Origin of the sequence: Mesorhizobium sp. M1C.F.Ca.ET.210.01.1.1, from assembly GCF_004791585.1 — a bacterium.
In the GTDB taxonomy this organism is placed as follows: domain Bacteria; phylum Pseudomonadota; class Alphaproteobacteria; order Rhizobiales; family Rhizobiaceae; genus Mesorhizobium.
Window position 1 is genome coordinate 1 of the sequence record NZ_SRUU01000008.1, and the last position, 226,967, is coordinate 226,967.

General features: G+C 63.6%; 211 protein-coding genes, 6 tRNA genes, 4 pseudogenes and 1 riboswitch (1 of these 222 running past the window's edge). Of the genes and pseudogenes, 104 read left to right on the top strand and 117 right to left on the bottom strand.

From position 1 onward, the window contains the following. Nucleotides 1-236 precede the first annotated feature (236 nt). The 8 genes from EN853_RS10970 (at nucleotide 237) to gcvP (ending at nucleotide 8,304) form a co-directional block, all read left to right on the top strand. Nucleotides 237-704, top strand: a complete 468-nt coding sequence (locus tag EN853_RS10970) for a YaiI/YqxD family protein (protein WP_127859988.1) — start codon at nucleotides 237-239, stop codon at nucleotides 702-704. Between the two features lie 24 nt (nucleotides 705-728). Continuing rightward, complete coding sequence (locus tag EN853_RS10975) at nucleotides 729-1,406, top strand: DUF1345 domain-containing protein (RefSeq protein WP_127859987.1); 678 nt, start codon at nucleotides 729-731, stop codon at nucleotides 1,404-1,406. A 101-nt stretch (nucleotides 1,407-1,507) separates the two neighbouring features. Continuing rightward, complete coding sequence (locus EN853_RS10980; protein WP_127859986.1) at nucleotides 1,508-2,380, top strand: cytochrome b/b6 domain-containing protein; 873 nt, start codon at nucleotides 1,508-1,510, stop codon at nucleotides 2,378-2,380. Nucleotide 2,381: 1 nt separating this feature from the next. After that, on the top strand, nucleotides 2,382-3,173 hold the full coding sequence (locus EN853_RS10985) for a molybdopterin-binding protein (protein ID WP_127859985.1): 792 nt from the start codon (nucleotides 2,382-2,384) through the stop codon (nucleotides 3,171-3,173). Further along, nucleotides 3,173-3,601, top strand: coding sequence for a GNAT family N-acetyltransferase (locus tag EN853_RS10990; RefSeq protein WP_127859984.1), 429 nt, complete (start codon nucleotides 3,173-3,175; stop codon nucleotides 3,599-3,601). Before EN853_RS10985 ends, EN853_RS10990 begins: the two co-directional genes overlap by 1 nt. A 163-nt stretch (nucleotides 3,602-3,764) precedes the next feature. Beyond that, nucleotides 3,765-3,851: riboswitch (glycine riboswitch) on the top strand. A 149-nt stretch (nucleotides 3,852-4,000) separates the two neighbouring features. Beyond that, entirely contained in the window at nucleotides 4,001-5,101 is a 1,101-nt protein-coding gene (gcvT, locus tag EN853_RS10995) for a glycine cleavage system aminomethyltransferase GcvT (protein ID WP_127859983.1), read from the top strand. A 7-nt stretch (nucleotides 5,102-5,108) separates the two neighbouring features. Continuing rightward, complete coding sequence (gcvH, locus tag EN853_RS11000; protein WP_127859982.1) at nucleotides 5,109-5,477, top strand: glycine cleavage system protein GcvH; 369 nt, start codon at nucleotides 5,109-5,111, stop codon at nucleotides 5,475-5,477. A gap of 16 nt (nucleotides 5,478-5,493) precedes the next feature. Next, nucleotides 5,494-8,304, top strand: a complete 2,811-nt coding sequence (gene gcvP, locus EN853_RS11005) for an aminomethyl-transferring glycine dehydrogenase (RefSeq protein ID WP_127859981.1) — start codon at nucleotides 5,494-5,496, stop codon at nucleotides 8,302-8,304. A gap of 12 nt (nucleotides 8,305-8,316) precedes the next feature. Here the strand turns inward: gcvP and EN853_RS11010 are convergent, their stop codons facing one another. From EN853_RS11010 to cpaB, 9 genes are all read right to left on the bottom strand, one after another. Next, a complete protein-coding gene (locus EN853_RS11010) occupies nucleotides 8,317-9,489 on the bottom strand; it encodes a GGDEF domain-containing protein (protein WP_127859980.1) in 1,173 nt (390 codons plus the stop codon). A gap of 386 nt (nucleotides 9,490-9,875) precedes the next feature. Next, nucleotides 9,876-10,349 carry a hypothetical protein gene (locus EN853_RS11015; RefSeq protein WP_127859979.1) on the bottom strand — a complete coding sequence of 158 codons (474 nt, stop codon included), beginning with the start codon at nucleotides 10,347-10,349 and terminating at the stop codon, nucleotides 9,876-9,878. Nucleotides 10,350-10,615: 266 nt separating this feature from the next. Next, entirely contained in the window at nucleotides 10,616-11,578 is a 963-nt protein-coding gene (locus EN853_RS11020) for a type II secretion system F family protein (protein ID WP_127859978.1), read from the bottom strand. Nucleotide 11,579: 1 nt separating this feature from the next. Next, nucleotides 11,580-12,545, bottom strand: a complete 966-nt coding sequence (locus tag EN853_RS11025; RefSeq protein ID WP_167524440.1) for a type II secretion system F family protein — start codon at nucleotides 12,543-12,545, stop codon at nucleotides 11,580-11,582. A 3-nt stretch (nucleotides 12,546-12,548) separates the two neighbouring features. Continuing rightward, the gene (locus EN853_RS11030; protein WP_127859977.1) at nucleotides 12,549-13,970 is read right to left on the bottom strand and encodes a CpaF family protein; all 1,422 of its coding nucleotides are present in this window, start codon (nucleotides 13,968-13,970) and stop codon (nucleotides 12,549-12,551) included. Further along, nucleotides 13,967-15,181 (bottom strand): response regulator/pilus assembly protein, encoded by a 1,215-nt coding sequence (locus EN853_RS11035; protein ID WP_127859976.1) that lies wholly within the window; start codon nucleotides 15,179-15,181, stop codon nucleotides 13,967-13,969. The genes EN853_RS11030 and EN853_RS11035 overlap by 4 nt, the downstream gene beginning before the upstream one ends. 13 nt (nucleotides 15,182-15,194) lie before the next feature. Continuing rightward, on the bottom strand, nucleotides 15,195-15,470 hold the full coding sequence (locus tag EN853_RS11040) for a hypothetical protein (protein ID WP_127859975.1): 276 nt from the start codon (nucleotides 15,468-15,470) through the stop codon (nucleotides 15,195-15,197). A gap of 4 nt (nucleotides 15,471-15,474) precedes the next feature. After that, nucleotides 15,475-16,869: a type II and III secretion system protein family protein gene (locus tag EN853_RS11045; protein ID WP_245516937.1), complete on the bottom strand. Its 1,395-nt coding sequence runs from the start codon at nucleotides 16,867-16,869 to the stop codon at nucleotides 15,475-15,477. 82 nt (nucleotides 16,870-16,951) lie between these two features. Next, entirely contained in the window at nucleotides 16,952-17,914 is a 963-nt protein-coding gene (gene cpaB, locus EN853_RS11050) for a Flp pilus assembly protein CpaB (RefSeq protein WP_245516925.1), read from the bottom strand. A gap of 235 nt (nucleotides 17,915-18,149) precedes the next feature. Between cpaB and parE the strand changes: the two genes are divergently transcribed. Both parE and EN853_RS11060 read left to right on the top strand, forming a co-directional pair. Then, nucleotides 18,150-20,207, top strand: coding sequence for a DNA topoisomerase IV subunit B (gene parE, locus EN853_RS11055; protein ID WP_127859973.1), 2,058 nt, complete (start codon nucleotides 18,150-18,152; stop codon nucleotides 20,205-20,207). Nucleotides 20,208-20,249: 42 nt separating this feature from the next. Next, nucleotides 20,250-22,316, top strand: coding sequence for an FUSC family protein (locus EN853_RS11060; protein ID WP_127859972.1), 2,067 nt, complete (start codon nucleotides 20,250-20,252; stop codon nucleotides 22,314-22,316). Between the two features lie 3 nt (nucleotides 22,317-22,319). On the opposite strand, the gene EN853_RS11065 is transcribed toward EN853_RS11060, so the two are convergent. Beyond that, nucleotides 22,320-23,441: a DUF2336 domain-containing protein gene (locus tag EN853_RS11065; RefSeq protein ID WP_127859971.1), complete on the bottom strand. Its 1,122-nt coding sequence runs from the start codon at nucleotides 23,439-23,441 to the stop codon at nucleotides 22,320-22,322. Nucleotides 23,442-23,595: 154 nt separating this feature from the next. Between EN853_RS11065 and EN853_RS11070 the strand changes: the two genes are divergently transcribed. Continuing rightward, entirely contained in the window at nucleotides 23,596-24,048 is a 453-nt protein-coding gene (locus EN853_RS11070; RefSeq protein ID WP_127859970.1) for a MaoC family dehydratase, read from the top strand. After that, a complete protein-coding gene (locus EN853_RS11075; RefSeq protein WP_127859969.1) occupies nucleotides 24,048-24,929 on the top strand; it encodes a CoA ester lyase in 882 nt (293 codons plus the stop codon). The genes EN853_RS11070 and EN853_RS11075 overlap by 1 nt, the downstream gene beginning before the upstream one ends. Nucleotides 24,930-24,933: 4 nt before the next feature. Here EN853_RS11075 and EN853_RS11080 read toward each other — a convergent pair whose 3' ends face one another. Continuing rightward, nucleotides 24,934-25,608, bottom strand: a complete 675-nt coding sequence (locus EN853_RS11080) for an isoprenylcysteine carboxylmethyltransferase family protein (RefSeq protein WP_127859968.1) — start codon at nucleotides 25,606-25,608, stop codon at nucleotides 24,934-24,936. A gap of 142 nt (nucleotides 25,609-25,750) precedes the next feature. Between EN853_RS11080 and EN853_RS11085 the strand changes: the two genes are divergently transcribed. Further along, nucleotides 25,751-26,488 (top strand): TetR/AcrR family transcriptional regulator, encoded by a 738-nt coding sequence (locus EN853_RS11085; RefSeq protein WP_127859967.1) that lies wholly within the window; start codon nucleotides 25,751-25,753, stop codon nucleotides 26,486-26,488. On the opposite strand, the gene EN853_RS11090 is transcribed toward EN853_RS11085, so the two are convergent. Both EN853_RS11090 and EN853_RS11095 read right to left on the bottom strand, forming a co-directional pair. Next, complete coding sequence (locus EN853_RS11090) at nucleotides 26,442-27,050, bottom strand: flavin reductase family protein (protein ID WP_127860006.1); 609 nt, start codon at nucleotides 27,048-27,050, stop codon at nucleotides 26,442-26,444. The two genes, EN853_RS11085 and EN853_RS11090, sit on opposite strands and share 47 nt — an antisense overlap. Before the next feature lies 1 nt (nucleotide 27,051). Beyond that, entirely contained in the window at nucleotides 27,052-27,636 is a 585-nt protein-coding gene (locus tag EN853_RS11095) for a nitroreductase (protein ID WP_127859966.1), read from the bottom strand. 164 nt (nucleotides 27,637-27,800) lie between these two features. Here EN853_RS11095 and EN853_RS11100 point away from each other — a divergent pair, with 164 nt between their 5' ends. Then, nucleotides 27,801-28,766 (top strand): hypothetical protein, encoded by a 966-nt coding sequence (locus EN853_RS11100; RefSeq protein ID WP_127859965.1) that lies wholly within the window; start codon nucleotides 27,801-27,803, stop codon nucleotides 28,764-28,766. A gap of 56 nt (nucleotides 28,767-28,822) precedes the next feature. Here EN853_RS11100 and EN853_RS11105 read toward each other — a convergent pair whose 3' ends face one another. Together EN853_RS11105 and thrS are read right to left on the bottom strand one after the other, a co-directional pair. Next, nucleotides 28,823-29,764: a lysophospholipid acyltransferase family protein gene (locus EN853_RS11105; protein ID WP_127859964.1), complete on the bottom strand. Its 942-nt coding sequence runs from the start codon at nucleotides 29,762-29,764 to the stop codon at nucleotides 28,823-28,825. Between the two features lie 183 nt (nucleotides 29,765-29,947). Next, on the bottom strand, nucleotides 29,948-31,930 hold the full coding sequence (thrS, locus tag EN853_RS11110; RefSeq protein ID WP_127859963.1) for a threonine--tRNA ligase: 1,983 nt from the start codon (nucleotides 31,928-31,930) through the stop codon (nucleotides 29,948-29,950). Nucleotides 31,931-32,175: 245 nt separating this feature from the next. On the opposite strand from thrS, the gene EN853_RS11115 reads away from it, so the two are divergent. After that, complete coding sequence (locus EN853_RS11115) at nucleotides 32,176-33,009, top strand: SAM-dependent methyltransferase (RefSeq protein ID WP_127859962.1); 834 nt, start codon at nucleotides 32,176-32,178, stop codon at nucleotides 33,007-33,009. Between the two features lie 7 nt (nucleotides 33,010-33,016). On the opposite strand, the pseudogene blaOXA reads toward EN853_RS11115, so the two are convergent. Both blaOXA and yidD read right to left on the bottom strand, forming a co-directional pair. After that, nucleotides 33,017-33,825: pseudogene (gene blaOXA, locus EN853_RS11120) on the bottom strand (class D beta-lactamase). A 141-nt stretch (nucleotides 33,826-33,966) separates the two neighbouring features. Beyond that, nucleotides 33,967-34,341, bottom strand: coding sequence for a membrane protein insertion efficiency factor YidD (yidD, locus tag EN853_RS11125; protein WP_167524441.1), 375 nt, complete (start codon nucleotides 34,339-34,341; stop codon nucleotides 33,967-33,969). A gap of 141 nt (nucleotides 34,342-34,482) precedes the next feature. Here yidD and EN853_RS35105 point away from each other — a divergent pair, with 141 nt between their 5' ends. Together EN853_RS35105 and EN853_RS11130 are read left to right on the top strand one after the other, a co-directional pair. Then, nucleotides 34,483-34,605: a hypothetical protein gene (locus tag EN853_RS35105; protein WP_281061500.1), complete on the top strand. Its 123-nt coding sequence runs from the start codon at nucleotides 34,483-34,485 to the stop codon at nucleotides 34,603-34,605. A 66-nt stretch (nucleotides 34,606-34,671) separates the two neighbouring features. Beyond that, nucleotides 34,672-35,577 carry a LysR substrate-binding domain-containing protein gene (locus EN853_RS11130; RefSeq protein WP_127859961.1) on the top strand — a complete coding sequence of 302 codons (906 nt, stop codon included), beginning with the start codon at nucleotides 34,672-34,674 and terminating at the stop codon, nucleotides 35,575-35,577. A gap of 10 nt (nucleotides 35,578-35,587) precedes the next feature. On the opposite strand, the gene EN853_RS11135 is transcribed toward EN853_RS11130, so the two are convergent. Then, complete coding sequence (locus EN853_RS11135; protein WP_127859960.1) at nucleotides 35,588-36,034, bottom strand: iron-sulfur cluster assembly scaffold protein; 447 nt, start codon at nucleotides 36,032-36,034, stop codon at nucleotides 35,588-35,590. Nucleotides 36,035-36,269: 235 nt separating this feature from the next. On the opposite strand from EN853_RS11135, the gene folE reads away from it, so the two are divergent. From folE to EN853_RS11150, 3 genes are all read left to right on the top strand, one after another. Continuing rightward, nucleotides 36,270-36,896, top strand: coding sequence for a GTP cyclohydrolase I FolE (gene folE / locus EN853_RS11140; RefSeq protein ID WP_126093445.1), 627 nt, complete (start codon nucleotides 36,270-36,272; stop codon nucleotides 36,894-36,896). Nucleotides 36,897-37,084: 188 nt separating this feature from the next. Continuing rightward, nucleotides 37,085-37,543: a phosphoribosyl-AMP cyclohydrolase gene (hisI, locus tag EN853_RS11145; protein WP_127859959.1), complete on the top strand. Its 459-nt coding sequence runs from the start codon at nucleotides 37,085-37,087 to the stop codon at nucleotides 37,541-37,543. Between the two features lie 84 nt (nucleotides 37,544-37,627). After that, nucleotides 37,628-38,599 (top strand): patatin family protein, encoded by a 972-nt coding sequence (locus EN853_RS11150; protein ID WP_127859958.1) that lies wholly within the window; start codon nucleotides 37,628-37,630, stop codon nucleotides 38,597-38,599. Between the two features lie 19 nt (nucleotides 38,600-38,618). Here the strand turns inward: EN853_RS11150 and recJ are convergent, their stop codons facing one another. From recJ to EN853_RS11180, 6 genes are all read right to left on the bottom strand, one after another. After that, nucleotides 38,619-40,403, bottom strand: coding sequence for a single-stranded-DNA-specific exonuclease RecJ (recJ, locus tag EN853_RS11155; RefSeq protein WP_127859957.1), 1,785 nt, complete (start codon nucleotides 40,401-40,403; stop codon nucleotides 38,619-38,621). Beyond that, complete coding sequence (locus tag EN853_RS11160; protein WP_127859956.1) at nucleotides 40,404-40,628, bottom strand: DUF6434 domain-containing protein; 225 nt, start codon at nucleotides 40,626-40,628, stop codon at nucleotides 40,404-40,406. A gap of 72 nt (nucleotides 40,629-40,700) precedes the next feature. Beyond that, the gene (glpX, locus tag EN853_RS11165) at nucleotides 40,701-41,684 is read right to left on the bottom strand and encodes a class II fructose-bisphosphatase (RefSeq protein ID WP_127859955.1); all 984 of its coding nucleotides are present in this window, start codon (nucleotides 41,682-41,684) and stop codon (nucleotides 40,701-40,703) included. Nucleotides 41,685-41,942: 258 nt separating this feature from the next. Then, nucleotides 41,943-43,256, bottom strand: a complete 1,314-nt coding sequence (locus EN853_RS11170) for a homoserine dehydrogenase (protein ID WP_127859954.1) — start codon at nucleotides 43,254-43,256, stop codon at nucleotides 41,943-41,945. A 47-nt stretch (nucleotides 43,257-43,303) separates the two neighbouring features. Then, complete coding sequence (locus EN853_RS11175) at nucleotides 43,304-44,521, bottom strand: LL-diaminopimelate aminotransferase (protein WP_127859953.1); 1,218 nt, start codon at nucleotides 44,519-44,521, stop codon at nucleotides 43,304-43,306. A 48-nt stretch (nucleotides 44,522-44,569) separates the two neighbouring features. After that, complete coding sequence (locus EN853_RS11180; protein WP_167524443.1) at nucleotides 44,570-44,980, bottom strand: hypothetical protein; 411 nt, start codon at nucleotides 44,978-44,980, stop codon at nucleotides 44,570-44,572. 97 nt (nucleotides 44,981-45,077) lie between these two features. Here EN853_RS11180 and phaC point away from each other — a divergent pair, with 97 nt between their 5' ends. The 3 genes from phaC to EN853_RS11195 all read left to right on the top strand — a co-directional run bounded on the left by phaC (nucleotide 45,078) and on the right by EN853_RS11195 (nucleotide 48,772). Then, on the top strand, nucleotides 45,078-46,913 hold the full coding sequence (gene phaC / locus EN853_RS11185; protein ID WP_127859952.1) for a class I poly(R)-hydroxyalkanoic acid synthase: 1,836 nt from the start codon (nucleotides 45,078-45,080) through the stop codon (nucleotides 46,911-46,913). 326 nt (nucleotides 46,914-47,239) lie between these two features. Beyond that, nucleotides 47,240-48,409, top strand: a complete 1,170-nt coding sequence (locus EN853_RS11190) for a YcbK family protein (RefSeq protein ID WP_245516939.1) — start codon at nucleotides 47,240-47,242, stop codon at nucleotides 48,407-48,409. A 288-nt stretch (nucleotides 48,410-48,697) separates the two neighbouring features. Continuing rightward, nucleotides 48,698-48,772 (top strand) — tRNA-Glu (locus EN853_RS11195). 135 nt (nucleotides 48,773-48,907) lie between these two features. Here EN853_RS11195 and EN853_RS11200 read toward each other — a convergent pair. Further along, on the bottom strand, nucleotides 48,908-49,804 hold the full coding sequence (locus tag EN853_RS11200) for a LysR family transcriptional regulator (protein WP_127859950.1): 897 nt from the start codon (nucleotides 49,802-49,804) through the stop codon (nucleotides 48,908-48,910). A gap of 80 nt (nucleotides 49,805-49,884) precedes the next feature. Here EN853_RS11200 and EN853_RS11205 point away from each other — a divergent pair, with 80 nt between their 5' ends. The 6 genes and pseudogenes from EN853_RS11205 (at nucleotide 49,885) to EN853_RS11230 (ending at nucleotide 55,711) form a co-directional block, all read left to right on the top strand. Next, entirely contained in the window at nucleotides 49,885-51,105 is a 1,221-nt protein-coding gene (locus EN853_RS11205; protein WP_127859949.1) for a PLP-dependent transferase, read from the top strand. A 30-nt stretch (nucleotides 51,106-51,135) separates the two neighbouring features. Beyond that, a complete protein-coding gene (locus tag EN853_RS11210) occupies nucleotides 51,136-52,170 on the top strand; it encodes a transporter substrate-binding domain-containing protein (RefSeq protein WP_127859948.1) in 1,035 nt (344 codons plus the stop codon). A 6-nt stretch (nucleotides 52,171-52,176) separates the two neighbouring features. Beyond that, a complete protein-coding gene (locus EN853_RS11215; protein WP_245516926.1) occupies nucleotides 52,177-53,343 on the top strand; it encodes an ABC transporter permease subunit in 1,167 nt (388 codons plus the stop codon). A gap of 3 nt (nucleotides 53,344-53,346) precedes the next feature. Beyond that, nucleotides 53,347-54,438, top strand: a complete 1,092-nt coding sequence (locus EN853_RS11220) for an amino acid ABC transporter permease (RefSeq protein WP_127859947.1) — start codon at nucleotides 53,347-53,349, stop codon at nucleotides 54,436-54,438. Between the two features lie 10 nt (nucleotides 54,439-54,448). Beyond that, nucleotides 54,449-55,230 (top strand): annotated as a pseudogene (locus EN853_RS11225) (amino acid ABC transporter ATP-binding protein). A gap of 268 nt (nucleotides 55,231-55,498) precedes the next feature. Continuing rightward, nucleotides 55,499-55,711 (top strand): hypothetical protein, encoded by a 213-nt coding sequence (locus tag EN853_RS11230; protein ID WP_127859946.1) that lies wholly within the window; start codon nucleotides 55,499-55,501, stop codon nucleotides 55,709-55,711. Between the two features lie 189 nt (nucleotides 55,712-55,900). Here the strand turns inward: EN853_RS11230 and EN853_RS11235 are convergent, their stop codons facing one another. After that, on the bottom strand, nucleotides 55,901-57,148 hold the full coding sequence (locus tag EN853_RS11235) for an ATP-binding protein (protein WP_127859945.1): 1,248 nt from the start codon (nucleotides 57,146-57,148) through the stop codon (nucleotides 55,901-55,903). After that, nucleotides 57,145-57,870 carry a response regulator gene (locus tag EN853_RS11240; RefSeq protein WP_127859944.1) on the bottom strand — a complete coding sequence of 242 codons (726 nt, stop codon included), beginning with the start codon at nucleotides 57,868-57,870 and terminating at the stop codon, nucleotides 57,145-57,147. Before EN853_RS11240 ends, EN853_RS11235 begins: the two co-directional genes overlap by 4 nt. A gap of 229 nt (nucleotides 57,871-58,099) precedes the next feature. Here EN853_RS11240 and EN853_RS11245 point away from each other — a divergent pair, with 229 nt between their 5' ends. The 6 genes from EN853_RS11245 to EN853_RS11270 all read left to right on the top strand — a co-directional run bounded on the left by EN853_RS11245 (nucleotide 58,100) and on the right by EN853_RS11270 (nucleotide 65,768). Beyond that, nucleotides 58,100-58,795: a hypothetical protein gene (locus EN853_RS11245; protein ID WP_127859943.1), complete on the top strand. Its 696-nt coding sequence runs from the start codon at nucleotides 58,100-58,102 to the stop codon at nucleotides 58,793-58,795. 58 nt (nucleotides 58,796-58,853) lie between these two features. Next, nucleotides 58,854-59,096, top strand: a complete 243-nt coding sequence (locus EN853_RS11250) for a hypothetical protein (RefSeq protein WP_245516927.1) — start codon at nucleotides 58,854-58,856, stop codon at nucleotides 59,094-59,096. Next, nucleotides 59,089-60,222 (top strand): efflux RND transporter periplasmic adaptor subunit, encoded by a 1,134-nt coding sequence (locus EN853_RS11255; protein WP_167524444.1) that lies wholly within the window; start codon nucleotides 59,089-59,091, stop codon nucleotides 60,220-60,222. Before EN853_RS11250 ends, EN853_RS11255 begins: the two co-directional genes overlap by 8 nt. Further along, nucleotides 60,219-63,362: an efflux RND transporter permease subunit gene (locus EN853_RS11260; RefSeq protein ID WP_245516928.1), complete on the top strand. Its 3,144-nt coding sequence runs from the start codon at nucleotides 60,219-60,221 to the stop codon at nucleotides 63,360-63,362. The genes EN853_RS11255 and EN853_RS11260 overlap by 4 nt, the downstream gene beginning before the upstream one ends. A gap of 129 nt (nucleotides 63,363-63,491) precedes the next feature. Then, the gene (locus EN853_RS11265; protein ID WP_127859941.1) at nucleotides 63,492-64,979 is read left to right on the top strand and encodes an efflux transporter outer membrane subunit; all 1,488 of its coding nucleotides are present in this window, start codon (nucleotides 63,492-63,494) and stop codon (nucleotides 64,977-64,979) included. Between the two features lie 45 nt (nucleotides 64,980-65,024). Next, nucleotides 65,025-65,768: an aspartyl/asparaginyl beta-hydroxylase domain-containing protein gene (locus EN853_RS11270; RefSeq protein ID WP_245516929.1), complete on the top strand. Its 744-nt coding sequence runs from the start codon at nucleotides 65,025-65,027 to the stop codon at nucleotides 65,766-65,768. Nucleotides 65,769-65,785: 17 nt separating this feature from the next. Here the strand turns inward: EN853_RS11270 and EN853_RS11275 are convergent, their stop codons facing one another. From EN853_RS11275 to EN853_RS11285, 3 genes are all read right to left on the bottom strand, one after another. Further along, nucleotides 65,786-66,088 carry a DUF982 domain-containing protein gene (locus tag EN853_RS11275; RefSeq protein ID WP_127859940.1) on the bottom strand — a complete coding sequence of 101 codons (303 nt, stop codon included), beginning with the start codon at nucleotides 66,086-66,088 and terminating at the stop codon, nucleotides 65,786-65,788. A 193-nt stretch (nucleotides 66,089-66,281) separates the two neighbouring features. Continuing rightward, on the bottom strand, nucleotides 66,282-66,518 hold the full coding sequence (locus EN853_RS11280) for a hypothetical protein (RefSeq protein WP_127859939.1): 237 nt from the start codon (nucleotides 66,516-66,518) through the stop codon (nucleotides 66,282-66,284). Nucleotides 66,519-66,632: 114 nt separating this feature from the next. Then, nucleotides 66,633-67,028 carry a hypothetical protein gene (locus EN853_RS11285; protein WP_245516930.1) on the bottom strand — a complete coding sequence of 132 codons (396 nt, stop codon included), beginning with the start codon at nucleotides 67,026-67,028 and terminating at the stop codon, nucleotides 66,633-66,635. A gap of 221 nt (nucleotides 67,029-67,249) precedes the next feature. Here EN853_RS11285 and map point away from each other — a divergent pair, with 221 nt between their 5' ends. From map to EN853_RS11325, 8 genes are all read left to right on the top strand, one after another. Then, the gene (gene map, locus EN853_RS11290) at nucleotides 67,250-68,077 is read left to right on the top strand and encodes a type I methionyl aminopeptidase (RefSeq protein WP_127859938.1); all 828 of its coding nucleotides are present in this window, start codon (nucleotides 67,250-67,252) and stop codon (nucleotides 68,075-68,077) included. Nucleotides 68,078-68,114: 37 nt separating this feature from the next. Beyond that, entirely contained in the window at nucleotides 68,115-68,876 is a 762-nt protein-coding gene (gene radC, locus EN853_RS11295) for a DNA repair protein RadC (RefSeq protein WP_127859937.1), read from the top strand. A 388-nt stretch (nucleotides 68,877-69,264) separates the two neighbouring features. Next, nucleotides 69,265-70,149: a cytochrome c oxidase subunit II gene (locus EN853_RS11300; protein ID WP_127859936.1), complete on the top strand. Its 885-nt coding sequence runs from the start codon at nucleotides 69,265-69,267 to the stop codon at nucleotides 70,147-70,149. A gap of 22 nt (nucleotides 70,150-70,171) precedes the next feature. Beyond that, entirely contained in the window at nucleotides 70,172-71,941 is a 1,770-nt protein-coding gene (ctaD, locus tag EN853_RS11305) for a cytochrome c oxidase subunit I (RefSeq protein WP_127859935.1), read from the top strand. Further along, nucleotides 71,938-72,642, top strand: a complete 705-nt coding sequence (locus tag EN853_RS11310; RefSeq protein ID WP_127859934.1) for a cytochrome c oxidase subunit 3 — start codon at nucleotides 71,938-71,940, stop codon at nucleotides 72,640-72,642. The genes ctaD and EN853_RS11310 overlap by 4 nt, the downstream gene beginning before the upstream one ends. Nucleotides 72,643-72,652: 10 nt before the next feature. Next, entirely contained in the window at nucleotides 72,653-73,375 is a 723-nt protein-coding gene (locus EN853_RS11315) for a heme-copper oxidase subunit III family protein (protein WP_127859933.1), read from the top strand. A gap of 26 nt (nucleotides 73,376-73,401) precedes the next feature. Next, nucleotides 73,402-73,800, top strand: coding sequence for a cytochrome C oxidase subunit IV family protein (locus EN853_RS11320; RefSeq protein ID WP_127859932.1), 399 nt, complete (start codon nucleotides 73,402-73,404; stop codon nucleotides 73,798-73,800). A 149-nt stretch (nucleotides 73,801-73,949) separates the two neighbouring features. Continuing rightward, the gene (locus EN853_RS11325; protein WP_127859931.1) at nucleotides 73,950-74,423 is read left to right on the top strand and encodes an aminoacyl-tRNA deacylase; all 474 of its coding nucleotides are present in this window, start codon (nucleotides 73,950-73,952) and stop codon (nucleotides 74,421-74,423) included. Nucleotides 74,424-74,465: 42 nt separating this feature from the next. Here the strand turns inward: EN853_RS11325 and EN853_RS11330 are convergent, their stop codons facing one another. The 6 genes from EN853_RS11330 to tig form a co-directional block, all read right to left on the bottom strand. Beyond that, nucleotides 74,466-75,284: a DUF2189 domain-containing protein gene (locus EN853_RS11330; protein ID WP_127859930.1), complete on the bottom strand. Its 819-nt coding sequence runs from the start codon at nucleotides 75,282-75,284 to the stop codon at nucleotides 74,466-74,468. Between the two features lie 381 nt (nucleotides 75,285-75,665). After that, entirely contained in the window at nucleotides 75,666-76,046 is a 381-nt protein-coding gene (locus EN853_RS11335) for a cytochrome c family protein (RefSeq protein WP_127859929.1), read from the bottom strand. Between the two features lie 173 nt (nucleotides 76,047-76,219). Beyond that, nucleotides 76,220-76,744: a hypothetical protein gene (locus EN853_RS11340; RefSeq protein WP_167524445.1), complete on the bottom strand. Its 525-nt coding sequence runs from the start codon at nucleotides 76,742-76,744 to the stop codon at nucleotides 76,220-76,222. A 169-nt stretch (nucleotides 76,745-76,913) separates the two neighbouring features. After that, entirely contained in the window at nucleotides 76,914-77,249 is a 336-nt protein-coding gene (locus tag EN853_RS11345; protein ID WP_127859928.1) for a carboxypeptidase-like regulatory domain-containing protein, read from the bottom strand. Further along, entirely contained in the window at nucleotides 77,246-77,926 is a 681-nt protein-coding gene (locus EN853_RS11350; protein ID WP_127859927.1) for a hypothetical protein, read from the bottom strand. Before EN853_RS11350 ends, EN853_RS11345 begins: the two co-directional genes overlap by 4 nt. A gap of 295 nt (nucleotides 77,927-78,221) precedes the next feature. Continuing rightward, on the bottom strand, nucleotides 78,222-79,721 hold the full coding sequence (gene tig / locus EN853_RS11355) for a trigger factor (protein WP_127859926.1): 1,500 nt from the start codon (nucleotides 79,719-79,721) through the stop codon (nucleotides 78,222-78,224). 345 nt (nucleotides 79,722-80,066) lie between these two features. Here tig and EN853_RS11360 point away from each other — a divergent pair. Both EN853_RS11360 and EN853_RS11365 read left to right on the top strand, forming a co-directional pair. After that, a tRNA-Leu gene (locus EN853_RS11360) sits at nucleotides 80,067-80,151 on the top strand. 178 nt (nucleotides 80,152-80,329) lie between these two features. Beyond that, nucleotides 80,330-81,370, top strand: coding sequence for a hypothetical protein (locus EN853_RS11365; protein ID WP_127859925.1), 1,041 nt, complete (start codon nucleotides 80,330-80,332; stop codon nucleotides 81,368-81,370). 35 nt (nucleotides 81,371-81,405) lie between these two features. On the opposite strand, the gene EN853_RS11370 is transcribed toward EN853_RS11365, so the two are convergent. Beyond that, nucleotides 81,406-81,987, bottom strand: coding sequence for a GDYXXLXY domain-containing protein (locus EN853_RS11370; RefSeq protein ID WP_127859924.1), 582 nt, complete (start codon nucleotides 81,985-81,987; stop codon nucleotides 81,406-81,408). Beyond that, nucleotides 81,984-83,102, bottom strand: coding sequence for a DUF2157 domain-containing protein (locus EN853_RS11375; RefSeq protein WP_127859923.1), 1,119 nt, complete (start codon nucleotides 83,100-83,102; stop codon nucleotides 81,984-81,986). The genes EN853_RS11370 and EN853_RS11375 overlap by 4 nt, the downstream gene beginning before the upstream one ends. A gap of 234 nt (nucleotides 83,103-83,336) precedes the next feature. Here EN853_RS11375 and EN853_RS11380 point away from each other — a divergent pair, with 234 nt between their 5' ends. The 3 genes from EN853_RS11380 (at nucleotide 83,337) to trmFO (ending at nucleotide 85,440) form a co-directional block, all read left to right on the top strand. Then, entirely contained in the window at nucleotides 83,337-83,477 is a 141-nt protein-coding gene (locus EN853_RS11380; protein WP_071031999.1) for a DUF1127 domain-containing protein, read from the top strand. 50 nt (nucleotides 83,478-83,527) lie between these two features. Further along, a complete protein-coding gene (locus EN853_RS11385) occupies nucleotides 83,528-83,668 on the top strand; it encodes a DUF1127 domain-containing protein (protein WP_071096637.1) in 141 nt (46 codons plus the stop codon). Nucleotides 83,669-84,030: 362 nt separating this feature from the next. Then, nucleotides 84,031-85,440, top strand: a complete 1,410-nt coding sequence (trmFO, locus tag EN853_RS11390; protein ID WP_127859922.1) for a methylenetetrahydrofolate--tRNA-(uracil(54)-C(5))-methyltransferase (FADH(2)-oxidizing) TrmFO — start codon at nucleotides 84,031-84,033, stop codon at nucleotides 85,438-85,440. Here the strand turns inward: trmFO and EN853_RS11395 are convergent, their stop codons facing one another. The 6 genes from EN853_RS11395 to yajC form a co-directional block, all read right to left on the bottom strand. Next, complete coding sequence (locus EN853_RS11395; RefSeq protein ID WP_189343876.1) at nucleotides 85,441-86,388, bottom strand: sterol desaturase family protein; 948 nt, start codon at nucleotides 86,386-86,388, stop codon at nucleotides 85,441-85,443. Next, nucleotides 86,388-86,813: a hypothetical protein gene (locus tag EN853_RS11400; protein WP_127859920.1), complete on the bottom strand. Its 426-nt coding sequence runs from the start codon at nucleotides 86,811-86,813 to the stop codon at nucleotides 86,388-86,390. Before EN853_RS11400 ends, EN853_RS11395 begins: the two co-directional genes overlap by 1 nt. A gap of 82 nt (nucleotides 86,814-86,895) precedes the next feature. Then, a complete protein-coding gene (locus EN853_RS11405) occupies nucleotides 86,896-87,744 on the bottom strand; it encodes a phytoene/squalene synthase family protein (protein WP_167524446.1) in 849 nt (282 codons plus the stop codon). Further along, a complete protein-coding gene (locus EN853_RS11410) occupies nucleotides 87,745-88,134 on the bottom strand; it encodes an Mth938-like domain-containing protein (RefSeq protein ID WP_127859919.1) in 390 nt (129 codons plus the stop codon). 127 nt (nucleotides 88,135-88,261) lie between these two features. Next, entirely contained in the window at nucleotides 88,262-90,817 is a 2,556-nt protein-coding gene (secDF, locus tag EN853_RS11415) for a protein translocase subunit SecDF (protein WP_127859918.1), read from the bottom strand. A 54-nt stretch (nucleotides 90,818-90,871) separates the two neighbouring features. Further along, complete coding sequence (gene yajC, locus EN853_RS11420; protein ID WP_127859917.1) at nucleotides 90,872-91,210, bottom strand: preprotein translocase subunit YajC; 339 nt, start codon at nucleotides 91,208-91,210, stop codon at nucleotides 90,872-90,874. A gap of 267 nt (nucleotides 91,211-91,477) precedes the next feature. Here yajC and EN853_RS11425 point away from each other — a divergent pair, with 267 nt between their 5' ends. Then, a complete protein-coding gene (locus EN853_RS11425; RefSeq protein WP_127859916.1) occupies nucleotides 91,478-92,350 on the top strand; it encodes an ATP-binding protein in 873 nt (290 codons plus the stop codon). A 100-nt stretch (nucleotides 92,351-92,450) separates the two neighbouring features. On the opposite strand, the gene EN853_RS11430 is transcribed toward EN853_RS11425, so the two are convergent. From EN853_RS11430 to EN853_RS35280, 11 genes are all read right to left on the bottom strand, one after another. Beyond that, a complete protein-coding gene (locus tag EN853_RS11430; protein ID WP_127859915.1) occupies nucleotides 92,451-93,992 on the bottom strand; it encodes a LysM peptidoglycan-binding domain-containing M23 family metallopeptidase in 1,542 nt (513 codons plus the stop codon). Nucleotides 93,993-94,323: 331 nt separating this feature from the next. After that, the gene (locus EN853_RS11435) at nucleotides 94,324-94,977 is read right to left on the bottom strand and encodes a protein-L-isoaspartate(D-aspartate) O-methyltransferase (protein WP_127859914.1); all 654 of its coding nucleotides are present in this window, start codon (nucleotides 94,975-94,977) and stop codon (nucleotides 94,324-94,326) included. A gap of 13 nt (nucleotides 94,978-94,990) precedes the next feature. Continuing rightward, entirely contained in the window at nucleotides 94,991-95,749 is a 759-nt protein-coding gene (gene surE, locus EN853_RS11440; protein ID WP_127859913.1) for a 5'/3'-nucleotidase SurE, read from the bottom strand. A 4-nt stretch (nucleotides 95,750-95,753) separates the two neighbouring features. Continuing rightward, on the bottom strand, nucleotides 95,754-97,058 hold the full coding sequence (gene serS / locus EN853_RS11445) for a serine--tRNA ligase (RefSeq protein WP_127859912.1): 1,305 nt from the start codon (nucleotides 97,056-97,058) through the stop codon (nucleotides 95,754-95,756). Nucleotides 97,059-97,166: 108 nt separating this feature from the next. Continuing rightward, a complete protein-coding gene (gene tatC, locus EN853_RS11450; RefSeq protein WP_127859911.1) occupies nucleotides 97,167-98,030 on the bottom strand; it encodes a twin-arginine translocase subunit TatC in 864 nt (287 codons plus the stop codon). Next, nucleotides 98,027-98,740, bottom strand: a complete 714-nt coding sequence (gene tatB / locus EN853_RS11455) for a Sec-independent protein translocase protein TatB (protein WP_127859910.1) — start codon at nucleotides 98,738-98,740, stop codon at nucleotides 98,027-98,029. The genes tatC and tatB overlap by 4 nt, the downstream gene beginning before the upstream one ends. Before the next feature lie 44 nt (nucleotides 98,741-98,784). Next, nucleotides 98,785-99,003 (bottom strand): twin-arginine translocase TatA/TatE family subunit, encoded by a 219-nt coding sequence (locus EN853_RS11460; protein ID WP_042644741.1) that lies wholly within the window; start codon nucleotides 99,001-99,003, stop codon nucleotides 98,785-98,787. A gap of 180 nt (nucleotides 99,004-99,183) precedes the next feature. Next, nucleotides 99,184-99,939 carry an SMC-Scp complex subunit ScpB gene (gene scpB / locus EN853_RS11465; protein WP_127859909.1) on the bottom strand — a complete coding sequence of 252 codons (756 nt, stop codon included), beginning with the start codon at nucleotides 99,937-99,939 and terminating at the stop codon, nucleotides 99,184-99,186. Continuing rightward, a complete protein-coding gene (locus EN853_RS11470; protein ID WP_127859998.1) occupies nucleotides 99,936-100,736 on the bottom strand; it encodes a ScpA family protein in 801 nt (266 codons plus the stop codon). The genes scpB and EN853_RS11470 overlap by 4 nt, the downstream gene beginning before the upstream one ends. Before the next feature lie 64 nt (nucleotides 100,737-100,800). After that, on the bottom strand, nucleotides 100,801-101,820 hold the full coding sequence (nagZ, locus tag EN853_RS11475; protein WP_127859908.1) for a beta-N-acetylhexosaminidase: 1,020 nt from the start codon (nucleotides 101,818-101,820) through the stop codon (nucleotides 100,801-100,803). A gap of 133 nt (nucleotides 101,821-101,953) precedes the next feature. Further along, nucleotides 101,954-104,089, bottom strand: a complete 2,136-nt coding sequence (locus EN853_RS35280) for an SPOR domain-containing protein (protein ID WP_348631568.1) — start codon at nucleotides 104,087-104,089, stop codon at nucleotides 101,954-101,956. Here EN853_RS35280 and EN853_RS35285 point away from each other — a divergent pair. Beyond that, a complete protein-coding gene (locus EN853_RS35285) occupies nucleotides 104,009-105,592 on the top strand; it encodes a hypothetical protein (protein WP_348631569.1) in 1,584 nt (527 codons plus the stop codon). The two genes, EN853_RS35280 and EN853_RS35285, sit on opposite strands and share 81 nt — an antisense overlap. Here EN853_RS35285 and argS read toward each other — a convergent pair. Together argS and EN853_RS11490 are read right to left on the bottom strand one after the other, a co-directional pair. Next, nucleotides 105,576-107,333: an arginine--tRNA ligase gene (argS, locus tag EN853_RS11485; RefSeq protein WP_127859906.1), complete on the bottom strand. Its 1,758-nt coding sequence runs from the start codon at nucleotides 107,331-107,333 to the stop codon at nucleotides 105,576-105,578. The genes EN853_RS35285 and argS overlap by 17 nt on opposite strands. A gap of 62 nt (nucleotides 107,334-107,395) precedes the next feature. Beyond that, nucleotides 107,396-108,613, bottom strand: coding sequence for a deoxyguanosinetriphosphate triphosphohydrolase (locus EN853_RS11490; RefSeq protein WP_127859905.1), 1,218 nt, complete (start codon nucleotides 108,611-108,613; stop codon nucleotides 107,396-107,398). A gap of 70 nt (nucleotides 108,614-108,683) precedes the next feature. Here EN853_RS11490 and erpA point away from each other — a divergent pair, with 70 nt between their 5' ends. The 4 genes from erpA (at nucleotide 108,684) to EN853_RS11510 (ending at nucleotide 110,597) form a co-directional block, all read left to right on the top strand. Beyond that, nucleotides 108,684-109,031, top strand: a complete 348-nt coding sequence (gene erpA / locus EN853_RS11495; RefSeq protein ID WP_127859904.1) for an iron-sulfur cluster insertion protein ErpA — start codon at nucleotides 108,684-108,686, stop codon at nucleotides 109,029-109,031. Between the two features lie 6 nt (nucleotides 109,032-109,037). After that, complete coding sequence (locus tag EN853_RS11500) at nucleotides 109,038-109,430, top strand: VOC family protein (RefSeq protein ID WP_127859903.1); 393 nt, start codon at nucleotides 109,038-109,040, stop codon at nucleotides 109,428-109,430. 7 nt (nucleotides 109,431-109,437) lie between these two features. Further along, complete coding sequence (gene xth, locus EN853_RS11505) at nucleotides 109,438-110,232, top strand: exodeoxyribonuclease III (RefSeq protein ID WP_127859902.1); 795 nt, start codon at nucleotides 109,438-109,440, stop codon at nucleotides 110,230-110,232. Between the two features lie 74 nt (nucleotides 110,233-110,306). Continuing rightward, nucleotides 110,307-110,597 (top strand): hypothetical protein, encoded by a 291-nt coding sequence (locus tag EN853_RS11510; RefSeq protein ID WP_127859901.1) that lies wholly within the window; start codon nucleotides 110,307-110,309, stop codon nucleotides 110,595-110,597. Between the two features lie 57 nt (nucleotides 110,598-110,654). Here EN853_RS11510 and EN853_RS11515 read toward each other — a convergent pair whose 3' ends face one another. From EN853_RS11515 to EN853_RS11555, 9 genes are all read right to left on the bottom strand, one after another. Then, nucleotides 110,655-111,482, bottom strand: a complete 828-nt coding sequence (locus EN853_RS11515) for a tetratricopeptide repeat protein (RefSeq protein ID WP_127859900.1) — start codon at nucleotides 111,480-111,482, stop codon at nucleotides 110,655-110,657. Further along, the gene (gene ilvD, locus EN853_RS11520; protein ID WP_127859899.1) at nucleotides 111,469-113,193 is read right to left on the bottom strand and encodes a dihydroxy-acid dehydratase; all 1,725 of its coding nucleotides are present in this window, start codon (nucleotides 113,191-113,193) and stop codon (nucleotides 111,469-111,471) included. The genes EN853_RS11515 and ilvD overlap by 14 nt, the downstream gene beginning before the upstream one ends. A gap of 292 nt (nucleotides 113,194-113,485) precedes the next feature. Continuing rightward, nucleotides 113,486-114,715, bottom strand: a complete 1,230-nt coding sequence (locus EN853_RS11525; protein WP_127859898.1) for an OmpP1/FadL family transporter — start codon at nucleotides 114,713-114,715, stop codon at nucleotides 113,486-113,488. 359 nt (nucleotides 114,716-115,074) lie between these two features. Then, on the bottom strand, nucleotides 115,075-117,858 hold the full coding sequence (locus tag EN853_RS11530) for a valine--tRNA ligase (RefSeq protein ID WP_127859897.1): 2,784 nt from the start codon (nucleotides 117,856-117,858) through the stop codon (nucleotides 115,075-115,077). 215 nt (nucleotides 117,859-118,073) lie between these two features. Then, nucleotides 118,074-118,871, bottom strand: a complete 798-nt coding sequence (locus EN853_RS11535; protein WP_127859896.1) for a PopZ family protein — start codon at nucleotides 118,869-118,871, stop codon at nucleotides 118,074-118,076. A 238-nt stretch (nucleotides 118,872-119,109) separates the two neighbouring features. Next, the gene (locus tag EN853_RS11540) at nucleotides 119,110-120,489 is read right to left on the bottom strand and encodes a TolC family outer membrane protein (RefSeq protein WP_127859895.1); all 1,380 of its coding nucleotides are present in this window, start codon (nucleotides 120,487-120,489) and stop codon (nucleotides 119,110-119,112) included. 180 nt (nucleotides 120,490-120,669) lie between these two features. Continuing rightward, nucleotides 120,670-121,344 carry a protein-L-isoaspartate O-methyltransferase gene (locus EN853_RS11545; protein ID WP_127859894.1) on the bottom strand — a complete coding sequence of 225 codons (675 nt, stop codon included), beginning with the start codon at nucleotides 121,342-121,344 and terminating at the stop codon, nucleotides 120,670-120,672. Between the two features lie 125 nt (nucleotides 121,345-121,469). Next, nucleotides 121,470-121,543 (bottom strand) — tRNA-Cys (locus tag EN853_RS11550). A gap of 173 nt (nucleotides 121,544-121,716) precedes the next feature. Then, the gene (locus EN853_RS11555; RefSeq protein ID WP_127859893.1) at nucleotides 121,717-121,977 is read right to left on the bottom strand and encodes a PGPGW domain-containing protein; all 261 of its coding nucleotides are present in this window, start codon (nucleotides 121,975-121,977) and stop codon (nucleotides 121,717-121,719) included. A 217-nt stretch (nucleotides 121,978-122,194) separates the two neighbouring features. Between EN853_RS11555 and EN853_RS11560 the strand changes: the two genes are divergently transcribed. Then, a tRNA-Asn gene (locus tag EN853_RS11560) sits at nucleotides 122,195-122,269 on the top strand. A 548-nt stretch (nucleotides 122,270-122,817) separates the two neighbouring features. Here EN853_RS11560 and EN853_RS11565 read toward each other — a convergent pair. Beyond that, nucleotides 122,818-123,813: pseudogene (locus tag EN853_RS11565) on the bottom strand (SPFH domain-containing protein); the annotation flags it as partial. 109 nt (nucleotides 123,814-123,922) lie between these two features. On the opposite strand from EN853_RS11565, the gene EN853_RS11570 reads away from it, so the two are divergent. Further along, nucleotides 123,923-124,504, top strand: coding sequence for an NAD(P)H-dependent oxidoreductase (locus EN853_RS11570; protein WP_127859892.1), 582 nt, complete (start codon nucleotides 123,923-123,925; stop codon nucleotides 124,502-124,504). 125 nt (nucleotides 124,505-124,629) lie between these two features. On the opposite strand, the gene EN853_RS11575 is transcribed toward EN853_RS11570, so the two are convergent. From EN853_RS11575 to EN853_RS11630, 11 genes and pseudogenes are all read right to left on the bottom strand, one after another. After that, entirely contained in the window at nucleotides 124,630-125,301 is a 672-nt protein-coding gene (locus EN853_RS11575; protein ID WP_127859891.1) for an ABC transporter ATP-binding protein, read from the bottom strand. Beyond that, on the bottom strand, nucleotides 125,298-126,539 hold the full coding sequence (locus tag EN853_RS11580; protein WP_127859890.1) for an ABC transporter permease: 1,242 nt from the start codon (nucleotides 126,537-126,539) through the stop codon (nucleotides 125,298-125,300). Before EN853_RS11580 ends, EN853_RS11575 begins: the two co-directional genes overlap by 4 nt. A gap of 6 nt (nucleotides 126,540-126,545) precedes the next feature. Continuing rightward, nucleotides 126,546-127,551 (bottom strand): annotated as a pseudogene (locus EN853_RS11585) (efflux RND transporter periplasmic adaptor subunit). Nucleotides 127,552-127,824: 273 nt separating this feature from the next. Continuing rightward, nucleotides 127,825-128,163 (bottom strand): hypothetical protein, encoded by a 339-nt coding sequence (locus EN853_RS11595; protein ID WP_125005859.1) that lies wholly within the window; start codon nucleotides 128,161-128,163, stop codon nucleotides 127,825-127,827. Nucleotides 128,164-128,181: 18 nt separating this feature from the next. After that, entirely contained in the window at nucleotides 128,182-128,742 is a 561-nt protein-coding gene (locus tag EN853_RS11600) for an ATP-binding protein (RefSeq protein ID WP_167524447.1), read from the bottom strand. A 2-nt stretch (nucleotides 128,743-128,744) separates the two neighbouring features. Further along, the gene (locus EN853_RS11605; protein WP_127859996.1) at nucleotides 128,745-131,111 is read right to left on the bottom strand and encodes a SpoIIE family protein phosphatase; all 2,367 of its coding nucleotides are present in this window, start codon (nucleotides 131,109-131,111) and stop codon (nucleotides 128,745-128,747) included. Next, on the bottom strand, nucleotides 131,108-132,286 hold the full coding sequence (locus EN853_RS11610; protein ID WP_127859888.1) for a class I SAM-dependent methyltransferase: 1,179 nt from the start codon (nucleotides 132,284-132,286) through the stop codon (nucleotides 131,108-131,110). Before EN853_RS11610 ends, EN853_RS11605 begins: the two co-directional genes overlap by 4 nt. Next, nucleotides 132,283-132,810, bottom strand: a complete 528-nt coding sequence (locus EN853_RS11615) for a ubiquinone biosynthesis methyltransferase UbiE (RefSeq protein ID WP_348631570.1) — start codon at nucleotides 132,808-132,810, stop codon at nucleotides 132,283-132,285. The genes EN853_RS11610 and EN853_RS11615 overlap by 4 nt, the downstream gene beginning before the upstream one ends. A gap of 116 nt (nucleotides 132,811-132,926) precedes the next feature. Beyond that, nucleotides 132,927-134,576: an EAL domain-containing protein gene (locus EN853_RS11620; RefSeq protein ID WP_127859994.1), complete on the bottom strand. Its 1,650-nt coding sequence runs from the start codon at nucleotides 134,574-134,576 to the stop codon at nucleotides 132,927-132,929. Between the two features lie 373 nt (nucleotides 134,577-134,949). Next, nucleotides 134,950-135,564, bottom strand: a complete 615-nt coding sequence (locus EN853_RS11625; protein WP_245516931.1) for an RNA ligase family protein — start codon at nucleotides 135,562-135,564, stop codon at nucleotides 134,950-134,952. Between the two features lie 694 nt (nucleotides 135,565-136,258). Next, nucleotides 136,259-137,416, bottom strand: a complete 1,158-nt coding sequence (locus EN853_RS11630; protein WP_245516932.1) for a helix-turn-helix domain-containing protein — start codon at nucleotides 137,414-137,416, stop codon at nucleotides 136,259-136,261. 205 nt (nucleotides 137,417-137,621) lie between these two features. Here EN853_RS11630 and EN853_RS11635 point away from each other — a divergent pair, with 205 nt between their 5' ends. The 3 genes from EN853_RS11635 to EN853_RS11645 all read left to right on the top strand — a co-directional run bounded on the left by EN853_RS11635 (nucleotide 137,622) and on the right by EN853_RS11645 (nucleotide 138,694). Then, the gene (locus tag EN853_RS11635; protein WP_127859887.1) at nucleotides 137,622-137,912 is read left to right on the top strand and encodes a hypothetical protein; all 291 of its coding nucleotides are present in this window, start codon (nucleotides 137,622-137,624) and stop codon (nucleotides 137,910-137,912) included. Nucleotides 137,913-138,019: 107 nt separating this feature from the next. Beyond that, nucleotides 138,020-138,241, top strand: a complete 222-nt coding sequence (locus EN853_RS11640) for a hypothetical protein (RefSeq protein WP_127859886.1) — start codon at nucleotides 138,020-138,022, stop codon at nucleotides 138,239-138,241. 132 nt (nucleotides 138,242-138,373) lie between these two features. After that, the gene (locus EN853_RS11645; protein WP_135855917.1) at nucleotides 138,374-138,694 is read left to right on the top strand and encodes a hypothetical protein; all 321 of its coding nucleotides are present in this window, start codon (nucleotides 138,374-138,376) and stop codon (nucleotides 138,692-138,694) included. Nucleotides 138,695-138,736: 42 nt separating this feature from the next. Here the strand turns inward: EN853_RS11645 and EN853_RS11650 are convergent, their stop codons facing one another. Continuing rightward, nucleotides 138,737-139,168, bottom strand: a complete 432-nt coding sequence (locus tag EN853_RS11650) for a cupin domain-containing protein (protein ID WP_127859884.1) — start codon at nucleotides 139,166-139,168, stop codon at nucleotides 138,737-138,739. Nucleotides 139,169-139,482: 314 nt separating this feature from the next. On the opposite strand from EN853_RS11650, the gene EN853_RS11655 reads away from it, so the two are divergent. Continuing rightward, nucleotides 139,483-140,238, top strand: coding sequence for a copper homeostasis protein CutC (locus EN853_RS11655; protein ID WP_348631571.1), 756 nt, complete (start codon nucleotides 139,483-139,485; stop codon nucleotides 140,236-140,238). Next, nucleotides 140,238-140,753 (top strand): GNAT family N-acetyltransferase, encoded by a 516-nt coding sequence (locus EN853_RS11660; RefSeq protein ID WP_127859883.1) that lies wholly within the window; start codon nucleotides 140,238-140,240, stop codon nucleotides 140,751-140,753. The genes EN853_RS11655 and EN853_RS11660 overlap by 1 nt, the downstream gene beginning before the upstream one ends. Before the next feature lie 46 nt (nucleotides 140,754-140,799). On the opposite strand, the gene EN853_RS11665 is transcribed toward EN853_RS11660, so the two are convergent. Beyond that, nucleotides 140,800-141,471 (bottom strand): class I SAM-dependent methyltransferase, encoded by a 672-nt coding sequence (locus EN853_RS11665; protein ID WP_127859882.1) that lies wholly within the window; start codon nucleotides 141,469-141,471, stop codon nucleotides 140,800-140,802. 196 nt (nucleotides 141,472-141,667) lie between these two features. Between EN853_RS11665 and EN853_RS11670 the strand changes: the two genes are divergently transcribed. Next, a complete protein-coding gene (locus EN853_RS11670; RefSeq protein WP_127859881.1) occupies nucleotides 141,668-142,156 on the top strand; it encodes an SRPBCC family protein in 489 nt (162 codons plus the stop codon). A gap of 9 nt (nucleotides 142,157-142,165) precedes the next feature. Here EN853_RS11670 and EN853_RS11675 read toward each other — a convergent pair whose 3' ends face one another. The 4 genes from EN853_RS11675 to EN853_RS11690 form a co-directional block, all read right to left on the bottom strand. Continuing rightward, complete coding sequence (locus tag EN853_RS11675) at nucleotides 142,166-143,188, bottom strand: acyltransferase (RefSeq protein WP_127859880.1); 1,023 nt, start codon at nucleotides 143,186-143,188, stop codon at nucleotides 142,166-142,168. Nucleotides 143,189-143,392: 204 nt separating this feature from the next. Then, complete coding sequence (locus tag EN853_RS11680) at nucleotides 143,393-144,190, bottom strand: xanthine dehydrogenase family protein subunit M (RefSeq protein ID WP_127859879.1); 798 nt, start codon at nucleotides 144,188-144,190, stop codon at nucleotides 143,393-143,395. Nucleotides 144,191-144,202: 12 nt separating this feature from the next. Further along, nucleotides 144,203-146,551 (bottom strand): xanthine dehydrogenase family protein molybdopterin-binding subunit, encoded by a 2,349-nt coding sequence (locus EN853_RS11685; protein ID WP_127859878.1) that lies wholly within the window; start codon nucleotides 146,549-146,551, stop codon nucleotides 144,203-144,205. Nucleotides 146,552-146,650: 99 nt separating this feature from the next. Further along, on the bottom strand, nucleotides 146,651-147,151 hold the full coding sequence (locus tag EN853_RS11690; RefSeq protein WP_127859877.1) for a (2Fe-2S)-binding protein: 501 nt from the start codon (nucleotides 147,149-147,151) through the stop codon (nucleotides 146,651-146,653). Between EN853_RS11690 and EN853_RS11695 the strand changes: the two genes are divergently transcribed. Genes EN853_RS11695 through EN853_RS11705 form a run of 3 tightly spaced genes read left to right on the top strand, consistent with a single transcriptional unit; the run spans nucleotide 147,150 to nucleotide 149,953 of the window. Further along, nucleotides 147,150-147,374, top strand: coding sequence for a hypothetical protein (locus EN853_RS11695; RefSeq protein WP_127859876.1), 225 nt, complete (start codon nucleotides 147,150-147,152; stop codon nucleotides 147,372-147,374). The genes EN853_RS11690 and EN853_RS11695 overlap by 2 nt on opposite strands. Nucleotides 147,375-147,433: 59 nt before the next feature. Continuing rightward, nucleotides 147,434-148,603, top strand: coding sequence for an FIST N-terminal domain-containing protein (locus EN853_RS11700; protein WP_245516941.1), 1,170 nt, complete (start codon nucleotides 147,434-147,436; stop codon nucleotides 148,601-148,603). Between the two features lie 9 nt (nucleotides 148,604-148,612). Then, nucleotides 148,613-149,953: a hybrid sensor histidine kinase/response regulator gene (locus tag EN853_RS11705; RefSeq protein ID WP_127859874.1), complete on the top strand. Its 1,341-nt coding sequence runs from the start codon at nucleotides 148,613-148,615 to the stop codon at nucleotides 149,951-149,953. 6 nt (nucleotides 149,954-149,959) lie between these two features. Here the strand turns inward: EN853_RS11705 and EN853_RS11710 are convergent, their stop codons facing one another. After that, the gene (locus EN853_RS11710) at nucleotides 149,960-150,643 is read right to left on the bottom strand and encodes a response regulator transcription factor (RefSeq protein WP_127859873.1); all 684 of its coding nucleotides are present in this window, start codon (nucleotides 150,641-150,643) and stop codon (nucleotides 149,960-149,962) included. A gap of 208 nt (nucleotides 150,644-150,851) precedes the next feature. Here EN853_RS11710 and EN853_RS11715 point away from each other — a divergent pair, with 208 nt between their 5' ends. From EN853_RS11715 to EN853_RS11725, 3 genes are read left to right on the top strand one after another with little or no spacing between them, the layout of a single operon-like run. Further along, nucleotides 150,852-151,550, top strand: coding sequence for a fumarylacetoacetate hydrolase family protein (locus EN853_RS11715; RefSeq protein WP_127859872.1), 699 nt, complete (start codon nucleotides 150,852-150,854; stop codon nucleotides 151,548-151,550). Between the two features lie 4 nt (nucleotides 151,551-151,554). Beyond that, nucleotides 151,555-152,205, top strand: coding sequence for a maleylacetoacetate isomerase (gene maiA / locus EN853_RS11720; protein WP_127859871.1), 651 nt, complete (start codon nucleotides 151,555-151,557; stop codon nucleotides 152,203-152,205). 18 nt (nucleotides 152,206-152,223) lie between these two features. Next, on the top strand, nucleotides 152,224-153,267 hold the full coding sequence (locus EN853_RS11725; protein ID WP_127859870.1) for a zinc-dependent alcohol dehydrogenase family protein: 1,044 nt from the start codon (nucleotides 152,224-152,226) through the stop codon (nucleotides 153,265-153,267). 5 nt (nucleotides 153,268-153,272) lie between these two features. Here EN853_RS11725 and EN853_RS11730 read toward each other — a convergent pair whose 3' ends face one another. After that, nucleotides 153,273-154,136: a DMT family transporter gene (locus tag EN853_RS11730; protein WP_127859869.1), complete on the bottom strand. Its 864-nt coding sequence runs from the start codon at nucleotides 154,134-154,136 to the stop codon at nucleotides 153,273-153,275. A gap of 105 nt (nucleotides 154,137-154,241) precedes the next feature. Here EN853_RS11730 and EN853_RS11735 point away from each other — a divergent pair, with 105 nt between their 5' ends. Next, nucleotides 154,242-155,663, top strand: a complete 1,422-nt coding sequence (locus EN853_RS11735) for a PLP-dependent aminotransferase family protein (RefSeq protein WP_127859868.1) — start codon at nucleotides 154,242-154,244, stop codon at nucleotides 155,661-155,663. 208 nt (nucleotides 155,664-155,871) lie between these two features. Here the strand turns inward: EN853_RS11735 and EN853_RS11740 are convergent, their stop codons facing one another. The 3 genes from EN853_RS11740 to EN853_RS11750 form a co-directional block, all read right to left on the bottom strand. Beyond that, the gene (locus EN853_RS11740) at nucleotides 155,872-156,369 is read right to left on the bottom strand and encodes a MaoC family dehydratase (RefSeq protein WP_127859867.1); all 498 of its coding nucleotides are present in this window, start codon (nucleotides 156,367-156,369) and stop codon (nucleotides 155,872-155,874) included. Between the two features lie 203 nt (nucleotides 156,370-156,572). Beyond that, entirely contained in the window at nucleotides 156,573-157,001 is a 429-nt protein-coding gene (locus tag EN853_RS11745) for a phasin family protein (RefSeq protein ID WP_127859866.1), read from the bottom strand. A gap of 68 nt (nucleotides 157,002-157,069) precedes the next feature. Continuing rightward, nucleotides 157,070-158,365 carry a DUF445 domain-containing protein gene (locus EN853_RS11750; RefSeq protein ID WP_127859865.1) on the bottom strand — a complete coding sequence of 432 codons (1,296 nt, stop codon included), beginning with the start codon at nucleotides 158,363-158,365 and terminating at the stop codon, nucleotides 157,070-157,072. A gap of 213 nt (nucleotides 158,366-158,578) precedes the next feature. Between EN853_RS11750 and rirA the strand changes: the two genes are divergently transcribed. After that, nucleotides 158,579-159,040 (top strand): iron-responsive transcriptional regulator RirA, encoded by a 462-nt coding sequence (rirA, locus tag EN853_RS11755; protein WP_127859864.1) that lies wholly within the window; start codon nucleotides 158,579-158,581, stop codon nucleotides 159,038-159,040. 1 nt (nucleotide 159,041) lies between these two features. Here rirA and EN853_RS11760 read toward each other — a convergent pair whose 3' ends face one another. The 5 genes from EN853_RS11760 to hemP are packed head-to-tail and all read right to left on the bottom strand — an operon-like array spanning nucleotide 159,042 to nucleotide 163,151. Next, nucleotides 159,042-159,830 (bottom strand): heme ABC transporter ATP-binding protein, encoded by a 789-nt coding sequence (locus tag EN853_RS11760; RefSeq protein WP_127859863.1) that lies wholly within the window; start codon nucleotides 159,828-159,830, stop codon nucleotides 159,042-159,044. 7 nt (nucleotides 159,831-159,837) lie between these two features. Beyond that, on the bottom strand, nucleotides 159,838-160,938 hold the full coding sequence (locus EN853_RS11765) for an iron ABC transporter permease (protein ID WP_127859862.1): 1,101 nt from the start codon (nucleotides 160,936-160,938) through the stop codon (nucleotides 159,838-159,840). Nucleotides 160,939-160,944: 6 nt separating this feature from the next. Next, complete coding sequence (locus EN853_RS11770) at nucleotides 160,945-161,838, bottom strand: hemin ABC transporter substrate-binding protein (RefSeq protein WP_127859861.1); 894 nt, start codon at nucleotides 161,836-161,838, stop codon at nucleotides 160,945-160,947. Nucleotides 161,839-161,849: 11 nt separating this feature from the next. After that, nucleotides 161,850-162,911, bottom strand: a complete 1,062-nt coding sequence (locus tag EN853_RS11775; protein WP_127859860.1) for a hemin-degrading factor — start codon at nucleotides 162,909-162,911, stop codon at nucleotides 161,850-161,852. Nucleotides 162,912-162,944: 33 nt separating this feature from the next. Further along, complete coding sequence (gene hemP, locus EN853_RS11780) at nucleotides 162,945-163,151, bottom strand: hemin uptake protein HemP (RefSeq protein WP_127859859.1); 207 nt, start codon at nucleotides 163,149-163,151, stop codon at nucleotides 162,945-162,947. A 255-nt stretch (nucleotides 163,152-163,406) separates the two neighbouring features. Between hemP and EN853_RS11785 the strand changes: the two genes are divergently transcribed. The 4 genes from EN853_RS11785 to EN853_RS11800 are packed head-to-tail and all read left to right on the top strand — an operon-like array spanning nucleotide 163,407 to nucleotide 167,468. Further along, nucleotides 163,407-165,545, top strand: a complete 2,139-nt coding sequence (locus EN853_RS11785; protein WP_245516933.1) for a TonB-dependent hemoglobin/transferrin/lactoferrin family receptor — start codon at nucleotides 163,407-163,409, stop codon at nucleotides 165,543-165,545. A 6-nt stretch (nucleotides 165,546-165,551) separates the two neighbouring features. Continuing rightward, nucleotides 165,552-166,016, top strand: coding sequence for a hypothetical protein (locus EN853_RS11790; protein ID WP_127859857.1), 465 nt, complete (start codon nucleotides 165,552-165,554; stop codon nucleotides 166,014-166,016). A 7-nt stretch (nucleotides 166,017-166,023) separates the two neighbouring features. After that, the gene (locus EN853_RS11795; RefSeq protein ID WP_245516935.1) at nucleotides 166,024-167,112 is read left to right on the top strand and encodes an energy transducer TonB; all 1,089 of its coding nucleotides are present in this window, start codon (nucleotides 166,024-166,026) and stop codon (nucleotides 167,110-167,112) included. A 41-nt stretch (nucleotides 167,113-167,153) separates the two neighbouring features. Next, complete coding sequence (locus EN853_RS11800; protein ID WP_127859856.1) at nucleotides 167,154-167,468, top strand: antibiotic biosynthesis monooxygenase; 315 nt, start codon at nucleotides 167,154-167,156, stop codon at nucleotides 167,466-167,468. Nucleotides 167,469-167,521: 53 nt separating this feature from the next. Here the strand turns inward: EN853_RS11800 and EN853_RS11805 are convergent, their stop codons facing one another. Next, nucleotides 167,522-168,232: a hypothetical protein gene (locus EN853_RS11805; RefSeq protein WP_127859855.1), complete on the bottom strand. Its 711-nt coding sequence runs from the start codon at nucleotides 168,230-168,232 to the stop codon at nucleotides 167,522-167,524. A gap of 247 nt (nucleotides 168,233-168,479) precedes the next feature. Between EN853_RS11805 and EN853_RS11810 the strand changes: the two genes are divergently transcribed. Further along, nucleotides 168,480-169,196 carry a Crp/Fnr family transcriptional regulator gene (locus tag EN853_RS11810; RefSeq protein ID WP_127859854.1) on the top strand — a complete coding sequence of 239 codons (717 nt, stop codon included), beginning with the start codon at nucleotides 168,480-168,482 and terminating at the stop codon, nucleotides 169,194-169,196. A gap of 35 nt (nucleotides 169,197-169,231) precedes the next feature. On the opposite strand, the gene EN853_RS11815 is transcribed toward EN853_RS11810, so the two are convergent. Together EN853_RS11815 and putA are read right to left on the bottom strand one after the other, a co-directional pair. Continuing rightward, on the bottom strand, nucleotides 169,232-170,059 hold the full coding sequence (locus EN853_RS11815; protein ID WP_127859853.1) for a hypothetical protein: 828 nt from the start codon (nucleotides 170,057-170,059) through the stop codon (nucleotides 169,232-169,234). A 257-nt stretch (nucleotides 170,060-170,316) separates the two neighbouring features. Next, nucleotides 170,317-173,925 carry a bifunctional proline dehydrogenase/L-glutamate gamma-semialdehyde dehydrogenase PutA gene (gene putA, locus EN853_RS11820; protein WP_127859852.1) on the bottom strand — a complete coding sequence of 1,203 codons (3,609 nt, stop codon included), beginning with the start codon at nucleotides 173,923-173,925 and terminating at the stop codon, nucleotides 170,317-170,319. A gap of 164 nt (nucleotides 173,926-174,089) precedes the next feature. On the opposite strand from putA, the gene EN853_RS11825 reads away from it, so the two are divergent. Next, nucleotides 174,090-174,542 carry an Lrp/AsnC ligand binding domain-containing protein gene (locus EN853_RS11825; protein ID WP_127859989.1) on the top strand — a complete coding sequence of 151 codons (453 nt, stop codon included), beginning with the start codon at nucleotides 174,090-174,092 and terminating at the stop codon, nucleotides 174,540-174,542. Here EN853_RS11825 and EN853_RS11830 read toward each other — a convergent pair. Further along, nucleotides 174,539-175,747, bottom strand: coding sequence for a cytochrome c peroxidase (locus EN853_RS11830; RefSeq protein ID WP_127859851.1), 1,209 nt, complete (start codon nucleotides 175,745-175,747; stop codon nucleotides 174,539-174,541). The genes EN853_RS11825 and EN853_RS11830 overlap by 4 nt on opposite strands. Nucleotides 175,748-175,754: 7 nt before the next feature. After that, a complete protein-coding gene (locus EN853_RS11835; RefSeq protein WP_127859850.1) occupies nucleotides 175,755-176,198 on the bottom strand; it encodes a FixH family protein in 444 nt (147 codons plus the stop codon). Nucleotides 176,199-176,354: 156 nt separating this feature from the next. On the opposite strand from EN853_RS11835, the gene EN853_RS11840 reads away from it, so the two are divergent. Continuing rightward, nucleotides 176,355-177,275, top strand: coding sequence for a sugar kinase (locus EN853_RS11840; protein WP_127859849.1), 921 nt, complete (start codon nucleotides 176,355-176,357; stop codon nucleotides 177,273-177,275). A 32-nt stretch (nucleotides 177,276-177,307) separates the two neighbouring features. Here the strand turns inward: EN853_RS11840 and EN853_RS11845 are convergent, their stop codons facing one another. The 3 genes from EN853_RS11845 to EN853_RS11855 all read right to left on the bottom strand — a co-directional run bounded on the left by EN853_RS11845 (nucleotide 177,308) and on the right by EN853_RS11855 (nucleotide 181,008). Continuing rightward, nucleotides 177,308-178,333 carry an aldose epimerase family protein gene (locus EN853_RS11845; protein WP_127859848.1) on the bottom strand — a complete coding sequence of 342 codons (1,026 nt, stop codon included), beginning with the start codon at nucleotides 178,331-178,333 and terminating at the stop codon, nucleotides 177,308-177,310. 96 nt (nucleotides 178,334-178,429) lie between these two features. Further along, a complete protein-coding gene (locus EN853_RS11850; protein WP_127859847.1) occupies nucleotides 178,430-179,887 on the bottom strand; it encodes an NAD-dependent succinate-semialdehyde dehydrogenase in 1,458 nt (485 codons plus the stop codon). Between the two features lie 170 nt (nucleotides 179,888-180,057). After that, complete coding sequence (locus tag EN853_RS11855; RefSeq protein WP_127859846.1) at nucleotides 180,058-181,008, bottom strand: AEC family transporter; 951 nt, start codon at nucleotides 181,006-181,008, stop codon at nucleotides 180,058-180,060. Between the two features lie 155 nt (nucleotides 181,009-181,163). Here EN853_RS11855 and EN853_RS11860 point away from each other — a divergent pair, with 155 nt between their 5' ends. From EN853_RS11860 to EN853_RS11900, 9 genes are all read left to right on the top strand, one after another. Continuing rightward, a complete protein-coding gene (locus tag EN853_RS11860; protein WP_127859845.1) occupies nucleotides 181,164-181,712 on the top strand; it encodes a histidine phosphatase family protein in 549 nt (182 codons plus the stop codon). A gap of 225 nt (nucleotides 181,713-181,937) precedes the next feature. Then, nucleotides 181,938-182,002 (top strand) — tRNA-OTHER (locus EN853_RS11865). 3 nt (nucleotides 182,003-182,005) lie between these two features. Continuing rightward, nucleotides 182,006-182,071 (top strand) — tRNA-Asn (locus EN853_RS11870). A 355-nt stretch (nucleotides 182,072-182,426) separates the two neighbouring features. Further along, nucleotides 182,427-183,572 carry a slipin family protein gene (locus EN853_RS11875; RefSeq protein ID WP_127859844.1) on the top strand — a complete coding sequence of 382 codons (1,146 nt, stop codon included), beginning with the start codon at nucleotides 182,427-182,429 and terminating at the stop codon, nucleotides 183,570-183,572. Nucleotides 183,573-183,807: 235 nt separating this feature from the next. Further along, nucleotides 183,808-184,089 (top strand): acyl carrier protein, encoded by a 282-nt coding sequence (locus tag EN853_RS11880; RefSeq protein ID WP_027167184.1) that lies wholly within the window; start codon nucleotides 183,808-183,810, stop codon nucleotides 184,087-184,089. Nucleotides 184,090-184,144: 55 nt separating this feature from the next. Then, nucleotides 184,145-185,332 (top strand): beta-ketoacyl-ACP synthase, encoded by a 1,188-nt coding sequence (locus tag EN853_RS11885; protein ID WP_127859843.1) that lies wholly within the window; start codon nucleotides 184,145-184,147, stop codon nucleotides 185,330-185,332. A gap of 20 nt (nucleotides 185,333-185,352) precedes the next feature. Next, nucleotides 185,353-186,624 (top strand): beta-ketoacyl-ACP synthase, encoded by a 1,272-nt coding sequence (locus tag EN853_RS11890; protein WP_127859842.1) that lies wholly within the window; start codon nucleotides 185,353-185,355, stop codon nucleotides 186,622-186,624. Between the two features lie 38 nt (nucleotides 186,625-186,662). Then, a complete protein-coding gene (locus EN853_RS11895; protein WP_127859841.1) occupies nucleotides 186,663-187,691 on the top strand; it encodes a zinc-binding dehydrogenase in 1,029 nt (342 codons plus the stop codon). 5 nt (nucleotides 187,692-187,696) lie between these two features. After that, on the top strand, nucleotides 187,697-188,686 hold the full coding sequence (locus EN853_RS11900) for a lipid A biosynthesis lauroyl acyltransferase (protein ID WP_127859840.1): 990 nt from the start codon (nucleotides 187,697-187,699) through the stop codon (nucleotides 188,684-188,686). Nucleotides 188,687-188,931: 245 nt separating this feature from the next. On the opposite strand, the gene EN853_RS11905 is transcribed toward EN853_RS11900, so the two are convergent. Beyond that, on the bottom strand, nucleotides 188,932-189,774 hold the full coding sequence (locus tag EN853_RS11905; RefSeq protein ID WP_127859839.1) for a hypothetical protein: 843 nt from the start codon (nucleotides 189,772-189,774) through the stop codon (nucleotides 188,932-188,934). 198 nt (nucleotides 189,775-189,972) lie between these two features. Beyond that, nucleotides 189,973-190,404, bottom strand: a complete 432-nt coding sequence (locus tag EN853_RS11910) for a L,D-transpeptidase (protein WP_127859838.1) — start codon at nucleotides 190,402-190,404, stop codon at nucleotides 189,973-189,975. Between the two features lie 257 nt (nucleotides 190,405-190,661). Between EN853_RS11910 and EN853_RS11915 the strand changes: the two genes are divergently transcribed. From EN853_RS11915 to EN853_RS11935, 5 genes are all read left to right on the top strand, one after another. Then, complete coding sequence (locus EN853_RS11915) at nucleotides 190,662-191,939, top strand: acetylornithine deacetylase/succinyl-diaminopimelate desuccinylase family protein (RefSeq protein WP_127859837.1); 1,278 nt, start codon at nucleotides 190,662-190,664, stop codon at nucleotides 191,937-191,939. A 117-nt stretch (nucleotides 191,940-192,056) separates the two neighbouring features. Beyond that, nucleotides 192,057-193,535 carry an ABC transporter substrate-binding protein gene (locus EN853_RS11920; protein ID WP_127859836.1) on the top strand — a complete coding sequence of 493 codons (1,479 nt, stop codon included), beginning with the start codon at nucleotides 192,057-192,059 and terminating at the stop codon, nucleotides 193,533-193,535. Between the two features lie 29 nt (nucleotides 193,536-193,564). Then, on the top strand, nucleotides 193,565-194,509 hold the full coding sequence (locus tag EN853_RS11925; RefSeq protein WP_127859835.1) for an ABC transporter permease: 945 nt from the start codon (nucleotides 193,565-193,567) through the stop codon (nucleotides 194,507-194,509). Continuing rightward, entirely contained in the window at nucleotides 194,506-195,375 is an 870-nt protein-coding gene (locus EN853_RS11930; RefSeq protein ID WP_127859834.1) for an ABC transporter permease, read from the top strand. Before EN853_RS11925 ends, EN853_RS11930 begins: the two co-directional genes overlap by 4 nt. Next, the gene (locus EN853_RS11935) at nucleotides 195,372-196,994 is read left to right on the top strand and encodes a dipeptide ABC transporter ATP-binding protein (protein ID WP_127859833.1); all 1,623 of its coding nucleotides are present in this window, start codon (nucleotides 195,372-195,374) and stop codon (nucleotides 196,992-196,994) included. The genes EN853_RS11930 and EN853_RS11935 overlap by 4 nt, the downstream gene beginning before the upstream one ends. Before the next feature lie 69 nt (nucleotides 196,995-197,063). On the opposite strand, the gene EN853_RS11940 is transcribed toward EN853_RS11935, so the two are convergent. After that, nucleotides 197,064-197,495, bottom strand: a complete 432-nt coding sequence (locus EN853_RS11940; protein ID WP_127859832.1) for a TerB family tellurite resistance protein — start codon at nucleotides 197,493-197,495, stop codon at nucleotides 197,064-197,066. 208 nt (nucleotides 197,496-197,703) lie between these two features. Here EN853_RS11940 and EN853_RS11945 point away from each other — a divergent pair, with 208 nt between their 5' ends. The 4 genes from EN853_RS11945 to EN853_RS11960 all read left to right on the top strand — a co-directional run bounded on the left by EN853_RS11945 (nucleotide 197,704) and on the right by EN853_RS11960 (nucleotide 200,261). Further along, nucleotides 197,704-198,489 carry a TSUP family transporter gene (locus tag EN853_RS11945; RefSeq protein WP_127859831.1) on the top strand — a complete coding sequence of 262 codons (786 nt, stop codon included), beginning with the start codon at nucleotides 197,704-197,706 and terminating at the stop codon, nucleotides 198,487-198,489. Between the two features lie 52 nt (nucleotides 198,490-198,541). Then, the gene (locus tag EN853_RS11950; RefSeq protein ID WP_127859830.1) at nucleotides 198,542-198,712 is read left to right on the top strand and encodes a hypothetical protein; all 171 of its coding nucleotides are present in this window, start codon (nucleotides 198,542-198,544) and stop codon (nucleotides 198,710-198,712) included. A 184-nt stretch (nucleotides 198,713-198,896) separates the two neighbouring features. Then, on the top strand, nucleotides 198,897-199,730 hold the full coding sequence (locus EN853_RS11955; protein ID WP_127859829.1) for an AraC family transcriptional regulator: 834 nt from the start codon (nucleotides 198,897-198,899) through the stop codon (nucleotides 199,728-199,730). Nucleotides 199,731-199,820: 90 nt separating this feature from the next. Beyond that, nucleotides 199,821-200,261, top strand: coding sequence for a VOC family protein (locus EN853_RS11960; protein ID WP_127859828.1), 441 nt, complete (start codon nucleotides 199,821-199,823; stop codon nucleotides 200,259-200,261). A gap of 254 nt (nucleotides 200,262-200,515) precedes the next feature. Here EN853_RS11960 and EN853_RS11965 read toward each other — a convergent pair whose 3' ends face one another. Both EN853_RS11965 and EN853_RS11970 read right to left on the bottom strand, forming a co-directional pair. After that, entirely contained in the window at nucleotides 200,516-201,991 is a 1,476-nt protein-coding gene (locus EN853_RS11965; RefSeq protein ID WP_127859827.1) for a cobyric acid synthase, read from the bottom strand. Beyond that, nucleotides 201,991-202,596, bottom strand: coding sequence for a dimethylsulfonioproprionate lyase family protein (locus EN853_RS11970; RefSeq protein ID WP_127859826.1), 606 nt, complete (start codon nucleotides 202,594-202,596; stop codon nucleotides 201,991-201,993). The genes EN853_RS11965 and EN853_RS11970 overlap by 1 nt, the downstream gene beginning before the upstream one ends. Nucleotides 202,597-202,734: 138 nt before the next feature. Between EN853_RS11970 and EN853_RS11975 the strand changes: the two genes are divergently transcribed. Both EN853_RS11975 and mmsB read left to right on the top strand, forming a co-directional pair. Further along, entirely contained in the window at nucleotides 202,735-203,901 is a 1,167-nt protein-coding gene (locus EN853_RS11975) for an isobutyryl-CoA dehydrogenase (RefSeq protein WP_127859825.1), read from the top strand. Nucleotides 203,902-203,927: 26 nt separating this feature from the next. Next, nucleotides 203,928-204,812: a 3-hydroxyisobutyrate dehydrogenase gene (gene mmsB / locus EN853_RS11980; RefSeq protein WP_127859824.1), complete on the top strand. Its 885-nt coding sequence runs from the start codon at nucleotides 203,928-203,930 to the stop codon at nucleotides 204,810-204,812. 326 nt (nucleotides 204,813-205,138) lie between these two features. On the opposite strand, the gene EN853_RS11985 is transcribed toward mmsB, so the two are convergent. Then, on the bottom strand, nucleotides 205,139-206,518 hold the full coding sequence (locus EN853_RS11985) for an aspartate aminotransferase family protein (RefSeq protein ID WP_127859823.1): 1,380 nt from the start codon (nucleotides 206,516-206,518) through the stop codon (nucleotides 205,139-205,141). A gap of 206 nt (nucleotides 206,519-206,724) precedes the next feature. After that, the gene (locus EN853_RS11995; RefSeq protein WP_127859822.1) at nucleotides 206,725-208,794 is read right to left on the bottom strand and encodes a prolyl oligopeptidase family protein; all 2,070 of its coding nucleotides are present in this window, start codon (nucleotides 208,792-208,794) and stop codon (nucleotides 206,725-206,727) included. A gap of 306 nt (nucleotides 208,795-209,100) precedes the next feature. On the opposite strand from EN853_RS11995, the gene EN853_RS12000 reads away from it, so the two are divergent. The 5 genes from EN853_RS12000 to EN853_RS12020 all read left to right on the top strand — a co-directional run bounded on the left by EN853_RS12000 (nucleotide 209,101) and on the right by EN853_RS12020 (nucleotide 216,765). Then, a complete protein-coding gene (locus EN853_RS12000) occupies nucleotides 209,101-210,678 on the top strand; it encodes a trimethylamine methyltransferase family protein (RefSeq protein ID WP_127859821.1) in 1,578 nt (525 codons plus the stop codon). 80 nt (nucleotides 210,679-210,758) lie between these two features. Further along, nucleotides 210,759-211,244: a DUF559 domain-containing protein gene (locus EN853_RS12005; RefSeq protein ID WP_127859820.1), complete on the top strand. Its 486-nt coding sequence runs from the start codon at nucleotides 210,759-210,761 to the stop codon at nucleotides 211,242-211,244. Further along, nucleotides 211,241-213,811, top strand: coding sequence for an FAD-dependent oxidoreductase (locus tag EN853_RS12010; protein WP_127859819.1), 2,571 nt, complete (start codon nucleotides 211,241-211,243; stop codon nucleotides 213,809-213,811). Before EN853_RS12005 ends, EN853_RS12010 begins: the two co-directional genes overlap by 4 nt. A gap of 81 nt (nucleotides 213,812-213,892) precedes the next feature. Further along, on the top strand, nucleotides 213,893-215,404 hold the full coding sequence (locus EN853_RS12015) for a glycosyltransferase family 39 protein (protein ID WP_127859818.1): 1,512 nt from the start codon (nucleotides 213,893-213,895) through the stop codon (nucleotides 215,402-215,404). 17 nt (nucleotides 215,405-215,421) lie between these two features. Beyond that, nucleotides 215,422-216,765, top strand: coding sequence for a Xaa-Pro peptidase family protein (locus tag EN853_RS12020; protein ID WP_127859817.1), 1,344 nt, complete (start codon nucleotides 215,422-215,424; stop codon nucleotides 216,763-216,765). A 2-nt stretch (nucleotides 216,766-216,767) separates the two neighbouring features. Here the strand turns inward: EN853_RS12020 and EN853_RS12025 are convergent, their stop codons facing one another. Beyond that, entirely contained in the window at nucleotides 216,768-217,568 is an 801-nt protein-coding gene (locus EN853_RS12025) for a PhnD/SsuA/transferrin family substrate-binding protein (RefSeq protein ID WP_127859816.1), read from the bottom strand. Nucleotides 217,569-217,661: 93 nt separating this feature from the next. Further along, nucleotides 217,662-218,672, bottom strand: coding sequence for a fatty acid desaturase (locus tag EN853_RS12030; protein ID WP_127859815.1), 1,011 nt, complete (start codon nucleotides 218,670-218,672; stop codon nucleotides 217,662-217,664). A gap of 228 nt (nucleotides 218,673-218,900) precedes the next feature. Here EN853_RS12030 and EN853_RS12035 point away from each other — a divergent pair, with 228 nt between their 5' ends. Both EN853_RS12035 and bmt read left to right on the top strand, forming a co-directional pair. Beyond that, complete coding sequence (locus EN853_RS12035; protein WP_127859814.1) at nucleotides 218,901-219,758, top strand: helix-turn-helix transcriptional regulator; 858 nt, start codon at nucleotides 218,901-218,903, stop codon at nucleotides 219,756-219,758. A 152-nt stretch (nucleotides 219,759-219,910) separates the two neighbouring features. After that, on the top strand, nucleotides 219,911-220,933 hold the full coding sequence (gene bmt, locus EN853_RS12040; protein WP_127859813.1) for a betaine--homocysteine S-methyltransferase: 1,023 nt from the start codon (nucleotides 219,911-219,913) through the stop codon (nucleotides 220,931-220,933). An 85-nt stretch (nucleotides 220,934-221,018) separates the two neighbouring features. On the opposite strand, the gene EN853_RS12045 is transcribed toward bmt, so the two are convergent. The 6 genes from EN853_RS12045 to EN853_RS12070 form a co-directional block, all read right to left on the bottom strand. Beyond that, nucleotides 221,019-221,297 carry a hypothetical protein gene (locus EN853_RS12045; RefSeq protein ID WP_127859812.1) on the bottom strand — a complete coding sequence of 93 codons (279 nt, stop codon included), beginning with the start codon at nucleotides 221,295-221,297 and terminating at the stop codon, nucleotides 221,019-221,021. 137 nt (nucleotides 221,298-221,434) lie between these two features. After that, on the bottom strand, nucleotides 221,435-223,576 hold the full coding sequence (locus tag EN853_RS12050; RefSeq protein ID WP_127859811.1) for a VWA domain-containing protein: 2,142 nt from the start codon (nucleotides 223,574-223,576) through the stop codon (nucleotides 221,435-221,437). 2 nt (nucleotides 223,577-223,578) lie between these two features. After that, nucleotides 223,579-224,142 (bottom strand): RNA polymerase sigma factor, encoded by a 564-nt coding sequence (locus tag EN853_RS12055; RefSeq protein WP_127859810.1) that lies wholly within the window; start codon nucleotides 224,140-224,142, stop codon nucleotides 223,579-223,581. Between the two features lie 179 nt (nucleotides 224,143-224,321). Beyond that, the gene (locus EN853_RS12060) at nucleotides 224,322-225,053 is read right to left on the bottom strand and encodes a dienelactone hydrolase family protein (RefSeq protein WP_127859809.1); all 732 of its coding nucleotides are present in this window, start codon (nucleotides 225,051-225,053) and stop codon (nucleotides 224,322-224,324) included. Between the two features lie 103 nt (nucleotides 225,054-225,156). Then, nucleotides 225,157-225,846: a hypothetical protein gene (locus EN853_RS12065; RefSeq protein WP_127859808.1), complete on the bottom strand. Its 690-nt coding sequence runs from the start codon at nucleotides 225,844-225,846 to the stop codon at nucleotides 225,157-225,159. A gap of 89 nt (nucleotides 225,847-225,935) precedes the next feature. Then, on the bottom strand, nucleotides 225,936-226,967 hold the 3' portion of the coding sequence (locus EN853_RS12070; protein WP_127859807.1) for a trimethylamine methyltransferase family protein. 543 nt of this gene lie beyond the right edge of the window; only the last 1,032 of its 1,575 coding nucleotides appear in the window; the start codon falls outside the window, past its right edge; it ends in the stop codon at nucleotides 225,936-225,938.

Sequence of the window (226,967 nt, forward strand, 5' to 3'; positions counted from 1 at the left end):
CTGAAGCTGGAGGACATCAACAAGGGCTTCGACCTCATGCATGAGGGCAAATCGATCCGCAGCGTCGTGGTTTACTGAGGAAGCCGCAGGCCGCGGGCAATCCGCGACCCCTGCGGTCAAACATGGATCGCCACCTGGACGGCGAAGAAGTCGGGCGTCCTGGCGGCCTGACAAGTCCTGCGATTTCTGCCATGGGGCGGGCTGCCACGCCGGCCCCATGTTCGCCTGGAGAGACGATGCCCGCACCCATCATCTACGTCGATGCCGACGCCTGCCCCGTCAAGGCCGAGGTCGAGAAGGTGGCCGAGCGCCATGGCGTCGTGGTCACTTACGTCTCCAATGGCGGGCTGCGGCCGTCGCGCGATCCGATGATCCGCAATGTCGTCGTCTCCAAGAGCGCGGATGCCGCGGACGACTGGATCGTCGAGAATGCCAGGGCCAACGACGTCGTGGTGACGGCCGACATCCCGCTCGCCGCGCGCACGGTGGCGCTCGGCGCGCATGTGCTGGGACCCACCGGCCGCCCGTTCACAACCGAAACCATCGGCATGGCGGTGGCGATGCGCGATCTCAAGCAGCATCTGCGCGAGACCGGCGAGAGCCGCGGCTTCAACGCTGCCTTCACGCCCCAGGATAGATCGCGCTTTCTCGGCGAGCTTGACCGCATCTTGCGACGGGCGCTCAAATCCGTCACACCGGACTGATCCAACGCCTGTCAGAGGCCGGCCATGGGTGACGATACATTCCCCGACACGCCGATGCATCGGCACATGCAGTTCGCCTTGGCCGCAGCCTTTGGCGTCGTCGCGCTGCTTCTGGCGCTGCTCTTGCGTCTGCCGCTCCCCTACTCGATCGGCGCCAACGTGTTCTTCGCCACCTTCATCATTCTGGTGCTTGCCTTGATGCCGAGGCTTACCGGCCGCTATCTCAGCAAGAACGCGCGGGCCACCGACCTGCCGGTGTTGCTGATCTTCGCCGTCACCCTCTTCGTTGTCGGCATCGCCATCGGCTCGCTGTTTCAACTCATCAACCAGAAGGACAGCTCGCATCCGCTGGAGATTCTGTTCGCGATGCTGTCGATTCCGCTTGGCTGGTTCACCATCCATGCAATGGCGGCGCTGCACTATGCGCATGTCTACTGGATGGATGGCGTCGAGATCGACGAGAAAACCAACAACAAGATGCCGGTCGGCGGCCTTGCCTTTCCCGGCGACAAGAGACCGGAAGGCTGGGACTTCCTCTATTTCGCGACCGTCATCGGCATGACCGCGCAGACGGCTGATACCGCAATCACCACCTCGCGCATGCGCCAGGTCGTGCTCGTCCATTCGGTCCTGACGTTTTTCTTCAACACGGCGATCGTTGCCGCGGCGGTCAATCTCGCGGTCAGCCTGGGCGCCCCGTAATAAATCCGTGATCGATGAAACATCAGCTTGTGCCGCGACGTATTGGGGGAAAGACAATGATCTGAAAGAGCCGCACCGGATGGCGCGGCTGGAGGACGACGATGGATTCTGCTGCAACGAGCCAACCCGCCACCGCGGCTGACGCGAGGGATGCGACGCTGATCTACCGGCAGTCGCGCTGGACGCGCCTGACTCACTGGCTGTGGGCGATCGCCCTGTTCTTCATGCTGCTTTCCGGCCTGCAGATCTTCAACGCGCGTCCACAGCTGTACGTCGGCAAGGAATCGGGTTTCGCCTACAACAACACGATCCTCCAGATCGGCGCCGAGAACACCGACAACGGCCCGCGCGGCTTTACAGAGATTTTCGGCCATCGCTTCGACACCACCGGCGTGCTCGGCTGGTCCGGGCCGCCCGGACAGGAGACGCCGCGCGCCTTCCCGGCCTGGGCGACGATCCCCTCCTACTACGACCTCGGCACAGCGCGCGTCGTGCACTTTTTCTTCGCCTGGGTGCTCTCGGCCACCTTGCTGGTCTGGCTGATCGCCGGCCTCGTCAACGGCCACATCCGCCGCGATCTGGCGCCGCGTGTCGAGGATCTGCGCAAGCTGCCGCGCGACATCGTCGACCACGCGAAGCTGAAATTTCACCACACGCGCGAATACAACACGCTGCAGAAAATGGCCTATGGCGGCGTGCTGTTCGTGCTGTTGCCGTTGATGATCGTCACCGGCCTCGCCATGTCGCCGAGTATGGATTCGGTGGTTCCTTGGCTCAACGAAATCCTGGGCGGCCGGCAGACGGCGCGCACCATCCACTTCACGGTCATGGTGCTGCTCGTTCTGTTCTTCGTCATCCACATGCTGATGATCCTCGCCGCCGGCCCGATCAATGAGCTGCGCTCGATCATCACCGGCTGGTACCGCACCGACCCGCCCGCGAAGCATGATGAGCCGGCAGAGAGGAGCGCCTGACATGGCAAAATTTCAGATCAATCGCCGGAAATTCCTGACCTCAGCCAGCCTCGGCCTGTCCGGCATCGCGCTGTCGGGCTGCGATGCCTTCGACAGCGGCCTTGGCATCGGTGGGGGCTTGCGCAGCTTCCTCGAAAACGCCAACGGCCTGACCTGGCGCGCGCAGCGCCTGCTTGCCGGCCGGGACGCATTGGCGCCGGAATTCACCGAAGCCGACATCCGCCAGCCGCAGCGGCCGAATGGCGTCACCGCACCCGACGACGACACCTACAAGGGTCTTCTCGCCAACAATTTCGCCGACTGGCGGCTGGAAGTCACCGGGCTTGTCGAAAAGCCGCTGTCGCTCACCCGCGAGCAGCTCCAGAACATGCCGAGCCGCACCCAGATCACGCGCCACGACTGCGTCGAGGGGTGGAGCTGCATCGCCAAATGGACCGGCACGCCGCTGTCGCTGGTGCTCGACCAGGCCGTGGTCAAGCCGCAAGCGCGCTATGTCATGTTCCACTGCCTCGACACGATCGAGCAGAGCCTGTCCGGCAACATCAAATATTACGGCACCATCGACCTGATCGATGCGCGCCACCCGCAGACGATCCTGGCCTACGGCCTCAACGGCAAGCCCTTGCCGATCGAGAACGGCGCGCCGCTGCGGGTGCGAGTCGAGCGCCAGCTCGGCTACAAGATGCCGAAATATCTTTACAAGATCGAGCTGGTCGACAGCTTCGCCAATGTCGGTGGCGGCCGCGGCGGCTATTGGGAAGACAATGGCTACGACTGGTATGGCGGGATTTGATGGCCCCTCGCCTGCAGGCCGAGCACGATCTTGCGCCGGCCGAGCTCGACGCCATCGAGGAACACCTCAATAGCGACAACCGGCTTCTCACCGGCCGCGATGACGACCGGGGTCTCGTCTTTGCGCTGCGCGATGAGTCCGGCCGTGCCGTCGGCGTTGCCGCCGGCTATTCCTGGGCGGGGATCGCCGAGCTCAAACTGATGTGGGTCGAGGAATCCCATCGGCGCCGAGGCCATGCAAAGGCGTTGTTGGATGCCTTCGTTGCCGAGGCAGCCGCTCGAGGCGCGCGACGGATTTGGGTTTCGACGCACGACTTTCAGGCGCCGGGCCTGTACGAAAATGCTGGCTTCGAGCGTATGGCCGAATTCGCCGGATGGCCCGAAGGCCATTCCAGCATCATCCTTTGCAAGACGATGGCTCGCCGATAGGTGGCGGCCGGAATGTCTGGCTTCAGCAGGCAGACCTTGGCGGCGCGATCATTCGTCCGAACGGCGCGATTGGCAAAAGACTTGTCGGGAAAATGTCGCTGGGAGGTGACAAGGTGTCGCCGACGGGCTATGGAAGGCGCGTCGAGGACTCAACCTTGAGTCCTACCTGTTTGCGGGAGAGAGCAGCGAGAGCTGCCGCCGAAGGGGAAATCGCCCGAAATCTCTCAGGCAAAAGAACCGTGGACGGGAAAGACAACTCTGGAAAGTCGGGATTCGTCCCGCGCCGAAGGTGTAAGCGCTGCCGACAGAGTTCCGGGGCGCGAGTCTCTCAGGCTTCAGACAGAGGGGCACGGACTGGACCGCCAATGGCGGTCGATTGCGTGCGACTCTGGAGAAGACATGACGGGCGAAGACACCAAGCACCTACCCCTCGAGGATCTGCATAACGCGGCAGGCGCACGCTTTGGAGCGTTCGCCGGCTGGTCGATGCCGCTGACTTATCCGGCGGGCGTGATGAAGGAGCACCTTCACACGCGCGAGCATGCCGGGCTGTTCGACATCTCGCATATGCAGCTGTTCGAGGTCAGCGGTCCGGGCGCTGCGGCGCTCGTCAACCGCGCCTGCCCGCTCGATGCCGGCGCGCTGGAAATCTCGCAGTCCAAATATACGTTCTTCCTCAATGAGGCGGCCGGCATCATCGACGACCTGATCGTGACGAGGCTCGGCGACAGCCGCTTCATGGTGGTCGCCAATGCCGGCAACGCGGTCGAGGACGAAAAGCACCTGCGCGCGCTGGCTGCCGATTTCGATGCCAAGACCGAACCGCTCGGCCGTGTCTTCCTGGCGATCCAGGGACCGGACGCCTGGGCCGCGCTCGCGAGGGCCGGCATCGAAACCGGCTCGCTGCTGTTCATGCACGGCGTCGAGCCCCGGCAAGACTGGTTCATGAGCCGCTCCGGCTACACCGGCGAGGACGGTTTCGAGATCGGCTTGCCGGAAGCGGATGCCCGCGATCTCGTCGCCAGGCTCTTGCAGGACGAGCGCGTGCAATGGATCGGCCTTGCCGCCCGCGACAGCCTGCGGTTGGAAGCCGGGCTTTGCCTGCATGGTCAGGACCTGACGCCCGAGATCGACCCGGCGAGCGCCGGTTTGATGTGGGCGATCTCCAAGGAGGTCCGCGCTTCCGGTCATTTCATCGGCGCCGACGCACTGCGCTCGATCCTGGAGCGTGGCCCGTCGCAGAAGCGCGTCGGCCTGAAGCCCGATGGCCGGCAGCCGGTGCGCGCAGGTGCTGCGCTGGTCGATACCGACGGCAATCCGGCAGGCCACGTCACCTCGGGCGGCTTCGGCCCCTCGACGGGCCACCCGGTCGCCATGGGCTACGTCAACACCGCGCTGGCCAAGCCCGGCGCCAGATTGTTCGCCGACGTCCGCGGGACGAAAATCCCGGTCGACGTCATTTCGCTCCCCTTCACGCCACATCGCTACCGCAAAGGATGAATTCCCGATGGCAAAGACCTATTTCACTGAAGACCATGAATGGCTGCGCGTCGAAGGCGGCGTCGCCACCGTCGGCATCACTGATTACGCGCAGGAGCAGCTCGGCGATCTGGTCTTCGTCGAGCTGCCGGAAATCGGCCGCAAGCTCGCCAAGGGCGACACGGCCGTGGTCGTCGAATCCGTCAAGGCGGCTTCCGATGTCTACGCGCCGGTCGACGGCGAGATCACCGAAGCCAACACGTCGCTGTCGTCCGACCCCTCGCTGGTCAATTCGGCGGCGACCGGCGACGGCTGGCTCTGGAAAATGAAGCTTGCCGACGAAGGCCAGCTCGCCAGCCTCATGGATGAGGCCGCTTACAAAGCCCATATCGGCTGATACCAGGATTTCAGAAATGACCGCAGCACCTGTTCCTTTCTCAGCCCGCCATATCGGCCCTGGCATCAACGACGTTAGGGCTATGCTCGCCGTGATCGGCGTTCCATCCGTCGAGACGCTGATCAGCCAGGCCGTTCCGAGATCGATCCGGCTCGACCAGCCGCTCGCCTTGCCGGGCGCGGCCAGCGAAGCGGAAGCACTGGCCGAATTGTCGGCGATGATGGCGAAGAACACGGTACTGAAGAGCTTCATCGGCGCCGGTTACCACGGTGTCTTTGTGCCGCCGGTCATCCAGCGCAACATGTTCGAGAACCCGGCCTGGTACACGGCCTATACGCCCTACCAGGCCGAGATCAGCCAGGGCCGGCTGGAGATGCTGTTCAATTTCCAGACCCTGGTGACGGAACTGACCGGCCTACCGGTGGCGTCCGCCTCGCTGCTTGACGAGGCCACCGCCGTCGCCGAAGCCGTGGGGATCGCGCTGCGCCATCATCGCGACAAGCGCACCAAGGTGGCGCTCGCCGGCACGCCGCATCCACAGACGCTCGACGTCGTGCGTACCCGCGCCGAGCCGCTCGGCATCGAGGTCGACGGCGAGGTGATCGACGACAACACCGCCGCCCTGCTCGTCTCCTGGCCGGACACCTTCGGCGTCTATGGCGACCACAAGGCGGCGATCGAGAAGGCCCGCGCCACCGGCGCGCTGGTCGTCTTCATCGCCGATCCGCTTGCGCTCACGCTGACGGATGCGCCGGCGAAGCTTGGCGCCGACATCGCCGTCGGCCCGATGCAGCGCTTCGGCGTGCCGATGGGCTTTGGCGGCCCGCATGCCGCCTATTGCGCCGTCTCCGACAAGCTGACCCGTTTGATGCCCGGCCGCCTCGTCGGCCAGTCGACGGACACCATGGGCCGCCCGGGCTACCGGCTGGCGCTGCAGACGCGCGAGCAGCATATCCGCCGCGACAAGGCGACCTCCAACATCTGCACCGCGCAGGCGCTGCTCGCCAACATGGCGACCGCCTATGCGATCTGGCACGGTCCCGCTGGGCTGCAGTCGATTGCCGGGCGTATCCATAGCCTTGCCAATCGTCTTGCCGCAGGCCTCAAGACGGCGGGCGTTCCGGTGCTCGGCACAAGCCGTTTCGACACGGTGACGGCCGAAGCGAAAGGCAAGGCCGGCGCGATCGCCGCCGCTGCCGAAAAGACCGGCCGGCTGTTGCGCGTCATCGATGCCGACCGCGTCAGCATCGCCTTCGACGAGACCTCGACCGAAGCCGACCTCGAAGCGATCGCGGCCCTATTCGGCGCCAAGCCTGACGCGGCTGATGCCGGCTCCATGCCGGGTGGGCCGCGCGGCAAGGAGTTCCTCACCCAACCGGTCTTCCACGAGAACCACTCCGAGACCGACATGATGCGCTTCCTGCGCCGGCTGGCCGACAAGGACCTGGCGCTCGACCGCGCCATGATCCCGCTCGGCTCCTGCACGATGAAGCTCAACGCCGCCGCTGAGATGATGCCGGTGAGCTGGCCGAACGTCGCAAACCTGCATCCTTTCGCGCCGGCTGGCCACTCGGCGGGCTACCGTGCCATGGCCGGCGACCTTGAGGCCTGGCTGTCGGAGATCACCGGTTTCGACGCGGTCAGCCTGCAGCCCAATGCCGGCAGCCAGGGCGAATATGCCGGCCTGCTCGCCATTCGCGCCTATCACCGTTCGCGCGGCGAAGGCCATCGCACCGTCTGCCTGATCCCGTCTTCCGCGCATGGCACCAATCCGGCAAGCGCGGCCATGGCTGGGATGACCGTGGTCGTCGTGCGCTGCAGCGAGGACGGCAATATCGACATGGACGATATGAGGGCCAAGGCCAACGAGCACTCCAAGAATCTCGCGGCGCTGATGTTCACCTACCCCTCGACGCATGGCGTCTACGAGGAAGGCGCGCGTCATCTCTGCGCCCTTATCCATGAGCATGGCGGCCAGGTCTATTTCGACGGCGCCAACCTCAACGCCCTGGTCGGCCTGGCCCGCCCCGGTGACATCGGCGCCGATGTCTGCCACATGAACCTGCACAAGACCTTCTGCATCCCGCATGGCGGCGGCGGCCCGGGCGTCGGCCCGATCGGCGTCAGGGCGCATCTGAAGCCCTATCTGCCGGGCCATGTCACTGAGGGCTCTGCGCATGCCGTCGCGGCCGCCCCCTTCGGCAGCGCTTCCATCCTGCCGATCACCTGGATGTACATCCGCATGATGGGCGGCGCGGGGCTGAAGCAGGCGACGGAAACGGCGATCGTTTCCGCCAACTACGTGTCGACGCGGCTCGCGCCGCACTTCCCACTCCTCTACAAGGGCAGGCATGACCGTATCGCCCATGAGTGCATCCTCGACACGCGCGTGCTGAAGGAGAGCGCCGGCATCAGCGTCGACGATATCGCCAAGCGCCTGATCGACTACGGCTTCCATGCGCCGACCATGTCGTTCCCGGTTGCCGGCACGCTGATGGTCGAGCCGACCGAGTCCGAGCCGAAGCGCGAGCTCGACCGTTTCTGCGAGGCGATGATTGCGATCGCCGGCGAGGCGGCGAAGGTGGCGAAGGGCGAATGGCCGTTGGCGGACAATCCGCTGGTCAACGCCCCGCATACCGCCGCCGAGGCTCTGGCCGGCACATGGACCCATCCCTATTCGCGGCTCGATGCGGCCTATCCGGCGGGTGATGCCGATCTGTCGGCGAAGTACTGGCCGCCGGTCTCTCGCATCGACAACGTCGCCGGGGATCGCAATCTGGTCTGCTCCTGCCCGCCGCTGTCGGAATATCTGGGCGCCGCGGAGTAACCGAAGCGGATTTCAGGCGGAACGCAAGGCCGGCCCGGGATCGGGCTGGCCGGTTTTCTCCTGGACGACGACGCGATTCCTGCCGCCGCGCTTGGCGGCGTAGAGCGCGGCATCGGCTTCGGCCAGCACCTCGTCCAGGGTCCGGCCATCGGCGGCGCCAAATCCCATGCCGCCGCTGACGCTGCTGCGCAGCGGGCCGCGATGGGTCGCAACGATTTCCGTGCCGAAGGCGACGCCGATCCTGCTTGCCGTGTCATGCGCCTTTTCCGGCGTCATGCGCGACATGACGAGCGCGAATTCCTCGCCGCCCAGCCGAAAGGCGTCGACCCCGGTCCGGCCGTATTTCCTGATCACCGCCGCGAAGCGGCAAAGCACCTGATCGCCGACAGGGTGGCCGAAGACATCGTTGGTCGTCTTGAAATGGTCGAGATCGAACATCGCGACCGCCATGAACGGACCGAAGCTGCGATCGCCGTAAAGCTCGTTGAGCGCTCTGCGGTTCATCAGGCCGGTCAACGGATCGGTCATCGTCTCGGCCTTGAGCTCGATCTGCGCCTGCAGATGGTGCAGCGAAAGCGTCAGCGCGCCGAGGCCGGTCATGCAGGCGACCGCGACGACGGAGTTCAGCCGCTCCGCCCAGTTGTCGGGTGCGCCGCCGAGAACCCATTGCCCCTGCGTCAGCAGCACCAGGCCGCATAGCGCGAAGGACAAGCCGCAGGCTCCACTCAGGAACGAGACGACGAGCAGGATCCGGCGATCATGATCGCCCTTCATCCAGAACATCGTTCCGATCGCCACGAGCAGCGCCGTCACAGCCGCGTAAGTGATCTGGAAGCCGATGCCGTCGAACCCAAGATAGGTGAAAGCGGCGCAGGCGGTCATGGCTGCCAGCGTCGGCACGATGGCGCGACGGTAGTGGCGGAAACCGAGATACTGCATGGCCGACAGGCAGATGACCAGAAAGCCGAGGCTGAGCAGCGCAAGCACGATCTGGCAGAGCCAGGGGTCGGCATCCTTGGTGTAGCGCCAGAACAGGACGACATGGGCAACGAGCACGAGAATGCCGCAGGCGATCATGGGCACGAAATGCGCCCGGGGCGCGGTGAACCAGATGGCAAACAGCGTGATGCTGAGGCACGTGCCCGATAGCGCCGCCGCGAGCAGGAGCGAACTGAAATCCAACATTGGTGAGCGGCAAGCCTCTTGGGATTGTCGGTTGCGCTGCATTCTAGGTTAACGGCGGCCCGCCGATACCATTTTCAGCTAACCTTTCGACCCAACCTTCGGACAAGGTTTACAAAGCATCCACTACTTCACAGGACGACCGCGAAGACTGAGGACGTTCTGATTTATATTGAAACAGTTCTATTTCCACAATCGGAAGACGGCGCTCCGTCGTGCCTCGGCAAGCCGGACGACAAGCCCGTAATCGGCCAACGGGCGAACTTGCCTTGTTTCGGAGACGCGTTCTAATGCAGTTCGCCGTTTCGAGGAAGCGCCGAACTGCTCTAACTATTTGTTTCTACACAATTCCGTTCGGAAAACCGTTACGCACTTTTCCAGGAATTGCCCTAGCTCTTGTCGAGCAGCGCCAGGTTGGCATTGACCACGGTCTGGTCGGCCATGCCTGCCTTGGCTTCGAGCAGCAGGACCCGTGCCTTCTTCTTGTTGCCGCGCAGGAGCTGCGAATAGCCCATGTTGTTGACGATCTGCGGCTTGCGCCCGGCGACCCTCAGCAACTGGGCATAGGCGCGGTCGGCGAAGTCGAAGCGACCGAGCTCGTCATAGGAGGCGGCGAGCCCCATCCAGGCTTCCGCGTCGTCGGCCTTGAGCTCCACCGCTTTACGGAAATGCTGTTCGGCAAGCCCGAAATTCGCCTCGCGGAACTGCGCCTTGCCCTCCGCCAGGTCGCTGGCGCTGACATCCTTGGCCTTCGGCTGGATCGCGGTGGTCTTGGTCGTGTCGACGCTTGTGTTCGTCGTGCAGCCGGTGATCATCAAGACGGCCGCCAACGCTGCCGCCGCCGTGGGAAGTCCGTGACGCATGCCCCTGCCCCATCGCCCGATTTGCCGGGTCGTTCTTCAGCAATGACCATACAGGACAGCGATTAAGCTTCGGTGCCGAAATGCGCCTAAATTTCGGTTGCGCGCAAAGGATGCGTTAACCAGCACCACCCCTGAGATCTGCCCGGACTCAGGTCAGGCCGAGCCGAAAATGGTGGATTTCGAGAACCGGAGCGGAGCGTACTTAAGGTAGGTGAGCACCGGAGGCGCAGAAAGCCGCCATTTGCAGGCCGGCCTCACCTGAATCCCTAGTGCGACGTCAGCTTCACGACGATCGGAATGATGGCTACCATCAGCACCACCGGCAGGATGCACACCGTCACTGGCACCGACATCTTGGCCGGCAAGGCATGCGCCTTCTCCTCGGCAAGCGACATACGCTTGTGGCGCATTTCATCGGAAAAGACGCGCAGCGCGCCCGACAGGCTGGTGCCGAGTTCCTTGGATTGCTGCAGCAGGGTCGCGAAGGAGCGGACCTCGTCGAGGCTGAGGCGGTCGGCGAGCGCCTTCAGCGCATCGTCGAGGCTGCGGCCGGCCCTGAGCTCGAGCGACACGAGCTGCAGGTTCAGGCTGAGCGACGGATAGGTCTTTGCCAGTTCCTTCGAGACGCGCTCGATGCCGGCCTCCATGCTCATGCCGGCGTCGGAGCAGACGATCATCAGATCCATGAAGTCGGGAAAGCCGTTGCGGTATTCGCGCATCTTTTCCCGTACCTTCTGCGTCAGCACCAGGCCCGGCAGGAAATAGCCGGCCGCTCCTGACAGGATAATGAAGGTCCAGCGGCTGGTCATGGTCGACTCCGCGCTGGCCGCCCAATGGTTGACGAGGAACGCGCCAAGCGCTCCGCCGACCAGCGCGGCAAAGCGGATCAGGAAGAACATGCCGACGGCACGCGGTTCCATGTAGCCGGCCTGGATGAGCTTCATGCGCAACCGCGCGACGTTCTCCGGATCGCTCTTGGCGTAGAATTCCTGCGCCCGCCTCACCGCCTTCTCGCGTACGGCGCTGGTGTTCTTCCTAGGCGCCGGCTCCGCCTGCTCGACCGGCTGCGCCACCTCGACCTTCAGCCGGCGTTTGACCTCATTGCGATCGCCCTTGGCGACGACCAACGGCCAGGCCATCGCGCCCCCGCCCAGTACTAGCAAAAGCACCGCCGCCGGCAACGGCGAGGTCGGCGCGAACGAGGCGAGGAAGCGGATGATGTCTTCCATCTCAGAACCTGAAATTCGACATCTTGAACATGATGGCGTTGCCGAGCAGCAGCCACAGGATGGAGCCGCCCAGCATGTACCAGGTCTTCGGTATCCCCCACACGTCCCGGTAGAACTGCGGCATCAGCACCATGATGGCGGTGAACAGAAGCACCGGCACGGCGGTCAGGATATAGGCCGACATGCGGCCTTCGGTCGAAATGGCGCGCACCTTGCGTCGCAGCTTGCCGCGCTCGCGGATCGTCGACGACAGCCCGTCCAGGATCTCGCGCAGATTGCCGCCGGAGCTGCTCTGGATCGATACTGCGGTGACGAACAGCGGCAGGTCTTCGTGGCCCACCCGGTCGAACAGGTTGTTGAGCGCCGAAACCAGGTCCGAGCCATAGGTCACCTCGTCGGCGACGACGCCGAACTCGGTGCCGATCGGATCGGCCATCTCACGCGCCACCATCGAGATCGCCACCGGTACCGGGTGGCCGGCCTTGAGGCCGCGCGTGATCAGCTCCAGCGCCTCCGGCAGCTGCATGCCGAAGCGCTTGTGCCGGCGCTTGCGCAGGAAACGCATCGCCATCACCGGCAACACCGGCAGCAGCACGACGAACAGCACCAGGCCGAACAGCAAAGGCAGGCCATACCAGATGGCGAGAAGCGCCAGCGTGAAAGCCACCCCCGACGTGATCGTGAGGAACCTTGGCAGCGGCGTGATCATGCCGGACTGCGTGCGCAGGGCGCGAAAGCGATCGAGGGAAAACAGGGACCTGCCGCCGTCGACGCCGCGCTCCTTGCGCAGTTGGATCAGCACCTGCTCCTGGCTGATCTTGTTCTCCGCCAGCTTCATGCGGCGGTTGATCGCCATGCGCTTGTCGCTGCGGCCGGCATAGAGCAGGTAGCAGCCTTCGGCGATCATGATGCCGGTGAGCGCCGCCGCCGCGTAGACGGCGTAGATCGGGCCGAACCCCTCGAGCACCGGCTACTCCTGCGGCCGACCGGGTTCGAAATACTTGCCCGGAAATTCGATGCCCATGTTGCGCAGGTCCTCGAGGAAGCGCGGACGGATGCCCGTGGCCTCGAAATGACCGATGATCCTGCCGTCGGCTTCCATGCCGGTGCGCACGAAGCGGAAGATCTCCTGCATCTGGATGACGTCGCCTTCCATGCCCGTCACCTCGGCGACGCTGGTCACCTTGCGCTTGCCGTCGGACAGGCGCGTCAATTGCACGATGATGTCGAGGGCGCTGGCGATCTGGCTGCGGATCGACTGCACCGTCATCGGCATGCCGGTCATGCCGAGCATCTGCTCGAGGCGCGAGATAGCGTCGCGCGGCGTGTTGGCGTGGATGGTGGCCATCGAGCCTTCATGGCCGGTGTTCATCGCCTGCAGCATGTCGAAGGCCTCTTCGCCGCGGCACTCGCCGAGGATGACGCGGTCCGGCCGCATGCGCAGCGCGTTCTTGACCAGGTCGCGCTGCTTAAGCTCGCCATGGCCCTCGATATTGGCCGGGCGCGTTTCCATGCGCGCGACATGCGGCTGCTGCAGTTGCAGTTCGGCGGCGTCCTCGATGGTGATCAGGCGCTCGTCTTCCGGGATGAAGGCCGACAGCGCGTTGAGCATCGTCGTCTTGCCGGTGCCGGTGCCGCCGGAGATGATGGTGGTCTTGCGGGCATGCACGGCTGCGGCCAGCACCTCGGCCATGTTCTGGGTGATGGCGCCGAACTCGACCAGCTTGTGCAGGCCGAGCTTGTTCTTGGAGAATTTGCGGATCGACACCAGCGGCCCGTCGACACCGACCGGACGGATGGCGGCATTGAAGCGCGAGCCGTCGAGCATACGGGCGTCGACCATCGGCTGCGATTCATCAACGCGACGGCCGACAGCGGCGACGATTTTGTTAATGATTCGAAGCAGATGCGCCTCATCCTTGAACGGGATGTGGACCTGCTGCAGCTTGCCGCGCTTTTCCACGAAACAGTTCTGATGGCCGTTGATCAGGATGTCGTTGATCTCCGGATCCTTGAGCAGCGGCTCCAGCGGGCCGAGGCCGACCATCTCGTCGACAATGTCGTCGACAAGCGCGTCGAGCTCGGCGGTGTTGATCGCCATCCGCTCATGGCGCGTCTTTTCCGAGACGAACTCATGCACCTGGCGGCGCATTTCGTCCTTGGGCAGCCGCTCCAGCGCGACTAGGTTGATCTCCTCGAGCAGCATGCGGTGGATGCGCACGCGCGCGTCGAGCACCTTGTTGGCGCTCTTTGCGGGTGCCGCCTCCGGCTTTGGCGCCACCGGCTTGCGGGTCGTCGGGATGACCACGGCATGGTGCGCGACGGGCGATGGTTCGGGCGGCCGCAGCGGACGGACGTCGCGGTTCTGCAGTGTGGAGAAGCGGCTGCTCATCCTGCTTTCCTCCTCAAGAGGCCCTTGCCGAGGCCGAACAGCGACTTCGACTTGACCGTCGTCGGGACAGCCTCTTCCGGCAGGATGATCTTCTTCAGGTCGTTGACGACATTGGCGTTGGGATCGATGTCGTGCAGCGGCACGCCGCGGTCGACCGCCTCGCGCACCAGCCGATAGTTGTTGGAGATGCCGCCGACGAAATGCTCGCCGAGGATGTCCTGGACGTCGGCCTGCTTGATGCCGCTGTCGAACATCTTCTGCTCGAAGCGGTTGACGATGACGTTGGGCTTCACTTCCTTGCCGGCCGTCTCGTAGATGGCCTGGATGAGACGCTGCGTGTGGCGCAGGCAAGGCACCGTCATCTCGGCCACGATATAGAGCTTGTTGGAGCCAAGCAGCACCGTTTCGGTCCATGGGAACCAGGTGCGCGGCATGTCGATGACGACATTGTCGAAATAGGCCGACACCAGGTCGAGCATGCGCACCACGACATCGGTCTTGAACGAACGCATTTCCGAAGGGCGCGTCGGTGCCGCAAGCACGCAGAGCCCGCTCGCATGCTTGGAAAGCATGACATCCAGGAGCTGCCGGTCGAGGCGTTCAGGCTGGTTTTCGATTTCGGTGATGTCGAAGCGCGGTTCCAGGTCGAGATATTCGGCGCAGGCGCCCTGCTGGAAATTCAGGTCGACCACGCAGGTCGAGGCGCCGCGCGTAACCGAATGATGCAACTGGAAGGCGGTCTGCAGCGCGAGCGTGGTTGTACCGACGCCGCCGGCGGCCGGCATGAAAGTGTAGATCTGCGACTCGGTGTTTTCCTCCCGCCCCGGCCCCTGCAGCGCGCGGATGACGGACCGCACCAGGTCGGCGGTGGTGATCGGCTTGACCAGGAAGTCGGCGACCTTGAGCTGCACCAGGATGCGCACCGCCGCCGCATTGAATTCCTGCGTGACGACGACCACCGGAACGCGGCCTTCCAGCCGGCGCATGATGCGCTGCAGCGACTCGATCTCCTCGAGCTTGGCCGCATCCATGTCGACGATGACGGTGCCGAAATCGACTTCCAGGACCTCGCCGCGGAGCTCGTTGATGCTCTTCTCGACTGTCGATATCTCGATGACCTCGGAGGCCGCGAAGGCCGTCCGCGTGTCCTGCAAAAACGTCCTGTCGGTGGAAACGAGCAGGATCTTCCTGGTCTTGGTGCCGGATGCCATGGTCGTCAGCCCATCAGTCGGATGTTGTTGATGCTGATGTCGTTGATGCCGGCGCCGCATCGGCTTTCGCGCCGGCGGCGCTCGCCGTGGAACTCGTGCTCTGGGCCGGCACCAGAAGCCTGGTGTTCTGGACGCCATACTGCCAGGGGTCGACCATCTGCATGACAGTATTGGACGCCTGGGCGTTGCCGGCCGCCGGCGTCACGCCTTCGGTGCGCACGTAGTCGTCGCTGGTGCATCCGGACACGACACCGGCAAGCAGCAGGGCGATGCAAGAAACCAGACGCATGAGCTCAGTCCTTCGGCAGATCGAGGAAGTGGCCGGACGTCGTGGCGGCCACCGGACGCGCCGCGCTGCCGTCGGCCAGCGCCAGCGGGCGCTTGGGCGCGGAGGCGCTCATTTCCTCGGTATTGTTCAGGAAATAGTCGGCATTGCTTGGCGGCCGTGTCCCGTCCGTCGGCTCGACCATCTTCTTCGACGGGTCGACCGGCTTGACCAGGTAAGGCGTGACGATGATCACAAGGTCGGTCTCGCGGCGCTGGTAGGATTTCGAGGAGAAGAGCGGACCGAGCACCGGCAGCTTGCCGAGCCCCGGCAGGCGCGAGGTGGTGATGTCGTTCTGCGACTGCAGAAGGCCGGCGATCATGAAGCTCTGGCCGTTCTTCAGGTCGACCGAAGTCTTGGCGCGGCGCACAATGAAGGCCGGAATGGAGATGCCGCTGCTGACTTCGATTGAGGCGGAAGGATCGATCGAGGACACTTCCGGCGCGATGTCGAGGCTGACCAGCCCGTCCTTGAGCACGGTCGGGGTGAAATCCAGGCCGACGCCGTATTTCTTGTAGGTGACGCTGATCTTGCCGTTGTCCTCGGAAACCGGGATCGGGAACTCGCCGCCGGCGAGGAAGCTCGCCGTCTGGCCGGAGCGTGCGATCAGATTCGGTTCGGCCAGACGCCGGGCCAGGCCGCGTTCCTCCAGCGCCTTGATGGCAATGTCGATCGAAACCCCGTTGGACAGCAACCGGCCAATGATCTCGCCGGTGCCGGCCGCCGGCACGGTGCCGGGATCGAGGATGACGTCGCGTCCGCCCATGCCGAAGGCGAAGTTGGCGCCGTATTTGGCGCCTAGATCCTGCCCCGCCTGTCGGTTGATCTCGACGAAGCGGACGTTGAGCTGAACCTGTTGCGAGGAGGAGATGTTGACCGAATTGATCACTTCCTCATTGCCGGAGAAACGCGACGCGATCTTGCTCGCCTTCTCGGCCGCGACCGCATCGTCGGCCTCACCCGACAGCACCACGCGGCCATTGGCCGAACCGACCCTGATCTTGGCATCCGGCACGCTGGTGCGGATGGTATTGGCGAGCTGATCTGTGTCCAGCGTCACCTCGACGTCGATGGTGCCGACGAGCTGCTTGTTCTGATCGAACAGCGCAATGCCGGTCGTGCCGAGATTGTTGCCCAGCACATAGAAGGACTTGTCGGTCAGCGGGTTGACGTTGGCAATCTCCGGATCGCCGATGACGATCTGGTAGAAGGCGGCGCTCGTCATGATCGTCTTCGGCTTGCCCTTGGCGACCTTGATCGAGGCGTTCCTGGTCGCCGAGACGTAAACGACGTCGTTATTTGCCTGGGCCGGCGCCCCAAAGGCAAGCATTCCGGCGGCTGCCAGGAAGGCGCCCGCCGCCATTGCACGCAGAAGGCGCAGCCCTCTCGTTGTCCGTTCTTTACTCAACACAGGCATTGTCCCGTCCCCGGCCGGTCCCCACCGGCTATTGTTCTTGTTCCTTGGAAGGAACGACGTCTCCCTCGCCTGGCTTGGAAGGAACCTTGTATTCCTCCACCTTTTCGCCGCGCGACACGATCACCGTCTTGAATTTTGGCTCTTCCGGCCCCTTCGCCACCGCATTGACCAGCGAGGCGGCGCTTGCCTCTGCGCTCGCGGCGACCGAACCGCCGAAGGATGAGATGGTGGTGAGCCCATTGCCGCCGGCGCTGGCATCGGCGGCGGACCGCAGGGACAGCGACAAGGTGCCGACGGTGCGGGCAAGCGCGACTTTCTGCGCCCCTTCGTTCGTCACCTCGAGGGTCACCGAATTGGCGATCTGCGGCTCGGTCTTGCGCTCGTCGGCGCCCTGGCCGACCGAAAGCACCTTGGCATCGGACACCACGATCTCAGACGTGACCGTCGAGCCGGACGCCCCTTGAGCGTTCTTGGCCACCTCCTGGATTTCGCCGGCATCGCGCGTCAGCACGACGTCGACCCGATCGCCGGGTGTGATGAAGCCGCCGACGCCGGCGATCTCGTCGGTGCGGATGGTGACGGCGCGCATGCCTGGCGACAGCATATTGGAAAGTGTCGCGCGGCCGTTCGGCCCTGACAGCTTGGTAAGCAGCACCGGCTCGTTGACTTCGATCGGCGACAGCACCACCCGGCTGCCTTCGGCAAGCAGCTTGTCGATGGTCGGGAAAGCCCCTTGCGGCAGCGAATCCTGCGGCCATGGAATTTCGGTGAGTTGCGACCGGTCGAGTTGCACGCCGTAGCGCAGTGGCGCTTGAGCCACCACGATGGTCTTGAACTCGACCTTGGGCTCTTGCGGCGGCGCAACGATCGACGCCACCTTCTGCTCGGATTCGGCCTTCGCCTGGCTTTTGACCCAGAAATCCGCGGCAAAGATCGAGATCGCGCCGAAAACGGCGGCGATGCCGATCATGGTTATGGCCCTGCCTCTCACGCCGAAACCCCTGATGCCCCGTGGTCTTTTGTTTGTTGCCGCCCAGGCTAGGCGTCATTGTTAAAGAATCAGGAATCCAACGGCATGGAGACCGCCCTATTTCCGGCGGCTTGGTTATCGAATGGTTTTAGAATAAGAGAGACTTTGATCCCTGAACGGAACAGGAACCTCGTTCGCCCGCCAAAAGCGTGGCAGTATCGAGGAGTGATTCGCAGTACCGGACTTAATGACCAGCATGGACGACACCAGCGATCTTTTCGGCAACCATGACAAGCAGCAGCCCCAGCAGGGGCGCGCGTCCTCGCGCCCGGCTGATCCGGTGGTTCAGGCCGCCAAGCGCTCGGCCGCCGCCCGTGACGGCAGCGAGGGCTACAGCGCCGCCGATATCGAGGTGCTGGAGGGGCTGGAACCGGTGCGGCGCCGTCCAGGCATGTATATCGGCGGCACCGACGACAAGGCGATGCATCACCTGTTCGCCGAGGTCATCGACAACTCGATGGACGAGGCGGTCGCCGGCCATGCGACCTTCATCGACGTCGAGCTTTCTGCCGACGGCTTCCTGACCGTGACCGACAACGGCCGCGGCATTCCGATCGATCCGCATCCGAAATTCAAGAAGCCGGCGCTCGAAGTCATCATGACGACGCTGCATTCGGGCGGCAAGTTCGATAGCAAGGTCTACGAGACCTCGGGCGGCCTGCACGGCGTCGGCGTCTCCGTCGTCAACGCGCTCTCCGACCATCTCGAGGTCGAAGTCGCGCGCGGCCGTCAGCTCTACCGCCAGCGTTTTTCCCGCGGCATCCCGGTCAGCGGGCTTGAGCATCTCGGCGAGGTCCACAACCGTCGCGGCACCAGGACCCGCTTCCATCCCGACGAGCAGATCTTCGGCAAGGGCGCCGCCTTCGAGCCGGCGCGGCTCTACCGCATGACACGCTCGAAAGCCTATCTGTTCGGTGGCGTCGAGATCCGCTGGACCTGCGATCCGTCGCTGATCAAGGAGAAGGACCAGACCCCGGCCAAGGCCGAATTCCATTTCCCGGGCGGCCTGAAGGATTATCTCAAGGCGACGCTCGGCGACGAATTCCAGGTCACCCGCGAGGTTTTCGCCGGCAAAAGCGACAAGCAGGGCGGCCACGGCTCGCTCGAATGGGCGGTCACCTGGTTCGGCGGCGACGGTTTCCTCAATTCCTACTGCAACACGATTCCCACCGCCGAAGGCGGCACGCATGAAGCGGGCTTTCGCAATGTTTTGACGCGCGGCCTTCGCGCCTACGCCGACCTGATCGGCAATAAGCGCGCCTCGGTCATCACCACCGAGGACGTGATGATCTCGGCCGCCGGCATGCTGTCGGTGTTCATCCGCGAGCCGGAATTCGTCGGCCAGACCAAGGACAGGCTGGCGACGATCGAGGCGATGCGCATCGTCGAGACCGCCATCCGCGATCCGTTCGACCACTGGCTGGCCGATAATCCGCAGGAAGCGTCAAAGCTCCTCGAATGGGTCATCGCGCGCGCCGACGAGCGCGTGCGCCGGCGCCAGGAAAAGGAAGTGTCGCGCAAGAGCGCCGTGCGCAAGCTGCGCCTGCCGGGCAAGCTTGCCGACTGCACGCAGAACGCCGCCGCCGGCGCCGAGCTCTTCATCGTCGAAGGCGACTCGGCCGGCGGCTCGGCCAAGCAGGCGCGCGACCGTGCCAGCCAGGCGGTGCTGCCGCTGCGCGGCAAGATCCTCAACGTCGCCAGCGCCGGCAACGACAAGCTTGCCGCCAACCAGCAGATCTCCGACCTGATCCAGGCGCTCGGCTGCGGCACGCGTTCGAAATACCGCGACGAGGATCTGCGTTACGATCGCGTGATCATCATGACCGACGCCGATGTCGACGGCGCGCATATCGCTTCGCTTTTGATCACCTTCTTCTATCAAGAGATGCCGAACCTGGTCCGCGGCGGCCATCTCTACATGGCCGTGCCGCCACTCTATTCGATCCGGCAGGGCGGCAAGGTCGCCTATGCCCGCGACGACGCGCACAAGGACGAGTTGCTGCGCACCGAGTTCACCGGGCGCGGCAAAGTCGAGATCGGCCGCTTCAAGGGCCTGGGCGAGATGATGGCCTCGCAGCTCAAGGAAACCACGATGGATCCGAGGAAGCGCACGCTGCTCAGGGTGGACGTGATCGACGCCGAGCAAGCGACCAAGGATGCTGTCGACGCGCTGATGGGCACCAAGCCGGAAGCGCGCTTCCGCTTCATTCAGGAACGCGCCGAATTCGCCGAGGCCGACGTGTTGGATATCTGAACGCGGACTGGTCCATAACAGCTCCCGCACGGAGACTTTGATGTGACCTGGACGCGGCTGAAAGAGCTTGCCGAGATACCGCTGAACGGCCTGACGCAGCCGACCCGCTCGGACTGGATCTTCGCCCTGCGCACGGTTTCGGCCGGGCTGATCGCGCTGCTTGCCGCCTACGCTCTGAAACTCGACCATCCGCAATGGGCGATGATCACGGTGTTCATCGTCGCGCAGCCGGTGGCCGGCATGGTGCTGGCGAAAGGTTTCTACCGGCTGCTCGGCACGCTGGCCGGCGGCCTTTCTGCGGTCGGCATCACATCGCTGTTTGGCACCAACCCCTGGCTCTTGGTGACAGCGTTGGCGCTTTGGATCGGTGTCTGCACCCTGGTGTCGTCGCTGCTGCGCAATCCGGAGGCCTATGGCGCGGCCCTTGCCGGCTATACGGCGATGATCATCAGCCTGCCGGCATTCGGGCAGCCGCATCTCGTCGTCGATCTCGCCGTCGCGCGCTGCGCCGAAATCGTGATTGGCATCGTCTGCGCCGGCGTCACCAGCCGGCTGATCCTGCCGAAGCTGGCCGCGGACGCGATCATTTCGAGATTGAAGCGCAGCATCCTCGATCTTGCCGAGTATGCCTCGGGCGCCTTCTCCGGCGGCGATCCGGCTGACCTTGCGGCCCTCCAGCGCAAGCTGATCACCGATGCCCAGACGCTTGCCGAGATGCGCACCTATGCGCGCCTCGAGGCGCCGAGCTTCGCCACGCGCGCCCATCCGGTGCGGCGCACGATCGGGCAGCTCCTGTGGGCGCTCTCGGCGGCGCGAGCGCTCCATACCCATGCCGCGCCGAAGAACGCGACGCTCATCCCCGTGCGCAGCGACTTGCAGGCTTTCGTGGGCGAGCTGTCGGCAACACCGGGCGCGCTCGACCACACCGGCCCTTGGGTTGCGCGGCTCGACGCGATCGCGACCAGGGCGCGGGAGGCGCCGGCTACGCCGGCCGAACCCGGCGAAGACAGGGTCGGCACCATCACCCGTCTCACCATCGCAGCCGATTTCGCGGAAGCGCTCAAGCAGGTGATGCGCGGCCTGGACGCGCTTCGCTCGCCGGTCTCCAGGCCGTCGCGTGAACGACAGCAGCCGGCGCTGGTCGTGCATCGCGACTATCACGCTGCCTGGCGCAACGCCGTGCGTGCGGCGCTCGCCACACTCCTGGTGGCGGCCTTCTGGCTGACGACCAAATGGTCGGAGACCGCGGGCACCGTCATCCTCGTCGCCGTCGTCTCCAGCCTGTTCGCCGCGCGCCCCGATCCGGTTCGGTCCGCCTGGGGCTTCTTCATCGGAACGCTGCTTGCGCTGCCTTTCGCCTTCCTCGTCGGCCAGGTCGCGCTGCCGGCCCTGCCCGGCTTTGGCTGGTTCACACTCCTTGTCGTGCCGATCATGGTTCCGGCGGCGCTCGGCATGGCCAATCCGCGGCACGTCGGCGTCGCCACCGCCTTCGCCATCAATTTCCTCGCCTTCCTCAGTCCGCACCAGCTGATGACCTACGATCCCGGCCCGTTCTTCGCCGGATCGGCGTCGATCCTGGTCGGCATCCTGATTGCCATCGGCGTCTTCATCGTCGTGCTGCCGGCCGACCCGTGGGTCACCGTCGAGCGCATCTCGCAGGCGATGCGCGAGGACCTGGCGCGCCTTTGCCTGCATGAGCGCATTCCCCGGCGTTCAGCTTTCGAAAGCCTTGCTTATGACCGCATCAACCAGTTGATGCCGCAGGTCCAGCAGACGGGCAAGAAGGGTGATCCCATCCTGGGCGGCAGCATCGCCGCCGTCACCGTCGGGCTCGAAGTGCTGCGGCTGCGCGGTGCGCAGCTCAATTCCGCGATCCCGCGCGAGACAGTGGAATCGGTCGGCAACTTCCTGCGCGGCCTGGCGCGGGAATTGCTGTTCAGGAGGCATGGCGAGCCACAGACCTCTACGATCGCCGTCGCAAGGCAATATGCGGCAGGCATTGCCGATCGCAGCGACCGGCCCGAAATGCTGCAGGTCGCGGCCTCGCTGCGCATCATCGCCGCGGCGATGGAGGATTATCCAGATTTCTTCGCCAAGGGCCGAGGCTGAAAGCTACGCCGCAGCAATCGCCAGCGCATGTCCGCGTGCGTTCTCGCGCAGCGCATCGAGATGGATCGACTTCACCAGCCCGGCGAGGTCGCCCTCGGCCGATTGGCCGCCAAGCTCCTTCAGCATCAGCCAGCTCACCTCCTGGACGCCGGCCACGCGCTTGCCGTTGGCGACCTCGCGCCAGACCTTCAGAGCGCGCAGGATGATGCCATGCGTGGCCGCCGAGAGGCCGGCGCTACCGAACAGCGCCTGCAGCGCGACGTCGTGCCCGCCGGCGAGCAGCGCCCTCACCCGTTGCTCCGACTGCTTGGCAAGCGCGACCAGCGCCGAGCCAAAGAAGTCCACCTTGCCATGCGCGATGGTGCGGATGATGAAGCCTGCGGTGAGGTCGCCGCGCAACCTCAGATGTTCGATCAGCGCGGCGTGCTCCTCGGCGCGCGTGCCCTCGATCAGCGTCACCGAGGCCTTCACGCAGGCGTCGCGCATCACGCGGTCGGCGCGGGCAGCCCCCATCAGCGCCAGCACCAGCGGTGAGCCTTTGAGCGTCTCGCCGAGCTTTACCAGGAGCATGTGCCGGCAGTCGGCGGGCAGGCGCGCATCGGCAATCAGCGCCTCGCGCACCAGCGGCAGGTGGCCGTGCCGTTCCGCCATGCGGCGGAAGCTCAGCGACGCGATATCGGCGCCGCTGTTGGCGACCAGCGTGGCGCAGGCTTCCGGTTCGCCGACCTCGGCGATGGCGGCCGCCAGCGACATCGAGACGACGGGACGGTTGGCGATCAGCTTCTGAGTGGCCTTCTGGCCGCACGCGACGCGGTCGATGAGGTCGGCATCGGTAAGCTGTGGCGAACGCGCCAGTACCAGGGCCGCCACTTCCGGCTGGTCGGAAGCCAGCGCGCTGATCACCTGCGGCGGCGCGTGGTGGCTCATCGACAGCGCTTCGGCGAGCGCCTGCCGGACCTTGGCGGAGACATCGTCGAGCAGCAGCGTCAGCGCCGCCTCGGCGGCACAGCGATCCTCGAACGGCAGGTCGGAGTTTATGTAGGCGCGCGCCAGCGCGCTCGCGGCGGCAGCACGCTCGGAAACCCTTGCCGTATCAATCCATTTTAGAAAATGCGAAACAATCATGCCGACCAGCTGCGCCCTTGCCGGAATGTTCCCCGGCCCCGTTGCGAACGGTAGGCCGGAAATGGTTTACGAACGGTTCACCATGTTTCTTAACCGGCTTGATGGAGCCGCAACCAACGCCTATCAAGCAAAGGTAAAGCGGAGGAGATCGACCATGGCCGGGCTTTATCTTGAGGAGTTCGTCGTCGGCCATGTCTTCCGGCACACGCTGCGCAAGACCGTCACCGAAAGCGACAACATGCTGTTTTCGGTGATGACGCTGAACCCGCAACCCTTGCACATCGATTTCGACTTCGCCGCCAAGAGCGAATGGGGCAAGCCGCTGGTCAATTCGCTGTTCACGCTCGGCCTGATGATCGGCATTTCGGTGAACGACATCACCGTCGGCACCACGGTCGCCAATCTCGGCATGAAGGAAACCGTGTTTCCGCATCCCGTCTTCCATGGCGACACCATCCGGGTGGAAACCACGGTGATATCGGCGCGCGAATCCAAGTCGAAACCCGACCGCGGCATCGTCGAGTTCGAGCACCGCGCCTACAATCAGAACGACGTGCTTGTCGCCAAATGCACGAGGCAGGCGATGATGATGAAGAAGGCGGCCTGATGCGCTCGCTGCTTTTTGTTCCCGGCGACTCCGAGCGGAAGCTGGAAAAGGGCTTCGGCGCCGGCGCAGACGTGCTGATCGTCGATCTGGAGGATTCCGTGGCCGCCGCCAACAAGGCGGAGGCGCGGGCGATTGCGGCGAACTTCATCTCAAGCAAGAGGCATCAAATCAGTTCCGCCGTCTACGTGCGCGTCAATGACCTTTCGACCGGCCTGACCGATGACGACCTCGCGGCTCTCGTCCCGGTGAAGCCCGACGGCATCATGCTGCCGAAATCGAACAGCGGACAGGATATCCAGCAGCTCGCGGCCAAGCTTCGAGTGCATGAGGCAGAAAACGGCCTGCCGGATGGCGGCATAAGAATCCTGCCGATTATCACCGAAACCGCAGCCGGGGTGCTGGCAGCCGCGAGCTATGCCGGCGCAAGCGCACGGCTCGCCGGCCTGACCTGGGGTGCCGAGGACCTGTCCGCCGCGATCGGCGCGCGCTCGGCGCGTGACGAGAAAGGCCGTTATACCGATGTCTTCCGCCTGGCGCGTACGATGACCATCCTGGCTGCGGGCGCGGCCGAGGTCGCGGCGATCGATACCGTCTTTCCGGATTTCCGCAACATGGCGGCCTTCGAGGCCGAATGTCGCGAGGCCGAACGCGACGGCTTTACCGGCAAGATGGCGATCCATCCGGCGCAGGTGCCCATCATCAACGCCGCTTTCACGCCGTCGGCCGAGGCGATCGAGCGATCGCAGGCGATTGTCAACGCCTTCGCGGCGGCGGGGAATCCCGGCGTCGTCGGCATCGACGGCAAGATGTACGACCGGCCGCATCTACGGCTCGCCGAACGGCTGCTGGCCCGCGCCAAAGCCGCCGGGATTTCTGCCTGAAGGGCTACCAGACCATCGGGATCAGCCGGTAGCGGACATTCGCCGCATAGTCGTCATAGCCGCGCAACCCTGTCCGCAGGGTCTTCTCTTCGATGAAGGTGCGGATGGCGAGCAGCACGATGAAGACAGACACCAATACCAGCCCCAGCCAGGATCCGAGCAGGAGCGCCGTGCCGGCGAAATAGAGTATTGCGCCGGCATACATCGGGTGGCGGACATAGCTGTAGGGGCCCGTGGTGATGACCTTCTGGCCGCGCTCGTCCTGGATCTTCACGACCGGCGCCGCGAAGCTGTTTTCCAGCATCGTCAGATAGCAGATCCAGATGCCGACGAGCAGGATGAGCGCGCCGATCACTTGCACCCCGATGGAAACGGGCGACCAGCCGAAACGGACGTCGAGCCCCATCAGGGCCAGCCAGCCGAAGATGCCGAGCAGCAATATGCTGAGCAATATCTTGTCGGCCGCGGTCTGGGTCTTCTGGATCGGAGGGCGCAGGCGCTCATTCATCAGGCCCGGATCACGCCGGGCGAGCGCCACACCCATGGTAAGGCTGAGCCCGACCATCACGACCATGTACACCCAGGCTCCGGTCCAGTGCAGCGTGCCCGCCGACACAAACAGCAGCGCGCCCATGATGCCGAACCACACGAATGTCTGGAAAACCAATTTCGCAATCATCGCCAATCTTCCATGAGATGCCCTGCCGCTGCTGGTCGAAACAGACCACCGGTCTATTATACCGACCATCGGTCTATTCTCAAGCCTTATCGACACTCCAGCATCTGGACGGGAACGGTCGTGGTGTGCACAAGGTTTCACCATGCCACGTGTGATCAAGCACCCGGAACTCAGGCGCGAAGAACTGCTGGACCATGCCCAGGCCCTGTTCCTGACGCATGGCTACGACAAAGCGAGCCTCAATGACGTGATTGCCGCCGCCGGCGTCTCGAAGGGCGCTTTCTATCACTACTTCCCATCCAAGGAGGCTCTGCTGGAAGCGCTGGCCGAGCGTTTCGCCAAGCACGCGCTCGCCGGCGTCCAGGATATACTCGCCGATCCGGCGCTCGATCCTCTCGGGCGGCTCAATGCCTTGCTCGCGAAATCGCGGCAGGCCAAGATCGAGACCGCGGCCGAGGCCTGGGCGTTGTTCGAGACGTTGTTCCGGCCGGAAAACCTGGTGCTGTTCCACCGCATCAACCTGGCGGCCAGCGCTTCCATTTCCCCCCATCTTGTCGAGATCATACGGCAAGGCGTCGACGACGGCACATTCCGCACCTTCGACCCGGAAGGTGTAGCCGACATCGTCATGCAGTTCGGCTTGGCCACGCACGACGTCATCGCCAAGGCCTTCGCCAGCGGCACCGATGCCGACATGGACATCGCGATCGAGGCCCTGGAGAAGCGCGTCAGGCTCTACGAGATTGCCCTGGACAGGATTCTCGGTATCCCCGACGGCAGCATCCGCATTGGCGAGCCCGGCTATGTGCGCGCTGTGATGACGGCTCGCCGCGCTAATCCTTCGGCCAGCGGGGCCGCCGCATCGAAAAAATCTCGTTGACGCTGGCGTAATCCATATAGCCTAGGCGGGCGACATTGCCGGCCCTGACGATGTCGAATTGGCCGTCCTTGAGATAGGCATCGTCGATGTGGACGCCGATAACCTCGCCGGCGACCACGATGGCGCTGGTTTGGGTGCCGTCCAGCGCCCGGGGCCGGAATATCTCAGTCACCCGGCATTCGAGCGCCGCCGGCGCCTCGGCCACGCGCGGCGGCGCAACGAGGCGCGACGGCGCCATGGCAAGGTCGGCATAGCCAAACTCGCTGACGCCGCGCGGCGCGTCGACGGCAGTGCGGTTCATCTTCTCGGCCAGATCGCGGCTGACAAGATTGGCGACGAATTCGCCTGTCTCTTCGGCGAAGGTGGCGCTGTCCTTCGCGCCTTCGGATGAAAACCAGACGATGAAAGGGCGCGTCGAAAACGCGTTGAAGAAGGAATAGGGCGCAAGGTTGATCTCGCCGGCCCTGTTCAATGTCGAGATCCATCCGATGGGGCGCGGCGCGACGATCGCCTTCGACGGATCGTGCGGCAGGCCGTGCCCCTTCGAAGGCTCGTAGAACATGTCAGCCGGCCCAAGGTCCGGTGTAGTCGGCATAGAGCTTTGCCGGATCGGGCCGCGGCCGCTCCGGCGCCGGTCCCTGGTAGGAGCCGATGTGGACGAAGCCGATGACGCGCTCCTGCGGCGATAGGCCGAGGATCGCTCTACCCTCCGCGACGTCGGAATACCAGTTGCTGATCATATTGGTGCCATAGCCCAGCGCATTGGCCGCGATCATCAGATTCATAGCCGCCATTGCGCCCGACAGGAACATCTCCCATTGCGGGATCTTGGGGTTCTCCCTCGGCACCGACACGACACCGATCACCAGCGGCGCGCGCGAGAAGCGCGCCAGTTCCTGGTTGCGCCGCCCTTCCGGCAGCGGCCCTTCGCGCTGCTCGGCGAGGGTCGAGAGCTTCTTGCCGATCTCGACCCGCGCCTCGCCGCGGTAGAGGATGAACCGCCAGGGTTCGAGCCGCCCGTGATCGGGAACGCGCGAGGCGGCAGCGATCATCGTGGCGATCTCCGCGTCACTCGGCGCCGGTTCCTTGAGGTCAGGGATCGGTGCTGAATTGCGGGTCAGCAGGTACTCGATGATCGGCGACGCCATGGGCGCAAGTCTCCTAGAAACATTCAATTTTGAGCTGAAGCACGCCATCGGGAGGTCGGGCGGCTCGGGCAATGGCGCGTTATGCGCCGAATAAAGAGCCCTGGCGGAACGCGGCGGGCTCTTGAGCCTTGAAATTGCCACCGCCTTGGGCTTCAACGCAAGGCATGTTTGAGGGGACGCTGCGCCTTTTCGTGATCGGGCTCATCGCCGCGCTGTTCGCGGTGCCGGTTTCGTTCGCGCTGGCCCAGAACGCCAACGACATCGGCGACATCAAGCTGCCGGGCATTTCGAGCTATGCGACGCCGAAGGGCGAGAGGTCGCTGGCGCTCGGCAGCGGCGGTGCGATCACCCTTTCCGCGCAACTGACCGACAAGGGTGCCGACATCACCCGCGGCGTCGTCTGGCGCGTTTTCAAGCCGGAGCCTGCAAGCGACGGCAAGCTGCCGATGGTGGCATCCGCGCATGGCGGCACGGCGGTATTCCAGCTTGACCCCGGCAGCTACCTTGTCCATGCCTCCTACGGGCGGGCCGGTGCTACCAAGCGCATCACCGTCGGCAAGGATGCCAAGCGCGAGAGCCTTGTCCTCGACGCCGGCGGCTTGAAGCTCGACGCCGTGACGTCGGGCGGCGCGCATATCCCGCCGAAGAAACTCCGCTTCTCGATCTATGAGGGCCAGGCCGAGGCCAATGGCGATCGGGCGCTGATCGCCCCCGATGTCGAGCCGAACACGGTGGTGCGGTTGAATGCCGGCACCTATCACGTCGTCTCCACCTATGGTGCGGTCAACGCCGTGATCCGCTCCGACATCCGCGTCGAGGCCGGCAAGCTGACGGAGGCGACCGTCGAGCACCGCGCCGCCGAGATGACGATGAAGCTGGTGCGCGAGCCCGGCGGCGAAGCCATCGCCGACACCTCCTGGTCGCTGCTCAACGAATCCGGCGATCCGATCAAGGAAGCCGTCGGCGCCTTCGCCTCGATGGTGCTGGCCGAGGGTCAGTACACCATCATCGCCAAGAACCGCGACCGCATCTACCAGAAGGATTTTGCCGTCGTGGCCGGCCAGAACCAGGAGATCGAGGTCGTGGCCAACGAATCGTCCGCCATCGATCCGGAAGAAGGCGCGGACTGAAGCAATCCAGGAAAAGTGGCCGGCGGTTTTCTGTCCGGAATTGGCTAGAGACACGTTCAGGCGGCCTTGCGCATCCGCTTTGGCAGGAATGGCACGCGTCCGCGCGGCGCGGCCGGCGATGCCAGATCGAAAACGGCGCGATAGAGCCGGTCGAGCAGCGCCTTGCGGTCGCGCAGCGGCTCCAGCTCGTTCCATCTCAGCGCCTCGCCGATGCGCACCTCGATCGCCTTGCCGGACAGCCGCGCGAACTCGCGGATGAGCAGGGACGTGCGCAGCGTCAGCGACGCTTTGCCGACGAATTTGGCCACGCGGTTGTCGCGCTCGGCCATGTTCATCGGGCCGCTGACCAGATGGAACAGGCGGCCGTTCTGGCCGGAGAAATGCATCGGGATGACCGAGGCCTTGGCTTCCTGGATGAGCTTGGCCGGGAACATCTTCCACGGCAGGTCGATCGCCCTGCCAAATCCCTTCGGCGCCGTGGCGACGCCGCCGGCCGGGAAGACCACGATGGTGACGCCTTCCTTCAGCAGCCGCACCGCCTCGTGGCGCACCGCCATGTTGTTCTTCAGCGCTTCCTTGGTTTCGGAAAAGTCGATCGGCAGCGAATAGGGTTCCATCTCCCGGATCCTGAGCAGGTCCTTGTGGATCATGACCCGGAACGGCCGGCCGAGCTGCTCGGCGAGCGACAGCACCGCAATGCCGTCGCCGATGCCGAACGGATGGTTGGCGACGATCACCAGCGGCGTGTCCGGGAAATTCGCCGGCGGCCAGTGGCCGGCATTGCGCACCTTGACGTCGATCAGCTCCAGCATGCGGCTGAACACGCGCTCCCCGGTCGGCGCCACCTGGCGGCGCCAGAAATCATAGAGCACGGCGAAGCGGTCGCGGCCCGAAAGGCCCTCGACGGAATGGATGAACCACCGCGTCAGCGCCGGCTGATGCTGGTTGGCGTAGGAGAGTTCGGGAAACGGCCTTTCCCGCAGTTTCAGCTTGAGCATGGCGGCTCGGTTACAGGGCTGGCGTGACAGGCGTGTGAAGATGGCGGTGGACCGTGCCACTCCGCCATCCCAATGCATGTCGCCAAAAGTGTGCAGCGGTTTTGGGAAAACGACATGCATCAAAACGAAGACCTAAAGCGCGTCGCCTGAATCCGTTTCAGCACGACGCGCTTTGGGAGAGGTTCAGGAAAGTTCAGCCGCGCGGCGCTTGCGGTCCGGCGAGACTGCCTCGTCGGCGAGCGACTTCACCGCATCGGCGAGCTTCAGCGATTCCTGGTCGCGGGAGCCCAGCCGGCGGATGTTGACTGTCTCCTCTTCCGCCTCGCGCTTGCCGCAGACGAGAATGACCGGAACCTTGGCCAGACTGTGCTCACGCACCTTGTAGTTGATCTTCTCGTTGCGAAGGTCTGCCTCGGCCAGCAGGCCGGCCGCCTTCAGCCGCTCGACGACCTTCATCGCATAGGCGTCTGCGTCGGAGGTGATCGTCGCCACCACCACCTGCAAAGGCGCGAACCACAGCGGGAAATGGCCGGAGTAGTTTTCCATCAGGATGCCGAGGAAGCGCTCCATCGAGCCGCACACCGCGCGATGCACCATGACCGGCTGCTTCTTCTCCGAATCCGAGCCGATGTAGAAGGCCCCGAAACGCTCCGGCAGGTTGAAGTCGACCTGCGTGGTGCCGCACTGCCATTCACGGCCGATGGCGTCCTTCAGCACATATTCGAATTTCGGGCCGTAGAAGGCGCCCTCGCCGGGATTGATCGAGGTCTTGATGCGGTTGCCGGAGCGCGTGCGGATCGTCTCCAGCACATCGCTCATGATCGCCTCGGCATGATCCCAGGCCTCGTCGGTGCCGACGCGCTTGTCCGGCCGCGTCGACAGCTTCACCGCGACCTCGTCGAAGCCGAAATCGGCATAGGTCGATAGGATCAGGTCGTTGATGCGCAGGCATTCGGCCGCGAGCTGCTCTTCGGTGCAGAAGATATGCGCGTCGTCCTGCGTGAAGCCGCGCACGCGCATCAGGCCGTGCAGCGCGCCCGACGGTTCGTAGCGGTGCACATTGCCGAACTCCGCAAGCTTTACGGGCAGTTCCCGGTAAGACTTCAACCCATGCTTGAAGATCTGCACATGGCCGGGGCAGTTCATCGGCTTCAGCGCGAAGATGCGGTCGTCGTCGGTATCGTCGCCGGCGACAGTGACCTTGAACATCGCGTCGCGATACCAGCCCCAGTGGCCGGACGTCTCCCACAGGCTCTTGTCCAGCACCTGCGGCGCGTTGACCTCCTGGTAGCCGTGCTCGTCGAGACGGCGGCGCATGTAGCTGACCAGGTTCTGGAACATCTTCCAGCCCTTGGCGTGCCAGAAGACGACGCCCGGCCCCTCCTCCTGGAAATGGAACAGGTCCATCTCGCGGCCAAGCTTGCGATGGTCGCGCTTCTCGGCCTCTTCCAGCAGCATCTGGTAGGCTTCGAGCTGCGCCTGATCGGCAAAGGCGGTGCCGTAGATGCGCGTCAGCATCGGGTTGTTGCTGTCGCCGCGCCAGTAGGCGCCCGCCACCTTCATCAGCTTGAAGGCATTGCCGATCTGACCCGTCGCAGCCATGTGCGGACCGCGGCAGAGGTCGAACCAGTCGCCTTGCGCGTAGATCTTGATGTCCTGGTCCTCGGGAATGGCGTCGATCAGCTCGACCTTGTAGCGCTCGCCCTTGTCGGCAAAGACCTTCTTCGCCTTCTCGCGCGACCAGACCTCCTTGGTGAACGGCCTGTTGCGCGCGATGATCTCGCGCATCTTCTTTTCGATCGCCGGGAAATCGTCCGGCGTGAACGGCTCGTTGCGCGCGAAGTCGTAGTAGAACCCGTTCTCGATCACCGGCCCGATGGTCACCTGCGTTCCGGGCCAAAGCTCCTGCACCGCCTCGGCCAGCACGTGTGCGGCGTCGTGACGAATGAGCTCCAGGGCGCGCGAGTCATCGCGGGTGATGATCTCGACCTTGCCGGACTTGCCGAGCGGATCGGAAAGGTCGCGGATGGTGCCGTCGATCGCATAAGCCACGGCTTTCTTGGCCAGCGACTTGGAGATCGATTCGGCAAGACCGGCACCGGTCATCGCCGCGTCGTACTCCCGGACCGAACCATCGGGAAACGTCAGGGAGACGGAATTCAGCATCAGAGTTCTCCTATCCAGTCCCGCAAACGAGCGCGGGTGGTGAAAAAGCATGTCGCAGGAATGCGCTGGAGCATGCAGAGGGTCAGCCGGAGGCGCGCCAATCACATGGACGATGGCCGGCGGGCGCGGTTTTAGAGGCAGTGCCGCGTCAGGTAAAGAGCGGCCGTCAGGAAATGTCGCCAGCGATGTCGCAGGCCGGTCACGAAGGCTTGCGAAGAATCACGGGACAGACTTGGATGACGCGAATGGAAGATGCCACACCCAGCCGAACCGCCCTGCGCGTCGCGCGCTTGCGGGCGATGCATCAGTTTTCACCCCAGGCAGGGCTGTTTCGCGACCCCTATGCCATAACAATTCTGGGGGACGGCGCCCCGACGGCAGCAGATCTCGGGCAGGAAGACGAGCACAGTCGCCGCATGCGTCTGTTCGTGGCAGCGCGCGCCCGCCTCGCCGAGGATTGGCTGGCGGCAGCGGTGCGGCGCGGTGTCCGGCAGGTCGTGGTGCTGGGTGCCGGTCTCGATACTTTTTCGCTGCGCAACCCGCACGCGGACCTCGCGGTCTTCGAGGTCGACCACCCGGCGACGCAAGCCTGGAAACGCCGGCTCATCGCCGATGCCGGCCTCTCGGAACCGCGCGGCGCCAAATTCGTGCCCGTGAATTTCGAGCGCCAGCTTCTGTCGGAAGAACTATCGTCCGCCGGCTTCAAGCCGACCGAGCCAGGCTTTTTCATGTGGCTTGGAGTGCTGCCTTACCTGACGCGCGAAGCGATCTTCGGCACGCTCTCCTACATTGCCGGCATCCCCGGCTCCGAGGTCGTGTTCGACTACAGTGAGCCGGCCGAGAACCGCGATGCGGCGGGGCAGGCAACGCTTGCCTTCAACGCGGCGCGTGTCGCGGTTGTCGGCGAACCCTGGATCAGCTTCTTCGATCCGGTCGCGCTGAGAAAATCCCTCAACGACCTCGGCTTCGGCGACATCGAGGATCTCGAGAGCGGCGACATCGCCGCCCGTTTTGCAAGCGCTCCCAGTACCGGCCGAAGTTCCGGCGGGCACATTCTTCGCGCCCGCCGAAGCGTCTGAGACCCGGTCACTTCACCAGTTGCGGCAGGTCCTTGAGGAAAGCCACGCGCGTGGCGGGCCCTTCGGCATCTCGCCGCGCCTGGCGTCGACAACAAGGCGGGCGAACACGATGCGGCGGCCATCCTTCTCGGCCCAGCCCACGAACCAGCCGAGCGAGCGCTTGCTCTCGCCGAGCCCGGTGCTGCCGGTCTTGCCCTGGACGGTCCAGTCCCCCGCCTTGAAGCTCGGGATGATCGCTTTTGTCATCTCATGCGCCTTGGCCGAAACCGGCATTTTGCCGGCAAGCAGCTTGCGCAGGAACGCGGTCTGCTCGACGGGCGAGATTTCGAGCGAGGAATCCACCCAGGAATTGGTGAGGCCGTCATTCTTGCCGGTGCTGCCTGAGACATCGGCATTGCCGTAGCCGAATTTCGATACATAGCCGGCGAAACTTTTCGAGCCCAGCCGGCGCGTGATCTCGCGCGAATACCAGATGATGGAATCGCGTTCCCAGATCGTCGGGTCGACGGTCTTGCGGTCGCGCTTCACGGCATTGAACTCCGCCTTGTAGTCCCAGCTCGGCGTATGCTGATCGCTCAGGATTCCGGCATCGTAGCCGATCAGCGCCAGCGGCACCTTGAAGGTGGATGCCGGGCTGACGCGCCGGTCGCAGACGCCGTCCTGGTAAAGCATCGCGCCGCTTTCCGAATCCTGGATCAGCGTGCAGTGAATGTCCTCGAGCGGCGCCGATTGCGCTCGCATCGGCAGGCCGAGCATCCACGCCAGAATGAACAGAATAGCGGCAATGAAAAACGGATAGCGGTCCATCTGGCGCATCGAAGCTCACTCCTGAAAGGGATTACGCGGAGCGGCTTAGCGAGGCGTCTTGTCTCGATTTTGTCTCAAATTCGCAGTGTTTGTGCAGCCTGTCGTTAACCCTACCGGATCGTAAAGGCGGCCTGCGAAACGTCGGCACGATCAGCTGTCGGCCTCGCCGCGCTTCCTGCCGATCTGCCGATAGCGCCACGGCATAAACCAGACATAACGCGCCGCAAGCATCTCCGGCACGCGATCGATGCCGTGCGTTCCGAACGGCCCGCAGCGCGAGACCCGGAACAGCGCCAGCCAGCCGCCGGCCCACAACCCGTGGCGCGCGATCGCCTCATGCGCATATTCGGAACAGGTCGGCAGGTGCCGGCAGTTGTTGCCGACGAAGCCGGAGAGCGTCAGTTGGTAGAGGCGCACGAGCGACGTGCCGAGGACGCGGTCCGGCGTCTTGCGCCAGGGTCCCGGCCAGTTGCGCCCGCGCTGGCTAGGCCGGGCGCTGTGCATATGCCCATGGTGGTCAGCCAACCAATCAGCTCCGCAGCGCGTTTCGCTGCGCGATAGATGTGGGCTTCAGGCCCGGAACGCAATGCCCAATTGCCCTCATGGCCTGATTCGGCGGATGGGATGCCTGTCAGTCCATGGTGCGTGGTGCAAGGAAGCGTCCAGATGGTCATGGCAACAGCGGCCGCGCGCTTCTTCGCCATACCACTGAAAGGTGGCGATCCGTATGACGTCGTTCAAAATGGCCAGGAACTGGTTCATGGCAGCGCTCCTTCAAGCGCCGATTAGACTGCCGCTGGCCTTCATCTTCAAACGAGTATAATTTCCACCTCGGATAACTTGAGGTTATGCGAAATGAAGCGTGCCCGGCTGCCGTTGACGGCGCTCAGGAGCTTCGAAACCGCCGGTCGGCACTTGAGCTTCAGCCGCGCGGCGCAGGAGCTCTACGTGTCGCAGGCGGCGATCAGCCGGCAGATCCGCGAGCTCGAGACCTTCCTGCGCCAGCCGCTGTTTCTCCGTCTCTATCGGCGCGTCGAACTGACGGATGCCGGCCGCCGGCTGCTCGACCAACTGGTGAGAAGCTTCGACGATATCGACCGGGTGCTGTCGGAACTGGAGACCTCGCCGGCGCAGTCGGTGGTGCGCGTCAGCGTCGAACCTTCGCTTGCGGCGGTATGGCTGGTGCCACGGCTCAATCGCTTTCGCCAATTGCGACCCGATATCGATATCTCCCTGGATGTCGATCCGAGATTGATCGAGTTCCGCGGCGACCAGCCCGAGCTCGCCTTGCGTTTCAGCTCGCGCGCCACCGCGTGGCCGCGCAGCGATGCCGAGCGCCTGGCCTCGACCGTTGATTCACCGGTCCTGTCACCGGCGTTGCTGGCGGCCGGTCCTCCCCTGGAGAAGCCGATCGACCTTCGCCACTACACGCTGCTGCACGAGGAAAACCGCCAGGGCTGGGCGCGCTGGTTCGAAGCGGCCGGCGTGCCTGGCGACGCAGTTCCGGCGCGCGGCCCGATGCTCGCCGACGCTTCGCTTTCGAAGCAGGCAGCACTCCTCGGCCACGGCGTGGCGCTGGGTGATCTCCTGCAGATCGGTGACGAGCTCGCGTCGGGCGCGCTGGTGAAGCCTTTCGAGATCGACGTCGCGTCCGGCGCCTATTGGCTGGTGGCGAGAAACCTGACGGATCTTTCCGAGCCGGCCAAGGCTTTCGCCGACTGGATCAGAGGCGAATTCGCCATGACCAAGCGAACAGTTTAGGGGCTTGTGATCAAGCGGCCTCTCCCGCTCGCTTCTTCTCGATCTGGCCGATCGCGTCGACCACCGCATCGAAGGTCAGCATGGTCGAAGTGTGACGCGCCTTGTAGTCGCGCACCGGCTCCAGATATTTCAGATCGGCGAAGCGGCCTTCCGGCGGCGCGCCGTTTTCCTTCAGCATCTTCAGCATGGTCTCGCGCACCGCGCGCAATTCATCGGCCTTGGCGCCAATCACATGCTGGGCCATGATCGAGGACGAAGCCTGGCCGAGGGCACAGGCCTTCACGTCATGGGCGAAATCGGTCACTACATCGCCGTCCATTTTCAAGTCGACGGTGACGGTCGAGCCGCACAATTTGGAATGCGCCCGGGCGGTCGCATCGGGATGATCGAGGCGGCCGATCCGCGCGATATTTCCGGCGAAGCCGAGAATTTTCGCATTGTAGACATCGTCGATCATTTTTTTCCAATCCGTCGCCGCCAAGCGAACAGCGTTTGCCGCTGTTGCGTCTTCCTTTCGCTCTGCACGACCATATATAATGGCCGCAGCCGGGCATCGACAAGGCGACCTCAAGCTATTGTCATTGCTCATCTGTTCACGCCGCTTGCGGGCTGGAAACCGGGCGAGTTTCACCCGAAGGTCGTGGTCCGTTCAACTCGTCCCACCTTTGAGTGGGACTACGGGAGACGCCTTTATGGATGCCGTCATCAAGAAACTCATGCCCCCCTCCTCCTACATGGAAAAGCCGGTCACCGACCGGCCGAGCGAAGCCGAGGTCGAGGCCGCCGTGCGCACGCTCTTGCGCTGGACCGGCGACAATCCGGACCGCGAAGGCCTTGTCGACACGCCTAAGCGCGTCACCAAGGCCTTCCGCGAGATGTTCAACGGCTACGACATGTGTCCGGCCGAGGAGCTTGGCCGTACCTTCGAGGAAGTGGCCGGCTATGACGATCTCGTGATCGTCAGGGACATAAAGTTCCACTCCCATTGCGAGCACCACATGGTGCCGATCATCGGCAAGGCGCATGTCGGCTACCTGCCCGACGGCAAGGTCGTGGGTCTGTCCAAGATCGCGCGCGTCGTCGACATCTTCGCGCATCGCCTGCAGACGCAGGAAGCGATGACGGCGCAGATCGCCGGGGTCATCCAGGACGTGCTCAACCCTCGCGGCGTCGCCGTCATGATCGAGGCCGAGCATATGTGCATGGCCATGCGCGGCATCCGCAAGCAGGACTCGACCACCCTCACCTCGACCTTCACCGGCGTCTTCAAGGACACACCCGAGGAACAGGTGCGCTTCGTCACCATGGTGCGCGGCTGATCGCTGGCCGGCCATCACCTCCCAAAGGCGGGTTGAGGTTTAGATCAGACGACCGAACTGGGTGGTTTCCGAGAACCGGCGCGAGGCGTACTTAGAGTATGTGAGCACCGGTAGCCCCGGGGAGCCGCCATTTGCAGGCCGGCCTCACCTGAATATCAACGCGCCTTGCAATCGAACAGGGACCGGCCATGTCGGCACTCGAATTTCCCAAAGCTCCAGCGGACAAGAAGGCGCTGGAGGAAGGAGCCGTCCTTTCTCCGCGCTTCGATGCCGCCGGCCTCGTGACCGTCGTCGTCACCGACGCCGGCGACGGCATGCTCTTGATGGTCGCGCATATGAACGCGGAGGCGCTGGCGCTGACGCTCGAGACCGGCATTGCGCACTACTGGTCGCGCTCGCGCAACGCGCTCTGGAAGAAGGGCGAGACCTCGGGCAACGTCCAGCGTGTCGTCGAGATGCGCACGGATTGTGACCAGGACGCGATATGGTTGAGCGTCAAAGTATTGGGCCACGACGCAACTTGTCACACTGGCAGACGTTCCTGCTTTTATCGGACGGTGGGGTTCAACGACGGCAAGGCGGTGCTTGTCGACGATGGCAGCAAGCCGCTGTTCGATGCGCAACAGACGTATCGGAAGCCGGTGTGAACCATTCAATATTCACAAATCACTCATATTCACTATTCTCAAACAACCTTGGTGTAGAAGGGATACGGGACAAGGGAGATCATGATGCTCGAATGGGCGTCATTGCGCAGCAGACCTGACGTTCAGGAGGCCAACGGCCTCGCATCGTCCGGCGGCGTGCCCGAGCCGAAGTCGGCCAAGAAGGCGGGCATCTCGCTGGCGCTGGGCGGCGGCTGCGCACGTGGCTGGGCTCATATCGGTGTCTTGCGCGCCCTGGACGAAGCCGGCATCGAAGTATCGATGATCGCCGGCACCTCGATCGGCGCGCTGGTCGGCGGCTGCTATATCGCAGGCAAGCTGGACGAGCTGGAGGAGTTCGCCAGAAGCCTGACGAAGCGGCGCATCTTCGGGCTTCTCGATCTCAATCTGCGCGGCAGCGGCCTGTTCGGCGGCTTGAAGCTCGATGCGCGGTTGCGCGAGCACATGGCAGGCATCCGTTTCGAGGACCTGACAAAGCCATTCGTCGCCGTCGCTTCGGAAATCCGCACCGGCCACGAAATCTGGCTGTCGAACGGTTTGCTGATCACCGCCATGCGCGCGTCCTATGCGCTGCCCGGCGTGTTCGAGCCGGTGAACTGCAATGGCCGCGTGCTGGTCGATGGTGCGCTGGTCAATCCGGTGCCGGTCTCGGTCTGCCGCGCCTACGAGCAGCCGCTGGTCGTTGCCGTCAACCTGCATTACGACCTGTTCGGGCGCGCCGCGGTCATCAAGCACAGCGCTGGCGAGCTCGTCATCGAAACCGACGCTCCGCGTCCAGGCCAGGTCAATCCGCAGTACCAGCCGCACCAGACCCGTCTTGGCATCACCGGCGTCATGGTCGAGGCCTTCAACATCATCCAGGACCGGATTTCGCGCGCCAGGCTCGCCGGCGATCCACCGGATATGTCGCTGCAGCCGAAGCTCAGCCATATCGGCCTGACCGAGTTCCACCGCGCCGACGAGGCGATCCGCCTCGGCTATCAGGCGACGATGTCCCAGATCAGCGAATTGACGCGGCTGCAGACAGTCCTGGCCTGACCTGAAGCATCAGCGCAGCTTAGGCAATTGCGGCATCCGTGATGCGGAATTGCACGGTGCGGTTGCCGTTCCAGTAATTGCCCGACAGCGAACCGGCGACATGCACGGTCTTGCCCCTGTTCTTGAACAGGAATTCGCCGAGCGCGGTATCGACGGCCCGGAACGCGATCGCCTGGAGGCTGCCGCCGCTTTGCGACTGCAGATCGGCGCGGATGTGATTGGTGCCGATCGGCCGTGCATCTGTGAGCCTGTGGCGCGGCAGCACGAACACCGGCGCGATATGTCCAGCGCCGAACGGGCCGGCTTTCTCCAGCGCGTCGAGAAGCGAAAGCGTCGCGCCCTCGGCAGCCAGTGCGCCGTCGATCGCCAGGCTCTCCTCGCTCTGCAGCCGGAACACGTCCGCTGCCGCGCGCTCCTCGAAGAAGGCCCGAAGCGCGCCGAGCTTCGCGCGCTCGACGGTGATGCCGGCCGCCATGGCGTGGCCGCCGCCCTTGACGATCAGCCCGGCGTCGGCCGCCTCGCTCACCAGCCGGCCGAGATCGAAGCCGGGCACCGAACGTCCCGAACCGGTGCCGACGCCGGTCGAATTGAAGGCGATGGCGAAGGCCGGACGGCGCGCATGATCCTTGAGCCGGGAGGCGATCAGCCCGACGATGCCGGGGTGCCAATTGTTGCTGGCGGTGACGACGATGGCCGGGCCGCTGCCGCCGGCAAGCTCGGCATCGGCTTCGGCGCGCGCCTGCGCCAGCATCTCCATCTCCATCTGCTGCCGTTCCTGGTTCAGCCGGTCGAGCGTCTCGGCAATGCCTGCGGCCTCGACAGGATCGTCGGTGGCCAAAAGCCGGCTGCCGAGCGCGGCGTCGCCGATGCGTCCGCCCGCGTTGATGCGCGGTCCGATCAGATAGGCGAGATGAAAGGTGTTGATCGGCTCGCCGATGCGCGAGACCCGTGCAAGCGCCGCCAGCCCTTCATTCTTCTGCTGGCGCGCCACTTGCAGTCCCTTGACCACGAACGCGCGATTGACCCCGGTGAGCGGCACCACGTCGCAGACCGTCGCCAGCGCCACGAGGTCGAGCAGCGAAAGCAGATCGACGGGCGCGGCGTTTGGCAGCCTGTCGCGCAGCACCTTCGCCATCTGCACCAGGCACAGGAAGACCACGCCGGCAGCGCAAAGATGACCTTGCCCTGAAAGATCGTCCTCCCGGTTTGGGTTCACCACCGCATCCGCCGCTGGCAGCGCGCCGCCGACCTGGTGGTGGTCGAGCACCACCACATCTGCGCCAGCCTGCTTGGCGGCCTCGATCGACGCGGCGCTGTTGGTGCCGCAGTCGACGGTCACGATCAGCTTCGCGCCGCGCGAGATCAGCTCGCGCATGGCCTCCGGATTGGGGCCGTAACCTTCGAAGATGCGGTCGGGGATATAGATTTCGCAGGGTACCGAAAAATGCGCGAGAAACCGCTTCAGCAGCGCCGACGACGCCGCACCGTCGACATCGTAGTCGCCGAAGATCGCCACCTTCTCGCCGGCCACGATCGCGTCCGCCAGCCGCGCCGCCGCCTTCTCCATATCGGTCAGCGAGGCCGGATTCGGCAAAAGCTCGCGAATGGTCGGATCGAGGAAGCGCTCGGCCTGCTCCACCGTCACACCGCGCCCGGCAAGGACGCGCGCCACGATGTCGGGCACACCATGGCCCTGAGCGATGGCCAGAGCAGCCATGTCCTGCCGCTCGGTCAGCCGATGTTCCCAGGAAACACCGGTCGCCGACTGCCTGACATCGAGGAAGAAGCGCTTTTCGCCGCTCAACTACGCTTTCCGCTTATCAGCCTGGCGGCGGAGCCATTCGTCCGCCGCATCGCCCATGGTCTTTTCCGTACCATCCTTGAGCCAGGTCATGAAAGGGCGGTCGAACCTGAATGCACTGCCGCATTCGCGTGTCAGAAAGCGGCGCACATTCTGGGTGTTGCGATAGGATTTCGTAATCACCGTAGCACGCGAAATCGGATCCGCATGCCAGTCGAACGCTATCATCGTCAGATCCCTGCAGCCGGTATCGTAGTCGCCGAAATGGCTAACAACTGCGATCCGACCTCGCAAGTAAATCTAGAACTTTTCCAGGTCCTGGTGACGTGCCTTGATCTCGCGCACGGTGCGCGAGGACGAGCGCAGCACGATGGTATGAGTGGTGATGAAGGTGCGGCCGAACTTCACGCCGTCGAGCAGATTGCCGTCGGTGACGCCGGTTGCCGCGAACAGCACGTCGCCGCGCGCCATGTCCTGCGCCCGATAGATACGCTTCGGATCGGAAATGCCCATCTTTTCGGCCCGCGCCACCTTCTCCGGCGTGTCGAGGATCAGCCTGCCCTGCATCTGCCCGCCGGTGCAGCGCAGCGCCGCGGCGGCCAGCACCCCTTCCGGCGCGCCGCCGGTGCCGAGATAGATATCGATGCCGGTCTCTTCCGGGTCCGTGGTGTGGATGACGCCGGCGACGTCGCCGTCGCCGATCAGGCGGATCGCAGCACCCGTGGCGCGCACAGCGTCGATCAGCCTGGCGTGGCGCGGCCGGTCGAGGATGCAGGCGGTAATGTCGGACACCGCCACGCCCTTGGCCTTGGCGAGGTTGGCGATGTTTTCCGCCGGCGGCGCATCGATGTCGATGATGCCCTCGGCATAGCCCGGACCGATCGCGATCTTGTCCATATAGACGTCCGGCGCGAACAACAGGCTGCCCTTCTCGGCGATGGCGATGACGGCCAGCGCGTTGGGCAGGTTCTTGGCGCAGATCGTCGTGCCTTCGAGTGGGTCGAGCGCGATGTCGACCGCCGGGCCTTTGCCGGTGCCGACCTCTTCGCCGATATAGAGCATCGGCGCCTCGTCGCGCTCGCCCTCGCCGATCACCACGGTACCCTTGATGGCGAGCCGGTTGAGTTCCTGGCGCATGGCGTCGACCGCAACCTGGTCGGCGGCCTTCTCGTCACCGCGACCGCGCAGCCTGGCGGCGGCGACCGCTGCCCGCTCGGTGACGCGCACCACCTCCATGGTAAGGATCCGGTCGAGGCCGGCGGCGATGTTCTGGGCCATGTTCATCAGCAAGTATTCCTCGTTGGCACTGTTGTTTCCAGCAATCCCGGATGGAAAACCGCCAGGCACTTTCCTGGAATTGCTCCCGCCTCCCGCCAGAGGCGCGCTTGTTCTGGCAAAGCTCCATGACAACGGCAAGACTTGCCCCAGCAATTTTTGAAATTGCAGCAATATCAATCGATTGAAGGCGGAATGTTACAAAGCATGTCTCCCGAAACTGGAAGCCGGTTTCGGGCCGAAGACATGCATGAAATCAAATTCGAGCTATTCCGCCCGCTCGATGCGGATCACCTGCGGCTTGTCGGTCAGATGACCGTCCTTGGTGACGCCTTCGACCGCCTTGCGCACGGCCGCTTCCGTCGTCTCGTGAGTGACGAGGATCACCGTCTTTTGCGCCTCGGTCTCCGGCCCCGCCGCCTGCTGCACGATCGATTCCAGCGAAATGTCGTTGTCGGCCATGCGCTTGGCGATCGCGGCGAAGACGCCGATGCGGTCATGCACGGTGAGCCGGATGAAATAGCCGCCGGCATGGCTGCGCATCTGCGCTTTCTTATATGGCTTCAGCTCCTTTGCCGGCCAGCCGAAGACCGGCCCGTGCTGGAAGCCTGGCCGGCTCTTGGCGATGTCGGCGATGTCGCCGACCACCGCCGAAGCGGTGGCGTTGCCGCCAGCGCCGGGACCGGAGAGCAGAAGCTCGCCCAGGATGTCGGTCTCGATCGCCACCGCATTGGTGACGCCGTGCACCTGCGCGATGACCGATGCCGTCGGCACCATGGTCGGGTGCACACGCTGCTCGATGCCACTGTCGGTGCGCTGGGCGACGCCGAGCAGCTTGATGCGGTAGCCCAGATCGGCCGCCGCGCGGATGTCGGCCTGAGTGATGTTGGAAATGCCTTCCATATAGATGTCGTTGGCCGCGATCCTCGTGCCGAAGGCAAGGCTGGTCAGGATCGACAGCTTGTGCGCCGTGTCGTGGCCCTCGATGTCGAAGGTCGGGTCGGCTTCGGCATAGCCCAGCCGCTGCGCGTCCTTGAGGCAGGCGTCGAAGGTGATGCCTTCGGCTTCCATGCGGGTCAGGATGTAGTTGCAGGTGCCGTTGAGGATGCCGAAGACGCGGGTGACCTGGTTGCCGGCCATCGCCTCGCGCATCGTCTTGATGACCGGGATGCCGCCGGCAACCGCGGCCTCGTAGTTGAGCAGCACGCCCTTTTTCTCGGCGATCTCGGCGAGTTGCACGCCATGCTTGGCCAACAGCGCCTTGTTGGCGGTCACGACATGACGTCCGGCCTCGAGCGCCGCTTTCACCGACGCACGCGCCGGCCCTTCGTCGCCGCCGATCAGCTCGACGAACACATCGATGTCGGCCTTTTCGGCCAACTCGACGGCATCGTCGAACCACTTGGCGGTGCTGACATCGACGCCGCGGTCGCGCTTCGGGTCGCGCGCCGAGACGGCGGTGACGACGATGTCGCGGCCGCACTGGCGGGTGAGTTCGGCAGCCTTTTCCTGCAGCACGCGCGCCACCGAGGCGCCCACCGTGCCGAGGCCGGCAATTCCAACACGCAACGCTTCAGCCATGTCCGGCGACGCCCCTCAAAGATTGGTCGGTGTGATGTGCGGTGAACTCAGCGGCGCGCGGTGAGCGGCACAACATTGTTGGGCTGCTTGGCGGTCGAGGCCAAGAAGCGCTTGATGTTGCGTGCCGCCTGCCGGATCCGGTGCTCGTTCTCGACCAGCGCCAGACGCACGAAATCGTCGCCATGCTCGCCGAAGCCGATGCCCGGCGCCACCGCCACGTCCGCGTGCTCGATGAGCAGCTTGGAGAATTCGAGCGAGCCGAGCTGGCGGAACTGTTCCGGGATCGGCGCCCAGGCGAACATCGAGGCCGGGGGCGCGGGAATGGTCCAGCCGGCGCGGCCGAAGGAATCGACCATCACGTCGCGCCGCTTATGGTAGACCTCGCGCACTTCGGCGATGTCGGCGCCGTCGCCGTTCAGCGCATGCGCCGCCGCCACCTGGATCGGCGTGAAGGCGCCGTAGTCGAGATAGGACTTGACCCGGGTCAGCGCCGCGATCAGCCGTTCGTTGCCGACCGCGAAGCCCATGCGCCAGCCGGGCATGGAGAAGGTCTTCGACATCGAGGTGAATTCGACGCAGACGTCGATCGCGCCCGGCACCTGCAACACCGAGGGCGGGGGGTTACCGTCGAAATAGATCTCCGAGTAGGCGAGGTCGGACAGGATGATGATGTCGTTCTTCTTGGCGAAGGCGACCACGTCCTTGTAGAAATCGAGCGAAGCGACCAGCGCCGTCGGGTTCGACGGATAATTGAGGATCAGCGCCAGCGGCTTCGGGATCGAGTGGCGGATGCCGCGCTCGACGGCCGGGATAAAGCCGTCATCCGGCTCGACCTGCAGCGAGCGGATCACGCCGCCCGACATGATGAAGCCGAAGGCGTGGATCGGATAGGTCGGATTGGGGCACAGGATAACGTCGCCGGGCGCGGTGATCGCCTGCGCCATGTTGGCGAAACCTTCCTTCGAGCCAAGCGTCGCCACGACCTGGGTGTCGGGGTTGAGCTTCACGCCGAAGCGGCGCTGGTAATAGGCGGCCTGCGCGCGGCGCAGGCCCGGAATGCCGCGCGAGGAGGAATAGCGATGCGTGCGCGGATCGCGCACCACCTCGCACAATTTGTCGACGATGGCCTTTGGCGTCGGCAGGTCAGGATTACCCATGCCAAGGTCGATGATGTCGGCGCCGCGCGAGCGGGCGCTGGCCTTCAGCCGGTTGACCTGCTCGAACACGTAAGGCGGAAGCCGGCGGACCTTGTGAAATTCTTCCATTTCAGTTCCAGACGATCAAAGGGGGCGCTTTCGGCGCGCGATATAAACCTAATTGCAGTTAGGGTCGAGGGCGGGATCGCATTTGCCTTCGATCTGCTTCAGCGCGTCGTCGCCATGCGTCCTGGCGAGCGTGTTGAGCGCGGCCGTGTTGGGGGCCGGTTTCGCGCCGCCGCCCTTGGCAAGCTGCGCCTGCTGCTCGGCCTTGAGCTCGCCGAGCTTGGCGGCGGTCTCTTCCTTGGAGAGTTGCTTGGCGGCCACCTGCGGCGGAATGTTGAGGTTCGGATAGGAGCCGGTGTCCTTCGGGCCCTCGGTCAATGCCGTCGGCGCCGAACTGTTGGCGTTGCTGCTTGTCTCGCAGCCGCCGGCAAGCAGCGGCGCGCAGAGCACCGCGGCCGCTACGGCGATGCGGCAAATCGAACCGGCGCCGAGAAAATAAGTCCCGCCAACATTAATCGTCATATTGTTTTCCTGGCAGCCGGGGTAGAGCGTGTTGGACCCGGTCAGATGTCCCATGATAATATGTCAAGAAAACGCTCCGGGAGGAACCCCGCGAACCATGTCCAAAGCGCCCGATTCGGACAAAGCGGAAAATGACGGACCTTCGACCGTCGAGCAATATCTGGTCAAAGATCCCGAGCGCTTCGCGTTGAACATGGCGCGCATGATCGAGCAGGCCGGCAAGGCAGCGTCGGCCTGGGCCGAGCCGCGCGAAAAGGGCGAGGTGCGCGACCATGTCGCCGAGCCCGTGGTCGACATGGTCAAGACCTTCTCCAAGCTCTCGGAATACTGGCTGGCCGACCCGCAGCGCGCGTTGGAAGCGCAGACGCGGCTCTTCGCCGGCTACATGACGGTCTGGGCGAACGCCATCCAGCGGGTCAGCCCCAACGCCGAAGCTCCCGAGGACGCGGTCAAGCCCGAGCGCGGCGACAAGCGCTTCCAGGATCCGGAATGGGGCCGCAACGCCTTCTTCGATTTCCTGAAACAAGCCTATCTCGTCACCTCGCGCTGGGCCTCGGACCTCGTCGAGCATGCCGAGGGCCTGGACGAGCACACCCGCCACAAGGCGAGCTTCTACGTCAAACAGGTCTCCAACGCGATCGCGCCGTCGAACTTCATCCTCACCAATCCGGAGCTGTTTCGCGAGACCGTCGCGTCCAACGGCGAGAACCTAGTGCGCGGAATGAAGATGCTGGCCGAGGACATCGCTGCCGGCAGGGGCGACCTGAAGCTGCGCCAGGCCGACTACGCGCCCTTCGAGATCGGCAAGAACATCGCCACGACGCCCGGCAAGGTGATCGGCCGCAGCGATGTCGCCGAGATCATCCAGTACGACCCGACGACGGAGACGGTGCTGAAGCGTCCTCTGCTCGTCTGCCCACCCTGGATCAACAAATACTACATCCTCGACCTCAACCCGCAGAAATCCTTCATCCGCTGGGCTATCGAGCAGGGCCACACCGTTTTCGTCATCTCCTGGATCAACCCGGACGAGCGTCACGGCGCCAAGGGCTGGGAGGCCTATATCCGCGAAGGCCTGCAATACGGTCTCGACATGGTCGAGAAGGCGACCGGCGAGAAAGAGGTCAATTCGATCGGCTATTGCGTCGGCGGCACGCTGCTGGCCGCGGCGCTCGCGCTTCTGGCGCAGGAAGGCGACCATCGCATCAAGTCGGCGACCTTCTTCACCACCCAGGTCGACTTCACCCATGCCGGGGACCTGAAGGTTTTCGTCGACGAGGACCAGGTTGCCGCGGTCGAGCGCTCGATGAGCGAGAAGGGCTATCTCGAAGGCACCAAGATGGCGACCGCCTTCAACATGCTGCGCTCGGGCGACCTGATCTGGCCCTATGTTATCAACAACTATATGCGCGGCAAGGACCCCCTGCCCTTCGACCTGCTTTACTGGAACGCCGATTCGACCCGCATGGCGGCGGCCAACCATTCCTTCTATCTGCGCAACTGCTATCTCGAGAACAATCTGTCGCGCGGCACGATGGAACTTGCCGGCCGCACCGTCTCGCTGGCCGACATCACGATCCCCGTCTACAACCTGGCAACGAAGGACGACCACATCGCGCCGGCGCTCTCGGTGTTCCTCGGCTCGCGGTTTTTCGGCGGTGACGTCGAATATGTGATGGCGGGCTCCGGCCATATCGCCGGCGTTGTCAATCCGCCGGCGGCGCATAAGTACCAGTACTGGACCGGCGCCAAGCCGGTCGGCGATTTCAACACCTGGTTCGCAACTGCGCATGAGCATGCTGGCTCGTGGTGGACGCACTGGCAGCACTGGATCGAAAGCCAGGACAATGTGCATGTCCCCGCCCGCAAACCGGGCAAGCGTATGAAAACCTTGGGGGATGCGCCGGGCACCTATGTCAAGGTGCGTGTGTAACGGACTGTAATGTCTGGTGAGTTGACGGGCTGCTAAAACAGGGCGAAATGGTGATGTTAATCGTTTTCGCAGCCTCAATTCGCGTTTAGACGCAGACCAAATCCGAGGCTTGCAGAATGACGCATATCCCGTTTCCGGTTCGGGAACAGGAGGTCATCGCCAAAGGCATTGGGGCGCCATGGCGGTGATGAACGGACCGGATACCGAGGGGGAATTTTATTTTGAAACCAGTGGGTTGGCGTCTCGCGCGAAGGGAAAGCCGCAGCATCGCGGCAGCGCTTTTCTCCGTGCTTCTGGCCTCCTGCACCTCGACGGGCGACCCGACGATGTCGCTCGTCACGCCCGGCTACAACTCGACCGCCACCGAGATGAGCGCGGCTTCCGCCGCCAAGCCCGCGGCTTCGGCCGATTCGGCCCAGCAGGTGGCGTCGGCCTCCCCTGAAGCGACGTCGACCGTGATGAGCGAGAACGACAAACCGTTGCCGGAGAAGGTTGCCTATGTGCCGGAGACGCGGCCCGGAGCCGCCTTCCCGGCCGTCGCCGTGCCCGCGGGCGCCGCCGCGATCGCCGGGAACACGCCGCAACCGCTTGTTCAATCGGCGCAGGCGGCCGATGAGACGAAAGCCGTCGCTGAGAAGGTTGCTGCCGGCGATGCTGCCGCGGTCGCATCGCAGGCCCAGGCTCAGGCCGCGCCGGTGATGAGCAACGGCGGCGTCTACGTGACGGCTGGCGAGCCGCAGCAGCAGCCGATCGCCGCGCCGAAGAAGGGCCTGTTCGCTTCGTTGTTCAGCACCACGCCGGCTTCCGCCGCGCCCGCGCCCCTGATCAGCAACGCGCGCTCCGGCGACCAGCCCGCCGCGCAGGCCAAGACCACGCCGCCGGCGGCCAAGCCGATCGTGACGCTCGCCTCCGCGACGCCGGGCGACAAGCCGGTGCAACTGGCGTCCCTCGGTGACGACAGCGGCAGCCACATCACCGGCGCCGATGCCTTGCCCGGCGTGCGCCAGACGGCGCTGTTCGAGATCAAGCGCAAGTCGGGCATCGACGACGAGAGCGACGTCGACCTCAACGAGGACGAAGGCGGCGACTCCTACCAGGTGGCGTCCGCCGCCGGCATGGCAAGGCTCGCGCCCAACGGCCTCTTGAAGCAGAACGAAAGCGTCGACGTCGCCTGCCTGAAGCCCTCGCTGGTACGCGTGCTGAAGACGATCGAGGGCCATTTCGGCCGCAAGATGGTCGTCACCTCCGGCTACCGCGATCCCTCGCGCAACCGCCGCGCCAACGGCGCCAAGAACTCGCTGCACATGTACTGCGCCGCCGCCGACATCCAGGTGCCCGGCGTCTCCAGATGGGAACTGGCGAACTATGTCCGCTCGATGCCCGGCCGCGGCGGCGTCGGCACCTACTGCCACACCGAATCGATCCACGTGGACGTCGGCCCCGAGCGCGACTGGAACTGGCGCTGCCGTCGGCGCGGTGGCGGTGGTGACGGCTGAACCTCCCCAACCTCGTCATCCTTGGGCGTAGCGACGCGAAGCGGAGCGAAGACCCAAGGATCCATTCCGTGACCTCAACCGAAGAATACAGCGGAGCAGAATCCTGCACCGTTGCAATGCCTTGACGTCACGGCATGGATCCTATGGTCTGCGCGCGTCGCTTCGCTCCTTGCCCGCCATAGGATGACGAAATCGCACCTTTTGCCGCCCTTGAAAAAAGTTGTCGCATGTGGCGGCGGATGGGTTGCCGGTTGCGAACAACGCAATTATAAGCCGCTTCGTCTGAGCGCGCCCATCGTCTAGCGGTTAGGACACCGCCCTTTCACGGCGGTAACAGGGGTTCGATTCCCCTTGGGCGTACCAGATATTCCAAGCACCTAGGTAACGATGCCGGCTGCGGGCCGGGTAAGAGACCCGAAATTCGGTGCACCGAACTCCCGATCGAATCGTCTAGAGCAGTTCACTGAACGCGGCTAGGACGCGTGCTAATTGCGCTGCCTACGGCTCACTCGATAGAGCATTTCGCGCGACGTAGAGCTCGGCAATGAAGTCGGTGACCAACGTCGAGTTGATACCGTCCGGCGGGCGCAGAAGCAGCGCGCGGAAGTGAACCGCCGGCTCGAACGGCCTGGCCGCTATGCCGCCGATCATGCGGTCGGCGATGACTGAGGGGTTGACCAAGCCGATCCCCAGGCCCTTCGCGGCAAGGATGGCAATGGTCAGCCCATACGGTGTCTCGATCAGGATGCGCGGCCGCACGCCATGCGCGGCAAGTATCTTGTCCATCGCAAGCCTCACCGTGTCTTCCGGCGACAACGCCAGGAAAGCCTCGTCCGCTAGATCGGCTGGCGTGATCGTCGCTTTTCGCGCCAGCCGGTGGTTTTTCGGCATCACGCAGACGGCGCGCGGCGTGTTGAAAATGCTGTGCAGCACGCCGCTGGTGTCGACCTCGTCGGCCGCTAGCCCGATATCGAAGCTGCCGGACGCAACCAGGTCGCGCACGATGTTGGAGGTGCGCACCTGATAGCTGATGCGCACATGCGGGTGCCGTCGCGAGAAAGCGGCGATTGCGCGCGGCACCAGGCCATGCCCGAGCGCCGACAGGCTGGCGACGCGAACAGTTCCGGTGCCTACCTCCTTGATCTGGGCCGCACGCAGCTTGAGTCGGTCGAGCCCAACCAGGTTGGCTTTCACTTCGGTATGAAACAGCTCCCCTTCGCGTGTCGGCACCAGCCTGCCGCGGATGCGGTCGAACAGTCTGAAGCCAAGTTCGGCCTCCAGCTTGGCGAGCGAACGGCTGATGGCCGGCTGTGAGGTGTCAAGCAGCGCGGCCGCTGCGCCGGCGCCGCGCGTTATCATGATCGCGTTGAAGACATCGATGTCGCGCAGGTTCATGGCCTTTCCCATATCAAAAACGAATTAACTTTATCGCTCCGGTCATAGATGGCAATGGGTGAGCCAACTAAGGTGCGCCCATGACCCGACGCGACGACACCTTGCATATCCATCCTCCCAAGCGCTCCGAGGAACCATTTCAGGCGGTGGCGATGCCGGTCGAGCGGGCCTCGACCGTTGTCTTCGACGATCTGGAATCGTTCGAACGGCGCGTCGAGCGTCTCTATGACGGCTTCACCTACGGACTTTACGGCACGCCGACCAGCCGCCAGCTCGAAGACCACATCGCGGCTGTGGAAGGTGGATCGCGAGCTCTCGTCGTCCCCTCCGGAATGGCGGCGATGACGCTGGCGACAATGGCGGTCTGTCGGAGCGACGAAAAGGTTCTGATCCCGGAGACCCTCTATGGTCCAGCGCGCGACATGGCCGAGCGCTTTCTCGGTCCGCTCGGGATCGAGGTTATTTCCTACGATCCGCGGCTGGACGCGGGCATCGCGGCCGTGATCGACGGCAGAACACGGCTGGTCTGGGTAGAATCGCCCGGATCGGCGACCTTCGAGGTGCAGGATGTGTCCGCCATCGCTACCGTGGCCCACAAGGCCGGCGCGCTCGTCGCGGCCGACAATACCTGGGCCTCGCATCTTCTGTTCAAACCGCTCGCGCATGGTGTCGACATCTCGATGCAGGCGCTTTCAAAACACGCCGGTGGCCATGGCGACCTCCTGATGGGGTCGGTAGCGGTAAATGACCCCGCCCTCTTCCGGCGCCTGAAGGATACCGCACGCTTCCTCGGCTATGGCGTGTCGCCTGAGGATTGCGCGCTCTGCGAGCGCGGCCTGATGACCATGCCCGTCCGCATGCGCCACGCCGACGGCACGGCGCGCAAGATCGTCGCCTGGCTATCGGAGCGCCCGGAAGTCGCGCAAATCCTCCATCCCGGCCAGCTCGGCCATCCCGGCCACGCGATCTGGAAGCGTGACTTCATCGGATCGGCTGGCGTGTTCTCCTTCGTGCTACGGCCGGAACTGGCGACCCGGCAATCCGTCGTGCTGCGTGCCCTGCGGCTATTCAGGCTCGGAGCCAGCTGGGGCGGCGTGCACTCACTGATCGCCGTCAGCGATCCACGCAAGGGCCGCACCAGCCTCGATTGGCTGCAGCCAGGCCCGGTCTGGCGGCTGTCGATCGGCCTTGAGGCGCTTGAGGATCTTCTGGCCGATCTTTCTCAGGCCTTCGAACTCTTTGCCCACGCCGCCCAGCGCGGCAGGGACGCCATCGAGGGAGGCGCTAAGGCCGCCGAATGAAAGCAACCAACAACAACAAGGGGAATGACGATGAAACGACTAAATCTGAGATGGCTTGCTGCTCTGGCGATTGGGCTGACAGGCTTCATATCGGACGCCGGCCACGCTAACGCCCAGGCTGTCGTCAACAAGATCAAGGAGCGGGGCTATGTCACTTGCGGCGCAAGCCAGGGCGTTCCTGGCCTCTCGCGACCGGATGAGAAGGGATATTATCGCGGCTTCGACTCCGACATCTGCCGCACTTTCGCGGTCGCCCTCCTCGGCGACAAGGACAAGATCCGTTACGTGCCGCTCAATGCCGGCCAGCGTTTTCCAGCGCTGCAAACCGGCGAGATCGATATCCTGTCGCGCACATCCACCATCACCTACAGCCGCGATGCGGTTGTCCGATTTGTCTGGATCAACCTCTACGACACCGATGGCATCCTTGTGCGTAAGGCGGACAAGATCACCGAGCCCAAGCTGCTCGATGGCAAGACAGTGTGCCTGCAGAGCGGCGGCAGCCTGACCGAGAAGGCGATCGAGGAGACCGAGGATGAGTTCGGGATCGCGATGAAGAAGGTCTATTACGACTCGACCGTCCAGGCGCGAGACGCCTTCTTCGGTGGTCGCTGCGATTCTTACGTCACTGATGGTACCGCAGCAGCCGGACAGCGTGCTGCGGTGGCCAAGAACCCTGACGACTACGACATCATCAAGGCAGGCAAGGCCGCCGAGCCCAACGGCGTGGCGGTCGCCCGCGGCGACGATCAACTCTTCGACGTGGTGCGCTGGACAATGAATGCTCTGTTCTGGGCCGAAGCCAACGGTATCACCTCCCAGAACATCGACGAGAAGCTCGCCTCGGGCAGCCCTGAGATCAAACGCGTGCTGGGCGAGGAGCCCGGCTTTGGCGAACCGCTCGGGCTGGACGACAAGTGGGCCTACAATGTCATCAAGCAGATGGGCAACTACGCCGAGATCTGGGACCGCAATCTCGGCAAGAACAGCCCGCTGAAGGTCGAGCGCGGACTGAACGCATTGTGGCGGGACGGCGGGCTTAACTATCCTTTCCCCTGGGATTGATCCCGCATGAAGGGGAACGTCTCCAGCGCTCCCCTTCCCCACCTTACGCCGCGAAAAGTCGAGGTCGGCATGCTAAGCGACGCCAAGACCAGATCAATCGTCATCCAGTGTGCCCTTGTGGCCCTGGTTGCAGCTTTCCCCGCTCTGCTCGTCAGCACGACGTTCGCCAATCTGCGGGCACGCGGCATTCCGATCGGCTTCGATTTCCTGAGAATGCCGTCCAGGATTGTCATCTCCGAAGCGATCCTAACCTACAAATCGCGCGACCCTTACTACTGGGCGATCGTGGTAGGGCTCGCCAACACGGTCTTCATCTCGGCCCTCGTGATCGTCTCTTCGTCGGTGCTCGGCCTAATTCTCGGGATCGCCCGGCTGAGCAGCAATCCGCTCGCGGCGGGCACGTGCCGCGTGTGGGTGGAGGTGGCACGCAATTCGCCGCCAATCGTGCTTTTGATCTTTCTCTACTCGCTGTGGTGGAAGGTGCTGCCTCCGGTCGGCGAGGCGCTCAATCCCCTGCCCGGGGTTTATATCTCCATGCGCGGCCTCGAGGTGCCGGCCTTGAGTGTGGACATTGCAAGCCAGGGGTTGTTCCTCCTCGTCATTGCCCTGTTGCTGGCGGCCGTGGGCTGGGCGCCGGGCCGGCGAGGATGGCTGCCGCCGCTGGTCCTGGCGATAGGCGCGGTAGGGCTTTGGCTCGCGGAGGCAAAGTTCACCGTCGACTGGCCGGCCTTCACAGGCTCGAACTTCACCAGCGGCAAGGAACTGACGCCCGAGCTCACCACCATCCTCATCGGGCTGACGATCTACACCACTGGCTTCGTCGCCGAGATCGTGCGCGGCGGCGTGCTTTCGGTCGGCCGCGGACAGTGGGATGCTGGCCAGTCGCTCGGTCTTTCCCGCGGCAAGATCCTGCGCCTGATCATCATTCCGCAGATGCTGCGGATCATCGTTCCGCCGCTCAACAGCCAGTACATCAACGTCGTCAAGAATTCGACGCTGGCGATCGCGGTCGGCTATCCCGACTTCCTTGCGGTGATGAACACTATCATCAGCAAGTCCAGCCACTCGATCGAGGGCGTTTTCATCATCCTCGGCGTCTACCTTGCCCTCAACCTGACCCTGTCGAGCGCGGCCAATTGGTACAACCGCCGCATCGCCATCGTGGAGCGCTGAACCATGAAGGCCCTGTCTCTGCCGCTACCAACCGAGCCCTTGCACGGCCAAATCCGCTTCGCCAAGCTGCAGCGGCCCGCCAGGCTGTTGTTCGGCACGCCGCTCAATGCCGCTCTGACGCTTTTGTTCGGCGCCTTGCTCGTCGTCACGGTGCCGCCGATGCTGCGCTGGCTGGTTATCGATGCCGTGCTGTTCGACCCCAATCCAAGCGCCTGCCGGGCGGCCAGCGGCGCCTGCTGGAGCTTCGTCTACGCCAAGTCCGGGCAGTTGCTGTTCGGCATCTATCCGTTCGACGAACGCTGGCGCCCCGCCATTGTGTGCCTGCTCATCCTGGCACTGCTCGGCTGGTCGGTGCGGCCTGCCAGTTGGGCACCGCGGTTGCTGGCGCTTTGGCTGGCAGCGCTGGCGCTGATCTTCTGGCTGATGGGCGGCGGCTTCGGCCTGCCCGAAGTTCCGACGTCGTCCTGGGGCGGGCTGCCGGTGACGCTGATTCTCACCGTCGTCGCCATCGGCGTTGCCTTTCCCGCCGGCATCCTGCTGGCGCTGGCCAGGCGCTCGACCATGCCCGCCATACGCATCGGCGCCGTGGTGTTGATAGAATCAGTGCGCGGACTGCCGCTTCTGTCCATCCTGTTCGTGGCATCGATCATGATGCCGCTGTTCCTGCCTGAGGCCTTGCTGCCGGACAAGTTCGTGCGTGCGCTGGTAGCGCTCACCATCTTCGCCGCGGCCTATCTCGCCGAAGTCATCCGAGGCGGCCTGCAGGCCATCCCGAAGGGCCAATACGAAGCCGCTGCGGCGCTCGGCCTGCCCTTCTGGCGCACGCAGTACCTTGTCATCCTGCCTCAGGCGATCCGGGTGGCGATCCCCGCGCTCGCCAACACCATCATCGTCATGATCAAGAACACCAGCCTTGTCCTGGTGGTCGGCTTGTTCGACCTGATCAGTTCCGCCAAGGCGGCATTGGCGGACCCGGAATGGCCGTCCCCAGCTGCCGAGACCTTCCTGTTCATCGGCGCGATTTTCTTCGCGCTTTCTTTCTCCTTCGCCCGCTTCGCCGACTTCCTGGAACGGCGTGGCCCGGCCGCTCACTAGGAACGCCGCGATGCAATCATCCGCCCTCAAGCGCCTTTCACCCATACCTGATCGGATCGACCCGCCCGCAATCGAAATCACAGGCATGAACAAATGGTACGGGGCTTTTCATGTGCTGAAGGATATCAATCTGACCGTCCTTCGCGGCGAAACGCTGGTGATCTGCGGGCCTTCGGGCTCGGGCAAGTCGACGATGATCCGCTGCATCAACCGATTGGAGGAGCATCAGCAAGTACAGATCGTCGTCGACGGCGTCGAACTCGCAAGCGATCTGAAGAAGATCGACGTCATCCGGCCGCGACATTGGCATGGTGTTCCAGCACTTCAACCTGTTCCTGCACCTGACCATTCTCGAAAACCTGACGCTGGCACCGGTTTGGGTGCGCAGGATCCGGCGCGCGGAAGCCGAGCAGATCGCCATGCATTTTCTGGAGCGGGTCAAGATCCCGGACCAGGCGCACAAATATCCCGGACAGCTGTCTGGCGGACAGCAGCAGCGCGTCGCCATCGCGCGCCCTCTGCATGAGCCCGAAGATTATGCTGTTCGACGAGCCGACCTCCGCGCTGGACCCGGAAATGGTCAAGGAGGTGCTCGACACCATGGTCGCGCTGGCCGAGGACGGCATGACGATGCTGTGCGTGACCCATGAGATGGGGTTTGCCCGCCAGGTCGCCGATCGCGTCGTTTTCATGGACCAGGGCGAGATCGTCGAGATGAACAAGCCGACCGAATTCTTCTCGCATCCGCGCCACCAGCGCAGCAAGCTGTTCCTTGCCCAGATCCTGAACTAGCCGTCTCATTCCGCCGCCCCTTTGCCCGGCGAGACGTACGAAGTCAAAAATGCAATCTGGTTCTCGTCACAGCGCCGCGATCCCGGAAGCGGAAGCCACCGGGCCATAATCGTTTCCCAAACGATGCAGCCGGGTCAAATGCGATCCCAAAAGCGAAGGCCGTCCACCATCGGAAGCACGGGTCTGTGAATTCTATCACAGACGCATTGACGCATCGGCCTAGCTTGCAGTGTGCGTTTCCTGCAGCGGTGAAGGGAGGAGTCCTCCGATGCTTGTGAACCTTCCTATGCTTGTGAACCTTCCTCTTGTAGCAGTTGGTCCCCTTGTCGATTGGCGCCGTCGCCGGGCCGATCAGAAGGCGCAATTGAAGGCAACAGACGAACTGAGCGAGTCACCGGACGACTTGCTCAGCGACATCGGGATTTCCCGTGACGACATCGAGACAACGCGCTGGCGGCCCAGCCGGCGGGTGGTGGGCTAACAAAAAAGGCCCGCCACCTGAGGCAGCGGGCCAAAATTGCCTGCCCCCAGCCGAAGACCGGCCCTGGACTGTAAGGCCAGGATTGCACGCCGGCTCCTACGACTGACCAGATGCCGGCTGCGGAGATCAAGAAGGTCAAGTGACCAGCACCGGCCGGCATCTGAAACAGGTGAGTTAGCTGACGCTCCACTAAGCGACCGCTCCAAACACCACCGTCTGCACCAACCCTCCCCCCGGCCTATTTTCCAGCCGGATCGTTCCCCCATAGCGCTCGATGATCTCCCTCGCGATGGCCAGCCCCAGTCCCGCGCCCGGGATGAACTGTGTGCGCGCCGGATCGACCCGGAAGAACGGCTCGAAAGCCTTGTTCAGCAGGTCCGGCGGAATGCCGGGGCCGCGATCGGCGATGGTGAGCACGGCCTGGCCGCCCTGCCCCGTGAGCGCAACGATGCAGCCCTTGCCGTGGGTGGCGGCGTTGACGATCAGGTTGCGCAGCGCGCGGCGCAGGCCGAGCGCGCCGGCTTTCACCGAGACATGGTCCAGATGGTCGATCGATACCGCATGGCCGAGCGCCGTCATCTCGGTCTTGATGTCGCGGATCAGCCGGTCCAGTTCCACCGCCTCCACCGCATCCTGGTTCACCTCCTCGCGCACAAGCCTAATGGCGCTGTCGGCGATGCGGTCGAGCTCGTCGAGGTCGCTCAGCCATTTCTCGCGGTCCTCGTCGAGGAATTCGGCCCGGAGCCGCATCCGAGTCATCGGCGTCCTGAGGTCATGGCCGGCGGCCGCGACCAGGCGCATGCGGCTTTCCATGGCCGTCTTCAGCCTTGCCGATAGCGCGTTGAGCGCATGCGCGGTGGCCCTGACCTCGGCCGAGCCTTCTTCCGGAACCGTCGCCAGCACACCGTCCGAGCCGATCTTGCCGACCGCGGCCTCCAGCATTTCCAGCGGCCGCACGAGCACGCCCGTGAAGTAGATCGAAACGGCGGTGGCGCCGGCTACGATCAGCGCCATCCAGCCCGCCAGCCCATACCAGACATCGCGCGGCGGTCCGAAATCGGGGACATCGACGATCATCCAGGTATGGTCGGGCAACTGTACCGAAGCTATCATGCCGGGCCGGCCGGCATTGCGGCTGACGACCGCCGAAACATCGAGGCCGTTTTGGTGCAATATCTCGTTCAGCACCAGCGTGTGTTTGCGATCCTCGAATCCGGGCGCCGGATTGTCGCTCACGGTGACGGGCGCATCGCCGGCTTGTCGTGCGTGACCGGGAACCAGTTGCACCATGTACTGGATCTGGCGGGCGAGCGGGCCCATGATCAGCTCAGGCGACGGCCCGCCGAGCACTTTCACGGCGACAAATGTTGCCAGGCCGACCACGCCGACGATCGAAACGACAAGAAGGATGATCAGCCTCCGTCGCAGTGACGTCATGGCTCGACATCCACGGTTTCGACGCGCGCGGTGAACTGATAGCCGCCATTGCGCACGGTCTTGAACAGCGAGCCTTCGCCGGCCTCGGCGAATTTCCGCCGCAGCCGGCTCATCAGCACGTCGACGGAGCGTTCGAGCGGGTCGCGCTCGCGCCCTTGCGTCAGGTCGAGCAACTGGTCGCGCGACAAGAGCCGCCCCGGCCGGTCGAGAAAGACCTGCAACAGGTCGAACTCCGCGCCGGTGAGATCGACGATCTCGCCTTCGGTATCCACCACCTTGCGCGTGTCGGGTTCCAGGCGGTAGCCGGCGAAATGGTAGACGCGCACCTTGGGCGGCGTGGCTTCTTCCGGCGCGGAACGCCTGAGCACGGCGCGGATGCGCGCCGAGAGTTCGCGAGGATTGAACGGCTTGCCGAGATAGTCGTCGGCGCCGAGTTCCAGCCCGATGATGCGGTCGACATCTTCCTTGAGCGCGGTGAGCAGGATGACCGGTATATGCGGTTTGCGGTCGCGCAGGCTGCGGCAGATGTCGAGCCCGGAGCCGTCCGGCAGCATGACATCGAGCACGATGAGGTCGAACTGGCCGGCGCCGAGCTTCTGCTCGCACTCGCGCCGGTCTGCCGCCACGGAGACCCTGAAGCCCTGCCCGTCGAGATAGCGCCCGAGCAGCGTCCTGATCTCGCGATCGTCGTCGACGACAAGGATGTGGGGTTGCGCCTGCATGTCTGCCCGATTTGCCCTTTCGCTCCCGGATAATAGGGAGTGGGGATTATAGGGAGTGCCGCCGGCAAGCGGCATGGAAAATTGCAACAGAGTGTTTCCGCGGGGATGACGGAAACACTCGGAAACAAATCTCCTTTTTGCGGAAAACTTCGGCAACGCACCGAAGCGAAGCGGCAAAAGACGCTTCCTATCCTCCTGCCATCGCAAGCATGAAGGAAAGGATTACGTCATGCGAAGCAGACTTTTGGCGCTCGGCCTGTTCTCTGTCGCGGCCATTCATCCCGTTCTGGCTGCCCAGCCCGAGCCCGGCGCGCCGGGTGACGAGCCGCCGGCAATCGGCCGACAGGACGATGCCAGCCCGGGCCCGATGCCTTGGCCCGGCCCACATGGGCCGATGCGGCACGGGCCGATGCCGCACGGGCAGGAAGGCTTCGGCTTCCGCCGCATGGGACCGCCGCCGCCGGAAATGCTTGCCGCCCGGCTTTCGGCGCTCGAAACCCGCATCGGCATCCGCTCCGAGCAGCTCGATGCCTGGCGCGACTATACCAGCGCGCTGCAGGCGGTGCTGGCGCCGCCGCGCTTCGACCACGGCCCGGGCGCACCGGGGGAACCCGGTGGTCCTGATGCAGGCGGGCCGGGTACTCCCGGCGGACCCGACCAGGCGAAGCGCGATCCCTTCGCCTTCCAGGAACGACTGGCCGACGAAGTCACCAAACGCGCTGCTTCGGCCGCGAAGCTCAAGGACGCCATTGCCGTGCTGCGCAGCAAGCTGACGCCCGAACAGCTCGAACTCCTCGCTTCGGCGGATCGGCCGCACGGCCCGCCCCCCGGTCCATGGGGCAATCCGCCGGATGACGCAGCCGGCCCCGGAGGTCCGCACGGGCAGCTCCAGCCATCCCAACCCCGGAATGACGAGCAACTCTGACCGGCTGCCCGGCCGGCCCGTTGACCCACCCGTTCGCGGGCCGGCCGGTTCTTTCCGAATGGCGATGCTCGGCGGCCGCATCTGCGTCGAGCGCATGGAGACCAGTATGTGGGAAGCCCTGATGATGTTGCGGCTGATCGCATCCGTTGCGCCCGACTTCTCCGTCGGACGGCGTGCCTCGCAGCCAATCTTTGCGGCGCAGACCATCGAAGGCGCAATCAGGCTGACCTTCGAGGGGTATCGTCTGTCGCTGCCAATCCCGACTTTGAACACCCCAAACCATGGCCAGAAAATTGCGTAAAAGACATCTTCTCCTGCTCGCGCTGCTGGTCGCAGTTGCCGCCGTCGCCGCGCTCAAGGCCTATGGTCGCGCCACGCCCGAGCCGGCCGCGCAGGCACCAGCTAGGGCCGCCACGCTGACCGTTTCCGTGGAGACGGTCGGGTCGCGGGCGGTCACCTCTTCGGTTAGCGCCACCGGCACAATCTCGGCCTGGCAGGAAGCAACGATCGGCGCGGAAGAAAGCAGCCTGCGCCTGACCGCCGTCCTGGTGAAGGAAGGCGATCATGTGAAGGCGGGCGATGTCGTCGCCCGGTTGGACGACTCGCTGCTCAAGGCCCAGCTCGCCGAGCAGAAGGCTGCCGTCGCGCAGGCGCAGGCGACGCTGGACTCCGCGCTGTCGGCTGCCGCTCGCGCCGACAAGCTGCTCGCCAGCCACGCCGTCAGCGCCGAAACCGCCGAGGAGAAGGCGACCGCCGTCAAGACCGGCAAGGCCGGGGTCGAACAGGCCGAGGCGGCCACCGAGCGGCTACAGGCCCAACTCGACCGGACGACCATTCGCGCGCCGTTCGACGGCATCGTCTCCAGCAAGCCGGCCGTGGCGGGTTCCATCGTCCAGGCCGGCACCGAGCTGATGAAGATCGTCCGCGACGGCAGGCTGGAGGTCGGCGTTCTTGTTCCCGAAAAGGATCTGGCGGCAATCTCGGTCGGCCAGACCACCACCATCGTCGACGCCTCCGGCCGTACCTTCTCCGGCAGCGTCTCCTCGATCGCCGAAACGGTCAATTCGACCACGCGCCTTGCCACCGTCTATGTCGGGATCGGCGAAGGCTCGGGGCTGAAGCCCGGCATGTTCGCTCGCGTCGCTATCGAGACCGCGGCGTCCCGACAGCTCACCGTCGCCGAGGCTGCCCTGGTCTGGCATGGCGGCAAGCCGGCCGTCTTTGTCGTCGACGACAAAGACAAGGTCAGCGCGCGCTCCGTGGTGACCGGCGCGCGCCAGAACGGCCGCGTTGCGATCGAAAGCGGGTTGTCGGAAGGCGACCATGTCGTCGTCGCCGGCGCCGGCTTCCTCAACGACGGCAACCTGGTGCGCGTCGCCGCCATTGAAGCGAAAGTCGACAACGCCGCGACGGAGTCGGCGCAATGAACGCCATCTCCTCCTGGTCGATCCGCAATCCGGTTCCGACCATCGTGCTGTTCCTGTCGCTTGCGATCGCCGGCGTCTATGGCTTCATGCATCTGCGCACCAACAACATGCCCGACATCGACCTGCCGACCGTCACCGTCACGGTGGCGCAACCGGGCGCGGCGCCGAGCGAAATGGAAGTCCAGGTTGCGCGGGTCATCGAGAACGCCGTGGCGACGCTCGAAGGCGTCGACGACGTCTCGACCTCGATCAGCGAGGGCTCGTCCGTCACCACGGTCGAATTCACGCTCGGCACCGATCCCGAGACCGCCACCAACGACGTCCGCAACGCGGTGTCCGGCGTGCAATCCAGCCTGCCGGCCGCCGCGCAGACACCGGTCGTGGCGAAGGTCAACGCCACCGGCAATTCCGTGCTGACCTTCGTCGTCGAGGCGCCGACCATGTCGCCCGATGCGCTGAGCTGGTACATCGACAATGACGTCGCCAAGGTGCTGCTCGGCGTCGACGGCGTCTCCAAGATCACCCGCTCCGGCGGCGTCGACCGCGTCATCCGCGTCGAGCTCGATCCCGACCGCATGGCGGCGCTCGGCATCAGCGCCGGCGATGTCAGCCAGACGCTCGCCTCCAACAACGTCAACCAGCCCGGCGGCCGCGCCAATATCGGCGGCCAGGAGCAGTCGGTGCGCACGCTGGCCAGCGCCACGACCGTGGAAGCGTTGGCGGATACCCGCATCGCGCTGAGCGGCGCCGGTGACGTCAAGCTCTCCGATCTTGGCACGGTCACCGACGGTTGGGAAAAGCCGCGCCAAGCGGCCTATCTCGACGGCAGGCAGGTCGTGGCCTTCAACGTCTACCGATCGGTCGGCTCGAGCGAGATCGACGTCGTCAAGGCCGCGCGCGCCGCGATCGCCGAGATGGGCGCCAAGACCACAAAGGCAAAATTCACCGAGGTCACCTCCTCATCCGGCTTCGTGAAGGAAAGCTATGATGCGGCCCTCGAGGCGCTCTGGCTCGGCGCCCTGCTCGCCGTCGGCGTCGTCTGGCTGTTCCTGCGCGACATCAGGGCGACGCTGGTGTCCGCGGTGGCGATGCCGCTGTCGCTGATCCCGACCTTCGCGGTGATGGCGGCCTTCGACATCTCGCTCAACAACATCACCTTGCTGGCGCTGTCGCTGGTGGTCGGCATCCTCGTCGACGACGCGATCGTCGAGATCGAGAACATCGTGCGCCACATGCGCCAGACCGGCGTCAGCGCCTATCAGGCGGCGATCGAGGCCGCAGACGAGATCGGGCTGGCCGTGGTGGCAACGACCGCGACCATCGTCGCCGCGTTCCTGCCGGTTGCCTTCATGCCCGGCATTCCCGGCAAATTCTTCTTCTCTTTCGCTGTCGCCGTCTGCGTGTCGGTACTGTTCTCGCTGCTGGTGGCGCGCATGCTCACCCCGCTGATGGGCGCCTATCTGGTGCGCGCCGGGGGACACGACGATGACGACATGCCGGCCTGGGTGCCGACCTATCTCTGGCTGCTGCGCAAGGCGCTCGACCATCGTTGGATCACGCTCCTTGCCGGCATCGCCTTCTTCGCCGGCTCCATGGCGCTGGCGACCCGGCTTCCGACCGAATTCATGGCCGCCGCGGACCGCGGCCGCTCGATGATCTCCGTCGAGTTGCCGCCGGGCTCGACGATCGAGCAGACGACCGCCGTAGTGCAGGACATCACCAGACGGCTTGAAAAGGAGCCGGTTGTTGACGGCATCTTTGCCACCATCGGCACGGCGGCCTCGTCAGGCGGAGGGCCGAACCAGAGCTCGAGCTCGGCCGAAGTGCGCACGGCAACCGTCACCGTCAACCTCAAGCCGCGCGCCGAGCGCACGATGAGCCAGCAGGAATTCGAGGCGGAAGCCTCGCCCAAGCTGAACGACATCCCCGGCGCCCGCATCCAGTTTGGCGCCGACGGCTTCTCCGGTGCCAAGGTATCGATCACGCTGGTCGGCGACGACGGCGAGGCGCTTGAGAAGGCAAGCGATACCCTGGTCGAGCAGATGAAGTCGGTCCCCGGCCTCATCAACCCGACCTCGACTGCCGCGACCACCAAGCCTGAACTGATCGTGCGCCCGGACAGCGCCAAGGCGGCCGAGCTCGGCGTCACGCCGACCGAGATTGCAGCCACGGTGAAGATCGCCACCATCGGCGACACCGACACCAGCCTGGCCAAGTTCAACCTCGGCGACCGCCAGGTGTCGATCGTCGTCACCCTGCCCGACGGGGCCATCGACGACCCGGACAAGCTTGCCGTCCTGCCGCTGACCGGCAGCAAGGGCACCGTGCCGCTCGGCGCTGTCGCCGATATCGGCTTCAACGCCGGGCCGAACAGCATCACCCGGGTGGACCGCAGCCGCAGCGCCACGATAGAGGCCGACCTCTCCGGCCTGACGCTCGGCCAGGCGACAACGGCCATTCGCGCGCTGCCGGTCATGAAGAACCTGCCGCAGGGCGTGAACGAGTTGGCGCGCGGCGATGCCCAGCGCATGCAGGAACTGTTCTCGGGCTTTGCCACCGCGATCGCCGCCGGCATCCTGCTGATGTACCTGACGCTGGTGCTGCTCTTCCGCAGTTTCGTGCAGCCGGTGACCATCCTGGTCGCCCTTCCGCTCTCCGTCGGCGGCGCGCTGGGCTTTCTTCTCGTCACCGGCAAGGCGCTTGGCGTCTCGCCGCTGATCGGCATACTCATGCTGATGGGCATTGCGGCCAAGAACTCGATCCTGCTCGTCGAATATGCCCTGGTCGCGGAGAAGGAGCATGGCATGAGCCGCCTCGAGGCTCTGCTCGATGCCGCCCGCAAGCGTGCCCGGCCCATCGTCATGACATCGATCGCCATGGGCGCCGGCATGCTGCCGATCGCGCTCGGCATCGGCGCGGACGCCGAGACGCGGGCGCCGATGGCGATCGCCGTGATCGGCGGACTCCTCTCCTCGACGGTGCTCAGCCTCGTCTACGTCCCGGTTGTCTACACCTTCATGGACGACATCCAGCGCTTCCTCGCCCGCCATCTCGGCAAGCTGTTGGTCGAAAGGCCCGGCAACGGCCAGGCAGCAACTGCAACTCCAGGGAAAGATCCGGCCGATGCAAATCCAGCCTAGTCATACTGTTTCGCTGGGCAGGCCACGCCGGCTCGCGGCCTCGACCGGACTAGCGTGTGCCAAGCAGGATTCTGGGCAGGATACGGGCGGGGCGCAAGCCACAGCCACTCAGCAATAAGGGTTTCTCTGATGACAGGTTTCGAACGCGGTCTCGCGACCGCGAAGGGGCTGCTTTTGCCCGTCTTTGCAGCCGCTCTCCTCTCCGGCTGTGTCGTCGGTCCAGACTATCGCACGCCCTTGTTGGCCGTGCCGGCGACCTGGAGCGACCGGAAGGTGACAAATCCGACCAAGCCGGCGCAGTTGTCGAAATGGTGGCTGACGCTGCGCGATCGCGAGCTCAATGCCCTGGTCGAGGAGGCCGTTGCCGGTAATCTGGATGTGGCTACGGCCAAGGCCAAGATCCGCGAGGCGCGCGCGAGCTACCGCCAAAGCGCGGGTGCATTGCTACCGTCGCTGGACGGTTCCGCGTCGGCCACGCGTAACAAGTCGGCCGCGACCACTTCAGGCTCGAACTCCGTCTATAGCGAATATCAGGCTGGATTTGACGCCAGTTGGGAACTTGACCTCTTCGGCGCCAACCACAGAGCTGTCGAGGCCGCACGCTATGGCCTGGACGCTTCGGAAGAAGAACTCCGCTCGACCCTGCTGACCCTGGTCGGCGATGTTGCCTCCAACTACGTCCAGGCTCGCGACTACCAGACCCGCATCGCGCTCGCCCGGCGCTCGGCCGCATCGCAAAGGCAGACCGCCGAACTCACCCGCACGATGGCGCTCGCCGGCACAGCGACCGCGGCCGATGTCGCCAAGGCCATGGGACAGGCGAGCAGCACGGAAGCCGGCGTTCCGACCCTGGAAGCGAGCTACGCCGAAGCGGTGCATCGCCTTTCGGTGCTGACCGGGCGGCCGCCGGCGGCGCTTGCCGGGCGGCTAAAGCGGCCCACATCGATCCCGACGCCACGCCTGCCGATCCCGACCGGCATTCCGGCCGACATCCTGCTTACCCGCCCGGACGTGCGCATGGCCGAGCGGCAGTATGCGCAGTACACGGCCAAGATCGGGCAAGCCGAAGCGGCGCGCTATCCGGGCGTCAGCCTGACGGGGAACATCAGCACCTCCGCCCTCAAGCTCGGCGACCTCGGCCGGAACTCCACCATCGGCTGGTCCTTCGGGCCGACGCTCAGCGTGCCGCTGTTCAACGCCGGCCAGTTGCAGGCCGCCGTCGACATCGCCAGGGCCCGGCGCGATCAATATTTCATCGCCTACAAGGCCGCCGTGCTGACGGCGATGGAAGACGTGGAGAACACCACGGTCTCGCTGTCGCAGGAGCGTATCAGGAACGGCAAGCTCGCCTCTTCCGCGAAATCCTATGGTGACGCCGCCCGGCTCGAAAGAACGCTCTACAAGGCCGGCGAGACAAGCCTTCTCGACGTGCTGGACGCGGAGCGTTCAGCCTATTCGGCGGATGACGCGATGTTGCAAAGCCGCGTGTCGATCGCCACCGACTATATCGCGCTCAACAAGGCGCTCGGCGGCGGCTGGGACGACACGATCGACAGCTCGAAGCCAGAGATCATCGATGCCAAGACCGGACCGCGACTGGCATCGAACACGCAGTGACAGGCGGACCGCACCATCCGGCGTTCAACGGCTTAACAAATCTCCGTGAGCAATGGCCGGAAGCAATTGGCCACTATATTATTGACTCGTCGAGGTAATGACATGTCCAGCGCCTACGATCTTGGAACCAATCTGGTCCGCCGCATCTATGAAAAGCGCATAGATGCACCGGCGATTCTTGATGCCAGCACCCATTTTCCCAATGCGACGAAGTTCGCGGCTGCCTGGCAGGGTATTCGCGACGAAGCGCTGTCGGTGCAGTTGAACCGGGTGCCGCGTTTCCACGACATCATGCCAGAGCAGGCCGAGATCTCTGCCAATGACGGCCTCGATTGGCGCATGTTCGTGCTCAAGGCCTACGACATGACGATCCCGGAAAACCTGGCGCGGATGCCGACCCTCAGCCGGCTGCTGTCCGAATGTCCCGAGGTCAAATCGGCGGCAGTCTCCTTCCTGGCGCCGCATAAGCATATCCCGCCACATCGGGGGCCTTTCCGCGGCATCATGCGGTTCCATCTCGGCCTGGTCATCCCGAAGCAGGCGGACGGCCGCCCGGCGACGGTCATGATGATCAATCACGAAGAAAAGCGGATCGCCGACGGCGAATGCATGCTGTGGGACGACACCTTCGAGCACGAGGTCATGAACAACGCCGACCAGGCGCGGATCGCCTTGCTGCTCGATGTGTGGCGCCCGGAGATGCCGCTGGACATGGAAGTCCTGTCGCGGCTGATCGTGCGCGGCGTGCGAATGGGGATGCGCTACCGGGGCATATCGTTCGCCGGCTGAATCGGCCGGCCGAAGTTCTACGCCCTCGCCTCGCGAAATGTCCTGGCGCCGGCGCCGCGCCTGCCGTGAAACATCATGTCGCTCGCAAGAAGACCGCTGACGCGACAGAAGGCCATGAATGCGCGGCAGGCGTCCTCCGCGCTTGCCACGTCGACCGTCGCGCCGAAGCAGGCGTTGAAGGCGGCGTCGTAAACCTTGCCCTTGCGCTTGGGCCAATCCTGCAGGAAGTCGAGCGCCTGCTCGACGCTGTAGATTTCCTCGACCGGCAGGCCAGGCGCGGGCGTGATGCGCACCGGCACCTCGAATTGCAGTCTGTCCATTCCCTGTCTCCCGAACTGGCCAGCCGGAGCAACGCCGTTCGTTCTGAAAAGTTTCTTTTGCCGCTTCCTGGCCCAGGAATGTGACCTCAGTGCGGTGGGCGCCCCGGCCATTGATGTGGCAGATCGGCACTCTGGTCACGTTGTCCGACAGGGCGATGCAGCCGGCATCGCCCTGTCGAAGGTTCCGCTGCGTCTACTGGTTCGCCGGGTCCGTCTCCGCCTCATAGGCCAGGCGCGAGACCACCATCAGCAGATAGGCGGACGGTAGGGCGAAGATGATGCCGAGCACCAGCGCCGCCGTCCCTTCCATGCGAAGCGTTTCGGCAATGGCCCAATAAACGGTGCCTATGCAGATGATTGCCTGAACGACGAGAAACGAGGCTGCCGCGGCAACGCGCGTGAGCGTTTTGAAGGTCTTGATACGTTGCATCGAGAAATGTCCAATTTGGCGCGCCACGCCACCGGCCGACGGCCGATGGCCGTCGCCAGGTCGCGGCGCGAAGGAATGTTTGAGGTGTGAAGGCTGCGGTCGCGACCGCCGGTCTCAGGCGGTTGGTGGCGCCCGAGGCTGGTTGGCGCGCGAGAGCGGCGCGGCCACAAAGGCAGGCACGATGCTTGCCTGCGCCGGCAAAGCCTGGCCAGCAGCAAGGAAATCGGGAGCTGGGGCGAGCGTACCGGGATTGCCGTTGACCAGCTTTATGGGCAGCGGCCGCCCGGCGCGGACTTCGACGGCTTGCGCCTTGCCGGTGACCCTCAGCAGCGCGAGCGTTTCGCCCTGCCGCGATGCGCTGATGCCGGCGCCGCCCGAGGCTGCCGCTGTCGAGGCGGAGACTTCAGCCTGAGCGAAGCCTACCAGCGCAAGCACGAGCAGCGCCATCAGGGCCGAGCATGCGGTCCTGACCGGCGACTGCGTGGCTCTTGCGCGCTTCAATGCCGTCAACGGCACAAAACTCCTTTGTCCAGACCCGCCCTACCCCATGGGGCGGCGGAAGGAAAGCTTCGCTCAACGAATCCCGGAGGCAACCAGCCGTGCGCCGGCGAATATTCCCCGCGACAGCAGGCTCACGGCACTTCGTCCTTGAACCTTGCGGCTTCCGGTGCCAAATCTGGGGAAATTTCCGCATCGGCTCGCATCAGCAGCCAACCCGCAAACGGACAAGAATGGTTACCTATCTCGACGCCGCGACGGCCCCTTTGAGAAACACCGGCCAGATCCGCCTTTATGGCGAGGAAGGTTTTGCCGGCATGCGCAAGGCCTGCGATCTCACCGCGCGCTGTCTCGACGAACTCGTGCCGATGGTGAAGCCAGGCGTCACCACCGAGGCCATCGACCGCTTCGTCTTCGAGTTCGGCATGGACCAAGGCGCCTTGCCGGCGACGCTCAACTATCGCGGCTACACCAAGTCGTCCTGCACATCGATCAACCATGTCGTCTGCCACGGCATTCCCGACAACAAGCCGCTGAAGGACGGTGACATCGTCAATATCGACGTCACCTACATCCTCGACGGCTGGCATGGCGATTCCTCGCGCATGTATCCGGTGGGCACGATCAAGCGCGCCGCCGAGCGTCTGCTCGAGGTGACGTACGAATGCCTGATGCGCGGCATCGCGGCCATCAAGCCCGGCGCCCGCACCGGCGCCATCGGCGCGGCGATCCAGACCTATGCCGAGGCAGAACGCTGCTCGGTGGTGCGCGACTTCTGCGGCCATGGCGTCGGCCAGCTCTTCCATGACGCGCCGAACATCCTGCACTACGGCACCGTCAGCGAAGGCGTCGAGATGCGGCCCGGCATGATCTTCACCGTCGAGCCGATGATCAATCTTGGCCGCCCGCATGTGAAGGTGCTGTCGGACGGCTGGACAGCGGTGACGCGCGACCGTTCGCTCTCGGCGCAATACGAGCACACGATCGGCGTCACCAACACTGGCTGCGAGATCTTCACGCTGTCGCCGAAAAAGCTCGACCGCCCCGGCCTGCCGGCATAGTTTCCTGGCCAAAGCCTTCGGGGGATACAGGCAGGCCATGGGAAAAGTCGACGACGAGCGGGCGTTCTTTTCGGAGGCCTGGGTCGAGCCGCCACAGAAGTCACGGAAAAAAGCCACGGCGGTAGAGAAGCCGCATTATCACGGTCATCGCGACCGCCTGCGCGAGCGCTTCGTCGCGGGCGGCGCGGACGCCCTGCCCGACTATGAACTGCTCGAACTCCTGCTTTTCCGCCTGATCCCGCGCGTCGACACCAAGCCGATCGCCAAGGCGCTGATCGCACGCTTCGGCTCGCTGGCCGAAGTGCTGGGCGCTCCGGCGTCCCTGCTGGAGGAAGTGAAAGGCATCGGGCCGACGGTGGCGATCGATCTCAAGGTTGTCGCCGCCACCGCCCAGCGCATGGCGCGCGGCGAAGTGCGCGGCCGCGAGGTGCTGTCCAACTGGACACAGCTTCTCGACTATTGCCGCTCGGCCATGGCCTTCGAGAGCCGCGAACAGTTCCGCATCCTGTTCCTCGACAAGAAGAACATGCTGATCGCCGACGAGGTGCAGCAGACCGGCACCGTCGACCACACGCCGGTCTATCCGCGCGAGGTGGTGAAGCGTGCGCTCGAACTCTCCGCCAGCGCCGTCATCCTGGTGCATAACCATCCGTCCGGCGACCCGACACCGTCACGCGCGGACATTGAAATGACCAAGCAGATCATCGATACGGCCAAGCCGCTCGGCATTGCGGTCCACGACCACATCATCATCGGCCGCAAGGGCAACGCCTCGATGAAGGGCCTGCTGCTGATCTGACCCCGGCGTCGATCTCTGCCCCCACCAGGCGCAGGCCGCGCGCGAATGGCTTCCTCCCAATGGCTGCGCGCGACGGTCGAGGGAGGTCATGGTCAGATTTTAGACACAAAACCATCGGTCGGAGAGCGGCTGCATCTAGCCGCGGCCTCTTTAGGCGGATCGTGACCTGCATCATGGCGGCTGGACAGCCGTTCGTCGGAATCCACCACCTCGCAGGGTCTCGAACATCTGCGAGCAATCGGACTCAGCACGCGAAGTTCGCACCAAAAAACTACTTTTCCACCGCCAAATAGTCGGCTCTGGAATTTCAACCGCAAATCACGCTATGATGCAGGTGGCATTCGCCGGGACGGCTCCGCGCCCCCTCGAATGCCGGGAGGAACGGGACATGGCGATTGCGCTTGTACTCGTTTTGGTTGTTGTGGGCTCGGTGTTGTTCCACTTCCTGAGCCCATGGTGGTGGACGCCGATTGCCTCGAACTGGGACTATATCGACAACACCATCATCATCAGCTTCTGGATCACCGGCGTCGTCTTCGCCGCCGTCGTGCTTTTCATGGCCTATTGCGTGTTCCGCTTCCGCCATCGCGAAGGCAACCGCGCAGTCTATGAACCGGAGAACAAGCGCCTCGAATGGTGGCTGACGGTCTGCACCGCGGTCGGTGTCACGACCTTGCTGGTCCCCGGCCTGTTCGTCTGGAGCCGCTTCGTCAACGTTCCGAGCGACGCGACCGAGATCGAAGTGATCGGCCAGCAATGGCAATGGAGCTTCCGCCTGCCCGGCAAGGACGGCAAGCTCGGCACATCGGATACCCGTGACGTCACCGCTGACAATCCGTTGGGCATCGCCCCCAAAGATCCCAACAGCCAGGACGATGTCGTGGTCGAGGCGGCCGACCTGCACTTGCCGGTCGGCAAGCCGGTCAAAGTGCTGCTGCGCTCGATCGACGTGCTGCACGATTTCTACATCCCGGAATTCCGCGCCAAGATGGACATGATCCCCGGCTCGGTCACCTATTTCTGGTTCACCCCGACAAGGACCGGAACCTTCCAGGTGCTGTGCGCCGAGCTGTGCGGCCAGGGACACCCGCTGATGCATGGCGTGGTCGTGGTCGACACCGAGCAGGATTATCTGGCCTGGGTCGGCCAGCAGCAGACTTTTGCGCAATTGTCGGCGCCCAAGCAGACGGGCTCGGCAAACCAAACGTCAGGAAAGACGATGGCGTCCGGTTTGGGCGTCGCGGCAAAGCTCGAAACCGTCGAGGCCCGCTGAACAGGGCACGGAGGTGCTCCCAATGGTCGACGTCACACCCGCAGATGCCGTTCCCCCCGCCGAAGTCGCAGAGGTGGAACTCTACCATCCGCATAGCTGGTGGACGAAATATGTCTTCTCGCAGGACGCCAAGGTCATAGCGGTCCAGTACTCGGCGACGGCGACGGCGATCGGCCTGGTTGCGTTGGTGCTGTCCTGGCTGATGCGGTTGCAGCTCGGTTTCCCGGGCACGTTCGATTTCATCACCCCGGAGGCCTATTACCAGTTCATCACCATGCACGGCATGATCATGGTGATCTACCTGCTCACCGCGCTCTTCCTCGGCGGCTTCGGCAACTATCTGATCCCGCTGATGGTCGGCGCCCGCGACATGGTCTTTCCCTATGTCAACATGCTGAGCTACTGGGTCTACCTGGCGGCCGTTCTGGTCCTGGTGTCGAGCTTCTTCGCGCCGGGCGGACCGACTGGTGCCGGCTGGACGCTCTATCCGCCGCAGGCCATCATGACCGGCACGCCGGGCGGCCAGGACTGGGGCATCATCCTGATGCTCACCTCGCTCATCCTGTTCATCATCGGCTTCACCATGGGCGGCCTGAACTATGTCGTCACCGTGCTGCAGGGGCGCACGCGCGGCATGACCTTGATGCGCCTGCCGCTCACCGTCTGGGGCATCTTCACCGCCACCGTCATGGCGCTGCTCGCCTTCCCGGCGCTGTTCGTCGCCTGCGTGATGATGCTGCTCGACCGCGCGCTCGGCACCTCCTTCTTCATGCCGGCGATCGTCGAGATGGGCCAGCAATTGCAGCACAATGGTGGCAGCCCGATCCTGTTCCAGCACCTGTTCTGGTTCTTCGGCCACCCCGAGGTCTACATCGTGGCGCTGCCAGCCTTCGGCATCGTGTCCGACCTGATCAGCACGCATGCGCGCAAGAACATCTTCGGCTACCGCATGATGGTCTGGGCCATCATCGCTATCGGCGCGCTGAGCTTCGTGGTCTGGGCGCACCACATGTATGTCAGCGGCATGCACCCTTATTTCGGCTTTTTCTTCGCCACCACTACGCTGATCATCGCGATCCCCACCGCGATCAAGGTCTATAACTGGGTGCTGACGCTATGGCGCGGCGACATCCACCTCACCATACCGATGCTGTTCGCGCTCGCCTTCATCGTCACCTTCGTCAATGGCGGCCTGACGGGCCTGTTCCTCGGCAATGTCGTCGTCGACGTGCCGCTGTCGGACACGATGTTCGTCGTCGCCCATTTCCACATGGTCATGGGCGTCGCCCCGATCCTGGTGATCTTCGGCGCGATCTACCACTGGTACCCGAAGGTCACCGGCCGGATGCTCGACGAGACGCTCGGCCGCTTCCATTTCTGGGTCACCTTCCTCGGCGCCTATCTGATCTTCTTCCCCATGCACTATCTTGGCCTGATGGGCATTCCGCGGCGCTACGCCGAACTGACCGATATGACCATCATGACGGAGTCGGCGCACCATCTGAACTCGTTCATCAGCATCATGGCCTTCATCGTCGGCTTCGCCCAGATGGTGTTCCTGTTCAACCTGATCTGGAGCATCCGCCATGGCCGCGAGGCCGGCGGCAACCCATGGCGGGCGACGACGCTCGAGTGGCAGACGCCCCAGACGCCGCCGGCGCATGGCAATTTCGGCAAGGAGCTGCCGATCGTCTATCGCTGGGCCTATGACTACAGCGTGCCGGGCGCCAAGGAGGACTTCATCCCGCAGAACGTGCCGGGCAATTTCGGCCTCTCCAAGGAGCCGGCATGAGCGTCATCCTGGTTTTCCTGGTTGTGGTCGCCGGCTTTGCCGGCTGGTGGCTTTCGCACCAGCGGCTGACGGCGAGGCCCTGGCTGGAGCAAGGCATGGCCGGGGATTTCGTCGGCTTCGACCGGTCGGCGCTCCCCACCGCCAAGATCGGCCTCGGCGTCTTCCTCGCAGTCGTCGGCTGCCTGTTCTCGCTATTTGCCAGCGCCTATTTCATGCGCATGGGCCTGTCGGACTGGCAGCCGCTGCCGCTGCCGCGCCTGCTCTGGCTGAACACCGGCGTGCTGGTGCTGAGCAGCGTCGCGTTGCAATGCGCCGTGGTTGCCGCGCGCAGAGGCCAGATGGACATGGTCAGGCTCGGTCTTGCAACGGCCGGGCTGACCGCGCTTGCCTTCCTTGTCGGGCAGTTGATGGCGTGGAGGCAACTGACCGAGGATGGCTACCTGCTTGCGTCCAATCCGGCCAACAGCTTCTTCTATCTGATCACCGGAATGCACGGTCTGCACATACTGGGCGGTCTGGTCGGCCTTGGTAGGACGAGCATCGGCGCCTGGAACGGAGCGCGGCCGGAGCGACAGCGCCTCAGCGTCGAGCTCTGTGCCATGTATTGGCATTTCCTGCTCTTCGTCTGGCTGGCCATCTTTGCCCTCCTGGCCGGCTGGGCAGCGACATTCATCGACATTTGCCAACGGCTGCTGACCTAGGAGACCGGCAATGGCTGAGACGAGCCTGACGCATACCGACCGGATGGCGCCCCGGCCAGCGGGTTGGCAAGGCATCGCCGCCGACTGGGCCTCGGACCAGCGCGCGTTCAAGAACGTGTCCTGGGGCAAGGCCATGATGTGGATCTTCCTGCTCAGCGATACCTTCATCTTCGGTTGCTTCCTGCTTTCCTATATGACCGCGCGCATCTCCACGCGCGTGCCGTGGCCGAACCCGAGCGAGGTCTTCGCCTTGCGCATCGGCGGCTCCGAGATCCCGCTGATCCTGATCGCCATCATGACCTTCGTGCTGATCTCGAGCAGCGGAACCATGGCCATGGCGGTCAATTTCGGCTACCGGCGCGACCGCCGCAAAACCGCGATTCTGATGCTTTTGACCGCCGCGCTCGGCGCGACCTTCGTCGGCATGCAGGCTTTCGAATGGACCAAGCTCATCATGGAAGGGGTACGGCCATGGGGCAACCCATGGGGGGCCGCGCAATTCGGATCGTCCTTCTTCATGATCACCGGCTTCCACGGCACCCACGTGACGATCGGCGTGATCTTCCTGATCATCACAGCGCGAAAGGTCTGGCGCGGCGATTTCGACGTTGGGCGCCCCGGCTTTTTCACCAGCCGCCGCGGTCGCTACGAGAATGTCGAGATCATGGGCCTCTACTGGCACTTCGTCGACCTCGTCTGGGTGTTCATCTTCGCCTTCTTCTATCTTTGGTGAGAGGCAGGCTTCGTTGAGAGGAAGATATGGCTGAAGCAACCGCAAACGGTCTCGGGCAACACGCACTCCATACCGCCCACGCGCATGACGCAGCGCCGGTGGCCGTCGCCGACGCGCATCAGGAGCACCCGATCAAGCTCTACCTAGTGGTCTGGGCGTGGCTGTTCATTCTCAGCACCTGCTCCTATCTGGTCGATTATTTCGGCCTCCACGGCTATCTCAGATGGTCGCTGATCCTGATCTTCATGATGCTCAAGGCGGGGCTGATCGTCGCCGTCTTCATGCACATGGCCTGGGAGCGGCTGGCGATGATGTATGCGATCATCCTGCCGCCGATACTGGTGCTGGTTTTCGTGACCATGATGGTGTTCGAGGCCGACTACACGCTGTTGACCCGTATCGCGTTTTTCGGGCCCGGCCCCTGACCGCATTTTTCGAATTCACCGCGGCCGATCCGGCCGGCGACCGCGGGTGCCGGTGCCTTGAAACAACAGGCGGCCGGGCCATCTTTCCTGGCATGGCAACGAGGACGCGATCGGCATGCGTTCGTGAACTCAAGCAAGGGAGGCCAAAAATGACGATAGCAAACAGACTGAGGGATTTTATCGACGGCAAGGGAATCCCTTACGACACCGTCGCGCATCATCGCACATCCACCAGCAGGCAGGCCGCCATTGCCGCGCATGTGCCCGGCAGCATCATGGCGAAGTCCGTGGTCGTTCACCACGAACTTGGTTATGCGCTGGCCGTGGTCCCAAGCACCCATAGAATCGAACTCGGCAAACTGCAGGACGTCATGGACAAGCGCCTCGGGCTCGCTTCCGAGGATGAGGTGGTCTCGCTCTTCGATGATTGCGATGTCGGCGCCATTCCGCCGATCGGCGCAGCCTATGATGTGCCGGTCATCCTGGACGAAAGCCTCGGCGATGCCGCCGACATCTATTTCGAGGGCGGCGACCACAAGACGCTCGTGCATGTCAGCGGCAAGGATTTCCGCAACCTGACCACAGGCGCGCGTCAGGCGCGGTTCAGCCACCGGGCCTATTGAACGGCACCTGTGCTATCGCCGGCACGCAATGACGGGAGTTGCTCAGCTCGCCGGCCTCGGGGCTGCCGGGGATTCCACCACCTTGCGGTAGACATGCCAGGTGGCGTGACCGAGGATCGGCAGCACCACCGCCAGTCCCGCGAACACAGGCAGCGAGCCGACGATCAGCCCAACGGCGACGATAAGTCCCCAGACGGCCATTACAATCGGATTGGCAAGGACCACCCGCACCGAGGTATGGATGGCTTCGTAGGCGCCAACGTCGCGATCGAGCAACAGCGGGAAAGCGACCACGCTGGTGCATAACACGACCACGGCGAATACGAACCCAATGGCGTGACCCAGAACGATCAGCGTCCAGCCGCGTCCGGTAGCGAATATCTGCGCGATGAAGCTGGACAGCGACGCTGGCGGCTCGGGGCCGAACAGGTGCTCGTAGAAGAACTTGGCGGTCAAAAGCCATGTGATGAAGATCGCAAACAGCATGATCCCGACCGCGGCGATGGCCGGCAACGCCGGGGAGTTCCTGACTTCGAATGCGTGACGCCAGGAGGTGTCGAGCCCGGCCTCCCGCCTGCGGCTGATCTCGTAGAGCCCGATCGCGGCGAATGGACCGATCAGCGCAAAGCCGGACACAAGCGGAAACAGCAACGGCAGGGCATTGGCGCCCGAAGTCCAGACCGCGAGCACCACCCCGACAAGCGGGTAGATCAGGCACAGAAACACAATATGGGACGGTTTGACCATGAAATCGCCCACACCGCGCTTAAGCGCGTCGAATAGATCGGACACACCGATCTTCCGGACTTTCGTGTGCTCCAGCGTTTCGCTGGCCCCTGCAATCACGTGAAAATTTGCCATGACCACTCCTTCAGACCAGGTCCGGCAAGGTCGCAGCTTCACGGTGCCGCCGTTCTGCATGGTTGGCCACGCAAACCGCGACCTGCACCAGCGCCAACATACTCCTTCGTGCCCGATTTGTCGCCCTCAGGTCAGCGCCGGTTAGTCAGCGGCGCACTGGCTCCAGAGGTGCTTTTTCGGTATTCTCAGGCCGCGAAGGTGAACGTCATGGATACGCGGACGCTTCTCATACTCGGCCTTGGCATAGTTATTCTGCTGTTGTTGGGATTTTTTGCGCTGCCGGCGTGATGGCGCCTGGCGCAATATTCAGCAGCGCGATTGCCGACCGTCCTCCTGCGGAACAAGCAGGCGACCACCAAACGGGGCGTGGCGGGGCCATGCCTACTTGGAAAACTGTTTCAGGTAAGCGATGACGTTGGCTATGTCCTGATCGCTCTTGAGGCCGGGGAACGCCATCTTCGTCCCTTTGACCATGGCCTTTGGATCATGGAGATAGGTCGTCAGCGTCGCCTCATCCCATTTCACGCCGGATTTTCCGGCCGCGATCATGGCCGCGGAATAGCTGAAATCGGGGTGGGTGCCCGCAGTGCGCCCAATGACGCCGTTCAACGACGGACCAACCTTGTTCTGGTCCTTGTCGGCGACGTGGCACACCTTGCATTTGGTGAAGACCTTCTCGCCTGCGGCAGCATCCTGCGCCTGCGACGGATTCGCAACGAACGCGATGGCAGGCACAACGGCTAAGAACGCGATTGCGCGCATGGCATTTCCTCCCTGGTCGCCATTGTGCAGACATGCCGATCGCGCCGGCACGCCGCTCTTCGCGGCGGGGCGGAGTACCCGCAGATCCCCGCTGGAATTGCGCTACCTACATACCACAGAATCCAGCCGTCAGATAGGAACAGCGTTTGCGGAGGGTTGCAGCCCAAGCCGGTTCAAGGCGGATCCGTGTTGCAGGTTGCGGCCATCTGGCCGACCGCTTCCGACAGTCCGGCAAGATCGAAATCGGCCTCGCCGCGGCCGGCGAGCAGGCCGAAGCGCCATGACAGCAACAGCCGGCTCGCCGAAACCAGCCGCTTGATGCCGTCATCCCCGTCCCTGACCAGCAATTTGCCGCGCGGGCCGACAGACCAGCTCTCATCGAATTTGCTGCCGCCGTCGACCATGACCGACATGGTGATCTTCCGGCTGGCCGAAACAGCGTCGTTGAGCTGCAGCCATTCGCTCCAGCGCGGTTCACCGCCCGTCCGGCAGGCCAGCGTCAGCACCGGACTGTAGCCCAGCGCGCCGCCGCCTGTGATCAGCTTGTTGCTGGCGTAAAGCGATGCCGTCACCTGGCCGTCGCTGGCGGCATCGACGCGCCAGTTGCCGAGATCGGGTCCGGCCGCGGCCACATCGGCGGCGGCAAGCAGAAGCGCCGCGGCAACAACCACGCCCCTCATCTTGAATGCCACTGTCAACGGTGCCTCCAACGACCCTGCGAAATGCGATACCGCGCAGATAATCATCAACGTTCGGTATCGCCAGCAGCGGGCATTCAACACAACCTGACTGTGTTGCCGTGCTGCCACAAGGTGAATTCGGAAGTGCCTTTTGCTTGAGCGACACCGGGTTGATTTATGCGGCCGGTCAGGGCACCGGGATCGTTATTGGCGGCTGCAAACCGGGTTGATAGACGATACCATTGTAAATAATGCTGCCGTTCCAAAATACCTGAATCACATACAGCGTGCGGACCTGCGTGGGCACTTCAGGGAAATAATAGTCCCCTGCCGGTCCTGTACTGACCGGGTAACTGAGCCCAACATCTGGATTTTGCAATCGCACAAGGCAGCCGGGGATTGGCACGCCGCGCGATGTCACCACGACCCCACTTATCTGCATATACGGCCCCGGCATGACTTGAGGAAATGCCAGGCACGGCAGCAAGGCCAGGACGAAAGCGATGGCCAAAACGCGTTTCAACGGGTTTGCCCGTATGCCGACCCCGCCGGGATCAGTTGCGATGGGGCCGGAGGGGTGACGGGGATCAAGCCCCTGCTGACAGCCGGCGTGAGATTCACGACCTGGTCAAGCCGGACCTGCCCCATGTCTACCATCCCGTTCTGCTGCATGTAGACGTGCGAGAAGCCCTTGAAGCGGTCGGGCAGAAAATCGGAACGAGCAATCGTAAAGAGTTGCGGCGGAACGCCTGCCGTCTCTAGACGGACAACCATGAAATCGAGATACGGCCCGATCGTGTTCGCGAATGGATTGTTGCTGCGGACAACGAGCTCCTGTCCCATGCAGACGGAAAGTCTCACATCCTGGTCGGCGCTCATCTGCACGACGCCGGTCAGACGAAGAGCGTGATCGGCTCGCTCCTTCTGCACGGCGGCGTCGATCTGCCCCGCTATATCGTCACGGCGCGCTTGGTTCGCGTAGTAAAGCCCGACAAAATCGAATGCCAGCCCGAGCAGAAAGATGCCCAGACCTGGGACTGTCGTTCCCATTTGAAAAAAGTCGCCGATCTTTACATCTGTGAGACCGTTCTTGTCGCCCGCAAGTTTCAGTGCGCCAGAAGCGATCAAAAAGATGCCACCGAGGACCAGAACGCCCCCAGTTGCGACAATTGCAAATATCACCCCGCTGAACAGATCCATTCGTTTTTCCCGGAAAACATAGGGATCAGCCCAGCGACTATCATAGCACAAGGGTCTATCTGGCAACAGTAAGCGATTTCACACAACTTCCGGAGGAGTAAATATTAAGCCTATTCAGCGTAAAATTAGCGGAATAATTTGAAAGGACGCCAACCCATTTCATGTTCATCAAGATGATCGGGCTGGAGACCTCCTGCCGAACCACCTTGGCGAGCGCTTGGAGACGTCTGCTGCTCTATAACGAAAAAGGCCGCCTCGAGGGCGGCCTTTCGAAACGAGGTTTATTGCGCCGTTTTTACTCGGCGTCCTTGGCGGCTTTCTTCTTCGGCGCGGCCTTCTTCTTGGGCTCTTCCGCCTCGCCGGCGGCCTCGCCCGCCTTTGCTTCACTCGCCTTGGTCTCGGCTTTCTTCGAGGAAGCCTTCTTCGCAGGCTTCGCCTTGGTCGCGGTCTCAGCCTCCTCGTCTTCGGCCATCAGCTCTTCCTTGCTGACCTTGACGTCGTCGACCGAGATTTGCCCGAGCAGGTAGTCGACCACCTTTTCCTCGAACATCGGGGCGCGGAGCGAATTGATCGCCTCCGGGTTGCTGCGATAGAACTCGAAGGCTTCCTGCTGCTGGTTGGCCGGGAAGCGGCGGACCTGCTCGAACAAGCCGCGCTGCAGCTCTTCGTCCGATACCGTGACGCCGGCCTTCTCGCCGATCTCGGCGAGAACCAGGCCGAGACGCACACGGCGTTCGGCCAGGCGCATGTACTCGGCGCGCGCCTCTTCCTCCGTCGTCTCTTCGTCGGCAAAGGTGTGGCCGGCAGCTTCGAGGTCGCGATTGACCTGAGCCCAGATGTTGTTGAACTCGGCCTCGACGAGCTTCGAAGGCGCCTCGAAGGAATAGGCGGCGTCGAGCTGGTCGAGCAGCTGGCGCTTCACCTTCTGTCGGGTCATCGAGCCGAACTGGTTCTCGATCTGGCCTCGCACGATCTCGCGCAGGCGTTCCAGCGATTCCAGGCCGAGGTTCTTGGCCGTCTCGTCATTGATTTCCAGCGCGCCGGGCGCCGACACTTCCTTGACGGTCACGTCGAAGGTGGCTTCCTTGCCGGCCAGATGCGCCGCCTGGTAGTTCTCCGGGAAGGTGACGGTGATCTGCTTCTCGTCGCCCGCCTTGGTGCCGATCAACTGGTCCTCGAAGCCCGGGATGAACTCCTTGGAGCCGAGCACCAGCGGCTGGTCGGTGCCGGCGCCGCCGGCGAAGGCTTCGCCGGCGATCTTGCCGACATAGTCGATGCTCACGCGGTCGCCTTCGGCGGCCTTGCCGTCCTTGGCCTCGTAGCTGCGGGCGGATTCGGCGACGCGCTTCACCTGGTCGTCGACTTCCTGATCCGGCACGTCGTAAACCTGACGCGTGACCTTGATGTCGGAGAAATCCTTGATCTCGATCGCCGGGATGACCTCATAGTTGAGGCGGAACTCGAAGTCGGCGCCGCCGGCCAGGATCTTCTCGGCTTCCTTCTCATCCTCGGTCATGATGACCTCGGGCTGCATGGCGGCCTTCTCGCCGCGCCCGGAGATGATCGAACGGGTCGAGTCGTTGAGGATCTCGTTGACGACCTCGGCCATGAACGACTTGCCGTACATCTTGCGCAGGTGCTGCACCGGCACCTTGCCGGGGCGGAAACCGTTGATCCGCACCTTGTCGCGGGCATCGTTCAGCCGCGCCATCAGCTTGGCTTCCATGTCACCGGCCGGCACGGTGATCTTGATCTCGCGCTTGAGACCGGAGTTGAGCGTTTCGGTGACCTGCATTCTAGAACCTTTGTTTTCACCAATGAGGCTGCCAAACGGTCCTTAGCCCGTTCACAGCCTGCCGGTATAATCTTGCCGGAAATGGCTTTTGGTACGGAACCCGGTGATTTGACCGCTAACGCGGTTCAAACTCTCCTGAACTGCACTTCCCAAAATGTGAAGAAGTCTTTGTTTTTCCTACTTCTTTTTACATTCTGCAGAAGCGGATAGTCGCGTCCCGTCACATTCGACACGCCTTTTGTCACAGGCTAGGCTAATTTTCAACCATCTTCGCGATTAGGCGAATGAGCGTGATCTGGACCCTGAGATTGACAGAATGATGGCTACATGGGATTGCCGGGGAACGCGGATGTGGCGGAATTGGTAGACGCCCTGGATTTAGGTTCCAGTGCCGAAAGGCGTGGGGGTTCGAGTCCCTTCATCCGCACCAACCTCCAAGGCCTTTGGCGAAGGAGGACTTCCCTGTGAATTCCTTGGCGGCACAAGCAAGGCCCTCATCCACGCAGAAAAGCTCCTGCAAGGGCATGGCGTTTGCACGTCCAACGCTCTTGAAATAGCCCGCTAACAGGTTCTTAGTTGCAACAGGCAGGTTGGGGCTCTGTCAGGTTGTGCGCGTCGTTTCTCTACTTTTCAGTGCTGGGTCAGTGGTCGCGGCAGCGACGTGTCAGGTCGAGGCGCTAGAATACACGCCGGCTTCCACGCCGGCCGGGCAGCCAATTCTTGTCGTCTCCGGTGAATTTGGCGCCAATGAACCCCTGAACACGTTTAACAGCACGGTTGTAGGCAGCGGGGCCAGGGTTATCGTATTCAATTCCCCCGGAGGCAACGTCGGCAGTGCGATTCGATTGGGGCGTATGATCCGCGCGGCAGGGTTGGATACGCTTCAGGTTCGCCAGTTGCAATGCGCTTCAGCCTGCTCACTGGCCTTCCTGGGTGGCGTCCACCGTGCTGCCGAACCAGGTTCTATCGGCGTTCATCGTGCGTTCCTGAAACCGGCTGACGGAATGTCCAACGAAGAAGCGGCGGCCCGTGTTCAGCTCGGAACGGCCGCAATCACATCCTATGTGGTCGAGATGGGAGTCGACCCCAAGCTGATCGAACTGGCTTCGAGCTATGACAAGCATGACATAAGATACCTATCGACCAGCGAAATGGCAGAGTTGCGCGTGACCAATGTCACAGCGGGCCAATCGCCCCCAGATACATCGCTGGTGTCGACGAGGCCAAATCCTGTTCCCATTCCGGTGCCTGTGCCCGACGCCGGGCATCAGGCGGAGAGCGTTGCGGCAGCCTTCGTCAAGGATCTCATCGAGCATCATGGCGACAACAACGACTTCGCTCTTGCTCAAGTTCAAGCGTCCTACGCTCCCACGGTCGACTATTATGGCAAGGTGACGAACCTGAGCTCAATCATTCAGGACAAGAGGAAGTTTTACCGGCGATGGCCTGAACGCGGATACAACGTCCGCAATGACAGCGTGGTGGTCACCTGCGCTAACGATCGGTGCATGGTTACGGGCGTCTATGACTGGGTCGTGCGCAGCCCCTCGATACACAAGCAGGAAAAGGGAGCAACAAGCTTTAGCTACACGATTTCAATCGGTCCCTATCCCAAAATCATCGCAGAGACAGGCAATGTTCAGCGATAACAGGGACCATCGTCGATGAGGCGCGCCGTCGCGCTCTAATAAAGCGGCTCCTCGAACAGCGTCTTGTCGCCGTCCATCAGCGCCTTGATATGCGCCGTGCCGTCGGCCGCGAGCGCCAACTTGATGCCGAACGGCCGCACGCGGATGTCGTCCTGGAACGCCATCCCCTCGCCTTCCGGAACATAGAAACGGTCGATCCCGTATTCCGGCGCGATCGTCGCGTCCGGTTCCCGCAGACCCCAACCGTCGGCGACGCGTCCGGCTATGTCGGCCTCGTCCGGGCCGGCCGGCGTCGGCGCCTGCCCGAACCACGCAGTCGTTGGCTGCCAGTAGCCGTCTGCCCCCTTCTTCAACCGCACCACGATCGATGTCTCGTCGCTGGAGAGCTTGCCTTCCGGAATGTTGGCGATCAGCTTCACGGGGATCCGCGATATGTTGTTGTTGATTGAAATGTAATCGCCGCGCAGAAGGTCGCGCGGATCGACGGGCTCGACCTTGAGCAGGACTTCCTTGCCGTTGCGCAGGATCGCCGCGCGTCCGGCGATGATCCAGCTGAGGAAGCCAATCTGGACGAGCGCCAGCACCAGCGCCGCGATGATCAGTCTTTTGCCGCTCATGCCGCTGCTCCTCCGCCGGCGGGCGTCTTCATGCGCTTTTCGACCCGGATGATGACCAGCGCCAGTATCCCCAGCAGCACGGCCGCGGACAGGAAGAAGCCGGCCGTGTCGAGCATCGACTGCAACATCACCACATAGATGATGGCGAGTTCGAATGCGAAGCCGGCATAGGCCACCCATCGCAAACCCCTGCTCTCACGGCCGCCGAGCATGATCGCCGTAACGATGCCGGCAAGCGCGACCGCCGAGGCAATGGCAAAGCCGCTGTTGTAGATCGCCTCGTCGGCCAGTTCGAACTGGACCATTGCCAGGCCGGCAAGAAAGCCGATAAGCGCGTGCAAGGGCAACCGGCCGCCGAGCTGCGCGATCCTGTCGACAGGTTCGGCGGCGAAGATCGCCGCCGCGAACAGCAGCGCCGAGACGAGCACGAGCGGAATGGCGACCTGGAGCGTGTTGTGGTCCATCGCCAGCAGCATGAGATAGAACAGGATCGACAGGATGATCAGGTGTCGCGCCGCCTGGCTGCGTGTCCAGAAAGAAACGGCAAACAGCACCAGCGCCACGGCGGCGAAGAGATACGGAAACTCGGCCCGGCGGAAGAATCCGCCCCATTTGAGGAACAACCAGGCATCGGCGATGCCGACGGAGGCGACGGTGAGCGGATTCGAGCGCAATGCGACCGCCGCCAGCGCCGTGCCGGCGCACCAGGTCAGCAGCGCCGAGGTCTCGTCGCCCGACAGATGGTACATCTGGCCGATCAGCGCGATCGAGCCGCCGAAGGCCGCGGCCGCCACGATCCACAGCGCCTCGCCGATCGCCGCGTGGTCGCGCGTCTTCAACACCGCACCGCCGACATAGCCGCCGACGATGACGGCAAACAGCGCTGCCGCGCGCACCAGCCGCGGAATGACCTCCCAGTTGGCGGCGACGAAGATGAGGATCGCGGCGCCGAACAGGAGCGCCGCCATCATCGCCAGGATCGAGCCGAAGCTGAGCGAGGTGCGCTCGTTGGCGGCTAGGTCGCGCGCCAATGCGTCCGCCGTCGGCGCGTCGATCAGGCCCGCCTCCCGCCATCGGGCGATATCCGCCCTTACCCGTGTCGCATAGCCCGCCATGCGCTTCCCCCAAGCTTGGTCATTTTTTTAGCCGCGAGGCCCAAACCGTTGACGCAACGGCATTTTCCGATTCGGTCTTCTTTGTGTCGCAAGCGTGAATGGCCGTTAATGTTGCATTGCACAATTTGCATTGCTGCCATGCGCCAATCGCACTTTTAAACCGATATGATCCCACCTACTTTCTGTTCGTACACAAACGGAATGATCCGAACCAAAGACGAAACGAGCACTACCATGAACCTGATCCGCAACTACCGCAACTGGCGCCGCTACCGGGAAACCGTTTCCGAGCTGAGCCGCCTGTCGAACCGTGAACTGACCGACCTCGGCATCAGCCGCAGCGACATCCACTACGTCGCCCGCAAGGCGGTCTAATTCCGCTTCGGACCGCAAATGGTCCGAACCAGTTTTGAGAAAGTAAGACAATGAACCTGATCCGTAGCTACCGTAACTGGCGCGTTTATCGCGAGACGGTTTCCGAGCTGGGTCGGCTTTCGAACCGTCAGCTCCATGATCTCGGCATCGTTCGTGACGAGATCAAGATGATCGCCCGCAAGGCGGTCTAAGCAAGGCATTTCGCCAGGGTCGACCTCCTCCCCGACCCTGACGGATACGGTCAACCTTTACCTCCTCCCAAAGGTTGACCACCGAAACGGCGCCCGCCGGACCTCCTCCCCCGGCGGGCGTTGTTCTCCAGAAAGGTTTCGCCCCTTTTCAAATGGCGAAAGAGATTTCGTCAGAGCCGACCTCCTCCCCGGCGATGGCGAATATGGTCGATCTTCACCTCCTCCCGAGGATCGACCCCTAAAACGACACCCGCCGGATCTCCTCCCCCGGCGGGTGTTGTTGTTTTTGGAGCCTGCTTCCCGCCGCGCCCATTGCCGCCCGGCAATTGCAATCAGGCCGCCAAGCGACTATTCCGGCGCTCATGAGCAAAAATCCTGTCCACGTCATCGGCGGCGGCCTCGCCGGCTCCGAAGCCGCATGGCAAATCGCTGAAGCCGGCGTCCCGGTCGTGCTGCATGAGATGCGCCCGGTGCGCGGCACCGACGCCCACAAGACCGATGGGCTGGCCGAGCTCGTCTGCTCCAACTCCTTCCGCTCGGACGATGCCGCCGCCAATGCGGTCGGACTGCTGCATGCCGAAATGCGGCTCGCCAGCTCGCTGATCATGAGCGCCGGCGATGCGAACCAGGTGCCGGCCGGCGGCGCTTTAGCCGTCGACCGTGACGGCTTTTCCGACGCGGTGACCAAGAAGATCGAGGCGCATCCGCTGATCACGATCCAGCGCGAGGAAGTGCCCTGCCTGCCGCCGGCGGAGTGGGACCAGGCGATCATCGCCACCGGTCCGCTGACCGCGCCCTCGCTCGCCCAGTCGATCGCCGAGGCAACGGGCGCCGATGCGCTTGCCTTCTTCGACGCCATCGCGCCGATCGTGCATTTCGACACGATCGACATGAACACCTCGTGGTTCCAGTCGCGCTACGACAAGGTCGGCCCTGGCGGCACCGGCAAGGACTACATCAACTGCCCGATGGACAAGGAGCAGTACCTCGCTTTCGTGGCGGCGTTGCTTGAGGGGAAAAAAACCGAGTTCAAACAGTGGGAAGGCACGCCCTATTTCGACGGCTGCCTGCCGATCGAGGTGATGGCCGAGCGCGGCGTCGAGACGCTGCGCTACGGGCCGATGAAGCCGATGGGCCTGACCAACGCCCACAATCCGTCGGTGAAGGCCTATGCGGTCGTGCAGCTTCGCCAGGACAATGCGCTGGGGACGCTCTACAACATGGTCGGCTTCCAGACCAAGCTGAAGCATGCCGAGCAGGTGCGTATCTTCCGCACCATTCCCGGGCTCGAAAATGCCGACTTCGCCCGCCTCGGCGGCCTGCACCGCAACACCTATATCAACTCGCCGACGCTGCTCGACCCCTCGCTGCAGCTCAAATCGCGGCCGGGCCTGCGCTTTGCCGGCCAGATCACCGGCTGCGAAGGCTATGTCGAAAGCGCGGCGATCGGCCTGCTCGCCGGCCGCTTCGCCGCCGCCGAGCGCCTCGGCCAGGCGCCGTCGCTGCCGCCGGCGACCACTGCCTTCGGCGCATTGCTCAACCACATCACCGGCGGCCATATCGTCTCGGACGACGAGCCCGGCAAACGCTCCTTCCAGCCGATGAATGTCAATTTCGGCCTGTTCCCGCCCGTGGAAGCGCCGAAGGCCGAGGGCAAGCGCCTGCGCGGCAAGGACAAGACCATCGCCAAAAGGCACGCGATCACCTCGCGCGCGCTGGCCGATTGCAGGGGGTGGCTGGGGTTGCCGGCGCAGGCGCAGGCCGCGGAATAGCTACTCCGCCGGCGCGGCACTCGCGCCCGGCAATCCCGGCTTGCCCGCCTCTCCCGGATTTCGCCGTACATACGCCGCCTTCAGCGTCTCCGAGGTGTCGCGCGAGCCGTCATGGCTCCAGCCCGGCGGCTGGATGAGGTAGTTGAGGCGCTGGCCGAGCGTCAGCCCTGGCGCAAAGGCATCCTTGAACATGCCGATCCACTCGTGGAAGGCGACCTTCAGCGGATTGAAGGTGCCGATGTTCTTGACGATGCCGTAGCGCGGCCGGTCCTCCTCAAGTTCCTCGACGAAAGTGCCGAACATGCGATCCCAGATGATGAGCGTGCCGGCATAGTTGGCGTCGAGATAGCGCGGGTTGGTAGCGTGGTGGACGCGGTGGTGCGAGGGTGTGTTGAAGATGAACTCGAACCAGCCCCACATTTTGCCGATGGTCTCGGTGTGGATCCAGAACTGCCAGACCAGGTTGAAGCCGAAGACGAAGGCGATCACCGCCGGGTGTAAGCCGAGCAGCACCAGCGGCGCCTGCAGGATGAAGGTGAAGGTGAAGAGGCCGGTCCAGCTCTGCCTGAGCGCCGTCGAGAGATTGTAGTGCTGGCTGGAATGATGGTTGACGTGCTCGGCCCACACCCAGCGCACCCGGTGCGCGATGCGGTGATAGAGGTAGTAGCGCAGATCCTCGAGCAGGAAGGCGGCGACAAACACCCAGACCGACAGGCCGAGGTTGAAGAAGCGGAACTGCCAGAGCCACAGCAGCGCCCATGAGACGACGCCGAGCAGCAGGCCGGCAACGACATTGCCGGTTCCCATCATCAGGCTGGTCAGCGTGTCGCGCGTTTCGAACGATCCCTTGGCGCGGCCGGTGCGCACCAGCCACAGCTCGATCAGGATCGCGGCGACGAAGAACGGGATTGCAAGCTGCGTGACCTGCGGGAAATTGTAGTCGTCCATCACGTCGCCTTTCGGGTCTGATCGCGGTTCTGCAGGGTCGCTGCCACCGCCTGCGCGTCGGCATTGTCGGCAAAGGCAAACTTGCCGCCCTGCCAGGTGAAGTCGTTCGGCCTGAAGGTCACGACGTTGCCATCCTTCGCCAGGGCCAGAACGTCATGCGGCGTGACGATGCGCGTCAGGAAACAGTCGCCTATGCTCTGGACGATGCCGCAACGAGCCGGACCGAGCTCGATGAACGCGGCATGCCCGCCCGCTGTCAGCCGCACGGCGCCCGGCTTTTCGTCAGGAAAGTCTTCGGCAAAGCGCGCGAGCGCCTGGTCGGCGCCGGAAAGCGTCGCCGTCGTGGTGCCGCCGGTGAAATGCACCGCCGCGACCGACAGCGCGATGCCGAACACGACAAGGACGACCAGGACTGGCAGGCTCATGGAAAAGGCGGCTCCTCCGGCGGCTCGCGTTTCTTTGACGCGAGTCCGCACGGCAGAACCCCTAGCATAATTGACGTTTACGTCAAAGGAGCGCCCAGCCGCGCATGGCATGGCGCAGGAGCAGCCAATGCCGGCGCACGGTTGAGAGCGCCACCCTTGTGCCGGGCGCAAACCTCACTCTTCTTTCCATCTTGTCGAGATAGGCGCGCGTCAGCGCCAGCGGCAGGAAGGCCGGGCGCAGCGACGCGGGGAGAGCCGCTGCTCCCTCCTCGAAAGCGCCGAGATGCTCCCGCGCCAGCGCAATCATCGCCGCCACCGCTCGCTCTGCATCAGGACCGCCGTCGTCTTTGACAAACTGTTCCGCGGTCGTACCCGCGGCCGCCAGGATATCGGCGGGCACGTAGCATTGTCCGCGCCGACGATGCAGCGGCAGCAAAAGCAGCAGACCCGTGATCGCCTGCGCGCAGCCCGCCCTGCCCGCCAGTTCAGCAAAGCTCGGCGCGGCAGCCGGATCGAGCACCATCGCCGCAAGCTGGATCAGCGCCGCGGCCGTCTCGCCGCAATAGCCTTCGAGATCGGTTCGCGATGGCATCGGATCGTCATAGAGGTCGAAGATGCGCGCTTCGAGCATGTTGTCGAAAGCAGCCTTCGGCAGATGACTGACGGCGACCGTAGCCCTCAGCGCATCGGCGATCGGGTGGCCCGTTTCCGCATCGCCTTCGGCCGCGATCACATCGCGCCACCACTGCAGCCTGACCTCGCCCGGCAGCGGCTCATGAATGCGGTCGCGCACGCTGGCGATCTCGGCATTGAAGGCATAGAGCGCAAGCAGCGCGTCACGCTTGCCGGCCGGCGCATAGAGCGCCGAGAGATAGCGGTCATTGTCGGCGGCGCGCACCCCGTCCATGACGATGTCGGAAGTGCCGGCCATTCAATCGACGGCGATCAGCGCTGCGGCCACGGCGCGGTCCTCGGCCAGAAGCACGTTGTAGGTGCGCACGGCTGCGCCCGTCGACATCGGATCGGCCGAGATGCCGGCTTCCTTCAGCGCGGCGCGCAGTGCCGCCGGCAACGGCCGCAAATCCTTGCCGGTGCCGACCAGCAGGATCTCGACCTTGCCCGCCTCTGTGAACAGCTTGTCGAAATCCGCTGCCGTCAGCGCCAGCGGGTCGGCCGGCTCCCAGCCATGGATGCCGGACGGCAGGCAGAGCAGCGAGCCGCGGTGCGACATGTCGGCAAAGCGGAAGCCGCCATTGCCGTAGGCCTCGATCGGCGCCCTGCCCGGGTAATGCGCTTCGCGGATGACGATGCCTTTGGCCATGGGTCTAGAGCATGATGCCGAAAAGTGTGGAGCGGCTTTCGGACGACATCGTGCTCTATCTCTTTGATTTAGAGCCGGATTCAGATTTCAGGTCGACTCGACCTGAAATCATCCGGCTCTGACGGCGTCAGGTCGCCACGGCCTTGCCGTTCACCGGCTTGTCCTCGTCGGCGGTGGCGGCCTGCGGCCTGAGCTTGAAGAGGATCAGCAACGGTGCAGCGATGAAAATCGACGAATAGGTGCCGAACACCACGCCGAACAGCATTGCCAGCGTGAAGGAGCGGATCACCTCGCCGCCGAACAGCACCAGCGCCAGCAGCGCCAGCGATGTCGTCACCGACGTCAGCGTGGTTCTCGACAACGTCTCGTTGATGGCGTTGTTCAAGAGCTGCGGCAGCGGCATCTTCTTGTACTTGCGCAAATCCTCACGCACGCGGTCATAGACCACGATCGTATCGTTCAGCGAATAGCCGATAATTGTCAGGATCGCCGCCAGCGACGACTGGTTGAATTCCAGTCCGGAGATCACGAAGAAGCCGATGGTCATGACCACGTCGTGGACCGTGGCGACGATGGCGCCGACCGCGAACTGCCACTCGAAGCGGAACCAGACATAAAGCAGGATGCCGACCAGCGCGATCAGCATGGCGATCGTGCCCTGCTTGGCGAGCTCTCCGGAAACCGTCGGGCCCACCACCTCGACGCGGCGGAAATCGTACTGGTCCTGGAGTTCGCCCCGCACTTTGTCGATGACGGTCTGCTCGGCATTCTCGCCGGCGTCCTGCGTGCCGACGCGGATCAAGACGTCGTTCGGCGCGCCGAATTGCTGAACCTGGACCTCGCCGATGTTGAGCTCCGACAGCCGGTTGCGGATGTCGCCGAGATCGGCGTTCCCCTGCTTGGACTGCACCTCGATCATCGAGCCGCCCTTGAAGTCGATGCCGTAGTTGATGTCGATGGTCAGGAACCCGACGACCGACAGGATCGACAGCAGGCTGGACAGCGCGAACGTCCAGCGGCGGATGCCCATGAACGGGATCTTGGTGCCCGGCGGAATGAAGGTGACCGGCGCCCGCGGCAGTTCCTTCGGGCGGGCCCGGCGCAGCCAGATCGCCACCAGCATGCGCGTGAAGGTGAAGGCGGTGAAGACGGTGGTCAGGATGCCGATGGCGTAGGTGATGGCGAAGCCCTTCACCGGACCGGTGCCCAGCCAGAACAGCACCACCGTCGCGATCAGCGAGGTGACGTTGGAATCGACGATCGTTGCCAGCGCCTTGGAGAAACCGGTGTCGATAGCCTGGATCACCGAGCGGCCGTTTCGGCGCTCCTCGCGGATGCGCTCATAGATCAGAACGTTGGAGTCGACCGCCATGCCGATGGTAAGCACGATACCGGCGATGCCCGGCAAAGTCAGTGTCGCGCCGAGCAGCGACAGCAGCGCCACGATCATCGCCACGTGGACGGCCAAAGCTATATTGGCGAGGAAGCCGAGGAAGCCATAGGCGACGAACATGAAGGCGACGACGAGGATCGAACCGATGACGCCCGCCACCTTGCCGGCGTGGATGGAGTCCTGACCGAGGCCCGGCCCCACAGTGCGCTCTTCGATGACCGTCAGCGTTGCCGGCAGCGCGCCGGCGCGCAGCAGCACCGCCAGGTCATTGGCGCTCTGCGGCGTGAAATTGCCGGAAATCTGGCCGGTGCCGCCGAGGATCGGCTCGCGGATCTGCGGCGCCGAAATCACCTGGTTGTCGAGGATGATGGCAAACAGTTTGCCGACATTCTGCGCCGTCGCCTGGCCGAAGCGGGTCGCGCCCTTGGAATCGAAACGGAAGGAAACGACCGGCTCGTTGGTCTGCGAATTGTAGGTCGCCTGCGCATCGACCAGATTCTCACCGGAAACGATGACGCGGTTCTCGATCAGGTACGGAACCGGCGGATCGTCCTGCGAATAGAGGATCGAGGAGCCTGCCGGCGGACGGCCCTTCAGCGCATCCTGCACGGGCATCGACTGGTCGACCATCTGGAACGTCAGCTTGGCGGTCTGGCCGAGAATTTCCTTCAGCCGCTGCGGATCCTGCAGGCCCGGCACCTGCACCAGGATGCGGTCGTCGCCCTGACGCTGCACGATCGGCTCGGTGGTGCCGAGCTCGTTGACGCGGCGCTCGACCACCTCGATCGATTGCGACAGCGCCGTCGAGGTGCGGTATTTGAGGCCGGCGTCGGTGACGGTGAATTTGAGCAGGCCTGGCTCGGAATCATCCAGCGACATTTCCTGGATCGAGCCGCCGCTGAACAACCCGGCAGCCACCGGGTCGGTCAGCGGCTTCAGAACCTTCTTGGCCTGGTCAAGCTGACTTGGATCCGTGATGCGAACCTGCACGGTACGGCCCGAGCCCGAAAGACCGGTGTAGTTGATCTTTGGATTGGCGTCGCGCAGCAGCGTCCTGATCTCGTCGCGCGTCGTCTCCATCCGGTCCTTGATCAGATCGTTCTGATTCATTTCGAGCAGGATGTGCGAGCCGCCCTGAAGGTCGAGGCCGAGCGTCATCTGTCGTTTCGGCACCCAGCTCGGCAGTTGCGCCAGCATGCTTGCCGGGAACAGGTTGGGCGCGGCGAGGATCACTGTGACGGCCACGGCCAGCCAGATCAGGATCATCTTCAGGCGCGAGAAATAGAGCATTCGTTCTTATCCGTTCAGGCGTACAAGCGGCAGCGTTCCGCCATCGAGGTGAAATTACTTCTTGGCGTTCTGGTTCGCCACCGGTTCGCCCTTGACGCGCACGTCCGAGATCGTCGAGCGCAGCGCCGTCACCTTGGTTCCGCCGCCAAGGTCGATCTCCAGCTCATTGTCGTCGATCACCTTGGTCACCTTGCCGACGAAGCCGCCGCCGGTCACCACCGTATCGCCGCGGCGCACCGCAGCCAGCATTTCCTGCCGCTTCTTCAGCTGCGTGCGCTGCGGCCGGATGATCAGAAAATACATGATCACGAAAATCAGGACAAACGGCAAAATGCTGATGAACATATCTGGCGAGGAGCCGACTCCTTGGGCGTATGCCGGTGTGACGAACATCGAGAAACTCCTGGATGATTGAAAACCGCCCGGGGCGGCCCCGCAAAATTTGGGCGGAATATAGTCGGTAAAGTTGCCAATGCAACTCCGCGATCAGCCGAATCCGTTGCTTTTCCAGCCGTTTGGCGCGTGCTAGAGCGTCGCAGCCGGGAGCCGTCTGGAGCTGGCCGAAAGAACCGTGCTCCAACAAAAGCTTGCAGTTGGTTCTTGGTGGGTGGACATGGAACCCGCTTCACGTTGCGGGCTGCCAAAACGAGAAGACCGGAAATGACCGATAGCCTTGGTGCCTTGAACAAGAAGCTCGACCGCCTGATCGAGGCGGTCTCCCGCCTCGCCCCGCCGCCCGTTCCCGAGACCGAGCTCGGCGTGGCCGACTGCTTCGTATGGCAGGCCGACCCGGGTTTTCTGGAGCCGGTGCGCAAGGTCAACCGCGTCGACATCGGCCTGATCCGCGGCGTCGACCGGGTCCGCGACATCCTGCTCGACAACACCGAGCGCTTCGCTTCCGGCTTCGCCGCCAACAATGTGCTGCTCTGGGGCGCGCGAGGCATGGGCAAGTCGTCGCTGGTCAAGGCCGTGCACGCCAGGGTCAATGCCTCGGACAAGCTCGACCGGCCGCTGAAGCTGATCGAGATCCACCGCGAGGACATCGACACGCTGCCGAAGCTGATGGCACTGCTGAAGGTGGCGCCCTATCGCTTCATCCTGTTTTGCGACGATCTCTCCTTCGATCACGACGACACGTCCTACAAGTCGTTGAAGGCAGCGCTCGAAGGCGGCGTCGAGGGCCGGCCGGCCAATGTCATCTTCTACGCCACGTCGAACCGGCGGCATCTGTTGCCGCGCGACATGATCGACAATGAGCGCTCCACCGCCATCAACCCGTCGGAAGCCGTGGAGGAAAAGGTGTCGCTCTCCGACCGCTTCGGCCTGTGGCTCGGCTTCCACAAATGCTCGCAGGACGAGTATCTCGAGATGATCGACGGCTATGTCCGCTATCACGGCCTCGCCATCGACCCCGAAACGCTGCGCGCGGAAGCCCTGGAATGGGCAACGACGCGTGGCAGCCGCTCCGGCCGCGTCGCCTGGCAATTCACGCAGGACCTCGCGGGCCGCCTCGGCAAGCCGCTCAAGGATTGAGGCGAGAGGGACCGACCACTGAAAAAGCCCGCTCCTGGCGGAGCGGGCTGAAGCCGGCGGGCCGGACTGGAGGTCAGGCGGCCTGCGATTTGTTCTTGTTCTATTCGAGATAGCCGCTCGGATCGACCGGGGCTGAATTCTTGCGCACCTCGAAGTGCAGCTTCGGCGAGTCCGTCGTGCCGCTCATTCCGGACAGCGCGATCTCCTGACCGCGCTTGACCTTCTGGCCGCGCTGCACCTCGATCGAGCTGGCATGGCCGTAGACAGTGACCAGGCCGTTCTCGTGGCGCACCAGCACGGTGTTGCCGAACTCCTTGAGACCGTCGCCGGCGTAGATGACGACACCGTTCTCGGCCGCCTTGATCGGCGTTCCTTCCGGCACCGCGATATCGACGCCGTCCTTGCCGGAGCCGAAGCCGGAGATGACGCGGCCGCGCACCGGCCAGCGCATCTTGCCGATGCCGGTCGCGTCCGGCGCCACCGCATCGTCGCTCTCGGCCTGCTGGATGACCTTGGCGTCCTTCTTCGGCGGCGTGTAGGAGGCGAGCGTTTCCGACGGCGTGGTCTTTGCCGGCGGCTGCGTGGTCGCCGTCGTCACCGGATCGACGGTTGCCTTGGCGGCAGTCGCAGCCGGCTTGGCGGCCGCGACCGCGGCGGTGCCGCCGGCAGGAACCTTGAGCGTCTGGCCGATCTTCAGCAGCCCGTCCTTCATGCCGTTGGCCTGCTTGAGCGCCGTGACGCCGACGCCGGTCTTGCGGGCGATCGAGGACAGGGAATCGCCCTGCTGGACGGTATAGGTGCCGCCGGCGCCGGCCGGCTTGGCCTCGGCCACCTGCGGCGCGGGCTTGGCGTCCTTCGAGCCGGCGGCCGCCGCCGATGCATCGACAGGCGCGGCCGACTTGCCGTCCTTGAGCTTTGGCTGCTGCGGCAGCACGGCCACCTTCTCAGGCGCGCCTGCGGGCTGCTTCGGGGTGTTGGCTGGCTTGCCGGCGTCGGTAACCTTCGGCTCGCCCTTGCTCGAATAGGCATAGGCCGGGATGACGATCTTCTGGCCGGACCTGATGCCCTTGTTGGCATCGAGCCCGTTGACCTTGATGATCGCATCGGCCGGCACATGATACTGTCGCGCGAGGCCCGAAATCGTCTCGCCTTCCCTCACCACGATCTCGGTCGCGTGCGGTGCCGCGCTCGCGTTGCGCACGGCATCGGGCTCGGCCGTCTTGAACGGCTTGGCGGCCGGCGCGACAGTGCCGGTGGCCGTCTTGTCGAGATGCGGCGCGGCGGGAGCCGGCGCGAGTGCCGGGACCGAGGCGGTGCGCATCGGCTTGGCGGGCGCCGCGGCCGGCTGCGAGGGCGGCGGCAACTGCTGCGACGTCACCGGCTCGAGGCTCGAGCGGCTCACCGACTGGGTGTGCGTGCCGTCGACAGGCGCCGGCGCGACCGTGTCGCCCGGATAGGGCTGGTCGGCGCTCTGCTTGTTAATGATGGCGCGCTGGTTGTTGGTGGACGAGGTGAAGACGTCGTCGACACCGTTGAAGCGCATGGCCTGGGAGCTGCATCCGGCGGCAGCGCCGGCGATCATGAGGACGGCGCAGCCACGCGCCAGATTGCGTCCGTTTGCCTTCAAAACACTGAATTGCATCGCAGTAACCCGCACAGACCCGGTACAAACTGGTCATGATTAAAGCGCGTTAATGTTACTGCGGGGTTAACCCATTAGAATCCGACGAAAATTTTCTTAAAACTTCTTGGGCGCCTTGGGACGGGCTGAGATTCAGGTCAGGCCGAGTCGAGAATGGTAGTTCCGGGAACCGGAGCGAAGCGTACTTAAAGTACGTGAGCACCGGCCTACGCCGGCCGTCGCCTTTGCTGCGCAGTGACTGCAGTAACTCATGAGTGCTTTGGCCGGCGAAGGCCGGAAGCGCAGGAGACTGCCGTTCGCAGACCGGCATCACCTGAATATCGGCTCGTCCCTAGATGACCGCGGCGACGCTGCGCAGGATCGGCTGCAGCCTGACCATGCCGATGTCCTCGCGCTCGAAACGGCTGCCGACCTTGGTGAGCTTGGCCAGCACCTGCTCGCCCTCCTCCGGACCGATCGGCGCAATGACCACGCCGCCGCTCGACAACTGGTCGAGCAGGAAGCGCGGCAGGCTGTCGAACGCCGCCCAGGCGATGATGCGGTCAAATGGCCCTTCGTTGGGCAGACCATTGGAACCATCGGCCTGGCGCGCGATGACATTGCTGATGCCCAGCGCCTCGAAACGCTGCTTTGCCTGCTCGATCAAGGTCTTGTAGCGGTCGATGGTGACGACGCGCGCGGCAAGCCTGGACATCGCGGCAGCCGTATAACCCGACCCGGTGCCGATCTCGAGCACGCGGTTGCCCGGCTCGATGGCCAAAGCGGCGATCACCGCCGCTTGCAGGTCCACGCCCTCGATCGCTTCGCCGCATTCGATCGGCAGCATGCCCTCCGACCAGGCTATCGAATGGAATTGCGCGGAAAGGAAGCCTCGGCGCGGCGTCGCTTCGAAGGCGGCGACCAGCGCCTTCGGCGCCGTGCCCCTGCCCCGCAGGCGGAGCAGGAAAGCGGCAAAACCTTCGCGTTCGTCGATGGCTGTGTTCATGCCAAAACCTTATTCATGACAACGCCTTGGTCAGCTGGTCGCGGAGTTCATGGGCGGTGAGGTCGAGCTGCAGCGGCGTCACTGACACCAGCCGGTTGCGCAGCGCGTGAAGGTCGGTGCCCTTCTTGCCTTCGACCGGCTCGCGGCCGAAGCGCAGCCAGTAGTAAGGCAGGCCGCGGCCATCGCGGCGCTCGTCGACCCAGAGGCTGTGCACGAGCTTGCCTTGCGAGGTGACAACCGTGCCCTCGATTTCGTCGGGTGCGCAGTTCGGGAAATTGACGTTGAGCAGCACGCCTTCCGGAAGCGGCGTCGCGATCAGCCTTTTCAACAGCGCCGGGGCCAGCGCCTCAGTCGTCTCGTAGGGAACGACGCGGTCCTCGCCGACATAGGAATAGGCCTGACTCACCGCGATCGAGCGGACGCCAAGGAGCGCGCCCTCCATGGCGCCGGCGACGGTGCCCGAATAGGTGACGTCGTCGGCGATGTTGGCGCCGGAGTTGACGCCCGACAGGATGAGGTCGGGCGGCCCGGGCAGGATCTTTTTCGTGCCCATGATGACGCAGTCGGTCGGCGTTCCGCGCACGGCATAGTGCTTCTCGCCGATCTTCCTCAGCCTGAGCGGCTCCGAGATCGACAGCGAATGCGCGTAGCCGGACTGATCCTGCTCGGGCGCTACCACCCAGACGTCATCCGAGAGCGTGCGGGCAATGCGTTCGAGCGACGCCAGCCCCTCGGCATGGATGCCGTCATCGTTGGTCAGCAGGATGCGCATGAACTCATTTCGATTCGATCTTGGCGAGACCACCCATGTAAGGCCGCAGCACTTCAGGAATGGTTACGCTGCCATCCTCATTCTGGTAGTTTTCGATGACAGCAATCAGAGCGCGGCCGACCGCCGTGCCCGAGCCGTTCAACGTATGGACGAAACGGTTGCCCTTGCCGTCCTTGTCCTTGTAGCGGGCATCCATGCGCCTGGCCTGGAAGTCGCCGCAGACCGAGCAGGACGAGATTTCGCGATAGGCGTTCTGTCCCGGCAGCCACACCTCGATGTCGTAGGTCTTGCGCGCGCCGAAACCCATGTCGCCGGTGCAGAGCGTCACGGTGCGGAACGGCAGGCCGAGCCGCTTCAGCACCTCCTCGGCGCATTGCGTCATGCGTTCATGCTCGGCCAGCGAGCTTTCCTGGTCGGTGATCGAGACCAGCTCGACCTTGTAGAACTGGTGCTGGCGCAGCATGCCGCGCGTGTCGCGGCCGGCGGAACCCGCTTCCGAGCGGAAGCACGGCGTCAGCGCCGTGTAGCGCAGCGGCAGCCTTTCATGCGGCGTGATCTCCTCGCGCACGAGATTGGTGAGCGGCACTTCCGCCGTCGGGATCAGGCCCAGGCGTCCGTCGCCATGTGGCGTGAAGAACAGGTCTTCCTCGAATTTCGGCAGCTGGTTGGTACCGAAAAGCACCTCGTCGCGCACCATCAGCGGCGGGATGATTTCCTCATAGCCGTGCTCGTTGGTGTGCAGGTCGAGCATGAACTGGCCGATCGCGCGTTCCATGCGCGCGAGCTGGCTCTTCAGCACCGTGAAGCGTGAGCCCGACAGCTTGGCTGCCCGCTCGAAGTCCATCATCCCGAGCGCTTCGCCGATCTCGAAATGCTCCTTCACCCAGTTCGGGCGCGCCGGCACCTCGCCGACGATGCGCTTGACGACATTGTCGTGCTCATCCTTGCCGACCGGCACGTCCTCCAGCGGAACATTGGGCAGCACCGCAAGCGCGTCGTTCAGTGCCTTGTCGAGCTCGCGCTCGCGCGCCTCGCCGTTCTGGATGAACGCCTTGATGTCGCTGACTTCGCCCTTGAGCTTCTCCGCAAGCGCGGCGTCGCCAGAACGCATGGCGTTGCCGATCTCCTTCGAGGCGGCATTGCGGCGCTCCTGCTTGACCTGCAATTCGCTGAGATGCGCGCGGCGCGCCTCGTCGCTGGCGATCAGATCGTCGACGGTGGACTGCGCGTCGCCAGCCGACCACGAGCGCTTCACAAGCGCCTCGACAAGGGCCTTCGGGTTGTCGCGAATCCATTTGATGTCAAGCATGGTCTGAACGCTCCTGGCTGAGGCCAGAGGGCGTAAACCGCATCCGTCACCGATGCAAGACGGCGGTTAGGCGGACTGCCGTGATTTTCCCGGCCTTGGCGGTTCAGTCTAGGTTGACGGGGCGTCCGGCGTATTGCCGGCGACAGAGCTGCCTGCGTCCTGCTGCTCGCGTGCCAAGCGGTCACGTGCCTGGCTGCGCTCGATCATACGTGAGGACCAGATTGCGACCTCGTAGAGAATGATGGTCGGGACGGCGAGGCCGCACTGGCTCAAGGGATCGGGCGGCGTCAGCACCGCGGCAACCACGAAAGAAAGGACGATCGCCCATTTGCGCTTGTCGGCCAACGCCTGCGACGACAGCAGGCCGACGCGCGTCAAAAGGCTGGTCACCACCGGCAATTGGAACACCAGGCCGAAGGAGAAGATCAGCGTCATGATCAGGCTGAGATACTCCGACACCTTCGGCAGCAGCGATATCTGCACCTGGTCATCGGTGCCGACCTGCTGCATGGCGAGGAAGAACCACATCACCATCGGGGTGAAGAAGAAATAGACCAGCGAGGCGCCCATCAGGAACAGGATGGGCGACGCGATGAGGAACGGCAGGAAAGCGCTGCGTTCGTTCTTATAGAGGCCCGGCGCGATGAACTTGTAGATCTGCGTGGCGATCAGCGGAAATGCGATCACCATACCGCCGAACATGGCGAGCTTCACCTGGGTGAAGAAGAACTCCTGCGGCGCGGTGTAGATCAGCTCGACCTTGTGCGGATCGAGCCCTGCCCATTGTGTCGCCCATTTGAAGGGGATGACCAAAAGGTTGAACAGGCGCTTGGCGAAGAAAAAGCAGACGAGAAAGGCGACGAAGAAGCCGCCCAACGACCAGATCAGGCGGCGGCGCAGCTCGATAAGGTGCTCGATCAGCGGCGCCGACGACTTCTCGATTTCTTCCCTTTCCTTGTCCGAAACGCTCACTTGGCGGCTCCCGCCGTCTTCTTGGTGTCGGCGGCCTTCTTTGTGGCCGGCTTCTTCGCCGCAGCGGGCTTTGCCTCGGCCTTGGGAGTCAGCTTCTTGGCGGGCGCGGCAGCCCTTGCTGAGGCCGCCGACGGTTTAGCCGACGCTTTCACGGCCGGCGCCTTGGATGCTGCTGTTTTCGCCGCGGCTCCGGGAGCCTTTGCCTTGGAGGTCGCTGCCTTTTTCGCCGGCTGGGCCGGCACTGCGGTCTCGACCGCTGAAGCGGTCACGGAGGCGTCGGTCATGGCCGGAAAGACCGGCGCGGCCGGCGCAGCTTCGGTTCTCGTAACACCGGGCATTTCCGTCGCGCCGTTCTTGAGCGGCTCGGCCGCCTGCAGCTCCGATGCAGCCGGATCGGCCGGTTTCGGCTTCATCATCGTATCGACGCCGGCGCGCACATCGGCCGCTGCCTGCTCGAACGGATTGAGCTGCTTGCGGACTTCGGTCATCGGATTGAGGCTGCGAAGGCTATCGATCGAACTCTTGACGTCGTCGAGTTCGGCTTCCTTCAGGGCGTCGTTGAACTGCTTCTGGAAGTCAGCCGCCATGGCGCGCAATTTGGCCGCGGTGCGGCCGAAAGTACGCAGCATGCTGGGCAAATCCTTCGGCCCGACGACCACGATCATGACGACCGCGATCACCAGCAGTTCGCTCCAACCGACTTCGAACATGGCAATCTATTCCAACAAGAGCTGTTCCAAGGAGAGCCCGGGGCTCAGCTCTTGCTGACCTTTTCCTTGCCCGGCGAAACGGTCTCGTCGGCACGGTGCTCGACGGTGCGCTTGTCGTCAGCGTCGTCGTCCGCCATGCCCTTCTTGAAGCTCTTGATGCCCTTGGCCATGTCGCCCATCAGCTCGGGGATCTTGCCGCGGCCGAACACCAGAAGCACGATGACCAGCACGATCATCCAATGCCAAATCGAAAACGAACCCATAACAATCTCTCTCGAATGTTTTCCCTCGGCGATGATCTATGCGTTTTCGCCCGGGGATTCAAACATAACCGCAATGAAGTTGATAAAATGGCTGGCGGATGTCACGCACTTTCGGCGTGAGCGCCTTGCTACGAATCCGCGCAGGCTCTCCGCATAGACAATGCACAGCCGTTTTTGCGCTCAATCTTCCGTGACGCGCGGCGTGAGCAGCCCGAGTTCCTCGAGGTCGATATCCGTCAGCGCATCCTCGTCCTCGGCCAGCGCCTCCGGATCGGATGGCGGCACCGGGATCGAGAAATTAGACGGCATGCGCGTCGACAACAGCCCAGCACCCTTCAGCTCTTCCATGCCGGGCAGGTCGCGGATCTCCTCCAGCGCAAAGTGATCGAGGAAGGCGTCGGTCGTGCCATAGGTCACCGGCCGTCCGGGCGTGCGCCGCCGACCGCGCATCCTGACCCACTCCGTTTCCAAGAGTGTGTCCAGCGTGCCTTTGGAGGTCTCGACGCCCCTGATGTCCTCGATCTCGGCGCGCGTCACCGGCTGGTGGTAGGCGATGATGGCCAGCACCTCGAGCGCCGCACGGGAGAGCTTTCTCTGCTGCACCGAGTCCCTGCTCATCAGGAAAGCGAGATCGCCGGCGGTCCGGAACGCCCAGGCGTCGCCGACCCGCACCAGGTTCACCCCGCGCTTGGCGTAGATTTCCTGCAGATCGGCCATCGCCGCCGCGATGTTGAGGCCCTCGGGCAGGCGTGCCGCGAGTTGCCTTTCGCTAACCGGCTCGGCGCTGGCGAAGATGATCGCCTCGGCCATGCGGACGGCTTCCGACAATTGCAGCCGTTCGGCGGGGTTCTCGAGGGAACCCTGTTCAGTCATCTCGTCTTCCGGTTCGTCGTCGACCTTGAACGGGATGACCGAAGCGTTGGCGCGTTCGCTCATGATACCACCTCGACTGCCCTGACCTCTTGCGCGCGGCCGCGCAGATAAAGCGGCGCGAAGACCTGGTCCTGCCGCACTTCCAGCTTGCCCTCGCGCACCATTTCGAGCGTGGCCGCGAAGGAACTCGCCACCGCAGTGCGCTTCTCCTCCGGAGCCGCCAGATATTCGATCAGGAAGCTGTCGAGCGCCGTCCAGTCGCTCAGCGTGCCGACCAGCCTTGCCAGCACCTCGCGCGCGTCCTTCAGGGACCACACGGCGCGCCTTGCGATCGTCACGTTGTTGATCGCCTGCCGCTGGCGCTGCTGCGCGTAGGCGGTCAGAAGATCGTAGAGCGAGGCCGAATAGGTGTTGCGCTTCTCGACGATCACCATTTCAGGCATGCCGCGCGCGAACACGTCGCGGCCGAGCCGGTTGCGGTTGACCAGCCTTGCCGAGGCATCGCGCATCGCCTCAAGCCGTTTCAGCCGGAACTGCAGCACCGCCGCCAGTTCCTCGCCGCTTTCGCCCTCTTCGCCCGGCTGTTTCGGGATCAAAAGCTTCGACTTGAGGAAGGCAAGCCACGCCGCCATCACCAGATAGTCGGCCGCAAGCTCGAGCCTCAGCTCCCTCACCTTCTCGATGAAGGCCAGATACTGCTCGGCAAGCGCCAGGATCGAGATGCGGGCGAGATCGACCTTCTGGTTGCGCGCCAGGTGCAGGAGAAGGTCGAGCGGCCCCTCGAAGCCGGCGACATCGACCACCAGCGACGGATCGCCGGTAAGGCGTGAATCGTCGTTCTCGGCCCACAGACGGTCCATCGGTGCGGCCTTCGCGGCCTTGCTGTCCAATGTTTCCGCCACTTGCCCTTCTATCCCCTTCGGTTCAGGCCACCGCTTCGAAATAGGTGGCGAATTCCGCGCGTATCGCGCTTTCGTCCGCGACATCGCGGTTCTTTATATAGGTCAGCGCCCGCTCCGCTCTCGCCAAGGACTTGCCTGCGAGCGCCGTCGTGCGCGACGCGATGCCGGACATTTCCTCGAAAACGCCGTTGCAGTGAAGGACGAGATCGACGCCGGCCGCAAGGATCGCGGCCGCCTTTGTCGGGAAATCCCCAGAAAGTGCCTTCATCGACGTGTCGTCGCTCATCAAGAGCCCGTCGAAGCCGATCTCGCCGCGGATCACCTCATTGACGACCTTGGCCGAGGTCGTTGCCGGATTGGCCGGGTCGACGGCGCTGTAGACGACATGCGCCGTCATCGCCATCGGCAGGTGGTTGAGCGCCTTGAACGGGGCGAAATCATGTCGCTGCAATTCGGCGAGCGGCGTGTCGACCGTCGGCAGCGCGAAATGCGTATCGGCAAAGGCGCGGCCATGTCCGGGAATGTGCTTCATTACCGGCAGGACACCGCCCGACATCAGGCCTTCGGCCGACGCCCGGCCGAGCTCGATCACGGCGCTGGGCTCCTTGCCATAGGCACGAGCGCCGATGACGTCGCTGGCACCTTCGACCGGCACATCGAGCACCGGCAGGCAATCGGCGGTCACACCATGCCGAAGGAGGTCGAAGGCATGCAGTCGCGCCAGCAACCATGCGGCGCGGCGGCCGGCCTCGCGATCGTCGCGCCAAAGAGCGCCGATCGCGCCGCCTGCGGGATAGTTCGGCGCCAGCGGCGGCCGCAGGCGCTGCACCCTGCCGCCTTCCTGGTCGATGAAGACCGGAGCGTCCGGCCGGCCGACGCAGTCGCGCATCGAGGCCACCAAGTCGCGGATCTGTTCGGTCTCGCTGACGTTGCGCGCAAACAGGATGAAGCCCCAGGGGCGTTCGTCGCTGTAGAAACGGATTTCCTCGGGAGTGAGCGATTTCCCGGCGCAGCCGAGGATCATGGATTTTGATTCGGTCATGGATAGAACCTTAGGGCTTTGGGAACGCAAAGGGAATCACCCCTGCCCGCGGCCGCCTGAATGCCCGGAGCCGTCCACAACGAAAAGCCGGCGCCGCCCCGCGGCGGCGCCGGCTTTGAAAGGTCCAGCGTGATCAGCGCGACACGAAGCAGGTGCCACCGGCCGCCTTGTAGCTGGTGCACAGGCTGATCGCGTCGTTGCGCGACTGCGCCGGCACGCGGACGCGATAGAAAGTGCCCTTGCCGGCGATCTCCGCCTTGACGATGTTGGCTGTGCGCCCGGCGAGCACGCTGCCGTAGCGGCGCTGCAGGTCCTGGTAGGTCGACTGGGCGCTTTCAACCGTCGGCTGCGAGGCGATCTGCATCGACCACGACCCGCCGCCGGCGGAGGCTGTCGCCGGATCGATGGAGGCGACCTGGTCGGGCTTGACCTCGCCGACGATATCGACCGGCTGGTCGGACGGGCGCGGCGGCGCCACCGGCACCTTCGCCGGCGTGTTGGTCGACTGGGCCTTGGCTTCGGCCTTCGGCGCGGTGACGGGCTTCGCCGGCTTGGCGATCTCACCCTGGCCGGAATCCGCCTGATCCGGCGTCTGCTCGGCGGCCGACGCGACGGTACCGGTCGGTTGGCCATCGCCCTGCCCGGCCGGAGCGACATGCTGCGGCTCCGGATCGGCCGGCTCCGTCGCCGCGACTTGCGGCGCGGCAGGAACCGGATCCTCGCGCGGAACCAGCGAGCCGTCAGGCTTCACCATCATGGTCTTGACCTTGCGCGGCGCAACGGCGACCACGTCGTTGCTGGTCCCCTTGTCGGCCTCCTGCAGCACCTGGGCGATGCGGTCTTCCGATTTCGGCGCCGGCGCGGCCAGCTTCGCGCTGTCGGGCGCCGCGGCCTGGGTGCCAGCCGGCGCCGCGGCTTCCGGACCCGACGCTGCCGCGCTCGGATTGCCCGCTGCATCCGTGCCCGGCGCTGCATCGGTGTCGTCAGGCGAAAGATCGACGATCCGGCTCTGCGGCGGCTCCTTCGACGCCACGTCGATCGGCTCCTCGGTATTGGTCACCAGTTTCTGCTGCACCGGCTCTGCGGGCTTGGCCGTCCCACCCTTGGCCACGGCGTCATAGACCTTGTTGTCCTGGTTCGGCACCACCGTGCCGCCCGGGTTTTCCGGCTTGACCTTGATCGGCGAATTGTCGGCCTTCACGATCACCGGCGCTTCGCTGCCGCCCTTGCCGCCAAAGGAGAAGGCAAGAGCGCCGAGACCGCCGGCGATCACCACGGCACCGACAAGCGCGGCAACCATCATGCCCCGGCTGCGCGGCTTCGCGGCTTCGCGTTCGGCAAGGCCCGGCACGGTCATCGCCTCGTCGAGTTCGGGATCGTAATCGAGCTCGTCGGCGGCGAATTCGTCAGCCTGCGAAACCGGGCGACTGCCGGGCAAATCGTCCGCATCGAACGCGCTTGCGGCCGCGGCATAGGACGGGGCCGCCGGAGCGGCGGGCGTCTCGGCGCGCAGCTCGTGACGATCATAGCCGGTCTTGAATCCGGTGTTGTAGGATTCGTCCTCGTAGCCGCGGCTCTGCACCGGAGCAGCCGCGATCTCGGTCGCGTTCATCTCGCTGAGCAGGCCCGCGAATTCGGCATCGAGATCATCATAGGCGGGTGCCGCCGGCTGATCCTCCTCGAAGCTGAGCTCCGGGATATCGAGATCGTCGGCCAGCGCCACCACGCGCTCCGGCACGTCGACCGTCTCGACATCGGGCATTTCCTCCTCATGGCGAGGCGGCGGCGCCGAGGTTGGCTTGGCGAAGGTGGAATAATCCTTCGCCGGCTCGTCACGATAGGCAGGCACCGCCATCTGCGGCGCCGGCTCGGTGTAGTCCGAATAGTCCCTCACCGGCTCGTCACGATAGGCGGGAGCCGCCATTTGCGGCGCCGGAGTCGCCGCCTGTGGCGCGAACGACGCCTGCGCAGGCGCGGCAACCGGGTTCACGCGACTCCATGATCGTGACGGCGCATCCTGCTCGATGCCCTTGACCAAGGCGGCATCGAAAGCCTCGTCGTCGAAATCGATGCTCGGTTCGGCATCCTGTTCGGCTGCTTCGAAGCCCTGCCGGTCGAGTTCGCCGGCGAGCTGCGTATCGAGATCGGCATCGGCGAGCTGAACGGCCTGCTCGTCGCGCGCAGGCTCATGCTCGTCGAGATCCCAATCGAGATCGTCGGCAGCGACGGCAGCCTGCTGGCCGGTGTGGCTGGCCGGCTGCGGCGCCAACGCGGGTTCTTTGGCGACTGGAGCGGGGGCGACCGGAATAGGAGCGACCGGGGCCGGCGCAACCGGAATGGGCCGCGCGGTCATGGCGCCGAGCAGCGCGTTGAGTTCGTCTTCCAGGCTCCGCTCGCCGGCGGTCGCAGCCGGCTTGGCGGGCTCGACCGTCGCTACCGGCGCTACCAGCGGAACCGGTGCCGTCACGGCCGGGGCAGGCTGAGCGAAAGACGGCTCAGCCGCGGCCGAGGGCTCGACAGCGGGAACTTCCGGTTCCTCGGCCAGGGCGTCACCGAAGTTGAGCTCGAAATCGTCTTCAAGGACCTGATCGGTTGCGCCCTGCTGGTCAGCGACGGGTTCGGGTTCGACGGCGGCGGCCTCCGGCTCGGCAAGGGCGTCACGGAAGCTGAGCTCGAAATCGTCTTCGAGGACCGGCTCCGCGACCTCCTCGTGATCGGCAACAGGCTCCTGATCGGCGGCGGGTTCGGGATCGGCGGCGAAATGCGCGACTTCTGCAGGCGCCTCGACGGCCTGCGGCTCACCGTCATCGACCGACAGCTCCTCTTCCAGGATCAGGCCCTGCGCCTGATTGGGGTCCATGTCGACATCGGCCATTGCCTCATCGAACTGGGCCTCATCGAATTGGGCCTCGTCGAATTGGGCCTGATCGAACTCGCCGTCGAAATCTTCGCCGGCGATCGGCTGGTCGGCAACGGCGCGAGCCTCGATCGGCTGAACGTCGGCGGCTTCGGGCTGCTCGATCTCGCGATCATCGAACGCCAGCTCGTCCTCAAGCGACATCTGGACCGCATTGTCGAAATCGGCGTCGAGTGCCGTCTCGGCCGCAGGTTCGACAGCCGCCGCGGCGCTGTGGCCCGTGTCGCGGTCTGTCCGGAATCCTTCATCCAGCGAAGCCGCCATTTCCTGGTCGATGGAAACGTCGTCCTGAAGTGGGGAGACTTCCAGGGAACTCGCGACCGCGTGGTCGAAATCATCGTCGAAGGCGGTGTCGGCGGCCGGCTCAGGCGCACTGGGTGTGGCAAAGTGGGCGTGATCGGCCGCATCGTCAAAGACGAAATCCTGTTCAAAGGAAGCGGCAAGCTCGTCCTCGGTGAGAGCGGCATCGGCGGCTTCGTAAGCCGGTTCGTGCTGGACTGCCTGCTGCGGAACCTCGGCAGCGTCGAATTCGCCCATCAGCTCCTTTTCGAGGTCGATGTCGAAATCGGCAGCCTTCGCAGTCTGGTTTGCGGGCGCGGCCTTTGCGGCCACCGGCGTCTGCGGCCTGACCGGCTGACGCGGGTCGAAACCCATGATCCGGGTCAGTTCCGCGAACGGATCGTCTTCGGAGATGTGGTTGTTTGCTGCTGCTTTCAGCTGGGTTCTGTCTGCCATTATTGTTCCCGAACTCGCACACAGTCGGACGCCATGGACGTCGCGCAGGGTTGGCCCTTACCAGCGCAATGTGGGCAAAAGGTGACAGGTGTTTTAGCAAAACCTAACGCATTTCGGTAGGTGCATCAGCTCCTATCAGCGTCAGGCCGGAGGTCAAAACATCCGAAACAGCCTGCACCAGCCCTAGTCTGGCATGCGTCAATTGTGGGTCGTTAACCTTAACAAAACGTAAGTCTGGGTTGTCGGTGCCCCGATTCCAGTGTGCGTGGAAGCTGGACGCCAGATCGTAGAGGTAGAATGCCAGCCGGTGCGGCTCCAGCGCAAGCGCCGCGGATTCGATTAGCCGGGGATATTCAGCCAGCTTCCGGATCAGGCCGATCTCGCCCTCATCCGTCAGCGAAGCAACCGAGGCCACAAGCCGGTTGCGGTCGAAATTCGCCTCGCCCAGTTGCTCGCTCGCCTGCCGGAACACCGAGTGGCAGCGCGCCGAGGCGTACTGGACATAAAACACGGGATTGTCCTTCGACTGCTCGGTGACCTTGGCGAAGTCGAAATCGAGCGGCGCGTCGTTCTTGCGGTAGAGCATCATGAAGCGGATCGGGTCGCGGCCGACCTCCTCCACCACGTCGCGCAGCGTGACGAAATCTCCTGACCGTTTCGACATCCGCACCGGTTCGCCGTCACGGAACAATTTCACCAACTGGCAGAGCAGAACCGTGAGCTTGACCGTGTCGCCGGCGACGGCCCGCGCCAGCGCCTCCAGCCGCTTGACGTAGCCGCCATGGTCGGCGCCGAGCACATAGATGAGATCGACGAAGCCGCGCTCGACCTTGTCCTTCAGGTAGGCGACGTCGGCCGCGAAATAGGTGAAAGAGCCGTCCGACTTCACCAGTGCCCGGTCCATGTCGTCGCCGACCGCGGTCGACCGGAACAGCGTCTGCTCGCGGTCTTCCCAGTCGTCCGGCTTCTCGCCTTTGGGCGGCGGCAGCTTGCCCTTGTAGATATGCCCTTTGAGCGTCAGGTCGGCGATCGCCGCGCGGATCTTCTTGGCGTTGTCGGCGTGCAGCGTGCGCTCGGAGAAGAACACGTCGTGATGCACGTTAAGCAGCGCCAGATCCTCGCGGATCATCGCCATCATCGCGTCGACCGTGCGGTCCTTGACGATCGCCAGCGCTTCCTCTTCCGGCATTTCCAGCAGGCCGAGGCCGAACTCCTCGGCCAGAGTCTGGCCGACCGGAACCAGATAGTCGCCCGGATAGAGGCCTGGCGGGATCTCGCCGATGTCTTCGCCGAGCGCCTCGCGGTAGCGCAGCATGGCTGAGCGGCCGAGCACGTCGATCTGCGAGCCGGCGTCGTTGATGACATATTCCTTGGTCACATCGTAGCCGGCGAAGGCCATCAGGTTGGCGAGCGTGTCGCCGACAACGGCGCCGCGGCAATGTCCGACATGCATCGGGCCGGTCGGATTGGCCGAAACATATTCGACATTGGCCTTGCGGCCGCCGCCGATCCCGGAGCGGCCATAGTTGCGGCCCTCGCCGAGCAGCGCCGCGAGATGCGCCTGCCAGAACCCGTCCCTCAGCCTGAGATTGACGAAGCCCGGCCCGGCGATGTCGGCTGACGCGATATCGGCATCGGCGCGCAGCGCCTCGGCCAGCCTTTCCGCCAGAGCGCGCGGGTTCTGTCCAGTGGGCTTCGCCAACACCATGGCAGCATTGGTGGCAAGATCGCCGTGGCTGGCGTCGCGCGGCGGCTCAACCGCGATGCGCGACAGGTCGAGCGGCCCGCCATCCTTGTCCTTCAGATCGAGGGCTTCGACAGCTTTTACGATCCGCGCGTTGAAATCGGCGAAGATATTCATTGGGTGTGCTCTGGGCTTTAAAGAGGCGACCGGCTGCCTGGCCGGCAAAATCGTGGCTCGCCCTAGCTCAAATCGGGCGTATGGTCAAACAGACGCCTGTGCTCCTTCAGCGCATAGGTGTCGGTCATGCCCGCCAGGAAATCGGCAACGCTGCGCGCCTTGATGCGGTCTTCCGCCCGGTCGAGCCCTTCGCGCCAGCCGTCCGGCATGGCGCGCGGGTCGGCGAAATAGACATCGAACAGGTCACGCACGATCTGTTCGGCGTCGGCCCGCACGCGCATCACTTCCGCGTGCCGGTAGAGATGCTTGTAGAGGAAGGCTTTCAACTCCTTCTCTTCAGCCGCCATGCTGGCTGAGAAGGTGACTATCGTTTCGCCCGCCGCCCTCACCGCATCGGCGCTGCCAGGCTCGAGGCGCTCGATATTGGCTTTGGCCGATGTGATGACATCCTCGACCATCAAGGTGATCTGCCGTCGCATCAGCTCGTGGCCGGTGCGCACGTCATCAAGCTGCGGATAGCGGGCGCGCACGCTCTTCAGGATCGAACCCGGCAGGCCGACATCCTCGAGCATGTCGAGCGTCAGGAAACCGGCGCGCAGGCCGTCGTCGATGTCGTGCGTGTTGTAGGCGATGTCGTCGGCGATAGCCGCGCATTGGGCCTCGATGCCGGCGAACCGGTCGAGCTCGAGGTCGTGCAGTTCGCAGTAGTCGCGGATCGCCTGCGGCACCGGGCCCTTCAGCCCCTTCCCGCTTGCGTCGGTAAGCGGCCCGTTGTGCTTGACCAGCCCCTCCAGCGTTTCCCAGGTGAGGTTCAGCCCGTCGAAATCGGCATAGCGCCGCTCGAGCCTGGTTACGACTCGCAGCGACTGCGCGTTGTGATCGAAGCCGCCCCAGGCGGCCATCCTCTCGTTCAGCGCCTCCTCGCCGGTGTGGCCGAAGGGTGTGTGACCGAAATCGTGCACGAGGGCGACCGCTTCGGCGAGATCCTCGTCGCCGCGCAGCGCGCGCGCCAGGGCGCGGGCGATCTGCGCCACCTCGATCGAATGGGTCAGCCTGGTGCGGTAGTGGTCGCCTTCATGCGCGACAAACACCTGCGTCTTGTGCTTCAGCCGGCGAAAGGCAGTGGAGTGGATGATGCGGTCGCGGTCGCGCTGGAACGGCGTGCGGGTCGGACTTTCCGGCTCGTCGAACAGCCGGCCGCGAGAGTGCGCCGGATCGCTCGCATAGACGGCGCGCGGCCGATAGCCGAATCCGATATCGCCGAGAGCATCCTTGCCCATGCGCCCACCAGTTGACTTGCCCCCGCCCGCTTCATACCTATCATAGGAAACGGAAAGCAAGGTGACGCCGATGGGCGCGGATGCCAAGACTGCCATGAAGGTCGAGATGACCGAAGCCGCCGCGAAGCGGATCGCCAGGATCCTGTCTGGCGAGCCGGGCAAGACGGCGCTGCGCGTCTCCGTCGAAGGCGGCGGCTGCTCCGGCTTTTCCTACAAGTTCGATCTCGTTGACAGTCGCAACGACGACGACGTCGCCATCGAGAAGGATGGTGCGACGATCCTGATCGACGACCTCTCGCTGGTCTATATGGGCGGCTCGGTGATCGACTTCGTCGACGACCTGATGGGCCAGTCGTTCCAGATCAGGAACCCGAACGCCGTCGCCTCCTGCGGCTGCGGCACCAGCTTCTCCATCTGACTTCCTATGCCTGCGATCGGCGCGGTCCGCCAGGTCGCGCTGTCGGCCGGGCGCGATCTCGATACGACGCTGGCCTTCTGGCGCGATGTGCTCGGCATGAGCGTGCATGCGCGTTACGATCCTCCGGGTATTGCCTTCATCATGGCCGGCGGTGTGCGGCTGTTCTTTGCCGACGGCGTACCGCCGGGCACCGTCTATCTCGACATTGCCGGTCTCGAGGCTTTCCATGCCGAGGCGAAAGCCGCCGGTGTTCCGTTCACCGCGCCGCCGTCGCTTGTCCATCGCGATACCGAGGGCCATTTCGGCCCGGCGGGGGAAAGCGAGTGGATGGCCTTTCTAAAGGACCCCGCAGGCAATACGATCGGCCTCGTCGAGCGCCTTGCGCCGGAAGAACATTGAGGTCCCCATGAAGATCGTCACCTGGAACATCAACGGCGTTCGCGCCCGCATCGGCAACCTCACCCACTGGCTGACCGAGAGCGCGCCCGACATCGTCTGCCTGCAGGAGATCAAGACCCTCGACGATCAGTTCCCGCGCGCCGAGATCGAGGCGCTGGGCTACAATGTCGAAACCAACGGCCAAAAGAGCTTCAACGGGGTCGCCATCCTGTCGAAGCTTCCCTTCGACGAGGTCAATCGCGGGCTGCCCGGCGACGATGCCGATGACCACGCGCGCTTCATCGAAGGCGTCTTCTCGACCGATAAAGGGGCGCTGCGCGTCGTTTCCCTCTATCTGCCGAACGGCAATCCGATCGATGACGAAAGGAAGTTTTCCTACAAGCTGTCATGGATGGCCAGGCTGGAGCGCTGGGCGCAAGAGCGGCTCATGCTCGAGGAAGCGCTGGTGATGGCCGGCGACTACAACGTCATCCCCGAACGCGCCGACGCCAGGTTCCCCGACAACTGGGTTGGCGACGCGCTGTTCCAGCCGCAGACGAGGCAGGCCTTCCGCCGGCTGAAGAACCTCGGCTTCACCGAGGCGGTGCGCGCCGTCACCGATTCTCCCGATGTCTATACCTTCTGGGACTATCAGGCCGGCGCCTGGCAGAAGAACAACGGCATCCGCATCGACCATTTGTTGCTGTCGCCTGAAGCGGCCAACCGATTTTCCTCGGCCTCAGTCGAGAAACACGTGCGCGCCTGGGAAAAACCCTCCGACCACGTTCCGGTTGCTATCAATCTCGCCTTACAGCCGGCATAGGGCGCCGGCAAACCGTCAAGAACCCTGATATCGCCACAAATCGCGCGTTTGATGCGGATTGTTGCGGGGGTTCGATGGCGATCCGATCTGTTCTTTGCCCGATTGGCCTTGCGCTGGCGCTCGCGCCGGCGCCGGTGGTCGCCGCCCCGGCATGTCTTGCCAACGGCAAATCGTTCGAGGTCGGTGAGACGGCCTGTCTGACCGTTGGCGGCAAAAGTCACCTTGCCCGCTGCGACATGGTTCTCAACAACACGTCCTGGACGAAGATCAAGGACGAGTGCCCCGGAGAGGTTCCGAAACCACATCCGACGTCGATCTCGACGCCAGCGTCCGGCCCGGTGCCGACGGAGCCGACCGAGAACTGATTTTCTTGATGCGGGAGATGCGCAGCCGGGCCGAGGATTCGTAATCGGCCGCGCCGCTTACTGGTCGCCGTTGTTGCCTTTGGTCAGGATGTCGTCGGCCAGCGAAATCGCCGTGCGCCGGTCGGCTTCGCCGGCAGCGGCGAAGGCCTCCTCCTGCATGCTGCGGATCCAGGGCTGGTCGGCCGGCGGAGCACGCTCAAGCGCGGCCGTCATCATCGCCAGGCCGCGCACGACCTTGCCGCTCTGGAAAAGGAGATTGCCGAGCGTCGCCTGCGCGCCGGCGTGACCCTTCTCGGCCGCGAGCTGCAGCCAGCGCCCGGCCTGCTTGACGCTGGCCTTCACGCCGCCCTCGCCCTTCAGGAACATCTGGCCGATCTCGAACTGGGCGTTCGGATTGCGGTAGTTGGCGGCGGCGCGCATGTAGTACTCCTGCGCCGCGACCTCGTTTTCCTCGACCGGGCTGCCTGGAATGCCTTTGCGCAAATAGTCGCCGAGCGCGACAAGCGCGTCCGAGACATAGCTTTCCTCAGGCGAGCCGGGCTCGACATCCTGGTCGACGATTTCCGAGAAGAACTTGAAGGCCGCATAGTCGTCACGCGCCACGCCGTCGCCCTCGGCATACATGCGCGCAAGCTTCCAGGTTGCGCCGATCTGGCCATTCTCGGCGGCGTATTTATAGGCCTCGACCGCCTGGTCCTTGTGGCCGTTCTTGTAAGCGGAGAAACCGAACTGGAACACCGCCCACGGGCTCGATTGCGGCTTCACGCCGGTCTTGTCGTCGAACACCTTGTCGTCGAAGGCCATGGCTTGCCCGACGGCGCCCAAGGTCGCGACAGCGACCAGTGCCGGCAAGACAAATGACCTCAACACCTCAAATATCCGCATAGCAGTGTGTTTCTTTCGCGCCGCCCGGATGGGTGACCGCGCCGTCGCGGGCCGATCCTACGGTCTGCGCATATTTCCAGATCGCGCCGGACTGATAGTCGGTCTTGCGCGCCTTCCAACTCTTTGCCCGCGCCGCCAGTTCGGCATCCGACAGCGCCACCTCGATCTTGCCTTTCACGGCGTCGATCGAGATCACATCGCCATCCTTGATGAGCCCGATCGGTCCGCCGACCGCCGCCTCCGGCCCGACATGGCCGATGCAGAAGCCACGTGTAGCGCCTGAAAAACGCCCATCGGTGATCAGCGCCACCTTGCCGCCCATGCCCTGGCCGTAGAGCGCTGCCGTTGTTGACAGCATCTCGCGCATGCCCGGCCCGCCGCGCGGCCCCTCGTAGCGGATGACGAGAACCTCGCCTTCCCGGTAATTGCGCTGCGTGACCGCTTCGAAGCACTCTTCTTCCGAATCGAAGCAGCGCGCCGGGCCTGAAAATTTCAGTTCCGACATGCCGGCGACCTTCACGATCGCGCCTTCGGGAGCAAGATTGCCCTTCAAGCCCACAACGCCGCCTGTCTTGGTGATTGGCCGATTGGCGGGACGCACAACATCCTGGCTGTCATTCCAGGCTACGTGCTCCATGTTTTCGGCCAAAGTGCGGCCGGTGACCGTCATGCAGTCGCCGTGCAGATAGCCGTGGTCGAGCAGCGTCTTCATCAAGAGCGGAATGCCGCCGGCCTCGAACATGTCCTTGGCGACATATTTGCCGCCTGGCTTGAGATCGGCGATGTAGGGCGTCTTCTCGAAGATCGCCGCCACGTCGAAAAGATCGAACTTGATGCCGGCCTCATGCGCGATCGCCGGCAGGTGCAGCGCCGCGTTGGTCGAACCGCCGGTGGCGGAGACGACGGTCGCGGCATTCTCCAGCGCCTTGCGGGTGACGATGTCGCGCGGCCGAATGTTCTTGGCGATCAGTTCCATGACCTTTTCGCCCGAAGCGAAATTGAAGCGGTCGCGCATCTCGTAGGGCGCCGGCGCGCCGCAGGAATAAGGCAAGGCCAGGCCGATCGCCTCGGCGACGGTCGCCATGGTGTTGGCGGTGAACTGGGCGCCGCAGGAGCCCGCCGACGGGCAGGCTGCCTGCTCGATCTCGAGCAGCTCGGCATCCGAGATCGATCCGACCGAATGCTGGCCGACCGCCTCGAACACGTCCTGCACCGTGATCTGCCGGCCGCGATAGCTGCCGGGCAGGATCGAGCCGCCATAGATGAAGATCGAGGGCACGTTGAGGCGCACCATCGCCATCATCATTCCGGGCAGCGACTTGTCACAGCCGGCGAGCCCGACCAGCGCGTCATAGCAGTGGCCGCGCATGGTGAGCTCGACCGAATCGGCAATGACCTCGCGCGACACCAGCGACGACTTCATGCCCTGGTGGCCCATGGCGATGCCGTCGGTGACGGTGATGGTGCAGAATTCGCGCGGCGTGCCGTTGGCGGCCGCCACACCCTTCTTCACCACTTGCGCCTGGCGCATCAGCGAGATGTTGCAGGGCGCCGCCTCGTTCCAGCAGCTGGCGACGCCGACCAAAGGCTGCGCGATCTCGGCCGCCGACAATCCCATGGCATAGAGGTACGAGCGATGCGGCGCGCGCTCCGGACCGACGGTCACGTAGCGGCTGGGCAGCTTGGCCTTGGAGATCACCCTGGCGTCCATACTCGTCCTTGCCGCACACCCCGCGGCCGGTCCCATCGCCGGGCCAACCTGGCACGCATCCCGAGACCTATTCGAGTTGCTCCGGGTTTATGGCGGGAAATGGGCAGTTCCCTCGACCTGACTTCTAGCGCAGGGGTTGTTCATAAACTGTTGCTAAAACGTCACAATCGTGAAGGGCACGGTTTGTGACGCGAATTTGCAACGTAGCATCGGCCGATCGGGCCAGGCGGTTGATTGCACAACGAAAAAGGCCGGGCATTGCCCGGCCTTTTTTCTAGAAATCTGCGGAATCCTAGAACTTGATCTTTACGCCGCCCGAAATCGCGGTGACCAGATCGTTGCCGAAGTCGTAGCTGACGTCGGTGCCGGCCGTATACCCGTTCTCGTCGGTCAGAGTACCGGAATGGCCGCTGGTCATAACGCCAATGGCGCCAGCCAAGCGCAATTCGATGTTCGGCTTCGGGGTATAGGCAACGCCGCCGCCGAGCGTCCATGTATCGGTTTGCGAGCCATAACCATGCGAGGTGCCGCGATCCCACGTCAACTGACCAGCGGCGCTCCACTGATCGTTGAACTTGTGACCGATACCGCCGGAAACGGTCCAGCCGTCGCGATACATCAAATCAAGCGACGTTGGCCGGATGAGTGGATTCGTCACCCCGCTGTTACATGCGAAGCCGAACGCCTTCGAGGCATCCGTACAAATCGGAACAATCTGCAGAACGCTCCAATTCACCCATTTGATCGAACCGAAGGCAAGCCAACCTGGCGCGATACCGGATTGCAGTTTTAGTTCCAGTGAATCGGGCATGGACTGCGTTGGGGCATAAATGTTGGTAACAACACCACCGACGTTCAACGTGCCGTCGATATTGTCCAGCTTTACCTGAGAGTTGTAGACGAGGCTGGCGCGCAGCGCGATATCCGGGATTTCATAAGCGATGCCCGCACGCCATCCCCAGCCGCTGCTGTCCAGATCCACGCGGCCAATTGTTGTACCCAGGAATGGGCTCGCATAGCTTTCCTTGAAGCCGTAGACTTCCTGGTAGAAGACGCCACCGATAAAGCGAAGCTGACCCTTGCCAGCGTCCATTTTATAGGAGCAGGTCGCGGCATAGTTGTTGCTCTTAATATCGGTTTCGATGTTTGAGTACGAGCCGTTCCAGATGCCGGGGGCGGTATGCGCACCCCAAGGCTGCGAATAATCGACCATACAGTCGACGCCTTGGACGATCTGAGCCTTCGCACCGATGCGCGGCACCCAGTAGTTCTCACTGTCGTTCGCTGTGCTGCTGACTGTAAGACCGGCACCGCTGGTATCCACCGCGTTCTTAAGCTTACGGTTCGGCATCACGTAAGTCGCTTCCGCTTCCGTGGCGAAAGGCGCCGGATCGAACAGCAGGTCGATGTCGTAGCCGCCGCGCTCAAGGCCGCCGGCATGCGCCGGATGCATTGCCGCACCGATAAGAGCCAGCGAAAAGCACCCTGCCCCCAGCAGTGCTTTGAGCCGCAGAATATCCATGAAAATCCCTCCCCGAAATACGAGTGGGTCAAGCTAGAACCAATTCAGGTTAACGGCGCAACAACGAATTCGTGGGCTGTACATGTACACCTTGACAGCTCGTATTTTCGTCATGCTCAGCGACCCGAAATTGAGCTCAAAAAGTGCCTGAACCGCCATCGAACGTTGAGAAAAAATTGTAAAACCTGCCCAAAACGGTGCCAAAACGGGCGATTTTGAGGGGAATGGGCCCATTGTTACATTATGGCAACAATGGGGCCGAAACTTTCCGTTTACGTCAAAATTAACGCTGCGGAATGCCTGTTTTCGAGGCAACGGAACGGCCTTTAAGCAGCTCCTAAAGCTTGCGAATCTTGCCCTCAGCCGGCATCGCGAACCCTGGTGAGGGCGACCGAGAGCTTCTCCTGCGCCTCGCGATATTCGGCAAGCTTTTCGCGCTCGGCCTCGACCACCTCTTCGGGCGCGTTGGCGACGAACTTCTCGTTCGACAGCTTCTTGTGCAAGCGGGCGATCTCCTCGGTGACCTTGGCCAGTTCCTTCTGCAGGCGCGCGGCCTCGGCCTGTAGATCGATCAGGCTGCCGAGCGGCAGGCAGACTGTCGCCTCGTTGAGGACGATCTGGGCCGAGCCCTTGGGCGGCGTCTCCGCCAGCGATATGTTACCGATGCGGGCCAGGCGCTTGATTGCCTGATCGTGGCGCTCGAGCCTCTCGCGCGTCGTCGCGTTAGCGCCGATCACCGCCAGGGGCGCGATCGCCGCCGGCGGCACGTTCATTTCCGAGCGCACCGAGCGGATGCCGGAAACGAGATCGACCAGCCAGTTGATGTCGGCGGCGGCATCGTCATCCTCGAAATCGGGCGACGGCCAGGCGGCGTGGCAAAGCAGCGAGGCGCGCTCCTTGCCCTCGCCCGCAGTCTGCGCCCACAGCTCCTCGGTCATGAACGGCATCATCGGATGCAGGAGCTTGTAGATCTCGTCGAGCACAAAGGCGACGCAGGCGCGGCTTTCCGCCTTGGCCGCCTCGTCCGCGCCCATGAACACCGGCTTCAGGAGCTCAAGATACCAATCGCAGAACAGGTTCCACACGAAGCGGTAGGCGGCACTCGCCGCCTCGTTGAAGCGGTAGCTGGTGATGCCTTCGGTGACCGCGCGCGCCGCCCGCGTCAGTTCCGTCAGGATCCAGCGGTTGACCGCAAGCTTGGCGTCGTTCAGCCAGAAATCGTCGTTCCTGGCGACCTCGTTCATCTCGGCAAAGCGCGTCGCGTTCCACAGCTTGGTGCCGAAATTCCGATAGCCGGCGATGCGCGCCGGATCGAGCTTCACGTCGCGCCCCTGCGCCGCCATCACCGTCAAGGTGAAGCGCAGCGCGTCCGCGCCATACTCGTCGATGAGGTCGAGCGGATCGATGACGTTGCCTTTCGACTTCGACATCTTCTGCCCGTTCTTGTCGCGCACAAGCGCATGGACATAGACCGTGTGGAACGGCTCCTCGTCCATGAAATGCAGGCCCATCATCATCATGCGGGCGACCCAGAAGAAGATGATGTCGAAGCCGGTCACCAGCACGTCGGTCTGGTAATAGGTCTTCAGCTCGGGCGTCTGGTCGGGCCAGCCAAGCGTCGAGAACGGCCACAGCGCCGAGGAGAACCAGGTATCGAGAACGTCCTCGTCGCGCGTCAGGATCTCGCCCGGCTGGAAATTCTCCAGCTTGTCCTCGACCCAGGCCTTCCACGGCCCTTCCAGCGCCAGATAATATTCGATTGCCGCGGCAAGCGCCTCCTCCTCGGTCTTCTCGACGAAGACGCGGCCGTCCGGCCCGTACCAGGCCGGGATCTGGTGGCCCCACCACAATTGCCGCGAGATGCACCAGGGCTGGATGTTCTCCATCCAGTCGAAATAGGTCTTCTCCCAGTTCTTCGGCACGAAGTTGGTACGGCCCTCGCGCACCGAGGCGATGGCCGGCTTGGCGAGCTCGCCCGCGTTGACATACCACTGGTCGGTCAGGAACGGTTCGATCGGCACGCCGCCGCGGTCGCCATGCGGCACTGCGTGGCGATGCGGCTCGACCTTCTCCAGGAATCCGCCTGCTTCCATCAGCTCAACGATCTTCTTGCGTGCGACGAAGCGGTCCAGCCCGTCAAGCTCATCCCAGACGGCCTGGCGCTCCGGCGTCACTTCGAGACCGGCGAGGAAGTCCTCATTGTCCTTGAGCTTGACGGCGGCTTCGACGGTCAGGATGTTGATGGCCGGCAGCTTGTGGCGCTTGCCGACCTCGAAGTCGTTGAAGTCATGCGCCGGCGTGATCTTGACCGCGCCCGAGCCCTTCTCAGGATCCGAATATTCGTCGGCCACGACAGGAATCCGCCGGCCGACGATCGGCAGGATGACGTTCTTGCCGACAAGGCTGCGGAACCGCTCGTCGTCGGGATGTACGGCAACCGCCGTGTCGCCGAGCATCGTTTCGGGACGCGTCGTGGCGACGGTGATGAACGTCTTCGGGTTCTCGGGATCGAACGCCGCGCCTTCGACCGGGTAGCGGAAATGCCAGAGATTGCCGTTGACCTCGTGCTGCTCGACCTCGAGGTCGGAAATGGCCGTCAACAGCTTCGGATCCCAGTTCACAAGGCGCTTGTCCTTGTAGATCAGGCCCTCCTTGTAGAGGGTGACGAAAACCTCCAGCACCGCCTTGGACAGGCCTTCGTCCATGGTGAAACGCTCGCGGCTCCAGTCGGCCGAGGCACCGAGCCGCTTCAGCTGGTTGAAGATCGCGCCACCAGATTCCGCCTTCCACTCCCAGACCTTCTCGATGAATGCCTCGCGCGTCAGGTCGCGGCGGTGGATCTGCTTCTCCATGAGCTGGCGTTCGACCACCATCTGCGTGGCGATGCCGGCATGGTCCATGCCGGGCTGCCACAGCACATTCTTGCCGCGCATGCGCTCGAAGCGCACCAGGATGTCCTGCAGCGTGTTGTTGAGCGCATGGCCCATATGCAGCGAGCCGGTGACGTTCGGCGGCGGGATGACGATGGTGAAGGCCTCTGCCCCTTCCTCCGCGCCGGCGCCGGCGCGGAACGCGTCCGCCTCCTCCCAGATTTTGGCGATCTTCGGCTCGACGGTCTTGGCGTCGTAGGTTTTATCAAGCATGGAGGAAGTCCGAACTGTCGGGAACAAGCGTCCGGTGTAAATCGGAAGCTCTTGGCCGAGTCAACCGCGAGAAGGACAGACCTGCCCCGCCCAGATAGGCTTGCCATGGTCGCCGGCAAGCCCACCCTCATCGCGAACGATCCTGCGGCCTCATTTCCTGCCAACAAAAACGCCGCCCGATGGCGGCGCTTTTCAGTCTGAACGATCGGGCGAAATCACTGCGCTCCGCGCGCCACGCGCTCGATCTCCTCGCGCACCAGGCGCTCGACCAGCGTCGGCAGGTTGTTGTCGAGCCAGTCCTGAAGCATCGGCCGCAGCATCTCTTCCGCCATCTCGTCGAAGGTCTTCTTGCTGCGGCTGGCGAAGGCATCGGAAAGCTCGCCGAACGCCGCCGCGACCTGACGGCCAGCATGCTCGGACAGGATCGCCGGGCGGGCTGGCGGCAAGTCGGCTGGCGCGGAAACGGTTCCTGGCACCGCCGCTTCGGCAGTCGGCGCGGCAGGCACCTCTTCGTCGATCTCGACCTCGGGCACAGTTTCCACCGGGCGCTCGGTCATCTTTGCCTTGACCGAGCTTCCTCCAACGGCGGCGATCTCGCGCCGCCAATCGGCGACGATGGTATCGGCGCTTTGCGGCGCGCTTGCCGCCGCGGCCTGTGTGTCCGGCTCGGCGGCGACCCTGGCCGCGACTTCGGCCAGAGTGCTGGGCGCAGGCGGGGTCTTTATGGGTTCGGGACGCGTCTCGACGCGCGCGGCTGCAGGATCGGACGCCGCGAGCTGGGCTTGTACTTCCGCCAGGGTCACCGGCTTCCTGGGGACGGACTCCTCGTTCAGCTCGGAACGGAAAGGGTCGACCTCGCCCGTCGGCGCTGGCGGCTGCAGGTCCTGGCGCAAATCAGCGCTGTCGGCCGCCGGCTGCTTGCGCCCTGTGTCGCTGTCCTCGATGATCCTTCGGATGGAAGCAAGTATCTCTTCCATGGAAGGTTCGCGCTGCGCGCTGCTTGCCGTCGCCATCGTCACATCCGCCGCCTTTGTGACCCGTTGCCGATTTCCATTCCGGCTGGGCCGGAATTCGAATCAATGGCGACAGCGTAACCGACCGATCGTCATCCGAGAATCCCCAATCTGGGGAGACGTTGGATTTCAACAGATTAGCTGGCTCCGCCGCCAGCCGCCAACCCGTTGTCTCGCCAATACAAAAGCGCCGCGCATCCATCGGATACGCGGCGCTTTTTGGCAGCTCGCAAAAGAATCAGCGGCCGTCCGGCGTGCGCAGCCCGATCCACTTGTCCTTGACGGCGTTGTAGTGCTCTTCCGGCTTGTATTTCGTGACCGGCAGGCCTAGCCGTTCGACCGACAGGCGGCCGATCGCCGACAGGATGGCGTAGCTCGCCACGACGACGTCGTGCTCCGAATTCGCCTGGTTGATCTTGGCGGTGATGACCGCGTTCTGCGCATTGAGCACGTCCAGCGTCGTGCGCTGACCGACATTGCGTTCCTCGATGACGCCGTTGAGCGCGAGCTGCGCGGCGGCGATCACCTGGCGATTGGCGTCCACGCTCTGGCCTGCGGCGGTGTATTGCGTCCATGCCGAGGCCACAGCCTGGCGCACCTGGTCGCGGCTGACGTCGACCTCGATGCGAGCCTGGCTGAGTGATTCCTTGTTCTGCCGCACGATCGCGGACGTCCGGCCGCCGGAATAGATCGGAATGGTCAGCGTCGCGCCGATATTGGCCGAAGTCGAACTGCCGTTGGAGCCTGTGATATCGGGAACCGAGTGGCTGTAGTTGTCCGAAACGCCTGCGGAAGCTGAAACCTGCGGCAGCAGCGCGCCTTCCGCTGATTTCACGGAAAACGCCGCAGCATCGACGAGATGTGAGGTGGCGAGAATGGCCGGATGCTCGGCGGCGGCAATGGTGAAGGCCGAATCGATGCTCGCCGGCAACAACTTGCCCACCGGCGCGGCCGCCTTGAGCTTGCCCGGCTCGTCGCCGACGATCTGGTGATAGGTCGCGGCACTGGCCAGCGCCGTCGCGCGGGCGGCGCTAAGCTGGGCCACCGCCGTGGCTCGCGAGGCATCGGCCTGCGCGACATCGGTGCGGGTGCCTTCGCCGACTTCGAAGCGCGATCGAGCGGCGCGCGCCTGCTCGGTCAGGAACTGCAAATTCTGTTCGGTCAGCACCGCGATCTGGCGATCGCGAATCACATCCATATAGGCGCTTGCCGCGTTGAACAGGATGTTCTCTTCGGTGTTGCGCAGGCTTTCAACCGAAGCCTGCACCTGCGATTCGGCGGCGGCGACATTGTTCTTGGTCTGAAACCCGTCAAACAGCGTCTGGTTGATCTGGATGCCGAAGCTGCCCGTCGTTATTCTTCTGCTGATGCCCTGGCCGTGCGTGTTGGTGTAGTCGATGCTGCCCGAACCGGTAACCGTCGGGCGCCAGCCCGACTTGGCGATCGCCACGCCTTCATCGGTGACCCGCACGCCGGCGCGGGCGGAGTTCAGCTGGGAATTGTATTGATAGGCCTTTGCGAGCGCGCCGGTGATGGTCTCGGCGGATGCGGCTAGCGGCGACAGCGCGGTCGCGGAAATGAGCGTAGCTGCTAAAATGGTCTTACGTACTGGCGGCACGTTATTTCCTCATTCGTTTCATGGGAACCACGCCGCGCCAGCCCACCCTTTCGGATCAGCCAACACCGCGCTACTTCTCGTTCCCCCGCTGACAGCGCCCGAATCCCCGGTTTAGCAATCAGCAACGATTGTTCAGGCGAAAACGATCATGACGGCGCCTTCACTGCAAGGCAAATCCGCTCAAAATTCGAACGCGTGGATGCGTTCAAATCCCGGTAGTGGCTTAATTGCCGCATTAAATGCCCGTCTTCCGGTTACAACCCCCCCTGCCTTAAAAAATAGCCGGGCCACGCCAGAGTTGCCCTGCCCCTCTACTGCAACCAGGCGCCCGTCCTCGGCGAGCTGGTCGAGCAATGCCGCCGGCACCTCCTCGACGCTGCCGCCGATGAAGATGACGTTATAGGGCGCCTTGGCGGCATGACCTTGCGGCAGCGACCCGGTCACCACCGTCACATTGTGGCAGCCCAGTGTCGAAAGCGTCGACTTGGCGGCTTCCGCCAGCGCCGGATCGCTTTCCAGCGCAACCACCGATCTTGCGATTCGGGAAAGCAGGGCAGCCGAATAACCGGTGCCGCAGCCGACATCGAGCACCGAATCGCTGTCGGCGATCTCAGCCAGTTGCAGAAGCTTGGCGAGCGGCGACGGCTCCATCAGGTAACGGGCGCCGCTGCCATTGGCACCGTCGGAAATGCGGATGTCCTCGTCGATGTAGGCGAGATCGCGCTGGCCGTTGCCGACAAAGGCTTCGCGCGGCACGGAAAGCATGGCTTCGATGAGCGACGCGCTGGTCACGTCGGTGGTGCGGACCTGGCCATCGACCATCTTCACGCGGCGTTCGGAGAAATCAGCGTTCATGTCCCAACCAACCCGCATCCCGCGCCAATTCGTTTTCCGCGCCCATTCCCGTCCCCGGGCCATGTTCGCGGCCAATTCGACTGAAACGTGACGCTCCTGCGCAACTGCGCCGAAGCCCGGGCATTTGGAGGCCTCGCCCGGAATCGAACCGGGGTGCAAGGATTTGCAGTCCTCTGCGTAACCACTCCGCCACGAGGCCTTCCATGCTCCCGGCGTTCCGAGCGAACTCATTATGTTGGCGGTGAAAGGTCGTCAAGCGCCGGCGATTCATTCCCGACGCTTTCCCCTTGGTCATCGGAGACAGTGGTTGCCAATCGCTTGCGGCCGATCCCGACGGCGTTGCCGGAGCCCGCCTGCCCTCCTGGCAAGCTCTCAATCCGGCCGGCGCCGGCGTTGCCACCAGACGACGAAGCGCCGCCTGTGGCGGCGCACCAGCGCGAATTCATAGGACAGGACCAGCAGGCCCAGCGGAATCATCCAGAAGCCGAGAACCGGCAGGAAGCCCAGAATTCCGCCGACGATGAGCAGCATGCCGATCGCGATCCGCAATCCCCGCGAGCGCGGCATCGTGAACTCGCGGCCGAAGACCGTGATCTTCCGCGGCGGGTCGTTATTGTCGTCAGTTGCCGTCATTCAAGACCGGATCCCATCCGCGCAGTTGAAGCCATCGCTACCAAAGGCGACAGCCGGCCACTTTGTTCCGTGCCAGTGTGAACCCGTTCATATGTAGGCACGCAGAAACGATGCCACAAATGGCCGCACGAAAAACTGGAGAAAAATTACGAATTGCTGCTTTGCAAAGCCGAAAGGTGTTTGCTATAGGCTGCGCCACTCACGTCAGAGCCTCCGTTCCCCGGTAGCTCAGTGGTAGAGCAACCGGCTGTTAACCGGTTGGTCGCTGGTTCGAATCCGGCCCGGGGAGCCAACATTTCCAAGCACTTGCCGAACATGCAAAATCGCTCATTTTTGGCGATTGGTGCGGTATAGGTACGCTCGGCTCGACTGTTTGCGTGATTCATACGAAATCCGGCCACATAACAGCCGCCCATCCTCACCAGCCGATTTCACGACTTCCTGTCGCCATTGGGATTTGGTGCCGGCGCCTCTCGCGCATCCCGCGGTGGCGGATCGATATGCTCTGGCTCCGGCGCGTCTTTGTCCTTAGGGGCGACATGTGCCTTCTTAGGACCTGGCTTCGTCGGCTGCGGTCGTTGTTTGGCTTGGCTTGACATCGGCGTTCTCCCTTCCGCCAAAACCGCATAGCCGCGCTGTTTGTTCCTGTGTGCGTAAATGGAAAGCCCGTCACCGTGAGGCAGCGGGCTGCTGACGCCCTTGGCGTCGGCCAGCGATGGCACGCCATTCGCCCTTCCACGAAGGATCGCGAGTCAGTTCGGCGAGGCCTGCGTGAGCCGGTGGCGGCGTCACGGACGAAACTGCAACCAGCAGCTTGTCGTTTGCGGCCTCCACCGCCGATCAATCCTCCTCATCGGGTGCCGGGATCGCATCCGGTGGGGCCTGCCGTCCAACCCGGTCGGCAACGATCATCGAAAGCATCATCTCGACAAGGCCATTGGCGGCCCCCTTCTCGCCACCGCTGGCGCCGATCTGGATCTGCGGCACGATCGGCAGCCTGCCATTCTCGACCGCCTCGGCGAAGCGCATGAGGACCTGCGAGTTGAGCTGATAGTCCGGGCCGCCGAAAGCCGCGACCTTCTTTTCGGTGGCCTCGGCCTCCGCCCGACCGATGGCGCGCACCTTCTCGGCATCCGCAAAACCGGTCGCCTTGATGCGTTCGGCATCGGCAAGCGCAATAGCCTTGATCATGTCGGCCTCGCCCTGGCCGCCGACCCGCACCTTCTCGGCCTCTGCCTTGGCAGTGACCTGAATGGTTTCCGCCTCTTGGCGGGTGCGGGCGAGTTGCGCCTTGCCCTCGTTCTCACTGATCTCGATGGTAAGTGCCGACGTCGTGATCTTGGCTTGCTGTTCGGCCAGGGCCTGCTTCTCACGCAACGTGCGTTCCTGAATGGCCGCCCTCTCCTGCAATTTGTAAGTCTCGACCTTTTCGACTGCGATCTGGCGCTCGCGCAGCTGGATCAGGATCTGCTCTATGCTGTTCTGGTCATTGGCGGCACGGGGCGTACCAATCAACACTTCCTGCAACTCGAGGCTGTAGGAATTGAATTTCTCGCGCATCTCCTCGCCCGATTTACGCTGGATATCGCTGCGCTCCTGCAAGAGCTGGATCAGCGTCTTTGTCTGGGCGATATTCTTGAAGTAAGCAGAAACCATCGGATCGAGCGTTTGTTCGACCAGCCGCTTGATGTCACCGAAACGCTGCACCACGAGCGGCGCCTTCATATAGTCGATATGCACGACCACGGAGAGCGGCAGCACAGGCTCGAACGCATCCTTGGTGATCAACGACACTTCAGACAGGTTCTCGTCCAGCCTGTGTTCGCCAAACTGCTCGACCAGGCCACGAATGAGGCCGATAGCGTGATCTCCTTGGGAACTTGCGCGAGATCAAAGAGGTGTTTTGCGGGAACGCGCTAGGAATAAAGCGCGTAGGACGTGACAAATGACCAAGCGGATCGCGATCATCCAAGGCCATCCGGATCCCGATGGCCATCGCTTGCTGCACGCGATGGCAGACGCTTATGCCGAAGCCGCCAAAGCAGCGGGGCATGAGGTTCGTCGCATCGAAGTCGGAAAGCTCGAGTTTCCACTCATGCGCACACAAGCGGATTTCGAGACCGGAGCACTACCGCCATCCCTTGTACAGCCGCGGGACGACATGCGCTGGGCCGAACACTGGGTTTTTCTGTTTCCACTTTGGCATGGAACCATGCCGGCGCTTTTCAAAGGTTTCCTCGAACATATCTTCAGGCCTGGCTTTGCCATGGAATACAGAAAGGAAGGTTTTCCGAAACGACTGCTTGCCGGTCATTCGGCCCGCATCGTCGTCACCATGGGGATGCCGGTCCTGCTCTATCGTTGGTATTTTGGCGCCTACGGGCTGCGCGCCTTCGAGCGAAGCATGTTGAGCTTCGCGGGAATCAAACCTATTCGCGAAAGTCTATATGGTCTCACCTTGGCCGACGAAAAGAAGCGAGCCCGCTGGATCGAAGATATGCGCAAGCACGGCCAACAGGGCGACTGACAACATCAAGGTCCAAGCCAATCCCAGTCGCCTTGGGCGGTATGCTCCAACGGCGAAGGCCTGCTGGTTGCATGAAGGCTCCTGAACCGTCACCCAGCAAGCGGTCGGTCCTGGGGTCATGGTCTTCACTCTATCCTGCCGTCCACGATATGGATCCGGCGATCCATGCGCCCGGCCATGTCGAGGTCATGCGTTACCGCAACGACCGTCTTGCCGCGTTCGCGCACCAAATTCTCGAGGATCGCGAATACCTGTTCGGAACTCTTCGAATCGAGGCTTCCGGTAGGCTCATCAGCAAGGATCAGGGGCGGATCATTGGCCAGTGAACGGGCCACGGCCACACGCTGGCGCTGACCGCCCGAGAGCTGGTCCGGCCGTTTATCGAGATGCTCGGCCAGCCCCAACGACGCAAGCAATTCGCCGGCCCGCTCATACATTGCGGGGCGCGCAAGCCTTCCGAGCTTGCGCATCGGTATCTCGACATTCTCGCGCGCCGTGAACTCCGGCAGAAGAAAGTGGAACTGGAACACGAAGCCGAGCATCGACAGCCGCGTCGCTGCGCGCTCCCGCTCGTCCATCGGATCGGTATCACGGCCGCCGATACTGAGCTTTCCGCCAGTCGGACGGTCGAGCAATCCAAGCAGATAGAGCAATGACGATTTGCCCGAGCCCGACGGCCCGGTGATGGCAACGAATTCCCTCTCCTCGATCGAAAGCGTGACGTCCTTGACCAGGGTGACAGGAATGGTCTCCGGCAGCACGCGCGTCAGTTTCTCGGTCTTGATCAGCACGCTCATGTCGCGCCCCTGATGATATCGACCGGGTTCTGCCGCGCCGCCCGGCGCGCCGGCAGATACCCGGCCACTGCGGCCGAGCCGATCGCGAAGGCGGACGCGATGACATAGTGCAGCACGCTCCAGGCAATCGGCAGATGCGTCATCTCCTGCCCGGTCGCGGCGATCTCGAACCGCACCAAGGAAAGGCCGTAGACCATGGAAAAGCCGAGCAGCCAGCCGAGCACGGAGCCGGCGCTCCCGATCGCCACGCCTTCGAGCAGGAACATCCGGCGCATGTCGGCCTCCAGGAAGCCGAGCGATTTCATGATGGCGATGTCGCGCGCCTTTTCATGCGTGATTGTGGAAATGATGTTGTAGATGCCGAAGCCGGCGACGAGCATGATCGCTCCGACGACGGTGTACATGATGATGTTGCGGATGATGAGCGCCTGGAGGATGGACTCGTTCGCTTCCTGCCAGGCCACCGACTTGTAGCCCAGTTCGGCTTCGGTTCTATGTGCGACCGCGGGAGCACGGTTCGGATCGTTCAGCTTGATGCGGATCTCGTTGATGGCGTTCGGTCGCTGCGAAAGGATCTGCGCGTTCTTCAACAGCACATATGCCTCGCCTTCGTCGCGGGCGGTGGTTCCTGTATGGAAGAGGCCGACGATCTTGAAGCTACGCGTCAGACCTTCCGAGGAGACCACGGTTATCGTGTCGCCAAACCCCGTGCCGAGTCGCTTTGCCATCGTGTCGCCGACGAGCACGTTGTTGCCGCCCGCCGCAAGGGCGTTGAAGCTGCCTTGAACGAAATCCTCCACGATCGGCGACACGCCGGGTTCGTGTCCAGGGTCGATGCCGATGATAGCCGCGCCCACCTCGCGGCTGGAATAGCGGATCACGCCCTGCGTCTTGAGGCTCACCGCGAACCGCCCAGGAATCCAACTCGCCAGCCACGCTGTCGCGGCCGTCGGATTGATGATGCCGCGGCGGTCGTCGCGCGGCCTAAGCCCCGAAATGGCGACCGCGCCAAAAGCGTCTTCGGCCGGCTGGCGGCGGGCGGTGCGTTGGTCATCGGTGATGTCGACATGCGGCATTGTGTCGACGAGTTGCCGTACGAAATCATCCTGGCCGCCTTGCATCAGCGCCGCCATGGCGATTGAGAATCCGACGCCCACGGCGACGCCCAACACGGCAACGAGCGTTTGCCTGCCTCGGCCGGCGATGTGTGTGATGGCGATGTCGAGAATAAGCCGCATCGGACCTCACTTCTGCACTGCCGCGACCTTAACCCGCGCGCCGTCAGTAAGCCCGGTCGGGTAAGGCGAGATGACTTGTGCCCGCGCATCGATGCCCGACAGGACCTCGATGCCGTTGGTGCCGCGAATGCCGGTGCGGATTTCGCGCCGCCGCGTCACCTCGCCCTCGACCACGTAGACATTGTTGCCTTCGATTGCCGCCGACGGAACCAGCAGGACATTCTTCGAGACGCGGATGACGATGTTCACGTCCGTCGACATGCCGATCCTGAGCGGCGTATCGTCCGGCAGCCGGAAATAGACGCGATAGGTCTTCGTCACCGGATCGCCCTTGGGTGTGATACGATCGACGACGGCTTCCAGATTCTGTCCGGGAAAGGCATCGGCCCTGAGGAGCGTGCGCTGGCCGACCTCGACCCGCGGGATATCCTCTTCGTTGACCTCTGCGACCACGAGCAGCGGCTTCGGCTCGCCGACCCAGAACAGCACCGTGCCGAGTTCGGCCACCTCTCCCACCTTGCCATCCTGCCTCAGCACGACGCCAGGGCTCGGCGCGCAAGACATAGGTCTCCAGACGTGCCTTCTGCCCGGCTACGAGCGCCTCGATCTGGGACAACTCGCTCTGCGCACGATCGAGAGCCTGCTGGCTCGCCGCATTCTTCTCAGCAAGCACGGTTTGGCGTTGAAACTCCTGCTCCGCAAGGGCCCGCCTTGCTTCAAGCTCTCCCAGCACGGCGCGGACCTCGCTGTCGTCGAGCCGGGCGAGCACGTCGCCCCGCGCGACCCTTGCGCCTTCGCAATTGCATTGCTCCACGATCCTCTCGCGCACAACCGGGGCCACCTTGGCCCAGCTATTCGGCTCGACCGAGCCGCTGGCATAGACGATCTCAGCGGCGTCTCCGCGCCAGGGCGTCACGATTGAGACAGGCGTCGCCCGCATCAGATACCAGGCTGTACCGCCAATCACGGCCGCTACAACGACAATTCCCGCAATCGAGCCTCTCACCCGCATGGAGCGCTCCCTTGATGCCGGACGCCAAAATGAGCGCCGAAATGATGAAGGCCGCCAAGTCCATCAAGCATTGCACGATGACTGTGACGGACGCCAAGGGCAAACCTACTCGGCATCACACCAGAACAGAGGCGGGGCGGCTGTTCGCCTGTAGCCCTCATCTTCCGGGCAAGCGTCGGTCATTGTGCTGGAACCGGGCTCAAGGACAAAGCGCTCGATCTACCCATCTCGATCAAAGCCTTGTTCCCAGAAAATTTCGATTGGCTTGAAGGGTCAGTCCATCAAAAGCACCAGTGCGGGATGCAGCTTCTTCAGATTCGGCAATGATTTCGATTGCCAGGGGATGTCGGGCGTTCCCCGCACGACGAGTCGGACATCGGGATGCTTGCGCACCTCGATGGTGAATTTCGCCAGCAGGTTGATGCCGGAAGAGTTGAGAAAGTGAAGGTCCTTCAAATTGAGCGTAATGGAGGCGGGATTTGAGGCAAGAACACTGGTCGCCAAAGCCGTGATCGGCGCACCGGCCTCGGAACTGGCCAGCCGCATTGCACCGTCGAAGAATATGTCGCTTCCCTCAGTCCACACGCGGTAGTCGTCGGTCTTGATTTCCATAATCTGGCTTCGTTTCTTCTAGTTGTTAGTTTGCGAGATCGGTATGGAGGCATATGTCTCTAGGCTAATCCGATCGTTTTCGTCGGCGGAACTGAATATCCAGGCCAGCCGTGCGCCGTAGTCGCTCATCAACGTCAGCAATCCGAGCCCCGAGCGCCCCGCGTCGGGGTTCGCGGCATTCGCTTCAATTCGCTGTATCAACAGGTCCTTGGGGTCTCCAGCCGTGATGTCCGCTAGGAGGCTTTGGAACTCGGTCGCGTTTTCACCATCGACGTCATTCGACACCTTGAGCTTGAAGCACTCCGAATCCATCGACGCCTCGATCACGATCTCCCCCGGCGCGCGAAACTTGACGGCATTTTCGATGAGTTCGTTGGCCAGATATCCGATGCTGTGCCGCACTTCCATGTAGTCGTTGCGGGACGACTGAAAGCGCAATGCGAAAAGATCGGCGATGAAGTCCGAGGTCGTGGCACAATGACGCCAACTCAAGTCGAGAGGTCCGTCGAACAGCCGCACGCGACTGACACTCTCCTTCATCCCGATTGCGATGTCAGGGGTACCGAACAACGCCGTCATTTCTAAGTGCGCCTTATGATCACGAGGGTAATGTCGTCGTGGATCTTCTGGATTCCGACATGGGCCATCAGATCCTCGATGATCCCGGTCTTGATTTCCTCGGCGCTGCTGCCATGGCGTTTTTGCACGCTCTTGCAGAGCCGATCGAACCCGAACAGTCTTCTGTCTTCGTCCTCCGCCTCGGTCACTCCGTCGGTGTGCAACACGATCACGTCGCCGGTGCTGAACACGATGTCACGCGTGTCGATAAACTGCGAGATGTCATTCTCCAGGCCAACCGGCAGACCCAGATCGAGCGTATCGATACGTTCGATGTCCCCATCCGCGCGCACGACGAGAACGTCCTCATGCTGGCCGGACAGCGTTACCCGCCCGTCCTCGAAGTCAAGAAAGGCCAGCGAGAGATGCTTGTCGGTGTTCGTCCGCTCGATGTTCTTGTAGATCGCGCTGTTCAGCCGAACCAGAAACTGGTGCGGATCCCCTTCGTTGGCCTCCTGCAAGGCGCGTGCAACGGATTGGACCATCAGCATCAGCACGCCGCTCTCGAGACCATGGCCGGTCACGTCGCCGATGCCGATCTTGACCCGTGACCCGTTCCGCAGGACGTCGTAGTAGTCTCCGCCGACCTCGTCGGCCGGCCGCATGTAGGCTGCGATCTCCAGCCCCGGTATAGATTCGAGCTCGAATGGTTTCGGCAGGACCATCATCTGGATCTGCCTGGCAACCGCGAGTTCGGCGCCGAGGCGGACGTTCTCGTCCCGCAGCTTCTCGTTGAGTGCGGAAATCTCCTGATTTGCGTCCCCAAGCTCCCTGGTCCGTTCGTCGACAAGTTGCTCGAGGTTTTCCGTGTGAAAGCTGATCTCCTCAGCCATGCGGTTGAAGGCGATGCCTGCCGCTCCAACCTCGTCGCGTGTCGGAATGCTCACGCGCACTGAATAGTCTTTGGACTGGAGCCTCTGCGCGGCGCTGGCAAGCGCCCTGAGACCCGCGGTGATGCGCTTTGAAATTCCAAGCACGGCCGCAAAGACAATCATAAGCGAAACGATGATCGCGCCGATCTGAAAGAGCAGGATGCGGTTGGTTGCGCGCGAAATGCTCCGCTGCGCGGCGAACAGGGACGCATAGATCTCCCGTTCGGGAACGACGATCCCGACCGACATCGTCTCGGACTTGATGGGCCCCGAACTCCAGAGATTGATCGGCTTCAACCGCTTGAGGACGACAATATAGGGTACGCGTTCGCCCTGGTTATCGAGCATGATATGCTGGATGACGCCGTCATTGTTCTGGTCGAGCGGCAGCGATGCGATAGCAGGCTGCGCGCTTGCCCGCAGCGACCTCTCCAGGCCGGTGACGCCCTGCGTGCCCGCATCGCTCGACGACGTCAGGCCGATGATCGCCTGGCCCGACGGATTGATCGCCACCACGTTGCCGGTCGACATCGTAAGGAAGCCGAACCCGGTTTCGGCGATCTTCACGCGTTCGACGACTTCCGCGAGTTGGTCGAGGGTGATGTCCGCCCCGGCTATGCCGGCGATACCGGCGCGATTGCGCGCCCACAACGGTTGGAAGAAGCTGACGATCAGCTTTCCCGTGATTGCATCGGTGTAGGGCGCCGTCTGCGTAATATCGTCAGGGACCGGACGCGACGCCGGATCCCCGGCCCATTGCTGCCAAGAGCCATAGATTCCCGGAAAGAAGAACTCCCAGAACTCCGCCTTGTTGTGGCCTGGATAGAGCCGGTCGAAGGTCTGCGCTTGGTCCGTGTACGGCACCGTCCTGAAGATCGGCCGTTCCTTTGGGCCGATATAGTACATCTGCAGCTTGGACGACCCGCTGGCCATCAGGGTCGGCGCGACGAGATCGATCACGGTGCTGTCGTCAATTTCCTGCTGGACGCCCGGCAGCGGTTTGTGGTCGGCGCCCAGCAGATAGCCCCAGACGCTGACCACGGAAGGCGTGCCCGGCAAGTTCTGCGCCCAATCACCTTGCGCGTCGTAGACGACCTTCACGGAGCCGGGCGCTTGATGTGCGAGCGTCGCTCCGACCTGTTGCTGCCTCGCCGGATCGTTGATCTGGCCCTGCAGCACGCCGGCCAGTGCCTTGACATCCCCGTGGACTCGATCGAGCAGCAGGTCGACGCTTGACGCCGTCGACTCGGCATAGGACCGAATGTATTCCTGGTTCGCGGTCGTCAGGCCCTCGCCGACTTCCGATGTGGCGTCGCGCGATAGCTTTTGAACGTTCCAAAGTGCCAGGCCACCGCTCAGCAGGAGGTCGAACAGAACAGCGCCGCCGACCACCAGTACGAACTTCGCTCGAAAAGAGCGCAGGCCGAAACGCGGTGTAGGCTCGCTGTCGGCTTTCATTGCGGCCGTCGCCCCGATGCGACCCAGATCGGCCACCCCGCATAACCTTTGGGATGGAGCGCGGCGAAAATGTGGTCCTGGAAGCCCTGCCGGAACCGTGCGACGAACTCCGGTCCGTCGCCGCGTCTGGTCGCCATCTCGCCCGCATAGACATTCGCCCACGCTTCAATGATGTCGGCAAAGTCCTGCGGATCGCCGTCCAGGTTGGTGACCATGAAGGTCTCGACGCGGATGTCTTCGAATCCGGCCTCGATCAGGTATCGCCGGCTCTTGGGCCCAAGCTCGACATCCATCTCGAAATGACCGAACAGCTTCGCCACCTCGTTGTAGGTCCATCCAATGCTTTCGGCGCGCGGCTCGCCGAGGCAATGCGAATTCTTCTCGTTGGTGATGTAAACCCGACCGCCTGGTTTGCATATGCGGTAAAGTTCCTTAAGGATGAGTTCCGGTCGATTGAAGATTTGCAGGGAATGCCGACAGGTGACCAGGTCAAACTGCGCTTCGTCGAGCAGCATTTCCGATGCATCGCCATAGGTATATTCGATGCCCCGGATATCGAATTCCCGCATCACTCGTCGAGCGTAGTTCAGGCTCGAAACCGAGTGGTCGAGGGCGACGATCCGCGATGGCTGGAACTCCTTCTGCACCAGCACGGCGAAATCACCGATCCCGCAACAGATGTCGGCCATGACGATCTCGGGCTTCATGCCGTGCCGCGGCAGGATTGCGCGCTCGTGGCGCCATGTCATCTTCGTCTGTGTGCGCAGGATAGGGACGAACCCGCCTTCCTCGAGGAAGCCCTGCCCCGGATAGAAATGGCTGTCATACTCCTCGACAGCGATGTTCGGTTCGATTCCGCTCAATCGACCGAATTTTCGCGAGGTCCATCCAACGACGCTTGACGTGATGACGACAAATTTGAGCTCAGGTCGAGCGCGGCAAGCGTCGATAATGATCCTCGAAAAGGCATGAAATGCAGCGTTGTTCATCTGCGTCAGGCGTCTGACATTGACGTACAGGACGCCGCGCACGCGGTCGATGGCATCACGAAGCAATGTCAGGCTCGGCCCAAGCTCGTCGATCGCCTGGGGCCGGACCACCCCGGATATGGAAAACTCCTGGTTGTTCGCGTCGTATTGCGCCTTGAAGCGCGGGAGGAGGTTGTAAGGGGTCAATGTTGCGGCCCCTCGAGCGGCAAATCCACGACAAGCTTGATCGCGTCGCCGTCGGTTTCCTCTACCCTGAGCGTCGCGTTGTAGTCGACAGCCAGTTCCAGGAGCACGATCTCCCGGCTGGGCGCGAGATCCCCGGACACGGAATTGAGGTATCGCTCCCTTGCCTCAAGTCCCGCGACTTGCGACACGGCCTCCTGGTAGAATTGGCGTTCCTCCGGCACGCACGGAAATGTCAGCTCGATCCTGTCCGTGGCGCCATGGCGAGACACCCTGCAAGCCAGTTCGCCCTCGGCATGGCGCGTACGAAACGCGACTTCCAGCAATTCGTTGAAGGCGGAAGAAAAGAGGTTTGAATGCCTGACCGAGTCTGACCTGTTTTGACTGATCATGCGGGCCATGTAGGTCGAGACGTAATCGCAGTGTCTCCAGGCGGAGACAAACGCCTTGATTTCCATGTCGATCTGGACCATCGGCTCAAAAGTCGGCTCGCCAGCCAAGTCATGATGAAGAGATCCCATCGGCATCCTCACTTATCCATCGGTGTTCGAACCAAGTGGCGCGCTATGACCGCCAAGGCGGAAAGTTCGACCGCCGGTGATATCTGCCTCGATCGCTTCCGCAGCTCCACTACAAAGGGGCGCTAGAGCGCCCGATTTGAGCCCTCCATCGTTCGTATCCCCTTCGGCGAGGACAGCCTGATGAAATCGCCGGTTGCCTCGGCATCGAGCGGCCGCCCCAGAAGATTACCCTGCAGGCAATCGCAATTTTCCTTGATAAGCCAACGTGCTTGTGCCGACGTCTCGACCCCCTCGGCGGTGACGCTTATTCCCAAGCCGTGCGCCAGGCTGATGATAGATCGCACGATCGTCTGGCCTTTCAGATCGGTTTCCAGGTCCGCGATGAAGTATTGATCTATCTTCAAGGTGTCGAATGGAAAATTCTTTAGATAGCTCAACGATGAATAGTACGTTCCAAAATCATCGAGCGAAATTCGTATCCCCAAGACGTTCAAGGTATTCAACGTGTCGATATTGTCGATCGTCTTCTCGAGAAGAACCGTTTCGGTTATCTCGAGTTCAATTCTATCAGCTCGGATTCCAACTTCGTCGATGATCTGAGCGACCGTGTCTGTCAGCGAACCGCTCAGGAACTGAGCCGGCGACAGGTTGACTGCGACTGTCAGCGAGGAAGGCCACGTCAGCGCCTGGCGACAGGCTTGCTCGAGCACCCATCGTCCGATCTCGTCCATAAGACCGTCGGCTTCGGCAATGGGTATGAACACGCTGGGCGGAATAATCCCGATTTCGGGGTGCCGCCACCGCAGCAGCGCTTCGAAACCGATCACCGACGAAGGCGGCCGAATGAGCGGCTGATACTCAAGATAGAGCTCGCCCCGCTCCAGCGCGGCTCGAAGGCTGCGCCTGAGATTCTCGCGCTGCTCGAGCAAGAGCAGCATCGAACGGTTGAACGTTCGAGCGCAACCGCGTCCATCCGTCTTGGCTGCGTAAAGGGCAATGTCAGCGGCTTTCATCAGCTGCTCGCCATCCGTCCCGTGCTCCGGCCCGAAGGCAATTCCGATACTCGAGCCAACGAAGACGGCGATGCCGTTGATGACGAACGGCTCCTTGAACGCGTCGATCAGCGATCCGGCTAGGCGCTCGGCCTCCGCGGGCTGCTCCTTGCCCACTTGGATGACAGCGAACTCATCGCCGGCATACCGGTACGCGGACTCGCCATCCCGCAGCGCGTCGCGGATTCGGCCTGCCGCGAGTTGAAGAAGCGTGTCGCCCGCGCCGTGGCCGAGCGTGTCGTTGACCGCTTTGAAATCGTCAAGGTCGATTTGCAGCAGGGCGGCTTTCGGCTTTGTTCCGCCGATGGAGGCCAGCGCTTGCTGCAGCCGCTCGCCGAATCGCCGCCGATTCTGCAGTCCGGTCAGCACGTCGTGCGTCGCCTGATGGAGCAGAATTACGTGCTCCTGCTCCTCCGCTGCGCTCCGCCCGCCATGTTCCCTCGATTCGATGATTCCGACGCCATTTGCAGTGCCGAAGACGAAAACGGACCGGGGCGCTTGGCCCCGTGATCGGGGCAAGTCGATGCTCGCCGGAGTGCCGCCCTGGAACACCCGAAGGAATTCGTCGCGACAGCTCGAATCGAGGAAGCCCGGATAGATCTCCCAAATGGCAGCACCCAGCGCCACTGCGCCACCATGCATGCCTTTGAGCCCGGCCGCGTAGTGCGTCAGGCGGAAGTCGCGATCATAGAATGACACGAGATCGGCGGTGTTCGACAACAGGTCAGCGAGAAGCGCTTCGGCGATATGTGGAGCGTCGGGGGAAGGCCCCTTACTCTCCTTGCCGGCGTCCGAGGCCTTTGGATGCAAGTGCCACCTCCACAGGCGGTGCCAATGTGCTCCCCCAGTTGAAAAATAGCATAACCGTCAAGCTTGGCAAACTTTCAACTCGCATTCCTAACAAGCGCCGTGTGCGGCGTAGTCGCAAAGCATGCTCCGGCAGTGACTGACGGCCGATTATCCACACGACGAGCAATCATTAATTGTTAATAGATTGGTAATTTTCAGACAATTGCCGCAGGCATCGGCGTGATTCGAAATATTGCGACGCACAAGACGGAGCGGATTTCGCGGCCCGGGTTCGATCACAGACCTAGCGATTCGATATCGGCTGTCTCGAATATCTGGTTTTCAGCCACGTTTTCGACGGCCCACTCCGGTAGGGGCTGTCGGCGCGTTTCGAGATGACGCCATCAAGCCCTGTCTTCTCGATGGCGCGAAAGATCGCCAGTGCATCGCCATCAAAATGTTCGCTGTATTGGATCTTACCGACGCCAGGCTCAACCAGTTGCCTTAGGATTTGCTTGCGCTGCAGCAGGGGCAAGTCGGCAAGATTGCGACCGTCGAGATGGAGAATGTCGAACGCGACGAACACCAGACGGCTCGGCTCCTTCCAGATCGCGGCTTCCAGCGCAGGGGAATCGGGCGTACCCCGCTCGCCGGACACAATCACCTCGCCGTCGAGAATGGCGGCCCGGCACGGCAGTTCGACCGCCAATGCGATAGGCCAATATCTTGTCGTCCAGTTACGGCCGTTCTTGTTGTAGAGACGCACGCCGCCTTTATCGATGATGATTTGCGTGCGGTAGCCGTCGAGCTTGGCCTCGTGAACCCACCCCTCATCTTGGGGCGGCTGCTCGACAAGAGTTGGCATCTGCGGCGGAATGAACTCCAGCCGATCGCCGTCCAGCGTGTCACGCTTACCCAACTACGCCACCATCTTTGACGGATAGCGGTGGCGCGAGCGGCACAGGCGATCCGGCATCCTCCAACTTGGACACCTGCCGCCTGTGCCGAGCCCCCACTAAGCCATCGAGCCCCCACTAGCCGTTCTGCGGCGGAATGAACCCAGCTGGCCACCGTCCAGCTTGTCACGCTTACCCAACTACGCCACCGTCTTTGAGGGATGGCGGTGGCGCGAGCGGCACAGGCGATCCGGCATCTCCCAACTTGGACACCTGCCGCCTGTGCCGAGCCCCCAACTAAGCCGTCGAGCCCCCACTAGCCGTCTGTGGCGGAATGAACTCCAGCCGGCCGCCCCCCGGTACACCAACTCAATTACGCCACCATTTTTGACGGATAGCGGTGGCGCGAGCGGCACAGGCGGTGCGATATTCCCCCCAACTTGGAAAACCTGCCGCCTGTGCCGAGCCCCCGCTAAAGTCATCGCCAACATCTACGAATAAGGTCGCACTGTCGTTAGCTGCGCATCCAAATACTTATCCGGGCGTACATATCTCGATATCGGCGCGGCATCCCTCGCAAGGCTTGTGCTGTTTCGGAAGCCGTCAGTCCCGCGGTCGCCCTGCCCCGGCAGCAAGGATTGCCGCCCGGCACCCGGCAGACCTCCGGGCGGCATTCCGATGAAATGTCGCCGATCTCAATCGCCGCTGATGCTGCGTTCAGCTTCCAAGCGCCTTGAGCCATCCTTCAAAGGAAGAGCCGTTCTCGTGCCCGCCAGGCGAAACTGGGTTGGCGGAACGCGGCAAGACCATCGTCCTGCGACCTTCGCGGGGGCTGTAACCGAATTCCTTGCTGAAGGCCCGGCTGAAGTTTGCCGCCGAACTGAACCCGAAGGCTTCCGCAATTTCGACAATGCGTCGGCTGTCCGCCGGATCGCTGAGCGCGAGATGGGCTGCCAAAAGTCGGCGACTTTGGATGTAGTGGAGAACACCGCCGCTCGGTTCGAACAACTGATACAGACGAGAGCGTGAGACGCCGAGCGCCCGGCACATTGAGTCCGGGGTCAGATTTGCCGCTTCCAGATTTTGATGGACGTATCGGCGCGCTCGCTCCATGAGCGCGACACTCGCCAATTGTTCGGCGGCCGCGGCATGCTCCGCAGGCGGCGCGAGGCAGGCTATGATCATGCTGCGTGTTGCATGCACGATGCGCGGCAGATCTTCCGCCGTGAGACTTCGCAGTCTTGCTTCGATGCTGTTGATGTAGTCGACCAAGAGGCTGGCAAAATTGCCGGACAAAATTGAATTGTTCTTGGCGTCGAGGGTTGCCGCCGCATCGGCGAACAAATCGCGCGGCAAATAGAGGAAGAGACCTTCGGAATCCGTTGCCCTGCCGCGAAATGGGTAACCAAGCGACCTGATTTCCAATTTGCCCGGCTGGCCCTCCGCGACGCGGCGATCGACCTCCGTCCATGACCGGCCAGTATGCGGCAACACGACATACCAATGGTCGATCGAGCTCGAGCGAAGCTTCGCCGTGGAACGCGTGTAACTATGTGCAGGGGCGCGCTGTTGAACGATCAGCATGCCACCGAGATTCCAAGCCGTGTGGTCGGCGGGAAAGCCGTCGTCCAGCGACTTGTTGTCCGGCAGCTTGACCTCAACTAGCGGCGCCACATGCGCTTGCCAAGCGGCGAATTGATCCTGTGGCGGCAGTTTTATCGTTGAAAAGGACAGCGGCTCCAGCACCGGCGCGGGTGGCGGAGCGGCCTCATCGGGCGGCTGAGCGTCGCGTGACCAACGACGTCGCTCACGTTCCGGCGCCTGCCCAGCATGCGCCTCGTCTTGCTTCTTAGCGTCCACCGCGCGTGGTGCCATATCCGAATCCGGTATGCCCATGCCCGCGCAATCATGTGGTGTATCCTGGGCATCTGACAAGCCTGTAGATCGCATCGGCGTTCACGCTGGATTACAGTAAGAAATGCATCCCGAGATAAGTTTCTGGATGCGACGATAACGACACTCTTCAAACCAGTGGGTATAGAATCAGGCATCGTGAAAGCGATGTTGAGGAGACCACGAAATGAACGATAAGATCAAAGGAGAAGCTCGCCGCAAGATAATTCTTGATGGATACGTTAATAACGAACCATTGAAAGATATTGCGGCAAAGATCGGATGCTCACTGGGGAGTTTGAAAGTCAGCGCCAGCAAACTTGGCTGCACAAGAACTCCAAAGGAGGCGGCGGATTTTCGACGCGGCTTTCATATACCAGAAAACAAGAGGAGAGACTATTATCAGCTGATGATCTCTGGACAATATAGATCTCGCGAGTGCGCGCAGATTTTGGGGATATTTGTAGCGCAGTCATAAGGTGTCGAGTGATAGTTCTACAATACTATTCACGACATTACCGCTCAAGCCTCAGTGATAAAAGCCCGCCGCAAAAGCACGAGCGGCGGGCCTGAAAGGGTCGCACAATGCTGCGTCAGCGTTTTAATCGCACCTGTCTTAGCCCTCTCGATCTGGCTGTTTGCGAACGCGTGTTCAATCAGCTCTGCGCGGACGAACAGCTCGATCCCTTGGACCCGAAGGCGGAAATTCTGGCGGCGATGGTTGTAGCCGTCTTTCGAAATGCTCACACCAGCGAGCGCGAACTGCTGGAGGCGGTCAGATCCCTCCGGCAAAAGGTCACGGGATAGGATTGCCGGCCGTTCCCGATATTGATCCAGCGCAATGCGGCATCGGATAGCCGGCGATAGAAGCCATCTTCAACCGTAAGGACTTGGACATGACGTTTCATGCGATGAGCAGACGTGCCGTACCAGGTTGCAATGGTCTCCATCTCATCCAGTGGAGACGCCGCAGCGGTTTCCGCCGCAAACCTGAACGAAAGCCCGATAGCGGCAGGTTTCCGGCGTTGGGCCGCGCTGAGGGATTCGATCTCCTTCGATATTTCCGACAACGATCTGAAACGCGTGTACCGCGAGATGTCCAAAATCGTGGACGCCATGCTCGCAACGCCTGCCGGAACCCCGCAGGAATTTGCTGCGCAGTTCATGGTTGTATGCAGCGGTGATGAGATCGAATACCGGCAGGCCGCCCGCAAGCTCCATGCTCACGCGCAAGCCCTCGTCGGCATGGCGGTGCAATGAGCAGGCCACGCTTGGTGCACCGGTCCGCCTCAATGCGTCGCGTCAATTCCGCAAGATCGTATTCTTGGCGCCCTGTTCGACCTGGTCGATCACCAGCAAGCTGACTGGATCGGTGCCGATATTGGTGGCCTGGTGCCACTGGCCGATCATCTCGACGATGAAATCGCCGGTCTTGTAGGTGTTGCTGCTGCCGGTCTCGACATTGGTGACCTTGAGCGTGCCGGCCTCGACATAGGCGTAGCGCGGGAAAGGATGCTTGTGCACCGGGAGCGTCGCGCCCGGCGCGATCTGATAGGCCGAAACCTGGACCTCGACATTCTTCTGCGGCAGCGTGATCGGCTGGCCGGAAGCTGTCGTCGTTCTGGATGCCAGCGGCGTCACGACGACCGGGGTGCCGGAACTGTCCAGAGCGTTGGCGGCGGTTGAAGAAAGCGCGGCCGCCAGCAGCAGCGCCGATGCCATGGTGTTTCGCATGAGTCCTCTCCGAAAGCAGCACGACCATCGCGCGGCAAGCACTCGCGCGCAAGCACGACTGCGGTGTCTTTGAGAAAACGCGAGCCGTACTCAGGCCAGCAGGCGAACGGCGCCGCCCTGCGCTTCGATCGACCTCGTCGCCTTCTTGCCAAATCAGAGAAAGAAGCGACATTCGCGAGCGATCGACGCGCCCGGCCCGCGGCACCTCGGTGCCGCAACCATCGGAGCGGGCCTTGAATCGATCGTTGCGCCTTTCACGACAGTCGTCCCGATGCTAGGGCAGGTCACTCAATTTGAAGCATGGATGGATACCTGTGAGCGACGCCCGACTGCCCCTGATCGAAATTTGCGTCGAAGGCATCGACGGGCTGCTCGCCGCGCAGGCCGCCGGCGCCGACCGCGTCGAGCTTTGCGCCAGCCTCGTCGAAGGCGGCATCACGCCGAGCCTCGGCACGGTGCGTGCAGCACTTGAACGGGCGACCATACCCTTCCATGTCATCGTGCGTCCGCGCGGCGGCGATTTTCTCTATAGCGAGGCGGAATACCAATCGATGGTCGCCGATGTCGGCGCCCTGCGCGACCTCGGCGTGACGGGCGTCGTCGTCGGCTGCCTGACCGCTGACGGGACGATCGACGAGGTGCGCATGAGCGAACTGGTTCGCGCCGCTGGACCACTCAACGTCACCTGCCACCGAGCCTTCGACATGACGCGCAATCCGGCAGAAGCGCTCGAAGCGCTGATTCGCTGCAAGGTCGGCCGCGTGCTGACCAGCGGCCAGCGCGACACGGCGCTGGAAGGCGCCGACCTGCTGGCGCTGCTTGTCCGCCAGGCGGGCGAACGCATTATCATCCTCGGCTGCGGCGGGCTGGCGCCCGACAATATCGGCGAAGTCCGCAGGCGAACCGGGCTGAGCGAGATGCATTTCGCAGCGCTTGCCGACATGCCGAGCGCCATGCGCTACCGCAACCCGAATGTCGGCATGGGCGGCACCGACCTCGATCGCGAATACCGCAACACCGTCACCGACGAAGCGCTGGTGGCGGCCACCATCGCAGCCGCGAGGACGTGATGGCTGAGACGAAGGACCGGCTGCCGATCGAACGGGTCTTGCCCGCCGACGAGCCCGCCATTCTCGTTCTCAACAACGAGCATGCCGCCGAATTGTCCTGGCTGGAGCCGGAACGACTATCCTTCCTCATCGGCCAGGCTTTCCACACGCGCCGCATCGGCGCGCTCGAAGCCTTCATCATGTGCTTCGATCAGGACGCGCGCTACGACAGCCCGAACTTCCTCTGGTTTCGCGAGCGCTATCCGCGCTTCGTCTATGTGGACCGCGTGGTGGTCGCGGCCGAGGCGCGTGGTCGCGGCCATGCCCGGCGCCTCTACGAAGATCTGTTCGACCATGCGCGGCGCGCCGGCTACGACATCGTCACCTGCGAGGTCAATGCCGATCCACCGAACCCGGCCTCGGATGCGTTCCACGCCGCGCTCGGCTTCGGAGAGGTCGGCGATGCCGTGATCCACGGCGGCGAGAAGTCGGTGCGCTATTACGCCAAGCCGATACCGGCTAACGCAATTCCATGAAAAGTGCGCAGCGATTTTCCGTTCGGAATTGCGTGGAAACAAACGTCTATGGACTTTCACGCGCGAACTCGATGCGCCACCGTCCAAAGCCGGGATCGTCCGCGAAGGAGAGATGCTCTTGCCTGACGACGGTGATCCCAGGCCTGCAGAAGATGCCGATCTCGGCTTCGGTCAGCGGCCAGGGCGGACCAGCGTTCAGGTCGCCGGCGGGGTCGATCGAGGTGGCGACAACGATCAGCCTGCCGCCCGGGGCTAGGAGGCTCACAACGGCAGCGATTGCCTGAGCGCGCAGCGGGCGCGGCAGAGACTGCACGGTGAGGCACTCGACGACGAGTTCGAAGCGGCCGATCCACTGGGCCGGAAGGGCGAGGAGATCGGCCTCGACATAGTCGACCCTCGAATTGGGAAAGTGCCGCCGCGCGGCAGAGACGGCGGTGGCGGCAACCTCGAAGGCGGTGGTGTCATAGCCGATCGAGGCGATGAACTCCGAGTCCTGACCGGTGCCAAAACCGATGACGATGGCGCGCTTACCGTGGCCATCGCTGCCGGCCACCCATTCGGCAAGCAACGCATTGGGGGCCTTCCGCTCCCATGGCACCTGCGTCTCGCCGGCTTCCGCGGCGCGATAGAGCACTTCAAACCAGCCGGTCGGATCGTCGTTGGCGAGCGAGCGGGCGGCCAATTGGCGGGAGACTTCGTCGGGATCAGGCTTGCTCATGTGGGTTCTTGAGGTGCATCGGGGCAAATAGATCAACTAGAGCATTTTGCAGCCAAATCGAACCGAAACAAAATAGTCGGAGCGAGTTGCCGATTTCAAAAGAAAGGAACCGCTCTAAGACGGCAACGAGGGGCACTGGCACGATGAAACAGTCGCCGCTAATCTAAGCGGCTTTCGCCATAGAGGGCGCCAAATCATGCCAAGCAACGTCTTCCGCTTCGACGAGAGCTGGGACATACCGGAAGGGACGCCGCAGGAAGTGTGGGACGTTTTGTCCGACGCCGAGTTGCTGCCGCTCTGGTGGGGCGACGCCTACAAGGAGGTCGAGCCGCTCGACAGGAAGGGCAAAGGTGTCGTCGGCGCGCGGGCGAGAGCCAGGGCTCGGGGCGCCCTGCCCTACGAGCTGAACTTCATCATCGAGGCGGCCGAGCTCGAGCCGGGACGTCTGGTGGTGGTGAAGACGTTCGGCGATTTCGATGGCCTGTGGCGGGCGGAACTGTCGCCGTCCGGGACCGGAACGCATGTGAAGCTCACCTGGCAGGTCATAGTGGAAAGGCCGATCCTCAAATTCCTGGCGCCGCTGCTCAGGCCTGCCTTTGCCTGGAACCACCGCTGGACGACGCCGCGCGGCGAAGCCGGACTTCGCCGCTATCTGGCCGCGCAAAAGAGCGGCAAGGCGGCATAGCCTGCGCCTTTACCAATTGCGATTGAGCCAGCCCCGCGCCGGTTTTTCGACGATATAGTAGCTCGCCAGCGCGCAGGCGAAGACCGCGGCCAGCATCGGGATCGGCGCGGCCCCGCGGTCGTAGACGAATTTGTAGAAGGGCTGCTGCCAGAGATAGAGCGAATAAGACCATAGCCCCAGCATCACCATCGGCCGCGACGCCAGCACTCCGGTCAGGTAGCCGCCGGCGAAGTCGAGCGTGTTGACGGCAAGCGCGAGCAGCGGCACGCCCAACAAATAATGCACGGGCGTCGGCACCGGATCGAGGAACAGCAAGACCGCGCCCGCAGCAGCCGCAAGCGCCACATGCTGGTTCCTGAGGAATGCCGGCAGCCGTCCGTCGGCCTTGAGCAGGCAGAGCGCCGCCGACAGCAGGATCGAGGCGATATGAACGTCGGTGCGCCAGTAGCTTGTCTCGTAGTCCATGCCGAGGACCCAGTAGGAGATGGCGCCGTTGGCCATGGCCAGCACGGAGAGTGCCACCAGCAGCCGCACGACATTTACGCGCCCTGACACCACAACGCTGATCAGCGCCAGGATGACATAGGAATGCTCTTCAATGGCGAGTGACCAGATATGGTCGAGGGCGCCGGCGCGGTTAACGAGAATGCCGGCATAGTTGTAGGTGAAGGTCAGCGCCGTCAGCGCCGCCTTCCACTTGAAGGCGATGAAAGTGCCGGAAAGCCCGATCATGGCGGCTATCACGAACACCAGCAGCGCCGGATAGATGCGCGAGAAGCGGCGCTTGAAGAATTTCTTCAGCGGAAAGCGCTCGATGAACAGGATCTCGCCCATCAGCCGGCCGCTGAGCACGAAGAAGAACTCGACGCCGAGCACGCCGAGGTTGATGCCGGGAACCGGAAAGAAGTGGCCGATCAGCACCAGAGCGATCGACAGGCCGCGCCAGCCGTCGAGATAGGCCAGCCTTGTCCGTGCCGCTTTGTCGGCTGCGGCCCGTGGCAGGACACCGGCCGTCGCGGAGATGTCGGTCATGCCGTCCTTCGCAACTCGATGGCCCCCGGCACGGATAGCCGTGCCTGGAACCGCTTCGTTTCCCGCCGCGTTTATTTTGCAGTGCGGGATAATATTGTGCAAGTGCGAAGCCGCGAATTCTCAGGTAATTCCCGCCAAGTGGTTGCGAATACAAAAGGAAAAGGGGCCGCGACGGCCCCTTCCTTTCACTCCGCCGGAGAGCGTTCAGGCGTTGGCAGCGGCTACTGCGCGTCTTGCCATCACCGCGATCAGATTGGCGCGATAGTCGGCAGAGGCATGGATGTCGCTCATCAAGCCCTTTGCCGGCACTTTGAGGCCGTCGAGCGCCGAGGCGTCGAAATTCTTCGCCAGCGCCGCTTCGATTTCCTTGGAGCGGAAGACGCCATCGTCGCCGGCGCCGGTGACCGCCGCCCTCACCCCTTCCTTGCCCTTGGTCACGAACACCCCGACGATCGCGTAGCGCGAAGCCGGGTTGCGGAATTTTTGATAAGCCGCCTTGGCAGGCGCGGTGAAGGTCACCGCTGTGATGATCTCGCCCTCCTTCAACGCTGTCTCGAACAGCCCCTTGAAGAATTTGTCGGCAGCAATCTGGCGCTTGTTGGTGACGATGGTCGCTCCCAATGCCAGCAGCGCCGCCGGATAGTCGGCCGCCGGATCGTTGTTGGCGATCGAGCCGCCGATCGTGCCCTTGTAGCGCACTGCCGGGTCGCCGATCAGCGAAGCCATATGCGCGAGCGCCGGGCAGGCCTTCTTGAGCTTTTCGTCGTTGGAGACATCGTAGTGCGTCGTCGCGGCACCGATGGTGACCGTCTTGCCGGACACCTTGACGCCCTGCAGGTCCTTCAGCCGCGACACGTCGACCAGATCGGAAGGAGCGGCAAGCCGCGTCTTCATGGCCGGAATCAGCGTCATGCCGCCGGAGAGCAGCTTGGCATCGCCCCTCTTCAACAATTTGGCGGCGTCAGCGACCGAGGCGGCGCGATGGTAATTGACCGAATACATCTTTGCTCCTCCTCAGTGCTTCTTGGCGCGAATGGCCGACCACACGGTCGACGGCGATGCCGGCATGGCGATGTCGACGACGCCGAGCGCGTCGGTGATGGCGTTGATCACCGCCGGCGGCGAGCCGATGGCGCCGGCCTCGCCGCAGCCCTTGATACCCAGAGGATTGCTGGGGCAAGGCGTGTTCGAGGTCGAGACCTTGAACGACGGCAGGTCGTCGGCGCGGGGCATCGTATAATCCATATAACTCGCCGTCAGCAGCTGCCCGCTGGCGTCATAATGGGCGCCTTCCAGCAGCGCCTGGCCGACGCCCTGCGCGATGCCGCCATGCACCTGCCCTTCGACGATCATCGGATTGATGATGTTGCCGAAATCGTCCGCCGCGACGAACTGGACAATTTCGGTGACGCCGGTCTCCGGGTCGATCTCGACCTCGCTGATGTAGCAGCCGGCCGGGAAGGTGAAGTTCGCCGGATCGTAGAAGGCAGTCTCCTTGAGGCCCGGCTCCATGCCTGCCGGCAGGTTGTGCGCGGTGTAGGCGGCGAGCGCCACCTGGAACCACGGCAGGCTCTTGTCGGTGCCGGCGACCTTGACCTCGCCGTTCTCGATGACGATGTCGCCCTCATCGGCCTCGAGCAGATGCGCCGCGATCTTCTTCGCCTTGGCCTCGACCTTGTCGAGGGCCTTGACGAGCGCCGACAAGCCTACAGCGCCCGAGCGCGAGCCGTAGGTGCCCATGCCCATCTGTACTTTGTCGGTGTCGCCATGGACGATCGAGACCGAATCGATCGGCACGCCGAAGCGCTGGTTGACCACTTGTGCGAAGGTCGTCTCGTGGCCTTGGCCATGGCTGTGCGAGCCGGTCAGCACCTCGATGGTGCCGATGGCGTTGACCCGCACTTCCGCCGATTCCCAGAGACCGACACCGGCGCCGAGCGAACCGACCGCCGCCGACGGAGCGATGCCGCAGGCCTCGATGTAGCAGCTCATGCCGATGCCGCGCAGCTTGCCGCGCTTGGCGGCCTCCGCCTTCCTCTTGGTGAAACCGGCATAGTCGGCCGCCTTCATCGCCGCGTCGAGCGAGGCGGCATAGTCGCCGGCATCATAGTTCATGATCACCGGCGTCTGGTGCGGGAAGGACGTGATGAAGTTCTTGCGTCTCAATTCCGCCGGCGACACGGCAAGCTCGCGCGCGGCCGTCTCCATCGTTCGCTCCAGAAGATAGGTCGCTTCAGGACGCCCGGCCCCACGATAGGCGTCCACCGGTGCGGTGTTGGTGTAGACGGTGCGCACATTGGCGTGAATGGCCGGAATGTTGTACTGGCCCGACAGCAGAGTGGCGTAGAGATAGGTCGGCACGCAGGACGAGAACAGCGACATGTAGGCGCCGAGATTGGCTATCGTGTCGACCCTGAGGCCCGTGATCCGATTGTCCTTGTCGAAGGCCATTTCCACCGTCGAGACATGGTCGCGGCCGTGCGCGTCGGCGAGGAAGCTCTCCGTGCGGTCGGCGACCCATTTGACTGGAACGCCGGTCTTCTTCGACGCCCAAAGGCAAACGATCTCTTCCGGATAGATGTAGATCTTGGAGCCGAAGCCGCCACCGACGTCGGGCGCGATCACCCTGAGCTTGTTCTCCGGCGCGACATTGTAGAAGGCACTCATCACCAGCCGCGCGACATGCGGGTTCTGCGAGGTTGTCCAGCAGGTGTAGTGGTCCTCGGCCTTGTCGTAGTGGCCAAGCGCCGCGCGCGGCTCCATGGCGTTCGGCACCAGGCGGTTGTTGACGATCTTCATGCGCGTGACGTGCGCCGCCGACTTGATCGCGGCGTCGGTTGCCTTGCCGTCGCCGATCTCCCAGTCGAAGATCAGATTGTTCTCGGCCTCGGCATGAATCTGCGGCGCGCCCTTTTCGAGCGCCTTGGTCGCCTCGACCACCGCCTTCAGTTCCTTGTAGGTGATCTCGACCGCTTCCGCGGCATCGCGCGCCTGGCCCTTGGTGTCGGCGATGACGATGACGACGGCGTCGCCGACATAGCGCACCTTGTCGACCGCGAGCGGCGACCAGGCACCCATCTTCATCGGCGTGCCGTCCTTGGAATGGATCATCCAGCCGCAGATCAGGTTGCCGATGCCGTCGGCCTTGAGCTCCTTGCCCGTCAGCACGCCGACGACGCCGGGCATGGCTTGCGCCTGCCTGACGTCGATCTTCTTGATCTGCGCGTGCGCGTGCGGGCTGCGCACGAACACCGCATGCTTCATGCCGGGAACCACCATGTCGTCGACATAGCGGCCGCCCCCGGTGATGAACCTCTTGTCTTCCTTGCGCGCCACGCGAGCGCCGACACCTTCGATACCCATCAGAAATTCCTCCGGAATTTAGGGAGTGGTGAGTAGGGCTTAGGCCGTAGGGAATTTGCTCCTAATCCCTATTGCCCACTGCCTACTGCCATATCCATCTCACGCTGCCTGTCTGGCCTTGCCCTTGGCGCCCTTCGCCATTGCTTGCGACGCAGCGAGGATCGCCTTCACGATGTTGTGGTAGCCGGTGCAGCGGCAGATATTGCCATCGAGCTCGGCGCGCACGGTGGCCTCGTCTAGGCCTTGCGGATGGCGTGCGATCATATCCGTCGCCGTCATGATCATGCCCGGCGTGCAGAAGCCGCATTGCAGCCCGTGATGTTCCTTGAACGCCGCCTGAACCGGATGCAGGTCGGCGCCGTTTGCCAGCCCCTCGATGGTGACGATGGTCGACCCCGAAGCCTGCACGGCGAGCATCGAGCAGGATTTCACCGCCCTGCCGTCAACATGCACCACGCACGTGCCGCATTGCGAGGTATCGCAGCCGACATGGGTGCCGGTGAGACCAAGGTTTTCTCTCAGGAAATGCACCAGCAGCGTTCGGTCTTCGACGCTCCCGCTGACCCGCTTCCCATTCACCGTGAACGAAACGTCCGACATGCAACCTCCCCTGGGTATAACCTTGGTTTATCGCGTTGCCGATGCCGTGCTGAAGCTTCGGCAGTGCGTTATTGCCATACCGTACAACGGGCAAAACAGCGCTGCCAGCGCCGGCTCCATTGTACTTTCGATCATGGCAAAAACGCTGTGCAGCGCAGCAACCGTCCCCATTGCCAAACGCGGGATTGAAGGCAAAGATGGCCTCCGACGCACGCGTGCCTGACACGCACAAAAAAAGACACGCACAAAAACAGCGTTGGAGGAATTGCAGGAGAAGGCAAGCTGGCCAGCTCGAGCACGCGCTACGCATGCGGCCTCTCGGCGCTCACCACGGATGAGCCCGACCCAGATGCTTTTGCCGAGGCCATTGCGGCCGAAGCGGCAGCCGTCGACGCCGGTTTCGCGCTGCTGTTCTTCTCCCAAAGCCTTGTCGACGCATCGACATTGGCGGATGCGCTGAAGCTGCATGCGCCCTCGCTTGCCTATGCCGGCTGCTCGACCGCCGGCGAGATCACGCCGCAAGGGTTGGAGGAAGGCCATCTGCTTGCACTGCTTTTGCCGTCGGCGTCATTTTCGACCGTCAGCACCATGGTCGAGAACCTCTCCTCCTCCAGCATGGATGCGATCACCGGCGAGGTCGCGGCGCTACGGCGCCTGCTGCGCGGCCGAGCCAGCCAGGAACGGGCGAAGAGCGTCTTTGCTCTGTGCTTCATCGACGGGCTTTCCTATGCCGAAGAAGCGGTGACCTCGGCTATCCACTGGGGGCTGGACGACATCCCGCTCATCGGCGGCTCGGCGGGCGACGATCTGAAATTCCAGACGACCAGTCTGATCTCGAACGGCAAGGTCACTTCTGATAGCGCCATCATTGTGCTGATCGCCACCGAAGTCCCCTTCCACGTCTTCAAGACCGACAATTTCATCCCCACCGACGAGAAGCTGGTGGTGACGGCCTCCGATCCCGACCATCGCATCGTCAGCGAATTCAACGCCACCAACGCAGCGGAGGAATATGCCGCCTCCGTCGGCATCGTGCCGCATATGCTGACACCCTTGAGCTTTGCCTCCCACCCTGTCGTGGTGAAGGTGGGGGGCGAATATTATTGCCGCTCGATCCAGCGCATGCATCCCGACGGCTCGCTGTCGTTCTTCTGCGCCATCGAGGACGGTGTCGTTCTGTCCATCGCGCAGCCGAAGAACATGGTGGAAGCGACGCGGGCCGCCCTGCTAGACGTCGAGCGCAAGCTCGGCGGCATCGATATGGTGCTCGGCTTCGACTGCGTGCTGCGCAGGCTCGACGCACGCAACCGCCAGGTCTTCCGCGAGATTTCCGAACTCTACCGGACCAACAACGTCATCGGTTTCGGCACCTATGGCGAGCAGTACCGCTCGATGCATCTCAACCAGACCTTTACCGGCATCGCCTTCGGCGAGCGCCAGGCGGCCGAGTGAGCAAACCGCATGCCGCTCCAGAAAATCGACGACATCGAGAAGCTGAAGAAGATCAACGCCGCCCTGGTCAGCCGCGTCGAGCGCTCGATGGATCAGCAGGGCAACGCCTTCTCTTTGTTCCAGACCGCGATCTCGCTGGAGAACCGGGTGCGCACCCGCACGGAGGAACTGCATGCGACGCTGCGGCGGCTTGAGCAGTCGAACGTCGATCTCGTCGCGGCCAAGGAAACGGCCGAGCTGGCGAACCTTTCCAAGACCAGGTTCCTCGCCGCCGCCAGCCACGACGTGCTGCAGCCGCTCAACGCCGCTCACCTGTCGGTCTCGGCGCTGGCCGAAGTCCAGACCAGCGATGAGGGCAGAAAGCTGGTGCGCCAGGTCGAGCGCTCGCTGGAGACGATGGAAGACCTGCTGCGCACGCTTCTCGACATCTCCAAGCTCGACGCCGGCGTGGTACAGCCCGAAATCGGCGATGTCAGCCTGGAGGCACTGTTTTCCTCCCTGCGCTCGGATTTCCTGCCCGAAGCGGAGAAGAAGTGCCTGTCGCTGAAGTTCCGGCCGGTCAATGTCGTCGTCCGCTCCGACCGCACGCTGCTGCGCCGCATCCTGCAGAACATCCTGTCCAACGCGCTGCGCTACACCCGCTCCGGCGGCGTTCTGGTAGGCACCAGGCATCGCGGCGACACGATACGCATCGATGTAGCCGACACCGGCTGCGGCATCCCGGACGACCAGCGCGAGGCGGTGTTCGAAGAATTCCACCGCGGAACGTCCACCCTGACGGACGCGGGCCTGGCAGGCGGCCTTGGCCTTGGCCTCGCTATCGTGCGCCGCATGGCGGCCGCGCTCGGGCATCCCGTCACCTTTTCCTCGAAGGTCGGACGCGGCACGATCTTCCACATCGACGTGCCGGTTGGAATGCTCCAGGCGACCGAGCAAGCCACGGGCGCCGGCGACATGGAACGTCCGCGCGGCTACGGTCTGTTCGGCACCAAGGTGCTGCTGGTCGAGAACGACGCCGATGTGCTGAGCGCCATGACCTCGCTGCTCGAGCGCTGGCAATGCCTGGTGCGCGCCGCGACCTCGACTGACGACGCGCTCGACCTCATCGGCGACACCGCCTGGGTGCCCGACATCATCATCGCCGACCAGCATCTCGACGGCGGCGACCTCGGCACGGCCACGATAGCCGAAGTGCGCGACTATCTCGGCCGCCCCGTGCCGGCGCTGATCGTCACCGCCGACGGCTCCGAGCTCGTCGCCAAAGCCGCCCGCGCCGCCGGCATCGAGCTGATGCGCAAACCGCTGAAACCGGCGCAACTGCGCGCGCTATTGGCGCATCTTCTGGCTTAGAAACCCTCAAAACCCCGCCTGGTCCCGGAACAGCTCCGCATTGTCGAGCTTCGAGACCTCGATCACCGCTTGCGTCCGGCTATACACATTGAGCTTGCGCAAAATCTCCGAGACATGGGCCTTCACCGTGGTCTCGCCCACCTGCAGCTCATAGGCGATCTGCTTGTTGAGCATGCCCTGGCGCAGCATCTGCAGTACCCTGAGCTGCTGCGGCGTCAGCCTGGCCAGGCGCTGCACCATGTCGGCGCGATCGGTGCTGTCGGGGTCCGGCGGCTGTCCCTCGTAGTTTTCCGGCACATAGACGGCGCCGTCCATCACCGAGCGGATGGCGGCGGCGAGGTCGCTCTTGCGCGCCGATTTCGGGATGAAGCCGGCCGCGCCATAGGACAGCGCCTCGGAAATGATCTTCGGCTCCTCATAGCCCGACACGATCACCACCGGCAGCCGCGGATAGCGGGTCCTAAGCTGCAACAGTCCCTCGAAACCGTGCACGTCGGGCATGCTGAGATCGAGCAGCGCGAGGTCGAACGGCTTTGCGTCTGCAAGGAGCTCGATCGCTTCAGCGATCGAGCGCGCCTCGACCGTGTCGACGTCCGGATAGGCCATCTGCACGGCGCTGTGCAGCGCCTCGCGAAACAGCGGATGGTCGTCGATGATCAGGAAGCGGGCGCGATCGTTGACGGCGGTCATTGCATTGGTTCGGGCATCGGTTCGGTTTCAGCCGGCACAGGATAGTCCCGTGACCATCGCCAGATTATTGGCAAATAGTATATCGCCCGATGATACCGCGCATTGTCGTGCAAACGACAGGGCCAATGTTTTCAGGGCCATAGAGCCTTGCCCGTCCGTCGAAATCGGCCGAAGGTGCAAACGATCCATGCCAGCGCAGAGACAGCCCATGCCAGACTTCGTCCTCCCTCCGCCCGCGATCGCTTCGGTAGCCGTCGCCGGCTCGGCGGAGCGGTTTGCCGTGCGCCGCATCTTCTGCGTCGGCCGCAATTACGCAGCCCATGCGCGCGAGTTCGGCAATGACGAGCGCGATCCGCCCTTCTTCTTCACCAAGCCGGCCGACGCCGTGGTCGACAGCGGCGCGGATATCCCCTACCCGCCTTTGACCGCCAATCTCCATCACGAGATCGAGCTGGTCGTCGCGATCGGCAAGGCTAGCTTCCGTATCCCTCGTACCGAGGCGCTTGCCCATGTCTGGGGCTACGGCGTCGGCGTCGACTTGACCCGCCGCGACCTGCAGGACCAGGCCAAGAAAGCCGCCCGCCCTTGGGATTGGTCGAAGGCCTTCGACTGCTCCGCGCCCTGTGGCCCGCTGGTTCCGGCAGCAAGGTCAGGCCATCCCGACAGGGGCCGCATCTGGCTCGCAGTCAATGGTGACGTAAGACAGGATGGCGATCTCGCCGAGCTGATCTGGCCTGTCGCCGATGTCGTCTCGATCTGCAGCGAGGCGATCGAGCTTCAGCCAGGCGACCTGATCTTCACCGGCACGCCGGCCGGCGTCGGCGCGGTTGAGGCGGGCGACAGGATCACCGGCGGCGTCGACGGTATCGGTACGATCGAGGTCACGATCGGCCAGCCGAGGTGCTGATCCGATGAGCGACCTAGTCCTTCACAATTACTATCGCTCCTCCACCTCCTACCGGGTGCGGATCGCGCTGGAGATGAAGGGGCTTAGCTACACCTATGTGCCGCATCATTTGCGCCACGGCGAGCATCTCGAAGCCGCCTATCTCGCGGTCAACCCGCAAGGTCTGGTGCCGGCGCTGGTGCTGGACGGCGGCACGCTTTTGACCCAGTCGCTGGCGATCATCGAATACCTCGACGAGATCGCGCCCGAGCCGCCGCTGCTGCCGAAGGACGCTTTGGGACGCGCCCGCGTCAGGATGCTGGCGCAGATGATCGCCTGCGACATCCATCCGGTGAACAATCTGCGCGTGCTCACCTCACTGCGCACACTGTTCGGCGCCGGCGACGAAGATGTCGTCAACTGGTTCCGGCACTGGGTGAACGAAGGTTTCCAGCCGCTTGAAAAGATCCTTGCCTCGTCGCCCGCGACCGCCACATTCTGCCATGGCGATTCGCCGGGGCTGGCCGATATCTGCCTCGCCGCCCAGGTCACCAACAACGCCCGCTTCGGCGTCGACATGGCGCCCTACCCGGTCATCTCGCGCATCCACGCCGCCTGCATGGCGCTGCCGGCCTTCCAGAAAGCCGCGCCGCAGAACCAGATCGATGCTGAATAATCCGCTGAAGGACTTCCCATGAAAGCTGTCGTCTTTGAAAAATTCGGTGAGACGCCGACCATCCAGACCGTGCCCGACCCGAAGCCGGCGACGGATGGCGTTGTCATCAAGGTCGAGGCGACCGGGCTGTGCCGCAGCGACTGGCATGGCTGGATGGGCCATGACGACGGCATCACGCTGCCGCATGTCCCTGGCCATGAACTGGCCGGCTTCGTCGTCGCCGCTGGCAAGCAGGTGAGCCGCTGGAAGGCCGGCGACCGCGTCACCGTGCCGTTCGCCGTCGGCTGCGGCCGCTGCTTCGAGTGCAACTCCGGCAACCATCAGGTCTGCGAGCACCAGACGCAGCCGGGCTTCACCGCCTGGGGCTCGTTCGCCGAATATGTCGGCATCGAGCATGCCGACACCAATCTCGTGCGCCTGCCGGACGAGATGGAATTCGCCACCGCCGCCAGCCTCGGCTGCCGTTTCGTCACCTCCTTCCGCGCCATCGTCGACCAGGGCCGGGTGACGCCCGGCGAATGGGTGGCGGTGCACGGCTGCGGCGGCGTCGGCCTGTCGGCGATCATGATCGCCAGCGCCATGGGCGCCAATGTCATTGCCATCGACCCTACCGACGAGAAGCTGGAGTTCGCCAGGAAGATCGGCGCAGTGGCGACGATCAACGCTTCGACGACGCCAAACGTGGTCAAGGCGGTCAAGCAGATCACCAACGGTGGCGCGCATATGTCGATGGACGCGCTCGGCCACCCGACGACATGCTTTAACTCGATCGCCAATCTGCGCCGGCGCGGCCGCCACGTCCAGGTCGGACTGATGCTCGCCGAGCATGCCCGCCCGCAGGTGCCGATGGACAAGGTGATCGCCTTCGAGCTTGAAATCCTCGGCAGCCACGGCATGCAGGCCTATCGCTATACCGCTATGATGGAGATGATCCGCACCGGCAAGTTGAAGCCCGAGCTATTGGTCGGCAAGAAGATCAGCCTCGAGGAAGCGCCTGCCGCGCTGATGGCCATGGGCGGCTTCGAAGGCATCGGCATCGGTGTGGTGACGAAGTTTCAGTAAGAGTCCTACCGCGCGAACTTCTTCGCCCCGAACACGCAGGCCACCACGCCGAGCGTGACGACCACCATCAGCGGACGGACCTGCTCGTGCAGCAGCGTCGCCGCCAGCGCTAGGCCGAAGAAGGGCTGCAGCAGTTGCAGCTGTCCTACGGCGGCGATGCCGCCTTGCGCCAGGCCGCGATACCAGAACACGAAGCCGATCAGCATGCTGAACAGCGAGACATAGGCAAGGCCGATCCACGCGCCGGTGCCGACGCTGGCGAAGGACGGCGGCAAAAACACGATACTCAGCACCAGCATGACCGGCAGCGAGATCGCCAGCGCCCAGCAGATCACCTGCCAGCCGCCAAGCCTGCGCGACAGCGCCGCGCCCTCGGCATAGCCCAACCCGCAGACGATGATGGCTGCGAGCATCAGGCCGTCGCCGACTGGCGACGCGGTCACGCCTTGCGTCAGGGCGAAGCCCGCGACGAGCGCGCTGCCAACGCACGAAAACAGCCAGAAGGCCGGCCTTGGCCGGTCGCCGCCGCGCAGCACGCCGAAGATCGCAGTCGCCAGCGGCAACAGGCCAACGAAGATGATGGAATGAGCAGTGGTGACATGCTTCAGCGCCAGCGCGGTCAGCAGTGGAAAGCCGACCACCACGCCCAGCGCAACAACCACCAGCGAGGCGAGATCGCCGCGCTCCGGGCGTTTCTCGCGGAACAGCACCAGCATCACAATGCCGAGCAATCCGGCGATCGCCGCACGGGCCGAGGTTAGGAATGTCGGATCGAAATCCATCACCGCCACATGCGTTGCCGGCAGCGAGCCGCTGAAGATAAGCACGCCGACGAAGCCGTTCACCCAGCCGCTCGCAGTCTTGTCCATCCGAGGCTCCGTTGTTTCGGCGTCTATCGGACGGATTCCTATGGCTCCGCCAGAGACAATGGAGTACAATTCGATCAAACTGTAATGGCATTCCGAACGGTACGGATGGCTGACCTCACTCTGGAAATTGACGGTGCCCGCACCCTCGTCGAGGGCGTCATGGCGGCGATCCGCCACCGGATCGCCGCACGCACGCTGACGCCTGGAGCCCGGCTGCCGTCGATCCGGGCGCTGGCCAAATCCATGCGGGTTTCGAAATCGACCGTGGTCGAAGCCTATGACCGGCTTGCCGCGGAAGGCACGATCCGCTCGCGGCCGGGTTCCGGCTTCTACGCCGCCGGCCAGCTTGCGCCGCTGTCGCTGGCAGAGATCGGCCCGCGGCTCGACCGCGAGGTCGATCCGCTCTGGGTGTCCAGGCAGTCGCTGGAGGCCGGCGACGAGATGCTGAAACCAGGCTGCGGCTGGCTGCCGGCTTCCTGGATGCCGCAGGCGGCCTTGCGCCGGGCGCTGAGGAATGCGGCCCGCGCGGACGACGCGGCGCTTGCCGACTACGGCACACCGCTCGGCCTGCCGCCGTTGCGCCAATTGCTGGCACGGCGCATGGCCGATCACGGCATCGAGGTCTCGCCAGACCAGATCATGCTGACCGACAGCGGAACCCAGGCCATCGACCTCTTGTGCCGGTTCCTGCTTGAGCCAGGCGACGCGGTGCTGGTCGATGATCCCTGCTATTTCAACTTCCACGCCTTGCTGCGCGCCCATCAGGCCAAGGTCGTCGGCGTGCCCTACATGCCCTCAGGACCGGATATCGAGCTCTTTGCGCAGGCACTCGCCGAGCATCGGCCGCGCCTGTACATCACCAATTCCGGCATCCACAACCCGACCGGCGCGATCCTGTCGCCGGTCACCGCGCACCGGCTGCTGAAGCTTGCCGACCAGGCGGAGCTCACCATCGTCGAGGACGATATCTTCGCCGATTTCGAACATACCCCGGCCCCAAGGCTCGCGGCCTTCGACGGGCTGCAGCGCGTCGTCCAGATCGGCTCCTTGTCCAAGACGCTGTCGGCCTCGGTGCGTTGCGGCTATATCGCCGCGCCCCGAGACTGGATAGATGGTCTTGCCGATCTCAAGATCGCCACGACGTTCGGCGGCGGACGCCTGTCCTCGGAACTGGTGCTGGCCCTTCTGAGGGACGGCAGCTACCGCAAGCATGTCGAGCAGTTGCGCGCTCGCCTGTCGCGCGCCATGGCCGAGAGCGCCGGCAGGCTGAAGGCGATGGGCATCGTGCCCTGGATCGACCAGCCGGCCGGCATGTTCCTGTGGTGCCGCCTGCCCGACGGCATCGACGCCGCCGATGTCGCCCGCCACGCGCTGGCGGACAACGTCGTTCTTGCGCCCGGAAACGCCTTCAGCCTGTCGCATACCGCTGGCCGCTTCATGCGCTTCAACGTCGCCCAATGCGGGGATGAGCGAATCTACAGAGTGCTCGAAAGAGCGATTGCCGCATCCCGCCGCAAACTCGGATAGCCTCTGGGTCTGTCGAGATTCAGGTCAGGCCGAGCCGAGAACGGTGGCTTCCGAGAACCGGAGCGGAGCGTACTTGAGTATGTGAGCACCGGCCTACGCCGGCCGTAGCTTGTGACCGCCACATCACTCATGAATGCTTCGGCCGGCGAAGGCCGGAAGCGCAGGAAACCGCCGTTCTCAGGCCGGGGTCACCTGAATATCGGCAGACCTAGGCGCCGGCCCGCTTGCGGCGCTCATACATCATCACCAGCGTCTCGGCTGTCAGCGCCGGCTTCTGCTCGCCTTCGATCTCGACGGTGTTCGCCGCCTTCATCAGATACTGGCCGGGGCCGCGGTCCTCCATGGACAGCAGCGTCGTGCGCAGCCTGATGCGCGCGCCGGACTTCACCGGAGCCAGGAAGCGCACCTTGTCGAATCCGTAGTTGAAGGCGGCCTGCGTGTTTTCCGGCACGATGCCCATTTCCAGCGCCAGCGCGCCGATGATCGACAGCGTCAGATAGCCATGCGCGATCGTGGTGCGGAACGGGCTCTGCCGCTTCGCGCGCTCCGGATCGACATGAATCCACTGATGGTCGCCCGTGCATTCGGCGAACTGGTCGATGCGCTGCTGGTCGACCGTCGTCCAGTCCGACACGCCGATCTCCTGGCCGGCCATTGTCCGCAACTGCTCAAAGGTCGGCGGCGTTCTCGGCCGATTTTCCGTCATTCCTGCTTTCCCGGTGGCTCCTTGCCAGTCTCCCGACCACGAACCGGCGGCTCCTGTCAATTCGCGGCGCCCCGATTTCGCTCCCTAGATGCGCTTTCGCTCATAGAGTTGACGGTTTTGCGGCAGGCAGGAAGCGACCGGCTCGCTCGTTGTTCAGCTTCCTGAACCCGATCCGGAAACAACGGAACCGATGCGCCGATCGTTCACTTCCTGTCGTAGCCGGCGCGGATTTCCGCCATCGCGTCCTTGATCCTGTCGCGCAGGATTTCGATCGATTCGGTGCCGGACTTCTTCACGAGCTCGGCCACCTCGCCGGCGTTCTTCAGGGTTGTCTCGAAGGACTTTCTGGCGAATTCCAACTGCTTTGTCATCAACTCCTGCGGATTGCCGGGAACCTGGTAGTTCTGCGCCATTCGGGTGATTTCGCTAAGCGCATCCTGCATCATCTCGCGCTGGCGAGACAAAACCGAGGTCGCGCCGGCAGCGCCTGCCCTCGCCGACTTCTCGAGCGCCTCGATATTCTTGCGGTGATGATCGAGGATCGCCTGGACGTCGACATTCGGCAGCTTGAGATCGCGGCCGAACCTGCCGAACATGTCCAGGAAAGAGTCGGATTCCGGTTGTTTTGCCATGTCATTGCCTCCCGATCTGCCGCTTTTTGCGGCGCCCACCACGGAGAATAGTGCGCGCCCGGCCCGCGTCAATTGAGGAGAAACAGCGGCTCGACCGTATAGAGCACCAAACCCGCCAGGCCGCCGATCACCATGCCGTTGAAGCGGATATATTGCAGGTCCTTGCCGATGTTGATCTCGATCAGCCGCGTCAGCTGGGTCAGATCCCAGCGCTTGACCTGGTCGGCGATGAATTTCGACACGCCGCTCTTCTGGCTCTCGACGAAGGAGGCCAGCGCCACCACAAAACCCCGGTTCATGTCGGCCCTGATCTGCGCATCGTCGGCCAGATGCCGTCCGACCTCGACGAACATGTTGGCAAGATGCTTGCGGATCATCGAATTTGGCGCATTGGCATCCTGCTCGATGAACACGCGCATGCTTGCCCACGTGTCGCCGGCCAGCGCCCTGACCTCCGGACGAGCAAGAAAATCGCGCTTCAGCTTCTCGGCGCGCCTTGCATATTGCTTGGATGTCCTGAGCCGTTCGATGAAACCGAGCGCGAAACGGTCGAATTCGGCGCGCATCGGATGCTTGGGGTCGGCCCGCACCTCATCGAGCAGCGACCCGGCCGAGGCGACGATCTTCTTCAGGAGATAGGCGTCGGCGCGAAACAGGTTGAAGAGCGAGGGCAATTCCTCGCGGATCTTCTCACGCATCGTCGCCAGGGCCTTTTCGTCGTTCAGGAAACGCCCGACCACCCTGGTGAACTCGTCGAACAGCTTTTGATGGCGGCGGTCGTCGGTGAGCGCCGACAACAGCTCCGCGGCCAATGGCGCCAGCGGAACCTTTTCGATCTGCTCCAGCATGCGACTGGTGACGAAGTCGCGCAGCCCGGACTGTTCGACCGCCCCAAGAGCCTGCGGCACCAGCCGGGCGACGAACCGCGACAGCCCGGCGGCGCGTTCGGTATCGGCCAGCCAGTCGGCGACCAAAGCGGCGAAGTCGACCTCGGCCAGCTTTTCCCGCACCGGCTCGGGCGCGAGGAAATTGGCCTCGATGAACCGGCCGAGATTGTCGGCGATGCGGTGCTGGTTCTCCGGGATGATGGCGGTGTGCGGGATCGGCAGGCCGAGCGGCCGCCTGAACAGGGCCACGACCGCATACCAGTCGGCCAGACCGCCGATGATCGCTGCCTCGGCAAAGGCCGCGACGAAGCCAAGCCATGGATAATTGCCCTGGAACGACTTGGCGAGCGCGAAGACAAGGATGCACAGGCCAAGCGCCGCGGCGGCGATGACCTTGGTCCGCCGCAATGCCGAGAGTTTTGCCTGCGCATCGGCGTCGAATCGAACCGGCGCGAGGGCCTGAACTGACTGTGACATGGAAAGGCCGTTTCCTGTTTTGAACCCGGACTTATCTAATGCCTGCAGCAGCGAAACGCTCGCTCAAAGCGTATGGGCCGTATCCGGTCGCCTTTACGCCCCTACGGCCAAAAAAGTTGACAAGATTATTCAGCTATGTGGCGGTCCAGTCTGGAATTGTTCCAAACTATGGGCCATATTCGGCCCCAAGCTAATGTTTTCGCGAGGACTACCATGCGGCTCACGCGCCAGACCAACTACGCGATGCGCATCCTGATGTATTGCGCCGCAAACACCGACAGGCTGAGCCGCATCCCGGAGATCGCCTCCGCCTATTCGGTTTCGGAACTGTTCCTGTTCAAGATCCTGCAGCCGCTGGTCGAGGCCGGCCTGGTCGAGACGGTGCGCGGCCGCAACGGCGGAGTGAGGCTTGGCCGCCCGGCCGAACAGATCAGCCTGTTCGATGTCGTACGCGTCACCGAAGAGAGCTTCGCCATGGCCGAATGCTTCGAGAATGACGCCGCCGAATGCCCGCTGATCGACAGCTGCGCCTTGAATTCGGCGCTGCGCGAAGCGCTCAACGCCTTCTTCGCCGTGCTCTCCCGCTACACGATCGCCGACCTCGTCGCCGCGCGCCCGAGCGTGCGTCACCTGCTCGGCATCGACCTCCTGGAGCAGCGCGCTCCAGCGGCCTAAGCTAGGCCGCCGATTGCGGCAGCACGAATGGCATGTTGGCCGCCGGCAGCGCGCCAACCTTCAGGCGGCAGTCGAACACTTTCTCGATCAGCTCATCCTTCAGCACGTCCGTTGGTGAGCCGGCAGCCACCAGTTGGCCGCCGTGCAGCACGAAAATGCGGTCGGCATACATGGCCGTCAGGTTGAGGTCGTGCAGGATCGCCACCACGCCGCCGCCGCGGCGGGCGAAATCGCGGGCGATGTTCATGATGATGAGCTGGTGCTTCACGTCGAGGCTGGAGACCGGCTCGTCGAGGAACAGGTAGCGCGGCCTGCCTTCCAGCACCGGCGCCCAGACCTGGCAGAGTACGCGCGCAAGCTGCACCCGCTGCTGTTCGCCGCCCGAAAGCTCCTGGTAGAAGCGGCCGGCAAAGCCCTCGAGATCGACGCGCGCCAGTGCCCGCTCGGGCAAGCGCGCGTCCTCGCACGGCAGCACGCCGGAGCGCCCGCCGATTAGGCCGAGGCGGACGATCTCGCGCACCGTGAAGGGAAAGGAGAGCGAGGTGGACTGCGGCAGCACGGCGCGAAGCATCGCCGCCTCCACCGGCTTCATGGCGGACAGGTCGCGGCCATTGAGGGCGACCGTGCCGGTATAGGAAAACTCGCCCGTCAGCGCCTTGAGCAGGGTCGTCTTGCCCGACCCGTTCGGTCCGATGATTGCCGTTACCTCGCCCGGCCGCGCCGCGAAATCGACATGCGACACGATGCGCTTGCCGCCGATCGCCACCGAGATGTCGCATGCTTCGATCATCGGCGGCTCACAAATCGACGATGCCGCGCTTGCGCAGCAGGATCCACAGGAAGAACGGCGCGCCGGCGACCGCCGTGACGATGCCGATCGGCAGCTCGGCCGGAGCGACGATCGTGCGGGCGACCGCGTCGGTGAGCAGAAGCAGGGAGGCGCCGAGCAGGGCCGAAGCCGGCAGCAGGCAGCGGTTGTCCGGCCCCATCGCGAGGCGCAAGAGATGCGGCACAACGATGCCGATGAAGCCGATGCCGCCGCTGACCGCCACCGACGCACCGACCGCCGCCGACACCCCGACAATGGCCGTGTATTTAAGCCGCTGCACCGGGATGCCGAGATGGCCCGCGGTCGCCTCGCCCAGCGCCAGCGCGTTGAGGCCGCGCGCCAGGAACGGCATGGTTGCCAGTGCCAGCACGATCACCGGCCCGATGGTACCGATCTTCGGCCATGTCGCGCCGGCAAGCGAGCCGAGCTGCCAGAAGGCCAGGTCGCGCAATTGCCGGTCGTCGGCCATGAAGATCAGGATGCCGGTGAGCGCCATGGCAAGGGCGCCGATCGCGAGACCAGCGAGCAGCATCGTGGCGACCGATGTCCGCCCGTGGCGCGTCGCGATGGCGTAAAGCAGCAAGGTCACCGCCAGGCCGCCGAAGAATGCCGCCAGCGGCAAGGCAAGCGCGCCGAGGGCGAGCGTGACAGGCGCAAGCCAGGTCGTGCCGAGTACGATGATCGCCACCGCGCCGAGGCTCGATCCGGCGGAGACGCCGATCAGGCCGGGATCGGCAAGCGGATTGCGGAACAAGCCCTGCATCACCGCGCCGGAGACGGCGAGAGCCGCGCCGATCAGAACGCCAAGCAGGACGCGCGGCATGCGGATGTCATAGACGATCAGCTGGTCGCGGGCGGCGAGCGCCGCATCCGCAGGCGAGGCGCCGGTAAGCCAGTCGCGGATGACGCGAACGGCGGACGCGTCCGAGGCGCCCGACGTCAGCGACAGGAACATGGACAGCGCAAGCGCAAGCGACAGAAGCAGGATGGTGATCCTTGCCCGTGTCGAGCGGTCGCCGTCGGCTGCCGTCACCCTGCCCGCCGCGCCGTCGATCGACTGTTCGGCCATGACTGTTCAGTCCGTGACCTGATTGCCGTAAAGCGAGACGGCAAGGTCGCGGATGGCCTCGGCCGTGCGCGGGCCGAAGCCGAGCAGATAACCCCCATCCATGCTGATGACCTTGCGGGCGGCACCCCCAGGTGTCGAGGCGATCGAGGGATTTGCGAACAGCTCGTCTTCCGAAATCGGCGGACCTGCGTTCTTCATCGTCAGGATCACGTCCGGCCTGGCAGTGACGATCGCCTCGTCGGACATCTGCTTGTAGCCTGAGAAGCCTTCGACCGCATTGACCGCGCCGGCGAGCTTGATGATGCCGTCGCCGGCGGTATCGCTGCCGGCGGCAAGGATCTTGCCGCCCTGCGTCGACAGCACGAACAGGATGCGCTTGCGCTCCTTGATCGACGCCGTCTGCTTCTCGGCCGACTTCAGCTTTGCGTCCATCTCGGCCGCCAGTTTCTCTGCCTTGGCGTCGACGCCGAGCGCCTTGCCGACGACGTGGATCTTCTCGAGGATGCCTTCACGACTGTAGTGTTCCGGTACTTCGATGAAGGGCACGCTCGACTTCTTCAGCACATCGAGCGCTTCCTTCGGGCCACTGCCATGCAGCGCAAGGATTCCAGTCGGGTTGACCGACAGCACGCCCTCCGGCGACAGCGCACGCATGTAGCCGACATCGGGCAGCCTGAGCGCGGCTTGCGGAAAATAGCTTGTCGAATCGCGGGCGACGAGATGCCCTTCCTCGCCGAGCGCGTAGACGATCTCGGTGATGGAGCCGCCGATGGAGGCAATCCGCGAAGTGTCGGAAAAAACGACCTTACTATCATTGGCTTTCGCAGGCAGAACGGCGAAGCCAAGCAGAACGCCGAGCAGCGGCGCGAGCGTCGAGCGGAAACGGAAAACAACACGCATCGGGTCTTGCCTCAAGCAGCGGTCGGGCTGGGTATCCGGGGCAGGTTCTCGGCGAGGAAACGCCAGTCTTCGCGCTCGCCCTCGCCTTCGTGACGCTTGCCGAAGAACTGGATGATCATGCCGCCCTTGGCGTCATAGGCTTCGAGCGAGGTGACATGGCCGTCCTTGGTCGGCTTGCGCACCGCCCAGACCTCATGGATGTGATCGGTCCTCAGATGCAGGTGGAAGGTTACGTCCAGCACGTTGATCCACGGCCCCATCGGCTTGACCGATTTGATCGGGCCGGAATGGATCTGGATGCAACCGCGGTTTCCCACGAAGCACATGATCGGCATCTCGCCTGCCGCCGCGTGGTGGAACATGGCGCCTACGGCATCGTTGTCGAGCAGCCAGGCATAATCCTGGCCGACCATGCGCACCGCCTCGCGGCGGCTGAGCTTCAGCGTCTTCAGCATGCCGAAAAATTGATGCACGTCGGTCATCCGGCTCCAGCGGTCGCGCAGGTCGTCAATGCTGGCAACCGACCCCTGGTTTTCCCTTTCACCTTCCGTCACGCCTGAGGCGATTGCGACAGTCGGTTCCTGGTTCGACGATTCTAGGTTCGCCACCAGCTTCTGGTAGGCATAGAGATTGGACGCGGGCCTCAGATGCACCTTGTGCACAGCCTCGCCAGCCGCATCGAAGAATTGCAGGCTGCGGCGCAGCTCCCCGCCGTCCCGCTTCTCGACGGCAAAGCCATGCGCCCATACTTTCGGGAAGATGCGCAGGTCAATGTTCTCGCCGAGCACCATGGCATTGTGGTTGCCGGTGACGACCTTGTCGTAGACGCCGATCTTCTCGTGCACGGCGCTTTCGTTGCGGGTCAGCGCCATCACCTCGCCGACCGCCTCGAGGCCGGTCAGCAGATCATTGACTCGCGGCTCGACGCGCACCGCGCCGTGGCCGCAATGCGCCGCGACCAGCTCCGCTTCCGAAATGCCGAGTTGGGCTGCGAGATCGCGCTCGCGCATCTTCGGATTGTCTTCCCGTGTCCGCCGGATCTCGCCCGGCGACGGCCTCACGCGCTGGTCCATGTCGTTCACCTGCCCACCTTTGTCCGATCTTGCCTACTTGTTGAGGATCAGCTTGCCCTGGCGGGTGATCTTGAGGCGGTAGAGCGCGCCGTGATGCTCGATGCCGATCTCATGCTCGCCCTGGAACAGCGTGTTGCTGGAGAGCGTACGCACCGCCATCGGAACCCGCTCGTAGCGCATCTGCGTGTCGACTGAACGGCGGACGCGATAGCGGAAGTCATTGGGATTGTGCGTGTTCATCGGGTCACTCCTCTGCTTGCCGGCCGTCTGGCCGGGCGCTTCGTAAATTGCCGATTCAATTCTTGACTAGAATAATCATGTTTACTAGTCAGTGCATTACCGGAGTAAATGAGTCAACATTTAAGACGCCGGACGTGATCAAAAATGCGAGCGAGCCCCGGCCAGCCAGCATCGAGCCTGAAAAACTGGAGTTGGGGCATGGGATTGGCGAATTGGGGACGACCGAGTCAGAGGGACCGGTCGATGGCGAAGGGAATGGCCGCTTTGCTGGCCGGCGCGGCGGCAATCGCGCTCAGCATGCCGACGGCCAAAGCGCAACAGGCCACTCAGCCGGCGGCAGACCAGCAAACGGATCAAACGAAGAATACTGACGAGAAACCTGCAAGCGACTCGACGCTGCTCGACAAGATCCTGGTCATCAGCCGCAACGGCGAGACGGCGATCCAGTCGCTGGCCTCGGCCAGCCATGTCGACAAGGAGCAGCTTGAGCGCCGTATGGCGACGACGCCGAACGAGATGCTGCTCGGCGTGCCCGGCGTCACCGTGCAGGCCGACGCGCGGCGTGTCAGCTCCAGCATCAACATCCGCGGCCTGCAGGACTTCGGCCGCGTCGCGGTGATCGTCGATGGCGCCAGGCAGGATTTCCAGCGTTCCGACCACGGCACGCAATCGACCTTCTACGTCGATCCCGAACTTATCAAGTCCGTCGACGTGATCCGCGGCCCGGTCGCCAACACCTACGGCTCCGGCGCCATCGGCGGCGTTGTCTTCTTCGACACCAAGGATGCCGAGGATTTCCTCAAGCCCGAGGAAAGCTGGGCCGACTCCCTCACCGGACGCTATGAAAGCAACGGCAAGGGCTGGACCACCAGCGCCAGCGGCGCCTACCGCTTCAACGAGAACTGGGACGCGCTGGGCAACATCGTCTACCGCGACTACGGCGACTACAAGAACGGCGACGGCGACACCGTAGCCGGCACCGGCTTCGATGTGCTGAGCGGCCTGCTCAAGACCACCATCCGTCCAAGCGAAAACAGCGAATTGAAGCTCGGCTGGGTCGGCTCTAGCGACGGATGGACGGAGACGAGCGGCAGCGTGCCCGCCAACGATGTCGACCTCAAGTCGAACACCTTCACTGCCCGCTACAACATCACCGACGACGCCAAGACCTGGCTCGACCTCCACATCAACGCCTCCTACAACAAGACAGTTCTCGATCTGACGACGCTTGTTCCGCAGAAGCGCTTCGATCCGATCACAGGTCTGCCCGTCGTACTGCCGGCCGGCTCGCTGTCGACCTTCGACGTCGGCACGACCGGCATCGATATCTGGAACACCTCGCGCTTCGAGACAGCCGGCATTGCGCATGAGCTGACTTACGGCGGCGACTGGGTCGGCGACGACGTCGAGACGGGCGGCACGGCCGGCGGCGACAGCTTCTATACGCCGTCAGGCAAGCGCAACGTGTCGGGCGCCTACGTCCAGGACAAGCTGACCTGGGAATGGCTCGAGGTCATCACCGGCCTGCGCTACGACAGCTACAGCCTGAAGGACTCCGACCATAAGACATCCGGCGACCGGCTGTCGCCGCGCATCACCGTCGGCGTCTCGCCCTTCGAAAGCACCGGGATCGCGGGCCTGCAGTTCTATGGCACTTATGCCGAAGGCTACAGGTCGCCGTCGCTGACGGAGATGCTGATCAGCGGCAACCATCCGGCCGGCGTCACCTTCCCGTTCCTGCCCAACCCCAATCTCAAGCCTGAAACCGGCAAGACCGTCGAGTTCGGCGTCAACTACAGGCAGAACGATATTATAGAAGCCGGCGACGCGCTGCGGCTCAAGGCTGCCTACTTCAACAATAATGTCGAAGACTATATCGACGGCGTCACGCTCTCGGCCTTCGACCCGACCAGCGGCTGCCCGTTCGGCCCGGGCATCCCGATCTGCTTCCAGTACCAGAACTTCGCCAAGGCCAAGATCAACGGCTTCGAACTGGAAAGCGTCTATGACGCAGGCTGGGGCTATGCCGGCCTCTCGGCCGCCATCATCAACGGCCACACCATCTCCTATGAAGGCGAGCGGGCCGACCTCGCCACCATCCCCTCCTCCCAGGTGACAGCGCAGCTTGGCTTCCACTTCCTCGACGACAAGCTGACCGTCGGCGGCGAAGTGCAATATAACGGCAAGCCCAAGGGCAATCCGCTGGCCAAGGACTATACGCTGGTCAACGCCTTCGCCAGCTACCAGGCAATCGACAATCTCAAGGTCGACTTCCGCGCCGACAATCTGTTCGACGTTAAATACGCCAACCCGCTCAACGGCAGCACGACCGCGGTCCTCTACGAACCCGGCGTCACGCTGAAACTGGCGGCAACCATGCGCTTTGGAGGCTGACCCGAGATGCCGCGTTCGACGACATTGCTTCGTCTCTTGACCTCGGCGCTGGCGATGTCGCTTGGCCCCGCGCCGGCGTGGGCCCAGTCCGCGCCGGCGCCGGCCCCAATGCAGGCCCAAGTCCAGACATTGAGCCTCGAGCTCAACGCCGCGCAGCCCTCAGACAAGGGCTGCCGGCTGACTTTCGTCGTCAACAACGCGCTCGGCGCCGACCTCTCGAAGGCAGCTTTCGAAATCGCGCTGTTCAACGAGGCCGGCGTCGTCGACCGCCTCACCGTGCTCGACTTCAAGGACCTGCCCGCCGGCAAGACGAAAGCGACGCGCTTCGACCTGGCCGGCGCCGACTGCGACAAGCTCAGCCGCGTGCTGATCAACAGCGCGACGGAATGCGCTGGAACCGGCATCGAGCCTGCGATCTGCATGCGCGGGCTGAAGACCTCGACCAAAACCGGCATCGCTTTCGGAGTCTGAACAACCGATGGGGATCGAGCCGGCATTGGCGTGCGGCGCCGTCGCTTTGCCCTCGGCCGGCATCGACTTCGCACCGCTCAGGGCAACCGATCTTGATTTGACAACTCCGGACCGGTCGCGGCAGCTTCCACGCCGCGCCATGCAGGACACCATTTCCGATACCAGCAGCGAGTTGACAGCGGCCCCGGGCGAGCCGCTGGCACAAACACGCGCGCCGGAAAGCAGCCTCAAATGGCTTGCTGCGATGGGCGTGTCGGGCTCGCTCCATGCCGCATTGGCGGCCGCCTTCTTGATTGCGCCTGCAGCAATATTGGACTTCCAGGACGCCATGAACGCGGAAGGCGCCGATCAAGTGGGTGCCAGCGTCGTTGGTAGCGCCACGGATGGGCAGTTGCCGGGTTCGGTCAATGTTTCGCTGGTGCCCCGGCAACCGGCCAAACCTCAACCGCCTGGACTTCCAATCAACGCCTCTCAGCCACAAGAGGCGACGGCGCGCGTTCCTCAGCCAGTGACGGAGCCCGTCAAACAGCCGGATGCGGCGCCTGAAATATTGATCGCCGGAACGCCGCGCGACGATCTTCATAACGCCGCCCCGAAGGATCGTCCGCCTGCGCCTCCTATCACTCAACCGCAAAGCGCCGAACCTGAGCCGACCTTCACAGGTCAGCCGCCCATACCAACGGCAAGGCCGAGCGCATCCGAAGGATCCGGCGCGACAAACAGCACGGCCGATGCCCGCGGCAGCGCCGACGGAGAAGAAATCAACGCGTCGATCGCCAGCAAGGGCAAGGCGAAGACCGCAAACGGCGACGCGGCGAGATCGCGCTACAGTGGCGAGGTCGCCAGCAAGCTGGCGAAGGCCAATCGTCTTGTATCAAAATCGGCGCAAGCCAAAGCGCTCAACAATGCCACGGTCAGCTTCGTGGTGCTGGCGAATGGCAGCGTCACGGACCTGCAGCTCGCCAAAAGTTCAGGCTCTCCCGAACTCGATCAGTTCGCGTTGAACCTGGTGCGCCAACAGGCGCCCTTCCCTCCCATTCCGCCGGAGATCGGAATTTCGAGCTGGCGGTTCAGGGCCCCGATCGGTCCATACTGACGGCTTCAAATCATCCGAGAGATAGTGCCAAGGATTAGCCAATGTACATCGCCATGAACCGCTTCAAGGTCCAGAACGGCTCGGAGGAAGCCTTCGAGGATGTCTGGAAGAACCGCGATTCTAGCCTCTCCGACATGAAAGGTTTCAAGGAATTCCACCTGTTGCGCGGCCCGGTGAACGAGACCGAAGGCTACACGCTGTTTGCCTCGCACACCGTCTGGGCAAGCCAGGAGGATTTCGTTGCCTGGACGAAGTCGGAGAATTTCCGCGCCGCCCACCGCAACGCGGGTGGCTCGAAAGGGCACTATCTCGGCCACCCGCAGTTCGAAGGGTTTTCGGTCGTCGAGGGGGCCTGAGCGTCGCCGGCCGTGGGCCGGTGACGCTCAGGCTGATCGGTTGTCCTGGCCGTTCAGCTGTCCTGGAACTGGTTTTGTTCGGTGAAAATGATCGTGCGGTCGGTTACGCCCTGATAGGCCACCTGATAGGCATTGGATGAGGTGGCGGTATCGATCACCTGGCCTTGGACGAACGAGCCGGCGATGATGTAGTAAGTCGGCTTCGGCGTGAACTGGTAAAGCAGGTTGGGCAATGCCTGCACGACGATGGTCGGCTTGGCATTCATGGCGATGCCGACATTGACGCTCACGGACTGGCTCGCTTGAACGACCGCCGTTGGGATCTTGTCATCGGACTGCACGCTGATCAGACCTGCCTTGCCGTTCGTCGGCCCGGCGGGAAAAGCCGGCGCGCCATAGGGAAATGGTCCGAGATAGGTGATGCCGATCGCGTTCTGGGTGTTGATCATCACATCGGCATTGGATGCCGTGGTAAACCGCCTTGGATTGATGGTCGTTCCCTGATCCTGGATGTAGCCGGTGTTGACCTGATAGTTGATTTCCCAGGAAAAGACCGACTGGCTGGGATTGCTGACGCTGCCGGGCGCTGCCCCGCCGAGCATCCACGCCAGTGATACCGGATTGACGGACGGGCCGACAATGTCGGGAATCGTCTGGAAAAGAGCAAACTGCTGGAATTTGCTGTTCTGGTTCAGGACAGTCAGTGAGTAGGGCTGCCCGGCTTCAACCTTGGCATTGACCATATCTCCCATCAAGAATCTCATGCTGATAGCTCCTCGTGTTTGGTTGACCGCCGTGTCGCCAGGTGCCTACGGGCCTCTCCGGTCACTTCGGGTGCGATCGGCCGCGATTTGAGACTGGCAACCGCGGTTTGCACCACAGCAAGGTATTTTAAGTTATATTCTTCGGCTGTACCCTAGGTGACACCAAATAGACTTTTGCAATACTAAAATGGTCCCGTATATCGTAACGATCTAAAGTTAGATCATCTCAACCGAAGCCGGGCCATACATGTCGTATCGCACGAAAAACGAGGTTCGGATTGCGGGACTGCTGGCGGCCAGTATCTTCGGCGATCTGGACCACAGCCGGCTGGTGGAGATCGCGCAGGCTGCCCACGAATATCGCTATGAGCCGGGTCAGTTGATCTTTCAGCCGGGCGATCCGTGCAACCAGCTGTCGATCATCGCATCGGGAAGCGTCAACGTATCCTTCAATTCGGAAGACGGCAAAGAAGTGATCGTCGCCGAATTGGGGGTCGGTGACACGATCGGCGAGACGGAGCTGCTTTCGAACTCTCGACGGCTGACCAATTGCGTGGCCACGCGCAAAACACATCTCCTGGCGCTCGACAAGCCGACCTTCGAAGGCCTGTTGCCAAATGCCGCCTTCACCAGGGGGTTGCTGGAAACCATTTGCCGGCGCCTGCAGCAGTCGCTGCTGTTCGCCGAGGGCCTGTCAATCCACTCGCTGGAGACCAGGCTTGCCCGCTTGCTGCTCTCCATGAGCGAGACCCATGGCCGGCGTGTCGGCGACGGCGTGATCATCGACCGCGCAATATCGCAAACCCTCATCGGCCAGATGATCAATGCCAGCCGGCCCAGGATCAACATCCAGCTGCAATCCTGGAAGCATGACAATCTGATCCGGCTCAGCCGCAACCGCATCACCATCCTGGACGAGGGGGCGATCCGCAGCATTTCGCGATCGCCCCTGGCCGAGAGATAGACCCGCTGCCGCATCGGCAGGAGCTCAGGATCCCATCACTTGCAGCCGCCCTTCACAAAGGCGATCATCGCCTCGGTAGTATCCGTGAAGGCAGGTCCCGTCATCGCCAGGGTCTTGCCCTGCATGATCTGCGCGGAGACCACGCTGACGATACTGTTGTCAGGCACAAACCATGCTCCGCCGCTGGCTCCGGTGCCGAATTCGGTCGGCGCCGCCAGATAGCTGCCGCCGACCTGCGCCAGCTTGGTCGAATCCTGTTTATACATGTAGTTCCCATCGCCGAAATTACCGGGATAGCCCATCATCTTGACTGCAGTGAACGTGCCGTCCTTGCTGAGCACGAATTTTCCGGCGTCTGAACTTGCCGTGGTGCGAAGCGCGGCATAGTCAAGCGCGCTTTTCTCGGCGCTCGGCGGGTTGGGGCTGATCGGGATCCAGTCCGTCAGTACCGCCGCCTGGTCGACGACGAACCTCGCCCCCTCGCCGTCCTCATAGGCACGGTAGAACACCACGTTCACCGCGTGCTTGTCGCCGCGCCACATGCTGTGCGCGGCCGCCAAAAGAACGTTGTCCTCCGCCACGAATTGGGCGCTGGCTGTGTAGTCGACGCCGTCGCGCGTGTAGAACAGCTTGCCGCCATATTTGTAGGGCGTCTGCGTTACGTCGACGCGCGTCGCCGCCAGCTTGCCCGGCTCGGGCGCGGTTATCGCCCCACCGTCGTTTTCGGGCACAGCCCTTTCACGCCGCTCCTTGGTCCAATAGTCCCCACCGGATTCATTTGCGGCCAGCAGCGCTTTGTTGGGTTGCCAGCAAGCAAAATCAGACGCTTCGGCGCCGCTGCAGAAAATCAGCCCGCCAAGCACCGCCAGCGAAGCAGATACGATTGACTTTGGTACCATGTCACAATCTCCTCGTCATTGCCTTGGACCGGAATGCCGCCGGCATGATCTGGCGGCGCAAAACCGGCTGGTGCCGGACCACCCGGCACCTGGCAAAGACTGGATGAGATCAAGAAACGCTGCAGTTCCGCAGGCTACAACGCGGCGGATTTGTGGCGTGTCGGCTCTGCCTCACCGAGCCGACACTTGCCAGTTCCTTATCCGCGACGAGCGTGGCTAGACTAAGCCGCTGCCAGCAGGCTGGCATTGCCGCCGGCCGCCGTCGTGTCGACGCAGACGGCGCGCTCATGCGCATAGTCCGCCGGGTTGAGCACTTCGCTGACCAGCGGCACGATCGGTCCGGCGCGTTCGGCAATCACCTTGCGCACGATGCGCGCCGCCTCCGGCGTGCCGGAGAAAGCGACGACATCGACCCGCAGCGATCGCGCCTCGACCGGGTCCGGCCGGCCATCGATCGCAGCCAGCGGCAGGCCCTTGCCGGTCAGCGCCGAGAGTGCTGCCGGCGCGCCTGGCGCCACCGCCAGCACCGCATTGCCGGCGGCCAAGGCCTGGATCGTCTGCGCCAGCAGCGTGTCGGCGTCCGGTCCGAGGCAGAGCACCCGTCCGCGCGGCGCCAGCGACAATGTGTTGGCCTCGCCTGTCGGGCCTGGCAGGTCGACCTGGCCGAAATCGAGGCTCGCCGCCGCCGCGATCGCCGCCGCGCCCTTGCCGCGCAGATGCTTTCTCAGGATCGCCACCCGATCCGGTCGCGTCGACCAGCCGCCCAGCGTCGGGTCGGGCAGGTTGTCGGCGAGCTCGGTCGCCGTCACCTTGTGGCCTTCGCCAACTTCCGTGCCGGCCTCCGGCCCCTTGCGGAAGCGGCGCAGATAATGCGGCCCACCGGCCTTCGGCCCGGTGCCCGACAGCCCTTCGCCGCCGAAGGGCTGCGAGCCGACAACGGCGCCGATCTGGTTGCGGTTGACATAGATGTTGCCGGCATGGATGCCGTCGACGAAATGCTGGACGCGGCCCTCGATGCGGGTGTGCAGGCCGAAGGTCAGGCCGTAGCCCTTGCGGTTGATGGCGGCGATCACCGTATCGATATCGTCGGCGTCGAAGGCCGCGACATGCAGCACCGGGCCGAACACCTCGCGCTCCATCTCCTCGATGCCTTTGACCCGGAAGACGTGCGGCGCGACGAAGCGGCCGCTTTTCGGTGCCTCGAGCTTGGCGATCAGCCGGCCTTCCAGCCCCTTCTTCGCACAATAGTCGCTGATCGAGCCTTGCGCCTCGTCGTCGATGACCGGGCCGACATCGGTCGAGATCAGCCAGGGATCGCCGACATTGAGCGCTTCCATCGCGCCCTTCAGCATTTCCAGCATCTTCTTCTCGACGTCCTTCTGGACGTAGAGCACGCGCAGCGCCGAGCAGCGCTGGCCGGCACTCTGGAAAGCGGATGCGAGGATATCGCGCACCGCCTGCTCAGGCAGCGCGGTGGAATCGACGATCATGGCGTTGAGCCCGCCGGTCTCGGCGATCAGCATGGCATCGGGCGCCGCAGTCTCGGCGAGCTGCTTCTCGATCAGCTTGGCGACCTCGGTCGAGCCGGTGAAGCAGACGCCGGCAATCCGCGGGTCCGCGGTAAGCGGCGCGCCGACCGAGGGGCCGTCGCCCGGCAGAAGCTGGATGACATCCTCAGGCACGCCCGCCTCGCGCAGCATTTCGACAGCACGGAAGGCGATCAGCGGCGTCTGCTCGGCCGGCTTGGCGATCACCGAATTGCCGGTGACAAGCGCGGCAGCGACCTGGCCGGTGAAGATCGCCAGCGGGAAATTCCAGGGCGAAATGCAGACGATTGCGCCGCGTGCCTGCGTGCCCACTTCGGCATTCGCCGCCTCGGCAGCGTAGTAGCGTAGGAAGTCGACTGCCTCGCGCACCTCGGCGACGCCGTCGGCCAGCGACTTGCCGGCTTCGCGGGTGGCCAAGGCGAAGAACTCGGCCGCATTGGCCTCGTAAAGATCGGCGGCGCGATTGAGGATCGCGGCGCGCTCGGCAACCGGCCGTTTTGCCCAGGCGGGCTGGGCGTCGACGGCAATGCGCACGGCGGTCGCGACCTGCTTGGCGGCCGCTTCATGCACCGAGCCTACGACTTCGTCAGGCTTTGCCGGATTGACGATCTGGCGCTGCTTGCCGTAGCCGGCGGCGCGCGTGATCGGCTTGGCATGCCAGCGGTCCGCTCCGGCAAATTCCGCCCTTGCCTTGTCGATGGCTGCGAGTGTCACCGAATCGGTGATGTCGAACCCCTTGGAATTTCGCCGGTTGGCGCCAAAGATCTCGGCAGGACGCGCGATTGCCGGGTTGGCGGCGGGGCCTTGGTTTTCCACCGTCTTCACCGGATCGCGGGCGATCTCCTCCGGCTCGACCTCCTCGTCGGTCAACTGATGGACGAAGGAGGAGTTGGCGCCGTTTTCCAACAGGCGCCGCACCAGATAGGCGAGCAGGTCGGAATGCGCGCCGACCGGCGCGTAGATGCGGCAGCGCGTGCCTTCAGACCTGCGCACCGTCTCGTGCAGGGATTCGCCCATGCCGTGCAGGCGCTGAAACTCGAACGAATCGCGGTCCTTCGCCATCGACAGGATCGCCGCCACCGTGTGCGCGTTGTGGGTGGCGAATTGCGGATAGATGCGGTCGGTCATCGACAGCAGTTTTCGCGCGCAGGCAAGGTACGAGACGTCGGTGTTGGTCTTGCGGGTGAATACCGGGTAGCCGGGCAACCCAAGCGTCTGCGCCCGTTTGATCTCGGTGTCCCAATAGGCGCCCTTCACCAGCCGCACCATGATCTTGCGGTCGTATTTTCTCGCCAGTGAATGGAGCCAGTCGATGACGAAGGCCGCGCGCGGGCCATAGGCCTGGACGACGACGCCAAAACCGTCCCAGCCGGCGAGTTCCGGTTCGGCCAGCACGCGCTCGATGACGTCCAGCGAGAGATCGAGCCTGTCGGCCTCCTCGGCATCGATGTTTAGGCCCATGCGCGAATGCCGCGCCGCGAGCGCCAGTGCCAGAAGCCGCTCGGCCATCACCGGCAGCATCTTTTCCTTCTGCGCAACCTCGTAGCGCGGATGAAGCGCGGAAAGCTTGACCGAGATACCGTGGTTATAACGGATGTCGGGACCGTTCGAACCGGAATCGAGCGAGGAGATCGCATCCGCATAGGCCTTGTGGTAGCGCAGCGCATCGGCCTCGGTGCGAGCCGCCTCGCCCAGCATGTCGAAGGAATAGAGATAACCCTTTTGGGTCATCGGCCGGCCGCGCTTGACGGCTTCGGCGATGGTGCGGCCAAGCACGAACTGCTCGCCCATCTCGCGCATCGCCGCAGCCACCGCCTTGCGGATGACTGGCTCGCCGAGCCGGCGCACCATGGCGCGCAGCGTGCCTTCGATGCCGCCCTCGCCTTCGTCGAGCACGCGGCCGGTCAGCATCAGCGCCCAGGTCGAGGCATTGACGAAAATGGAACTCGAGCTGCCCGAATGCGCCGACCAGTCGTGCGGCGCGATCTTGTCGGCGATGAGATCGTCCATCGTCTCGGCGTCGGGCACGCGCAGCAGTGCCTCGGCCAGGCACATGAGCGCCACGCCTTCCTTGGTCGACAGGCCGTAGGCGGAGAGAAACACCTCCATCAACCGGGGATCGGTCGAGCCGCGCACCGCGCGCACCAGATCGGCGGCGCGGGCCGAGATCGCCTTGCGCTCCTCTGTCGAAAGCCCGGCGGCGGCGGACAGGCGCTTCATCGCCTCATCTTCGTCGGGCAGGTAGTTGGCACGGATCTGCTGGCGGATGGCATCGAGCGGCATGTCGGGTCCATGAAAGCGAGCGTTAGGGAACGGTCTGGCGGCCACCCGACCGATCGGTGCAAACTAGCACAGTTGCGAGTAACGGTCGGTCCAAAGAAATCGACAAGGCAGTCCATTTGAACTATGATACAGGGAAAATTCCGACCATTTTGACCGCCATTTCTATGACCGAAGACCAATTGGACCGCATTGACCGCAACATCCTGTCCGCGCTCGGGCGCGACGGCAGGCTTTCCATGTCTGAACTGGCTTTGAAGGTCGGCCTGTCGAAGACGCCGGTGCAGGCGCGCGTGAAGCGACTGGAGAAGGACGGCTACATAAGGGGCTATCGCGCCATCATCGACCGCGAGCGCATGGGCGAAGGCCATGTCGCCTTCGTTCAGGTGAAGCTTTCGGATACACGCTCAGCGGCGTTGGACGCTTTCAATCGTGCCGTTCAGAGCGTGCCGGAAATCGAGCAATGCCATATGATGGCGTCGAGTTTCGACTATCTTTTGAAAGTCCGCACCACCGACATCGCTGCCTATCGCCGCGTGCTAGGCGAGCGCATCTCGGCCCTCCCCCATGTCGCCCAGACCTCGACCTTCGTGGCGATGGAGACGGTGAAAGACCGCTAATCCGACAACGTCTTCAGAAATGCCACCAGCGCCGCGCGCTCGCGGTCTGACAGATCGAGCGGGTGGACTTCGGAGACGCCCTCGACGGCCGCCGCCGCTTTCGAATAATGCGCCAAGACCTCGTCGAGCGAAGCAAATTGGCCGGCATGCATGTAAGGCGCGCGCGTGGCTGCTCCCCTGAGTGATGGCGTCTTGTAGGCGCGTACCAGTTGCTGTCCGTCCTTCACCATGAAGCGCAGTTCGCGGCAGGCGCCGGCGTCGCCGTCACGGAACTTGCCGAAGCAGTTGAACGGATCGGCCTGGACCTGAGTCACCGCGTCGGCCCGGCCGCGATCCGGCGGGAGATCCTTCACCGGCGGCACGCCGGTGTTGTGGAAAGAACTGTCGGTGAAGCGCGGCCCATTGTGGCAGGTCACGCAGTTGGCCTTGCTGATGAACAGTTTCAGCCCAAGAATCTCTTCCGCCGAGAACGCCGCGTCACCCTCAGGCTTGGCGCCGGTCGCGAGATCGATGGCGAAGCGGTCGAAGCGCGTCTGCGCAGGCTCGATCGACCGTTCGAAGGCGGCGATCGCCTTGCCGATATTGGCAAAGACGCGGTTGACGTCCTCTTGCTCGCCGGCTGGCATGGCCTTCCATGCCGTCTTTTCCGCCTCGGTGCCAAGCGGGCTGGCATTGGCCGGCACAGCAGAGAGATCGGGCAGCGGGCCGAAGATGCGTTCATAGCGCTCGCCGAACCGGTTCTTGATGTAGTGCGCGAAGGCGGCGCGGTTGCCGGCCTGCTCGAGCGGATTTTCGAGCGGCGTCAGCGCTTGCGCCCAAAGACTGTCGCGACGCCCGTCCCAGAAGAACCAAGGATCGCGCGCCACGCCCGCCAGAGGCATGGTGCGCCGGTTGGTACGACCGACGCCGACGGCTTGCGGCAGGTCGTCCTGGAACTGGCGGTCGATCTTGTGGCAGGTCGAGCAGGACACGGTGCCGTCGCGGCTCATGCCGACATCGAAGAACAGCGTCGATCCGAGTGCCGCCGCGGCCGGCACGTCGGCATACTGGTTCGTGGTGTCGGCTTTGAGCGCCGGCAGCATGTTCAGCGCCAGCGAAGCAATGGTCTTCTTCTCGGCGTCGCTGAACTCAGGCTCGCCGCAGCCGCCAAGCAGAGCGAGCACGGCCAGAACGGCGAGACTTGCGACACTGGCCAAGCGCCTCACCAGCCCCTCACAAGACGATGTTGAAGACGACGGAATCGGACCCCGCCGCCGCCGAGATGGCGAAGCGCAACTGCCACCAGCCGCTCATGGTGAATTTGACGCCGTCGATGCGGTAGCGCCCCTCGCCCAGATAGTCGGTTGCCTGCGGGCTGGTCGGCAGGCCGTGATTGTGCTGCGGCATGCCGCCGGAAACGGTGATCGCCGCACCCTCCACCGGAGCGCCGGCGGCGGTTTTCAGCGTCAGCAGCCAGGACTGCAGCTCGCCTTGCCGGATGACGCCGCGCTCCGGCTCGAAACTCGCCACGAACAGGCCGCTCGCCGTCTTCTTCGAGCGCGCCGTATCGGGACCTGGCGCCGAGTGCGGCGCCGTCAGGTAGACGACTGCCAGGATGCCCACCAGCAGGGCAGCCAGACCGAGACCCGCAAGAATGTAACGCCATATCGATGCCAAACCGGTTCCTCTTCGGCTGATAACGTCATGGGCTGCGTGCCGCATCCCGACCCGCCTGTGGGAAATCGCTTCTGGCGCAAAATTCGGCCTTAGCCAAGCATGGCGCTGCCGGCCGCAAAAAGCTACAGCAACAAACTCTTAGGAGGAAAGCACCGCATGGCTGCCAACGGTATCGCTTCGATCGGCGAATGCATGCTCGAACTGTCGGGTCAGAGCGGCCCAAACTGGCGCATGGGCTTTGCCGGCGACACCTTCAACACGCTATGGGCGCTGCATGCGCTGAGCCCGGAGCGGCCGGCGATCTATGTCTCCGCCTTCGGCGACGATCCCTTTTCGCGCGATCAGATCGACTTCTTTGCTCAAAACGGCATCGGCATCGGCAACAGCCCGATCATAGCCGGCGCCAGGCCCGGCCTTTATGCCATCACGCTCACCGGAGCCGAGCGCGCCTTCACCTACTGGCGAAGCGACGCAGCAGCGCGCCAGCTCGCTTCCGACCCGGCGGCGCTGGCGAAAAGCCTTGAGAACCAGGCGCTTGTCTATTTTTCCGGAATCACCCTGGCAATTCTGGAGGGTCCCGCCCGCAAGACCTTGCTCGAGGCGGTCGCGAAAGCCCGCGCGGCAGGGTCGCTGGTTGCCTTCGATCCGAACTACCGTCCCCGGCTCTGGCCGAGCCGCGAGACGGCGCAGGCTGCGATCCTGGAGGCGCTCGCCGTCACCGACATCGCCCTGCCGACCTTTCCCGATGAGCAGATGCTGTTCGGCGACGCGACGCCGGAAGCGACCGCGGAGCGACTTGGAAAGCTGGTTGGCGAGGTCGTCGTCAAGAATGGCGAGCAGCCGGCGTTGATTGCCGCGAGCGGTGCCCAGCAAACCGTTGGGGCCGTCCATGTCGCCGCGCCGGTCGACACCACAGGCGCTGGCGATTCTTTCAACGGCGGCTATCTTGCCGCCCGCATCGCCGGCCATGCGCCTGCCGATGCGGCTCGGCGCGCACATCGCGTCGCCGCCGCAGTGGTCCAGGTTCGCGGCGCGCTAGCGCCATTCGAGACGCTACGGGGGGCATTCGACATCTAGATCAGGCGCCCTTGCCAAGCCATTGATCGGCGCTACGGCAACCGGAATCTGTACTCCGTCACCTGATGGTAGATCTGGCCCGGCCACAGCGTGGCTTGCGGGAAATAAGGCCGGTTCGGCGCGTCCGGCCAGGCCTGCGCTTCGAGGCAGAAACCGGAGAACGGCTTGTAGCGGCGGCCGTCCAGCCCGGGCGACGACGGCGCTACATACTGGCCGATATAGAGCTGCAAGCCGGGCTCCGTCGTCCAGACTTCCATCTCGACGCCCGAATTGGCGCCTTGCACCCAGGCCGCCTGGTGAAGCGGTCCGCGGCTGGAGGCGAGGCAGAAATTCACATCGTAGGGAAGCTGCTCGCCTTCCGTCTCCATGCGCAGCGGCCGTGCCTGTCGGAAGTCATAAGGCGTGCCGTCGACCGGCTTCACCACGCCAGTCGGGATCATCTCGCCATCGACGGGTGTGTATGCGCCGGCATTGAGCATCAGCCGGTGGTCGAGGATGTCGCCGGCGCCGCCATCGTCGAGATTGAAGTAGGAGTGCTGCGCCAAGTTGCACAGCGTCGGCTCCTCGCAGGTCGCGGTCAGTTCCATGCTGAGCGTGCCGGGGATCTTCAGCCGGTAGGTGCAGGTGACGTCGAGTGCGCCTGGAAAGCCCATCGTGCCGTCGGGATCGTGCAGCGTCAGCGTCACGAAATCGCGGCCATGCAGCGAGACCGTCCACGGACGGTGGAAATAACCTTCCGAGCCGCCATGCAGCGTGTGCTTGCCAAGGAAATTGGGTTCCGTCTGGTAACGCTTGCCGGCGATGGTGAAGCGACCATTGCCGATACGGTTGGCGAAGCGGCCGACGACGGCGCCGAAAAAGGCGCGATCGGTCTCATAGGGTTCGAACCGCTCGTAGCCCAGCACCAGCGGCGCGTCGTGGCCGGTGAGCCGCAGGTCCTGGACGATCGCGCCGAGCCCGATGATGTTGGCGGTGAGGCCGCCGCCACGGATGGTGAAACGGCGAACCGGCTCGCCCGCCTGCGTCGTGCCGAAGACCTCGCCGTCCTTCATCGCCATGCCCAAAACCGTCAGTTCATTGATCCGTGGATTTAGGCCGGCTGCGCCTCGTCCGGCAAGGGCAGGCGAGGCGCCTGCCCTGCTCCATGGAAACAGTCAGAGGCCGAGGCCGCCGATGCAGACATATTTGGTGTCGAGATAGTCCTCGATGCCCTGGTGTCCGCCTTCCTTGCCGAGGCCGGATTCCTTGACGCCGCCGAACGGCGCCTCGGGCGTGGTGATCAGGCCTTCATTGACGCCGACCATGCCATACTTCAGCCCTTCCATCACGCGGAAGGCGCGGCCGAGATCGCCGGTATAGAAATAGCAGGCGAGGCCGAACTCGGTGTCGTTGGCCAAAGCGATCGCTTCTTCCTCGGTCTCGAATTTGAACACGGGGGCGACCGGCCCGAAAATCTCTTCCTTCATGAAGCGCATATTCGGCGTCGCATTGGAGATGACGGTCGGCTGGAAGAACGAGCCGCCAAGCGCATGGCGCTTGCCGCCCGCGACGACCTTGCCGCCCTTCGACGCCGCATCGGCGATCAGTTCCTCGACCTTCTCGACCGCCTTCTCGTCGATCAGCGGCCCCTGCTGCACGCCTTCTTCCAGGCCGGAACCCACCTTGAGGTTGTTGCTGGCGGCCGCGAGCTTCTCGACGAACTTGTCATAGACGCCCGCCTGGACGAGGAAGCGGTTGGTGCAGACGCAGGTCTGGCCGGAATTGCGGTACTTCGCTGTAATGGCGCCGGTGACGGCGCGGTCGATGTCGGCATCGTCGAAGACCAGGAACGGCGCGTTGCCGCCGAGCTCCATCGACACTTTCTTGACGGTCACCGACGACTTCTGGATCAGGATCTTGCCGACCTCGGTCGAGCCGGTGAAGGTGATCTTCTTGACCAGCGGATTGGCGCAGATCTCGTCGCCGATCTCGCCGGCCGAGCCGGTCAGGATGTTGATGACGCCCTTGGGGAAGCCCACCTCCTCGGCAAGCGCGCCCCAGGCGAGGCCGGAGTAAGGCGTCTGCGAAGCCGGCTTGACCACGGCGGTGCAGCCTGCGGCCAGCGCCGGCCCGAGCTTGCGCGCGAGCATCGAGGACGGAAAATTCCACGGCGTGATGGCGGCGATGACGCCGACCGGCTCCTTGGTCACCAGGATGCGGCGGTCGCCCCAGGGCGACGGCACGATATCGCCATAGGTGCGGCGGCCTTCCTCGGCGAACCACAGTATGTAGCTCGCTGCCGAGCCGATCTCGCCCTTGGATTCGAACAGCGACTTGCCCTGCTCGATGGTCAGCAGCTCGGCCAGCACATCCTGATTGTCCATCATCGCGTCGTGCAGCTTGCGCAAGAGCTTCGAGCGCTCGAGCGCGGTGGTCTTGCGCCAGCTCTTGAAGGCTTCCTCGGCGGCTTCGATGGCGCGGCGGGTCTCGGTCTTGCCGGCCTTCGGCACGGTGCCGATTTTGAGGCCCGTTGCGGGATTGTTGACGTCGACGGTCTGGCCGCTGTCGGCCTGCACCCATTCGCCGTTGATGAGATTGGCCTGGCGCATGAAATGGCTGGTTTTCTGAAGCATGGTTTGGCCTCCGTTCGGCGCGCTGATCGGCCGTTTTTCTGGATGTTCGATGGCGTGCATGGCCGCACGCTGGCGCATTGCTCTTACCTAGCGAAAGCCCGGCAAGCAATCACAAGATGGCATATAGGGGTTGGGCCAGCAAAGGCGAGAGTCGCGGAGGCTGACGGCCTCTAACCAAATACGTGCAGAACCACCGTCAGCCAGAAGGACGTGGTGAGTACCGCGCTCGCCGTCGCGATCGTCATCTGGTTCGACGCCAACGCCTGGCCGGTGTTGAACTGGACGGCGATGAGATAGGAATTGATGCCGGAAGGCAGCGCGGCAACCACCACCGCCACCTTTGCCGTCAGCGGCGGCAGGCCGAGCAGCCAGACCAAGAGCAGAACAAGCGCCGGCATCAGGAAGAGCTTGAGCACCGACAGCGCGAGCGCCGGCCGGACATTGCCGGATATGCCGAAACGGCGCAGGCTCAGCCCCATGGCAAACAGCGCCACCGGTCCGGCGGTGGCGGCCAGGGCGTCGACAAGCCTTTCGATTAGGTCCGGCAGCGGCGTGCCGGCAATGCGCCACGCAAGCCCCGTCAGGATGCCGATGATCAGCGGATTGACGAACAGCCGCCTGAGAAAATTCTGGACGACGCGCAGCGGATGCATCGGCTCGCCGCCGCTACGGCCGAACATCTCGAACAGCACGATCGAGGCCATCATCATGATCGGCAGGTGAACCGAGACCAGCAGCGACAGCACCTCGAAGCCGTTCTGGCCGAATATGCCGAGGATGAACGGCGCGCCGAGCAGCACCACATTGGAATAGGCCGACGACACGCCGCCGACGATGCCGGCGCGGGCGTCACGGCCGAAGATGCGCGTCATGACCAGATGGCCGCAAGCCCACGTAAAGGCGACCGCGCAGAAATAGGCGCCCCACAGCGACCAAGGGGCCACGCCATGGAAATCCGACTTCACCATGGTCTGGAAGAGCAGCAGCGGCATCGCCACGTTGACGGCGAATTCGGATATGCCCTCGCCGCTCGCCGGTTTCAGATAGCCGGTGAACCCGGCGAGATAGCCGAGCGCGACGAGACTGAAGACGAAGAGGACGGTTTCGATAAGCGGAGACATTTTTCCCGTGATAGGCGAGCCCCGACTGTCGTGCAATCGGCCAACGGAACCGCTTGCCGCCTACCCGGCGGTCCTCAGCTTGTCTTTCGGCACGCTTTGCGATCCCTATATGCCAAACGTGGCCCGGGCCTCTCCGGCCGCCATAGGGACTTCTGATGCTGCGACTTGCCCTGGCGCTTTTCCTGCTTGCCGTTTCGACCCTCGCCCACGCGACCGACGCGGGTTGGGCGCTGCTGCGCGATGGCGGCCGTGTGGTGCTGCTTCGCCACGCCTTCGTCACCGGGGCGACCGATCCGGCGAATTTCGACATCGCCAATTGCGCCACTCAGCTCAACCTTTCGGAGCGCGGCAAGCAGCAGTCAAGCCGCATCGGCGCCCTCTTCGCGGCGCGCGCGGCGCCGATCGAGCGCGTGCTGTCCAGCCGCTACTGCCGCTGCCTCGACACCGCCCGCATCGCCTTCGAGGCCGAACCGGAACCGTTCGCGCCGCTCGATCTGCTCAAGACCGATCCCAATCAGAAGGCCGCTCAGATGGCGGCCGTCCTGAAGGAGATCCGGAACTATTCCGGTTCCGACAATTTGGTGCTGGTCACGCATCTGGAAAACATCGTGGCCCTCACCGGCGTCGCACCCCGGGAGGGCGAGGCGGTGGTCGTGGCGCCGGATGGCGACGGCCTCAAGGTGCTCGGCCGCGTCACCTTCTGACGGCGTCGGTCTGAACGGCCCAGTGCTGTGGCTGAAATGCCACAGCCGGAAGAAGCCGCAAGTCCGCCGCAACAATGCCGCTTGCGACAACCCGTCGCAGGGTCTATAGGCGCGCTCCCGGTCACGAAAACCGAAGCGAGCACAACGGTTGGAGCTTTCGTCTCCGCCCGCGCAGACGGCTTTGCCGCACTGTGTACGGCGCCGTTTCGGAGTGTTGGGACTTGCGGGTGTAGCTCATGGAGAGCGCCGGATTTGGCTCCGGAGGCAGGGTTCGATTCCCACACCCACCACACGGATAGCTCAGTTGGGTAGAGCATCAGACTGTTAATCTGACGGCCGAAGGTTCGAATCCTTCTCCATTTGGCCTGATAAGCCAAGGCACCCTTTTACGGTGTTATCCAAAAACGGTCCGGGGACCGGAATGCGAGAACTTCACGGACGGCAGGGCTTCGACCTCGCCGGCGCGCGATGTCCTGCGCCATCGGCTCGCGGCCAGGCCCGCGGTGATGATCAAGGCGCGGCAATGCCGGCAAGGGAGGCTTAGGCCTCCGGCACCCGCGTCGCCGCCCCGCGATCCGCTCCCGAAGGCCCGCCGCTTGGCGATGCCACCGGTCTCCGGATCATTCGTGCCGGGAGATGAAACGAGAAACGAAAGGACGATCGACGCATGACGTGACGCCTCGCATGGGGCCATGCCCGACAGGAGTGAAGACAATGAGGACCATTCTCGAAAAGCTTCTTGGACGCCAGCGCGTCCTCGTGAAGGAAAATGAGCGTGCCGTCGCCCTCTACAAGGGCGAGATCCAGGCTGTCCTGATGCCGGGCGAGCATTGGCTCGCCAACCGGCGCGGCAACCTGGAAATCTCCAGGCACGACCTGAAGAACCCGGAATTCGTTTCGGCTTACGAGAAGGCGTTGTTCGACAAGCTCCCGGATGTGGCTGCGCGTCACTTCACCGTCGTTCGCACCGGGCGCACCGACGTTGCCGTCATCGAGCGCGATGGCGCGCTCCATGCCGTTCTCACTCCGGACCGCAAGCTCGTGCTGTGGACGGATGCCGGCCCCTGGAAGGTGACGTCTGTCGACACGGCGGCCGATCTCGCCGTCGATCCGGCATTGATGCGCCGGATCGGCCAGGCCCGGAAGACGGAACACGTGTTCCTGCATCCGGTCGTGGACGGCCAGGTCGGGCTGCTGTTCGTGGACGGCGTCTACACCCGCACGCTTGCGGCGGGCGTGCACGCCTTCTGGAATGTCGGACGCATGGTCCAGGTGAAGGTCGTCGACCTCAAGCGCCAGTCGCTCGATGTCGCCGGGCAGGAAGTGCTGACCAGGGATCGCGTGACGATCCGCGTCAACATCGCCGCCGAATACCGGATCGTCGATCCGGTGACGGCGGTGAGCACGGTGAAGGACTTCTCGGAAGCCCTCTACCGCGCCCTGCAGTATGCCTTCCGCAAGACGCTTGGCGCCCTCACCCTCGACCAGATCCTCGACAAGAAGGTGACGGTCGATGAGGACGCGGCGGCCAAGGTGCGTGCCGACATGGCCGCGATCGGCGTCGAGGTCAGCGATATCGCGCTCAAGGATGTCATCCTGCCGGGCGATATGCGCGAGATCCTCAACCAGGTGGTTTCGGCCGAGAAGCAGGCCGAGGCTAACGTCATCCGTCGCCGCGAGGAGACGAACGCCACGCGTTCGCTGCTCAACACGGCCAGGGTGATGGCCGAGAACCCGGTGATGCTGCGGCTGAAGGAGCTCGAGGCTCTTGAGGCCATCGCCGGCAAGGTCGAGCGCCTGACCGTCCACAACGGAACGGGCGGGCTGCTCAACGACCTGGTCAAGCTTCGCGAAGGCTGATGCATGTCGCCCAAAAGTGGTTCCGGTTTTGGAACAAACGACATGCATCGAAACAAAGGCTGACATGCGTCAAATGGGAAGGGCCGCCGAGCCAACCGGCGGCCCTTCTTGCGTTTCGAAAGCCAGCATCCCATCTGCACCGGGCTTATCAGGCCTTTTCCTACCCGGAAAAACCGATTAGACAGCGCCCAAACAAGATGCGGACAGATTCCGCCCGCAACCGAAGGAAGAGCCCTTGTCCACCACATTCGAGAAAGTCGCCAAGATCATTGCCGACACCAGCGAGATCGATATCGACACCATCACGCCCGAAAGCCACACCATCGACGATCTCGGCATCGACAGCCTCGATTTCCTCGACATCGTCTTTGCCATCGACAAGGAATTCGGCATCAAGGTGCCGCTGGAGAAATGGACGCAGGAGGTCAATGACGGCAAGGCCTCGACCGACGACTACTTCGTCATGAAGAACCTGTGCGCCAAGATCGACGCGCTGGTCGCGGCCAAGGCGGCCTGAGACTGTTCGGGCGCGGCCTTGACGCGCCCTGCCTGCTGACCCAGAACAGCCGCCCATGAGTTCCCACGACGTCGTCATCACCGGCATCGGCCTTGTCTCTTCACTGGGAGAGGGTCCGGATGCGCATTGGCAGAAGCTGACCAGGCTCGGCGTTGAGCCGGTGCTCGATGCGACCCGCTTCGCTCCTTACACCATCCACCCCCTGCCCGAGATCGACTGGAACCTGCAGATCGCCAAGCGTGGCGACCAGCGCCAGATGGAAACCTGGCAGCGGCTTGGCACCTATGTTGCCGGCCTTGCGCTGGACGATGCCGGTATCAAGGGCAATGACGAGCTCTGCGCGACCATGGACATGGTGGTGGCCGCCGGCGGCGGCGAGCGCGACGAGGCCGTCGACAGCGCGATCCTCGCCGCCTCGGAAAGCCGCAACGACCGCGACGTGCTGCTCAACGAGAAGCTGACCACGGAATTGCGGCCGACGCTGTTCCTGGCCCAGCTTTCCAACCTGCTCGCCGGCAACATCTCGATCGTGCACAAGGTCACCGGCTCGTCCCGCACCTTCATGGGCGAGGAGGGCGCCGGCGTATCCGCCGTCGAGACCGCGGCCGCGCGCATCCGCTCCGGCCAGTCGACGCATGTGCTGGTCGGCGGTGCGTTCCAGACCGAGCATTCCGACATGCTGCTCGGCTACGAGCTTGCCGGCTACCTGCATCGCGGGCCCTGGAAGCCGGTCTGGCAGCGTCAAGGCAGCGAAGGCGGCGGCGTGGTGACCGGCTCCGGCGGCGCCTTCCTGGTGCTGGAGCAGCGCGAGCATGCGCAGAGCCGCGGGCGCAAGGTCTACGCCGAACTTGGCCCGGTGATTTCCGGCCGTGCCAGGCGCCGGCGCGGCGAGTTGGATGCCGAGATCGCCATGCTGCTGAAGCAGGCGGCGCTGCCCGCCGGTGAATTGCTGACGATTTCCGGGGCCTCCGGCGCGCATGCCGCCACGGCGGCCGAAAAGGCGGCGCTCGACGCAAATCCGGCGCTTGCCGTGCGCGCCTTCTCGACGCTGACCGGCCACATGAAGGAAGCGCAGTTTCCGTTCGCCGTTGCGCTGGCGGCCCTCGCCGTCGACCGAAAGGCCGGCTACCCCGCTTTCGATGCAACGGTGGAGCGGCAATTCGAGGGCGCCGCCGAGACCGTCCTTGCAACCGCAATCGGCTATCACCAATTCGAAGGCCTTGGGCTTATCAAAGCCGCTTAGAGCGAAGGCAGACAACAAACATGGCCAATCTCCGCGATCACATGGGCAGGCCGATCGTCGCCGTGACCGGCATCGGCGTGGTGACCTCGCTCGGCGTCGGCAAGGCCGACAACTGGGCGGCGCTGACCTCGGGCAAGTCCGGCATCCATCCGATCACCCGCTTTCCGGTCGATCACCTGAACACCCGCATTTCCGGCATGGTCGATTTCCTGCCGTCGAGCTCCAAGGGCGCCAGCCCCCTCACCTACGAGCTGGCAGAAACCGCGGCTCAGGAAGCAGTCTCGGAAGCTGGCCTCGATTCCGGCGATTTCGGCGGACCGCTGTTCTTGGCCTCGCCGCCGGTGGAGCTCGACTGGGCCGACCGCTTCTCGCTCTACAATTCCGACAAGAAGGATGGCGGTTCCGAGAGATTGCTGCGCGTCGCCCGCGCGGTGAAGGAGCTCGACATCTTCGAGACCACCCAGTTCGGCTCGATCGCCGACCGCCTGGCTGATCGCTTTGGCACGCGCGGCCTGCCGATCACGCTCTCGACGGCCTGTGCCTCCGGCGCTACTGCCATCCAGCTCGGCGTCGAGGCGATCCGTCGCGGCGAATGCGACAAGGCGCTGTCGATCGGCGCCGACGGTTCCGCGACGGCCGAGGCGCTGATCCGGTTCTCGCTGCTCTCGGCGCTCTCCACCCACAACGATATTCCCGAAAAAGCGTCAAAACCCTTCTCCAAGGACCGTGACGGCTTCGTACTCGCCGAAGGCTCCGGCGCGCTGGTGCTGGAATCGCTTGAAGCGGCCCTTGCCCGCGGCGCGACGGTCCTCGGTATCATGCGCGGTTGTGGCGAAAAGGCCGACGACTTCCATCGCACCCGCTCCAAGCCCGACGGCTCTCCGGCTATCGCCGCCGTGCGCGCCGCGCTTGCCGATGCAGGCTTGGGCGAAGACGAGATCGACTACGTCAACGCGCACGGCACCTCGACGCCGGAAAACGACAAGATGGAGCATCTGTCGCTGTCGACGGTGTTCGGCGAGCGGATCGGCTCGATGCCGATCTCGTCCAACAAGTCGATGATCGGCCACACGCTGTCGGCCGCAGGCGCGGTCGAAGCCGCGTTCTCGCTGATGACGATGCGCGAAAGCGTCATCCCGCCGACGATCAACTACGACAATCCCGACCCGGCGATCGTGCTCGACGTCGTGCCGAACAAGAAGCGCAATGCCGAAGTCGGCACGGTTCTGTCGAACTCCTTCGGCTTCGGCGGCCAGAACACCTGCCTTGTCATGGCGCGGGAACCGGTCTAAGCGGACGTTTTTCCGCTTCCACAGCACCGACAGGCCAAATGCGCGCATTGCAACTTATCGAGGACCGCCGCCTTGAAACGGTGGACCTGCCGCCTCCCCCGCCGCCTTCATTGGGCGAAGTGACGCTCCGCATCAAGGCGGTGGCGCTCAACCATATCGACGTCTGGGGCTGGCGCGGCATGGCTTTCGCCAAACGCAAGCTGCCGCTGGTCGTCGGCGCCGAAGCCTCTGGCGAGGTCGAGGCGGTCGGGCCTGGCGTTTCCAACCTGCTGCCGGGGCAATTGGTGTCGATCTACGGCGCGCGCACCTGCGGGCTTTGCCGCGCCTGCCGTGAGGGCCGCGACAATCTCTGCGAGCATGTCTCCGGCGTCCACGGCTTCCATCTGGACGGCTTCGCGCAGGAGAAGATCAACCTGCCGGCCCGCCTGCTGGTGCCTGCCCCGCCCGGCGTCACCGAGATCGGCGCGGCGGTCGCCCCCGTCACCTTCGGCACGGTCGAGCACATGCTGTTCGACAATGCGAGACTGGAACCGGGCGAGACCATCCTCGTCCATGCCGGTGGCTCCGGAATTGGCACTGCCGCGATTCAATTGGCGAAGCGCATGGGCTGCACGGTCATCACCACGGTCGGCTCGAACGACAAGATCGACAAGGCCAAGGCGCTGGGCGCCGACCATGTCATCAACTACCGCGAGGACCGCTTCGAAGGCGTGGTGCGCAAGCTGACCAAGAAGAAGGGCGTCGATGTCGTCTTCGAGCATGTCGGCGCCGACACCTTCGCCGGCTCGATGCTGTGCCTGAGGCGTGGCGGCCGTCTCGTCACCTGCGGCTCGACATCCGGCGTGTCGACCCAGATCAATTTGATGCAGCTTTTCCAGCAGCAGCTGAAGCTGCTCGGCTCCTTCGGCTGCCGCATGGAGAACATGGCCAACGCCATGCAGAAGATGGCGGCGGGCCTCGTTGCCCCGGTCATCGACACCGAAGTCGGCTTCGACGACATCGACGCCGCGCTGAAGCGCATGGAAGGCCGCGACGTCTTCGGCAAGATCATCCTGCGCGTTTCCTGACGCGAATGGTCGGCAAGGTGCTCAAGAAAGCCCGCCGGGACTTCGTGTTCCGCTATGGCCGGCGGCTGCGCCAGATGGAGCACTGGCTGGTCGCGCGGCTTGCCATGTCGATGATCTGGCTCCTGCGCCTCCTGCCGCCCGACCGGGCGCTCAACTTCGCCGACCGCGTCGCCCGCCGCATCGGTCCTCTGGTCGGGCGGCATCGTGTGGCCGTCAACAATCTGCGCCTTGCCTATCCGGAAAAGAGCGATGCCGAGATCGAGGCCATCGCATCGGACATGTGGGGCAACATGGCCCGCCTCGCCGCCGAGTATATTTTCCTCGACGCTCTCTTCGATTTCGACCCGAATGCCGCCAAGCCGGGCCGGGTCGAGGTCCGCGGCATCGATCATTTCGTCGAGATCGCCGGCGAGAAGAAGCCGCACATCCTGTTCACCGGCCATCTCGGCAATTTCGAGCTGCTACCGGTCGCGGCCGCCACCTTCGGTATGAACATCACGGCGCTGTTCCGTCCGCCGAACAATCCTTACCTCGCCGACTACATCCATTCGACACGCCGTTCGACGATGGGAGGCCTGCTGCCCTCCTCGACCGGCGCTTCCTTCGCCCTTGCCTCCATCCTGGAAAACGGCGGCAATATCGGCGTGCTGGTCGATCAGAAGTTCACGAATGGCGTCGAGACGACTTTCTTCGGTCGCCCCTGCCAGAGCAATCCTGTGCTGGGCATGCTCGCCCGCCACTATGAGTGCGATGTCTACCCGGCCCGCTGCGCCAGGCTGCCGGGAAACCGCTTCCGCCTCGAAATCGAAGACAAACTGGCTCTGCCGCGCACGGACGGCGGCAGCGTCGACGTGCCCGCCACCACCCAGCTGCTCGCCGACGTCGTAGAGCGCTGGGTGCGCGAGGATCCCGGACAGTGGATGTGGTTCCACAAGCGCTGGGAGATGAGCGGCCGCCGCCGCAAGCGGCGTGGGCAGGCCAAAGAGGTCAATTAGAGCAATTCCAGGAAAAGTGTGTAACGGTTTTCCGTCCGGAGTTGCGTAAAAACAAATACTTAGAGCGGTTCGGCGATTCCGTGAAACGCTGAACTGCTCTAAGGCAGTTCGACGAAAATGCTCAGCCGTTTTCCGTCTGGGTCAACGGTTGATCTGCTTTGAGGCGGCTCCGGCTGCCAGTTTGCGTCCCATGCGCAATGAAAAAGCCGCGAGGAGTGCTCCTCGCGGCTCTGAATTGCGCTTCCTCAGAGAGCGGGGATGGTCAAATTCGGCCGGAACGTATCCATGGTGGCACCGTTGCGATCCTCGGAGAGCAACGTGTCGGAGCCGAAGCTTGCGCGTAGGCCAACCACATATTTGTGGACGTTCACGCTGCCTGAAGCTTCCGAGAAGGTCAGGTGATCCAGCTGATAGCGGCCAAACACTGACCAAGGAGTCCCCGAGAACCGATAGGTAGCCTGCAGTGCCGCCGTGAAGGTATCGAAATGACCGCCAAAACCGGACAGGCGCGAGAAGCCGAGTTCGCCGTCGAAGCGCAGATCGTCCTGCGCGAAATACCGCACGACGCCACGCCCGCCCCAATTGTCGAAATGTTCGGACTCGCCGCTGGCCCGCAGCTGGCCGTAATAGACCTGCCCGTAAACCGTCACGTTGCCAAAATAGGCCTGTGCCTCGGGACCGACGGTGAAAGTGTAAAGGCCTGCGTCACCGAGGCCCTCGTCGCCGCCATATCCGGTGATCGTGGCAAAGCCGCCGAGGGCATACGAGCTCGGATCACGCCAGTAGCCATGGATCGCGCCGCCGTAGCTGTAGAGGTTCGTGCCTTCGATCCAAAGCGAATCGATCACCGCATCAGTCTGGATGTTCCAGCGGGCGTCGATCGGGAAATTTATTCGAGCGGCGCCACCGGCAGTCGTGCCGTTTGCATCGTCCCCGGGAGTCGCGAAATAGATACCGCCGAGATAAACTTCCCCATAACCGGATATATGCGGTTGGGCGAGTTCCTGGTCCAGAACAACCGGCGCGTCCGCGCCGAAAGCCGAAGTTGCGGTCGCCGCAATCGCAGCACCCAAAAGAAATCGATACATCATAGTCCCCAAGCAGCCAGAATTAACGCTTCGCACTTACCATTGCCGTGTCATGAAAAACAGATTCAACACTGTTTCTTATGGTATAGGGCGTTGTTTTTCGAAGCATGTGAGGCATTGCTGCAACGCCCGAAGAGGGGCAGGCGCGCAGGCAACAAGTCCTGCCTGCCACCATCGGCGACCCCTTCGAGTCCGATTTCAGTCGGTGACGACGATCCGCGTGTTACCGAAGCCGACTTCCCTGACCATCGAGTAGAAAGTCGCGGCATTGGCCGTGTGCAGGCGCACGCAGCCATGCGAGGCCGGACGTCCCAGATACTTCACGGCCCCGGTGCCATGGATGGCGTAGCCGCCACGGAAGAACACCGAATAAGGCATCGGCGACATCTCGTATTTGCGCGAGTACCACATCCGGGCCGTCCACTGTGGCCGGTAGCTGCCGCGCGGTGTGAAGTAGCCCTTGCGCGCGGTCGACACATTCCAGCGGTACAGCACCTGGCCGTACTTGCTGACGGTCATCGTCTGGGTGGAAACGTCGATATTGGCCACAAGCGTGGCCGCTCGGCCTGCAAGCGATGTGCCGAGCAACGTAGTCGCCAGCACGGCTGCCATGAGAACGGACTTTTTCATGCGATCAAACCCCTCTGATTGCCCCTTGCCATCACGTGGTTTTTTTCCATCATTTTGCCGGCAGGTGCGTTAAGTACCACACACTCCTTGACGAATCCGCCAATCCAATGCGGCGAATTTGAACGATTTTCCCGCCATAGTTGCCGGCACGTCACGCACTCTCGACGGTTTAACCTGTTGAACCTGCTCCGGCCATTTGTTGGCAATGAGCGAGAGGCCGCTTGCAAAAACGCTGCGTTCCTCCTTCAATCCCCGGCATGAATGAACGACTCCTCAAGGCCGTCGACGACCGCGTCGACGACCTGATCGCGTTGACCGCCGACCTGATCCGCTTTCCGACCGTCAACCCGCCCGGCGAGGCCTATCGGCCATGCGCCGAATATCTGGGCGCGCGGCTGAGGAAGCTCGGCTTCGAGACCGAGTTCATCCGTGCTGAAGGCACGCCAGGCGACACCGATCGCTACCCGCGCGTCAATGTCGTCGCTCGGTTCGACGGCCGCTCGCCCGGCGCCTGCGTGCACTTCAATTCGCATATCGACGTCGTCGAGGCCGGAGAAGGCTGGACGCTCGACCCCTTCGCCGGCCTGGTGAAGGACGGCAGGGTCTATGGCCGCGGCGCTTGCGATATGAAAGGCGGGCTCGCCGCTTCGGTCATCGCCGCCGAAGCTTTCATGGAGGTCTATCCCGACTTTCCCGGCGCCATCGAGATTTCAGGCACTGTCGACGAGGAGTCCGGCGGTTTTGGCGGCGTCGCCCATCTGGCGAAGCTCGGCTACTTCTCCAGGCCGAAGGTCGACCACGTCATCATTCCCGAGCCGCTGAACAAGGACCGCATCTGCCTTGGCCATCGCGGCGTCTGGTGGGCCGAGATCGAAACCAAAGGCGAGATCGCGCATGGCTCCATGCCGTTCCTCGGCGACAATGCGGTGCGCCATATGAGCGCCGTGCTGCAGGCCTTCGAGGACGAGCTCTTTCCGGCGCTCGACCGCAAGGTGACGCGGATGCCGGTGGTGCCAGAGGGCGCCCGGCGCTCGACCATGAACATCAATTCCATCCATGGCGGCCAGACAGAGGATTTCCGGCCGGGACTGCCCTCGCCCAACGTGCCCGATTCCTGCCGGCTGACCATCGACCGCCGCTTCCTGCTCGAGGAAGACCTCGCAACCGTCAAGGGCGAGGTCACCGGCATCCTCGAACGGCTGAAGCGCGAGCGCAAGAAGTTCGACTATGAGATCCGCGACCTGATGGAGGTTCTGCCGCTGATGACCGAACGCGACGCGCCGGTGGTGAAAGCCGTCGCGCAAGGCATCATGGAAATCTTCGACCGTGAACCGGACTATGTCATCTCGCCCGGCACCTATGACCAGAAGCACGTCGCCCGCATCGGCCATATCTACGACTGCATCGCCTATGGCCCCGGCATTCTCGATCTCGCCCACCGGCCGGACGAGTGGGTGGGCATCGCCGACATGGTGGAATCGGCCAAGGTGATGGCGATCGGTCTCAACGTGCTGCTGCGCGGCACAACCGCCTGATCCAGAAAAACATTTCCCTTGGCGCTGCCAGGCAGCACGAAACGCAATTTACTCATTGGCCAAATCACGCTTCTATCCGCCGGGTTTGCGCAAATCTCAGCTCATGGGAGTTCAGCGATGAAATTGTGGAAGACCATTCTGGCCACGGCAGTGCTGTCATTCGCCGCCGCCACGTCGGCATTTGCCGCGCGCACCGATCTCGTCATCGGCATTCCGCTCGAACCCCCGCATCTCGATCCGACTGCTGGCGCCGCGGCCGCGATCGACGAAGTGCTCTACGCCAATGTCTTCGAAGGTCTCACCCGCATCGGCCCGAACGGCGAGGTTCTGCCCGACCTCGCCGAAAGCTGGACCATCTCGGATGACGGCAAGACCTACACTTTCAAGCTGCACACCGGGGTGAAATTCCACGACGGCAGCGACTTCGGTGCCGACGACGTGAAATTCTCGCTCGACCGCGCCCGCGCCGACAATTCGGTCAATGCCCAGAAGGGGCTGTTCGCGCAGATCGACAAGGTGGACGTCGTCGATCCGGCCACTGTCAAGGTGACGCTGAAGAACCCGCAAGGCTCCTTCCTCTACAATATGGGCTGGGGCGACGCGGTGATGGTGTCGCCGAAATCCGCCGACGCCAACAAGGAAAAGCCGATCGGAACCGGCCCGTTCAAGTTCCAGAACTGGGCCAAGGGCTCGTCGATCACGCTGGTGAAATCCGACAACTATTGGGGCGCGTCGGTTGCCCTCGACAAGGTCGAGTTCCGCATCGTTCCCGATGCCGCTGCCGCCGTGCCGGCGCTGCTTTCAGGCGACATCCAGGCCTTCCCCTTCTTCGATCCCGACAGCGTTTCCCAGGTCAAGGACGACCCGCGTTTCAAGGTGGTGATCGGCTCGACCGAAGGTGAGACTATTCTCTCGATCAACAACAAGAAGCCGCCCTTCGACAAGCTGCAGGTGCGCCAGGCGATCTCCTATGCGCTCGATCGCAAGGCGATCATCGACGGCGCTTCCGCCGGCCTCGGCGTGCCGATCGGCTCGCATATGTCGCCGGCCAACAAGGACTATGTCGACCTCACCGGCCTCTATCCGCACAATGTCGACAAGGCCAAGGAACTGCTGAAGGAGGCCGGTCTCGAAAACGGCTTCAAGGCGACGCTGAAGCTGCCGCCGCCGTCCTATGCCCGGCTTGGCGGCGAGATCATCGCGTCCGAGCTGCGTGATGTCGGCATCGATCTGGAGATCGTGCCCGTGGAATGGGCGCAATGGCTGGATCAGGTCTTCACCAAGAAGGACTACGACCTCACCATCGTCTCCCACACCGAGCCGAACGACATCGATATCTATTCGCGCAAGGACTATTACTTCAACTACGCAAACCCGGCCTTCAACGCCATCATCGACAAGCTCAACCTGACCTCGGACGAGGCGAAGCGGAAAGAGCTGCTGGGAGAGGCGCAGAAGATCCTGGCAGACGACGCCGTGGTCGGCTTCCTCTACGAACTGCCGAAGGTCGGGGTTTGGGACGCCAAGCTGCAGGGCCTGTGGGAGAACGCGCCGATCCAGGCCAACGACCTCACCAAGGTGAAGTGGACAGACTGAGGGCCGGCCGACCGCCTGATTGCCCTCCCATGACCTACCTGCTCAAGCGCCTGATCATCGCGGCCGTCACGCTGGTGCTGGCCTCGATGGTGGTGTTCGCGGTGATGGAGATCCTGCCCGGCGACCCGGCGCGTCTGATGCTGGGCTTCAATGCCAGCACCGACCAGGTCGAGCTCTTGCGCAACCAGATGGGGCTTAACGCGCCGCTTGTCCTGCGCTACCTCCACTGGGCGGGCGGATTGCTCAGCCTCGATTTCGGCCGCTCCTATACCTACTCGGTTCCCGTCATCGACCTTGTGCGTGAGCGCGTCGTGGTTTCCCTGCCGCTGGCGCTCATCGCACTGGCGCTGTCGACGGCAATAGCCATTCCGGTCGGCCTTTTCTCCGCCAGCCGGCAAGGCCGCGCCGGCGACACGCTTGCCATGGGCGCCGCCCAGCTCGGCGTCGCCGTGCCGAACTTCTGGTTCGCGCTGATGCTGATCTACCTCTTCGCCGTCTGGCTGCGACTGGTGCCGGCGGGAGGCTTTCCCGGCTGGAGCGCAGGCATCTGGCCGGCGGTGAAGTCGTTGCTCTTGCCGGCCGTCGCGCTCGCCCTGCCGCAGGCGGCAATCCTGGCGCGCGTCGCCCGCTCGGCACTGATCGAGGTGCTCAATGAGGACTATATCCGCACCGCTCGTGCGAAAGGCCTGCCCTATCGCGCGGTGCTCTGGCGCCACGCATTGCGCAACGCCATGATCCCGGTGCTCACCATCCTCGGCCTGCAATTCGCCTTCCTGCTCGCCGGCACCATCATCATAGAGAACGTCTTCTATTTGCCCGGCCTCGGCCGGCTGGTGTTCCAGGCCATCACCCAGCGCGACCTGATCGTCGTCGAGAGCGTCGTCATGCTGCTGGTCGCGGCTGTGATCGCCGTGAACCTGCTGGTCGATTTCTCTTATGCGGTCGTCGATCCGCGCCTGAGGGGCCGGCAATGACATTGCGTGCCGATCTGCCCGAAGAAACCCTCGCCGGAGTCCTGGCCAAGGCCTTCGGCAACCGCTCGTTCCTGATCGGCTTCGTCATCACGCTGCTGGTGGCCGCGATCGCGCTGCTCTCCTTCGTCTGGACGCCCCATGACGTCACCAAGCTGGTGATCGCCGACAAGACGCAGGCGCCTTCGCCGGCGCACTGGTTCGGAACCGACCATTTCGGCCGCGATATCCTGTCGATGATCATGGTCGGCGCCCGCAACTCGATCGCCGTGGCGCTGGTGGCGGTCGGCATCGGCATGGGCATCGGCGTGCCGCTCGGCGCCTTCGCCGCGGCGCGCGGCGGCATCGCCGACGAGGCGCTGATGCGCGTCAACGACCTTGTCTTCGCCTTCCCGGCGCTGCTGTCGGCGATCATGATCACCGCCATCTTCGGCCCCGGCGCCGTCAACGCCATCATCGCCATCGGGATCTTCAACATCCCGGTCTTCGCCCGCGTCGCCCGCGCCGGCGCGCTGGCGATCTGGCCGCGAGAGTTCATCCTCGCAGCACGCGCCGCCGGCAAGGGCATGACTGAGATTACCGTCGAGCACATCCTACCCAACATCGCGACGCTGCTGCTTGTCCAGGGCACGATCCAGTTCGCGCTGGGCATCCTTGCCGAAGCCGGCCTCTCTTACGTTGGCTTGGGCGCGCAGCCGCCGATGCCGAGCTGGGGCCGTATGCTGTTCGACGCGCAGACGCGCATGGTGACGGCGCCCTGGATGGCGATCTTTCCCGGCATGGCGATCGTCATCACCGTGCTTGGGCTGAACCTGCTCGGCGACGGCATCGCCGACATCCTCGACCCGAAATCGCGGCGGCAGCGATGAGCCTGCTCGAGATCGAGAACCTGTCGCTTTCGATTGGCGACACGCATATCCTGAAGGAGATCGAACTCGCAATCGCGCCCGGCGAAGTCGTCGGCCTGGTCGGCGAATCCGGCTCCGGCAAGTCGATGACGGCGCTGACCGTGATGCGGCTGCTGCCGCATCTGGCGCGCGCCAGCGGACGCATCACCTTCGACGGCATCGATATCCTCGGCGCGACCGAGGACCAGATGTGCACGCTGCGCGGCGACGACATCGGCATGGTCTTTCAGGAACCGATGACGGCGCTCAATCCGGTCAAGACGATCGGCGAACAGGTGGCCGAAGGCATTCGCTGGCACACCAAGGCGGGCCGCGCCGAGGCCGAGGACCGCGCCCGAAAAATCCTCGACCGCGTCGGCCTGCCGGAAGCGAAATTCCCGCTGTCGCGCTACCCGCACGAATTGTCCGGCGGCCAGCGCCAGCGCGTGGTCATCGCGATCGCCTGCGCGCTTAAACCGAAGCTCTTGATCGCCGACGAGCCGACGACGGCGCTCGACGTGGTGCTGCAGGCACAGATCCTCGACCTGCTGCGCGACCTGGTCAGCGAGGTTCGCATGGGCCTGCTGCTCATCTCGCACGACCTCGCGGTGGTGACCGAGATGGCCGATCGCTTGACCATCCTGCGCCGCGGCGAAGTGACGGAAGCCGGCGATACCGCGCGAACGCTGTCGGAACAATTGCACTCCTACACGCGCGAGCTGGCGCTAGCCTCGATGCACGTGCCGGCGCGGCCTAAAACCCACCTTGCCGGTTCGGCAAAGCCGCTGCTCGAAGTCGAAGGCGTCAGCCGGGACTATCCGGGTCGACGCAGGTCCTTGTTCCGACCGGCAGAGCCGATCCGTGCCGTCGACGACGTCTCGCTGACCGTCGAGCCTGCCCAGTCGGTGGCGCTCGTCGGCCGCTCCGGCTGCGGCAAGTCCACGCTTGCCCGCATGATCCTGGCGCTGGACAAGCCGACGGCAGGAGCGATCCGCTTTCGCGGCGAGACCATCACCGGAAAGGCGGAACCCGAACTGAAGCCGGCCCGGCGCGACATGCAGGTGGTGTTCCAGGATCCCTACGGCTCCTTCGACCCGCGCCAGAAGGTGGAGAAGCTGGTGGCCGAGCCGCTGCACCTTCTGGAGCAGCGGCCGGCAAGGGCCGAGCGCCGCGACATGGTCGCGCATGCGCTCGACGAGGTCGGGCTCGGTCCACGCGACATGGACAAGTATCCGCATGAATTCTCTGGCGGCCAGCGCCAGCGCCTGTCGATCGCTCGCGCCATCATCACCCGCCCGAAGCTCGTCGTCGCCGACGAGCCGGTCTCGGCGCTGGACGTCTCGATCCGCGCCCAGATTCTCGACCTTTTCGCCGAGCTCAACCAGAAGCTCGGCATCGCCTATCTCTTCATCACGCACGATCTGACGGTTGCCCGCGCCATGTCGGACGAGGTGCTGGTCATGCATGAAGGCAGGATCGTCGAGCGCGGCAGGACTGCCGATGTGCTCGACAATCCGCGCTCGGAAGCGGCACGGGCGCTGGTTGCAGCTGCCCCCGATCTTCGCCGCGCGATCGCGCGACGCATGCAGGAACAGGGGTGAGCAGCCGGTTCGCGAAGCGCCGAAAGCGAGGGCCGGGACGCTGCGAAGCAGCGGGGATCCGGCCAGGCCTCAGCTCTCCGGCTTGGCCAGATCGACCGGGCTGATGTCGAGCAGGTCGAGCGTGCGGCGCAGAAGCTTCACTTCGCTCTCGGCGAGCTTGGCGTCGGCCTTGGCGATCTCGGCCATGTGGCTTGCCAAAAGCTTGCGCCGCTCGATGTCGAGGTCGCGGAACAAGGCGATCGCCTGCGAGCCATTGGTCTCGTAGCCAAAATCGTTGAGATATTCGATGACGCTGTCGATCGAGCTTTCGGGGATGCCGAAGGCTTCCTCGCAGATGCGCCGGAAGGCGACCATCTCGCTCTCCGAGACCGAGCCGTCGGCCAGGATCATACGGAACAGCATCAAGAGTTCCGCCGACAGCACCGGATCGTCCGCCACCTTGCGCACGCCCGGATCGCCGTCGAAGATTGAGCGTATCTGGTCCAGCAGCGCCATCGCCATGAGCCTCCCTCGCGATTCCACCCTGATTGTTAGAACAATTCCAGGAAAAGTGTGAAACGGTTTCCGTTCGGAATTGCGTCAAAACAAAGGATAGAGCGGTTCGGCGTTTCCGTGAAACGGTGAACCGATCTAGCGTGGAATCGGTCTTGCGCAAACTGGCCGGGCATGATGGAAGCTGCGGCTCCCTCCCCGCCTTGCCCGCAGCCCGATGATCGACCTTACCCTGCAGACCGTCCTCATGCTCACAGCCGCCGCTTTTGCTGCAGGCTTTGTCGATTCGATTGCCGGCGGCGGCGGGCTGATCACCATCCCGGCGCTGCTTCTGGCGGGCTTCTCGCCGGTCGCAGCACTCGGCACCAACAAGCTGCAGGGCATGTTCGGCTCTGGTTCGGCAACCATCCATTATGCCGCGAACGGCCAGGTCGATCTGCGCCGGCAACTCCCGTCCGCCTTTCTTGCGCTCATCGGCGGAGCGATCGGTGCTTTGCTGGCCACGGTCGTGCCTGGTGATTTCCTGCGCGCTCTGTTGCCGGTTCTCCTGATCGCTATTGCTCTCTACTTCGCGCTCAAGCCCAACATGAACGATGTCGACCGCGCGGAACGTCTGTCTCCGCTTCTGTTCAGCCTCACAATAGTGCCTGCCGTCGGCTTGTACGACGGTCTGTTCGGCCCTGGCACAGGCTCATTCCTGATGCTCGCATTTGTCGGCCTTGCCGGTTACGGCGTGCTCAAGGCGACCGCGCACACCAAGCTGCTCAACTTCGCCTCCAACATCGGCGGCTTCGTCATCTTCGCCGCCGTCGGCGTCATCGATTGGAAGATCGGTCTGATGATGGGGGTGGCCCAGTTCCTCGGCGCCCGCCTCGGCGCAAGCCTCGCCATCAGGATCGGCGCCAAGCTGATCAAGCCGCTGCTGGTGGTCGTCTGTTTGGCGCTTGCAGTGAAGCTGCTTGCGGACCCGGCCAATCCGCTGCGCCAGCTGATTGGTGTCTGACGCCCCTGCTGGTAGAATTCGGGTGTTGCGAATCATGTTGGAGGGACTAGACATGAATCTCAGTGCACCCACCCAGATCGTGTTCATTATTTCGTTGGTCATTGCCGTCATCGGCCTTCTTGCCGCTCTTGGCGTTCTTGCGTTCATTCCTCTTGCCGCGGTGTGGATCATGCTCATCGCCTATATCGTGCTTGCCGCCGGTTGCCTGATGCGCGGCGCCTAAACCAGAGCATTTGGCATCTCTGGCAACTCGAAGCGCTCGGCTCCGCCGGGCGCTTTTGATTTGAGGGAGCCTAATGCATGTCGCCCAGAAGTGTGCAGCGGTTCTGGGACAAAACAAGGACACAAAGCGCGTCACCCGAATTCCTTTCAGCGCAACGCGCTTTAGTCTGCTAGGCTCGCGTCCCATGTCCGACGAGACAGAGCGCCATCGACAAGACAGCCGGTCCCCGGCCCTCCATTTCGAGATGGTCCGGCGTGCGCCTTCTGGTTCGCTTGCAGGCATTGTCACCGATATCTGTGGCTACCGCGAGATATGGCCCGGCCATTTCCGCATCGTCGAACATGCTTCGCTGACCGTCCCGCTGGTGATCAGCTTCGCCGAAGCCTTCGCCATCGGTCTCGGCCGCGATCCCGGCGACAACGACCGTTTCGCCAGCTTCGCCGCCGGCCTCTATGCCGGTCCCGTGGTGATCGAATCCTCCGGCGGCTCGTTCTGTGTCCAGGTCAATTTCACCCCGCTTGGCGCCAGGCGATTCTTCGGCCTGCCGATGAGCGAATTGCGGGACCGCATGGTCGGCCTGGACGATGCGCTGGGCTTCGAGGGCATCGCGTTGCGCGAACGACTGGGCGAAGCACCGGACTGGGACGCACGCTTTGCCATTGCCGAGGGCTTCATCACCAGCCGGCTTGCCGAGGCGAATGCATTGCCGCCCGAAGTCGCCTGGGCCTACAGTACGGTCATCGCCTCCGGCGGCCGCACGCGGATCTCGGCGGTTGCCGGGGAGATCGGCTGGAGCCGCAAGCATCTCGCGGCAAAATTCACCGACGCGATCGGCATCGGACCGAAGACCTTGTCGCGCATCGTGCGCTTCAACCGCGCGCTTTCGCTGTCGAAGCGGCAGGACGACGACTGGGCCGGCATCGCCGCCGATTGCGGCTATGCCGACCAGGCGCATCTGGTGCGCGAATTCCGCCAACTCGCCGGCGAAACGCCGACCGCACTCGCAGCGCTGGCTTAGCGACTGCCCCGGGCAGGTAACATTTCTTCAAGACGCAGGCAGGGCTTTCGCCGACTTTGGGCTCATCGACCGAACACGAGGAGTTGGCTCATGCCCACGGCAACCGAAGCACCCTGCATTTATCCCGCCCTGCGTTACGCAAACACCGCCAGGATGATCGACTGGCTATGCGATGCCTTTGGCTTCGAAGTGCGCGCCCGCTATGGCGAAGGCGACATCGTCCATCATGCCGAGCTCACCTTCGGTTCCTCGATGATCATGCTCGGCACCGCGCGCGACGACGACTACGGCAAGATGGTCGGCGAGCCGGGCGGCGGCGGCGGCAAGTCGATCTACATCGCCGTCGGGAATGCCGACGTCGCCTATGCCAGGGCCAAGAAGGCCGGCGCAAAAATCGTCCAGGAACTGGTCGACCGCGACTATGGCAGCCGCGAGTTCATATGCCTCGACCCGGAAGGCAATGTCTGGTCGTTCGGCACTTATTGGCCGAAGGCTGGGGAGAAGGGGCGAGGAATCATTGCCGACGCTTGAGATCGGCCGAGGCGTCAGAATTTCGTCATCCACGGGCGGAGCGCGAGTGAAAAGGACGCGCAGACCCGAGGATCCATTCCGTGACTTCAAAGCGTTGCGACGGTGCAGAGTTCTGCTGCGCTGCATGCTTCGTCCGAGGTCACGGAATGGATCCCGGGGTCTTCGCGACGGAGCTGCGCTCCTGCTTCGCTCTGGGATGACGACCTCGATGAGCGCTTTGGCCAATCGCAAACGTGGGCGGTTCGGCAGAAGACCTATCGCGCCAACCCAAAAATCGCGTCGCAGTCGATATGCCTCTCCAGCTCGGCCGCCACCTCGTCCAACGCGTTCTCTACGTCGGCGCGGTAGTCGATGCCGCCTCCCCTGACGCCGAGGCTCTCCAGATAGGCCGCGCGAAAAGCATCGGCGGAAAACAGCCCGTGCAGGTAGGTACCGATGACCTTGCCGTCGGCCGAGACCGCGCCGTCCTCGACGCCGTTGATGATCGCCGACGGCCTGGCCGTATCCGGACCGGTGGTTCGGCCGAGATGGATCTCATAGCCTTCGAGCGGCAGGCCGAACTGCACCGAGCGGGCGCTGGAATTGCGTACGGTCTTTTCCGGCTCCATCACCGTCTCGAGATCGAGCAGGTCGAGACCTTCCACTTCCCGGACACTGCCTTCGATACCGTCTGGATCGGTGACCCTCCGGCCGAGCATCTGATAGCCGCCGCAGATGCCGACGACATGGCCACCGCGCTTGCGGTGGGCGATGAGGTCGCGATCCCAGCCATTCTCGCGGAACTTTATCAGATCGCCGATCGTCGATTTCGAGCCGGGGATGATCACCAGCCCGGCATCCTCCGGCAGCTTCTTGCCCGGCGGCACGAATACCACCTCGACCTGCGGCTCGGCTTTAAGCGGATCGAGATCGTCGAAATTGGCGATACGCGCCAGCATCGGCACCGCCACCTTCAGCGCCCGTTTCTCGCCGGAAGCAAGGCGCTCGAGCACGACCGAATCTTCCGACGGCAGGCGCGCCGCGACCTTCAGCCACGGCACGACGCCGAAGCAGCGCCAGCCGGTGAATTTCTCGATCGCGCTTATGCCGTCGTCGAACAGCGAGACGTCGCCGCGGAACTTGTTGATGAGATAGCCGGCGATCATGCGCCGGTCTTCCTCCGGCAGGATCAGATGCGTGCCGGCGACCGAGGCGATGACGCCGCCGCGATCGATGTCGCCGACGAGCACCACCGGCACATTGGCGCGCGTCGCAAAGCCCATATTGGCGATGTCGCGGCTCCTGAGATTGGTCTCGGCCGGCGAGCCGGCGCCTTCCACGATGACCAGCTCGGCCCCCTCTCCAACCTTCGCCCAGGAATCCAGCACCGCGTCCAGCAGCCCGGCCTTCATCGCCTGATAGTCGCGCGCCCGCGCCTCGCCGAACACCTTGCCCTGCACCACGACTTGCGACCCGATATCGTTCTGCGGCTTGAGCAGCACCGGGTTCATGTGCACGGTCGGCCGGACGCCGCAGGCCAGCGCCTGCAGCCATTGCCCGCGGCCGATCTCGCCGCCGCCGGCCTTGTCGTCGCCGGGGATATCGGCGACGGCGGCGTTGTTCGACATGTTCTGCGGCTTGAACGGCCTGACCTTCAAGCCGCGTTTCTTCGCCGCCCGGCAAAGCCCCGCCACCAGCACCGTCTTGCCGACATCGGAGCCGGTACCCTGCAGCATGATCGCCTTGGCCATCAGTTCCGGCCCTCCGAGCCGATGTTCGACTTCTGCGCCAGCGGTCCGCCGCGCCAGATATAGAGCGCCATCAATGGCTCCTTGCCGGTGCGCATGGCGTGACTGACGTTGGACGCGTGGTGGATGACCTCTCCGGCTTCGCGAACGCGAAATCCGTCCTCGCCCATGCGCCACTCCGTGCCGCCGGTCAGCGGAACATAGATCTCCTCGGCGATGTGATGATGGTCTGGGTAGACGATGTCAGGCCCGAGGATCATCAGGCCGGCCGCGACATCGTCATTGACGAAATGCCCGCGCGTGCCGAACACCTCCAGCCAGCCGTAATTGTCGATAAAGGCCTGGCCGAAGTCGGAGGCCTTATAGGTCTGCCCCCAGCGCAGCTCACCCCGGTGGTCGGCCACGAACCGCGCCAGCGGCCTGACATCCTTTGGCGCAAGCTCCGCGACGCGATCGAGATGGCGGAGACAATCAAGCCGACGCGGATCGAGCGACCGGACCGGCATATCCCAGTCGATGCAGGCGACCGCGTCCCAAACCAGCGCACTGTCGACGCTTGCGAGATAGCCATGGAACCGGTCCAGCAACTGATCGAAAACTGTCGGCACGCAAGGCTCCGTTGATCAATCCATGCACAGCGGGTCCGCGGAGGCCCGGGTTGCGCGGCGGCATCATTGGTCTAGATTGATCGTTGCGCAAAGCCAAAAACGACAGGCCACAAGGCCTGAAACGACAGGGAGCACGCCATGGACGCGGCAGTCGATGCGGGCACTGGCCAATTCGAACTCACCGAAGAACAGCGCGCCATCCAGGAGATGGCAGCGGCTTTCGCCGCCGACCGCGTGGCGCCAAACGCGCTCGACTGGGACCGAACAAAGCATTTTCCCGCCGATGTGATCCGCGAAACCGGGCCGCTTGGCCTCGGCGGCATCTATGTCCGCGACGATGTCGGCGGCTCGGCGCTCGGCCGCCTCGATGCAGTGCTGATCTTCGAGGCACTGGCCCGTGCCGATCCGGCCTTCTCGTCTTTCATCTCCATCCACAACATGGCAGCCTCGATGATCGACCGCTTCGGCAGCGACGAGCAGCGCCAGCGCTTCCTGCCGAAGCTCACCTCGATGGAGTGGCTGGCGAGCTATTGCCTGACCGAGCCCGGCTCCGGCTCGGACGCCGCCGCACTGAAGACACGGGCGGTGAGGAGTGGCGGCGACTATGTCTTGAACGGCGCCAAGCAGTTCATTTCCGGCGCCGGCGACAGCGACCTCTATGTCGTGATGGCGCGCACCGGCGGCGACGGGCCGAAAGGCATCTCGACGCTCGTCGTGCCCAAGGATGCTCCCGGCCTCTCCTTCGGCGCCAATGAGCACAAGATGGGCTGGCACATGCAGTCGACCCGCCAGGTCATCTTCGAGGATTGCAAAGTGCCGGCGGAGAATCTGCTTGCCACGGAAGGCGCCGGCTTCGGCATCGCCATGGCCGGGCTGGACGGCGGCCGGCTCAACATCGCCGCCTGCTCGCTTGGCGGCGCGCAGTCGGCGCTCGACAAGGCGCTCGCCTATACTTCAGAGCGCAAGGCTTTCGGCTCGAAGATCAACCAGTTCCAGGCGCTGCAGTTCAGGCTGGCCGATATGGAGACCGAGCTGCAGGCGGCCCGCATCTTCCTCTACGCCGCCGCTTCAAAGCTCGACCGCAAGACGCCGGATGCCGGCAAATGGTCGGCCATGGCCAAGCGCTTCGTCACCGATATCGGCTTCGACGTCGCCAACCAGGCGCTGCAGTTGCATGGCGGCTACGGCTATCTGCACGACTACGGCATCGAGAAGCTGGTGCGCGACCTGCGCGTCCACCAGATCCTCGAAGGCACCAACGAGATCATGCGGGTCATCATCGCGCGCACGTTGATCGGCCGCTGACGGCGAAGCTATCGGGAGGAACAGGAATGACGACGATTGCCTTCATCGGCTTGGGCAACATGGGCAACCCGATGGCCGCCAACCTCGTAAAGGCTGGGCATGCCGTTCACGGCTTCGATCTAGTTCCGGACAACCTGACAGTAGCGAAAGAGCACGGCGTGACCGTCATGGCCAACGCCGTCGCGGCGGTGAAGGACGCCGATATCGTCATCACCATGCTTCCCGCCGGCAAACATGTGCTGTCGGTCTACGAAGACATCGCCCCGAAAGCCAAGAAAGGCGCTCTGTTTATCGATTCCTCGACCATCGATGTCGAATCGGCGCGCAAAGCCCATGCGATTGCCGCCAGGCACGGCCTGCCGTCGATCGACGCGCCGGTCTCCGGCGGCACCGGTGGCGCCGCTGCCGGCACGCTCACCTTCATGGCGGGCGGCTCCGATCAGGCTTTCGCCGCCGCCGAGCCGATCCTGAAGCCGATGGCCGGCCGCATCGTCCATTGCGGCGGCGACGGCGCCGGCCAGGCCGCCAAGATCTGCAACAACATGATCCTCGGCATCTCGATGATCGGCGTTGCCGAAGCCTTCGTGCTGGCAGAAAAACTCGGCTTGTCGCACCAGGCGTTGTTCGACGTCGCCTCCACCTCCTCCGGCCAGTGCTGGTCGCTCACCACCTATTGCCCGGTGCCCGGCCCTGTTCCGGCATCGCCCGCCAATCGCGACTATAAGCCTGGCTTTGCCGCGGCGCTCATGCTGAAGGACCTGAAACTGTCGCAGGAGGCCGCGCAAAGCGCCGGCGCGGTGACGCCTCTGGGTGCCGAGGCGACGCAGCTCTACGCGTTGTTCAATGCGCAAGGGAATGCCGGCGTCGATTTTTCCGGCATTATAAATTTCCTCCGCGGCGATCAAACCTAAGATACTGCTTTTAAAAGGTTATCAGCCGATTTTTTTCAGGCAGCAGCCGGCAAATTTAGATTTGCTTAAGCTCTCGATAACTCACCGGTAACGATGTGCCTTTAAAACGGACTGCGAGGCGGTCATCGCACCCGCCCGGCGCTCCGGATCAGGTCTCGCGTACCGGAGCCCGTAAGTTTCGCAAGTCGCTCGTAGCGAAACGCCATGCGTATCTGGCAAAGCCGCGTTCCCGTTGGGGCGCGGTTTTTGCGTTTCTGAACGGCTTCGCTGCACGCGAAAGAATCGGAGCGCCGGGCGCCCTTTCACGAAGGGCGCCCGGCGCTTGCTTACCGCTTCCGCAAATCCGCCTCGGCAAGATCGAGCGCCTTGACGATGCGCTCGCAGGCCATGTCGATCGTGGCGCGCGTCCAGATCAGCGGCGGCGACAGAATCATCGTGTCGCCGGTGGCGCGCAGCATCATGCCTTGCGCAATCGCATGGTCGCGCACGACGACGGCAGCACTTCCCGACGGCAGGTAGCGTTCCTTGGTCGCCTTGTCCTTGACGATCTCGATCGCCCCCATCAGCCCGATCGAGCGCACTTCGCCGACCAGCCTGTGACCGGCGATGCGCTCCTGCAGCGCCTGCGCGAAATAGGGACCGGTATCTTTCCTGACGCGATCGACCAGGCCTTCCCGTTCGATGATCTCGAGGTTCTTCAGCGCCACTGCGCAAGCCACCGGGTGACCGGAATAGGTGTAGCCGTGATAGAACTCGCCGCCCTTCTCGACCAGCGTCCTGCTGATGCGGTCGCCGACCAGCAGCGCCGACAGCGGCTGGTAGCCGGAGGTCAGCGCCTTGGCGGTGGTGATGGTGTCGGGCTCGACGTCAAAAGTCTGCGCCGCGAACCACTCGCCGGTGCGGCCATAGCCGGTGATCACCTCGTCCAGCATCAGCAGCACATCGTATTTGCGGCAGATGCGCTGCACTTCCGGCCAGTAGCTCATCGGCGGGATTTTTACCCCGCCCGCGCCCATCACCGGCTCGCCGATGAAGGCTGCGACCTTGTCGGCGCCGGCTTCGAGGATCGCGTCCTCGACGGCCTTGGCCGCGCGGATGCCGAAATCATGGTCGCTTTCGCCGGGCAGCGCGAGCTCATAGGCATAAGGCATCATCACATGGACGATGTTCGGCACCGCGCCGCCGAGCTGCTTGTGCATCGGCTCCATCCCGCCGAGCGAGGTGCCGGCGATCGTCGAGCCGTGGTAAGCCATCTTGCGCGAGATGATGCGGTTCTTCTCGGGCTTGCCTTCCAGCGCCCAGTAGTGGCGCACGAGCCGCAGCGCCGTGTCGTTGGCCTCCGAACCGGACGAGCCGTAGAAGACCTGGCTGACATGCTTGGGCGCCAGCTCCGCCAGCTTCTGCGACAGCAGCACCGGCGTCGGCGTCGAGCATTTGAAGAAGGAGTTGTAGTAAGGCAGTTCCTTCATCTGGGCATAAGCGGCATCCGCCAGCTCGTCACGGCCATAGCCGATGTTGACGCACCAGAGGCCAGCCATGCCGTCGAGGATTTCCGCGCCCTCCGAATCGTAGATGAACGGCCCGTCGGCGCGGGTGATGATGCGCGAGCCCGCCTCGCGCAGTTCCTTGTGGTCGGTGAAGGGATGAAGGTGATGCGCGGCATCGATCTGCTGAAGCTGCTTCAGCGAATAGTTCTGATAGGTCATGGATTTGGTCTTTCCTCTTGAATCAATCCGGCAGCGGCCGGGGCGGATTCGTCAGAGGAAGCGGGGCGGCGAATAGCCGATGCGTGCACACAGCCGCAAAAGCTCGGCACGCAGCGTGCGCGGTGACGGCGTCACCGCGACCCCGAAGGCGCCAGATGTGCTGATGCGGACCATGGCGGCACATTAAGCCGCCAACGGCCACAAATTCAAGCTACTCCGGCAAGCGCGCGCTGCAGAAAGACATAGCGCATCGCCGTCTGGGCCGCCTGTGGCCGGCGGTCGCCACGTCCGCCATGGCCGCCCTCGGTTTCTTCGAAGAACAGTGCCCTGCCATGACCGGCTTCCTGCAGCCGCGCTGCCATCTTGCGCGCATGGCCGGGATGGACGCGGTCGTCGGCAGTCGAGGTCATCAACAGCACCGGCGGATAGGCAATGTCGGCCGCGACATGCTGATAGGGCGAATAGGCTGCCAGCCAGGCTGCGTCCTCCGGCTTGGAAGGATCGCCATATTCGGCCATCCAGGACGCGCCGGGCGGCAGTTCGGTGTAGCGCAGCATATCGAGCAGCGGCACGTCGATGATGACGGCGCCGAACAGCTCCGGCCGCTGCGTCAGCGAAACGCCGGTGAGCAGGCCGCCATTCGAGCCGCCCTGGATGCCGAGTTGCGCCGCCGTCGTGATGCCGCGCCTGACCACGTCCTCGGCCACAGCCGCGAAATCGTCGAAGGCCTTCTGGCGCTTGCCCTTGAGAGCGGCCTGATGCCAGGCCGGACCGAATTCGCCGCCGCCGCGGATGTTGGCCTGCACATAGGTATTGCCTTTGTCCAGCCAGAGCCTGCCGCGGATGCCGGCATAGCCGGGCAAGAGCGGCACTTCGAAACCGCCGTAGCCGTAAAGCAGCGCCGGCACCGGCCCTTTCTGATTGCGCGGGCGCACAACGAAATACGGGATCATCGTGCCGTCCTTCGAGCGCGCCTCGAACTGCTCCGAGACATAGGGCGAGGCGTCGAAGCGCGCCGGCTGCGATTTCACAGTTGCCAACGTCTTGCCATTGTCGTCCGACCAGATGATCGAGCTCGGCGTCAGGAAATCGGTGAAGGAGAAGGAGACGCTGGAACCGAAATGCTCGGCATGGCTGATGCCGACATTGCCGTTGTCGGGCAAATCGACCGGCTGCAGCGACCAACGATTGTCGGCACGCTCACAAACCACGACCTTGCCGCGCACATTGTCCATGAGGTTGATGAACAGCCGGTCCTGCGTCCTGGCGAGGCCGGCGATCGAGACGCGATGCGCCGGTTCCAGCACGGTCTCGAACGGCCCGAACGTCCCGGTCTCGACCCACCGGTCGAAATCCACCGAGTAGAGCCCATCGGGCAGACAGCTTGTGCCGTCGGGCACCGTCCAGGGGCTGCGCACGCCGAAGACGAGCTGGCCCTTGAAGATCGCCGTGTCGGTGGCGTCGTCGGGCAGCGGGACGCGCCTGTTCTCGCCCGAGGCCAGCCGCAGGAAGCTGTGCGAGGTGAAGAAGTCGATGGTCTTGCCAAGCAGCACATGCCGCTTGTCGCCGTCGAACTCTACGCCGCCGCCGACCGCGAGGTGCTGCTCCTCGCCTTCGAAGATCGGCGTTGCGTCTTCCAGCTTCGTGCCGCGCCGCCACAGCTTGATCACCCGCGGATAGCCGGACTGGGTTTTGTCTTCTTCCTCGAACGCCGCCGAGACGATCACCGTGTCCTTGTCCAGCCAGGAAAAGCCAGACTTCGAGGCGGGTGCGCGAAAACCGTCCTCGACGAAGGATTTCGTCGAGACGTCGAACTCGCGCATCTCGCTGGCGTCGCCGCCGTCCGGCGACATGTAGAGCAGGCAGCGGTCGAAATCGGGATAGAGCCGGCTCGCGCCGCCGAACACCCATTTCACGCCCTCCTTGGCGGAGAGCTGGTCGAAGTCGATGATCGTTTCCCAATCCGGCTTTTCGGTCTTGTAGGAAGCGACCGGCGCGCGGCGCCAGAGGCCCAGCGCATTGGTCTTGTCCTGCCAGAAATTGTAGACATGGCCGGCAAGCGCCGCCCCGACCGCGATGTTGTCCTCGGCCGTCATCAGGTCGAGCGCGGTCTCGAACGCCGCCTGGTAGGAAGGATCGCCCTGCAACTCGGCCACCGTCGCGGCGTTCTGGCGGTGAACCCAGTCGAGCGCCTCCTTGCCGTTGCGCTCTTCCAGCCAGAGGAAGGGATCCTCGGCCGCCAATTCGGGCTGGGTCTTGGTCATTGGGCTGGTCATACAGGTCTCCGGAATGTCGTCTGGCAGGCAATGCCTACATCGCGTTCGCGGCGCGAACATTCAAGAGCAATGCCATCGGAGCCCGCTTCTGCACCGATCTGCAGCATGCACTCTCCAGCCCAAGGCAGAGGACCATTGCCCGCGCGGCTGCAGGTGGTGGAGAGCCAAATCGTGTCAAGAGTTCCGATGGCTGCCAACTGCCGTTCCGCCATGTCGCTTCCCTCGCCCTAGTGGTCGCCGCCTCCTCACCGGCGAGATTGCCACCGGTCCATTATGCCGGCCACTCTCGCATCCTTTGAGGCTCTCATGACTGCTGCCCTTCATCCCGCCGAACCGGCATTGGCAAACGATCGCGCCCGCCGCGGCGGCCGTGCGGGAAAGCGCGCCGGTGGATCGGCGGCCTTCGAACAGCCGCCATTCCGGCAGCTGAAGAACCCGCTGACGCCGACCAAATTTGTGTCCGACGACGAGCTGGAATCGATCCACCTCGCCTCGCTTCGGGTGCTGAAGGAGATCGGCGTCGACGTGCTGCACGAGGAAGCTCGCCGTATCATGAAGGCGCATGGCGCCGACGTGCGCGAAGGCAGCGAGCGCGTGCGCTTCGACAGCGACATGATCCTCGAGCTTGTCTCGCACTGCCCGCCCGAATTCACGCTCCACGCCCGCAACCCGGCGCACAATCTGCGCTTCGGCGGCAACAACGTCATCCTGTCGATGATGGCCTCGGCGCCCAATTGCTCCGACCTCGATCGCGGCAGGCGGCCCGGCAACCAGGCGGACTACCGCAACTTCCTGCGCCTGGCGCAGATGCACAACATCCTGCAGTGCACCGGCGGCTATCCGGTCGAGCCGATCGACATCCACCCCTCGGTTCGGCATCTCGAATGCATCCGCGACCTCGCGACGCTGACCGACAAGGTCTTCCACATCTATTCGCTCGGCAAGGAGCGCAATGTCGACGGCATCGAGATCGCCCGCATCGCGCGCGGCGTCAGCCGCGAGCAGCTGATGCAGGAGCCGTCGGTCTTCACCATCATCAACACCAATTCGCCGCTCAAGCTCGATGTGCCGATGATGGAAGGCATCATCCAGATGTCGAGCATGGGCCAGGCGGTGATCGTCACGCCGTTCACGCTCTCCGGCGCCATGGCGCCCGTCACCGTCGCCGGCGCGCTGGTGCAGCAGAACGCCGAGGCGCTCTCCGGCATCGCCTTCGCGCAGATGGTGAAGAAGGGCGCGCCGGTCGGCTATGGGGGCTTCACCTCCAACGTCGACATGAAATCCGGCGCGCCGGCCTTCGGCACGCCCGAATATATGAAGGCGCAGCTCGTCGGCGGCCAGCTCGCCCGCCGCTATCAAATCCCCTACCGCACCTCCAACACCTGCGCCGCCAACACGGTCGACGCGCAGGCCGCCTATGAGAGCGTCTTCTCGCTGTGGGGCGCCATCCAGGGCGGCGGCAATCTGATGATGCACGGCGCCGGCTGGCTGGAAGGCGGTTTGCGCTGCTCCTACGAGAAGACCATCCTCGACATCGACCTCCTGCAGATGGTGGCGGAATTCCTCACCCCGCTCGATCTGTCGGAGGACGCGCTCGGCTTCGACGCCATCCAGTCGGTCGGCCCGGGCGGCCATTTCTTCGGCACCCAGCACACGCAGGAGCGCTACAAGACCGCCTTCTACTCGCCGATCGTCTCCGACTGGCGCAACTTCGAGACCTGGGCCGAGGCGGGTTCGCCGACGGCGCTGGAGCGCACCAACAAGGTATGGAAGGAGCGCCTTGCCGCCTATGAGGAGCCGTATATGGACCCGGCCATCCGCGAAGAGCTCAACGACTTCGTCGACAAGCGCCGTGCGGAAGGCGGCGCGCCGACCGACTTCTGATCCGTATTGGTTTGATGAATAGTCGACCCCCACTCCGTCGAGCTTCGCTCGACACCTCTCCCCCGATCGACGGGGGAGAGGTGGCGCCGCGAAGCGGCGACGGAGTGGGGGAAGCCCTCCGTGAAACGCGAAGCCGCCGCAAACAAGGCACAACCCAGCGAGCAAGAAATCTGCGTCAACCAGGCAATCAGGCCGAAGCACTGCTTTGGCTCGAACTGAAGGCTCGCAAACTCGGCGGCTATCGCTTCACGCGCCAGTTTTCCATCGGACCGTTCTTCGCCGACTTCGCGCGCCGCGAAAAATGGCTTGTGGTTGAGATCGATGGAAGCCAGCATGCCGGCAGCCCCTATGACCGCCGCCGGGACGAGTTCATGCGCGCGCAAGGCTATTCGATCCTGCGGCTTTGGAACCATGACATCCTGAAACATCGTACTTCCGCCTGTGAAACCATCCTTGCCGCGCTCGACAGCAGGCTGGCCGAAAGCGTCGCGGTATCGGACCTCCGCTTTCTCTTCACGCCCCGCTCACCCGATTCAGTCTCTTCAAAAACGGACCTATCTATATGAAATCTCACGTAAACGCGGTTGTCATCGGCGGCGGTGTCGTCGGCTGCTCGGTGCTTTACCACCTCGCCAAGGCTGGCTGGACCGACATCATGCTGATCGAGCGTTCGGAGCTGACCTCAGGCTCGTCCTGGCACGCGGCGGGCGGCTTCCATACGCTGAACGGCGATCCGAACGTCGCCAAGCTGCAGGCCTACACGGTCCAGCTCTACAAGGAGATCGAGGAGCTTTCCGGCCAGTCCTGCTCGCTGCATCTGACCGGCGGCGTGATGATGGCCGATACGCCCGAGCGCATGGACTTCCTGCGCCTCGCCCACGCCAAGGGCCGCTATCTCGGCATGGACACCGAGCTGATCACGCCCTCGGAAGCCAAGGCGATGTTCCCGCTGATGGACGAGAAGAACTTCGTAGGCGCCATGTGGGATCCGGTCGAGGGCCATCTCGACCCCTCGGGCACGACAATCGCCTATTCGAAGGCGGCGAAAAAGCTCGGCGCCGAGATCGTGCTGCGCAACCGCGTCGTCGAGCTGACGCAGGAGGTCGACGGCACCTGGAACGTCGTCACGGAGCAAGGCACGGTGAAGGCCGAGCATGTCGTCAACTGCGGCGGCCTGTGGGCGCGCGAGATAGGCCGCATGGTCGGCGTCGAGCTGCCGGTGCTGGCGATGGAGCACATGTACCTGCTTACCGAGCCGATGCCGGAGGTCGAGGAATTCAACAAGTCGACGGGCCGCGAAATGATCGGCGTGCTCGACTTCAAGGGCGAGATCTACACCCGCCAGGAGCGCAACGGCATCCTGCTCGGCACTTATGAGAAGGCCTGCAAGCCGTGGTCGCCGGTCAACACGCCATGGGATTTCGGCCATGAACTTTTGCAGCCCGACATCGACCGCATCGCGCCGTCGCTAGAGATCGGCTTCAAGCATTTCCCCGGCATCGAGAAGGCCGGCATCAAGCAGATCATCAACGGCCCCTTCACCTTCGCGCTCGACGGCAACCCGCTGGTGGGTCCTGTCCAGGGCCTGACCAATTTCTGGTGCGCCTGCGCCGTCATGGCCGGCTTCAGCCAGGGCGGCGGCGTCGGCCTCGCCCTGTCCAACTGGATGGTTCACGGCGATCCGGGCTTCGACGTCTGGGGTATGGACGTCGCCCGCTTCGGCGAATGGGCGACGCTGCGCTACACCAACGCCAAGGTGCGCGAGAACTATTCGCGGCGCTTCTCGATCCGCTTCCCGAACGAGGAACTGCCCGCCGCCCGCCCGGCGCAGACGACGCCGCTCTACGACACCATGCTCGCCAACAACGCGGTCATGGGCGACTCCTGGGGCCTGGAGACCCCGCTTTGGTTCGCACCGAAGGGCACCGAGCCGAAGGACATCGTCTCCTTCCACCGCTCGAACGATTTCGGTCCGATCGGCGAGGAAGTGAGCGCCACGCGCGAGAGGGTCGGCGTCACCGAAATCGCCAACTTCGCCAAATACGAGGTCTCCGGTCCGGCGGCCGAGGATTTCCTCAACCGGCTGATGACCAATCGCATGCCCAAAGTTGGCCGTATCGTGCTGACCCCGATGGTCAACGAATTCGGCAAGCTGATCGGCGACTTCACCATCGCCAAGACCGGCGAGGACCGCTTCATGATCTGGGGCTCGTCGGCGGCGCAGAAATATCACATGCGCTGGTTCGAGAAGCACCTGCCGAAGGACGGCTCGGTGCGCATCCACCGCTTCGACCAGACGCTGGTTGGACTGTCGATCGCCGGCCCCAAATCACGCGACCTGCTGCAGAAGCTGGTCGATGTCGACGTCTCCACCAAGGCCTTCCGCTTCATGGATTTCCGCGAGATGGCCGTGGGCGGCGCGCCCTGCATGGTCAACCGCATCACCTATACGGGCGACCTCGGTTACGAGATCTGGATGGCGCCGGCCTATCAGCGCCTTGTCTACAACGCGATTAAGGAAGCCGGCGAGGAATTCGGCCTCGTCGATTTCGGCATGCGTGCGCTGCTGTCGATGCGTCTGGAGAAGAACTTCCCGACCTGGTTCCGCGAGTTGCGCCCGATCTACGGTCCGTTCGAAGGCTCGATGGACCGCTTCATCAAGCTGGAGAAGAACGACTTCATCGGCCGCGAAGCGTCAGCCAAAGAGCATGCCGAGGGTCCGAAGCTGCGCCGCGTCTCCTTCATCGTCGACGCGGCGGACGCCGACGTGATGGGTGACGAGCCGATCTGGGCCAAGGTCAGCAAGGACTACGGCACGGTGGAAAAGCCGCATGGCTATGGCGCACCGCGCTTCGATGAGACCGGCAAGGAAGTGCGCGGCTCCAAGGCCGCCGAAGGCGCCTCCGCCGTGCGCGGCATTGTCGATGGTGAATGGCGCGTCGTCGGCTGGGTCACCTCTGGCGGCTACGCGCATTATGTGCAGAAGTCGATGGCGCAGGGTTATGTGCCTGCGGCCCTTGCCGAGGACGAAAGCGCCGGCCTGTTCGAGATCGAGATCCTCGGCCATCGCCGCCCGGCCCGCATCAATGTCGAACCGCCTTTCGACCCGAGCGGCGACAAGATGCGCACATAAGGGCCGGTAGCGCTTTCGGATCGTGCGGGTGGCCGGCTATATAGAACGGCCACCAACGCATCAGATGAGCAGACGACCCCTTTGCGGCACTTGGAGAAATGGACCGACTGGCTCTGCGATGAACGGGTCGGCCCTTTCAGCGCCGCGATCGCTTTTGCCCTTGCATACTGCCTCGTCCAGATCGTGGTGATGACGCTGTCGTCCCACCTAATGGGCACCGGTGTCGGCGTTGACGACGCCGAACAGTTGATGGCAACGCGCTTCCTTGCGGCCGGCTACGGCAGCTCGCAGCCGCCCTTATACACCTGGCTCGGCATTCTCACGGCCTCGCTGGTTGGAACCAATATCCTCGCGCTCAAGATCGTGAAATACGCCCTGCTGGCCGGCGGCCTGATCGCATCCTTCGCCGCTGTGCGCCGCCTGGGCTACTCGAACCGCGCGGCGACCGCCGCCATGTTCGGGCTGCTGCTTTTTCCGCAGATCGTGTGGGAGATGCAGCACGCCCTTACCCACTCGGTCGCCGTCTTTTGCGTTTCGTCGCTGCTGCTCCTGGCAGTGGTCGAGGTACAGAAACGGCGATCCGCCGCCGCCTATGTGCTGCTAGGCCTGGCCACGGCCGCGGCGATGCTGTCGAAATACAACATCGTCATCTTCATTGCCGCGCTGTTCATTGCGGCGCTGTCGCTTCGCGAAACGCGCGAGGCAATCTTCGATCGCCGCTTGCTGATCAGCGTGATCGTGGCGATCCTTGCGTGCCTTCCGACATTCTATTGGAGCCTCGCGCACCTGGAAGACCTGCTGGCGCACAGCAGCGGCTTCGGCGTCGCCGAGGGCGGCAACGCGGCGAAGACGGCGTCTCTCGGCATTCTCGGCCTCGGCAATGCGATACTCAATTTCGCCGGGCTTCCGGTCGCGGTCTTTGCCGTCGCGTTTTTCCTCGCGCGCAGGCAACCCGCACCGCCATCCAGACCCGGACCGTGGCCCGAAAAGCTGCTCTGGCACGCGATCGGCTTTGCTGTCGTGATCACGCTCGTGGTTGTGCTGGCCGGCGGCGTGACCCAATTTCGCGATCGCTGGTTGCTGCCTTTGTTCGTGCTGCTGCCGGCTGCCCTAGCCATGCGCCTGGACGCCATGGGGGAAAGGGGCAGAAAGACGCAAGCGACGATCGTCTTCGCCGGCGCCTTGATCGCCATCCTGGTGATGCCGGTGAGCTGGTACATGCATATCTACGGCGGCGACAGCCGCGGCAGCATCGTGCGGACGGACTACGCCTCGCTCCAGCGTCAGCTGACCGCCGACGGGCCGGTCGGCACAGTGATCTCGAACTGGTTCTGGATCGGCAATCTTCGCCTGGTCGATCCCGGTCTCGTCGTGCTCGACGACGAGATACCCGACTTCGCCAAGTCGATCCGCGAGCCCGCGGTGCTTGTGCTTGCGGATGACGAAGAGCCGGCTTCCGTCATTTTCAGCAGGATCGCCGAGGCCGGCTACGTGATGGACACTGTCCATCGGCGCATCGCGGTGCCGCAGGTGCTGGGCAGCGCACCGCGCCAGGTCACCATCACAAGGTTGCACAAGATGACGGCGCAATAGGCACTCGAGGGAACCACATGGACAGACAACGCTTCGGCCGTCACCGCAAGATCATGCCGTTCGTACCGGGCTCGGTCGAAGCGCTGCGCGAGGCTTCCCGCGAAAAGGCGGCCGCGCTCAATCAGCACTTGCTGGGCTACGGCCAGCAGGCCGAAGCCGAATGGGCGGCGGCAGGCGTCGCCGCTCCCGACCTGCCGGCCATGCGGACATACCGGCTCGAGCGCATCCGCGCCGAGCTCAAGCGCCGCGACTATGCCGGCGCCCTGCTCTACGATCCGGTCAACATCCGCTACGCAACGGATTCGACCAATATGCAACCCTGGGTCGCACATAACCCGACCCGCCACTGTTTCGTGGCGACGGAAGGTCCCGTGGTGCTGTTCGATTACTTTTCCTGCGAGCATCTGTCGGACCATGCCGGCGTCGTCGACGAAGTGCGGCCGGCGGTGTCATGGATGTATCTCTACAGCGGCGAGCTGACCGACAAGAAGGTCCGCCGCTGGGCGGCCGGCATCGTCGACCTCGTTGCCGAGCATGGCGGCGGCAATCGTCGCATCGCCATCGACCACATCAATCCGGAGGGCGTGGAGGAGCTTGCCCGCCACGGCATCACTGTCGGCAATGGCGAAGCGGTGATGGAGAACGCGCGCCTGATCAAATCACCCGACGAGATCCTTGCCATGCGCCGCGCCATCGTCGCCTGCGAGGCGGCGATGGGCGAGATGGAAGCAGCGCTGAAACCCGGCATCTCCGAGAACGAGCTGTGGGCGGAACTGCATCGCGGCAACATCGCCCGCGGCGGCGAATGGATCGAGACCAGGCTTCTGTCGTCCGGTCCGCGCACCAATCCCTGGTTCCAGGAATGTTCGTCGCGCATCATTGAGGACGGCGAGCTCGTCGCCTTCGATACCGACCTCATCGGCCCTTACGGTTTCTGCGCCGATCTCTCGCGCACGTGGCTCTGCGGTGACGGGAGGCCGTCGAACGAGCAGCGCGACCTGTTCCGCATCGCCGCCGACCAGATCGCCCACAATACCGGCCTGATGCGGCCGGGCATCTCCTTTCGCGATCTCGTCGAGCGCTCTGCGGTGCCGCCTGGAGACTGTTTCCCGGCGCGCTACGGCGTGCTCTACCACGGCGTCGGGCTGGCGGACGAATATCCGACCCTGCCGCATGCCAGCGACTGGACGGATGACACGCCGGACGGCGTGCTCGAACCCGGAATGGTGCTGTGCGTGGAAAGCTATATAGGCAGACTGGGCGGGCGCGAGGGCGTCAAGATCGAGGAACAGATCCTGATCACCGAAACCGGCAACCAGCAACTATCGAGCTACCCGCTGGACGAGCGATTGCTGGGCTGAACCTATCCGAGACTGGCGACAGCTTCCCGCAGAACCGCCACGGTCTGTTGCGGCATGGACAGGCCCGTGATGAAAGGCAAGCCCTTCCGTCTGGCCGTCCAGCCGACCACCCTCACCTGCCGTGCCGCCGGCTCGAAACGCTGCGCCAGTGCCCAGCTCTGGCAGTCGATGGCGGCGACATCGGCCTTGCCCTCGGCGACGGCGACGATCGATGACCTGTGGCCACCGCTTTCGCTGCGCGAGGTAAAGATGTCGAGACTTTCGCCCATTGTCTCCAGGTCGCGCGTCAGCCCGAGCAGCCCGGACATCGAGTCCGGATTGTTGAAGGCAAAGCGCCTGCCGCGGATGAGATCGAACGGGATCGAGGGCCTGCCGTCGGCCGGTGACGCCACGGACGGCCCGCCGTCAGACCGCATTATGATGGCGCTGGAATAGAGTTCACCCTGCCCGCCCTCGACTTCGTCGTAGTTAGGCTGGGCAATCACCTGCACATGTTCGGCCAGGCCGAGCTCCATCGGCCCCCAGCAGGTCTGGCCGAAAAGCAGCGCCGGGTGCAGCCAAACAGCGTGGAAATCAAGTTCGCCCGGCGGCAGCGTCGCCGGATCAGGCGCGATCACCTTGCCGGCATTGTCGCGGATGCCGCCCGGCACCGGCGGCAGATCGCCATTGACGCGGGCGAGCGCGGCCGGAGCGTCGATGCCCCTCTGCCTGATGGCCTCGCGCAGCCGCGCCCATTGCACATCGACCGCGGCCCTCGCCTCGGGCCAGTCATACATCGGCAAGGCCGCAACGAATTCGCTCATGCCTGGATCTGACCGCTATTTAGGAGAACTGACAAGGCCGAGCGCGCCAACCGCCTCACCCTGAGGAAAGCCGCCGTGGCAGCTGGGTCGAAATCACTCCTTGGGCGGCTCAGCCGGCACTGGAGCGGTTCCAAGTCCATTCACATTGCGCGCCCTGACGCGCGGCTTGAAAGCACGGCCGGGTTCCGGCGCGCGGCGCAGCACCGGATGCACCACCGGCTCCTTGGCCTTGAAGGCAAAAGATTTGATCAGCGCAAGATAATTCGGATAGACATAGCCGTTGTTCATCCGCAGCCATTCTTCGCGGCGATCGCGAAACATCTTCGGCAGCTTGTACCAGGCGACCGTCGGGCTCTTGTGGTGCACGAAATGCAGGTTGTTGTTGAGGAACAGGAACGACAGCGGCGATCGCTCGACGATGATCGTGCGGCCCTCCGGGTGTTCCGACCATTGATGCTCGGCATAGGTGCGGATGGAAATCAGCGATTGGCCGACCCACACCGGCACCAGTACGTAGAGCCAAAGCGGGATGCCGAAACCCAACGTCACGATCGACACCGCTACGGCAATCCCCAGCGCGTGCAGCAGCCAGGCATTGCGGATCGCTTTGTCGCCAGCGGCGATCTGCCTGGCATCGTCGATGAAGAAGCCGATCGACGACAGCCACGGGCCGAGGATCAAACGGCCGACCATGGTGTTGTTGAGCTTGAGCAGGAGCCTCATCGTCGGCGGCATTTCCTCGTGCATCCAGAGCGCCTGATAATAGCTTTCCGGATCGTCGAGCGGATCGGTCAGCCGCTCGTCGGCATGATGGCGAAGATGGATCGTCTTGAAGCGACGGAACGGCCAGACCATGCCGATCGGCAGGAAGACGAAGGCTTCATTGATCCGCGCATTGCGCGTCGGGTGCCCGTGCAGGACTTCGTGCATCAGCGACGATTGCAGGGCCAGTATCAAGGCCAAAGCCGCAAGCGCCAACAGCGGATAGGAAGGCCAGAGCAGGAAGCCAGCGGCGAGCCATGCGCCATAGCAGAAAAGTGCGAGGAAGACTGTCGGCCATTCCACGGCCGGTGCGCTGCTACGTCTCTTGTTCATGCCAGTCATGCTATCGACCACTGCCCTCCAGTCGCCGGAACCAGTTTGATTCCTGACAGCATTGTGTCAGCAGCCTGCCGTTGCCGCAACGCGACAATGCGCACAAACTGTTGCGAGTGCGCATTTTTATCGGCAAGTGTTATACATTGTAAACAGAATTGTGGATTCATTTACGCCTGAGCTGCGATTCGCACGGCTTCGGCGCAAATTTTTCCTCCCGAGAACAGGAGTGGCGTGATGGACAAGCGTGATCTGTCGACAGTTTTCCGGGAGCGTCTGAAATTGCTCTTGACACGCTCCGACTTGAACCAGTCGGCCTTCGCCACAGCGGTCGGCATCGACCGTTCGGCGCTGTCGCAACTGCTGTCCGGCGCCTCGACCCGCCTGCCCCGTGCCGAGACGCTTCTCAACATCGCCGCCGAGTTCAAGGTGTCGCTCGACTGGCTGCTGGGCTTGAGCCAGGACGAGGGCGTCACCGGCGAGATCCGCGAGAGCCTGGAGATCGAGGAGGCGCCCGACGGCTTCGACCGCACGCTGCTCGCCAAATGGCACGCCGAGGCGGCCGGCACGAAGATCCGCTATGTGCCTGCCGGTATTCCCGACCTTTTGCGCACCGAGGCGCTGGTCGAATACGAGGCCGGCATCGCCAACAAGAGCCGCGAGGCGCAGGCCGGCGAAACGCAATACCGCATCGACTACACCAGGCGGCCGGAGACCGACATGGAGGTCTGCATGCCGCGCCACACGCTGGAGATCTTCGCGCGCGGTCTCGGCGTCTGGGATCGTTTTCCGGAAGCTGAGCGCCGCAAGCAATTGCTGCACATGGCAGCGCTCCTTGACGACCTTTATCCGACCTTCCGGCTGTTCCTTTATGACGGCCGCATGCGCTATTCGATCCCCTACACGATCTTCGGGCCTTATCGCGCCGCGATCTATGTCGGCGACATGTATCTGGTGTTGAACGCCACCCAGCCGGTCCGCACCTTGACCAGCCATTTCGACAATCTGATCCGCGCCGCCGACGTCAACGCGCATGAGGCAGCGAGCTTCACGCAGAAGCTGGCCGGAATGTCGTTTTCTTCGGGCTCTGTCTGAACGCCGCCACCATGCGGCCTCTGGTCCGGCCGAGATCGTTCCGGGGCCGTGTAGGTGACCCGCAAGGACGCTGTCGCGATCGCAAATTCATTGACTGGACATAAAGACTTCTTTATATCGTTATCTCAACCTAGGATACGAAAGCCAAAGCCATGACCGCGACCAACCCTATCGACACACTGCTGGCTGAAAAGGGCGTGCTTTTGGCTGACGGGGCCACCGGCACCAACCTATTCGCGATGGGCCTCGAAGCCGGCGAAGCGCCCGAGCTCCTCAACGAGACAGCGCCTGCCACCATCGCCAGCCTGCATCAGAATTTCGTCGATGCCGGCGCCGACATCATCCTGACCAATTCCTTCGGCGGCTCCCGGCACCGGCTGAAGCTGCATCATGCGCAGGACCGCGTCTACGAGCTCAACAAGCGCGCCGCCGAGATCGCGCGCTCCGTCGCCGACAAGGCCGGCCGCAAGGTGATCGTCGCCGGCTCAGTCGGCCCGACCGGCGAGTTGCTGGTGCCGCTCGGCGCCATGACCTACGAGGACGCGGTCGATGCTTTCGCCGAGCAGATCGAGGGCCTCAAGGCCGGCGGCGCCGAAGTCGCCTGGATCGAGACCATGTCGGCGCCGGACGAGATCCGCGCTGCGGCCGAAGCCGCGATCCGCGTCGGCTTGCCCTACACCTATACCGGCTCCTTCGACACCGCCGGCCGCACCATGATGGGATTGTTGCCGAAGGACATCCACGGCGTCGCCGACGGGCTGTCGCAGGCGCCGCTCGGCGTCGGCGCCAATTGCGGCGTCGGTGCCGCCGATATCCTGGCCTCGCTGCTCGACATGACGGACGCGAAGCCGGAGGCCACGGTAATCGTCAAGGGCAATTGCGGCATCCCGGAATTCCGTGGCAGCGAGATCCACTATTCCGGCACGCCCGAGCTGATGGCCGACTATGTCAGGCTGGCGGTCGATGCCGGCGCGAAAATCGTCGGCGGCTGCTGCGGCACCTCGTTCGCCCACCTCGCCGCGATGCGCAAGGCGCTCGACGCGCACACCAAGTCGGAGCGGCCCACCGTCGAGACGATCGTCGAGCGCATCGGTCCGATGCGCAACAAGATCGCCTCAGCGGGTTCGGCAGAGGCCGGCGAAGGCCGCCGCGAACGCCGGCGCAGCCGCGCCTAGAGCACGATCCCGAACCTTCGGATAAGATTTTGCTCCTACAAAGAGTTAGATCAGGATCGCAATCCTGATCTAAGCCTGGTTTGCCTTATTCGCTGTTTTCGGCATAGCGCGACAGCGCCGTATCGAGGTCGGTAGCGGCACTGTTGTTGCCGTCGGCCCCCATCGCCATCAACGCGCCCGACGCGTGCGGGTCGCTGATCTGCTCCAGCATCACGCGGAAGCGGTCATTGTTCAGCGCCGACAGCGCCGTGTTGCGGGCTGCGTCGACATCATTCCTGATACGCGCGGATTCAGTCGACGAAGCGGATGGCGCTCGCGCCTGAAGATTGCCCGACGTTGACGCCACATTCCCGGTGATATGCAATTCCAGCCCCTCAGACCTTCTATCAGCGTTGACTAACAGAAGGGCATTGCGATGAGGTTCCGGAAAAGCCGCGCAATTTAACGATCGGCAAAAGGCCGGCGATTTTCATGCCGGCCCTTTGTTCAATCCGGGCTATTCTATTTGGTGCCGCCCAGCGATGAGGCCAGGCGCACCAGCGACAGGAATTCGGCCCTGTAGCCGAACGGATCGGCGCCGCGGGCGGCCTTGGCGATCTCCAGGATCCGGTCATAGCCGAAATTCGCCGTCTGATCCTCGTCGCGCAGCTTCTGCCCGAAGGCGGCGACGGCGACCGAGAAGCGCTGGTCGCTTCCTGCCTCATCGAAGGCCGACACCTCGGTGGCCGCGGTCACCGGCGTGGTGATCAGCTTCGACACGTTCTCGTTGGGCAGCTTGTAGCGGATCTTGACGAAGGCATATTCGTCCGCATTGGCAACGCCGCCATTGTCGACCTTCGCCTGGCCGTAGCGCAGCGGATCGACCTGCTCGGCGCCGCTGCCCTTGGGCGTGATCTCGTAGATCGCCGTCACCGAATGGCCGGAGCCGATGTCGCCGGCGTCGACGCGGTCGTTGTTGAAATCCTCGCGCTTCAAGGCGCGGGTCTCGTAGCCGACAAGACGATATTCCGAGACCGCGGCTGGATTGAACTCGACCTGGATCTTGACGTCTTTGGCGATGGTGAACTGCGTCGAGGATGCGTCCTCGACCAGCACCTTCTCGGCCTCGGCCAGCGTGTCGATATAGGCCGCCGTGCCGTTGCCGTTCTGGGCGATGGTCTGCATCATCTGGTCGTTCAGATTGCCGCGACCGAAACCGAACACTGAGAGGAACACGCCTGTCTTGCGCTCCTTCTCGATCAGCTGCTTGAGGTCGTCGTCATCGGTCTGGCCGACATTGAAATCGCCGTCGGTGGCAAGCATCACCCGGTTGACACCATCCTTGACAAAGGACTGCTGGGCAAGCTTGTAGGCCTCCTTGATGCCGGCCTCGCCGGCCGTCGATCCGCCCGGCTCAAGGTTGTCGATGGCGGACAGTATCTTTTCCTTCTCCGCCGCCTTCGTCGGCATCAGCACCGTGCCGGCATTGCCGGCATAGGTGACGATGGAGACGGTATCGTCGGGCTTGAGCTTGCCGACCAGTAGCCGGAAGGCGGACTTCAAGAGCGGCAGCTTGTCCGGCTCGTCCATCGAGCCCGACACGTCGATCAGGAACACCAGATTGGCCTTCGGTTGCTCGGCCGGCTTCACGTCGAAGCCCTTGATGGCGACATGCATCAGCTTGGTGCGCTCGTTCCAGGGTGTCGGCATGACCGTGACGGTCGAATTGAACGGCGTCGCAGCTGAATCCGGACCCTTCCAGTCATAAGGGAAGTAGTTGATCATCTCCTCGACGCGGACCGTATCGGGATCCGGCAGAGTGCCTTCCTTCAGCGATCGCCGCACGAAGGAATAGGAAGCCGTGTCGACATCGATCGAGAATGTCGAGACCGGATCCTGGGCGGTTTCGTGCACCGGATTGGTCTTGAAGGTCTCGATGCGGTCGCGGTTTTCCTCCTGCGGCTGCAACTGGTCAGCAGGCATGGGCGCGGGCTGCGCCATCAGCTTGGAATCGGCGACCGCGCCTGCCGGCATCTGGGCAGACCGCATGGCGGCTGCCGGGGCCTGACCGTTCGCGCGTCCGCCAGCCGCGAGTTGGCCACTCTCCGCCGGCGCCGGTGGTGGAACAGGCATTGCCTCAGGTGCCATCTCCTGCTTGACCAGGCTGTCGACCTCGGTCGCCGGTTTCGGCGGCGATGCCGGCGCGATCCGCGCCTCATCTTCGACACGCCTCTCACTTTCGGCGTCGGCTTTCTTCTCCTTGGCGGGGGCGGTGGCCAGCGGCTCGTTGACCGCTGGTTGTTCCGGCGCAGGCTTCTGCGCTACCGGCTTGTCGGCCACCGTCTCGGTGATCGTTCCGGTGCCGCCGATGACGGGCGGCTGCTCCTTCAACATCTCGAAAGCGGCATATCCGGCGATAGGCAGCGCGACCAGCGCGGTGATCGCCGGCGTGGCGATGAGTTTCCGTTGCATGATTTCTCTCCAGAGCTTTCTTGCTCGCTCCGTGAGACGAAGGCCTGCTGCCGTTCCTTGGGGGGCGGTCGAAATTTTTTCCTGGCCGTCGAAGGCGGTCATCGCGGCAGCGAATGCGCGGGCTTTCGCCTCGCCGTCGGGCGCCGGCACTGCGATATCGCGCAGCCTTTCGAGTTCGTTGTCGTCGACCATGGTCACACTTCCCCGGCTGAACGCATGAGCGCCTTCAGCCGTTTCTTCGCTTCATGGATGTGCCAGGAAACCGTCGTCTCCGAAATCGCCATCACATCCGCCGCCGCGGCATGGCTCAGCCCTTCGCCATAGACCAGCAGCACCGCGTCGCGCTGCTTGTCCGGCAGCATGCGCACCGCCGCCCATAGCGCCTCGGCCGGATCCTGGCCCTCCGCCGAGCCCTCCCCCGCAATCAGCGTGTAGGTGCCAAAGGCTTCCGTCTTGGCTGTGTCGCGGGCCTGCTTGCGCATCATGTCGCGCGCCGCGTTCAGCGTCATGGCGTAGAGCCATGTCGTGAAGGCGCCATTGCCCTGGTAGTCGCGGATCGCGCGGCCGAGCCGCACGCAGACGTCCTGGGCAATGTCCTCGGCGTCCGCCTTGCGGCCGCACCAGCGATAGGCGGCGCGATAGACGAAGCCATAGTGCCTTTCGACCAGTTTGCCGAAAGCCCCCCTGTCTCCGCCCCTCGCCCGCCCGATCAATTCGGCATCGGAGGCTTCGCTGTCGTCCAGCATCATCGCCGTCATTTGCCTGTTGGACGAAGGCTAATGGCTAATCCTTGGGGCGATGGAAAGATTTTTTTGCAAAGGCATAACTTCCTTCTCGCCATTCACAGGGAGAAGGTGTCCGGAGAACGGATGAGGGATAGCGCGAACATTTGAAGGTTCGCGCCAAGCACGCCCTCCTCGCAGTCTGCAAGCGAAACCTATCCGAGTGTCTCACCAAAGAACGTGGTCAGCCGCTTCCAGTGCCGCTCGGCGCCAGCTTCGTCGAAGACGCCATGGTCCGGCACACACCAGCCATGCGCCATGCCGACGTAGTTCTCGATCACGTGGTCGACCTCCGCCACACGCAAGGCCTCGGCCAGCCGCGCCGACTGCGCCGGCGGAAAACTGCCGTCGACGCCTGCGACGCCGACATAGACGCGCGCCTTGATCGACGCCGCTTTCAGGTGTGGACTGTCGGGCGCGTCGCTTGCCAGATTGCCGCCATGGAAGCTGGCTGCGGCGGCGATGCGGCCGGGATAAGCCGCCGCAGCGCTCAACGCCCGCGCGCCGCCCATGCAATAGCCAACGACGCCGACAGGTCCGGCAAAACCTTCCGCCGCCAGGGCATCGAGGAAGGCCGCGCCGTCACTGATCGTCATGTCCTGCGTCGTCGCACTTCTCAACGCCGTCATTTCAGCCTTCGTCCTTTCCTCGCCAAAAGCGGTCTTGGGATCGAACGGTCCGTAGGGCGCACTGCGGTAGAACAAGTCGGGCACCAGCACGCCATAGCCATGCCCCACCAGGCGCTCGGCCATCTCGTCGAGAGCTGGGCGCGGACCGAAAATATCCATGTAGAGGACAACGCCGGCTCTGGCCTCGGCAGCCGGTCGGAAAAGCCTCGCTTTCACCTTGCCGTCCCCGGTTTCGATCTCGATGTCTTTCCGGGTCATGATGCTCTCCGTCGGCTGTCGCGGGATAGATATCCGGCTGGAGCGGCCCGGCAAGACAATCCCGGAGCCCGCCGTTCAAGATTTCGTGCAGTTGGCCCTGATCCTACAGCCGAGCAAAGGCCGCCATGTGAAAGACCTGCACCTCCGGCGGATAACGAAATGATGTGCCGTAGGGACAGGCGTTGCGGTCGAGACAACCGCCGGTCCGGCAGGGCTCGCCTCGATATCCCCTCACATGGCCAAGGCAGGTCTGGTGGGCAAAGCCTTGCACGGAATAGGCCTCGACCGGACAGGATCTCAAGCAAGGCTTGTCGGTGCATGTGTCGCACAGATGGATCGCTTCCCGAGGTTCAGGAAGGACGATCTCCTGTTCCAACAGCAGCGCTCCCCGATAAGCATGCCAGAGCCCATATTCGGGATGCATCAGGATGCCGAGCGGCGACGGCTTCAGCCGCTCCGCCCGCATCGCCCATTGCTGGAACGGCAGATAGGGCCGGTCCGAGGGGGACACCGCGCGTGCGCCGAATTCTTCGGCCACGGCGCCGATCGCCACGCGTGACCATGTGTCGAGTGGATTGGCGATAGGCTGCGGTTGCCCCTCGAGCCAGCGCTGGAAATGCGGCCAGGGCGCCGCGCCCGCCTGCCCGACCAGCAGGACGGACTTGGCGGGGTTGCCGGAAACTCCGGCCGGCGCGGCTTCATCGTCGGCAAAGGCGAAGCCGCCGCGCAGGATCAGTCCGCAATCTGCCAGCGCGGCCGCGATATCCCCAATCGTGCCGCGCGAAAAAATCATTCCTTCTGGTCCGGGTCGGAGAACGCGCTCCGCCAGACTTCCTTATGGATGATGTTGGCGACTTTAGCCCGGCCTGACTCGGGCTCCTTTCACGTGAAGGCGTCGGCCATCGAGCCCTTCTTCTTGGCGATGAAGTCCTTCAGCGCCTCGTCGATCGCCTGATCGAGATGCGGCGCCTCGTAGCTTTCCAGCCAGCGGCGGGCGAGCTCGTTGGCGCGCTGCGGTGCTGTCTTCTCGCCTTCGGCCAGCCACTGCTCATAGGAATTGTTGTCGGCGATGTTGGAGCGATAGAAGGCCGTCTGGAAATTGGCCTGGGTGTGGTCGCAGCCGAGGTAGTGGCTGCCCGGCCCGACCTGGCGGATGGCATCCATCGCCTGGCCGTTTTCCGACAGGTCGACACCTTCCGAAAACTTCTGCTGCATGCCGAGCTGGTCGATGTCCATCATGAACTTTTCGTAGCAGGATGCGAGGCCGCCCTCGAGCCAGCCTGCCGAATGCAGCACGAAGTTGGTTCCGGCAAGGATCGTCGAGTTCAGCGTGTTGGCGCTCTCATAGGCCGCCTGCGCATCCGGGATTTTTGACGCGCAGAGCGAGCCGCCGGTGCGGAACGGCAGGCCGAGCCGGCGGGCGAGCTGCGCGGCGCCATAGGAAACCAGCGACGGCTCCGGCGTGCCGAAGGTCGGCGCGCCCGACTGCATCGAGATCGACGAGGCGAAGGTGCCAAACAGCACCGGCGCGCCGGGCCTGATCAACTGCGTGAAAGAGGCCCCTGCGAGCACTTCTGCCAGCACCTGCGTCAGCGTGCCGGCGACCGTCACCGGGCTCATGGCACCGGCCAGGATGAAGGGCGTGACGATGCAGGCCTGATTGTGACGCGAATAGACCTTCAGCGCGCCGAGCATGGTCTCGTCGAACACCATCGGTGAGTTGGCGTTGATCAGGCTGGTCAGCACCGTGTTGTTCTCGACGAAGTCATCGCCAAACACAATCTTGGCCATCGCCACCGTGTCTTCTGCTCGCTCGGGCGCGGTCACCGAACCCATGAACGGCTTGTCCGAATAGCGGATATGCGAATAGACCATATCGAGATGGCGCTTGTTCACCGGCACGTCCACCGGCTC

Bases quoted from the DNA above. Each gene is read 5' to 3' on its own strand.
- yajC (WP_127859917.1), bottom strand. From the start codon at position 91,210: ATGTTCGTCACACCGGCATACGCCCAAGGAGTCGGCTCCTCGCCAGAT.
- EN853_RS11350 (WP_127859927.1), bottom strand. From the start codon at position 77,926: ATGGATCTGTTCAGCGGGGTGATATTTGCAATTGTCGCAACTGGGGGC.
- EN853_RS11265 (WP_127859941.1), top strand. From the start codon at position 63,492: ATGACAGGTTTCGAACGCGGTCTCGCGACCGCGAAGGGGCTGCTTTTG.
- EN853_RS12020 (WP_127859817.1), top strand. From the start codon at position 215,422: ATGGACAGACAACGCTTCGGCCGTCACCGCAAGATCATGCCGTTCGTA.
- EN853_RS11795 (WP_245516935.1), top strand. From the start codon at position 166,024: ATGGGGATCGAGCCGGCATTGGCGTGCGGCGCCGTCGCTTTGCCCTCG.
- EN853_RS11035 (WP_127859976.1), bottom strand. From the start codon at position 15,181: ATGGCATCCGGCACCAAGACCAGGAAGATCCTGCTCGTTTCCACCGAC.
- EN853_RS11935 (WP_127859833.1), top strand. From the start codon at position 195,372: ATGAGCCTGCTCGAGATCGAGAACCTGTCGCTTTCGATTGGCGACACG.
- EN853_RS11210 (WP_127859948.1), top strand. From the start codon at position 51,136: ATGAAACGACTAAATCTGAGATGGCTTGCTGCTCTGGCGATTGGGCTG.
- EN853_RS10980 (WP_127859986.1), top strand. From the start codon at position 1,508: ATGGATTCTGCTGCAACGAGCCAACCCGCCACCGCGGCTGACGCGAGG.
- EN853_RS11430 (WP_127859915.1), bottom strand. From the start codon at position 93,992: ATGCAATTCAGTGTTTTGAAGGCAAACGGACGCAATCTGGCGCGTGGC.
- EN853_RS11395 (WP_189343876.1), bottom strand. From the start codon at position 86,388: ATGGACGACTACAATTTCCCGCAGGTCACGCAGCTTGCAATCCCGTTC.
- EN853_RS11555 (WP_127859893.1), bottom strand. From the start codon at position 121,977: ATGACGGCAACTGACGACAATAACGACCCGCCGCGGAAGATCACGGTC.
- EN853_RS11535 (WP_127859896.1), bottom strand. From the start codon at position 118,871: ATGGCGACGGCAAGCAGCGCGCAGCGCGAACCTTCCATGGAAGAGATA.
- EN853_RS11595 (WP_125005859.1), bottom strand. From the start codon at position 128,163: ATGGAAATCAAGACCGACGACTACCGCGTGTGGACTGAGGGAAGCGAC.
- EN853_RS11805 (WP_127859855.1), bottom strand. From the start codon at position 168,232: ATGAGATTCTTGATGGGAGATATGGTCAATGCCAAGGTTGAAGCCGGG.
- EN853_RS11640 (WP_127859886.1), top strand. From the start codon at position 138,020: ATGCTGCGTCAGCGTTTTAATCGCACCTGTCTTAGCCCTCTCGATCTG.
- EN853_RS11895 (WP_127859841.1), top strand. From the start codon at position 186,663: ATGCGCGCATTGCAACTTATCGAGGACCGCCGCCTTGAAACGGTGGAC.
- EN853_RS11770 (WP_127859861.1), bottom strand. From the start codon at position 161,838: ATGCGTGTTGTTTTCCGTTTCCGCTCGACGCTCGCGCCGCTGCTCGGC.
- parE (WP_127859973.1), top strand. From the start codon at position 18,150: ATGGACGACACCAGCGATCTTTTCGGCAACCATGACAAGCAGCAGCCC.
- EN853_RS12050 (WP_127859811.1), bottom strand. From the start codon at position 223,576: ATGGTCGACGACAACGAACTCGAAAGGCTGCGCGATATCGCAGTGCCG.
- EN853_RS11800 (WP_127859856.1), top strand. From the start codon at position 167,154: ATGTACATCGCCATGAACCGCTTCAAGGTCCAGAACGGCTCGGAGGAA.
- EN853_RS11750 (WP_127859865.1), bottom strand. From the start codon at position 158,365: ATGTCACAGTCAGTTCAGGCCCTCGCGCCGGTTCGATTCGACGCCGAT.
- EN853_RS12000 (WP_127859821.1), top strand. From the start codon at position 209,101: ATGACTGCTGCCCTTCATCCCGCCGAACCGGCATTGGCAAACGATCGC.
- tig (WP_127859926.1), bottom strand. From the start codon at position 79,721: ATGCAGGTCACCGAAACGCTCAACTCCGGTCTCAAGCGCGAGATCAAG.
- EN853_RS11075 (WP_127859969.1), top strand. From the start codon at position 24,048: ATGCGCTCGCTGCTTTTTGTTCCCGGCGACTCCGAGCGGAAGCTGGAA.
- EN853_RS11100 (WP_127859965.1), top strand. From the start codon at position 27,801: ATGTTTGAGGGGACGCTGCGCCTTTTCGTGATCGGGCTCATCGCCGCG.
- phaC (WP_127859952.1), top strand. From the start codon at position 45,078: ATGTCCAAAGCGCCCGATTCGGACAAAGCGGAAAATGACGGACCTTCG.
- EN853_RS11810 (WP_127859854.1), top strand. From the start codon at position 168,480: ATGTCGTATCGCACGAAAAACGAGGTTCGGATTGCGGGACTGCTGGCG.
- map (WP_127859938.1), top strand. From the start codon at position 67,250: ATGGTTACCTATCTCGACGCCGCGACGGCCCCTTTGAGAAACACCGGC.
- EN853_RS35105 (WP_281061500.1), top strand. From the start codon at position 34,483: ATGGTCATGGCAACAGCGGCCGCGCGCTTCTTCGCCATACCACTGAAA.
- EN853_RS11405 (WP_167524446.1), bottom strand. From the start codon at position 87,744: ATGGCCGGCACTTCCGACATCGTCATGGACGGGGTGCGCGCCGCCGAC.
- EN853_RS11985 (WP_127859823.1), bottom strand. From the start codon at position 206,518: ATGACCTATCAGAACTATTCGCTGAAGCAGCTTCAGCAGATCGATGCC.
- EN853_RS11425 (WP_127859916.1), top strand. From the start codon at position 91,478: ATGACCGATAGCCTTGGTGCCTTGAACAAGAAGCTCGACCGCCTGATC.
- EN853_RS11600 (WP_167524447.1), bottom strand. From the start codon at position 128,742: ATGACGGCGTTGTTCGGTACCCCTGACATCGCAATCGGGATGAAGGAG.
- EN853_RS11665 (WP_127859882.1), bottom strand. From the start codon at position 141,471: ATGAGCAAGCCTGATCCCGACGAAGTCTCCCGCCAATTGGCCGCCCGC.
- EN853_RS12055 (WP_127859810.1), bottom strand. From the start codon at position 224,142: ATGACGGCGATGATGCTGGACGACAGCGAAGCCTCCGATGCCGAATTG.
- mmsB (WP_127859824.1), top strand. From the start codon at position 203,928: ATGACGACGATTGCCTTCATCGGCTTGGGCAACATGGGCAACCCGATG.
- EN853_RS11890 (WP_127859842.1), top strand. From the start codon at position 185,353: ATGGCCAATCTCCGCGATCACATGGGCAGGCCGATCGTCGCCGTGACC.
- hisI (WP_127859959.1), top strand. From the start codon at position 37,085: ATGTCGGCACTCGAATTTCCCAAAGCTCCAGCGGACAAGAAGGCGCTG.
- bmt (WP_127859813.1), top strand. From the start codon at position 219,911: ATGACCGCGACCAACCCTATCGACACACTGCTGGCTGAAAAGGGCGTG.
- trmFO (WP_127859922.1), top strand. From the start codon at position 84,031: ATGAGCAAAAATCCTGTCCACGTCATCGGCGGCGGCCTCGCCGGCTCC.
- EN853_RS11500 (WP_127859903.1), top strand. From the start codon at position 109,038: ATGCCTGCGATCGGCGCGGTCCGCCAGGTCGCGCTGTCGGCCGGGCGC.
- EN853_RS11085 (WP_127859967.1), top strand. From the start codon at position 25,751: ATGCCACGTGTGATCAAGCACCCGGAACTCAGGCGCGAAGAACTGCTG.
- nagZ (WP_127859908.1), bottom strand. From the start codon at position 101,820: ATGACCGAATCAAAATCCATGATCCTCGGCTGCGCCGGGAAATCGCTC.
- EN853_RS11545 (WP_127859894.1), bottom strand. From the start codon at position 121,344: ATGAACGCTGATTTCTCCGAACGCCGCGTGAAGATGGTCGATGGCCAG.
- EN853_RS11310 (WP_127859934.1), top strand. From the start codon at position 71,938: ATGAGCGTCATCCTGGTTTTCCTGGTTGTGGTCGCCGGCTTTGCCGGC.
- EN853_RS11920 (WP_127859836.1), top strand. From the start codon at position 192,057: ATGAAATTGTGGAAGACCATTCTGGCCACGGCAGTGCTGTCATTCGCC.
- gcvT (WP_127859983.1), top strand. From the start codon at position 4,001: ATGACGGGCGAAGACACCAAGCACCTACCCCTCGAGGATCTGCATAAC.
- EN853_RS11200 (WP_127859950.1), bottom strand. From the start codon at position 49,804: ATGAACCTGCGCGACATCGATGTCTTCAACGCGATCATGATAACGCGC.
- EN853_RS11690 (WP_127859877.1), bottom strand. From the start codon at position 147,151: ATGTCGGACGTTTCGTTCACGGTGAATGGGAAGCGGGTCAGCGGGAGC.
- EN853_RS11955 (WP_127859829.1), top strand. From the start codon at position 198,897: ATGTCCGACGAGACAGAGCGCCATCGACAAGACAGCCGGTCCCCGGCC.
- EN853_RS11335 (WP_127859929.1), bottom strand. From the start codon at position 76,046: ATGCGCGCAATCGCGTTCTTAGCCGTTGTGCCTGCCATCGCGTTCGTT.
- folE (WP_126093445.1), top strand. From the start codon at position 36,270: ATGGATGCCGTCATCAAGAAACTCATGCCCCCCTCCTCCTACATGGAA.
- EN853_RS11875 (WP_127859844.1), top strand. From the start codon at position 182,427: ATGAGGACCATTCTCGAAAAGCTTCTTGGACGCCAGCGCGTCCTCGTG.
- EN853_RS11215 (WP_245516926.1), top strand. From the start codon at position 52,177: ATGAAGGGGAACGTCTCCAGCGCTCCCCTTCCCCACCTTACGCCGCGA.
- EN853_RS11510 (WP_127859901.1), top strand. From the start codon at position 110,307: ATGGCGATCCGATCTGTTCTTTGCCCGATTGGCCTTGCGCTGGCGCTC.
- EN853_RS12025 (WP_127859816.1), bottom strand. From the start codon at position 217,568: ATGAGCGAATTCGTTGCGGCCTTGCCGATGTATGACTGGCCCGAGGCG.
- EN853_RS11570 (WP_127859892.1), top strand. From the start codon at position 123,923: ATGACCAAGCGGATCGCGATCATCCAAGGCCATCCGGATCCCGATGGC.
- EN853_RS11915 (WP_127859837.1), top strand. From the start codon at position 190,662: ATGAATGAACGACTCCTCAAGGCCGTCGACGACCGCGTCGACGACCTG.
- EN853_RS11130 (WP_127859961.1), top strand. From the start codon at position 34,672: ATGAAGCGTGCCCGGCTGCCGTTGACGGCGCTCAGGAGCTTCGAAACC.
- tatB (WP_127859910.1), bottom strand. From the start codon at position 98,740: ATGTTCGAAGTCGGTTGGAGCGAACTGCTGGTGATCGCGGTCGTCATG.
- EN853_RS11065 (WP_127859971.1), bottom strand. From the start codon at position 23,441: ATGATTGTTTCGCATTTTCTAAAATGGATTGATACGGCAAGGGTTTCC.
- surE (WP_127859913.1), bottom strand. From the start codon at position 95,749: ATGCGCATCCTGCTGACCAACGATGACGGCATCCATGCCGAGGGGCTG.
- EN853_RS11325 (WP_127859931.1), top strand. From the start codon at position 73,950: ATGACGATAGCAAACAGACTGAGGGATTTTATCGACGGCAAGGGAATC.
- EN853_RS11525 (WP_127859898.1), bottom strand. From the start codon at position 114,715: ATGGATATTCTGCGGCTCAAAGCACTGCTGGGGGCAGGGTGCTTTTCG.
- EN853_RS11470 (WP_127859998.1), bottom strand. From the start codon at position 100,736: ATGGACCGTCTGTGGGCCGAGAACGACGATTCACGCCTTACCGGCGAT.
- EN853_RS11380 (WP_071031999.1), top strand. From the start codon at position 83,337: ATGAACCTGATCCGCAACTACCGCAACTGGCGCCGCTACCGGGAAACC.
- EN853_RS11670 (WP_127859881.1), top strand. From the start codon at position 141,668: ATGCCAAGCAACGTCTTCCGCTTCGACGAGAGCTGGGACATACCGGAA.
- xth (WP_127859902.1), top strand. From the start codon at position 109,438: ATGAAGATCGTCACCTGGAACATCAACGGCGTTCGCGCCCGCATCGGC.
- EN853_RS11115 (WP_127859962.1), top strand. From the start codon at position 32,176: ATGGAAGATGCCACACCCAGCCGAACCGCCCTGCGCGTCGCGCGCTTG.
- EN853_RS12060 (WP_127859809.1), bottom strand. From the start codon at position 225,053: ATGACCCGGAAAGACATCGAGATCGAAACCGGGGACGGCAAGGTGAAA.
- EN853_RS11685 (WP_127859878.1), bottom strand. From the start codon at position 146,551: ATGGGTATCGAAGGTGTCGGCGCTCGCGTGGCGCGCAAGGAAGACAAG.
- EN853_RS11740 (WP_127859867.1), bottom strand. From the start codon at position 156,369: ATGACGGAAAATCGGCCGAGAACGCCGCCGACCTTTGAGCAGTTGCGG.
- EN853_RS11945 (WP_127859831.1), top strand. From the start codon at position 197,704: ATGATCGACCTTACCCTGCAGACCGTCCTCATGCTCACAGCCGCCGCT.
- EN853_RS12065 (WP_127859808.1), bottom strand. From the start codon at position 225,846: ATGATTTTTTCGCGCGGCACGATTGGGGATATCGCGGCCGCGCTGGCA.
- EN853_RS11330 (WP_127859930.1), bottom strand. From the start codon at position 75,284: ATGGCAAATTTTCACGTGATTGCAGGGGCCAGCGAAACGCTGGAGCAC.
- EN853_RS11645 (WP_135855917.1), top strand. From the start codon at position 138,374: ATGGTCTCCATCTCATCCAGTGGAGACGCCGCAGCGGTTTCCGCCGCA.
- EN853_RS11280 (WP_127859939.1), bottom strand. From the start codon at position 66,518: ATGCAACGTATCAAGACCTTCAAAACGCTCACGCGCGTTGCCGCGGCA.
- EN853_RS11515 (WP_127859900.1), bottom strand. From the start codon at position 111,482: ATGCGGATATTTGAGGTGTTGAGGTCATTTGTCTTGCCGGCACTGGTC.
- EN853_RS11680 (WP_127859879.1), bottom strand. From the start codon at position 144,190: ATGTATTCGGTCAATTACCATCGCGCCGCCTCGGTCGCTGACGCCGCC.
- gcvH (WP_127859982.1), top strand. From the start codon at position 5,109: ATGGCAAAGACCTATTTCACTGAAGACCATGAATGGCTGCGCGTCGAA.
- EN853_RS11190 (WP_245516939.1), top strand. From the start codon at position 47,240: ATGTCGCTCGTCACGCCCGGCTACAACTCGACCGCCACCGAGATGAGC.
- EN853_RS10975 (WP_127859987.1), top strand. From the start codon at position 729: ATGGGTGACGATACATTCCCCGACACGCCGATGCATCGGCACATGCAG.
- rirA (WP_127859864.1), top strand. From the start codon at position 158,579: ATGCGGCTCACGCGCCAGACCAACTACGCGATGCGCATCCTGATGTAT.
- EN853_RS11095 (WP_127859966.1), bottom strand. From the start codon at position 27,636: ATGGCGTCGCCGATCATCGAGTACCTGCTGACCCGCAATTCAGCACCG.
- EN853_RS11300 (WP_127859936.1), top strand. From the start codon at position 69,265: ATGGCGATTGCGCTTGTACTCGTTTTGGTTGTTGTGGGCTCGGTGTTG.
- glpX (WP_127859955.1), bottom strand. From the start codon at position 41,684: ATGAACATGGCCCAGAACATCGCCGCCGGCCTCGACCGGATCCTTACC.
- EN853_RS11730 (WP_127859869.1), bottom strand. From the start codon at position 154,136: ATGGACAAGACTGCGAGCGGCTGGGTGAACGGCTTCGTCGGCGTGCTT.
- putA (WP_127859852.1), bottom strand. From the start codon at position 173,925: ATGCCGCTCGATGCCATCCGCCAGCAGATCCGTGCCAACTACCTGCCC.
- EN853_RS11940 (WP_127859832.1), bottom strand. From the start codon at position 197,495: ATGGCGATGGCGCTGCTGGACCAGATACGCTCAATCTTCGACGGCGAT.
- EN853_RS11105 (WP_127859964.1), bottom strand. From the start codon at position 29,764: ATGCTCAAGCTGAAACTGCGGGAAAGGCCGTTTCCCGAACTCTCCTAC.
- EN853_RS11260 (WP_245516928.1), top strand. From the start codon at position 60,219: ATGAACGCCATCTCCTCCTGGTCGATCCGCAATCCGGTTCCGACCATC.
- EN853_RS11385 (WP_071096637.1), top strand. From the start codon at position 83,528: ATGAACCTGATCCGTAGCTACCGTAACTGGCGCGTTTATCGCGAGACG.
- EN853_RS11725 (WP_127859870.1), top strand. From the start codon at position 152,224: ATGAAAGCTGTCGTCTTTGAAAAATTCGGTGAGACGCCGACCATCCAG.
- EN853_RS11410 (WP_127859919.1), bottom strand. From the start codon at position 88,134: ATGGCCAAAGGCATCGTCATCCGCGAAGCGCATTACCCGGGCAGGGCG.
- scpB (WP_127859909.1), bottom strand. From the start codon at position 99,939: ATGAGCGAACGCGCCAACGCTTCGGTCATCCCGTTCAAGGTCGACGAC.
- EN853_RS11925 (WP_127859835.1), top strand. From the start codon at position 193,565: ATGACCTACCTGCTCAAGCGCCTGATCATCGCGGCCGTCACGCTGGTG.
- EN853_RS11950 (WP_127859830.1), top strand. From the start codon at position 198,542: ATGAATCTCAGTGCACCCACCCAGATCGTGTTCATTATTTCGTTGGTC.
- EN853_RS11995 (WP_127859822.1), bottom strand. From the start codon at position 208,794: ATGACCAGCCCAATGACCAAGACCCAGCCCGAATTGGCGGCCGAGGAT.
- EN853_RS10970 (WP_127859988.1), top strand. From the start codon at position 237: ATGCCCGCACCCATCATCTACGTCGATGCCGACGCCTGCCCCGTCAAG.
- EN853_RS11490 (WP_127859905.1), bottom strand. From the start codon at position 108,613: ATGGGCAAGGATGCTCTCGGCGATATCGGATTCGGCTATCGGCCGCGC.
- EN853_RS11710 (WP_127859873.1), bottom strand. From the start codon at position 150,643: ATGACCGCCGTCAACGATCGCGCCCGCTTCCTGATCATCGACGACCAT.
- EN853_RS11900 (WP_127859840.1), top strand. From the start codon at position 187,697: ATGGTCGGCAAGGTGCTCAAGAAAGCCCGCCGGGACTTCGTGTTCCGC.
- EN853_RS11705 (WP_127859874.1), top strand. From the start codon at position 148,613: ATGCCGCTCCAGAAAATCGACGACATCGAGAAGCTGAAGAAGATCAAC.
- EN853_RS11205 (WP_127859949.1), top strand. From the start codon at position 49,885: ATGACCCGACGCGACGACACCTTGCATATCCATCCTCCCAAGCGCTCC.
- EN853_RS11845 (WP_127859848.1), bottom strand. From the start codon at position 178,333: ATGGCGATGAAGGACGGCGAGGTCTTCGGCACGACGCAGGCGGGCGAG.
- EN853_RS11630 (WP_245516932.1), bottom strand. From the start codon at position 137,416: ATGGCACCACGCGCGGTGGACGCTAAGAAGCAAGACGAGGCGCATGCT.
- secDF (WP_127859918.1), bottom strand. From the start codon at position 90,817: ATGCTCTATTTCTCGCGCCTGAAGATGATCCTGATCTGGCTGGCCGTG.
- EN853_RS11910 (WP_127859838.1), bottom strand. From the start codon at position 190,404: ATGAAAAAGTCCGTTCTCATGGCAGCCGTGCTGGCGACTACGTTGCTC.
- argS (WP_127859906.1), bottom strand. From the start codon at position 107,333: ATGAATATCTTCGCCGATTTCAACGCGCGGATCGTAAAAGCTGTCGAA.
- EN853_RS11695 (WP_127859876.1), top strand. From the start codon at position 147,150: ATGCAACCTCCCCTGGGTATAACCTTGGTTTATCGCGTTGCCGATGCC.
- EN853_RS35285 (WP_348631569.1), top strand. From the start codon at position 104,009: ATGCTCGTCGAGATCCCAATCGAGATCGTCGGCAGCGACGGCAGCCTG.
- EN853_RS11715 (WP_127859872.1), top strand. From the start codon at position 150,852: ATGCCAGACTTCGTCCTCCCTCCGCCCGCGATCGCTTCGGTAGCCGTC.
- EN853_RS11855 (WP_127859846.1), bottom strand. From the start codon at position 181,008: ATGTCTCCGCTTATCGAAACCGTCCTCTTCGTCTTCAGTCTCGTCGCG.
- radC (WP_127859937.1), top strand. From the start codon at position 68,115: ATGGGAAAAGTCGACGACGAGCGGGCGTTCTTTTCGGAGGCCTGGGTC.
- EN853_RS11825 (WP_127859989.1), top strand. From the start codon at position 174,090: ATGACCGAAGACCAATTGGACCGCATTGACCGCAACATCCTGTCCGCG.
- EN853_RS11245 (WP_127859943.1), top strand. From the start codon at position 58,100: ATGCGAAGCAGACTTTTGGCGCTCGGCCTGTTCTCTGTCGCGGCCATT.
- EN853_RS11530 (WP_127859897.1), bottom strand. From the start codon at position 117,858: ATGCTTGATAAAACCTACGACGCCAAGACCGTCGAGCCGAAGATCGCC.
- EN853_RS11785 (WP_245516933.1), top strand. From the start codon at position 163,407: ATGGCCGCTTTGCTGGCCGGCGCGGCGGCAATCGCGCTCAGCATGCCG.
- EN853_RS11580 (WP_127859890.1), bottom strand. From the start codon at position 126,539: ATGCGGCTTATTCTCGACATCGCCATCACACACATCGCCGGCCGAGGC.
- EN853_RS11175 (WP_127859953.1), bottom strand. From the start codon at position 44,521: ATGGAAGAATTTCACAAGGTCCGCCGGCTTCCGCCTTACGTGTTCGAG.
- EN853_RS11220 (WP_127859947.1), top strand. From the start codon at position 53,347: ATGAAGGCCCTGTCTCTGCCGCTACCAACCGAGCCCTTGCACGGCCAA.
- EN853_RS11040 (WP_127859975.1), bottom strand. From the start codon at position 15,470: ATGCGTCTGGTTTCTTGCATCGCCCTGCTGCTTGCCGGTGTCGTGTCC.
- thrS (WP_127859963.1), bottom strand. From the start codon at position 31,930: ATGCTGAATTCCGTCTCCCTGACGTTTCCCGATGGTTCGGTCCGGGAG.
- EN853_RS11760 (WP_127859863.1), bottom strand. From the start codon at position 159,830: ATGATCGAAGCATGCGACATCTCGGTGGCGATCGGCGGCAAGCGCATC.
- EN853_RS11460 (WP_042644741.1), bottom strand. From the start codon at position 99,003: ATGGGTTCGTTTTCGATTTGGCATTGGATGATCGTGCTGGTCATCGTG.
- EN853_RS11400 (WP_127859920.1), bottom strand. From the start codon at position 86,813: ATGAGCCTGCCAGTCCTGGTCGTCCTTGTCGTGTTCGGCATCGCGCTG.
- EN853_RS11790 (WP_127859857.1), top strand. From the start codon at position 165,552: ATGCCGCGTTCGACGACATTGCTTCGTCTCTTGACCTCGGCGCTGGCG.
- ctaD (WP_127859935.1), top strand. From the start codon at position 70,172: ATGGTCGACGTCACACCCGCAGATGCCGTTCCCCCCGCCGAAGTCGCA.
- EN853_RS11275 (WP_127859940.1), bottom strand. From the start codon at position 66,088: ATGGACAGACTGCAATTCGAGGTGCCGGTGCGCATCACGCCCGCGCCT.
- EN853_RS11170 (WP_127859954.1), bottom strand. From the start codon at position 43,256: ATGGCTGAAGCGTTGCGTGTTGGAATTGCCGGCCTCGGCACGGTGGGC.
- EN853_RS11135 (WP_127859960.1), bottom strand. From the start codon at position 36,034: ATGATCGACGATGTCTACAATGCGAAAATTCTCGGCTTCGCCGGAAAT.
- EN853_RS11230 (WP_127859946.1), top strand. From the start codon at position 55,499: ATGCTTGTGAACCTTCCTATGCTTGTGAACCTTCCTCTTGTAGCAGTT.
- EN853_RS11010 (WP_127859980.1), bottom strand. From the start codon at position 9,489: ATGTTGGATTTCAGTTCGCTCCTGCTCGCGGCGGCGCTATCGGGCACG.
- EN853_RS11930 (WP_127859834.1), top strand. From the start codon at position 194,506: ATGACATTGCGTGCCGATCTGCCCGAAGAAACCCTCGCCGGAGTCCTG.
- maiA (WP_127859871.1), top strand. From the start codon at position 151,555: ATGAGCGACCTAGTCCTTCACAATTACTATCGCTCCTCCACCTCCTAC.
- erpA (WP_127859904.1), top strand. From the start codon at position 108,684: ATGGGCGCGGATGCCAAGACTGCCATGAAGGTCGAGATGACCGAAGCC.
- EN853_RS11885 (WP_127859843.1), top strand. From the start codon at position 184,145: ATGAGTTCCCACGACGTCGTCATCACCGGCATCGGCCTTGTCTCTTCA.
- ilvD (WP_127859899.1), bottom strand. From the start codon at position 113,193: ATGGACGCCAGGGTGATCTCCAAGGCCAAGCTGCCCAGCCGCTACGTG.
- EN853_RS11030 (WP_127859977.1), bottom strand. From the start codon at position 13,970: ATGAGCAGCCGCTTCTCCACACTGCAGAACCGCGACGTCCGTCCGCTG.
- EN853_RS11605 (WP_127859996.1), bottom strand. From the start codon at position 131,111: ATGAAAGCCGACAGCGAGCCTACACCGCGTTTCGGCCTGCGCTCTTTT.
- EN853_RS11960 (WP_127859828.1), top strand. From the start codon at position 199,821: ATGCCCACGGCAACCGAAGCACCCTGCATTTATCCCGCCCTGCGTTAC.
- EN853_RS11160 (WP_127859956.1), bottom strand. From the start codon at position 40,628: ATGATAGCGTTCGACTGGCATGCGGATCCGATTTCGCGTGCTACGGTG.
- EN853_RS11975 (WP_127859825.1), top strand. From the start codon at position 202,735: ATGGACGCGGCAGTCGATGCGGGCACTGGCCAATTCGAACTCACCGAA.
- EN853_RS11315 (WP_127859933.1), top strand. From the start codon at position 72,653: ATGGCTGAGACGAGCCTGACGCATACCGACCGGATGGCGCCCCGGCCA.
- EN853_RS11375 (WP_127859923.1), bottom strand. From the start codon at position 83,102: ATGGCGGGCTATGCGACACGGGTAAGGGCGGATATCGCCCGATGGCGG.
- EN853_RS12035 (WP_127859814.1), top strand. From the start codon at position 218,901: ATGGACAAGCGTGATCTGTCGACAGTTTTCCGGGAGCGTCTGAAATTG.
- EN853_RS11150 (WP_127859958.1), top strand. From the start codon at position 37,628: ATGCTCGAATGGGCGTCATTGCGCAGCAGACCTGACGTTCAGGAGGCC.
- EN853_RS11090 (WP_127860006.1), bottom strand. From the start codon at position 27,050: ATGTTCTACGAGCCTTCGAAGGGGCACGGCCTGCCGCACGATCCGTCG.
- EN853_RS11660 (WP_127859883.1), top strand. From the start codon at position 140,238: ATGGCTGAGACGAAGGACCGGCTGCCGATCGAACGGGTCTTGCCCGCC.
- EN853_RS11675 (WP_127859880.1), bottom strand. From the start codon at position 143,188: ATGACCGACATCTCCGCGACGGCCGGTGTCCTGCCACGGGCCGCAGCC.
- EN853_RS11615 (WP_348631570.1), bottom strand. From the start codon at position 132,810: ATGCCGATGGGATCTCTTCATCATGACTTGGCTGGCGAGCCGACTTTT.
- EN853_RS11015 (WP_127859979.1), bottom strand. From the start codon at position 10,349: ATGCGTCACGGACTTCCCACGGCGGCGGCAGCGTTGGCGGCCGTCTTG.
- EN853_RS11240 (WP_127859944.1), bottom strand. From the start codon at position 57,870: ATGCAGGCGCAACCCCACATCCTTGTCGTCGACGACGATCGCGAGATC.
- EN853_RS11860 (WP_127859845.1), top strand. From the start codon at position 181,164: ATGCTGCGACTTGCCCTGGCGCTTTTCCTGCTTGCCGTTTCGACCCTC.
- EN853_RS11250 (WP_245516927.1), top strand. From the start codon at position 58,854: ATGGCGATGCTCGGCGGCCGCATCTGCGTCGAGCGCATGGAGACCAGT.
- EN853_RS11370 (WP_127859924.1), bottom strand. From the start codon at position 81,987: ATGAGCGGCAAAAGACTGATCATCGCGGCGCTGGTGCTGGCGCTCGTC.
- EN853_RS11850 (WP_127859847.1), bottom strand. From the start codon at position 179,887: ATGCTTCAGAAAACCAGCCATTTCATGCGCCAGGCCAATCTCATCAAC.
- EN853_RS11735 (WP_127859868.1), top strand. From the start codon at position 154,242: ATGGCTGACCTCACTCTGGAAATTGACGGTGCCCGCACCCTCGTCGAG.
- EN853_RS11435 (WP_127859914.1), bottom strand. From the start codon at position 94,977: ATGAACACAGCCATCGACGAACGCGAAGGTTTTGCCGCTTTCCTGCTC.
- EN853_RS11650 (WP_127859884.1), bottom strand. From the start codon at position 139,168: ATGCGAAACACCATGGCATCGGCGCTGCTGCTGGCGGCCGCGCTTTCT.
- EN853_RS11775 (WP_127859860.1), bottom strand. From the start codon at position 162,911: ATGGACCAGCGCGTGAGGCCGTCGCCGGGCGAGATCCGGCGGACACGG.
- EN853_RS12030 (WP_127859815.1), bottom strand. From the start codon at position 218,672: ATGACTGGCATGAACAAGAGACGTAGCAGCGCACCGGCCGTGGAATGG.
- serS (WP_127859912.1), bottom strand. From the start codon at position 97,058: ATGCTTGACATCAAATGGATTCGCGACAACCCGAAGGCCCTTGTCGAG.
- EN853_RS11905 (WP_127859839.1), bottom strand. From the start codon at position 189,774: ATGTATCGATTTCTTTTGGGTGCTGCGATTGCGGCGACCGCAACTTCG.
- EN853_RS11320 (WP_127859932.1), top strand. From the start codon at position 73,402: ATGGCTGAAGCAACCGCAAACGGTCTCGGGCAACACGCACTCCATACC.
- EN853_RS11080 (WP_127859968.1), bottom strand. From the start codon at position 25,608: ATGATTGCGAAATTGGTTTTCCAGACATTCGTGTGGTTCGGCATCATG.
- EN853_RS11765 (WP_127859862.1), bottom strand. From the start codon at position 160,938: ATGGCCGAACAGTCGATCGACGGCGCGGCGGGCAGGGTGACGGCAGCC.
- EN853_RS11020 (WP_127859978.1), bottom strand. From the start codon at position 11,578: ATGGAAGACATCATCCGCTTCCTCGCCTCGTTCGCGCCGACCTCGCCG.
- EN853_RS11745 (WP_127859866.1), bottom strand. From the start codon at position 157,001: ATGGCAAAACAACCGGAATCCGACTCTTTCCTGGACATGTTCGGCAGG.
- EN853_RS11575 (WP_127859891.1), bottom strand. From the start codon at position 125,301: ATGAGCGTGCTGATCAAGACCGAGAAACTGACGCGCGTGCTGCCGGAG.
- EN853_RS12010 (WP_127859819.1), top strand. From the start codon at position 211,241: ATGAAATCTCACGTAAACGCGGTTGTCATCGGCGGCGGTGTCGTCGGC.
- EN853_RS11180 (WP_167524443.1), bottom strand. From the start codon at position 44,980: ATGACGATTAATGTTGGCGGGACTTATTTTCTCGGCGCCGGTTCGATT.
- EN853_RS11840 (WP_127859849.1), top strand. From the start codon at position 176,355: ATGGCTGCCAACGGTATCGCTTCGATCGGCGAATGCATGCTCGAACTG.
- EN853_RS11965 (WP_127859827.1), bottom strand. From the start codon at position 201,991: ATGGCCAAGGCGATCATGCTGCAGGGTACCGGCTCCGATGTCGGCAAG.
- hemP (WP_127859859.1), bottom strand. From the start codon at position 163,151: ATGAACACGCACAATCCCAATGACTTCCGCTATCGCGTCCGCCGTTCA.
- EN853_RS10985 (WP_127859985.1), top strand. From the start codon at position 2,382: ATGGCAAAATTTCAGATCAATCGCCGGAAATTCCTGACCTCAGCCAGC.
- EN853_RS11635 (WP_127859887.1), top strand. From the start codon at position 137,622: ATGAACGATAAGATCAAAGGAGAAGCTCGCCGCAAGATAATTCTTGAT.
- EN853_RS10990 (WP_127859984.1), top strand. From the start codon at position 3,173: ATGGCCCCTCGCCTGCAGGCCGAGCACGATCTTGCGCCGGCCGAGCTC.
- gcvP (WP_127859981.1), top strand. From the start codon at position 5,494: ATGACCGCAGCACCTGTTCCTTTCTCAGCCCGCCATATCGGCCCTGGC.
- EN853_RS11070 (WP_127859970.1), top strand. From the start codon at position 23,596: ATGGCCGGGCTTTATCTTGAGGAGTTCGTCGTCGGCCATGTCTTCCGG.
- EN853_RS11235 (WP_127859945.1), bottom strand. From the start codon at position 57,148: ATGACGTCACTGCGACGGAGGCTGATCATCCTTCTTGTCGTTTCGATC.
- EN853_RS11045 (WP_245516937.1), bottom strand. From the start codon at position 16,869: ATGGCGGCGGGCGCCTTCCTGGCAGCCGCCGGAATGCTTGCCTTTGGG.